The sequence below is a fragment of the Idiomarina rhizosphaerae genome (genome assembly GCF_024159085.1).
Classification (GTDB): Bacteria; Pseudomonadota; Gammaproteobacteria; order Enterobacterales; family Alteromonadaceae; genus Idiomarina; species Idiomarina rhizosphaerae.
In genome coordinates this window covers 1-230,686 of the sequence record NZ_JAMZDE010000008.1, presented here as the reverse complement: position 1 = coordinate 230,686, position 230,686 = coordinate 1, and the positions used below count along the sequence as shown (strand labels likewise).

Here is a 230,686-nt window from a genome sequence, read left to right as displayed (position 1 = left end):
TTTTTAACCAACGCTGGGCCAATATGTTTGGCTGGGACATCTGCGAGCTGGAAGCGAATATTGAAAGCTGGTCGAGCCGATTACACCCTGAAGATTACGACGACGTATGGCAGGCCATTAAGAATCACCTGGACGGAGTAACGCCTTTCTATGAAAGTCTTCACCGCATAAGGCACCGTGACGGCCACTGGGTTTATGTACTGGACCGAGGAAAGATTATAGAGCGGGACAACGAAGGCCGGGCCATTCGCTACACCGGAACGGTTACCGATGTTACGGAACAGAAAAAAGCCGAGTTAGATGCGTTAAAAGCCGCTCATGCAAAAAATGTGTTTCTGGCGAATATGTCACACGAAATCCGAACTCCTCTGCACGGTATACTGGGTATCGCATCGGTGTTGGAGTCAACTGACCTTAATCCATATCAACAGCAATTACTGGGCACAATAAAAAACAGCGGCGACTATCTGTTGACGACCTTGAATGATGTGCTCGATTTAACCCAGGCCGAAGAGGGGCAGCTAAAAGTCAAAAGAGGTGTTCACTCGCCGGCAAAAGTGTTAAGCCATGTCATTCAGCTATTTGAACAGCCTGTAAAAGATAAAGGACTGGAATTTATTATTGATATTGCTGCCGATATCCCGGAGCAAACATTAATGGATCGGGCTCGTATTGCTCAGGTGGTCAGTAATTTAGTCAGTAATGCTTTAAAGTTTACCGAGCGAGGCTCTATAACGATTAAAGCAAACTGGGAAGCTGATAGCGAAAAGCAGAGCGAAGGCGACCTTATTGTAAAAGTACAGGATACCGGAGTTGGTATTTATGATACTCAGCGTATTTGGCAACTTTTCGAGCAGGAGCAGGATGGGTTAAACCGTCCCGGAGGCGGTAGCGGACTTGGGCTTGCCATAGTACGTAACCTGGTTCAGTTATTAAGTGGTACAATTCAGGTGGATAGTGAACCTGAACAGGGCTCCTGCTTCACGCTTTGCATACCAATGAGCATTCAGCCTGAAAACGCGCACGAAGCAAAGCAGAATGATGTGCCTAAGCTCACGAAAAAACAGGTGTTGGTCGTTGATGATAATAAAATCAACCAATTGATAATAAAAGAAATGCTGTTGTCACTTAACCAATATGTTGATTTGGTAAGTGATGCTCATAATGCGTTAAAGATGATGCAGGCCAGAGATTATGATGTGCTGTTTATGGATCTTCATATGCCGCATATGGATGGTATGGAGGCAACCAGAACGCTGCGGGATATGCACATCCACCAGCCTTATGTGATTGCGCTTACTGCAGATGCATACCCCGAGACACGAACCCAGGCGTTGCGTTCCGGCATGGACGATTACGTGACAAAACCCTTTGTCAAAGCCGATATAGCCAGAGTGCTGGAGCGCTTTGATATGCTGTTATCCAGAAAGCCCACTGATTAGCACCGCCAGAGTGTCTGTTGTACCATAGGCTCAGTTTTAAGCTTAATGTAAGGGGTATGGAATGGATTTTAGCAGTAGCTCTCAGTATGTCGTGTCGCAAGAACTGGCGACAGCCGTTAACGCCGCCGTAACACTAGAAAAGCCGTTATTACTAAAAGGCGAGCCGGGTACGGGTAAAACTCGCCTTGCCGAAGAACTGGCGAATGCTTTAGATACCGAGTTACTGCAATGGTCAATTAAATCGACTACGAAAGCACAGCAGGGCTTGTATGAATACGATGCCGTGTCGCGTTTACGGGATAGTCAGCTGGGCAGTGAAAAAGTACATGATATTAGTAACTACATTCGTCCTGGTAAATTGTGGCAGGCGTTTACCGCCGAAAAGCGTCCCGTTCTGCTGATTGATGAAATTGATAAAGCGGATGTTGAGTTTCCGAATGACCTATTGCACGAGCTGGATCAAATGGCGTTTCACGTTTATGAAACCGGTGAGCAGATTAAAGCCGAGCAGCGTCCCATTGTGCTAATTACCTCGAACAATGAAAAAGCCTTGCCCGATGCGTTTTTACGCCGCTGCTTTTTTCACTACATTCAGTTTCCTGACAGTGACACATTAAAAGCTATTGTCGATGTGCATTTTCCTGATTTGCACCGTGACTTACTGGATACCGCGCTAGCGTTGTTCTTTGAGTTGAGAGATGTGCCCGGGCTGAAGAAAAAGCCATCGACATCGGAGTTACTGGATTGGTTGCGCTTGTTATTAGTAGAAGATATTGATGCCAATGAATTGCGCAAAAGCCGTGAACAAGGCGGTTTACTGCCTTTATCAGGCGCTTTACTCAAGCACGAACAAGATGTGGAGCGCTTAGCTGAATACGCTCGCATTCAACGGCGCTAATTCGCACTATGTTTATTGATTTTTTTCAAACCCTGCGGCGGCACGGGCTAAAAACCAGCATTACCGAATGGCTGGACTTACTCAGTGCCATGAAAGCGAACTTAGCTTTTGCCGATGTAGAGCAGTTTTACTATTTGTCGCGGCTCATTCTGGTAAAGGATGAGTCCCAGTACGACAAATTTGACCGTGCTTTCAGCGAGTATGTGGATAAAGTTGCCAAAGTTGATGTTACGGAAAAAATTCCGAAAGACTGGCTGGAAAACGCGCTAAAACGCAACCTGAGCGATGAAGAAAAAAGCAAAGTCCAGCAGTTGGGCAGTCTGGATGAGCTCATGAAAACTTTTCAGGAGCGCTTAAAAGAACAGCAAAAACGTCATCAGGGCGGCTCTAAGTGGATAGGCACAGGTGGAACTTCGCCTTTTGGTGCTTATGGTTATCATCCCGGCGGTATCCGTATTGGACAGGACGGCAACCGGAACCGCAGTGCGGCGAAAGTGTGGGATAAGCGGGAGTTTCGCGACCTGGATGACAATGCCCGGCTTGAGCAGCGCGGTTTTCAGGTGGCGCTCAGAAAGCTCCGTCAGTTTGCCCGTACGGGGGCGGCTACGGAGCTCGATTTAAACGGCACCATTGAAGCCACCTCAAAAAAAGGTGGTCTACTTGACTTGAAGTGGCAGTCCGAGCGTCATAATGCAGTTAAAATTATTTTACTGTTAGACGTTGGCGGTTCAATGGACGACTATGTGTACCAGTGCGAGCAGTTGTTTACCGCATTAAAAAACGAGTTTAAGCATCTGGAGTTGTTTTACTTTCACAACTGCGTGTATGAAGGCGTGTGGCGGGAGAATTCGCGGCGGCGTCAGGAGCAGATTCCGACTGAGCAGCTAATCCAGACTTATGGCGAGGACTATAAACTGCTATTTGTCGGCGATGCTACTATGGGACCGTACGAAATAGCGTATCCGGGGGGCAGTGTCGAACACTGGAATGAAGAGCCCGGCGAGGCCTGGATAAACCGGCTGACTCGTCATTTTGAAAAAGTCGCCTGGCTTAATCCGCAGCCAGAGGAACATTGGCGTTATTATATGTCGGTAAGAATGATTCATGACTTAGTGGGTGGAAGAATGTACCCATTGACTCTCGATGGACTTGAAAGGGCGATGAGCGGACTGCGATGACACCTTTACATCCGGCATGTCCGGACAATCAGTTTCAATTATTGGGAAATGCTCACCGGGCGCTGATTGAACGAGTGAGGTTAATACGCCAGGCTCGGCACCATATTGCGTTACAGTATTATTTGTGGCGCCCCGACAGCAGTGGGCTTACCATGCTTAAGGAATTACTGGATGCCGTCGAGCGTGGTGTGCGGGTTGATCTGCTGCTGGATGATTTGCACAGTAAACCGTTAGAACCCTTATTACGGGATTTGTCCTCCCGCGCTAACTTTAATATTAAGTTTTTTAATCCTTTTAAACACAGACGCTGGCGCTGGTTAAACTGGTTAACCGATTTTAAGCGCATGAACCGGCGAATGCATAATAAATCCATGCTGGTAGATGCAGAAGTGGGGATTGTCGGTGGGCGAAACATTGGTAACGAGTATTTCGGTACACATGCTGGACAGTTGTTTTACGATCTTGATGTGATAGCGAAAGGCAACATCGTTAAGACGTTACTCGAAGACTGGCAGCAGTACTGGAACTGTTCTTTATCGGTTGCGGTTAACGCCATAAGGTCGTCGGATAAACCCAGATTGTTTAACGATATTTGGAAGGGCTATCAAAAACAACCGGAGCTTAGAGATTTACACCAGTTTGTCCTTTCTGATGAACACCTGACGGATACTCCCCAAAGTGACACCGAAACCTGGTATAGGGCTACCGCAACGGTTGTCAGCGATGATCCTTTAAAGGCTCAGCCTGATAGCAAGCCTAGCCGTCTGGTGACGCAGCAGCTGGCACAAACTCTGGGCTTGGCAAAGCAGTCTATTGTTATGGTCTCTCCTTATTTTGTGCCGACGCCTGCAGGTGTTAAGGAACTGGAGAACTTGTCGGAGCAGGGCGTAAAAGTCCGAGTGCTGACTAATTCACTGGCCGTGACTGATGTTCCGGCCGTGCATGCGGGCTACCAGCGACATCGGCGTCGATTGTTGTTGTCAGGTGTAAAACTGTTTGAGTTGAAACGAACAGAGGAAAAAACCTTACGCAAAGATATGCGCCCTTATTTCAGACGCTCGGCGTCGAGCCTGCATGCTAAAACGGTGACAGTGGACAATGAAAAAGTCTTTGTTGGTTCATTTAATTTTGACCCGCGTTCAGCGCAAATTAACACAGAGTCGGGGCTTTTAATTGAGTCGGTGGAAATGGCCGAAAGAATTAACGCGATGTTTGAGCACGAATTGCCGTTGCGATCGTATGAGGCTCGAATCAATCGCTTTTATAAACTGTACTGGCTGGATAAAAGTAAAATACCGGCGTTACGACTCTACAAAGAGCCGGGAGCCGGTATTTGGCGACGTTTGGCGGTTTGGTTAACCGCGAGGTTGCCGGTTGATCATTTGTTGTAGATCTTCAACTCATTATAAGCGATTCAGTGGAACCTTCAGGTAAACAGTGCCGTTATCTTCTGCAGGCGGGAGCTGTCCGGCGCGAATGTTTACCTGAATTGACGGGATAATGAGTCGTGGCATATTCAGTGTTGCGTCGCGTTCTTCACGCCATTTAACAAACTGCGCTTCTGTGGCTTTGCCGCCAACGTGAATGTTATTTCGCTTTTGATCCGCTATCGTCGTTTTACATTGATGATGACGTCCTTCCGGCGGGTAGTCGTGGCAAATATACACTTCGGTGGTGTCTTCCAGTTCAAACAATTTCTGAATAGAACGGTACAGGGTACTAGCACTTCCGCCCGGAAAATCACATCGGGCAGTGCCAACATCGGGGTTAAAAAGTGTGTCACCGACAAACACTTTATTTTCATTAATTACGTAGGCAATATCTGCGGGTGTGTGTCCCGGTGTATGTATCACCCGAATTGTCATTGAGCCAAGGTGAAAAGTTTCACCATCTTGCAGAAGTTTGTCAAAATGTTCGCCGTTGGGGAGAAACTCTTTATCCAGGTTATAAACTTGCTTAAAGGTTTTCTGCACTTTAGTAATGTGTTCACCAATGGCAATAGGTGCCTGGAGGTGTTCTTTTAAATAAGGTGCCGCGCTTAAGTGATCAGCATGAGCGTGAGTTTCTAATAACCAGGCAACACTAAGCTTATTGTCTTTTACAAACTCGATAATACGGTTAGCACCTTCGGTATAGGTTTTCCCGGAGGCATAGTCAAAGTCGAGTACCGGATCAATAACAATGGCGTCTTTACTTTCTGAATCGTAAACTACATAGCTGAAAGTTTCGCTGTCGTTATCTAAAAACGCCTTAACCTGAATTTTCTCTACTTCACTCATGGTTTTGACTCCACGCGGTTGCGGCCTTCACTCTTGGCCTGGTACAGAGCTTTATCTGCAGCAACTAGTAAACTTGAATGGTCAGCATAGTCGTAGCTGCTGGCTACACCAATACTAACGGTAATCTTCATATCCTCAACCAAATCGTCAAAGTGGGTTGTGGCAATACGCTCGCGCATTCTCTCACTGGCTTCTCTGGCAATTTCCAGTTCAGAATTGGTAATGAGAACCGCAAATTCTTCGCCACCCCAGCGGGCAACGTAGTCTATGTCTCTTATTTCATCATTTAAAATCTCGGCCAGACGAATAAGCACTTTATCACCGACAGTATGCAAATAGCGGTCATTAACTTCTTTAAAATAATCGACATCAAGAATGGCCAGACTTAAATAGGTTCCGTCGCGGCGACAACGATTAAGTTCATGCTGCAACCGCTCATCAAAGGCTCGACGGTTACCCAGGTTGGTCAGGGGATCTTGTCGAGCCATGGTTTCCAAGTCGGCGGTTTTCTCTTTGACCATTTGTTCGAGTTGCAAACGGGTTCGGTTGTATTGATTAAGACGCGCCCGGACGATAATCAGAATCAGCAGAGCAGTTATCAAAGAGGCTATAATCCAGAACCAGGGTTGCATCCAAAAATGAGCTGACTGGCGAAATGAAAAATAGTCGGGCTGACTCCACTGACCTCCGGGGTATCTTGCTCTTACCTGAAAAACATAGTCCTTGGCGGGCAAAGTCGTGTATTCAACTGAATTGAACGAGTTTTTATCCACCCAGTTTTCGTCAAAACCTTCTAAGCGTACCTGATAATCAATGTGCTCAGCCATAAGATAACCGGGAGCAACAAATTCAAATACAATGCGATCAGTATCTGCGCTTAACTCTTCGCCAAAAATGACGGTTTCATTGTCCGCTTTTACCGATTCAATATTGACCTCTGGAGGCAGGTTACCAATTTCGGTGATGGTATTAGGATCAACGACAGAGACGCCTTTACTTGTTGCCAGCCAGATGCGGCCATCGGAGCTTTCGAGAATTGAGGGGCCACCGGTATTAATTTGGGCACTTTCAAGACCGTCAACTTCGGTATAACGTTGAAAGTCCAATGTGTCTGCCTGTCCGTTTAAAACCTCTGTAAATGAGTCGTGCTCCACCATGATAGGCCCCCGGCTTGAACCAAGCCAAAGGTTTCCATCGCCGTCAAAGGCAACGGACATAAAATTATCGAAGGGAAGTCCGGTGTCACGATTGAAAATTTGCCAGCTATCATTATCGATATTATGAACAATAAGTCCGCGATCGGTTGCCAACCAAAGATAGTCACCTCGTTCAGTAATATGAAAAGCGAGCTGCGCATTATTAAGGTGAGTTAAGTCAAGGGGGTTAATTTGATAGTTAAAACCTTCCTCTTTGGCTATAATTTCTATTTGAGCAACACCTGCACCGGAGCTTACCCAAAGCTTTCCGTACTTATCCAAATGCAGCGCCATAACAAAGTCATTAGACAGTACATCTTTTAAGGGAATATGCTGCGATACCCAGGTGTCTTTTTCATTTTGGTACAAGTGGGTGACGCCATTTGGTGTAGCGAGAAAAATACCCAGTTGCGCATCGATTGCAATTTGCCGCACTTCATTCGACTGAAGCAAGTCATCACTAGTGAAATGTCGGGTAACTTTTTCACCATCCCAGATATAAAGACCGTCCGTGTAACTACCAATATAAAGGTTTTGTTTGTCGTCGTAAGCCAGAGACAATACGGACAAGTCGCTTAATACAGTGTTAGCAGCCAGTGGGCCGATATCAAATTCATCAATAACAGACACCCCAACGCTGGAGCCGACAATAATTTCGCCGCTTTTATTTTCAGCTATTGCTCTGACATAGTTTCCTGTAAGACCATTTGCAGTAGTATAAGAGGCAAATAAGGAGTCCCTGAACTGCACCAGACCGCCGTGTGTTGCTACCCAAAAGCTGCCTTCTTTGTCCTGAATAATGTCGAGTACGTGGTTATTAGGTAAGCCTTGTTTAGTGCTGAATCTTTCGATACCCGATTGGTTTATTCTTATCAAGCCGTCCTGATAGGTTCCTAACCAAATTTGGTCGTCGGCAGTCTGGAAAATAGTGCTTATTCTGCTGTCAATTTCAGGTTTAAAAGGTTCAAACTCGGTATCATTAACCTGTTTATAAAGGCCTTTCTCTGTACCGACGAGTAAACGGTTATCGTCTAACTCGAATAAAGTGATAATAACGTCCTCTGGAATCGTTGTTATATCGATAAACCTCGATTTACCCGCCTTTTTGACCTGAAGACCTTTATTGGTTGCGGCCCATAGGCTTCCGTCAGCATCGACAAGCGAGTCAAAAAGGAACATAGAATTTAAGCCATGCTCTGTGGTGAACTGAGCAATACGCTCATTATTTTTATAAACCAGTATTCCCAGCGTTGAAGTCGAGACCCAGAGGTTGCAGTTGCTATCAATGGCTAAATCGTTAACAAAAGGCGGGGCTGACTGAAGGGTTTGCCAATGGCCATCATAAAAACGGGCAATGCCTCCACGGTTACCGGCAACGTACACGCTGCCATCGCAAGAACTGTAGGCTAAAGTGTACATACCTATATCGGGCAGCCCGGTCTCACGTAAATTATCGTAGATATCAAAACGACGACCATTAAAGCGAGTCGGCCCCTGCCAGGTTGCAAACCACAAATAGCCTTTATCATCTTGAGTAATTTCGTTGATAGAATTGTGGGGCAAACCGTCGCGGGTTTCCCAGTGTCGAATCAAATAGTCGCTCAGTGGACGTATTTCATTTTCTGCACTATTTTCATCAACAAAAGCTGCCGCCACTGACACCTTCAGAGACAGAAACAGGGCAACCAGCAGTAAGGAAAAGTGATACTTCATAGGTCTTCAATTATTGAACAGCATTTTTGAATGGTATGTTGTCCCCGACTGGGTTGCAATAACTCAAAAGGACTACAATCTAAAAAATGAATTGATGAGTACATTAGTGTGATAAATCAAATTAAAGGAGCAACAAATGACGAAAGCCTATGCCGCACAATCGGAAACTTCTAAGTTAGCCCCTCATCCAATAGAGCGTCGTGAATTGCGTAGTGACGATGTTGCTATTGATATCACATACTGTGGCGTATGCCATACAGATATTCATTATGCAGAAAACGACTGGGGCGGAACCATTTATCCGGTCGTGCCGGGGCATGAGATCATCGGTAAAGTCACGGCTGTCGGCGATAATGTGAAGGGGTTTAAAGTAGGAGACTCGGTTGGGGTTGGTTGTATGGTCGACTCCTGTCGCGAGTGTTCTTCATGTGAGCAGGGGCTGGAGCAGTACTGTCTGAATGGAATGGTTCCAACCTACAACGGTGAAGACTTGCACGATAAAAGCGTGACCTACGGCGGTTACTCAGAAAAGATAGTGGTCAGTGATCGTTTCGTTGTGCGGGTGCCGGAAAAACTTGACCCGGCAAAAGCTGCGCCATTGTTGTGTGCGGGCATTACAACTTACTCCCCGCTGCGTCACTTTGGTGTAAAAGAAGGGCATAAAGTGGGTGTTATTGGCATGGGTGGCCTGGGTCACATGGGCGTCAAGTTCGCCAAAGCCATGGGTGCTGAAGTCACTATTTTCACCCGTTCGGAAAGCAAAGTTGCTGAAGCAAAACGGCAGGGCGCAGACAATGTCATCATTTCAACCGACGATGAGCAAATGGAAGCGGCCGCTGAGACGTTTGATTTCTTGTTGGATACTGTGCCGGTGCAACATGATTTAAACCCTTATATTAACTGTCTTAAAGTTGATGGCACTCATATTCTGGTCGGTTTACTGGAACCTGTAGACCCAGCATTGCAAGCTGGTGCTCTGGTAATGAAGCGACGTGTGCTGGCAGGGTCTTTAATTGGTGGTATTCCTGAAACTCAGGAAATGCTGGATTTTTGTGCGGAGCACGACATTCACTGTGACGTGGAGATGCTTGATATCCAGAATATTAACGAAGCCTTTGTGCGTATGAAAAAAGGTGATGTGAAATACCGTTTTGTTATCGATATGGACACATTAAAACGGTCTTAAATCGCAAATGAATTGACCGCGCTTTATTTGGCGTGGTCTAATTCAAACCGAGAAGAGGTGCGTACATCAGGGACTTTTGAACTTAGGCCGCCAAAGCCAGATTTAAGTCGAAAGAGAGGGGATGTCACGCCGAGGTAATATTGTCATTTTGGCGCAATATTGCCGGTTGCAGGGTTTGAACACCCGCAACTGTCACCTTTAAGGTGGAGAGCTTCTGGTGTTTGCATTCCCCATTGGTGGCTATACACAGCCGCTGGTATTTTATCTGCAGAGCCTAAGTTCTCCGAACACTTTTTTGTTTTGTTCGGGAGAAAACTGTGACTTTTACCGTTGCAAAGTTCGGAGGTACAAGCGTCGCTGATTACGCTTCAATGCTTCGCTGCGCTGAAATTATTCAAAGTAATCCATCTATTAGACTGATTGTTGTGAGCGCATGCGCCGGCGTAACTAATCGCTTAGTCGCGATAGCAGACCTGCAGGGAAGGCAGGTAGAAAAGCTATTAAATGAGATATACGAGATTCATTTCGCTATTCAGAAAAAGCTTAACAATGCCATCCAGGTGCAAAAAGCATTAGAGCAACTGCACAATAAACTCGCGCTTCATTGCCAAAAAGTTGCGGAAGGTCGGGCTTCATGGCGGGATGAACTGCTAAGCTTTGGTGAGCGTTGCTCAAGCCTACTATTTTCCTCATTACTTGTTGAGCAGGGACTGCGTTCCAGTACTCTTGATGCCCGGTTGCTACTTAAAACCAACAGTGATTTTGGTCGTGCTCAGCCGGATGAAGTTACCACAAAATCACATTGTCTGGAGCAGAAGCAAAAACTTGAGTCTGGATGTGTGTGGGTAACGCAGGGATTTATTGGTTCTGACGAAAATGACCAGACAACGACTCTGGGCCGCGGTGGAAGTGACTACAGTGCGGCGCTTTTAGCGGCAGGCTTTAATGCAACGGATTTACAAATTTGGACCGATGTTGCCGGCATTTATACCACCGACCCCCGAATTTGCTCCAGCGCACGCGCTATAGCGGAAATGAGCTTTTCTGAAGCAGCGGAGCTGGCCACCTTTGGGGCAAAAATATTGCACCCATCAAGTCTGGCTCCGGCAATAAAAAACGACATTCGCGTATTTATCGGTAACAGTCAGGATGCGCTTTCTGGCGGGACCTATATTTCTGCAAGTCCTGCAAGCCAGCCCGATGTTCGTGCTGTTGCACTGCGCCGTGACCAGACATTAGTGACTGTTCATAGTCTGAAGATGTTGCATGCAAGCGGCTTCCTCGCCAGGCTTTTTGAAATATTGGCTCGGTATAACGTGAGTGTTGATTTGGTTACCACTTCCGAAGTTAGCATTGCGTTAACTCTGGATGAAGGCGGCAGTGCAGCGAATGGGCAGGCTTTATTACCGGCAGCAGCCTTAGAAGAACTGGAGCAATTTTGTCGGGTTGAAGTGGAAACTGGTCTATCTCTTGTTGCTATTATTGGCAACGGCATTGGGCGAGATGCACACATTAGTCAGCTGACTTTTAACACCGTTAATGATTATGCAGTGAGGCTAATATGTCAGGGAGCCAGCGAACATAACTTATGCTTTCTTGTCGCAGACAATGAAGGCGAGAATGTGATTCGCACTTTGCACGACAGAATATTGCGTTAATAATGTGTAAATAATTGTCTATTTATTGTAAATATAAACTACAGTTAAAGGGACTCTGGCAACCAAATTCAGGTGATTATTATGAAACAACTGACATCGAAAACTCTGGCAATTACATCGGCTCTTTCCGTCGCTTCAGCAATGAGTATGGGGGCTGCTCAGGCAAATCCCTTTGAAGCCACCGAACTGTCGTCTGGCTACGAAATGTCTCAACCACAGGAAATGAAGTGTGGTGAAGGTAAATGTGGTGAAGAGAAGAAAGAAAAATATGAAGAGATGAAAGATAAAAGAGATATGAAAGACAAAGCTAAGGAAGGCAAGTGCGGAGAGGGCAAATGCGGCGAAGGAAAGCGTGGTGACGAAATGAAACATGAAAAGTCTGAGAAAAAAGGTGAAAAGTCAGAAGAAGGTAAATGTGGCGCCTAATCGCTTAATGTTACTTTCGTTCTAAGGACGAAACTGACTATAATGCTCGCTTTCTATTTGAGCAGAATGAAAGCGAGCATTTTTAATGGATTTCTTACAATCGATCATCCTGGGCATTATCCAGGGAATAACCGAGTTTCTTCCAATATCCAGCTCTGCTCACTTAATTTTAATGCCTATACTTACCGGCTGGGACGATCAGGGCGTAGGCTTTGATCTTGCGGTTCACGTCGGTACCTTACTCGCGGTAATTCTTTACTTTCGTAAAGATGTGAGTGAACTCTTTGTTGACGGGCTTCGTTCAATTGCTGCACGCAAGCATGTTGGACAAAGCCGGTTGGGCTGGGCCGTTGTTGTCGGAACTATACCCGCCTGCATTGCCGGAATACTGTTACTGGATTATATAGATACAGCACTAAGGGCTGTGGGCGTTATCATTACCACCACCTTGGTATTCGCTGTGCTGTTAGCTGTAGCTGATCGTTTTGCGCGGGGCAGTCGAACTTTGCAGGATATTGGTTTTAAAGACGCTATTATTGTTGGTCTTGCTCAGGCTGTAGCGCTTATTCCGGGAACCTCTCGTTCTGGAGCAACCATAACCGCCGGGCTATTTTTAGGGCTAAACCGGGAATCGGCTTCAAAGTTTTCATTTTTTATGGCCATTCCAATTACGGCTGCGGCGGCTTTGGTCAAGTTGTTAACCATAGCTTCAGAGTCTATTGCCGTAGACTGGTTAGGTTTTTTAATTGGCGGCATTGTGTCTTTTTTAACCGCCATTACAGCTATTCATTTCTTCCTTAAGTGGCTTAATGCGTTCGGTATGTGGCCTTACGTTATCTACCGTTTAGTCTTAGCGGTTGTCTTGTACTTATTATTCTTCTGAGCAGTTACTTTATGTACGAAAAAATAAAAAAACAGTTATTTCAGCTTAAAAGTAACAAAGCTTTTGAAGCGTTAGTGGTGGCCGTAATCATTATATCGGCGTTGGAAATTGGAGCAAAAACCTACGAATTACCGGCTTTTGCTAATAGCTTGACGTACGGTTTAGATCTCTTTATCACGCTGTTCTTCTTAATTGAGATTAGCATTCGCTTCATTGCTGAAGACAATAAAAAGGCGTTTTTCAAAGACGGCTGGAATGTGTTTGATACTCTGGTTGTAATCATGAGTCTCATACCTATAAATGATTCTGAACTGGCTCTGCTGGCGCGATTGGTTCGGATATTTCGGGTACTGAGGATGATATCAATTATTCCGGAGCTGCGAACCTTAATAAACTCCTTGCTCAAAGCGCTTCCGCAGATGGGATATGTCGTCCTGCTGATGTTTATTATCTTCTATATTTATGCAGCGGTAGGCAGTTACTTATTCGCTGATATCAACCCGTTTTTGTGGGACAACATTGCTACTTCGATGCTGACGCTGTTCAGGGTAATGACCTTCGAAGACTGGACAGACATTCAGTACGAAACCATGGAAGTGTACGGCTGGAGCTGGATTTACTACATGACCTTTATTTTCCTGACTGCTTTTGCGTTCTTGAATATGGTTATCGGTATTGTGATTAACGTGATGGACAAAGAAGGGCGCAAGGTAGAGCTTGGTCAGCAAGGTGTGGCTCAAGAAGCCGAGGAAAAAGAACCGTCAATAACCGATCTGCAACAGGAAATTCGTGAATTAAAACAACTGATAGTGGCTCAGCAAGATGCCGAAAGAAAGTAAAAGCCTATACAGCGCGAAGCTTCTTATTAACGATATTCCTGTTACGGTAAAGAGTAAGCGCATAAAAAATATGTACTTAAGGGTGCGTGCGCCCTCAGGTGATGTTGAAGTTTCAGCTCCTAAGCAGTGCTCGCTAAATGAAATTGAACGCTGGCTGTTTGAGCGCCATGACTGGCTTATCAAGCAACGCCAACGGATTGCTAAGCAACCAAGTCGGCCTGAGCTTCAGTTTGTAACGGGTGAAGAGCACAAGCTTTGGGGGAAAAGTCACACACTGGATGTTGCAGTTAAAAAGCGCGGAGCGTCAGTGAAATGTGAGGGTGAGCAGTTACAACTGGTTTCTCTGCCACATTACAATGCTGAACAACGTAAAAAGATCATGGATCGCTGGTATCGTGAGCAAATTACCCGGGAAGTTGAAGCTTTACTGGATATCTGGCAGCCGCGAATGGGAGCATATAGTAATAGCTTTGGCATCAGGGCAATGAAAACCCGTTGGGGTAGCTGCAACATACGTAGCAAAAAAATATGGCTAAATTTAGAACTGGTTAAAAAACCGGTCGAATGCCTGGAATACGTGCTAGTTCACGAACTTACACACCTGTTTGAGCGTTATCACAACGCGCGCTTCTACGCCTTGATGGATGAATTTCTCCCGGACTGGCGTGAACGAAAGACGCTGACTAACCAGTTTATCTAAGCTCTTCCCCTAGTTGATTCTGCGCTATTAACCTGAACACGTAAGCCACTTTAAATAAACCGGCTAAGATCACTTGTGACAAGTGCAAAAAGACAAGCAGCATCAAAGGTAAGTTCTCTTCCTGAAACCAGGCCAGATAGAAAACAACAATTGAAAGCAATAAAAATACCCCCATAGAGGCATTAGAGGTTTGTAGAAGTTTACGTGGTTTCATCAGAAGCACTCCTAATGCATTTCAATACATACATATTAAATGCATCTTTAATTTAAATCAATAAAAGGTTGTAAAGTGAACAAAATATTGATGAACCAATACAGGCGTCCTATCCGTACTTTGGAGGGATAGAATGGTTGGAACAGTGTGTCGATCTTATTGAGCGTGGTGCAAAAGCTCTAATTGAATAAACAGGAGATTAGTGGTGCAGTATTTACATACGATGGTGCGTGTACATGATTTGGAACAATCTTTAAATTTCTACTGTGATTTACTCGGCTTGCAGGAAGTCAGCAGAAAGGATGTGGAAAAAGGGCGTTTCACCTTGGTTTTTTTAGCGGCACCGATTGATATTGAAAGAGCAAAGAAAGATCAGGCTCCGATGCTAGAGCTTACCTATAACTGGGATCCACAAACTTACCGCGGTGGCCGTAATTTTGGTCATTTAGCCTTTCGGGTTGAGAATATTTATGAGCTTTGCCAAAAGCTCATGGATAACGGCGTCATTATCAACCGCCCGCCGCGAGACGGTCATATGGCTTTTGTGCGCTCACCGGACAATATCTCCATTGAGCTATTGCAGAAGGGTGATAACTTGCCGCCGGAAGAGCCGTGGACCTCCATGGAAAACATTGGTGAATGGTAATTAAAGGGCAGATCCTCTATAATCTGCGCCACAAAACTATGTAAGTAAATGAAGCAATTTTTACTTTGGTCCAATAAATAGGAATGACTATGTCGACTGATAAAGCAAAGATTATTTATACTGAAACGGACGAGGCGCCACGCCTTGCAACCTATTCGTTTCTGCCTTTTATTGAAGCATTTACTAAAGCTGCAGGTGTTTCAGTTGAGACTCGTGATATTTCTTTGGCTGGTCGTATTATTTCGCAGTTTCCGGAGTATCTGACCGAAGAACAACGTCAATCAGATGCTTTAGCTGAATTGGGTGAAATGGCGAAAACCGCGGAAGCCAATATTATTAAACTGCCAAACATCAGCGCATCTATTCCGCAGATGACAGCCTGCATTAAAGAACTGCAAAACCAAGGCTACAAACTGCCGGACTATCCGTTTGATCCACAAACCGATGAAGAGAAAGATGTTCGTTCACGTTACGACAAAGTGAAAGGCAGTGCGGTTAACCCGGTATTACGTGAAGGTAACTCTGATCGTCGCGCCCCAAGTGCTGTAAAGAATTATGCGAAGAAGCACCCGCATCGTATGGGTGAGTGGTCTAAAGACTCCAAATCACATGTTGCTCACATGAATGAAGGTGACTTCTACGGTAGCGAAAAATCGATGACGTCTGCCAGCGAAGATACTTTCAAGATTGTTTTTGAAAGTAATGGTGAGCAAAAAGTACTGAAAGAATCTGTACCGGTACTGGCTGGTGAAGTGGTTGATGCGGCAACTATGAGTAAAAATAAGCTGCAGGCATTCTTTGAGAAAGAAACGGTAGCGGCAAAAGAGCAGGGCGTATTGCTGTCATTGCACTTAAAAGCCACCATGATGAAGGTCTCTGACCCAATTATGTTCGGTCACGCGGTTCGTGTTTTCTATAAAGATGTTTTAGAAAAACACGCCGATTTAATGAAAGAAATTGAGTTTGACCCAAGCAACGGTATTGGCGACCTATACGGCAAGCTGGATAAGTTGACTGCAGAGCAACGCGATGCCATTGAAGCGGACATGAACGCGGTTTACGCGAAGCAGCCTGAACTGGCTATGGTCAACTCGCATAAAGGCATCACTAACCTGCACGTACCCAGTGATATCATCATCGACGCATCTATGCCGGCAATGATCCGTGACTCTGGTAAAATGTGGGATACGAACGATAGCCAGCAAGACGCAAAAGCAATGATCCCGGATCGCAGCTATGCTGGCGTTTATCAGGAAACCATCGATTTTTGTCGTGAAAACGGTGCCTTTGACCCGGCAACTATGGGCACAGTACCTAACGTTGGCTTAATGGCGCAAAAAGCCGAAGAGTATGGTTCGCACGATAAGACGTTTGAAATTCCGGCTGACGGCGTGGTGAAAGTTTTCAATAAAGCCGGTGATGTCGTTTTCGAACACAAAGTAGAAGAAGGTGATATCTGGCGCATGTGTCAGGTGAAAGACGCACCGATTCGTGACTGGGTTAAGCTGGCGGTGAATCGTTCACGCTTAAGCGGTATGCCGGCAATATTCTGGCTGGACAGCAACCGTGCCCACGATGCTGAGTTAATTAAGAAAGTGGAAGAGTACTTAAAAGAGCACGATACCGATGGTCTGGACATTCAGATCATGGCGCCGGTTGAAGCGACTCGCCATACGCTACAGCGTGTGAAAGAAGGCAAAGACACCATTTCTGTTACCGGTAACGTATTGCGTGACTACCTGACCGACTTGTTCCCAATTCTGGAACTGGGCACCTCAGCTAAAATGCTGTCAATTGTTCCGTTAATGAATGGCGGCGGTTTGTTTGAAACGGGTGCCGGCGGTTCAGCACCTAAACACGTGCAGCAGTTTGTTGAAGAAAACCACTTACGTTGGGACTCTTTAGGTGAGTTTTTGGCGTTAGCGGCGTCTCTTGAGCACTTAAGCCGTACCTTTGATAACAAACGTGCTTTAGTGTTGGCTGATAGCTTAGATGTGGCTACAGCTAAGTTCCTGGAAGAAAACAAATCACCATCGCGTAAAGTTGGTGAAATTGATAATCGTGGTTCGCACTTCTACCTGGCTATGTACTGGGCAGAAGCATTGGCTAACCAGAACGACGACGCCGAGCTGAAAGAACGTTTCAGCAAGTTGTTTGAAAAACTCTCTGGTAACGAGCAGGCGATTATCAGCGAGCTGAACGAAATTCAGGGCGTTAAAGTGGATATCGGCGGTTACTACCAGCCAAATACAGATAAGGTGTCAGCAGCAATGCGCCCTTGTTCTGTATTAAATGAAACACTTGCCAGCTTATAATTTGTAGTAAGCTAGAAACTTAAGAAGCAGGCTTCGGCCTGCTTTTTTTATATCTATATTTTTTGTCTGTACATTAGTACATTCTGAAACAAGGTTTTCATTAACACCGGTCTGGAGTAACGATTTTGGCAACTGGCAACTACCTTATTAATTTGTATGAACGTTGTTTAAAAATGCCTTTTGGGCGTAAGATTTTCTCTGCAATGTTTGCCCGCAAAGCACCTTACTTTAAAACAATTAAGCCGCTTATTACCGAATTAAAGCCGAACTTCTGCCAGCTGACGTTTAAGAAACGAAAGGCGGTGCAAAACCACATTGGTACAGTGCACGCTATTGCGGTCTGTAATGGTATGGAAATGGCCATGGGCGCAGTAGCAGAAGCATCAATTCCTAAGCATCTGCGCTGGCTTCCAAAAGGCATGAATGTGCAATATCTGGCAAAAACCGACAGCGATGTCACCATAGAAGCAACTAGCTCAGAGTCCACCTGGAAGCCGGGCGATCAGCCCATATCGGTAGAAGCTAAGCGCAGCGACGGCACCGTTGTAGCCGCCGGGCACATTACTATTTATGTTTCAGAAAAGCCTAATCGATAAGATGAAAGGACTGCTGTCTGCCGTTTAAGTAGCTAACACCGTCACCATCAAAAAATGCATCTTCTTCCAGCATGATGGTGATGGCTTTATCCTCGAATGTGGTTTTGTTATTGAGCTCGATAGAATAAGCCGTATTGGAAAATAACGGGTATTCTCCTCCACCTGGTATTGCGTGCTGTTTGTCCCACATACCAATAGTGGGCCCTGATCCATGGCCGTAATAACCAATAGGGTGAGTATAAATCATGGGCTCCAGACCTTCGCTTCTGGCTTCTTCTAATGCGGCGAGCAAAATGTCATTACCTGAACGCGTCTCTTCAAACTGTTCTGTCAGAATATCCTGTAGTTTATTAGCGTTTGCTAACGCTTGTTTTAGCGCATCGGGTGCATCTGACTCGCCTTCTTTTAAAACATAGGCGTGTTGTTGAGTATCGGTATTTAAACGCAGGTAGGTAATGCCAAAATCCACGTGCAGTAAGTCGCCCGGTTGTATGACGACGCCGGTTGAGCGCGGGTGGCCTGGTTGAGGATCATCGATACGCTGCACACTCACTGAAGGATGGAACCAAACTGGCAGGTTTTCTTTTGCCGCCCGCTCGCGGAACCACCACTGGAGATCTTCTGTCGTTGTTTCGCCAACTGACACCACTTTGCTGGAGAAACCTTCTGCGATAATTTGGTGAGCAAGTTTAACGGCATTACGATAATAGGGTAACTCGGCTGCTATTCGCTTTTCGAGCCAGGAAACAGCAAGCGGTTCAGCACTCACAATTTTATTTTTTAAATTGTCGGGTAAAGCGGCCATGAAAAGTTCTTTATCCGTTGCGGTAATCCCGTCGGCCTGAGCGAAGTCTTTCGACTGATTAATCGCAATAGCATCTGGGTTATGCTCTGTAATAACTTCCATCAGTCGTTGCCATTGGTCGGGTTGCTGTTCCGGGTTCCATGCACTCTTAAATACATCTCCAACGTTATAACGAGCTATTGCTAAGGTTTCCAGATTCTCACCATTGCCTGGGTTATGGATAACTAAGATGGTTCTTCGTCTTGCAGATAACCAGTCGCTGGGCAGAAAGGTTTTAAGAATTGGGTCTTCGTTGTACTCGCGACTTATCAATACCCACATATCAATGTCATTTTGTTGCATTAACTCAGGGAGTAGTTGCTGTACTCGCTGTTGAAGAAGCTCATCAACAACTGTTGCACGTTGTTTAAGAGGCAGGGGACTTATATTTTCTGCAAGCACGTTAGCGGAAAAGGCAGTGCTGCAAGTTAGGCTGGCCAGGAGGATGATTTGTTTTAGCATAAGTGCTACCGATATTAAAAAAGGGACCCGAAGGTCCCTTTCTAGCAGTTTTTCACAAAGAAGTGAATTATGGTTTTCCGACAGGCTCGTTAGCGTCGATGACGGCACCCGGGTGCTCGTCTTCACCATCGTCCGGCGCCAGTTTCTCCCATTTACGAGTAAACAGAGCCAGCACGAACACAACCGCACCAACGCTGACACCAAACAAGAAAATAGTCCAGTAAAGCTCAGGCATTGCCTGTGGGTCGTCCGGATTAAGACCACCCGCTATTCGACCAGCAACAACGTTACCTATTGAGTAGGTCAATACGAAAATACCCATCATTTGACCTGCCATACGTTTTGGAGACAGTTTACTGACTGCACTCAGTGCAACCGGGCTTAAGCAAAGCTCACCTACAGTATGAATAAAGTAAACCGCGACTAACCAGTATGGAGCCACTTTCATGCCACTTGCCGCTGCTTGCGAAGCAAAGAACATGACAACGAAACCAGTCGCCATAATGATAAGACCAATCGCACTTTTGAAACCGTATGAAGGATTAATCATGCGTTTGCTTAGATTTATCCAAAGTGCGGCAAAGAAAGGCGACAAGGCAACTAAAAAGAAAGAATTCAGCGACTGAAACCAGGTAGTTGGAATTTCAAAGTCGCCAACCATGCGATCGGTTAGGTCGCGGGCAAATAAGTTGAATGAGGACCCCGCTTGTTCGAAGCCAGCCCAGAACATGGTCGAGGCAATACAGACTAAGAATAATGCCCCCAATCGTTTCATTTCATCGCGGGTCAATTTACCGAAAATGAAAACCGATAGGTAAAACAGGAAAAATATAGCCGTGAATATAATTGAAACGCTTTCAGCAGCAGCGACTGGATTAATACTGACATCGCCATTTAGCGCCAGAAAAGTGTAAACAGCCAAACTTGCCAGTAAAAACCAAATGATTCCCCAACTGCGCTTTGCCGCTTTCGGGCCTAAAGGCTTCGGTGGCTTTTCACCAACTCCCTTCAGTTTAGGTAAAGTCAGTCTGTACTGAATAAGACCAAATGCCATACCAACAGCCGCTGCGCCGAAGCCCCAGTGGTAACCAGCATTTTCCATAAGGTAACCGGTAACGATGTAACCGATAATCGAACCGATGTTAATACCCATATAATAAAGCGTATAACCACCGTCGCGACGGTCATCGTCGGAGCTATATAACTGGCCAACCATGGCGGTGATGTTTGGCTTTAATAAACCTGTGCCAAGTACCACCAAAATCATACCAATAAAGAAACCAGCCTTACTCGGTATGGCCAATACAATGTGGCCAAGCATAATAATGATGCCGCCGTACCAGGTGGCGCGCTGTCCGCCTAATAATCGGTCAGCTATCCAACCGCCAGGTAGACCCATAAAGTATACGGCACCGGTGTACAAACCGTAGATGGCTGTTGCAGAGGCGACGGTGAATGCTATACCGCCTTCTTGTAAGCTTGCGGTCATAAAAAGAACCAGCAATGCGCGCATACCGTAGTAACTCATGCGCTCCCACATTTCGGTAAAAAACAGGGTTTGTAAGCCCCCTGGTTGTCCGAAAAAACTTGCGTCTTTGTCGACTATTTTTGTTGGATCCATTGTTATTATCCGTTTAGTTATTGAAACTTTGGTCCTGTTCGACTTTGGTATAAGTCAAAAAAAGTGGCGTTACTTTACTAGCGACTGCCGTGAAATAAAACCGAAAACGACGAAATACTCAATTTTTAGGATGTTTATCTAAGGGGATACCCTTGCGCAACTCCACTGGTTGCGGCTTTTTGCGGTTAGATCGTATTTTAAGATTGAGCATTTCAACTGCAAGAGAGAACGCCATAGCGAAATAGACATAGCCTTTAGGTACATGAAATCCGAATCCTTCGCCAACTAAGGTCATGCCTATTAAAATTAAAAAGCTAAGAGCCAACATTTTAATGGTCGGGTGTTTGTCGACAAAATCGCTGACCGACTTTGCTGCCACCAACATGACACCTACCGAAATAATTACGGCAATGACCATAACACTTAGCTGTTCAGCAAGGCCAACAGCTGTAATGACTGAATCCAGCGAAAAAACGACGTCCAGAATGGCTATCTGTATAAGAATTCCGATAAAAGAAGCGGCAACCGGAGACTTTTCAGATTGAGAGTCGCCCTCTAAAGCATGGTGAATTTCTAATGTGCTTTTGCCAAGCAGAAACAGACCACCCAATAGGAGTATCAAATCGCGCCCTGAAATTTCTTCTGCAAAGATACTGAATAGCGGATCGGTAAGAGTCATTACCCAGGTTAGAGAAAAGAGCAGGAGTAGTCGGGTTCCCATTGCCAGACCCAAGCCAATGGTGCGGGCTTTGTCACGTTGATGTTCCGGCAGGCGGCCAACCAAAATAGAAATAAATATGATGTTATCAATACCCAGAACAATTTCTAAGGCGGTTAAGGTTGCCAGCGCAATCCAGGCTTCTGGCATGGTAATCCATTCGAACATGTTGACCTCTGTAGTCCTGATAAAATGATAACTGCTATATTGAAAGGTATTAGTGATAAAAACAATCGATTTTAGATTGTCGACAATTTAGTTTGGTTTGCCTTGCAAATATGGTTTTTTTCATGGAAAATAGCCAAATCAATAATTACTGTCGACAATTAATGCAGATAGTCAGCCCTTTAGAACGTTCCGCCATTACTTCATCAGACCGCGTTTTGTTTGAAATACAGCGCGCTATTGTCGAAGGAGATATCGCGGCGGGTTGTAAAATTAGCGAACCGGAGCTTGCCCGACGCTTCAATGTCAGCAGAGCGCCATTGCGTGAGGCTTTGGCCCGGCTCGAACGCTGCCATCTTATTGAACGAATTCCGAACGCCGGTGCCAGAGTGGTTACCCTGTCTCTGGAAGGATTAATTTCGTTATATCAAATACGGGAAGAGCTTGAAGGCTTGGCCTGTCGTTTAGCGGCAGAGCAAATGCCTGACAATGAAATTGACGAGTTAAGACAGCTTTTAGATAAGCATCTGGAAACTCAGCGGGTTCGTGAAGGTGAAAGTTACTATCAGGAAGCCGGCGATCTCGACTTCCATTATCGCATTATACTCGGCAGTAAAAATCAGTATTTAATTAATATGCTTTGCGACGAACTCTACTATCTTGTCCGTATGTATCGAGTACAGATGGGCATGAACGGTCCGAGAGTTTCGCGCGCCTTCGATGAACATAAGGCCATTATTAATGCTATTGCTAATCGCGATGGTGAACTGGCCGATCTGCTAATGCGCCGCCATATTGGCGCGTCTCGTAAAAACATTGAATTACGGTTACAAACAGAAAAGGAAACATCATGACTCATATGACAAGCCCGGGTGCTAAGTTGCGCCAAGCTATTGCCGACGAAAATCCTTTACAGATTGTAGGTACCATTAACGCCTATACAGCAATGATGGCAGAAAAGGTTGGGCATAAAGCGTTATACCTTTCCGGCGCTGGGGTGGCGAATGCGTCTTTCGGTTTGCCTGACTTAGGCATGACGTCGTTAAATGATGTTTGTGAAGACATTCGCCGTATTACTGCAGCAACCGATCTACCTCTGTTAGTTGATGCTGACACTGGCTGGGGCGGGGCATTTAATATTTCCCGTACGGTTAAAGAAATGACTCGTGCCGGTGCTGCCGGAATGCACATTGAAGACCAGGTTGCTCAAAAACGCTGCGGACACCGCCCAAATAAGGAAATTGTGACTCAGGAAGAGATGGTAGATCGCGTGAAAGCGGCAGTCGATGCACGTATCGATGACCAGTTTCTGATCATGGCGCGTACCGATGCCTTGCAACAACAAGGCCTGGAAGCGGCTATTGAACGTGCGCAGGCTTGTGTGGATGCAGGCGCTGATGCCATTTTTGCGGAAGCCGTTCATACGCTTGATCAATATAAAGCCTTCACCGAAGCTTTGAATGTACCGGTTCTGGCAAATATCACTGAATTTGGCGCAACGCCATTGTTTAACAAACAGGAACTGGCTGACGTTGGGGTGGAAATTGTTCTTTACCCTTTAAGTGCTTTCCGGGCAATGAACAAAGCCGCACTGAACGTCTACAATAGTATTTTAGAGAACGGTGATCAGAAAGCCGTTGTAGATGACATGCAGACTCGCGCAGAGTTGTATGACTTTTTGAACTATCACGATTTTGAAGAAAAACTAGATCAATTATTTAAAAAGTAGCCTGACATTTATGTCAGGTGAGATATCGTTCCTGACGTAAACGTCAGGCTACGAGCGATGGCAGATATCAAATACAAGAAATCAAGAAGGGAACAACATTATGGCAGAGAAGAAACTAAGCGGCGCAGGTTTGCGCGGACAGTCAGCCGGCGAAACGGCACTATGTACTGTTGGTAAAAGTGGTTCAGGTTTAACCTACCGTGGGTATGACATTTCTGAACTGGCGGAAAAAGTCAGTTTTGAAGAAGTAGCTTACCTTTTAGCTAAAGGTGAGTTACCGAATAAGCAACAGCTTACAGACTACAAAAAGCGTTTGAAGTCACTACGCACCTTACCTCAGGAAGTTAAAGACGTGCTTGAGCGTATTCCAAAGTCAGCGCATCCAATGGACGTTATGCGTACCGGTTGTTCTATGCTGGGTAATTTGGAAACAGAAGAAAGCTTTGATGAAGCCGATGACCATATCGAACGCATGTTGGCGACTTTCCCGGGTATCGTACTGTATTGGTACCGTTTTACTCACGACGGTGTTCGTATTGATACCGATTCTGAAGAAGAGTCTATTGGTGCACACTTTCTGCGCCTGTTACACGACAAAGCACCTTCAGAGCTGCATGCGGCAGTAATGAATACTTCGTTAATTTTGTATGCTGAGCATGAGTTCAACGCATCAACCTTTACGGCTCGTGTTTGTGCATCAACACTATCCGACATTCACTCTTGTGTGACCGGTGCCATTGGTTCATTACGCGGCCCACTTCATGGTGGTGCAAACGAAGCGGCAATGGAGCTGATTGAAGGCATGAAAGACGCTGACGATGCGGAACAGAAGCTGAAAGGCATGCTGGAACGCAAAGAGAAAATCATGGGCTTTGGTCATGCCATTTACCGTGACTTCGATCCACGTAATGATGTGATTAAAGCCTGGTCTAAGAAGTTGTCTGAAGAAGTTGGCGACAGCCGCTTGTACGACGTTTCGGTACGTTGTGAAAAAGTCATGTGGGACGAGAAGAAACTCTTCCCGAATGCTGACTTCTTCCATGCCTCGGCTTATCACTACATGGGCATTCCAACTAAATTGTTCACGCCAATTTTTGTGATGTCGCGTGTTACCGGCTGGACTGCTCATGTCAAAGAGCAGCGTGCAAACAACCGTATTATCCGCCCAAGTGCCGATTATACTGGTCCAGAGCCGCGTAAAGTTCCGGCTTTAGAAGAGCGTTAATCTGTTCTTCGACTGATAAATAGTACAGGAGCAGTCATCTACTGCTCCTTTTTTCGTTTAACGATGACGATAAGTGGTAACTCATGACTTCATACCGTAAAAAACTCGCTGGTACTACGCTCGAGTATTTTGATACTCAAGCCGCTGTAGATGCGATTGAACCGGGTGCCTATGCGCGCCTGCCTTATACTTCCCGTGTATTAGCTGAAAACTTAGTCCGTCGCTGCCCGGCGGATATTCTGACGCAATCGTTAGAACAGTTGATTTACCGCAAAAAAGAACACGATTTCCCATGGTTTCCGGCACGCGTTGTCTGTCATGATATTTTAGGTCAGACAGCCTTAGTGGATTTAGCCGGATTGCGTGACGCCATTGCTGAAAAAGGCGGGGACCCCGCGAAAGTGAACCCTGTGGTACCAACCCAGTTGATTGTTGACCACTCACTGGCCGTTGAGCACGCGGGTTTTGATAAAGACGCTTTCGAGAAGAACCGGGCGATAGAAGACCGTCGTAACGACGATCGTTTTCACTTTATTAACTGGACCAAAACCGCGTTTAAAAACGTTGATGTGATTCCTCCAGGTAACGGCATCATGCACCAGATCAACCTGGAGAAAATGTCGCCGGTCGTGCAGGTGCGCGACAACGTAGCCTTTGTTGATACCTGTGTGGGAACTGACAGCCATACGCCAATGGTTGATGCCTTAGGCGTTATCTCTGTGGGCGTAGGTGGCCTGGAAGCAGAAAGCGTTATGCTGGGGCGTGCATCTTATATGCGCCTACCTGATATTATTGGCGTTGAGCTTAGCGGTAAGCTTCAACCGGGTATTACCAGTACGGATTTAGTTTTGGAAATGACTGAATTCTTGCGTAAAGAACGTGTTGTTGGGGCCTATCTGGAGTTTTATGGGGAAGGCGCAGAAGCCTTAACGGTAGGCGACCGTGCAACCATCTCAAATATGACTCCGGAATACGGCGCGACTGCGGCCATGTTCTATATCGATGATCAAACTATCGATTATCTAAAACTGACCGGTCGTGACGATGACCAGGTTGAACTGGTTGAGCACTTTGCCAAAGAAACCGGATTGTGGGCTGACAGCCTGAAGTCGGCTGAATATGGTCGGGTACTTAAGTTCGATTTATCAAAAGTTAAGCGTAACCTGGCCGGGCCATCGAACCCGCATTCGTTGTTACCGGCATCGGAACTGTCTGAGCGTGGTGTAGCTAAGCACATCGAGAATCCGGAAGAAGGCAAAATGCCTGACGGCGCGGTGATTATTGCGGCTATTACCAGCTGTACTAATACCAGTAACCCACGCAATATGATTGCCGCTGGCCTCATTGCCCGTAACGCGAACAAACTGGGGTTAACCCGTAAGCCGTGGGTAAAATCATCGCTGGCTCCGGGTTCAAAAACGGTCAAAATGTATCTGGAAGAAGCTGAACTGTTGCCTGAACTGGAAGATTTAGGCTTTGGCGTAGTAGCTTTTGCCTGTACTACCTGTAACGGCATGAGTGGTTCGTTAGACCCGAAAATACAGCAGGAGATCATTGACCGTGACCTGTTCTCCACGGCGGTGTTGTCTGGTAACCGTAACTTTGATGGCCGCATTCACCCCTATGCTAAGCAGGCGTTTCTGGCTTCGCCGCCATTGGTTGTAGCTTACGCCATAGCGGGTACTATTCGTTTTGATATTGAGAAAGACGTGCTGGGAATTGACCCTGACGGTAACCCGGTAACGCTGAAAGACATTTGGCCAAGCGATGAAGAAATTGATGCAATTGTGAAACAGAGCGTTAAACCTGAGCAATTCCGTAAGGTTTATGACCCAATGTTTGATCTGTCAGTTGATTATGGCGAGAAAAATAATCCGCTGTATGACTGGCGCCCGCAAACCACTTATATTCGTCGTCCGCCATACTGGGAAGGCGCACTAGCCGCAGAACGTACCATGAAGGGCATGCGTCCGTTAGCCGTACTGGGCGACAATATCACCACCGACCATTTATCACCGTCAAACGCCATTATGGCTGACAGTGCAGCGGGTGAGTACCTGGCGAAAATGGGCGTGCCGGAAGAGGACTTTAACTCTTACGCAACGCACCGTGGTGACCATTTAACTGCGCAACGCGCGACCTTTGCTAACCCGAAACTGTTTAATGAAATGGTGAAAGGCGAGGACGGTAAAGTGATTCAGGGCTCGCTGGCACGCATTGAACCTGAAGGTAAAACCGTGCGCATGTGGGAAGCCATTGAACACTATATGGAAAACAAGCAGCCGTTGATTATTGTGGCCGGTGCTGACTATGGTCAGGGCTCGTCTCGCGACTGGGCGGCAAAAGGCGTACGTTTAGCCGGCGTTGAAGTCATTGTTGCTGAAGGTTTTGAGCGCATTCACCGTACCAACCTGATTGGTATGGGCGTACTGCCGCTGCAGTTTGAAGAAGGTACCACACGTAAAACGCTGAATATTGACGGCACTGAAACCTTTGATGTGAAAGGTACGCCTGAAGCTGGTGCAAGACTGACATTGGTTATTCATCGTGCCAATGGTGACAGTGAAGAAGTTCCGGTACAGTGCCGCTTAGACACCAAAGAAGAAGTGTCGATTTATGAGGCTGGCGGTGTGTTGCAGCGCTTTGCTCAGGACTTTTTAGAAGCAGAAGCAAGCTAAGGAGTTCTCATAATGAAACAGAAACCACAAATCAAAATTCCCGCCACTTATATGCGTGGAGGGACCTCGAAAGGGGTCTTCTTTCGACTGCAGGATTTACCCGAACCGGCGCAACAACCGGGGGCCGTGCGTGATGCGATGCTGATGCGCGTAATCGGCAGCCCGGATCCTTATGCTAAGCACACTGACGGTATGGGAGGTGCTACTTCAAGCACCAGCAAAACGGTTATTGTGTCGAAAAGTACTCAACCAGAGCACGATGTCGATTATCTTTTTGGTCAGGTGTCTATCGATAAGCCTTTTGTCGACTGGAGCGGAAACTGCGGAAATTTATCCTCGGCAGTAGGACCATTTGCTATTGCTAATGGCTTGGTTGACGCAGAGCGTATACCTGATAACGGTGTGTGCGAAGTCCGTATCTGGCAAGCCAATATTGGTAAAACCATTGTCAATAAAGTGCCTATGGTCAATGGTGAAGTGCAGGAAACCGGTGACTTTATTCTGGATGGTGTGACCTTCCCGGCGGCTGAAGTGCCGGTGGAGTTTATGGACCCATCTGCCGACGGTGAATCAATGTTTCCTACCGGTAACCTTATTGATGATTTAGAGGTTCCGGGCATTGGTACATTAAAAGCCACGATGATTAATGCGGGCATCCCGACCATTTTTCTTAATGCGGAAGAAATTGGATACGACGGCACTGAGCTGCAGGAAGTCATTAACGGCAGTCCGGAAGCGCTGGAGCGCTTTGAAACGATCCGAGCCTATGGTGCGGTGAAGATGGGTTTGATTGATGAGGTTGCCGAAGCGGCTAACCGTCAGCACACTCCGAAAGTTGCTTTTGTTGCACCGCCAAAAGACTACACCGCATCCAGTGGCAAAGTCATTAAGGCTAACGACATTGACTTGCTGGTAAGAGCTATGTCGATGGGAAAACTGCATCACGCCATGATGGGAACCGCTGCTGTTGCTATCGGCACCGCTGCGGCTATTCCAGGTACAACCGTTAATTTAGCGGCGGGCGGTAAAGACCGTACCATGGTGAATTTCGGTCATCCTTCAGGTACCTTGCAGGTAGGCGCTGAATGCAAACAGGTGAATGGTCAATGGACAGCCATTAAAGCCATTATGAGTCGCAGTGCCCGGGTGTTAATGGAAGGGCAGGTGCGTATTCCGGGGGATGTTCTTTAAATGGAACAAGCCACGCAAGTCAAGTTACTTAAAGTTGCCATGATTACCGGCATTACCCTGATTTTATTAGGTCATGTGGTGCTGGTTGTGACTATTGGCAACGATGATATTGATTTTCGTGGCTATATTTTGGGGGCAGCGATGAATGCTGTTGGTGTTATTCTGTCGCTGCCCACCAAAATTTATCTCACTCTGGTGCTAATGGAAAAGGAAGAAAAAAGTAATAAAAATACGCACTGGAGCGATATTAATTAGTTTTACTCGGTAAACCTTAATCCGCGTATCCCCATGGAGTAGCTGGTGTTTCAACCGGCTCCGTTAAGTCAAAGTCCACCCGAAACTCGCGGCCTTCTCTGACCAAACGATACGTAAAGGTTTTGTCGTGAATGTACATTTGCCAGGTGTTTGTATTTGACTGTGGGACGCCAAGTTCAATAAATAGCTCTTTAGAATAGGCATCGACAGGAAAGGATTGTGCAGTTGCATAGCCCTTGTCAGTCGTATGCCCGCCATACATAGTTAATGGATCATAATTGCCATCAGGTTTACGATGATCGTGTTTTAGGCTAATACCTGAGCCTGTTTGCGTTAATATCCAGGTACGCGAGTGGTTGTCTCCAACATGAAAAGGAATTTCTATTCGCTGCTCACCACACTTACGAACGTGCATCACCAAATCCCCTTCGAACCCTTCTGACTTTGGCGTATCGACTGTTACCTCGCCTGCATAAGAGTTACCGCAATGCTTGTTTATAGCAGCAAAAAACTCAGCCTGAGCCTGAGTTGAAACCATTGGCGCGGGTTTAATAACTTGATCCTGAGCGACCGAGGTATGAGATAATGCCGTTCCTAAAAGTAAAGTAAGAATGGAAAGCCTGATTTTCATTGTTGTTACCTTTTTTGCTTTTTTTAAACCAATTTCTGATACGGTTTTTCCTGAAACTAAGAGGGGAAGGGTGGTATTAATTAGCTCCAGAGTCCAGACATTTTACTTAACTTCACACGCATAGAGTGAAACGGAAAAGCTATTCGCATGTGCTTGCGGTTGCGCTATGAAACAGAAAAAGAAGACCCGACAATATGAAAGTCAGGCCTTATAGTCGCTAAGCTTGTAATTAAGCGGTTTTGAACTCCATAGCTAAATCTTGTAATTCCCTGGCGGATTTAGCCTGTTCCTCGGTTACGCTCTTAATTTCCTGAGAACCTGTCAGAATAAGAAGCGATGCTTCATTAACTGACTCCATATTGTTGGCAATATCTTTTGCTACAGCAACTTGCTCTTCGGATGCGGTCGCTATTTGAGTCGACATTTCGGAGATACTATTTATATCCTCAGATATGATTGCAAAAGCCTGCTCTAGCTCTCTGGCTTGTTCCTCTGTTGCTGTGGCTATAGATTTACTTTCATTCACATCTTTATAAGCGGCATCTGATAGCTGCTGAAAACCGGTCAGCATTTCGGATATTTCATTGGTTGAATTGTGAGTCTGGCTTGCTAATTTGCGCACCTCGTCGGCTACGACCGAAAAACCTCGACCATGTTCACCTGCGCGAGCGGCTTCTATTGCAGCATTTAGAGCTAATAAGTTAGTCTGGTCGGCGACATTTTGAATAACGTCAATAACGCGATTAATGTTAACGCTGCGTTCCTGCAATTGACTAATTACTTCGCCGACATTTCCTATCGCAGATGCCAGCGCTCTGACACTGTTAATACTTTCGCGAACAGCGGCTTCACCTTTGTTTTTGCTGTTGATGGAACTATCGGCAGCATCCGCAACGCGCTGAATATTCTCGCTAATTTCTGATGCGGTTGCGCTCATTTCTTCAGTGGCAGTAGCGACCTGTTCCGTTTGTTTTTGCTGACGGGTTATTTGTTCCGAGTTTTGCGAAGCCGTAGAGCTTGTTTCTTCGGTTGCCGTGGCTAGCTGAACACTCATTTGATCAATTTTATTCAAAGAAGCGTTAAACTTCTCCAGCAACTGGTTAAAAGCCGAACCAATATTCCCCAGTTCATCCGTTGTTGTACTTGACACTTTCCGGCGTAAATCTTTGTTTTTCATTACAAAGTCTATACCCTCGAGTAGTTCTTTTACCTGGCTGTATATTCCTTTCAGAATAAAGAAGGTGAGTACGACAATTGCCAGAATAAACGCAGAAATAAGAATAACTAACAGCCACAGCTGGCTCAATGTATCGCTTGCTGTTGCCATAGAAGATTCACTAACGACTTCGAGAACAGCTTGGTTTGCTTTATTTATTCTGGCGATATACTGCGTACTGAGCTGGAACCATTCCATACCGCTCAGTTGAGAAAAAACATCGCTTTCCAGAAGTTGTTCACGTGTGGCTGTTACTTTAGCCAGCTCTGACGAATTTATAAGTTCTTCTATTAGCGGTTTTAATGACTTATTCGCGGCATAGAAGGCGTTATCCAGCAGCGCATGCTGTTGTCCGGACAGACTTTGCAATTTAGCCAGTTCTTTCGTATTGGCATTTCCGGAGGCTAAATAAGCAGCGACAGATGCGCGCTCCTTACCTGCGGCTTCTGCTGTATTTGCCATTAAAGAATAGGTGCTAAGTTCCCGCGTAATTTGGGAATTTGAGGACTCAGCAGTGACATCATCGACAATACTAAGCAGTGTGCTTATTGCCTGAGTATAAAGGTTTACCATTTGCTGGCGATCCATTTGGCGGCTGTCTATTTTGCCGCGCCACTCATCCAGTTTATTGTTTTGCACAGCTTCAATTTTTTGCTGAATTTTCCTTGAAAGTGGTATTTCAGCTGCAATATTTTGTGTTTTAGTTAAAAACTGGTTAATAGATTGATCCAGCTCATCGCGCTGCCGCTGTAAATTGTCTACATTATTCTGACTGAAGCCAGAGGCCATAGTCAGTGCCGAAAGGCCGCGCTCACGTTGTAAGGCTCCAACGACAGGAGCACTGGCAACGGTTAAATCAGTTAATAATTCAATATGGTGTGCTTCTGAGTAACGCTGATATGTAGAAACCAAGTTCGTTATCGCAAGAAACATCATCATAAATAACGGGGGAAGCACCAACAACAGTAGTTTGTTGCGCATTGATAAATTGCCTAACCAGTTCATATTTGCCCTCAATTCGCCTAAGCCGAAATTGAATATTATATTTGTCATCGGCACGACAATCGCTCACCTTCAAGGTGTACCTCACAACGAGTAGATCAAGGTAGCCAAATCTCACCAAGAGGGGTATCTGGCTCAAAGTGATGGGCTATCTGAGCCTGCAAAAGCTCAGCGCACGCCAGTGCGTCAGTTAACGCATTATGCGGCGGGTAAAAGGGCAGGTTATAGCGGGTACGACTGTCGGCAAGGCGAATGGATTCCGGTTTTTTGCCGCGTAGTTTTTGCCATAAGGATAATGGTTTACGGTGGAATCGAGCTTCAATTTCCATAGTATCAATAAGCGGAAACTGGATGTTTTCATGCAGCCGCTCTTTAATCCCTCGTTGCAGGAAAGGGCGTTCAATGCCGTGGTAATGAACAACCCAGACTTTTCCGGCCACAAGCTCCAGTAGTTCATCAATAATACTTTCTAAATCGGGCGCGTGTTCAATTTCGCTATGAGTAATACCATGTATAACGACGGATTCATCCGTAAGACTGCGTCGTGGTTTAACAACCCAGCTTTTTGCCTCTGAAAATAAAATTCGCTCTGTGGTCATCGGTATTGCGGCGATGCTGACTATGCCATGCTGTTCAGGATCTAAGCCCGTGGTTTCAAAGTCGACGGCAACCATGGGCGTTTTATTAATGGGCGTATCCGGCGAACTGATACCCTGATTATAATACTTTTTAAGCGCCTGAGAGTGGCTCAGCTGTTCTAAGGTCTCAAATTGTTTGGGCCAGTCAATGTTCTTAGATTTTCTGGGTTTTTGCTTTTGTTTGTTTTCCGGGGCGAGATAAAGCATTGCTTAGCCTCCCGAGTAACGGTAACGCAAATATTTTTGTGCATTACTTAGAATTTGAAAGGCGTCTTTTAAGTTTTTACGTTCAAAATGAGATAAGTCTTCCGGAGCAACGTTATTGTCAGGAACTTCACCAGCCGAAATAGCTAACGCCTGATGTCTAATTCTCACCATAGAAATCAGTTCCAGGGCATCACGTAAATCTGGTCCGCGACCTTGTGGCAAAATTTGTGACTCAATAATATCTTCAAGACGAGTAAAGGAGTTGCGCTGTGATGAACCAATGGCCAGAGCATGCACACGGATCAAATCTGCAACCGGGCCGGTGCCGCGACGTTTGGTATTGATGCTGTCACGGTGTTTGCCATCCTTTTCCATGACAAAATCTTTAAAAAAGCCCAGAGGCGGTGTGCGGTTTAGCGCATTACGTGCCATAGAACCTAAAAATCGTTTGTTACCTTTGGCTTTTTTTCGAATTAGTGAATTGAGCTCATCGGCGAATTTTTGTTGCCCCCAGACACCGTCCAAATCAAAAAATATGGAAGAGTGCAGCAGCTTTTCCGGTGACGGGTTTTCAATCCAGTCGGTAAAATAGTTTTTCCACACTTTTAACGGTTGTCGCCAAGCATCGGTGGTGGCCATAATGCCGCCCGTACAATAGGTGTAGCCGCAGGCATTTAAGCCGTCGGCCACAAAGCCCGCTAACTCTTTAAAGTAGGCATCGTGCTGTTTGGGATCAAAATCGTCGTGTAAAACCATAGCGTTGTCCTGATCCGTGACAATACTTTGCTCGTCACGTGCCATTGAACCCAAAGCCAGGAAACAGTAGGGCACCGGCGGCGGTCCGAATTTCTCCTCGCCAAGCTCTAAAAGCCGCTGTTTGAACGAACGACCAATGGTAGCCATTGCCGAACCTATCATCCGCGAGTTCGCATCTTCGTTAACCATGCGCACAAAACTGGCGCGGACACTTTCTGCAAGTTCGGTTAGCTCTTCAATAGAGTTTTGCTTAAAAATACCACTGACAATAAACAGAGTACTTTTTGACTCATGCTGTGCCACATCCGATAAAGCTATGACACCTACAACCTGACCTTTTTTCAGTACCGGCAAATGGTGAAGGTTGGTTCGCATCATTATCAACAAAGCTTCGAACACGCGGTTATTATGCTGAACAAATGTCAGGTTCTCGGTCATTATAGAAGAAACGGGGTGGGTACTGGACCGGTTTACCGCCAGAACACGCTTGCGTAGGTCTTTGTCCGTTATAATCCCCACAGGAAGATGCTGTGTTTCATCAATAATAAGCAGTGATGATACTTTCTCATCCGTCATTTTAGCGGCGGCATCATGAATACTGGCGTTTAAATCAATAGAAACCGGCTCGCGCGTAATGATTGTATCAACGGTCGCAGAAAGCGATTCATTACGGTTTTCCTGCTCTTTTACGGCTTGATTTACGCGCCTGTGTCCTTCGACTTCCACTGCGTCGGCAAAGCTGTCGTATTCATCGAACAAGCGATTAAACAAACTGCCGGGAATAAAGTAGATAAGCGTATCTTCTAATGCTTTGACAGGGTAACGAACCTTGCCTTTACGCAGTAAACCCGCTTCACCAAAAAAACCACCTTCGCTTAAACGATTAAACAGGTCGCCGTTACGGTTGTAGGTTTCTACTGAACCGTTCCTAATGACGTATAAATCAGAAATTGACTCATTATATTCAAGTACTTGAGAGCCGGCTTTGAAATAGCTGATTGCAGTGTTTTTGGCAAGCTCAACAAGTTCGTCTTCAGGTAACTCATTGAAAGGAGGGAAACGACGTAAAAAATTCAGAATTTCCAGATGTTCGGCTTCCATAATTGTACCTGTTATAGCAAAAGCGGCGCTTCAGCGCCGCTTTTAAATGGGTAAGGAGCTTTCGCTAATAGCTACTTAGCAGGTTTACCAACTCTTGGCTCGGAACGCAATCCCTGAACGACTGCAAAACAGGAAGCCAATAAAACAATGGTAAACGGTAAGCCTAAAGATAAGGACATTGCCTGCAGGGCAACGAGACCACCGCCAAGTATCAGCGCAATTGCGACTAACCCTTCAAACGTACACCAGAATATACGCTGAGGTACCGGTGCTTCAACTTTACCGCCAGCGCTTATGGTATCGATAACCAGCGAGCCTGAATCAGACGAGGTAATGAAAAATACCATAACCAGAATAATACCCACAAACGAGGTTACTTCTGTCCAGGGCAAGCCTCCCAGCATAATAAACAGTTTGAGTGAAAGCTTTTCACTGGCTATTTGCTCGGCTCCCGCAACGAATTGCTCTATTGCAGCGGTACCGAATACTGTCATCCAGAATACGCAGGCCAGAGAAGGTATCAATAGTACCGAAATTAAGAATTCACGTACGGTACGGCCTCGTGAAACGCGGGCAATAAACATACCTACAAAAGGTGACCATGCAATCCACCATGCCCAGTAAAACGATGTCCAACCTTGAGAGTAACCCAGGTCTTCTCGTCCAACCGGATTTGATAGGGCAGGAAGGTTAACAATGTAATTGTAAAGGTTTTCCGCAAAACCGGTGAAAATAGCTAGCGTCGGGCCGACAATAATGACAAACAGCATAAGAATAGCAGCCAGTGACATATTCACTTGCGATAGTCGCTGTACACCCTTTTCCAGACCGGCAAGAACTGAAATTAATGCGATAGCGGTTATTCCTATAACCAGCAGAACATCGGTGGTATTACCTTCAGCCCAGCCGAATAGAAAGTTTAGTCCTGCTGCCGCCTGAGAAGCACCCAGTCCAAGTGATGTTGCAAGACCGAATAAGGTTGCCAGTATTGCGATAATATCAATGATATGTCCTGGCCAACCCCATACGCGCTCGCCCAGAATTGGGTAAAAAATAGAGCGTATTGTTAAGGGTAAGCCTTTGTTGAAAGAAAATAAGGCTAAACCTAAAGCGAGAACGGCGTAAATAGCCCAAGGGTGCAGAGCCCAGTGGAAAATGGTTGCAGCCATGCCTAATTTTATTGCCGCAGCCTGGTCACCACCTGCGCCGCCAAGAGGTGCTGAGTCGGTACGAATACCTTCTGCGTTAAACTCAGTTCCACCAAATGCAGCACTAAAATGAGTAATCGGCTCAGATACACCGTAAAACATGAGTCCAATACCCATACCTGCGGCGAACAACATTGAGAACCAGCCTAAATAGGAAAAGTCAGGGCTTGCTTCAGTGCCGCCTAAACGAACGTTACCTAGCGGTGAAAAGATTAAGAACAAGCACAGAAGCACAAAAATATTGGCTGCGCCAATAAAGAACCAGTCAAGGTTTGCTGTTAACCAGTTCTTAGTTGCGGTGAAGACGGGTTCCGCCTGATTTTGAAACATCAAAGTAATAACCACAAAGGCGACAATCGCAAGTCCGGAGATAGCGAATACGCGGTTATGGAAATCCAGACCAAAAGGTCCTACTTTCATAACAACGTTATCTTGTCCTACTTGATAATCCGTGTCTATTGGGTTGACTTCACCGTCAGGAATCATTGGGTCGTCGGCTTTGCGCTCGCGCTCGAGATCTTTGTCCCCGCGGAGCACTTCCTCTTCTTTTTTATTCATTTGCTCTCCCCTGTATAAAAATAGGTACTCTTACGCTTTGAATTTAAGCGTTTATTCTAAATTTACTAATAGAGTATAGAGAGCTACGAAGGTTTCTTAAAGTTAGATCGGTTTTTTGCAGTAAAAATAATGAATTAGAGAAATTAAAAATGTTGGAGTGGTGTGCTGGCGTGTCGTTATAGAAGGTGACACGCCAGCGTTTAAGCATTTAGGCCGAGAGTTAGAAGCTGTACCGGACTGTTGCGGCGACAGTATCGACATCCTGATCGATTTCATCCAAATCGTAGAGTTTATAACCAACACCAAGAGAGAGGTTACTGGTTAAGTGAAAGAAAGCTGAAGCGTCATAACGAATACCGTTTTCGTCATCAATATCCAGATAATCAGCTTTTACTGATAGTTCAAAGAAGTCGGTGATCATTGAACGAATGCCAGCGCCGGCTCCGTATCCTGATTCATCGAAAGACTCTGAACCAAGGTCGTCTACTGAGCCAACAAGTTCAAGCTTTTCATAAGTAACTGTAGCGAAAACGTCGGTTGACTCTGTGATAGCGTGATTAAAGCCGATACCTGCGTTAAGTGAATCTAAATCAACGTCACCGAAATCCGATTCGTCACCAACGGAGTCGAAATTGGCCAACACAAAAATTGAGTCACTTAATGAAAGCGAGCCTGCTACAGCATAACCATCCATTGTAATATCTTCGTCGATAGGAGTTTCAATATCGGTTTCTATGTAGGACGCCTGAATTTTATCCCAGTTAGGAGAGTCTGCAAAGGCGCTAGTTGAAGTTCCAATCAATGCAATTGCAATTAATGTTTTCTTCATAATTCTTCCTTAGTTGAGAGTAGCTAATCAGAAGTAACCAAGCGGTTATCTCTATTTAAAGCTAGCTACACCTGGGTCAGGCAGCAATGTCCTTTACGAAACCTTTAATCTAAGCGGTTTATTAAAGATATTAATGCGGCTTCGGCAACCCGCTTTATATTATTTCGGTCTTCGCTGTCACTAACCTCATAAGTTACTGCGTGTGCAGCAAACTCATCAGCTATAAATTGCTTGAAAACGCCACTTTCAGGATGATCTCCTGACTGATAATCCAGCTCCACTGAATCAACCATTTCAGCAATTTCTTCAATCCAGTCGTAAACTCGACGCGGGTTTCTTAATGGTACTCCACTGGGCGACTCATAGTCTTTTGGCATGGTGTAAAAAACGTTGCGATGGGTGGAGTGGAAATCAATTGCAAATTCAATTTGCCCGCCGTTTTCAACAAGCTTTTTCAGGTAATTAGTGAGAGCTTGAGTCTCAGGTAAGGTTTGATTCTTCCAATCCCGATTCATATCTATCCCTGCTGCTGTTAAGCGCCAATTGCCGTGATAGACTCCATCTGGATTCATGTTGGGTACCAGTAAAATATTGTATTTTTGGCGAAATTTAACCACGTAAGGTTCATCACTAAACAGCAACTCACCAAAATGCAGTAGTGCTAACGCACCAGTCACTTCGGGAGGGTGTTGTCTGCCAATTAATATTATCCATTTATTGCTGGATTCAACTCTATGTTCCAGCGCCGCCAGGTTGCGTCCTTCACTGGAGACGCCGAGAGAAATAACTTCAGTTTGTTGTGGTTCTTTAATAAGACTACTGAGCCACTCAATATAATGAACGTTATCAATAATCTCCTGTCCGGCAATATACTCTTTGGTCTGACCCGAAAGGGTTAACTCAAACTGAAGTGTGCCGTCTCCCTCTGAAAACGGAATAGGATGCCAAATATCGTCACCCTCGCTACGTTTGGGTTTATATCGAGAGACTCCCTCGCTGGCTACCAAAGTGATAGCGACCGTTTGGCTTGTTTCGGTCTTATTTTTTACCGCAAAAGCATACCAGGGGCTGGGGTTAATTTTCTCCCGTTCAGGCTCAAGAAAGAGCCTGTATTTATTATCACCTGTTTTCTCGCAGTGGTTCAGGCGTCCAACAGCAAAATTAATCGTGAACTCGATTTGCTCAAAAGAGCAGTCTTTCGGTTCTTTATCTGCTTCCTCAGGGTGCTGAAACGCTAACTGACCTAATAACGCAACATTGACTAATGTCAGCATTTATAATCCTAAAATGCCCAGGACAAGGTTGCGTATGTATAACGCCCACGGTTTGAGTGGACATCGGAAAAGTAACCGAAGCTTTCGTCCGCAATGGGCGGTTTTTTATTGGCCAGGTTGCGAGCGCCTATTCGCAGACTTAAGCCGTCGAGGGCCTCCTGGCTAAAGTGGTAATCAAGATAGATATCGGTTGTGACCCAGCTGTCAATTGGCATCATTTCTCCATCAGACGTTGTTACGCTAGTTTCGTAAAAGTCATCAACATAGTTGACCCGGATACCGGCGCCCCAGTTCCCGAGATCCCAGTCCAGACGAGCAAACGAACGCCATTTAGGGTTCCCGTCGATTTGTCGTAAATCACCTGCGCCAACCACCGGAATGTCAATAGGGACAGCAGGGTTACCACTTTCCTGAGCTTCCAGAACAATGGCACTTATAGGGTCCGGAGTTTGCATAAATTTACGCAAGTGAGCTGCGTTGATCGAAAAGTTGAATAAACCAAAGGCTTCACTGTTAACTTCATAATTAATACTGATATCGGTGCCGGAAATTTCACGAACTTCGAGGTTGTCGTACTGATTATTTACATAAACAACTTCCAGGTCATCGTTACGTATAACGGCTGGGTTTGAGCTGCCTTGTGAACGCAGTAGAGAATCGTAGAGTAAATGAGTCTGGCTGTTTAAGATTCCGACCACGTTTTCTTGCTCAATCCTCCAGCGATCGACTGTTATGAGGAAGTTTTGGAACGGAGTAATGGCAAAACCGAAGTTATAAATCTCGTCATCTTCTGGTGTGAGTTTACTATTGCCTCCTCGAATTTCAGTTATGCTGTAACGGTCATTGATAACGGGATCCGTTCGTGAGTTGGTTCGCGAAACGCTTTCCTCAACCACCTGAGGCAAGTTGGGGGCGCGAAAACCGCCGGAGTACGATGCTCTTAATTGCAGCCAGTCAACCGGTAGCCAGCTAAGAGCTACTTTAGGCTTAGTTACGCTACCGACATCGTTGAATCTTTCGTAACGAAGCGCCAGTTGCATATCAATGGTTTCGTGCAGCGGTACCAAGAGCTCAGTATAAGCGGAAAAAACGTTACGACTGCCTTCTGAATCCGGTGTAAAGCTGCTTCCCAGAACATCGGAGTTAGTCATGAGTTCGCCAGTGACTTGATCGTAGAAAGGGGTCGAACCGTCCAGCAAATAATGTCGGTCATCGGCGTAGGCTTCGTAACGATACTCAACTCCTGCAGCAATACCAATGTCGCCTGCGTACCAGTTTGTCAATGCCGGGTTGGATAATTTGAAGTCCCATTGCGCTAGTTCGCTAGTACTGTCCCGGGTTATGTCTTCAGTCAGCCCGGCTATAACCGCGGCTGAGTTATAGACTGACGTGCCGTTGTTCACGTTATCCGGATTACCGCCAATAAATGGATTATAGGCTTCTTCTATATTGGTTGAGTTAATCGCCTCTTGCAGCGCACTCACGCGGATGCGGTTATAACCCGTATCCAGTGTGTCGGCTCTGGAATAGAGTAGGGCGGATTCCCATTCCCACTGTTTTGAGTAGCCTTTTATGCCGCCCAGTAAACGGTAACTGGAATCCTCCACCTCGATTCGTCTGGGACCGACATCCATTGGACGTATGTTGCGCAGCGTTACGGTTTCACCAAATGGGTTATAGGCGGCATCTTCACTAATGGTAAAACGTTGCGCGGTAAGGTTGGCATTTTGTTCGCGCCGCCGCTTGGATATTGCTTCGTAATATAATGCCTCGCCAAAAAGTTCCAGGTTTGGGGCAAGAGAGTGGGTGTAATAGGCAAATAAGTTTACCCGGTCTACCGCTGAAGTCATGCTCTGATCCTTGGCTGAGTCATAACGCATATCTCTGGGAATGGAACCTTCAGCAGCACAGACTCCATCAGACAAAGTTTGAAAGCAATCGCCCATAGATTCCGGGCGAATATGGAAACGGCCAATATTTTCACCATCGTATATGGCCCAGGGGCTGGACAGCGAACGGTTGTCTAATTGAGTGTCGCCAACAAAAGCTTCTGGTATTCGGTCGTTAAAACGCCGGTCTTCACTGGCGGAGTATGAGCGTTCGCTTGCGCCTATTTCGTCCCTGGTGTAATACGCAAACGAGAGACTTAAATGGCTTTTGTTGTCGTTGAAAAACACCCCGGTTGAACCACTGGCTAAGTACTGCTGCATAGAGGTTCCTTCAGCGTTGCCTGCGCTCAGGTTTAGCTGGGTTTGTGTCACTTCTTTTTTTAGAACATAGTTCACCACACCAGCAACGGCGTCGGTTCCATAAAGTGCTGAAGCGCCATCACGAAGTACTTCAAGCCGTCTTAAGCCGGTTACCGGAAGCGTGTTTGAGTTTACCGTAGTAACAGGAACAAAGTTCTCGGTCTGGGTTCCCGGGTGAAGAACCAAGCGACGGCCGTTGAGCAGAGTTAATGTATTACCTGTGCCGATACCTCGTAAGTTAATGGAAGCGACATCGCCACGAGCGTCATTAACGCCACCAATAGACCGCTCGTTGTTAAAACTGATATCGCCCACCTGAGGAATAGAGCGAAGCAGTTCATCTCCGGTTACGGCGCCTGTATTAATGATGTCATCTGAATCGAGGATAGTTACCGGGAGTCGACCGGCAGCTTGCGCCCCCCGAATATTACTGCCTACAACAGTAATTTTTTCCATTGCCTCTTCATCATCTTCACCGCGTTCCTGTTGCATAACTAGAGCCTGGGTTGGCAAAGCAAATGAACTTATGGCAGCACAAGTACAGAGCGCTAAATAACTTCTTTTGTGTTTATTCATGAGAAAACCTACACCGTGTTAACAATCAACTTAGTTATAGGTATATACGCAGCTCTTATTTTTTGCCTCAATTTTTAAACATTCTTAACATATTAACAGCTGTATTTTTTGGTCAAGACTGACTATCCGATTATGCCAATCTGTTTTCCTCATCTATCTGAGCCCCCTAAAACACGGCGTTTGTTTTATATTACTGAGGCACTTATTGTGTCTAACGAAAAGGGTAATTAATCATGTTTAAGAAAACAGTACCTTTACTTTCTGCTGTAGCGATTGCGATATCGTTTTCAGCCGGAACTGGTGTTGCAAGTGCTCAGGAAAACTCATCTTATGAGGTGAATTCTCCAGAGCCTAAGTCGAACGATTTCTGGTGGCCAAATAAGCTCAATTTAGAGCCATTGCGTCAACATAATCCTGAATCAGACCCTTATGGCGACGATTTTGATTATGCCGAAGCCTTCAGTCAGCTTGACCTTGAGCAGGTTAAAAAAGACATTGAAGAGCTGATGACCTCTGATCAGGACTGGTGGCCAGCCGACTACGGTCATTATGGCCCATTCTTTATTCGTATGGCCTGGCATGGCGCAGGAACCTACCGGGTCCAAGACGGGCGTGGCGGTGCAGCTGGCGCTCAACAACGTTTTGAACCACTAAATAGCTGGCCGGATAACGTCAGTTTAGATAAAGCACGTCGCTTGTTGTGGCCGGTTAAGCAGAAGTACGGAAGAGATATCTCATGGGCTGACTTAATGGTGTTAACCGGTAACGTTGCGCTTGAGTCTATGGGTTTTGAAACCTTTGGTTTTGCCGGTGGCCGTGAAGATGCCTGGGAACCTGATATTGTTTATTGGGGCCCTGAAAAAGAATGGTTAAAGGGTGACGAGCGTTACTCTGGCGATCGTGAACTTGAAAACCCTCTGGCCGCTGTTCAGATGGGTCTGATTTACGTTAACCCCGAAGGACCTAACGGCAAGCCTGATCCGTTACTGGCCGCGAAAGACATCCGTGACACCTTTGGCCGCATGGCGATGAACGACGAAGAAACGGTTGCTCTTATTGCCGGTGGACACACTTTTGGTAAAGCACATGGTGCGCACAAGCCTGAAGAGTGTTTAGGCGCGGAACCAGCTGCTGCTGGTGTTGAAGAGCAAGGCCTTGGCTGGAAAAACAAATGTGGTAAAGGTAACGCTGAAGACACCATCACAAGTGGTCTGGAAGGTGCTTGGTCAGTGAACCCTACAGCTTGGACAACTCAGTACCTGGATAACCTGTTTGGTTTTGAATGGGAACAAACGAAGAGTCCAGCTGGCGCTATTCAGTGGATACCTGTTGATGGACAAGCCTCTAACTTGGTTCCTGATGCTCACGTTGAAGGTAAGCGTCACGCGCCTATTATGTTTACGACGGATCTTTCGCTGAAGGAAGACCCTGAGTATCGCAAAATTGCGAAGCGTTTCCACGAAGACCCGAAAGAGTTTGAACTGGCTTTTGCAAAAGCCTGGTTCAAGCTGACGCACCGCGATATGGGTCCTAAGCAGCGTTACCTTGGTGACATGGCACCGGAAGAAGACTTGATTTGGCAAGACCCGATTCCGGAAGTTGATTTTGAGTTGATTAACGACAATGACGTTGAACAACTTAAGGCCGCTATTCTGGATTCAGGCCTTAGCGTGCCTCAGTTAGTTCGTACCGCCTGGGCTTCTGCATCAAGTTTCCGTGGTACCGACATGCGTGGTGGTGCTAACGGAGCTCGTATCGCACTAGAGCCGCAAATTAACTGGGATGCAAATAATCCTGCAGAGCTTAAAAAGGTGCTGGATACGTTGAAAGACGTTCAGGAAGGCTTTAATGACGAGCTGTCTGGCGACAAGTACGTGTCTTTGGCGGATGTTATTGTTTTAGGCGGCGCTGCGGCTATTGAGAAAGCGGCGAAAGATGCCGGTTACGATGTGACGGTGCCTTTTGAGCCGGGTCGTACCGATGCCTCTCAGGAAATGACGGACGTTAACTCGTTCTCGTTCCTTGAACCTAAAGCTGATGCATTCCGCAACTACTATGCTGAAGGCAATCGTGTTTCACCAGCTCAACATATGGTAGATAAAGCTGACCAGCTAACCTTAACGGTACCGGAAATGACGGTATTAGTGGGTGGCTTACGTTCGCTGGACGCTAACTATAACGACAGTGATCATGGTGTTTTCACAGACCAGCCGGGCACGTTGAATAATGACTTTTTCGTTAACCTGCTAAGCATGGATAACGAATGGAAAAAGTCACCGGACAACGAAGCGATATACGAAGGCTTTGATCGTAAAACCGGTGAGAAGAAATATACCGCGACAACGGTTGATCTGATTTTCGGTTCAAACTCTGAATTGCGTGCCGTTGCAGAAGTGTATGCAATGAGTGATGCAGACGAGAAGTTCGTTAATGACTTTGTTCAGGCATGGACGAAAGTCATGCAGTTAGACCGCTTTGATCTGAAATAATATCTAAGCGTGTGAGCGGTGGTATTCTCTTCATAAAAAAGAGAGTATCACCGCTTTTTACATTGTCATTTAAGAGAGCAGGCTGAGGCACCGCGAATTAAAGTACTTTCGCCCGAAACTTCTTACCTTTTATTTTATTATTATTGATAAGCCCTAAAGCGTGCTTAGCCAAACGGGAGTTTACGGCAACAAAACCAAAGGTACTTTCCAGCTTTATTTTTCCAATGTCGTCAGCACTTAAAACGTTATCCTTCGTTAGCGCGCCAACAATGTCACCCGGTCTCAACTTGTCCTTTTTCCCACCACTGACTTGTATGGTGGACATATTAGCTTTCAACGGTGTGTTGTTAGACAGCGCTGGCGCAGGCTGTACATGAATAGGTTCCGCAAAAGTATCCTCAAGCAAGCGCATTTTATAATCGTCTTTTTCGGCAATTAGGGTTATTGCGACGCCTTTTTTACCTGCGCGGCCAGTACGACCTATGCGGTGTGTATGAGTGTCTAAATCATGAGCCATATTAACGCTAATCACTAAATCAAGTTCGGCGATATCTAAGCCGCGGGAGGCTACGTCGGTCGCAACAAGCACCCGGGCACTGCCATTACTAAACTGTATAATTGCCTGATCGCGATCTTTTTGCTCAAGCTCACCATGCAGAGCCAACACGCTGAACTTATTGGCCCGAAGTGTATTAAAAATGTCTTTTACTTCGTTTTTAGTGTTGCAGAAAACCAGGCAGTTTTCGGGTTGATGATCGCCCAGTAAATTCATTACCAGCTGTGCGCTGTCTTCATTATTCATGGCATAAAAGAGCTGTTCGATTTGTGGCTTTGCCTGCTCTTGAATGGCCTCAATATTTCTTGCTTTAGTTGTCACCTGTTCTGCTAACGCGGCGATATTTTTAGGGTAGGTGGCACTGAATAATAATGTCTGTCGTGTTTTTGGAATGTGCTTAACGATAGCACTCAGGCTGTCCTGAAACCCCATTTCTAACATTCGGTCGGCTTCATCAAGAACCAGAGTCGTCAACATGGACAAATCGACATTGCGTTGCTCAAGATGATCAAGTACCCGCCCTGGCGTACCAACCAATACATGAGCGCCATGCTCAAGCGAGTTGGTCTGAATACGCGATGGTTCGCCACCGCACAAGGTCAGTATTTTTATATTAAGCATTGATTTAGCCAGCTTACGAACCTCGTCAGCAACCTGATGAGCGAGTTCACGAGTAGGGCACAATACCAACGCCTGTGGCGAAAAGCTTTTTGCCTCCAGCTTTGCCAACAAAGTCAGCGCAAAAGCGGTGGTTTTTCCAGATCCGGTATCTGCGCGAACAACGGCGTCGGTGTTATTTAAAATGACCGGCAAGCTTAAGGACTGCACCGGTGTCATTTGTTGGTAACCAATTTCATCAAGCCGTGTCAGTAACGCCGACGGCAGGTTCAGTTGATTAAAATGAAGGAGTTCAGGTGAATTCTCAGGAGTGTTATCCGAGATATTTTCAGGCGTATTTATAGGCATTAAAGGGGGCCACTTTCTGTGTCAGGTTTCTGTGGTTATTGTAACAGGGTTCTGGACAAATATGCTGAGGTAATCTGAGCAAAAGCTTCACTGTTTGCTGGAATAAACGCCCAGAGCAGTTACCGTAGCCAGTATTATCAGCATTCCGAGTACCTGCGTGTAAGCCAGCACCTCACCTAAAATAATGACGCCGAATAGTGCTGCCGTAACGGGCTCTATTGTCGCCACTATAGAGGCCAGCGCTGGCAATGTTCTTCTCAGCCCAATAATATAAAGAATAAAGGATGCACCGCCACCCAGTACTCCGAGAATAGCAAAGAGCGGCCAGTCCACGGAGTTGACGACTCTGCCTGCTTCCTCAATATCGATTAAGGTGCCCAGAACCACTGTCAGGGTAGAAAACGCGATTGCAAGAACGGCCTGAGGACTGCCTTGCCTGGCTGCGTATTTAAAACCAAAAATAAAAAGTGCCAATGACATACCCGAGAGAAGCCCGGCTATGACGCCTATATAAGTAATACCACCGCTGTCAATTTGATACACGCGGGTGAGTAATACGACACCAACCATTACCAGTAGTATTGCGGCACATTTGGTTAGTGTCGGACGTTCAATTTTAATGGCGAAAGAAATTAGGTAAACAAATATGGGCGCGCAATACATGAGTGTCGCTGCAACGGCAACGCTACTTTCAGAAATACTGAAGAAATAAAAAGCGAAATTTCCGGAGACTCCAAGCCCGGCGATGATAGACCACAACCATAACTTACCGTTAGTGAGCCCACTATTGCGAGGTCTTAAAATCAACCACATCAGCACAAATATAAGCCCGACAGCACCCCGGCAAAAAGATACTAGAACGGCATTCCAATCGTCGTTGATGAGAATGCCGGCTATTCCACCGGACAGTCCCCAGAAAAGCGCCGCTGACGCCACCAGTATGATGCCTGAATTCGTCATGCTTCGGTCAACTTCTGTTGAAATGCTGAATGAGCCTAAAGTATTCAATTTAGAAGACCGGAAGGAGATTTTCAAATGGTGCCAGGTATTGAACTGCCTCACACACTTATTCGAGATTCAGGGGGAGTTGTGTCTGTATGCTTCTCTACTTTTTGTCGTAGTAACCTGCCGTTAATCATATGATAATCAACTAAAAAACAACAAAAAATATAAGTTTATTTCGTTATTATTACATACATTGCTTCGCTGAATGAAGCAGTGCTGCCTGGCAGCTTGGAAGTAGTATGTGCGGGACACGCACGACATAACGGAGTATTAAAGAATGAAAAAAGCAGTATTAGCTACACTTATCGGCGCCGCGTTATTCAGTGGTGCAACTTTAGCAGCAGACCAGGGTTCTGACTTTGATCGCGTAGAAGCGCGTTTTATCGACTATGGCGATGATGTCGATGGTTTTGGCCTTGATGGTCGTGTCATGCTGAGTGAATCTATCTATTTCACTGCAGATTACGCTCACACTAGCGTAAGCAGTCTGGATATGGATGAAGTTTTGGCTGGTGTTGGTTACAAACACGAGTTTAGCGAAAAATTCACTGGCTTTGCTGATGTGAACCTTGCTTACATGGATGTTGATTTTGACGTGAATGGCCAGTCATATGGCGATGACGATACTGGCTACGCAGTGCAAATTGGTGGTGTTTATCGTTTAACCCCAGCAGTTGAGTTCTCAGGTCTGGTACGTCACATCGATATTGATGATGATGACCAACAATTTGAATTGGCTGCTCGTTGGTACATCAATAGCCAATTCAGCTTAAGTGCAACTTACGCTGATAGCTTTGATAGTGATAACCGCGATGGCTACTTCCTTGGCGCTGCTTGGCACTTCTAAGCAATCCAGTTAAGCCCGCCGCCTGTTGTTATAGACGGGCGGCAATTTACTTTAAAAGCTTTCCTTACCTTCTTAAAGCCCGCGCTAGTAAACTTCAATAAATGTTTCATCTCCATTAAGAAAACCATCAAACAGAACCCGTCCAGGCTTTAACCGTTGTGCTTCCATCAAATTCAAAGTAAATGAATAAAACTTGGGGGTATTTCAATTAACCGAGTAAAGCTATTTTTCTATGGGGTAAACCGGATACTTAGAATGGTGCGTCCGAGTAGACTCGAACTACCGACCTCTGCCATGTCAAGGCAGCGCTCTAACCAACTGAGCTACGGACGCACTTTATGGGGAATGTCGTTAACGACGGGCGGTATATTAGTGATTTGCGCTCACAGGTGCAAGCGATTTTTTACTAAATGCATTTGTTTGTCGAAATTCTATTCAGCTTTGAATGGCTATGCTTACTTTCTTAAGAGGGCCTTTGCTAAAATGTTCACTATACTCAGTTTTTACTGACGAAAAAGAGGTGGTTAAATGTTTACTTTTTTACGAGTAATACGTGCCGTTGCAGGGCTTCTTTTTTTGGCGACTATCGTCGGCATTATTGCACAGCTTGCTTTTAATATATTACATGTCGATATTTTGATGCGCTCATCCGTCATTGTCGTTATGGCGGGGGCTTTACACGCTGCGTTCTGGCTTTGGGTCTTTATTGGTTTACGGTACGTTATCAATGAAATTCACCAAACAGAGCAAGGTAAGCCACACCCAGGCCTAACTAAATACTGGCATCTGTAAGCTAGATGCTAATCGAGCCCTGGTGTAAAGTCACAGGCGCTGTAGAACTTTTGCCATGGGCGCACAAAATACACTGACGCATCGGTGAGTTTTTTACTAAGCGAGCCGAGCTCTGCAATATAAGCTTTTAGCTCCGGTTGAGGGGCTATACCTTTCAGGTTATCCAGAATCATCAGTAAGCGCTGATGTTGTTCAATCATTTCTGCTATATCGCCTTGCATTTCTTCGAGATAGATGATGTTAAAAGCTTCTTTTAGTGCTACTGCGTCATCTGGCACTTTTCCATTTTGACAATAAGCTGACTCGGGGATTTCAGGCAGCAGTTCGGTCATTTTCTCCAGTTTATAAGAGTAATCCAACATAGTACGGAACAAGTCAGGAAGGTAGTCACTGCGCTCTAAACGACCGAGCATTTTTATTAGCTCATCCGGGTCATCCGCTTCTTTTGTGTAGTTCCAGCGTTCTAATATGCGGGTAAAGCGCTCCAGCGCATTTACAGCGTAGTTGTACTCTGTCACATGTATTTTGGGTAAAGAGTTATTGCCTACAGACAGAGCTTTTCTCAACCCTTCTTCTTGGGCAAAGGCATTCGCCAGGCTGTTTTGCAGTTGCGATTTCTTGTGCGCCAAGGCTTCTTTCAATTTGTCTTTAACATCGGCTGACTCAGGGTGCTCAATGCATTCTTTCAGCGCCTGAATCATGGTCAGGTCAGCATGGTAGCGACTAAATCCATCTTTTAGCCTTCCCAGTGCGCTATTGTTTTCAGCAATCAGCTGGCCTAATTGACAATGATTAAGCCGGAGGCTTTCCAGTAACCCCATGCTTGTTCGTTCAATATTTCGGGTTAGTGCGCGCTTGGCCGGATACTGGATTTGAGGTTTAGGGGCTTCTATTGAGTTATCGGGGAGCTTGAGTGTACTTTGGATACGGTTATGCAGTTCATCTGCGTATTCCGTTAGACCCTGGTCATCTGAACAGGCGGATAACCCTAAAGCGACGAACGCATAGCCAAAAGAGCGGAAAATCAGTACACTTCGCTTCATTGTATTATTCCTTGCAACAAGGTTCTTATCGATGTTTACCGGTATTGTTCAAACCCAAGCTACGATATTTTCAGTCTCTGACCAAGGATCTTTTCGACACCTGGTTGTTAAAACTGAGCCCCAATTTCTACAAAACCTGGCTATTGGTGCAAGTATTGCGATAAATGGTTGCTGTTTAACGGTGGTCGAATTTAGCGATACTCAAGCGCACTTTGACGTTATTGATGAAACCCTGAGGCTAACGAATTTGGGTTTGTTAGGTGAGGGCGACAAGGTTAATCTCGAACGGTCGCTTAAAGTGGGCGATGAAATTGGCGGGCATGCAGTTTCAGGTCATATTCACTGCCAGGGCAAAGTGACTAAAATTGATACCTCTGAGAATAATGTTGCTATGTGGATAGAACTACCAGAGCAATACGCCCCATATTTGTTTGCCAAAGGCTTTATTGCTGTTAACGGTGCCAGCTTGACGGTAGGCCAGGTAGAAGATAATTGTTTTAGTCTGCATTTAATTCCTGAAACCTTGCGCTTGACCAATTTAGAATCAACGCAGGTGGGCGACAGTTTGAATATTGAGCTTGATCAGCAAACCATCACTATTGTTGAAACGGTTGAGCGTGTACTGGCTAAACGTCAGTAAAACTGCTCATCGTTCCCGTCGACCTTCACTCGCGCCTGCTGATTGGCCTCATCAACTTGTAACTGAACATGAATGAGGTCACCGCAGGCAGCACATTCTTCCTGATAATCCTGATTTCCCTCCGATGCATCAATATCTAAAAAGGTATTGTGCCCACAGTGCGGGCATTTCACCGGCACACTTTGTAAGTTTTCTTCGTTCATAATTCACTCATCCCTATAAAGTCCTGCTTGTAACTATAGAAATAAAATACTGATTCCGCCCAATGAGATTAAGGCTCCGGTTATAGAACGCGGGGTAATTCGTTGTTTTTTCAGTAAAGAAATCGGTATTAAAAAGAGTGGTGCGGTGGAGAGCAAAGTCTGGGTAAGACCCGGGTTGATATTGGCGATAGAAATTTGCTGTAACCAAATAGCCAGGAACGTACCGAATACAATGGCGCCGAGTAACGGCAATGGGTTGATAGAACGAACTTGTTTTATGATTGCGCTGTACGCGCCGCGTTTTGAAAGTCCGACAATTATGGCGAGTAAAAAAGAGCCGGCGGCAAGACGCACAAATGCCGCATCTATAGCGTTTACGCTGGATTGCATTAGCACTGCAAAAGCCATGACTAAACCGGTGGCCTGGCAGAGTGCTGCGCCGCAGCCGAAGAATATACCTGATAGGGAAAGCGCAGGCTGTTTGTCTGGGGCTTTTTCAGTAACGACCCACAGAACACCGCTTAAGGTTATGACTGCACCGGTAATTTCAATGGTGGATAAACCGTCATTTAAAAACACCCAGGCCATGAACGCAGCCAGTGGTGGTGCCATATACTCCAGCAACATAGCATGCCAGGGGCCTAAACGCCGCAGCGCGGCAAAATGACAACTGTCGCCAATGGTTATACCTATAATGCCGCTTAGGGCGAGTAACCACAGGCCTGAGCTTAGCTCTAACGAGTTGCCCAGCAACAAACTCATAGTTAAAAGCAGGGGAGTGGCAACAACGCCTTTAACTAAGTTCATTTGTAAGGGCAAGAAGTGGCTACCGGCGCGATGGTACAACACGGTGGCGACCGCCCAGAAGCCAGCGGCTAATAAAGCGGCAAGTTGTCCGGTTAATTCTCCGGTAATGTCTGATGTCAAAACAGGCTCGGCGGTTGCTCAAATGTAAGCGGTCGATTATAGTAGCGTCTCGCGTTCGATGGTACCGAACGCAAAAATTTCGTAGGTTTTTTCTATAAAGCAGATAAAACCAAAATAGAGCACGTGGCACTTGGTAGGTGTCACCACTGGTTGGAAAGGAAGTTTCATGCCTGTAATTACTCTCCCTGACGGAAGTCAACGCGAATTCGATAAACCTGTAAGCATTATGGAAGTTGCCGCCGATATCGGTGCCGGCCTTGCGAAAGCAACAGTTGCTGGCCGTATTGACGGTGAACTGGTTGATGCCTGTGAACTCATTGAACATGACGCTCGCATTGAAATTGTGACACCAAAAGATGACGACGGCGTACACATTATTCGTCACTCTTGTGCTCATTTAATGGGGCACGCGGTGAAGCAGATGTGGCCAGACGCAAAAATGGCAATAGGCCCGGTCATCGACAACGGTTTTTACTACGACATCGATGTTGACCATACCTTTACTCAGGAAGATCTGGAGAAGATTGAAAAGCGGATGAAAGAACTGGCTAAAACGGAATATGCCGTTATAAAGAAAAAAGCCAGCTGGAAAGAAGCCCGTGAAACTTTCGTAGAACGCCATGAACCTTATAAAATAGAAATCCTGGACGAAGACATCCCAACCGATGCCACCCCGGGGCTCTATCACCACGAAGAATATATCGACATGTGTCGTGGTCCGCACGTACCGAACATGAAATTTTGTCAGCATTTTAAAATCATGAAAATGGCCGGTGCCTACTGGCGTGGTGATTCTGATAACAAAATGCTACAGCGTATATACGGTACGGCCTGGGCAGATAAGAAACAGTTAAAAGCCTATTTACAGCGTTTAGAAGAAGCGGAAAAGCGTGACCACCGTAAAATTGCTAAAGCCCAGGATTTATTCCACTGGCAGGAAGAAGCGCCGGGCATGGTGTTCTGGCACCATAATGGCTGGACCATTTTCCGTGAGTTAGAAACTTACATTCGCGAAAAAATGCGCGAATACGAGTATCAGGAAGTTAAAGGTCCAATGATGATGGACCGGGTGCTGTGGGAGAAATCAGGTCACTGGGAGAAATTCTCAGAACTGATGTTCACTACGTCATCGGAAAACCGGGAATACGCCGTTAAGCCGATGAACTGCCCGGGCCATGTTCAAATCTTTAATCAGGGCTTAAAGTCATACCGCGATTTGCCGTTACGCATGGCGGAATTTGGAAGTTGTCACCGTAATGAACCTTCAGGTGCTTTGCATGGTCTGATGCGTGTTCGTGGTTTCACACAAGATGATGCGCACATTTTCTGTACCGAACAGCAGGTTCAGGAAGAAGTCGCTGGTTGCATCAAAATGGTGTACGAAACCTACAAAACCTTTGGTTTTGAGAACATCGATGTGAAACTTTCAACTCGCCCTGAAAAGCGTTTAGGCGACGATGCGACATGGGATCGCTCGGAGACTGCTCTAGCTCAGGCTTTGAAAAATAATGACATTGATTTTTCTTATTTACCGGGTGAAGGTGCCTTCTATGGCCCGAAAATAGAATTTACTTTGTTCGATTGTCTGGGCAGAGCGTGGCAATGTGGTACAATACAGCTCGATTTTGCGTTGCCAGGACGTTTAGGTGCCACATACGTGGGTGAAGATAACGAGCGACACACGCCAGTTATGATTCACCGTGCTATTTTAGGGTCACTTGAACGCTTCATGGGTATTCTCATTGAAGAGTACGCAGGGCACTTCCCGTTGTGGTTGTCGCCAACGCAAGTTGTGTTAATGAATATCACGGATAATCAAAGCGATTATGTACGAAAAGTTGTCAAAACCCTGAACGAAAAGGGAATTCGTGCATCAGCCGACTTGAGAAATGAGAAGATAGGCTTTAAAATCCGTGAACACACATTAAAACGTGTTCCATATTTACTGGTTGTCGGCGATAAAGAAGTCGAAGCTGGTGAGGTTGCGGTACGTACACGTGGTGGTGAAGACTTGGGCAAATTCCCGTTAGAAGACTTCATTACTCGTGTAGAGGACGAAGTCCGTACTCGCAAAATTGATTAATTGTTTGGAGGAATAAACCATTAAAGGCGGAAAAAGAACTCAGAAAGCTGCAGATAAAAACCGTATCAACGAACAGATTACAGGCGTTGATGAAGTTCGCTTAATCGGAACCGATGGTGAACAAGCTGGTGTCGTCAGTATTAACGAGGCTCTTGATGCAGCAGCGGAAGCTGGTGTTGATTTGGTGGAGATGAGCCCTAACGCAGAACCACCAGTCTGCCGCTTGATGGATTACGGCAAGTTCCTCTTTGAAAAGAGTAAAGAACAGAAAGAGCAGAAGAAAAAACAGAAACAGATTCAGGTTAAGGAAGTTAAGTTCCGACCTGGTACTGATGAGGGCGACTACCAGGTAAAACTGCGCAACCTGCGTCGTTTCCTCGAGGGAGGTGACAAAACCAAAGTCACTATCCGTTTCCGTGGCCGGGAAATGGCACACCAAGAGTTGGGTATTGAATTGCTAAACCGTGTTAAAGACGATTTAGAAGAAATCTCAATTGTTGAGTCGTTCCCAAGACGTGCCGAAGGGCGCCAGATGATTATGGTCTTGGCACCCAACAAGAAGTGATCGTGGTTTACAAGTAGTCTGATTGTCAGGCTCACCCTTTCACACTTTTATCAACAATGCGGAGTTTAATTTCATGCCAAAAATGAAATCGAACAAAGGCGCTTCCAAGCGCTTTAAGAAGACTGCTTCTGGTGGTTTTAAGTGCAAGCAATCTCACTTGCGTCACATTCTGACTAAGAAGAGCCCTAAGCGTAAGCGTCAGCTTCGCGCGAAGAACATGGTCCATGAGGCCGACGTTCAATTAGTCGCTCGCATGTTACCGTACGCATAAGGGGAGATAGCAAATGGCACGAGTAAAACGTGGTGTAATCGCGAGAGCGCGTCACAAAAAAGTCCTGAAGCAGGCGAAAGGTTATTATGGTGCCCGTAGTCGCGTTTATCGCGTAGCGGTCCAGGCAGTAACTAAAGCAGGTCAATACGCATACCGTGACCGTCGCAACAAGAAACGTCAATTCCGTCAATTATGGATTGTTCGTATCAATGCTGCGGCTCGTCAAAACGGTCTGTCTTACAGCCGCTTTATCAATGGTCTGAAAAAAGCATCTATTGAAATCGATCGTAAAATCCTAGCCGATATCGCTGTTCATGATCAAAACGGTTTTGCCGCTTTGGTTGAGAAAGCAAAAGGCGCACTGTAATTATTCAAAACCTTTAGGGGTTCGAATAAACAGATTTAGAAGGGAGCCAATTGGCTCCCTTTTTCATTGAAAATTCGCTATCATAGCGCCTTTATTATTTATCTTGTGTTGTTGAGGGATACGATGCAGCTAGAGCAAATTGTTGAGCAGGCTGAATCGGCCATTGCGGCCGCAGATTCACCGACTGCGTTAGACGAAGTCCGCGTCGAGTATATGGGCAAAAAAGGGCAGCTGACCGAGCTTTTAAAAGGCCTGGGTAAGTTAGACCCGTCTGAACGCCGGGAAGCCGGACAAAAGATTAATGAAGCCAAGCAACAAGTGCAGACCAGTATCAATGCTCGTAAAGAGTTATTGAAAGCTGCTGAGTTAGCGCAAAAGCTGGAAGCGGAGCGTATAGACGTTACCTTACCCGGGCGGCATTCCTCGGTAGGAGGTGTGCATCCGGTAACTCAGACCATTCGCCGTATTGAGCAGTTTTTCGGTGATTTAGGCTTTAGCGTAAAAGAAGGCCCGGAGGTCGAAGACGGCTTTCATAACTTTGATGCGTTGAATATTCCGGCGAATCATCCGGCACGAGCCGACCATGATACGTTTTATTTTACCCCCTCAACAATGCTGCGTACGCAAACTTCTGGTGTGCAAATTCGTACCATGGAAAATGAAAAACCGCCACTGCGGATCATTTCTCCAGGCAGGGTTTATCGTAACGACTACGACCAGACCCACACACCGATGTTTCATCAGGTAGAAGGGTTAATGGTTGATACCGATGTTAGCTTCACGCAGTTGAAAGGCATTTTAGAAGACTTTCTGAACCACTTTTTCGAAGAGTCACTGACTGTGCGTTTCAGACCTTCTTACTTCCCGTTTACAGAACCTTCAGCTGAAGTTGATGTCATGGGTAAAGACGGTAAATGGTTAGAAGTTTTAGGTTGCGGCATGGTGCATCCAAACGTTTTGAAAGCGGTGGGCATTGATTCGGAAAAATACACCGGTTTTGCGTTTGGTATGGGCGTTGAGCGTCTTACCATGCTGCGCTATGGCGTGAATGATTTACGTGCGTTCTTCGAGAACGATCTGCGTTTCCTCAAACAATTTAACTAACGGGCAGTAAGCAATGAAATTCAGTGAACAATGGTTAAGGGAATGGGTTAACCCCGACATCAGCAGTCATGAATTGAGTGAACAGCTCAGCATGGCTGGTCTTGAAGTAGATGCTGTTGAGCCGGTTGCCGATGAATTCCATACTGTCGTCGTTGGTGAAGTGATTGAGTGCGGCCCTCATCCAGACGCAGATAAACTACAAGTGACCAAAGTTGATGTTGGCGACGGTGAGCCGGTTGATATTGTTTGTGGCGCGTCTAACTGCCGTCTGGGTATTAAAGTTGCGGTAGCTAAAGTTGGTGCGGTACTACCAGGTGATTTCAAAATTAAGAAAGCGAAGCTTCGCGGGCAACCGTCTAATGGCATGCTGTGCTCGTTCAAAGAGCTGGGTCTTATTGATGAGCACGACGGTATTATTGAACTACCGGCAGATGCTCCGGTAGGCGAAGATTACCGTAAATACTTGCAACTTGATGACAACAGCATTGATATCGACTTAACACCTAACCGTGGCGACTGCCTGAGTATTCGCGGTATCGCCCGTGAAGTGGGTGTGTTGAATCGTATGGATGTTAAAGTGCCAGAGAGCAACAAAGTAGCGGCCAGTATTGAAGATACGCTAAGCATTACTTTGTCTGCTGCTGAGCAGTGTCCGCGTTATTTAGGCCGCGTTATTAAAAGTGTCGATTTAACTCGCCCAACGCCGGTATGGATGACAGAAAAATTAAGACGCAGCGGTATTCGTAGCATTGACCCGGTAGTTGATGTCACTAACTACGTGTTGCTTGAACTGGGTCACCCCATGCATGCATTTGACCTCGATTCACTTGAAGGGAACATTGATGTTCGCTTAGCCAAGCCTAAAGAAAAACTTACTTTGCTTGATGAGCAAGAAGTTGAGCTGGACGACGATACTCTGGTTATTGCTGATGAGAAAAAAGCACTAGCCATGGCGGGTGTCTACGGTGGTAAAAACAGTGGTGTAACAGAAAACAGCAAAAATATTTTTCTGGAAAGCGCATTCTTCGCACCCGATGCCATCTTAGGGAAAGCACGCCGTTACGGTCTACATACAGATGCGTCACATCGTTATGAGCGCGGCGTAGACCCTCAGTTGCAACGTACGGCAATGGAAAGAGCGACAGAATTATTGTTGGCGATTTGCGGTGGTGAAGCAGGACCGGTAACCGAAGCGGTTGCAGAAGCATTCTTACCTAAGCGTGATGGTATTACGTTAAGAGCCAGCCGGTTGGCTAAAGTACTGGGTGTCAGCATTGCTAATGACAATGTCACTGAAATTCTTGAGCGTTTAGGCTTCAATGTTTCATTTGACGGTGAACAGTGGCAGGTGGGCATTCCGTCATACCGTTTTGATTTGAGTATTGAAGAAGACTTAATTGAAGAAGTAGCCCGAGTTTACGGTTATAACTCAATTCAGGCAGCTCCGCCGGCAGCGCAACTGCGCATGACTGAGCGTAAAGAAAGCCAGCTTAGCGCCCATCAATTGATGGATGCTATGGTCAGCCGTGGTTATCAGGAAGCGATAACCTACAGCTTTGTTGATCCAAAACATCAGGCACTGATGTTTGATGAGACCGCAGCGCTGACTTTGCCACACCCAATTTCGGTTGATATGTCTTCTATGCGAGTGAGCCTATGGCCGGGATTAGTCGGCGCGGTTGCTCATAATCAGAAGCGTCAGCAGTCTGTGTTGGCTTTCGTAGAAACGGGTTTACGCTTTATTCCAGACGAGTCAGCTGAAAACGGTGTTCGTCAGGAAGCGGTTATTAGTGGCATACGTTCTGGTAAAGCGCACTCAGAGCACTGGTCGGAAGGTGACCGCGCGGTTGATTTTTATGACGTAAAAGGTGATGTTGAAGCTTTGTTGGCTCAAACAGGCAATGCTGCAGCGTTTCGTTTTGTTGCATCGCAAAATCCAGCACTGCACCCAGGCCAATCAGCAGCAATTTACCGCGGCTCTGAAAAAGTCGGTGATATCGGCGCTCTGCACCCTAAGTTTGACAAGGCTTTAGGGCTTAACCAGCGCACCTTTGTGTTTGAACTGGCGTTATCAGCCGTGACTGAGCGACCTTTACCGCAAGCTAAGCCGGTATCTCGTTATCCTTCTATTCGTCGAGACCTTGCGGTTGTGGTTGATAAAGACCTTGCGGCGGGTGAGCTGATCGCTGCGATGGAAAATGTTGGCGTAAAACAGTTAGTTGACCTAAACTTGTTTGACGTTTACATCGGTGATGGTGTGGCAGAAGGTAAACAAAGCCTGGCTCTATCCGTTACTCTGCAAGACAGCGACAAAACTTTGGAAGAAGCGGAAGTCACTGAGCTTATGACTAAATTTATTGAGACATTAAAGAGTGAGTTTAATGCAACATTGAGGGATTAAACTATGGCGCTGACCAAAGCAGAACTGGCAGAAGTGCTGTTCGACAAATACGGTGTTAGTAAACAAGATGCCAAAGTGTTAGTTGAAGATTTTTTTGAAGAAATCAGAGTTGCTTTGGAAAAAGGGGAGCAGGTGAAGTTGTCAGGTTTTGGCAATTTTGAACTGCGAACTAAAAATCAGCGCCCTGGGCGCAACCCGAAAACGGGCGAGGAAATTCCAATTTCAGCGCGTCGGGTTGTCACCTTCAAACCTGGTCAGAAGTTTAAAAGTCGAGTTGAAAACGCAGAACCCGAGGATTAACCTCGGGTTCTTTTTTATTTGTACTTAGCGTTTGGAACTAACGAAAGAAGAGCTGGCTAAAGGGATTCAGTAACCGGCTGATACCAGAAGTAAAGTGTAAGGGCGCATCCAGCGTAGCCAGAGTTAAACAGTCTTCATCCTGAGTTTCCGGAGTATGGGTACGACTAGGGTCTAGCAAAATAAAATCGCCGTCCCGGTACTCGCTCTGCTCGTCATTAAAAACACCATCAATAACCAGCGTCGCTTCTTTTCCTTTGTGCGTATGCTCCGGGAGTTTTGCTCCTGGCGCCATGTAAATCAAGTTCGTCTGATTCCCATTGTCCAGAGTTAACGGTGCGCGCCAGAGTTTACCGACCAGTTTCGACCACTCCCCAATGCGATGACTGTTGTGAGCCAGGGTACGAGGCAGTGTAAAGCGACGACCTTCCAGAGACAGTATCTCATTTGGCTGGTGTGCTTGTTTATTACATGCAGAAGACGCGAAAATGGCTTCCAGCATTTGGTCACATTGAGACTTGCTCATTGTTGTACTGGCAACACTAACCAATGTATCCAAATTTTCTTCACACAGCTTCTGCTCAATTTCACACACGGTTTGACGACACGCTTTACACATATCGATGTGTGTGCCTACAACTAACGTCATTGCCGCGCTAAGATCGCCAGAGGCGTACTGATATAAAAGGCCTTCGCCTGGGTGTGATTTAATCATCATCGACTATCAACTCTTTCAATTTTTTTAATGCTAGACGAGTTCGGGACTTAATTGTCCCTAAAGGCACTCCCAGGGCGTCAGAGACTTCCTGCTGAGATTTACCTTCAATATAAATCTTCTCAATAACAACCCGTTGTGCATCGGGCAATTGAGCGTAATAGAAAGAAATTTCCTGCATCAGAACATCGTGATCCAATGCGTAACCGTCGTCGAGGCTATCGTTCTGCTCTGAAAGAATCGGCCAGAGTTCATCTGCACTAATATCATCTTTACGTTTTTTGTTCTTACGAAGCAAATCGAAGCGGATGTTACGAGCTATGGTAAATATCCAAGTGGAAGGAGAGCCACGGTCAGGCTTGAACAAGTGAGCTTTATGCCAGACGTTAGTCATGGTTTCCTGGACGAGATCCATAGCCGTTTGTTCATTTCCAAATTGTCTTGTAGCGTAAGACTGCAGTTTGGGTGCGAATAACCTAAAGAGTTCACTAAAGGCAGCGCGATTTCTATTTTCTGCAATCTTTGCCAGCAGTTCCGCTGCTTTCTCGGCAGCGTCTGTCTGGGTGGTAGCCATAGACCCCCGATTCGATGTTCTTTCTGACACCATTTGCATAATTAGACCTGCTTCTTTTCACACAATGTTCTAACTATTACGGGGTGTTGAGAAAATGGATCACCCAGATGGCAGAATGTTTACTCAATTAACGAATTAAGTCTAACAGATATTCTTTTGCTTTTAGACAACTTTCGCATCTTATCAGCTCTTGTTTTGTATAGACGTCCAGAGGCAGTATTTCAAGCCACCTTGAACAAACCCAATCAAGTTTCTCGTAGCCGAGATCAGGTAACAACTCGGAAAGTTCCGGGTAGGTCTCGAAAGCTTCCTGTAATCGAGTTTTGAGTTTATCGGCTGCGTTATCCAGAGAAAGTTCAGGCCAGTTTTCGAGGTACTCTATTTTCCCAAACCTTAATTTATCGCTTTCAGACCAATGCTCGTCAATGCGAACCCGACTTTTTCCTTCAACGGTTATACCGAGTAAACCATCATCTCTTGGCTCAAAATCAATAATCTTTACGGTGGTGGCGTAAGGAAGAAGGTAATCGCTTGATGTCGTTGCATGTTCGTTGTTAAACATGGCCACCACAAACTCACTGTCATTTTGCAGACACTCTTTTACCAGCCTGGTGTAGCGGGGCTCGAACACCTTCAATTTCATGCGTCCGCCCGGCATTATATGCGACGTAAGCGGAAATAGCGGTAACTGCTGATACTGCTGCATATAACCTCATTTGGCTAGTAGTTTGAACAATTAAGAAACATTACGTTGAGGCGGGTCTGGTTGGATCTTTTTTATCGAATAAATGCCAAACTATTTTTAGCAATATACCGTACATTATTGTCAGTGAAATTCAACAGGGGTTAAAATGACAAAATTAAAAGTGGGTATTAGTTCCTGTTTAATGGGCGATGAGGTCAGGTTTGACGGAGGACACAAGAAATCCGCATTCTGCGTTGATGAATTAAATCGACACATTGAACTGGTGCGCTTTTGCCCTGAAGTAGGTATTGGAATGCCGGTGCCAAGACCGACTATTCGGCTTGAGCAACATGACGATGTACAGGCGGTAGTGCCCAAAACCGGTGAAAATGTTACGTCACAGCTAGCAGCCTTTGCCGATAAGGTTCAGGTGAAAATAGAACAGTTAAGCGGCTACATTCTATGTGCGAAATCTCCTAGCTGCGGTATGGAGCGGGTCAAGTTATATGATCCGGAAACCGGGCATGCACAAAAAGCAGGAATGGGAATTTTTGCCGCGCGTCTAAAAGAAAAGAATCCCGCTTTGCCTTTGGAAGAAGATGGTCGGCTCAATGACCCGCATTTACGTGAAAACTTTGTTATGCGGGTTTATGTGTTTAGTCAATGGAAAGAAATGACACAGAAACTTTCCAAACATCAGCTTTTGCAGTTTCACCAGCGCTGCAAGCTACTTTTGTTAGCCCATAATCAGCAGCGTTACCGCGAGTTGGGTAAACGTCTGGGGGAACAGGAAAGCATCGACAGTGCCTTTGCAGAGCAATATATCATTGATGTGATGGATGCTTTATCAAAACCGGCCTCCCGCAAGAACCACACCAATGTGCTCCAACATATTCAGGGGTATTTTAAAGCGGATCTTGCTCATGAAAGACGAGAAGAGCTGAGCGATATCATTCTGCAGTATCACGATGGCATTCTCCCTCTGATGTCTCCTCTAACGTTAATACGGCATTATTTGCGCGAGTTTCCAAAAGAGTACTTAGAAGGGCAATGGTATCTGACTCCGTATCCCGATGATTTAAAATTACGTTATGGGCTGTAGTGATGCGAGAAGCAATTTGGTTTCGTAGTGATTTAAGAATATTAGATAACCCGGCCGTGTTTTCTGCATACCAGGGCGATGAGCCTCCGTTGGCGATTTTTTTTGTGTGCCATGAAACCTGGAAAAGCCATGACTGGGCACCGATAAAAGTAGATTTTGTCTGGCGAAACTTAGACTGCCTGCAGCAGGATTTAGCTGAAAAGGGCATTGAACTGGAAGTGCAATTAGTACCCAAATTCAGTCAGGTTCCGGGAGCTTTACGATCCTTCTGTCGGGAAAATAGAGTCGACCGAGTACATATTAATGCGGAATATGCGCTGGATGAAAAACGTAGAGACGCAGCTACCAATGCGGTACTAAGTAATGACGATATCGAACTGATTTCGCATCATGGCAACTTGTTGGTGGCGCCCGGAGAGGTCAGAACACAACAAGGGGACTACTACAAAAAGTTCACGCCTTTTAACCGGCGTTGGCGACAAGTGTTAAGCGAAAAAGCTTACAGCGAACCGCTGCAGATTAAACCTTTTTCTCCGGTGACCTCAAAAGGCCTCCCTGAATGCCCGCTGGCGAGAAAAGACTCGTCTGACTGGAGTGCCGGCGAGCAACAAGTTCTGGGGAAACTAGGGCAATTCGTTGGCCACAGGGTTGATGATTATCAACAAGCCAGAGACTTACCGGCTGAAAACGGAACCTCACAACTTTCCGCTTATTTGGCGCAGGGTGTTATCGGACCGCAGACGGCTGTCCGGGCGCTACATAAGTTTTCGCCGGAATTTCCGTTTGGACTTGCTTCCGGTGCCGATACCTGGCTTACCGAACTGGCATGGAGAGAGTTCTATCAGCATCTAATGTACTTTGTGCCGCGTTTATCAAGAGGTGAAAGCTTTCAGACTGAAACCGACAGCATTCAGTGGTTAGAGGACGATGACGCTTTTCAACGCTGGTGTAACGGTCGCACCGGGTATCCAATTGTTGACGCCGGAATGCGTCAATTGACATCAACCGGGTGGATGCACAACCGCTTAAGAATGATCACAGCCAATTTTCTGGTAAAAGATCTATTAGTGGATTGGCGAAAAGGCGAAGCCTTCTTCATGCAGCATTTAATTGACGGGAGCTTTCCGGCAAACAATGGTGGCTGGCAATGGAGTGCTTCGGTCGGAACTGACGCCGTTCCGTATTTTCGTGTTTTTAATCCGGTTAAGCAAAGTGAGAAATTTGATCCTGACGGGCAGTACATTCGTAAATGGGTAGACGAGCTTAAGGAAGTACCAACAAAGTATATTCACTGGCCTCATAGTTGGCTTCAGCAACAAAGTAGTAATAACTATTGCGAACCCATGGTCGAGCACAAATTTGCTCGTGAACGATTCTTAACAACGTTTAAGCAGGTGAAAAATGGATAACAGTGAATTAGTCGAAAAACTCAAAGAATTCTACGATGAGCTGAAAACCGAAAACCTTGATGACCTGGATGAGTTATACCATGACGAAATTTCGTTTACTGATCCAATACAACATGTTGTCGGGCTGGACGATTTTCGCAAGTATCTAAAACACACAATGGAAAACGTTGAGTATTGTCACTTTGCTTTTGACGATGAATGCGTCGGAGAAGAACAGGCGTTTCTAACTTGGCAGATGCGTTACGCACACCCCAAGCTCGCTAATGGCATGGAAATTATTCTGCCGGGAGTTTCGTATTTAACCTTTGAAGACGGCAAAATAAGAGAGCAGAGAGATTATTACGACCTTGGCGCAATGCTTTATGAACACGTACCGCTAGTCGGTTATGTCATTGATAAAATTAAAAATAGGCTAACAGACGAATGAAAGTCTTAATTACTGGAGCTTCATCAGGTATTGGGCGTCAGCTGGCTCTGGATTATGCAGCTGACGGCAATGACGTTGTTGTGTGTGGAAGAAATAACGACGCACTGTCAGAGGTACAAAAACAATACCCTGAAAAAATAACCTGCAGCGCCTTTGATATTACCGATAAAGAGTCGGCAAAAAACGCGTTAGCGCAAATTAACGATATTGATGTCGCCATACTGTGCGCGGGGGTGTGTGAATACCTCGACGTTAAAGCGTTCGATGCGGACATGTTTGAGCGGGTGTTTAAAGTGAATGTGTTCGGCACAATGAATTGCGTGGAAGCTTTACTTCCTCAGTTCAGTGACTCGGCGCGTCTGGTGATTGTTGACAGCCTGGCGAGACTTCTTCCGTTTACCCGGGCTCAGGCTTATGGTGGCTCAAAAGCAGCAATGCATTATATCGCCCGGGGGTTGGAGGTTGATTTGAAACCTCAGGGAATCAAAGTTCAAACCGTATCACCCGGGTTTGTGAAAACACCAATGACTGATGCCAATGATTTTGAGATGCCAATGCGCGTTGACGTTGAATTTGCGTCGAAGGCAATAATAAAAGGTATTAATAAGAACAAACGGGACATCGCATTTCCGTGGCTATTTAGTAGCCTTCTGAAGTTAATGTCTATTTTGCCGGAAGGCTTACAAGTGAAATTATCAGAACAAATGGCAAGGAAGCAGTCGTCATGAAGATAGCCGTTATTGGAAGTGGTATTGCGGGTCTTACCAGTGCTTATTATTTAAGTCGTGAACATCAAGTCAGTGTATTTGAAAAAAATGACTATATTGGTGGGCATACCTGTACCAGCGATGTGAAAATTAATGGCAGTATGTATGCTGTGGATACAGGCTTTATTGTTTTTAATGATAAGACGTATCCACGTTTTAAACGCCTGTTAACAGAGCTGAAAGTGGCCTGGCGCGACACTGAAATGAGTTTCAGTGTACGTGATCCTAAGTCGGGACTGGAGTTTAACGGACATAACCTTAATACACTGTTTGCGCAGCGGAAAAATTTGTTTAGTTTGTCTTTTTACCGTTTGTTACAGGGTATTCTGAAATTTAACGCGGCCGCTAAAAATGCGTTAGAAGAGGATGTCAACGAGGCGGACAATATTACGTTGGCAGAATTCCTTACACGGCACGATATTCCGGAATCGGTCTCGCACTACTACTTATTACCAATGGTTTCCGCTATATGGTCTGCAAGTCTGGCCGATGCGAAGGACTTTCCTCTGGGCTTTTTCTTACGTTTCTTTGATAACCATGGGTTATTGAATGTTAGCGACCGTCCTCAGTGGCATACTTTGGTTGGTGGTTCTCACGCGTACATTCCAATGCTGACAGAACCGTTTAAAGAAAGGCTTGAGCTAAACAGTGAAATTGTTGCGGTTAAGCGCCAACAGGAACAGGTTGTTCTTGTCTTTAGTAGTGGCGAGGAACGTTATTTTGATGAGGTGATTTTCGCCTGTCACAGTGACCAGGCGCTAGCTTTACTTGACGATGCTAGCCCCGACGAAAGGCGTATTCTTGATGAGATAAAATACTGCCCGAATGAGGTTGTTCTGCATACTGATGAGAACTTGTTACCCAGAAGCCGACGTGCCTGGGCAAGTTGGAACTATTTATTAAGAGAAGATGATGCAGCAGAAGAGCAACCCAGTTCAGTAACCTACAATATGAATATCCTGCAAGGGTTGCAATGTGATAAAACCGTGTGCGTTACACTGAACAATACAGCTGCAATTGATTTTGATGAGATCATTAAAACCTTTACCTATGAGCACCCGCAATATTCCGTTCAGTCTTTAAAAGCCAGAGCAGAACGAAATGCAATTTGTGGCAAAAATAGTACTCATTTTGTTGGTGCTTATTGGTATAACGGTTTTCATGAAGACGGTGTAAGAAGTGCCATTGATGTTGTTAACCGTTTGAATACTGAATCGATTGATAACTCATGAAGAGCGCCATTTATTGGGGCGATGTTTTTCATGTAAGACATCGACCCAAACACCACGCTTTTAATTACCGTTTTCAACAATGGTGTATCGATTTATCTGAACTCGACCAAGTCAACTCTATAAGTCGCTGGTTATCCTGTAACAATTTTGCTCCCCTTTGGTTTCGTCGAAAAGACTACCTAAAAGATGAACAGGGCAGTTTACACCGGGCGGCACTAAAGAAAATGTCCTCCCTTGCCGGAAAAGATTTAACCGGTCAGGTTCTATTTGTCGGTAACTTACGTACCTTTGGAATTTTTTTTAGCCCCATTAATTTGTATTTTCTTCGGCAGGACAATGACGAATATACGCACATGCTAGCTGAAGTCAGCAATACGCCCTGGCTGCAACGTCATTATTACCTGGTCGACTTGTCAGAAGAGTCTCCGGAAACTGTAAAACAATTCCACGTTTCTCCGTTTAACCCTATGGATATGACCTACCACTGGCAGATAGAGCCACCCACCGAGAGTTTAAAAATCACTCTAAGCGCCCACCAACAAGAGAAAGATTTTGTTGCTGGCATGAAATTAAATAGACAACCGCTAAACCGTAGTGAAGTTTACCGCGTATTAAGAACAACACCTGTTATGGCTCTTAAAATTATTGGGGGCATTTATTGGCAGGCGTTAAAGCTTTTTATCAAGCGGGTTCCATTTTACGGAAACCCTGGTAACTAAAATAATTAGAAGGCAGTTTGTATGTCCAGTGGTGAAACAACTATGGTAGCGCCTATTCAGTATGGTGTATTGGATAAGCTTTTCCGTACTATCGCTTTTAAGCTATTAGCTCATTTGCAGTATGGGCAGTTGACGATAAAAGAAAAAGGCACGTTCATTGAAGCTTTCGGGCATCCCGATAAAGACCTGAACGCTGAAATTGACGTGAAGGATTCGTCTTTTTACCGTCGCCTGGTTACTGGTGGCAGTATTGGTGCAGCCGAGTTGTATATTGATAAGCATTGGGATACTCCCGATTTAACCTCGGTTATTCGTATTTTTGCCCGTAACTTACCGGCCTTAGATAAACTAGAAACGCGACTGGCCTGGTTAACTTTTCCCTTTAACAAATACCAGCACTGGAGTAATCGTAACCATAAAGGACAGGCAAAAAAGAATATATCAGCCCACTATGACCTGGGTAACGAGCTTTATACCCGTTTTCTTGATAGCGCCATGCAATATTCCAGTGGCTTATTTAAAGAGCCTGCAGACTCACTGGAGCAAGCTCAGTGCAATAAAATGCAGCGCTTATGCGATTCGCTTGATTTAAAAGCACAAGACCACTTGTTGGAAATAGGCACAGGTTGGGGCGGACTGGCCATTTATGCGGCAAAGAATTATGGTTGCCGGGTAACAACGACGACAATTTCAGATGAGCAATTTCAGTACGCTAAGCAGCAAGTTGAAGCGGCGGGCTTGTCCGACAGAATTGAACTGTTGAAGCGTGACTACCGTGACTTAGAAGGACAGTACGACAAGTTGGTCTCGGTTGAAATGATAGAAGCGGTAGGAAAGGAATACTTACCGACCTTTTTCAAAACCTGCAACAAATTGTTAAAAGAAGACGGAAGAATGTCCTTACAGGCTATCACTATTGCCGACCAACGGGCTAAATCCTATGCTCGCTCCGTAGATTTTATTCAAAAGCATATCTTCCCCGGTGGTTTTCTTCCGTCTTTAAGCCAAATGACGCAACTGTTTACACGTTACACCGACTTGGTGGTACGTGACGTGCACGACTTTGGTCTGAGTTACGCAAAAACTCTGAGACAGTGGGAAGAACGGTTTAATGCCCATGAAAGCGAGCTAGAAAAGCTTGGTTACGATGAACGCTTTTCCAGACTTTGGAACTACTATTTCAGCTATTGTGAAGGCGGCTTTCTGGAGCAACGGGTATCGGTTGTTCAGGTTACCGCCAGCAAATCGCAGGCCTACTAATGACATCTATTCAGCATAAAATTGTCAGTTTTGTTCTGTTCAATGCACTTTGGTTCAGTGCTGTTTCCGGCCGTGAGAACTATATTGTGCTTAGCGGCGTTTTATTAGCCTCGCAGTTTTTCTACAGCATTGCCGTAGCCAGGGTCAGCTGGACCCTAATTTTGCGGCTGTTTGCGGTTGGATTATTGCTGGAGGCTATAGTGATTAGCCTGGGCGTTATCGATTTTGCCGGAGGATACTTTCCTTTGTGGCTGGTCATGCTGTGGCTGGGCTTTTCATCTATGGCGCCGGTAGCACTGGACTGGCTTGCACCTAAACCGGCAGTAGCGGTTCTGCTCGGTGCTGTTTCTGGTCCTTTAAGCTATGTTGCAGGAATAAAGCTTAATGCAGCAACCGTTGACTCACTGCCCATTGTTATTGCTTGTTATGCCGCTGTATGGGGACTAATGATGGCGTATTTTGTTTTTTGCATGTCACCTAAGAAAGAACAGGGAGTGTAGAGTATGAAATTCATTTTATGCGGAATTATTGCGCTTTTCAGCCTTAATTCGTATGCCGCTGAATGCACCGATTCCGTACCCGATGACTTTTCTAAAGTTGGGCAAACTCGGCTCAGCGTGTATTTCTGGGACGTTTATGATGCCACTTTATATAGTCCGACAGGTAAGTATAAACAGGACGAACGACAAGCTCTGTTACTGGAATACCTGCGTGATATTAAGGCGGAAGATCTTATCGAAACGACGGAAGAAGAATGGCAGAAGCTGGAACTGAATAGTGATAAACACGAGCAATGGTTAGAAAAACTGAATTCAATCTGGCCTGACATTAAAGAGGGCGACTGCCTGCTCTTAGTTGAAAAGGAAGATGGAACAGCAGAATTTTACCAGGGCGATAAGTTGCTGGGCGAAATTGAAGATAAAGACTTTACTGAGCAGTTTTTAGCTATTTGGCTGTCGGAAAACAGCCGCTTTGAATCTGAGCGTAATGAACTCATTGGGGAGAAATAAAATGAAGGCTTTAAAGGTTTTAGGCTTTACTGTTTTACTCAGTTTACTCGCGGCGTGCTCAACCGGCATTGATGCTTATAAGTCAGCAGAGCCAAAGTTAAAGCTTGAAGAATTCTTTAACGGTGAACTGGTTGCTTACGGTATGGTGCAGGACTACAGCGGTGAAGTGATTCAGCGTTTCGAGGTAACCATGACAGGTACCTGGGAAGGTAACGAAGGCGTTCTCGATGAACATTTTACTTATGCCGATGGTCGTGAGCAGCAACGCGTCTGGCACATAACGAAAACTGGCCCGAATAGCTATGAAGGGCGCGCAGACGATGTTGAAGGTGTTGCTAAAGGTACAACAGCAGGCAATGTTCTTAACTGGGAGTACCAACTTGAAGTTGTGGTAGACGGCGAGCCACTGGTATTGACGTTGGATGATTGGCTGTATCTTATTGACGAGAACAATATGATTAACCGTACCGACATGTCTAAATGGGGCTTCCCGGTTGGTGAGATAACGCTCTATATTGGTAAGAAATAAATATCAAGAATCTCTGTCGGTGACCGATAATAGGAGTATAATCCTGATATTGATATAGCCTTAAAAGGTTTAGGGAAACGGCAGTGGCAATTAATTATCCGACATTTTCTTATAACAACCCCCGCATACAAGGGCAGACCATTTTTATTAAGCGTGGACCGCATCAGGGGAAGTTAGGAATTATAGCAAAAACACTGGATAACGACCGCTTCCTGGTGTCTCAGGCTGACTTTGGTTCTGAAAAAGTTATTTTCAAACGTAGCGACTTTTTAGTGCATCGCTATCGTAAAATAAAAGTTCCAATTGACCGCGTTGCCGGCAAAAATCCGGACGTTCTATAACGAAAAAAGCGACCATTAAGGTCGCTTTTTTTACTTATGGCGGTGGCTTTTATGCACTGCCCCGAGGTAAACGACAATCACTGTCTTTACCTTCTAACTTTTGTTTCCACAGTTCTTTTGCGGTTAAGCCGCCAGAGCTGGATTTTTTCGCCGGAGATGGCTTAGCTGAAGATTTCTTCGCAGCAGGTTTTTTAGCTGCTGGCTTCTTAGTCTCAGCTTTTTTAGCCGCAGGCTTTTTCGTTTCAGTTTTTTTGGTTTCAGTTTTCTTCGACTCCGACTTTTTAGGCGCAGCCTTCTTCTCTTTACCAAGCGTTTTCGCGTCGTCAGCTAACTGACTCAGGCGCACATTTTTGCCTCCATCAACGCTATACCAGCCGTTACTGCTTTCAATTTTAGGCTTTTTACCGTGAGCTTTTTGATAAGCTTCCGTATATTCAGCGATTACCTTATCTTTGTCCAGGTTGCTCATTCAAGTGTTCCTTTATTCAAGGTTTGGTTTAAAAGTATTGTATAAAAATGCTTCGCTATTCGTTTATACCGTTTTTTCGGATTATTGTCTAATTTCGGGTAAACTGAGGCCATTCAGCAAAGCAATTTGGTTTTTAGATATGCCGATAAACAGAAATGAATTACAGAATTATCTTAATAAGCTATTAAACAGTGAGCAGATTAAAGATTATTGTCCCAATGGACTGCAAGTAGAGGGGAAATCCGAGATCCGCAAAGTAGTCAGCGGGGTAACCGCTTGCCAGGCGTTGGTTGACAGAGCAGTCGACGAGAACGCCGATGCAATTCTGGTTCATCATGGCTATTTCTGGAAGGGCGAGCCGTCGGAAGTTGTCGGAATGAAAAAGCGGCGCTTACAGCAGTTGTTGAAGCATGATATCAATTTATTTGCTTATCATTTACCACTCGATGTTCATCCTGAACTGGGAAACAATGCGCAGTTGGCCAAACTGATGGATTGGCAATTCGATGGGCCGGTGGATCCTTCTGATCCGGCATGCCCGCTGGTAACCGGTTGTTTACCTCAGGCCGTTTCCTGCTATGAATTTGCCAGTGAATTAGAGCAGCGGCTAGGGCGTCAGCTGGTTTGTCGCGTGAATAGCTTAAACCAAATTAAGAAAGTTGCCTGGTGCACCGGTGGCGGGCAAGGTTTTATTGACCGCGCGGCTCAGCTTGGTGTCGACGCCTTTATTACCGGTGAAGTCTCAGAGCCGACTATACACAGCGCCCGCGAGCAGGGTATCGCATTTTTTGCGGCTGGGCATCACGCCACAGAGCGTTACGGCGCAAAAGCACTGGGTGAGCATTTAGCGACTCAATTCGCGCTTGATGTTGAGTTTATAGATATTGACAGTCCGGCCTGACGGAAGAGGCCTGGAATGAATAAAAAGAAACAAGAACGCGGCGACTTCAGCGGCATCAGCCAAAAGTTCTCTAAATCCATTTATGACACCACGAAGGGGCAACTCAGGGTTGAGGTGCTCAAGCGTGATTTAGCGCCTCTGTTAGCGACTGAGCCATGTTTAGTGTTGGATGTAGGAGCCGGGCTTGGTCAGGTAAACCAGTGGTTTCAGGAAAAAGGCTTTGCGGTGGTGCATTCTGACCTTTCAACCGAAATGGTTGAAGAAGCTGAGCGCCGCCATAAAGCGGAAGGCCTGGGGCATAAATGCAGGTACGTTTCGGCAAGCTTAACGGAGCTTGCTAATCAGCAGCCGCTAAATCAGTACGATATTATTCTCTGCCACGCCGTGCTGGAATGGCTGCCGGATACCGAGCTCGCCATTCATCAACTGGCTTCGCTATTAAAACCCGGCGGCAAACTGTCGCTTATGTTCTACAACTACCACGCCAAGCTTTTTGCGAATGCCATTTACGGCAACTTTGATTATATTGAACGCGGGCTGAAGGTGAAGAAAACGGTTCGTCTTAGTCCTCAAAACCCGGCGGTACCGGAACAGGTTGATGACTGGCTAGAGCAAGAAGGGCTAAAAGTTCATCAAAAGACCGGTGTTCGTTGTTTCCATGACTACTTGCGCGACCTGACTCATCAGCAACGGTTCGATGAATTACTGGCACTGGAGATGAAATACAACCAAATGTCCCCTTATCGTGAGCTGGGGCGTTATCAACACTGGCTTATAGAAAAACCGAATTGTCAGGAGGAATGACGATGTCAAAGCAATGTGCATTTATTGGATTAGGCGTTATGGGTTACCCAATGGCCGGTCATTTACAAAAAGCGGATCACAAGGTAACAGTTTATAACCGCACTCAGGCTAAAGCTGAAAAATGGGCAAAGGAGTACTCCGGACGCTACCAACCAACCCCGGCTGAAGCGGTTAAAGAAGCTGATTTTGTTATGGTTTGTGTTGGCAACGATGACGATGTACGCAGCGTATTTTACGGTGAAGCCGGTATTCTTGCTAATTTAAAGCCTGGCGCCGTTGTTATTGACCATACTACGGCTTCTGCTGAATTGGCACGAGAGCTGGAACAAGCTGTAAAGGAAAAGCAGGGCACCTTTTTAGATGCACCGGTTTCAGGCGGACAGGCCGGAGCGGAAAACGGTGTTTTAACCGCTATGGTGGGTGGCGAACAACAAACTTTTGAGGCCGCAGATGAGCTTTTCCAGTGTTATGCCAAAACACGACAGTTAATGGGGCCTGTCGGCAGCGGTCAATTAGCGAAAATGGTGAACCAGATTTGTATCGCCGGTGTTTTGCAAGGGTTATCAGAAGGACTTCAATTAGCGCGTAAAGTCGGCTTAGATCCCGATAAGCTTATTGCGGCGATTAGTCAGGGTGCTGCAGGCTCCTGGCAGATGGAAAACCGCTATAAGACCATGTGGGATAACCACTACGAGCATGGCTTCGCTGTAGACTGGATGCGCAAAGACCTAAAAATAGCCTTGGCTGAGGCCGATCGCCAGGGCTTGTCACTACCGGCGACAGCATTAGTGGACCAATTCTATGCCGACGTTCAGAAGATGGGCGGCAACCGCTGGGACACATCAAGTCTTCTGGCTCGTTTGGAAAAGTAATTTAAAAAAAGGAGACTCGAATGAGTCTCCTTTTTCCGTTTAAGCGGTACGGTATTAGCTTATCTGAAGCCTTTACGACGTAATGCGTTAGTACTGAAGTCTTCACGGCTTGGTGAAATATCCCATTCCATGTAAGGGTCTTCTTCATTCCCTAACCCAAGAGATATGTAACGACCGGAATTCAGGTCATATAATGCCTCGGCTGCCATCCATGGAACGTCCTGGTTGTAGAACTGAGTATTCAGAGCTTCACCAACACGCCATAGCTCGCCGCGTCCGTCGTAGTGATCAACGAGTGACGCCGTCCATGTATCTTCATCAAGGTACATTGTACGCTTAGAATAGATATGGCGTTCACCATCTTTCAACGTGCCTTCAACAACCCACACACGGTGTTTTTCATAGCGGATCAAGTCCTGATTCATATGACCAGCTTTTATAATGTCGTCATAGTTAAGTTCAGGATCCATGATTTTGAAGTTGTTGTAAGGAATATAAACTTCTTTCTTACCTTTTAGTTCCCAGTTGTACTTATCCGGTGCTCCGTTGTACATATCCAGGTTATCAGAAGTACGTAAGCCGTCTGCTGCTGTGCCTGGTCCGTCATAAGCAACATTAGGTGCACGGCGAACACGACGCTGACCTGCATTATAAATCCATGCGCGACGGCCTTCTTTGACCTGGTTAATGGTTTCATGAACCAATAGAACGGTGCCAGTTAAGCGAGAAGGGGCTTCAACTTCTTGCATAAAATAGAACAGAACGTTGTCGTCGGCTTCCTGGCGGCCTGTTTCAAGATACTCGGGGAATACCAAAGTTTCTTTTAGTTCAACAGTTACGTAGTCACCGTTAGATAGAACCGGGAACTGGGCAACGTTACGAGTTACAGCGCCGCCACGGTAACGGGTAATGTGATTCCATACGGCCTCTAACCCATTTTCCGGGATAGGGAACGGAATGGTGGTATCAAAGTTTTCGACACCATTACCCCCAGCGACCATTTCTGCACTTTCAGCGTTTGATTTAATTTTAGGCCAAAGCTCGTCTGGGTATGTTGCCGAACGGCGGGTTGGATAGACGATCATCTTATAGTCTGAGTACTTATCGAACATGGCGATTTGGCCTTCGCTCAGGTGTTCTTTGTGCTCATCTAAGTTGTCATGAGTAATAGTAAATAACGGCTTATCATCGGCAAATGGGTTATTACCGCGAACAACTTCCACCGAATGATCAGAGTAACCACCGTTCCAGGCCGGGATAGAGCCATCAGCATTTGCTGCTTTTTCAGCACCAATTGGGGTTAGATCCTGACCAAGCCTTGCGGCTTCTTCCGGTGATACCTTAGCCGCAACGCTCGCGGAAATCACCGACATGGCAAAAACGCCAGCTTTTAGCATCAGTTTATTCATTATAATTTTCCTTGTTGTTCTACTTTCCAACATCACTTTGCCAGAGGACTGACCTCTCAAGCAATACTTTAACGAAAAAAAGCACGAATTTAACGAAAAAAGGTTTTCAAATTATCTTGAGCTTATACAATCCTATGACATTTTTAGTACCCGGGAGGTTCCATGCGCTTGTCTTTAACCCCATTAGGGGTGTTGTTGGGAGCTATTTTTAGCACCACAGTGCTCGCACAGGATAGCGACACAACAACAATTACTGATTATGACGTGATCAGTGCACCAGCATTGTCATCCGACAGGATTAAAAGCGAAGTACTTATTGAAGTGACGATTGTTGGGGCGCGGCTTATAGCCGTCGGCGCGCATGGAAATATTATCTGGAAAGAGAATGATACCTGGGAACAGGCTAAGGTAGATACCAGTGTGCTTTTGACGAGTGTCGCTTTTGCCGACGAATCGAACGGGTGGGCGACCGGTCATCATGGTGTCATTATTAAAACCGAAGACGGTGGTAAAACCTGGAAGCGGCAGTTAGATGGCTTTGAACTAATGACGTTAGAAAAACGTTATTTTGAACAGCGTATTGAAAAACTGAAAGAACAACTTGAATCAACTGACGATGAAGACGTGATAGGTGAGCTTGAATGGCAGCTTGAAGAACTTCAATTTCAGATCAGTAATATAGAAGTCGCCCAGGAGGAAGGCCCCAGCAAGCCCTTTTTAGACCTTTATGCTAAAGACAATCAAACGGTATTTGCGATTGGCGCTTATGGTACTTTCCTGAAAACCGAAAATGGCGGCGAAAGCTGGCAGGTTATTTCGGGTCGTTTGGAGAACCCGGGGGGTTATCATTTAAATACCATTTTTGGTCAGGGTGATGATTTATATATTGTCGGCGAAGCTGGGTTAGCCTTTGCGAGTCACGACGGTGGTGAGAGCTGGGAGACCCTTGACTCGCCTTATCGCGGCTCGCTTTTTGGCGGACACATTGATGCCCGTGGCCGTGTATGGATTTACGGTTTGCGTGGCAATGCTTTTGTCTCAGACGATAAAGGACAAAGCTTTACAACCGTTGATACAGGCACCAGAGTAAATCTTTCTGCGGGAATAAATACTGAAAATGGTACTCAGCTAATTGTTGGGCATTCAGGAACCATTCTTGAAGTTGACGAGAACCTTAAAGTTAAAAAGAGAACTCACCCGAGCGGCTCGGTTATGACCGATATTATTGAACTAGCCGACGGTGAATGGATTATGACCGGCCGTAGTGGTTTGCTGCACTGGCCGGCCAAAATCACTGAAGAAGATGCATTAGCAACGCAACAAGGAGCGCAGTAATGGATAATCCGAGTGCGAATAAACCAGCAGGAGTGCTGGAGAAGTTATTATTCACGGTGCGTGCTCCCTGGCTAATCGTCTTTTTGTTACTGACTTTATTCCTGGGCTATCACGCCTCGCAGGTTCGCCCTGACGCCAGCCTGAGCAAAATGATTCCGACTAACCATCCATTTATTCAAAACTATTTTGATTATCAGGACGACTTAGCCAGCCTGGGGAACGTTGTTAGGGTGGCAGTTGAAAATAAAGACGGCGATATTTTTGAAGCCGATTTTCAACGAGAACTGCAAAAAATTACAGATGAAATTTTCTTCATTCCGGGCGTCAACCGCTCCGGGCTTCGCAGTTTATGGACACCCAATGTTCGCTGGATGGAAGTAACCGAAGAAGGTTTCGTCGGTGGCCCGGTTATTCCCGACGGTTATGACGGCAGTGAAGAATCATTAGATCAATTAAGAACCAATGTTCTGCGTTCGGGGGAAGTAGGTAACCTGGTTGCCAATAACTTTGAATCAACCATCGTTTATATTCCGCTGGATGAAGTTAACCCTGAAACTGGCGAGAAACTGGATTATCAAGAGTTCTCTGAAAAGCTGGAAACCCTGGTTCGCGATAAATACCAAAGTGAAGATATTGAAATTCACATTACTGGTTTTGCGAAACTGATAGGCGATCTTATCGAAGGTGCTGAGCAGGTTGGCTTATTTTTCTTATTAGCCATCGCGATTACTCTGGTCATGCTTTATTTCTACAGTCGCTGTTGGCGCAGTACCTTTATGGTCCTTAGCTGCTCAATTATTGCGGTTATCTGGCAGCTTGGCATTATCGAACTGATAGGCAGTGGCATTAATCCTTATTCAATGCTGGTGCCATTCCTGGTGTTTGCTATTGGGGTTTCACACGGCGTTCAAATTATTAATGCCATTGGCATTAACCGGGTGGCAGGGCTCGATAAAGTCGCCGCCGCGCGTACAGCATTCCGCGGGCTCTATATTGCAGGGTTAACGGCTCTGGCTAGTGACGCCATTGGTTTTACGACCTTGATGGTTATCGATATTGAGGTCATCAAAGAATTGGCAATAGCAGCCAGTATCGGTGTCGCCGTAGTGGTTCTGACTAACTTGGCTCTATTGCCTATTTTAATGTCTTACCTTGGAACGTCAGATAACGGTGTTGCTTACCAGAAGAAAATAGAAGGCGAACGTCATCCTTTATTTGATTTCTTCGCTAAGTTTACTCAGCCTAAATGGGCGTATTCGGCACTGGTTGTTGCTCTCATTATGCTTGCCTGGGGTTTGGTCAACAGTCAAAACATGGCAATTGGTGACCTTGATAAAGGCGCGCCGGAGCTTCGCCCGGATAGTCGCTACAATCAGGACAATGCTTTTATTGTTGAAAACTACAGCTCCAGTACCGATATTTTTGTGGTTATGGCGGCTTCTGCGCCTGAACAATGTATTGCCTACGATAACCTTGAGATTATGGAACGTTTTAGCTGGCATATGGAAAATACCAGCGGTGTTCAGGACGTCAAGTCTGTCGTCTACGTTTCTAAAATGGGTATGTTCGGCATAAACGAGGGTAACCTTAAGTGGTTTAGCTTAAACCGTAATAAATACGTTATTAATGCCTCGTTAAGCCGTATCCCGGACGGTTTGATTAATAACGACTGTTCAATGGCGCCGGTCATTATTTATCTGGATGATCATAAAGCGGAAACATTAAAGAATGTCGTTGGCTCGGTTAACGAGTTTAATCAGAACTATCAGCAGGAAGGTTTAGAACTGTTGATGGCAGCGGGCAACTCAGGTATTGAAGCGGCAACAAACTCAGTTATAGAGGCAGCTCAGAACAAGATGCTCTTGTGGGTTTACGGCGTCGTTATTGTGCTGTGCTTTATCACCTTCCGAAGCGTTCGTACGGTGGCTTGTATTGTATTGCCGCTGGCCTTTACCACAGTGATGAGTCAGGGACTTATGGCGGTGTTAGGCATAGGCATTAAAGTGGCTACCTTACCGGTTATTGCTTTAGGGGTTGGCATTGGTGTCGACTACGGTATTTATATTTACAGTAAAGTGAAAGAGGGCTTGCAGCAGGGCATGTCGTTGCAGGAAACCTACAAGTACTCGCTGGATAACACCGGCAAGGCCGTCGGCTTTACTGGCTTGACACTGGCCATAGGTGTCGCCACCTGGATATTCTCACCCATTAAATTCCAGGCGGATATGGGCATATTGCTCACCTTTATGTTCCTGTGGAATATGCTGGGCGCACTTATCTTAATTCCGGCACTGGCAAGGTTGTTCAGAGTAGGGAATAAAAAAGCTTAGCTCTTACTTTATAATTTGAGTTAGTGAATTAAGGCGCCGGCTTTTATTAAGTCGGCGCTTTTTCTTTTATAACTATAGTGAGTTATTAAAGTGATGCGGCGTAGTCATACAGTGATTTCAGCAACCGCAGTTTATGCGCATCTTCCTGATGCTGGTTCGCCAAGTCTTCTAGTTTCAGGGCAAAGTCCTCTGCGGACAATAAGCCTTCTGGCGGCTCAATTAAGCGCTGCTGACAAAACAGACGCCACTTATTTAGTTCTTTGTCGCTAAGAGTCGATGGGTAGTTTCGTGCCCGGTAGCGAAACAGCAGTGCAGGCATACGCTTGTCCTGAAAATCCAGCTCCAGACCGGCCAGTTGCTGTGGCTCTGACGAACGGATTATCTCCATATGTTTTTTATCCTGAGGAGAGAAAAAGCCATCGTATATCTGGTGATCAACGTCGGTTCTGGGAGCAAACTCTTTGGTTTGTTCAAACACCTGCATGAGCTTGTCACGGAAGTCGCTGTTTTCCTGTAACCATTTAGCGTTTGTCTCCAGGGCGGCTGTATCCAATGCGGCACTATCAGCAGCTTCCGCAGAAATGGTTTTAATGGGCGCTAAGAAAGGACAGCGACCCAAGTGAATATTTTGTATGCCACTCTTCTGTAAGCCTTGCTCTTCCAGTTCTCTACGACTGGTGTAGGTTAACTCCGTTAATTCTTCTACCGATTTATCGGCAAAATCCATGGGAGGAACGCGCAAGTCCCAGGCAATAACGTTGCTATTTTGCTTAGGATGAAAGCCCAACGGCAATATAGCCGACAAATAGCGGTTAGCCGTACCGTAAAACCCACTGACATGTGCCAGAGGCTCTGGTGCCTGCCAGTTAAATAAGTTCAGTAGCTTCTGTTTACGACGAATACTGTAAGCCCACTGCCACAGCTTAGGTTGCTTCTCGCTGATAAGTTTTGCCAGACCAATGGTTGCATAAACGTCGGACATGGCGTCGTGCGCTTGGCCGTGCTCAATGCCATTAGCAACACTCAAGTGCTCCAGTTTTAGACTGGGTTGTCCGTCAGAATTCTCCGGCCAGTTAATACCGTCCGGGCGCAGCGCAAAACAGGCTCGCACCACATCAATTAAGTCCCAGCGTGAATTGCCGTTTTGCCAGCTGTATTCGTAAGGGTCATAAAAGTTGCGATAGAACAGCAAACGGGTAACTTCGTCATCAAAACGAATGTTGTTGTAACCAATAATGGTGGTATTAGGCTTTTGAAACTCATTTGCTATGGCTTTGCTGAACTCAGCCTCACCGACACCTTGCTTTGCTGCGAGCTGTGGGGTTATGCCAGTAATTAAAGTGGCTTCCGGGTTAGGCAGAAAGTCCGGAGTGGGCTGAGCGTAAAGCGTTAAGGGTCGGCCGATTACATTAAAAGCTGTGTCTGTGCGTAAGCCGGCAAACTGTGCAGGGCGGTCCACTAAAGGGTTAGCGCCCCATGTCTCATAATCGTGCCAGTAGAAAGTTTCTTGTTCGTTGTGTGCCATAAGCCTAACTGCTCAGCGGAAAAGGAAAACTATAGCACGAGCCCGCAGATAAATTCAGCCACTCACTCCCTTTCAATCTTATTCACTTGCACATCGTAAGCTTTGTCCAGCTTTTGCTCCAGTGTGCGGTCATCTTCGTGGCGAAAAGCAAGTTCAGCGTGCGGCAGAATGCGTTCTGCTAAACGTTGTGCAACGGCGTCTCTGAACTTTTGTTCGTTATCTAGTGCTTCATTATCTACTTCCAGCGTAATTTGCTGTCTGTCGCCTAAGTGTGTGTACTCAACGCGATAAGTCGGCATCTGCATATCTCCTCGTTGTCAGTTCGTTGCTTTCCTGCGACTATGTTATGACTAACAATCTAGCCTATAACAATAAAATCGAGGTCAGAATGAAAAAACTTTATTTATCTGCATTACTTGCCACTGCTGCGTTTGGATCGCTATTACCAGCCGTAGAGGCGGATGATCATGATGTTGAATACGCTATGGCCATTCATGGTGGAGCGGGTACTATTACTCGCGCGAATTTAACCGCTGAACAAGAGCAAGCCTACAAAGATAAACTGACGGAAGCTTTAGAGGCTGGCCGTAAGGTATTGAAAGAAGGCGGTGATAGCACCACCGCAGTTATTGCTGCTATTCAGGTAATGGAGGAGTCCCCGCTGTTTAACTCTGGCAAAGGTGCGGTTTATACCTGGGACGGAGAACATGAGCTGGATGCTTCACTGATGGAAGGCCTGAACGGCAATGCGGGTGCAGTTGCTGGCGTGAAAACGGTAAAAAGCCCAATAGAACTGGCTCGTGAAGTAATGGAAGAGTCGGTACACGTAATGCTAAGTGGTGAAGGCGCAGAACAGTTCTCCCGTCAGCAAGGCCTGGAGCAGGTAGAGAACAGCTACTTTAATACCGAACACCGTTATCAGCAGTTGCAAAACGCCAAAGAAACCATTAAGAAAAGTGAACAGCCAGAGCAACAGGCCTGGGAATATCTGGATTTAGACTATAAATACGGTACCGTCGGTGCTGTGGCTGTTGATAAAAACGGTCTATTAAGTGCCGGTACATCAACCGGCGGCATGACAGCCAAACGTTATGGTAGAATAGGCGATTCCCCCATTATTGGTGCCGGTACCTGGGCGGATAACGACAGCTGTGCGGTGTCTGCGACCGGACACGGTGAATACTTCATTCGCTTCCACGTGGCGGCTGATATCTGCTCACGGGTTAAGTATAAAGGGCTTTCGGTAAGTGAGGCCGGCGATGAAGTCATTCACGGTGTGCTGGAACAAGCGGGTGGTACCGGAGGCGTTATTATTATTGACGCAGAAGGCAATATTGCTATGCCGTTTAATACCGAAGGTATGTATCGTGGCTACATTAAGGGCGAGGGTGATGCCCATATTGCTATTTATAACGAGGATGAATAAGTTCGGAGTCTATGAGTCGTCAAAAATCGCACGATAAATCACAAAGTCAGCCTTTTGTTGATAAATTTCAGACACAATTAGAGCAATGTACAACACAACAGGCCGCGCTTTTGCGCGGTCGTTTGCGTGGTCTGAGTAAAATTAAAAACGAGCAACGACAGCAGCAAGTGCTGGAGCGGATAGCGGGCGATATCGAGACTGCTGAGTTGGCGTACCTGGAGCGTCAGCAGCAAAAGTTTCATATCAGTTACCCCGAAGAATTGCCGGTTGCCCAGCAGCGTGGTGACATTAAGAAAGCTATTGAGCAAAATCAGGTGGTGGTCATTGCCGGTGAGACGGGTTCAGGTAAGACCACGCAGCTACCGAAAATGTTGCTGGAACTGGGGTATGGTCGCAAAGGTACCATTGGTCATACTCAGCCGCGACGGCTGGCGGCACGCAGTGTTGCTGCCCGTATTGGGGATGAGCTGCAGGACCACGCTAAAAAGCAGGTGGGTTATAAAATCCGCTTTCAGGATGAGACCGCACCGACTACGGCAATAAAACTGATGACCGACGGCATGCTGCTATCCGAACTGCAGCAAGACCCTCTGCTACTGCAATACGACGCCATTATTATTGATGAAGCACACGAGCGAAGTCTGAACATCGACTTCTTGCTGGGGGTTCTGCATACGCTGCTGCCCAAACGTCGTGATCTTAAAGTTGTTATTACCTCCGCGACTATTGAAACCGAACGTTTCTCCAAACACTTTCATGATGCTCCCGTACTGACGGTAACCGGCCGAACCTATCCGGTGGAAGTTCGGTATCGACCGCCAAGAGAAGACGGCAAAGCTGCTGACGCAGACGTACTTCAGGGTGTTTGTGACGCGGTGGAAGAACTGCAGCGGGAAAGCGGTGACATTCTTATTTTTGCCAGCGGTGAGCGCGAAATTCGTGATTATGCGGATGCTATCGGGGATTTACAGCTGCGAAATACTGAAGTATTGCCCTTGTATGCGCGTTTGTCGTCGCACGAGCAGAACCGTGTATTTCAGTCGCACAGTCAGCGCCGGGTGGTTATTGCCACCAACGTGGCCGAAACTTCATTAACCGTGCCGGGCATACGCTTTGTGATTGACCCGGGTACAGTGCGGATGAGCCGCTACAGTTATCGCACTAAAGTGCAGCGCTTACCCATTGAACCGATTTCACAGGCCAGCGCCAACCAGCGCAAAGGGCGTTGTGGCCGTATAGGTCCGGGTATTTGTATTCGCTTATACAGTGAAGAGGACTTTTTGCAGCGTCCGGAATATACCGATCCAGAAATTCTCCGTACCAATTTGGCGGCGGTGATACTGCAAATGTCGTCGTTGCGTCTGGGGGATATTCGTCAGTTTCCTTTTGTGCAAAAGCCCGACGAGCGTTTTGTTAAAGATGGCCTGAACTTACTGGAAGAGTTGCATGCGATTAAGCCCGGACGTAAAAATGAACAGCCGAAATTGACGGATACGGGACGTCAACTGTCGCGGCTGCCGCTGGATCCGCGACTGGCCAGAATGGTCATAGCTGGACAGCAATATGGTTGTGTCCGTGAAATGCTGATAATTACCGCGGCTCTGAGTATTCAGGACCCTCGTGAACGGCCACACGATGCGCAGCAAAAAGCCGATGAATGGCACCAGCGTTTTCGTGACAAAAGCTCTGACTTTATGGCGTTTCTCAATTTATGGAACTACGTCAAAGAGCAGCAGAAGGCCTTGTCAGGAAATCAGTTCCGTAAGCAAATGGGTCGTGAGTTTGTTCATTTTATGCGCTTGCGTGAGTGGCAGGACATTTACACGCAGAGCCGACAAACGGTTCGTGAAATGGGGTTATCCATTAATGAAGAACCTGCCACTTTCGAACAAGTACACCGGGCGTTAATTACTGGTTTATTGTCTCAGGTGGGCTTTAAAGAAGACCGACACGAATATCAGGGAACACGGCAAACGCGTTTTCATATTTTCCCGGGCTCAGGTTTGTTTGGTAAACCGCCCAAGTGGGTTGTTACTGCTGAACTGGCGGAAACTTCAAAATTGTATGCGCGCATTAATGCCGATATTGACCCGCTGTGGATTGAAGAAGCCGCGCCACACTTAGTGAAAAAACAATACCTTGAGCCTCATTTTGAGAAGAAGCAAGGCAGTGTGATTGCCGATGAGCAGGTGACGTTACTGGGACTTATTCTGGTACCCAGAAGACGTGTCCAGTTTGGTCCGGTTTCACCGGTTAAAGCCCGGGAGATCTTCATCCGCGAAGGGCTGGTTAATTCGCAGCTAACACGTAAGCTGCCTTTTATTCAACACAACTTAAAGTTGATAGAAGATGTTCAGGCGCTGGAGGCGAAGTCACGGCGTCGCGATATTCTGGTGGACGAAGAGGTTTTGTTTGAGGCTTACGACCGCGCCATACCCGAAGGCATATACAACGAAAAGTTGCTGGCAGGCTGGTGGCATAAGGCGGCCAAAAAAGAGCCTAAGCTGCTGTTCTTTGAGCGTGACGACCTTATTGCCGGCGAAACCGAGCACATTACTGAAAATGAATATCCGGAATTTTGGCGCCAGGGTAATCTGCGATTGCCATTAAGTTATCACTTTGAGCCTAACGCCGAAGACGATGGTGTCAGCGTGAATATTCAGTTAGGTATTCTGAACCAGGTGAAGCCGGAAGGTTTCGACTGGCATATTCCGGCGCTCCGTGAGGAACGAATTGCTCACTTAATTAAGTCGCTGCCGAAAACCTTACGCCGGAATTTTGTACCTGCACCTAACTTCGCTGGCGCGATTATAGCCGATATTGAACCGCTGCAAGGGCGCTTAACCGACGCTATGGCGACTAAGTTGCGCCGTATGACCGGCGTAACGGTTCCGGAAGAAAGTTGGGATGAGTCCTCGCTGCCTGATCATTTACGCATGAACTTTAAGATTCTTGACGGCAAAAAGTTGGTTAGCCAGGGGCGTGATTTGCAAAGCCTTCAGCAGCAATTGTCGGGTAAAGTGCAGCAGCGACTGGAGAAAACTGCCGGTGACGATATTAGTCGAGAGCAGGTCGATAGCTGGGACTTTGATGACTTACCGGAAGTTATTACCGAGCGCCAGCAAGGTTTTGAGCTGAAGGCGTATCCGGGCTTAATTAATAAAGGCAAAGGACAGGTTGCTTTGCAGTTGTTCGATAACCCGGAGCAGGCGAAGAAGCATCATAAAGCCGGTGTACGGGAATTGTTGCTGCAACAAATACCATCACCTATCAAGCATTTACAGAAGTCGCTGTCGAATAAAGCCAAGTTGGCCATGTACTTTAACCCCTGGGGGAAAGTGGATGCGTTAATAGCTGACTGTATAGCAGCGGCGGTAGACGGCCTGGTTCAGGAACAAATAGAGCAGGGTAATACGCTTCGGGAGCAAAAGGGCTTTGAGCAATTAAAAGATATTGTTCGTGCTAATTTGAATGATCGTGTTGAACAAATAGCACTGGAAGTTGAACAGTGCCTTCTATTGTCACAACAGGTTCGAAAGTCTCTTAAAGGTAAAATCCCACTGGATCAAATCCAGTCCCGAGGCGATATTCAGGACCAACTGGATAACTTAGTGTTCGCCGGATTTGTCTCTGCTTTTGGCGGGGAACGTTTGAGTGACATAGTACGTTACCTAAAAGCTATTCAACGTCGGCTAGAAAAACTGCCGGTTGACCCGAATAAAGACCGGTTGATGACTCTGACTCTGGCAAACCTTGAAGAGCAGTACAAAGCGGTGGTGAAAGCTTATGAAAATAAAGGTTCGGTGGTTTCAGATGAGGTTGCTGAAATTCGCTGGATGATTGAGGAGCTGCGAGTATCATTCTTCGCGCAGACACTCGGAACCAAGTATCCCGTTTCAGAAAAACGGGTTAAACAAGCAATAGAGGCGGCTAAATAGCCGCCTCTAAGATAGGGTTACATTACTTACACAGAGTTATGCTGTATAAAGCCCTAAGTTCTCTTTTGCGTAGGCTTCAAATTCTGTGAAACCGCCAACGTGTTGTTCGTCGACAAAAATTTGAGGAACCGTTTGTACCGGTTTGCCTACCGTTTTTTCCAGGTCAGCTTTGCTGATGCCTTCAGCGTGAATGTCGACATAGCGATAATCAAAATCTTCCATATCGGCTTTTAATTTATCCGCAACTTCTACGGCACGAACACAAAAAGGACAACCCGGACGTCCAAAAATGACTGTAAACATGAAATACCTCTCTCACAAAAATTTATGGTGCCATTATCCAGATTTTATTGCTGGTTAACAATTGTTCTGCACGATGGCCACAATCGGTTTAATGAATAATACTTAGTGGTCAATATCCAGATCCGACTCCGGGACACAGCAGCAGGGCAGAATATCGCCTTTTCTGACATAAGCCAGAGGTTCTGTTGTATAACGGACTTTACCGGACTTCAGGGTGCTACGGCAGGCACCACAAAAACCACTGCGGCAGTGGTAGTGCATTTCTAACTGATGCTTTTCTAAGGCCTCGAGTAAGGTGCCTTCAGTCGCGTCAACGGCAAGTTCGGGTCCACCGTTGACAGTGACTTTAAAGGTGTTAGCCATAGCTTAGAGATCAAAGTCCCCAAGGTCGGAAGCATTAACTTCGCTGTCTATCTGACCAACAAGGTAAGAGGTGATTTCTGATTCCTGCGGCGCTACCTGAACGTTGTCTGAAACCAGGTACTTGTTCATCCACGGTAGTGGGTTGGAACGCTGGTTCTCAAACGGTGCGTCAAAGCCAATGGCCTGCATACGTAAGTTAGCAATATATTCGACGTACTGGCAGAGCATGCTCTCGTTCAGGCCAATCATTGAGCCGTCTTTAAACAAGTAGTGCGCCCACTGTTTTTCCTGCTTCACTGCAGTCATGAAAATTTCATAGGCATCGTCACGCAGTTCTTCGGCAATTTCTTTCATTTCCGGGTCGTCTTCGCCGTATTGCCACAAATTAAGAATATGCTGTGTCGATGTCAGGTGAACGTTTTCGTCGCGGGCAATCAGCTTAATAATTTTTGCGTTGCCTTCCATTAACTCACGTTCTGCAAAAGCGAAAGTGCAGGCGAAACTGACATAGAAACGAATAGCTTCCAGCGCGTTAACCGAGTTAATGCATAAAAACAGTTTCTTCTTAATTTCCCGCTGCGTTACGGTATGGGTTTTGCCTTCAACAACGACATCGCCTTCACCGTGCGTCTGCAACAGCTGAGTATAGAAAATAAGATCATCGTAGTACTTAGAGATGTCATTCGCGCGAATTTTAATTTGCTCATTAATGACGATATCTTCAAAGACTTCGCTGGGATCACTAAACAGGTTACGCAGAATATGTGTGTACGAGCGCGAATGTATGGTCTCAAAGAATGACCAGGTTTCAATCCAGGTTTCCAGTTCCGGAAGAGAAACAATAGGCAGTAACGCGATATTCGGCGAACGTCCCTGAATTGAATCTAACAGTGTTTGATACTTCAGGTTAGAAATAAACACATGCTTTTCACTGGCTGTTAACTTGTTAAAGTCGATGCGGTCGCGGCTGACATCGATTTCTTCAGGTCGCCAGAAAAAGCTGATTTGTTTTTCAATCAGCTTTTCAAAAATGCTGTGTTTTTGCTGGTCGTAGCGAGCAACGTTAACGGAGTTGCCTAAAAACATAGGCTCCGTTAACGGGTTATTCTGCTCTTGATTAAAGGTTGAGTACGACATTCGCTAAAATCCTTCTTATTAAATTTTGCAGGCGCCGCCGGCACAGTCATCATCTTCTTCAATGATCACTGTTGTCGGCTGAGCTTGAGACGCAGCAGCACCTTTACGTGCCGCAATGTCGGATTGGTTATCCGCAGCACCGTCACGGGTGTTGTGATAATAAAGCGTCTTAACGCCAAGCTTATAGGCCGTTAATAAGTCCTGCAGAAGCTGCTTCATTGGTACTTTACCGGCTTCGAATTTACTTGGGTCGTAATTGGTGTTCGCAGAAATTGTCTGGTCGACAAACTTTTGCATAATACCAACCAGCTCAAGGTATCCCTTATTGTTAGGGATTTGCCATAACAGCTCGTACTTGTCTTTTAAGTTTTCGTAGTCTGGAACAACCTGTTTGGTGACACCGTCTTTTGACGACTTAATGCTGACAAAGCCACGAGGCGGTTCAATGCCGTTGGTCGCGTTAGAAATCTGCGACGATGTCTCAGAAGGCATTAACGCGGATAACGTTGAGTTACGCATGCCGTGTTGTTTGATGTCAGCACGAAGCTTGTCCCAGTCCAGATGCAGAGGCTCATCACAAACCTTATCCAGGTCTTTCTTGTAGGTATCGGTTGGCATAATGCCCTGAGAGTAGGTGGTCTCATTAAATTTAGGGCACGCACCTCTTTCTTTAGCCAGGTTCATTGACGCCTGCATCAGATAATACTGTATTGCCTCAAAGGTCTGGTGAACCAGGCCATTTGCAGAGCCGTCTGAATATTTAACGCCGTGCTTGGCTAGGTAGTAAGCAAAGTTAATAACCCCAATACCCAGAGTACGACGGTTCATTGTTGCATTGTAAGCGGCCGGAACCGGGTATTCCTGATAATCCAGCAGGCTGTCCAGTGCACGAACAGCTAAGTCGGCAAGGTTTTCAAATTCACTTAAGCTCTCAATTTTGCCTAAGTTAAAGGCCGACAGTGTACACAGGGCAATTTCACCTTCTTCGTCATTCACATGGCTTAGAGGTTTAGTTGGTAACGCAATTTCAAGGCACAGGTTGCTCTGACGAATAGGAGCAACTTTAGAATCGAACGGGCTGTGAGTGTTGCAATGGTCAACGTTTTGTACGTAGATACGGCCAGTACTGGCGCGTTCCTGCATAAACAAACCAAACAACTCAATGGCTTTAATACGTTTTTTGCGGATGCTCTCATCCTGCTCGTACTGAAGGTACAAACGCTCAAATTCGTCCTGATCTTCAAAGAACGCGTCGTAAAGGCCTGGCACATCCGACGGGCTGAACAAAGTAATGTAATCGTCTTTAATCAGACGCTGGTACATGGTGCGGTTAAACTGCACACCGTAATCCAGATGACGAACGCGGTTTTCTTCAACACCGCGGTTGTTTTTCAGTACCAATAAGCTTTCAACTTCCAGATGCCAAAGTGGGTAGAACAGGGTAGCGGCGCCACCACGAACACCACCTTGCGAACAGCTTTTTACCGCTGTCTGGAAATATTTATAGAAGGGAATACAACCCGTGTGGAAAGCTTCACCGTTACGAATAGGGCTACCCAGAGCGCGAATACGCCCTGCGTTAATGCCAATACCGGCGCGCTGTGATACGTATTTTACGATGGCGCTTGAAGTGGCATTAATAGAGTCGAGGCTATCGCCGGCTTCAATCAGAACGCAGGAGCTGAACTGACGCGTAGGCGTGCGCACACCCGACATAATAGGTGTTGGCAGCGAGATTTTGAATTCAGAAGCGGCGTCGTAGAAACGTTTAACGTAGTCCATACGAGTGCTTTTCGGGTAGTTGGCGAACAAACAAGCCGCTACCAGAATGTATAAGAACTGAGCGCTTTCGTAGATGTCGCCGGTAACCCGATTCTGAACCAGATATTTGTTCTCAAGCTGCTTAACTGCCGCGTAAGAGAAGTTCATGTCACGCCAGTGATCCAGAATTTCGTCCATCTGGTCAAACTCTGCTTCAGTGTAGTCTTCCAGCAGGTGCTCATCGTAGCGATGCTCTGCAACCATCTTTTTCACCTGGTCGTAAAGACGCGGCGGCTCAAACTTTCCGTAGGCTCGTTTACGCAAGTGGAAAATAGCCAGACGCGCAGCCATATATTGATAGTCGGGCGCTTCTTCTGAAATTAAATCAGCTGCGGCTTTTATAATAGTCTCGTGGATATCTTCGGTTTTAATACCGTCGTAAAACTGAATGTGAGACTTAATTTCGACCTGAGAAGCTGAAACATTGTTAAGACCTTCAGCGGCCCACATGATAACCCGGTGGATTTTATCAAGGTTTAGCGGTTCGCGTTCGCCGCTGCGTTTAGTGACATATAGTTGCTCGTTCATTTTGCGCCGACTCTTAGCTTTTTGTTATATGTTTGTAGCCACAAGATATTGTGCTTATTAGTTGTACAGGGCGATAATTACACAATATCTAGTGTCTTGGGAATGAAGAGTATGCTAGGTCTAACTGCCACTTCGATCAAGTAAATTTACGGGCAAAAACAGGAATAATTTTGATTTAGAAATCTTGATTTTTTGTCAGCCTATGTTTGGCGTGAGTTTGCGCTGGTAATTCTGCTATATATTTTTTTGATCTTTCAAAACATGTTTATAGATCAAGAGTTATCAATAGCAAGTAACTTAAGTAACTCCAGTGGTGAGGCGATATGATAGTCGGCTTGCCAGCGTTGTGGCTGATCCTCATTGCTAATATAGCCATATTCGGCAAGCACCGTAACCATGCCGGCATTGCGACCGGCTTCGATATCCCGTTCTGCGTCTCCGACATAAAGACAGTCAGCAGGTTCTATTCCCAGTTTTTCAGCTGCATAGAATAAAGGTTCCGGCGAGGGTTTCGCCACGCTTAAGGTATCACCGCTTACGACCACGCGAATAGCTTCAAACTCCGGAAAGTGAGGCAGTAATTGTTGAGTGAGCCGCTCTGGTTTATTGGTGACTATGGCAACCTGAATGGATTCACGCTGCAGCACCGCAAGTAGCTCCAGAACTCCGGGATAGGGTTGCGTATGAGTAGCTATATTCTCTTTATAGGCACTGAGAAAAGCGTGTCGCAGTTCGGCTTCCATGTCGCTGTACTCATTGGCAAAAGCTAGCTGCAGCATACCTCTGGAACCATGGGACGCGACTGGAGTAAACACCTCAGCCGTAACGGCAGGGCGTTCGTATTGTTCGCATACGGCGTTCAGTGCAGCACCCAGATCTGGGGCTGTATCAAGCAGCGTGCCATCCAAATCGAATAACACCGCCTTTACCGGAGAGTTTTTGTCTGATGAGGCCATTTATGACTCCGGCTTCTTTAAAGCGATAATGTAATTCACATCAACATCTTTTTCTGAAAGAACAAAGCCTTTCAGTGGATTAAAGATAAGACCATTAATGGCGATATCTTCTAACGCGGCGGCATCTGTCATACGCAGTAGCTCTGATGGTTTGATAAAACGTTGATGCTGATGAGTTCCTTTGGGAACCCAGCCTAAAACATGCTCAGCGGCAACAATACCTAACAGCCAGGACTTTACATTCCGGTTTAGCGTGGAAAAAAAGATCTTCCCGCCAGGTTTTAGTGCTTTAGCACAGGCTTTTACAATAGCTTCAGGGTCAGGTACATGCTCTAGCATCTCCAGACAAGTCACCACATCAAAGCTTGCTGGCTGCTGTTGCGCCAGAGTTTCGATAGCAATGCATTGGTAGTCGATTTGACGCCCGCTTTCTAAGGCGTGCAAACGTGCCACTTTTAATGACTGTTCGGCTAAATCAACCCCTGTAACCTGAGCGCCGCGCTCAGCCATAGCTTCGCTCAGTAACCCACCACCACAGCCGACATCTAATACCTTTTTACCGAACAGGCCTTCAGTATGGTTTTCAATAAATCCCAGCCGAACGGGGTTTATTTTATGTAAGGGTTTGAATTCTCCATCGGGGGCCCACCAGCGCGAGGCAAGGGCTGAAAATTTTGCGATCTCTTCCGGATCGACGTTTTTTTGTTCACTTTTAGAGCGACTGGTGGTCATAGATTATGCGTCTTTAAGAGATGGATAACGCGGCTAGTCTACCTCAGGCAAAGAATAAGAAAAAGAGGGTGCGAGACGCGTTTGGGATGGGTACAATGATTGGATCAAAATAACAATGAATATGCGGATCTATATTTAGGGAATAAACTATGAGCGATCTAGGCAGAGAAGTGTCACCGGTAAATATCGAAGACGAACTAAAGAGCTCGTACCTCGATTATGCCATGAGCGTCATTGTTGGGCGTGCTTTACCAGATGTTCGTGACGGCCTGAAGCCAGTACACAGACGAGTCTTGTTCGCAATGAACGAATTGCGCAACGACTTTAATAAACCTTATAAAAAGTCAGCTCGTGTCGTTGGTGACGTTATTGGTAAATATCACCCGCACGGTGATAGTGCTGTTTACGACACTATTGTACGTATGGCACAGAACTTCTCCTTGCGTTATATGCTGGTCGACGGCCAGGGTAACTTTGGTTCGGTTGACGGCGATTCCGCTGCCGCGATGCGTTATACCGAAATTCGCATGGCGAAAATTGCGCATCAGTTACTCGCCGATTTAGATAAAGAAACGGTTGATTTTGTAGACAACTATGATGGTACTGAGCGTATTCCAGACGTTCTGCCTACCCGCGTACCTAACCTATTAGTTAACGGTTCTTCCGGTATTGCCGTTGGTATGGCAACCAATATTCCACCACATAACCTGACCGAAGTTATCGACGGTTCACTTGCCATGATTGATAACCCGGAGATTGATGTTGAAGGGTTAATGGAATACATCCCGGGACCGGACTTCCCGACAGCGGCGACAATTTCTGGCCGTAGCGGTATTGTCGAAGCTTATAAAACGGGTCGTGGCCGTATTCATTTGCGCGCTCAGGCTGAAATTGAAGTTGATGAGAAAACGGGTAAAGAAACCATCATTGTTACGGAAATTCCGTATCAGGTGAATAAAGCTCGCTTAATTGAAAAAATTGCTGAGCTGGTTAAAGAAAAACGCGTTGAAGGTATAAGTGCACTGCGTGATGAGTCTGACAAAGACGGTATGCGTATCGTTATTGAAATTCGTCGTGGTGATGTTGGCGAAGTTGTTCTTAACCATTTGTACGCTAATACTCAGTTACAGGTTGTCTTTGGCATCAACATGGTTGCCCTGGATAAAGGTCAGCCGCGCTTGTTTAACCTGCGTGACATGCTGGACTGCTTTATTCGTCACCGTCGCGAAGTAGTCACGCGTCGCTCAGTCTACGAATTACGTAAGGCACGTGAACGGGCTCATATTTTGGAGGGTCTGGCGATATCGCTGGCTAATATCGACGAAATTATTGAACTTATCCGTCGCTCACCAACGCCTGCTGAAGCTAAAGCTGGACTAATTGCCTGCGCATGGCAGCTGGGTGATGTTGCCGCAATGCTGGAAACTGCCGGCGTTGATGCTGCGCGTCCTGATCATCTGCCGGAAGAATACGGCATTCGCGATGGTAACTATCACCTGACCGAAGAACAGGCTCAGGCTATTCTGGATTTACGCCTGCACAAACTGACCGGTTTAGAGCACGAAAAAATTCTGGATGAATACAAAGGCCTGTTAGAGCAGATTGCTGAACTGCTGCATATCCTGAACAGCTCAGAACGCCTGATGGAAGTGATTCGTGAAGAACTGGTAGAAATACGTAACAACTTCGGTGATGAGCGTAAAACGGATATTACTGCTGCTGCACACGACATCAGCATGGAAGATTTAATCAACGAAGAAGACGTTGTTCTGACACTTTCTCACGAAGGCTATGTGAAGTATCAGCCTCTGACTGAGTACGAGGCACAACGTCGTGGTGGTAAAGGTAAAGCCGCCACTAAGATGAAAGACGAAGACTTTATAGAAAGACTCTGGGTAGCGAACACGCATGACACCATTTTATGCTTCTCAACCCGTGGTCGTATTTACTGGATGAAAGTTTACCAGTTGCCGCTGGCAAGCCGTGCGTCTCGTGGTAAACCAATAGTGAACTTGTTACCGCTGGAAGCCGACGAGCGTATTACCGCTATTCTGCCAACACGGGACTATCCGGAAGATAAATTCGTTGTTATGGCAACGCGCAAAGGCACAATTAAGAAAACGCCATTACCAGAGTACTCACGTCCTCGTAACGGCGGCATCATTGCACTGAACCTGGTTGATGACGACGAACTGATTGGTGTTGATATCACTGACGGTAACGGAGAAATCATGCTGTTCTCTGACGCTGGTAAAGTGGTGCGTTTTGCTGAAGAGCAGGTGCGTTCAATGGGCCGTACCGCCACTGGTGTACGTGGTATTCGCCTGGAAGACGGGCAGCGTGTTGTATCACTGATTGTTCCTCGCGAATACGAAGAGGAAGAAGCGAATGTATTAACCGTGACTGAAAACGGTTACGGCAAACGTACGCCGCTAACTGAATATCCGGCTAAGAGTCGTGCCACCAAAGGTGTTGTCTCTATTAAAGTCAGCGAACGTAATGGTTCAGTTGTAGGTGCCATGGAAGTTATTGACGGCAATGAAATCATGCTTATCAGTAATAAAGGCACTCTGGTAAGAACTCGCGTCAACGAGGTTTCAACCGTTGGCCGTAACACTCAGGGCGTGCGCTTAATTCGCACCGCCGATGACGAAAAAGTCGTTGGCCTGCAGCGAATTGATGAAATTGATGAAGATGAAGTGTTAATTGACGGCGAGGTTGCTGAAGAAGGTGAAACCGCAGCTGAAGACAATACCGAAAATCAAGAAGGTTCCGACGAGTCATGAGTCAGTTGTTTAACTTTTCTGCCGGACCGGCAATGCTGCCGGTCGACGTTTTGAAGCAAGCCCAGGAAGAGTTATTGAATTGGAATGGGCAGGGTGTGTCGGTAATGGAAATTTCTCATCGCGACCCTGCTTATGTTCATATGGCACGTGAAGCTGAGCAAGACCTGCGCGACCTGTTAAACGTACCTGATGACTATGAAGTCCTCTTTTTGCAGGGCGGTGGACGCGGCCAGTTTTCTGCGGTTCCGCAAAATATTGCGTCACCGGATGCCACCGTAGATTATCTGGATACAGGAATTTGGTCCGGTTTTGCTATCCGGGAAGCCGAGAAGTTTGTTTCCAGAGTGAATGTTGCCGGGCAAGTTCAGGAAGGCGCTAAAGGCAAAGAAATTCAGTCTCCAAAAGACTGGAAATTGTCTGAAAATGCCGCCTATTTTCATTATTGTCCTAATGAAACCGTCGATGGTATTGCGTTGCATGAGATTCCTGATGTAAAAGCGCCAATTGTCGCCGATATGTCATCGAACATCCTTTCTGAACCACTGGATGTCTCTAAGTTTGGCGTCATATATGCTGGAGCTCAGAAGAACATAGGTCCTTCCGGCTTTGCCATTGCCATTGTTAAAAAGTCTCTATTAGGCGAGCCGCAGAAGCAGGTGTCGTCTATTATGGATTACCAGCTTCAGGCGAAAGACGGGTCTATGTACAACACGCCCAACACCTTTGCCTGGTACCTGGCTGGGTTGGTATTCAAGTGGCTAAAAGCTCAGGGCGGACTAACCTCTATGGGCGAACGCAATCGTCATAAAGCGCAGCTTATCTATGACTTTGTCGATAAGTCCGATTTTTACAGCAATAAAATTAACCCCGCTTATCGCTCAATTATGAATGTTCCTTTCCAGTTGGCCGACGACAAACTCGATGAAGCGTTTTTAAAAGGCGCCAAAGAAGAAGGCTTACTGGGTTTAAAAGGCCATCGCTTTGTCGGTGGTATGAGAGCTAGTATTTATAACGCAATGCCGGTGGAAGGCGTAGAAGCATTGCTAAGTTATATGGCAGATTTCGAGCGCAAGCTTGGCTGAATAAATAGAATAAAAAAAGGTAGTGAATCGCTATGGCAGAATTTAATGCATTAGAACTGGTTAATCCCGGAGTGAAGCAATTACGTCCGTATCAGGCAGGTAAGCCTACGTCTGAATTACAGCGTGAGTTAGGTCTGCAGCACGTGGTTAAGCTGGCTTCAAATGAGAACCCTCTGGGTTTGAGTGACAAAGTAAAAACCGCGCTGGAAGCCGAGTTAACTGATTTAGTGCGTTACCCCGATGCTAACGGTTACTACCTTAAAAGCCGTCTGGCTGAGTTACATGAAGTTGGAACGCAGCAAATAACTCTGGGTAACGGCTCTAACGATGTTCTGGAAATTTTAGCCCGTACCTTTGTGTCGGATAAAGACGAAGTTATTTTCTCACAACACGCATTTGTAGTGTATCCGCTGGTGACTCAGGCTATTGGTGCTAAACCTGTTGCTGTTCCCGCAGTAGATTACGGGCACGATCTTGATGGTATGGCAAAAGCCGTTACCGATAAAACCAAGATGATTTTTATTGCTAACCCGAATAACCCAACGGGTACGTTTTTATCAACCTCAGCACTGAAAAGCTTCCTGGATAAAATACCGCAGCATATTATTGTGGTTCTGGATGAAGCTTATTACGAATATGTGCCGGAAGACGAACGAGCGCCGTCGGTAGAGTGGATAATAGAATATCCTAACCTGGTGGTTAGCCGGACGTTTTCTAAAGCTTATGGCTTAGCCGGTTTGCGCGCAGGCTACGTCGTCAGCGACGAAGGTGTGGCAGATGTCCTTAACCGTATTCGTCAGCCGTTCAATATGAACTCGTTGTCACTGAAAGCGGCTGAAGTGGTATTAGATGATCATGCCTATTTGCAAAAAGCCGTTGAATTAAACGCACAGGGTATGAAGCAGTTAACTGACTTTTGTGAAGATTCAGGACTTAACTACATTCCATCTTATGGTAACTTTTTAACCATAGAAGTTGGGCCCGATGCTGAGAAGCTTTATGACGAGCTTCTTCATGAAGGCGTTATTGTACGTCCTGTAGGTGGCTATGAGTTGCCTAATCATTTACGTGTCAGCATTGGCCTGCCTGAAGAAAATCAAGCCTTTATTAAGGCAATGAAAAAGCTGCGTGGTTAATTCTATTCAGTTAGAGCCGCGACAGCATTGTCGCGGTACTGTCACCTTACCCGGTTCAAAAAGCATTGCTAACCGGGCATTGCTTATGGCTGCTTTATGCCAGACTCCCGTCACCTTACATAATTTACTGGTTAGCGATGACACTAGCCGCATGCGTGAAGCTCTTAATGCATTGGGAGTGAGCTTTGAAGATGACAAACTCACTACCCGGGTGCATGGTTTAGGAGGGCATTGGAACAAATCTGCTTCTGATCTCTATCTGGGAAACGCCGGTACGGCAATGCGGCCGCTCATAGCCGTGTTAGCGGCAACATTAAAAAGCGAACATCAAGCGGTAGTGTTAAAAGGTGATGCCCGAATGCATGAGCGCCCGGTTAAGCACTTAGTTGATGCTTTACAGCCTCAGAGTGCCGGGGTTAACTATCTGGGTGAGACAGGGTTTCCTCCTTTAGAAATGACTTCTGGTTTAAAGTCGGGTCACTTTGAAATTGATGGTTCGGTATCCAGCCAGTTTATCTCGGCCTTGCTGATGGCGCTTCCGTTACTGCCCGGTAATTCAACCCTGACATTAAAAGGGAATGTGGTTTCACGGCCTTACATTGAACTGACGCTGCAAATGCTCGCAGACTTTGGCATTTCGATAAAAGAATGCTCTCCTCAGCGCTACGCTATTACCGGTGGGCAATGCTATCAGTCGCCCGGCGAATACTGGGTCGAAGGCGATGCCAGTGCTGCGTCTTATTGGATGGCTGCCGCGTTGTTAGGTAAAGGTCCGGTTGAGATTATCGGTGTTGGTAAAAACTCTATTCAGGGCGACAAACGTTTTGCCGAAGTCATAGAAGCCATGGGCGCGTCAGTGAGCTACCATAAAAATAGCATTACCGTATCCGGCACAGGAAGTGTACAGGGCATTGACCAGGACTTTAATGATATTCCCGATGCGGCAATGACAGTCGCGCCACTGGCTTTATTCGCAAATAAGCCGACGACAATTCGTAATGTCGCAAACTGGCGGGTTAAAGAAACTGACCGGCTTCATGCTATGGCGACTGAGTTGCGCAAGCTTGGTGCCACAGTGGATGAGGGCGAGGACTTTCTCCGTATTGAACCGCTGAAACACTGGCAACATGCTGCAATTGATACGTATGACGACCACCGCATGGCAATGTGCTTTTCCTTGGTGGCATTTTCCTCTGTTGGCGTAACAATCAATGATCCCGGTTGTTGTGCGAAGACCTACCCCGACTATTTTTCCGAGTTTTCACGGCTCTGTCACAGTTAACTCTTAGACTCGCTGACTTTGATTAATGCAATTTTTTTACAAATGCGTATAATTGCGCGGCTAAATGCTGCGTAATGCAGAGCAATTAGAGGATTTTATGACAACTCATATTCCAGTCATTACGATTGACGGGCCGAGTGGGGCAGGAAAAGGAACAATCAGTCGATTATTGGCTGAAAAGCTAGGATGGCACTTGCTGGACAGTGGTGCGATTTATCGCGTGCTGGCATTAGCGGCTTTGCATCACGACTTTACGCCGGAAGATGAAGAAAGCCTGGTGGCTTTGGCTGCGCATCTGGATGTGAAGTTTGAAGCAGAAGAAGAACGCTCATTGACACATATTATTCTTGAAGGTGAGGATGTGACCATGACCATCCGCACCGAACAAGTGGGTAATATGGCGTCAAAAATAGCGGCTTTACCAAGAGTCAGAGAAGCTTTACTGCGCCGCCAGCGTGGGTTTAAGGAGCTTCCGGGTCTGGTAGCCGACGGTCGTGATATGGGAACTGTCGTTTTCACTGATGCCGATGCCAAAATCTTTTTGACAGCTTCTGCCGAAGAGCGTGCAAGACGACGCTTTGAGCAATTGAAGGAAAAAGGTTTTGATGCTAACATTGATCAATTAGTGAACGAAATTAAAGAAAGAGATGATCGTGATACGAATCGCTCGGTGGCACCTCTTAAGCCAGCTGAGGATGCGTTGTATCTGGATTCCACTGATACGTCCATAGAGGACGTGTTGGAACAAGTATTGACGTTTGCGCACAGCAAACTCTCAAAGACTAGCTAGGGTCAGGTGACCTTAATTAGGTGTCTGTTGTAAGGATGCGAACAGACTATTTTAATAACCCCGCTGTATACGGAAGTTCAGTGGACGTCTTATTTATAAGCGAAGTTAATTACTATGTCAGAAAATTTTGCAGAATTATTTGAAGAAAGCCTAAAGGAAGTTGAAACACGCCCGGGCTCCATTGTTAAAGGTACTATCGTTGCTATCGAAAAAGATTTGATCCTGGTTGATGCCGGCCTTAAATCAGAAAGCGCGATTCCAGCAGAACAATTCCGTAATGCAGAAGGTGAATTAGAAGTCAGCGTCGGCGACGTAGTTGACGTAGCCCTTGATGCAGTCGAAGACGGCTTCGGTGAAACTATCCTGTCTCGCGAAAAAGCGAAACGTTACGAAGCATGGCTGGTTTTGGAAAAAGCACACGAAGACAATGCAACCGTTATCGGTATTATCTCTGGTAAGGTTAAGGGTGGCTTTACAGTAGACTTAGGCGGCGTTCGCGCGTTCTTGCCTGGTTCACTGGTTGATGTACGTCCAGTACGTGAAACAACGCACCTGGAAAACAAAGATTTAGAATTCAAAGTTATCAAGCTTGATCAGAAACGCAACAACGTTGTTGTATCTCGTCGTGCTGTTATCGAGAAAGAAAACAGTGCAGAGCGTGAAGAGCTGCTTGAAAACTTGCAGGAAGGCCAGGAAGTTCAGGGTATCGTTAAGAACCTGACTGACTACGGCGCGTTCGTTGATTTAGGCGGCGTCGATGGCTTATTGCACATTACCGATATGGCTTGGAAACGCGTTAAGCACCCAAGTGAAATCGTAAACGTTGGCGATGAAATCACTGTTAAAGTATTGAAGTTTGACCGTGAACGCACTCGTGTATCTCTTGGCCTTAAGCAGTTAGGCGAAGATCCATGGGCTGATATCGCAAACCGCTACCCAGAAGGGCATCGTTTAACTGGTCGTGTTACGAACTTGACTGATTACGGTTGCTTCGTCGAAATCGAAGAGGGTGTTGAAGGTCTTGTTCACGTATCAGAAATGGACTGGACTAACAAAAACGTTCATCCTTCTAAAGTGGTTAACCTGGACGACACTGTTGAAGTTATGGTTCTGGAAATTGACGAAGAACGTCGTCGCATTTCACTAGGCCTTAAACAGTGCAAGCCTAACCCATGGGAAGAGTTTGCTAAGAACCACAATAAAGGCGAGCAAGTTACTGGTAAGATCAAGTCAATCACTGACTTTGGTATCTTCATCGGTCTTGACGGCGGTATTGATGGTTTGGTTCACTTGTCAGACATTAGCTGGAACGCTACTGGCGAAGAAGCTGTTCGTGATTACAAAAAAGGTGAAGAAGTTACCGCTGTAGTCATGCAGGTTGATGCTGAACGTGAACGTATTTCTCTGGGTATTAAGCAGCTTGAAGAAGACCCTTTCAATAACTACCTGGCGGCCAATAAAAAAGGTGCTATTGTTACAGGTACAGTTACTGAAGTAGACGCTAAAGGCGCTAAAGTTGAATTAGCTGAAAGCGTTGAAGGTTATGTTCGTGCCGCAGACATTTCACGCGACCGCGTTGAAGATGCAAGCACTGAACTGAGCGTTGGTGATTCTATTGAAGCTCGCTTCATGGGCGTTGACCGTAAAAACCGTACTCTGAGCTTGTCTATCCGTGCGAAAGACGAAGTTGAAGAGAAAGAAGCGGTTGAAAGCGTTAATAAGCAACAGGACAGTGGTTCTGGTCTTAACAGCGCAATGGCTGAAGCCTTTAAAGCTGCAAAAACTGACGACGAATAATTTACTGTAATTTTGCAGTCAATTAGAAGGAGGTAATGATGACTAAATCAGAGCTGATTGAAAGGTTAACTTTGAAGCACGAGTTACCTCCTAAGCAGGTTGAAGCTTCGGTAAAAGAGATACTCGAACAGATGGTGCAATCCTTATCGCAAGGTAAGCGCGTTGAAATTCGGGGTTTCGGAAGCTTCTCTCTGCATTATCGGGCTCCTCGTGTTGGTCGTAACCCAAAAACAGGTGATCCTGTTGAATTAGATGGGAAATACGTACCGCATTTTAAAGCGGGTAAAGAGCTTCGCGAGAGGGTTGATACATTAAGTTAGTTTTTACGCTCGATTGATAAAAACGGCATGCTATACTGGCATGCCGTTTTTTTATAACTAACAGGTAAGCAATTATGCTTAAAAAGCTGCTTATTCTCATTCCTGTATTAATCATATTTCTTTTAGCAATGGCTTTTGGGGCTCAGAACCCGCAAACCGTGGTTGTTAATCTACTGGTGCTGCAAACAGAAATGGCTGTTGCATCGCTGCTTGCTATCTTTTTTGGTAGCGGTTTTCTGGTTGGTATTCTATTACTTTGCTTATCGAGTTTATCCTGGCGCTATCGGTATAACCGTTTAGTTAAGCGTTTAAATAAACTGGACAAGGAGAGCTAACGGCTCATGTTGGAGCTTCTCTTCCTGCTTTTACCAATTGCTGCTGCCTATGGCTGGTTCATGGGGCGCAATAGTGTTCGCACAGAAGAGCGAAAAGAGCAGAAGCGTTTCTCCAAAAAGTACGCCACAGGTATCAACCTTTTGCTGTCAGACCAGCCAGATAAAGCAGTTGATTTATTCGTCGAGTTATTAGACGTCGACAGCGAAACCATTGAGACTCACTGGACCTTAGGCAAGTTATTTCGCCGCAGAGGCGAGGTTGACCGTGCAATAAAAATTCATAAAAACCTGACGTCACTTCCCAATCTGTCTGAGCACGATCGCTTAACGGCTATGTACGAGTTGGGTAAAGACTACCTTTCTGCCGGAATCTATGACCGCGCTGAACAAATGTTTGCCGGCTTACAGAGCTACAAATTATTCCGCGAAAAAAGCCAAAAGCACCTTCTTGAGCTTTATGAATCCACACACGAATGGGACAAAGCCATTAAAATAGCTTTGCGTCTGGCGAAGCAAAGCAGCCACGCGCGAGTCGTTCTCGCTCAGTTATATTGCGAGCTTGCCGAACTAGACGACAATATTCCGAGTAAAATAAAGCATTACAGCAAAGCGCTTAAACACGACAGTAATTGCGTTAGAGCGGTTCTCTCCCTGGGAAAAATTTATATGAAAGAAGGGGAGTACGGGGAGTCTATTAATTACTTAACCCGGGTATTCGAACAGGACAAATCATTTGTTTGCGAAACCATTCCTTTGCTAGAGGAAGCGTACGAGAAAACATCGGATACTCATACGTTTATCGAATTTCTACACAGTTGCGTTGAACACAATGCGGGGATAACAGCTGCTATTACATTGGCGGAAAAAATTTGTGAATCGCAAAGTATTGAAGACGCAGAGCACTTTATGACTCATGTTCTGGAGCAGCACCCGACAATGCGCGGGTTCCATCATTTAATGGGGTTGCACATTAGAGCCGCTGATGTGGGCAATGCGCGTGACAGCCTCCGGAGACTGCGTAAAATGGTTCACGAGCACATAGTACAGCGGCCCAACTATAAGTGCCGCCACTGTGGTTTCTCCGGACATACTTTATATTGGCGTTGTCCTTCGTGTAAGAGCTGGGCAACAACAAAACCTATTTTTGGATTAGATGGTGAATAACAACATGGCGTTACCGAAAATTTATGTTGCATTAGATTGCCAGACACAGGAAGCCGCTGACAATTTAGTGAGTCAATTACCAGCCGGAAAAGTTGGGCTAAAAGTGGGTAAGGAATTGTTTACCGCTATTGGACCTAGCTGGGTAAAAAAGCAGGTTGAGCAAGGTTTTTCAGTATTTTTAGATTTAAAGTTTCATGATATTCCAAACACAGTGGCTAAGGCGGTAACCTCAGCAGCTAAAATCGGTGTTGATATAGTGAACGTGCACGCCAGCGGCGGTACCGAAATGATGAGCGCGGCAAGGGATGCATTAAAGCAATTTGATAAGCCTCCTTTATTAATAGCCGTGACGGTACTCACCAGCATGAGTGATTCTGATCTTGCAGAAACCGGAGTCCAGGCAACTGCGGAACAGCAAGTGTTAAAACTGGCAAAACTAGCGCAGCAGGCCGGTCTGGACGGAGTGGTTTGTTCTGCTCAGGAAGCTCGCATGCTGAAACGTGATTTGGGTACGTCATTTAAGCTTGTAACTCCGGGTATCCGACCTGCCAACAGCGCCGCGGGTGACCAAAAGCGGGTTATGACACCAGAAGCCGCAATAGAGGCTGGAGTCGATTACATGGTTATTGGGCGACCCATTACGCAGGCAGCTGATCCAACCGCGAGAGTTGCGGAGATATTGGCTTCTATAGGAGAATAACTCACTTACCTCTTCGCAATGTCGTAATCTTCTAATAAGGCAAAAAACTTCGGCTATAGTGTCCTTACTGCAGTGACGCAGTGATTTTTCAATAGGGAATGACACTATGAAGCTAAAATTGATACCCATACTTGTTGCCTCATCGCTGTTTTTAGCAGCAGGGGCGCAAGCCACTCCATTATCCGCCTTACCAAACTTATCGCCAGTAGCACAGGCTGAAGAGGTTAAAACCGTTAATATCAATACGGGTTCAGCACAAGAGATATCGGCTGTCCTGGTTGGGGTCGGTGAGAAACGGGCTGAGCAGATTATCGAGTTAAGAGAACAGCTGGGTGGCTTTACTGAAGTTGAGCAGTTACTTGATGTAAAAGGTATTGGTGTTAAAACTTTAGAGAAAAACCGAGCCTTCATTACGATTAAGTAGTAATGGCGAACAGACTCCAGAGATAAAAAAGGCCGGTAGTTGGTTGCTACCGGCCTTCTTACTTTCTTACTAAACTTTCGTTTAGCTGAATTTAATCACATTTTGCCATTTCGGCATAAGAAGTCGAGCGCGCCTGAGAAATACTGGCGATACGACTGTCTTTAACAAACTGAGGGCGATTATCTGATGAAGCTACAGGCAGAGCCTTAAAGGCTTCTTTGCGCTCTTCAGCTGTTGCCTTTGTCATTGCAGAAAATGATGAACCACTCAATGACCGGTTAGGTATAACCGCTTCGGTTTTCATTTGCTTGCGTTTTTGCCCAGCAGCCCGTTGATGACGAGGAGAGCGGCGAGAGCGATCTCTGCTTTTCTTCTCTTCAGCCTTAGGCTCTGCTTTTTCTTCAACAGCGTCTTCTGTTTCAGTAGGCTTTGGCGCCTCTTCAGCCGTTTCAGAGCTATTGCTTTGTTCATCTTCAGTTGGCTCAGATACTGGCTCACTGGCTTGCTCAACTGATGCTTCTACTTTGTCATCAGATGCCACTTCAGGCTCAGCTTCAGGTTTCGCTGTGTCAGGCTTTTCTACTGTTTCGTCTGTACTGGTTTCAGTTTGTTGAGTTGCTTCAGTGTCCGCTTGAGGCGCTTTCTCTTCCGTACTCTCATCAACACTCTTCTCTTCGCTCTGTTCTGCCGGAGTCGCAGATTGAGCCTGATTTTGTACTAATTCAGCGGCTGCCTGCATACGCGGATCCAGTACTTTATCAGAAATTGCTTTATTTTCGCTCTTGCCAGAACCAGACTGCTGTGCTGGTTTCTCTTTAGCCTGGGCTGGCTTCTGAGTATCTGCACCATCAGTCGACGCATCAACAGCCTTTTGAGCTGGCTGCGTTGGTTCTTTAGCTTCTACTGAATCGCCAGTCGATGAAACGCGAACGGATTTTTCAATCGGCTTACGTTGACGACGTGGTTTATCCTGAACAGCTTTAGTCTCTTTTGGCTTTTCTGCTTCAGCCGGGCTATCAACTTGCTCGTTCTTAGCCGCTTCTGGTTTTGGCTGCTGCTGATTTTTATTGCTGCGGCCACGACGTCTGCGATCGTTACGGTTGCGACTATTACGGTTACCTGCGTCATCGCGGGATTCCGTTGATTTATCTTCTGTAGTTGCAGAGGTGCTTTCTTTACTGGCTTCCTTGTCCTTACCCGTTGACTGGTTGCGGCCTCGCTGCTGACGGTTCCCTGAGCGGCGATTACGGCCACGACGTTGCTGATTCCGCTGGTTCTGAGCATTACGTTCTTTTTCTTTCTCAGCTTCAGCCTGTTTCTGTTCTTCATCTGAACCAAACAAGCCAGAGAACCAGGTTGCTAAACGACTCAACAAGGATGGTTGGGCTACTTTTTTCTCTTCAACTTTAGGAGCCGGTGCTGGCGTAGGAGCTGCACTTGGTGCCTGAAGGCCTTTTAGTGCAGGCTCTTCGAATTTAGCTTTATCCTGAGTCAAAGTAATAGAAACCGTAGATTCAGTTTGCTCCGGTTTTTGCACCAACTCAAAACTGGCCGATTCCGGAACTTCGTCATCACGAATACGTAACACTTCAAAGTGAGGCGTTTCCATATGGTGATTCGGGATAATAACGATTTTCACGTTATGACGTTTTTCAATATGATTTACGGATTGACGCTTTTCATTGAGCAAATAAGTTGCGACATCGACCGGAACCTGAGCGTGCACCTGAATGGTGTTGTCTTTTATGGCTTCTTCTTCAATCAAACGCAAGATTGATAGAGCTAAAGAGTCGCTCGAACGTATGGTTCCCTGGCCATTACAACGAGGGCAAACATTGTTTGCTGATTCGCCCAGCGAAGGACGTAGGCGCTGACGAGACATTTCCATCAAGCCAAAACGCGAAATGCGGGCGACCTGAATGCGCGCTCTGTCCTGAGATAAGCTATCGCGCAAACGGTTTTCAACATCACGTTGATGGCGGGCAGGGGTCATATCGATAAAGTCGATAACCACTAAGCCGCCAACGTCGCGTAAACGCAATTGACGTGCTATTTCTTCGGCTGCTTCAAGGTTGGTCTGCAATGCCGTTTCTTCGATATCGCCACCTTTAGTTGCACGTGACGAGTTAATATCGATGGATGTCAGTGCTTCGGTTGGGTCGATAACAATTGAACCACCTGACGGAAGGCGGACTTCGCGCTGGAATGCAGATTCAATTTGGCTTTCAATCTGGTAGTGACTGAAAAGCGGGACATCGCCTTCGTATTGTTTTACGCGTTGTAAAAAGTCCGGACGAATAAGCTGTATATGACTACGGACTTGCTCGTAAACTTTCGGACTGTCGATGAGAACTTCACCGATATCACGGCGCAGATAATCGCGTAAGGCGCGGAAAATAACGTTGCTTTCCTGATGAATAAGGAAAGGAGCAGGGCGCTCGTCTGCCGCTTTGCTAATGGCTTCCCAATGATTAAGCAGAACATTTAAGTCCCACTCGAGCTCTTCTTTTGACTTGCCTACACCAGCGGTACGAACAATCAGTCCCATTTCTTTCGGAACATTGAGGTCGGATAGCGCTTCTTTTAGTGCTGAACGTTCATCGCCCTCTATGCGGCGAGATATACCTCCGGCTCGGGGGTTGTTCGGCATGAGCACCAAATAGCTGCCCGCCAGAGAAACAAAGGTAGTTAAGGCGGCGCCTTTTTGGCCTCGCTCTTCTTTGTCTATTTGAACAATAACTTCCTGGCCTTCTTTAACCACATCTTTGATGTTGGGGCGACCCTGGAAGGTATAACCTTGCGGAAAATAGGTTTTAGCTATTTCTTTAAGAGGGAGGAAGCCGTGACGTTCTGCGCCATAATCGACAAAGGCAGCTTCGAGACTTGGCTCTATGCGCGTGATTTTGCCTTTATATATGTTTGCTTTTTTCTGTTCGTGACCAGGGCTTTCAATATCTAAATCGTAAAGGCGCTGGCCGTCAACCAGCGCAACACGCAACTCTTCTAATTGCGTGGCATTAATTAGCATTCTTTTCATTACTGTGACTCAATTCTTTGGGCCACAATATGACACGCCCCAATGGCGATCGTGCAATTATCGAATTCGTCTGTCGCTGCAGGCCCTTTGGGACCTGCGTTACCCGTCATCTACAACGTGTAACTAAAATGAGTTTGACTGTGCCGATAACACCAACTGTTCGGTGTCATATTGTCGCTAAATTTTACGTCTGCAATCGATTATGAAACAAAGCGTATTCAATGTGCTGTGTTCTTCTCCGTGCCATCAACATCTCGGCTAGTCACTTCATTAGACTTTAAAACCGTACGCTGATGTGGATAATGCGTCGCTCTGTTATTTCGATTGCGCGAAATATATTCTTCGTCTGCCATCTTCGATGGACTTTGACACTTAATTATTCCATGAAAACCACTGAAAATACAAGCAACAATTTCGCTGTTGAATCTTGTAGATGATGGTAAAATAGCGGCATGAAAACAATTCAACAAGAAGTACGCTGGCATACTGTCTCTGCAGAAGAGTCAGGGCAGCGAATAGATAACTTTCTCATTGCGCAATTACGCGGTGTACCTAAGTCTTTGGTGTACCGAATTGTCCGTAAAGGTGAAGTGCGGGCGAATAAAAAACGGATAAAACCGGACTATAAGTTGAAGGAAGGGGATCTCATTCGCATTCCTCCGGTGAAAGTGAGTGAGAGGCCTGACCTTCCGTCTGCTAATTTAGAGCAGGTTGCGGCTCTGGAGCACGCGATCCTCTATGAAGACGATGCGTTGATGTTAATTAATAAACCATCAGGAGTCGCCGTACATGGCGGCTCCGGGCTGCAGTTCGGTCTTATTGAAGGCTTAAGAGCGTTGCGCCCAAAAGAGAAAAGCTTAGAGCTGGTTCACCGAATAGACCGGGACACCAGTGGCTTGTTGCTGGTTGCTAAAAAACGTTCAGTGCTGAGAAACCTGCATGAACAGCTGCGTAACAAAGAAATGAATAAGCAATACCTGGCGTTGGTTCGTGGTCAATGGCAAAAGCGGGTTCGCAGCGTTGAAGCGCCGTTAAAAAAGAACACCTTAAAATCAGGCGAGAGAATTGTACGGGTTGATGCAGAAGGGAAAGCCTCTTTGACTCGTTTCAGAATTCAGCAAAGGTATAAGGAAGGGACATTAGTTGAAGCGTCGCCGGTTACTGGCCGCACCCATCAAATTCGCGTTCACGCGTTACATGCCGGTCATCCTATAGCGAAAGATCCTAAGTATGGTGATGCCGATTTCGATAACACGATGTCCGGGCTTGGGTTAAGCAGACTGTTTTTACACGCCTGGCAGCTGCGTTTTCTGCATCCTGTTACGGGAAAAGAAGTGGCTTTTGAGGCCCCTCTGGATGACAACTTACAGCAAACGTTAAAGCAACTGACGGCACAATAATAAGGACAGCTTATAATGATGTACGATAAGCGACTTGTGGTGTTTGACTGGGACGGCACTTTAATGGACTCCATTGGCCGAATTGTGTCATCTATGCAAAATACAGCGCAGCACACGGGGTTACCCGTTCCGACCGAGGTTTCAGTCAGAGATATTATCGGTTTAAGCCTTGAACCCGCAATAGAGAAACTGTTCGGCGTGCTTAACGCGACACAAATGAATAACTTTTTAACTCAGTATCGTGATGAATATGTCGACTTGAATACAACTCCGTCGCCATTATTTCACGATGCAAAAGCGGTGCTTTCTCAGTTATCCAGTGCTGGCTATCGTTTAGCCGTTGCTACAGGCAAGGCCCGACGGGGGCTAGAACGGGTCTGGGCAGAAAGTGAAACTGAGCATTACTTTGATACTTCGCGGTGTGCCAGTGAAACTAAAGGCAAGCCTGACCCCCAGATGCTTTATGAAATTATGAGTGAACTTAAAACCCAGCCTGAACACACCGTAATGGTTGGAGACTCTGTTCACGATATGAAAATGGCGGTTGCAGCCGGTGTACAGGCAGTTGGCGTAAGCTTCGGCGTACATGACGCTGAACGTTTGCGCGAAGCCGGTGCTACAATCGTGGTCGATTCGCTTTCAGAACTCAGTAATAAACTTGTCAGGGAGACATTATGACGTTGCCACTAATTCTGGGATCAGGTTCTAAGTACCGTCGCGAAATTCTAGATAGATTGCATTTGAACTACGATGTTGTGAAGCCGGATATAGACGAGAGTGCTATTAACTCAGAAAGCCCACAACAATTAGTTGGCCGGTTAGCGGAAGCAAAAGCCCGGGCAGTTGAAAAAAGAATGACCTACGATGACGCCATTATTATTGGTTCCGACCAGGTTGCTGTTTGTGATGGCAATATTTTAGGTAAACCCGGCAACCATGAAAATGCGGTGCAACAATTGTCCAGTTTTGTGGGCAAAACGGTAACCTTTTATACTGGGTTGGCCGTTCTTAATACAAAGGCTCAACAATGCGAAGTCAGAGTAGAGCCGTTTGAAGTCGAGTTTCGTCAACTGAGTACCGAAGAAATAGAACGTTACGTTGAACTTGAAAACCCCTTTGATTGTGCCGGCAGCTTCAAAAGCGAAGGGCTGGGAATCAGTTTGTTCAGTGGTTTAAAAGGCAACGACCCCAATACACTCATCGGGTTACCAGCTATCGCTTTACTGGATATGTTGAGAACTCACGGAATTAACCCTCTAAATAAGGATTAACGGCAGATTTCCCTTGTCAGTAAAGCGGAACTTCGTTAACATTCGCGCGCTATGCAAAAAGTTCGTATTCCCGTAACAGTAGACCCAGTCAAAAGTGCCAACAAGAAAGTGGCATATGATGGGGTTGTGCCTGGTAAAACATTGACAAGACTTCAGGAAAGTTTGGTAGAACCTTGCCCCGATCCTGAGGCCAGTGTTGAGTTTGGAATTGATGAGCAGGGCATTAGTTATTTTACAGGGAAAGCAAAAGTTGCTGTAAAAGTACTTTGTGAACGCTGTAATACGCCCCTGGATGTTGATATTCTCGCGCAATTTGCGTATGCTCCTGTCACTAAGCGACAGGTGGCAGATGACTTTCCCGATAGCTACGAAGCTATTGAGGTAAACGATTTTGGAGAAGTTAACCTGCATGGGCTTGTTGAAGACGAATTAATTCTGGCTATGCCAATAGTTCCTAAGCACGACGCTAAGGCATGTCAGGTGGATCGTGATGCGATGACGTGGGGCGAAATTGACGAATCAGCTGCTGAAGAGTCTGAGAACCCGTTTGCCGTATTGCAAGAATTGAAGCGTAAATAATCAGGAGATAGCGTAAATGGCTGTTCAAAAAAGTAAGAAAAGTCGTTCAAGACGCGACATGCGTCGTTCACACGATGCAATAGACGGCCCAACACTGTCGGTTGACTCAACTACGGGTGAAACGCATCGTCGTCACCACGTAACAGCCGACGGTTATTACAAGGGTCGTAAGGTCGTTAACAAGTAAGACAGGCCATGCCTGAACTGAACATAGCGATTGATGCAATGGGGGGCGATAATGGCCCCTCTATTGTTATAGAAGCCCTGGAAAAAGCGGTTCATCGGTATCCCGATGTTAAATTCACCGTTGTCGGGCACGAGCAAGAACTCACCCCGTTACTCGATAAATTCAATTTAAGCTCGCATCCTTCTGTAAATCTTGTTCATGCAGAACAAGTTATTGAAATGGATGATAAACCGGGCCAGTCTCTGCGTAGTAAGCCTGAGTCCTCCATGCGCGTTGCGCTGCAAACTCTAACCGACGGTAATTGTCAGGCAATGGTAAGCGGTGGCAATACTGGCGCGTTAATGACTAATGCTTACTTTACACTTAAAACGCTTCCTGGCGTGTTGCGCCCGGCATTGATGACGGCTTTGCCGAATCAAACCGGCGGAAAATCTTACCTGCTTGATCTCGGCGCTAATGCCAGTTGCGATTCAGAAACTTTGTTTCAGTTTGGTGTTATGGGTGCTGTGGCGGCTGAATATTTATCGGGTGTGCCAGCCCCTAAAATTAGCCTGTTAAATATGGGTGAAGAAGACATCAAAGGTAATGATGTTGTACGCAATGCGGCGGCCAGACTCGCTCAATGCGAGCAGTTAAACTACATTGGTTTTATTGAAGGTAACCATTTATTTAGTGGTAGAGCTGATGTTGTGGTTTGTGATGGTTTCGTCGGTAATGTTGCGCTTAAAAGCTGTGAAGGTCTGGCAACATTCATTATTGATCAAATGCGGGACACACTGAACTCGCATTGGCTTTATCGGTTTTTCTTTCGTTTTTTACAAAAACGGACGCATAAATCCTGGGATAGGCTGAAGCCCGACCACTACAATGGTGCGAGTCTGATAGGATTGCGCCATGTCGTGATAAAAAGTCACGGTAGCGCTAGCGCCGGCGCTTTTTATAGTGCAATTCAACAAGCCGTCGCAGAAGCGCATGAACAGCTTCCCGAGCGAATTAAACATCGTGTCGAAGCAGTCTTATCAGAACAGCTGTAATCAGTTAAGTAGCGCTATGACTTATGCAAAAATTGTTGGTACCGGGCACTATCTGCCCGAACAACGGCTTACTAATGAAGAACTTTCCCAGCGGGTTGATACGTCTGACGAATGGATAACAGAAAGAACCGGCATTAAAGAACGGCGCATTGCGGCACCTAATGAAACCGCAGCGACTGTAGGTTATGAAGCGGCAAAAGAAGCACTGGCTGCCGCCGGTTTGAGCCCCCGCGATATCGATATGATTGTGGTGGCGACCACATCGGCCGAGCATGCCTTTCCTAGTGCTGCCTGTGAAATTCAACGAATGCTGGGCATTACGTCAGTTCCGGCTTTCGACGTTGGAGCAGCATGCTCCGGCTTTATTTATGCGCTTTCTGTAGCTGACCAATTTATTAAAAGTGGACAACATCAACGTATTCTGGTCATTGGTACTGATGTATTGGCGCGTTTATGTGACCCTAATGATCGTAACACTGTGGTGCTTTTTGGTGATGGTGGCGGGGCGGTTGTTCTGGAACAAAGTGGTACTCCCGGAATTATCTCTACTCATCTATTCAGTGCCGGCGAGTACAGTCACTTATTAGGAGCCAAACAAGCCTCCAGAGGGACAGACCGCGGCACAGAGAACGCCTGGATGTACATGAAAGGTAACGAAGTTTTTAAAGTTGCGGTTTCAAAACTCAGTAGTTTAGTGACCGAAACTTTAGCGGAAAATCAATTACAGGCGCATGATCTGGACTGGTTAATTCCGCATCAGGCAAATTTGCGTATTATTCAAGCCACAGCAAAAAAATTACAAATGCCGATGGAGCGGGTGGTTATTACTTTGGATAAAACCGGGAACACTTCTGCGGCATCGGTACCAATTGCACTTGACTGGGCGGTTAAGGACGGACGCATTAAACGCGGTCAAAAACTCTTGCTAGAGGCTTTTGGTGGCGGTTTTGCGTGGGGTTCGGCGCTCGTTCAATATTAAGAGGATGATTATGACTAAAACGGCACTGTTATTTCCGGGACAAGGCTCACAAAGCGTTGGCATGTTAAGTGAGTTGTCGAATGATTTCGCGTTAGTGAAAGAAACCTTTGCTGAGGCCAGCGCTGTTCTGGGTTATGATCTTTGGCAGTTGGTGCAACAGGGACCTGAGCAGCAATTGAATGAAACGCAACGGACGCAACCGGCATTATTAACTGCCAGTGTTGCACTTTACCGTGTAGCCAAAGAAAAAGGCCTGACGGACGTTACCGTTATGGCAGGGCATAGTCTGGGTGAGTATTCAGCGCTAGTATGTGCCGGAGCATTAGAATTTACTGACGCGGTTAAACTTGTAGCCCTACGCGGCGAGTTTATGCAGCAAGCGGTGGCTGAAGGTGAAGGTGCTATGGCCGCAGTTATTGGCCTTGAAGATGCCGAAATTGAAAAAATTTGTTTAGAACAGGCCGGGGAACAAATAGTGACTCCGGTTAATTATAATTCACCGGGTCAGGTGGTTATAGCTGGACATGCAGACGCTGTAGCTCGCGCCGCAGAAGCATTAAAAGAAGCTGGAGCAAAACGTGTTTTGCCGTTACCTGTTAGCGTGCCATCACACTGTGCTTTGATGCAGCCAGCAGCCAGCCAATTGGCCGATGCGTTAAAGTCGATAAAGTTGAAACAGCCTCACACACCGGTCATTAATAATGTCGATGTTGCAACAGCAGACAGCGAAGATGCCATTAAAGATGCTTTGGTGCGTCAGCTCTATCGTCCTGTCCGCTGGACTGAGACAATTGAACAGATTGCGAAATTGGATGTCGAAACAGCCTACGAAGTTGGTCCGGGAAAAGTACTGACTGGATTAAACAAACGTATTACCAAGGCTTTTGGTTGTAGTGCGTTGAATACGCTAGACTCTTTGAACTCACTTTAATAAAAAGGTTATTTACGTGCAAAACTTTGAAAATAAAGTCGCATTAGTTACAGGCGCAAGCCGGGGAATAGGAAAAGCAATAGCTGAATTGCTTGCTAGCCAGGGAGCGAAAGTTATTGGTACAGCTACCTCTGATAAAGGTGCCGCTGCAATCTCCGAATATCTCGGTTCAAAAGGCAAGGGCCTGGCATTGGATGTAACCGATTCTGATAGTCTGCAGCAGGTTATTAAAGAGATTGAATCAGAGTATGGTTCTATTGATATTCTGGTGAATAACGCCGGCATCACCCGCGATAACCTCATGATGAGAATGAAAGACGACGAGTGGGATGCTGTGTTAAACACGAATTTGTCAGCCGTATTTAAAGTTTGTAAAGCGGTTGTACGCGGCATGATGAAGCGCCGTAACGGTCGTATTATTAATATCAGTTCAGTTGTTGGCACAACAGGAAACCCCGGGCAGGTTAACTATTGTGCCGCGAAAGCCGGACTGGTTGGTTTTAGCAAGGCAATGGCTAAAGAAGTTGCAGCGCGCGGAATTACCGTAAACTGTGTTGCGCCTGGCTTTATTGATACAGATATGACAAAAGCTCTGAATGATGAGCAAAAACAAGCTATTTTTGATAATATTCCGGCAGCACGTTTAGGCGAGCCAAAGGAAATTGCTGCTGCGGTAGCATTTTTAGCATCAGAAGGTGCAGCTTATATCACTGGTGAAACCATTCACGTTAATGGTGGTATGGCGATGGTTTAAGAGGTTAGCGGTACGACCTCTTAACTTTATGCTATTTTTTACTTTATTAATGAGGCTGGTTTCACTACACTACAGCCAATTTTCACTCTCGCGATGACTATTGAGGGATTTTATAATCATGAGTACTATTGAAGAACGCGTTAAAAAAATCATTGTTGAACAATTAGGTGTTAAAGAAGAAGAAGTTAAGCCTGAAGCGTCATTTGAAAATGACCTTGGTGCTGATTCTTTGGACACAGTTGAACTGGTAATGGCTTTGGAAGAAGAATTTGAAACTGAAATTCCAGACGAAGAAGCTGAAAAAATTAAAACAGTTCAATCAGCTATCGATTACGTAAATAATCATTCTAACGACTAATTTGTCGTAGAACGTGATATAAAAGGCGGAGCCATTGGTTCCGCCTTTTTTGTTATGACAATAAGAAAAATACTACTTAATAATACGCCTTTCCATTGTTCGGAAATAGACAGAGGGCTGCAGTTCGGTGACGGGCACTTTACAACCATCCGAGTTGTTCAAGGTGTGCCTCTGTATGTTGAGAGACATCTGAGCCGGCTGTCTGAAGCTAATACTCGTTTATTTATAAACCATCCAGACTTTGATTCTTTACATGAACGTATCCTTAACGCTTGTAATGGTATTAAAAACGGTGTCTGCAAGGTAATTGTCACGCGTGGGTATGGAGGCCGGGGCTATGGCTTTTCAGACAACACAGAGGCCAATGAGTACATTCAGGTAAGTGATGCCCCGGCTAAACTTAACTCGGTTAGTCTTGGCGTTGCTGAATTGAACTTAGCGAGACAGCCTAAGCTGGCTGGTTTAAAAACATTAAATAGGCTGGAACAGGTTCTGTTGACTCAAGAGCGCAGTGTTTCTGCATACGACGATTTACTGGTCTGCGATTCGGAAGGTAATGTTGTCGAAGCCATACAGGGAAATGTTTTTTGGTACAAACAAGGGCAATGGTACACCCCCGAGCTGAGTTTTTCCGGAGTACAAGGCATTATGCGTCAGTTGATTATTGATGAAGGCATGCTGACTCCTTTGCATATTGGCCATTATTCATTAAAAGAGTTAGCGGATGTTGAGCAGATTATCCTCAGCAACAGTGTCAGAGGCGCTGTTACGGTTACTCAGTTTAATGGTAAAGTATTGGATAAGAGTAAATTGCCAGCGGTGTTAGAGCAGCTTATATTATGAAAATACGTCTTATTTTAGCGCTGCTTGTTGCAGTTTTTGCGGTTTCGGTGGCGGTTGTCTTTGTGTCCGGGCGCTGGTATTTAGCGCAGCCGATACAAAGTGAAAGTGACGCTAGTACGACTCTATTGTTAGATTTTAGAGGAGGAGCCACTGCCCGTAGCGTAACCTCTAAAGTAACAGAGCACTTTGAGAAGGGGAGCTCGGCATTAATTTATCGCCTGAGCCAGGTTTTTGACGATGTCGATCATTTGCAAGCCGGCCTTTATGAAATTAACGGACAACAAAGCTGGTTTGATATCTGGAGTATGTTGAGTCATGGGCGGGAAAAAACCTTTACTGTGACTCTGGTTGAAGGATTGACTCTCGAGCAGTGGAGAGCTCAACTAAAACAGCTTCCTTACTTAAAAGATGAGTCTTCTGAATTGAGTCCGGCGGAACTGAGACAAAAGCTGGGCGTTACAGAAGCCTCTCTCGAAGGCGTTTTATTACCTGAAACCTACAGTTACAGAGCTTACACAACGGATCTTGCTATCCTGAAACAAGCGTACCAGTCGATGCAGCAGGTGCTGGAAAATACCTGGCAAGAACGTTCAGACAGATGTCCTGTAAACTCACCTTACGAATTGTTGATACTGGCTTCTATTATTGAAAAAGAGACCGGTTTGGCTGATGAACGTCCGTTGGTGGCTAGCGTATTTGCAAACCGATTGGCAGTCGGCATGCGGTTGCAGTCTGATCCGACGACAATTTATGGTATTGAAAATTTTGACGGCAATCTGACTCGTACTCATTTGCGCGAGAAAACAGAATACAATACTTATCGAATTAACGGATTACCGCCAACACCAATCGCTATGCCCGGCAAAGCCTCAATTAAAGCAGCAGCGAACCCTGAACGTTCTCCGTTTTACTATTTTGTTGCGGATAAATCGGGTGGCCATGTTTTCTCGGAAACACTGGAAGAGCATCAACGGGCTGTGCGCCGATACCAACTGAATCAAGAGTGATTATGTCAGGAAAATTTATTGTTATTGAAGGACTCGAAGGAGCCGGTAAAAGTTCGGCCATCGCAAGTGTTGTTACGCATCTTCAGGCGAAAGGAATTCAGGCTGAAACGGTTCGTGAACCTGGTGGCACACCGTTAGCCGAATCGCTGCGGGACCTGGTAAAAAAGAAGTGGGATGAAAAAGTAAGCCCCACCACCGAACTCTTACTTATGTACGCCAGCCGGGTTCAGCTGGTTGATAATGTTATAAAACCAGCTTTAGCCCAGAACCGCTGGGTTATTGGTGACCGACATGATTTATCTTCAAGAGCTTATCAGGGAGGCGGCCGTGAGCTTGGCGATGAGTTATTGCAAAAGATACGGAAAATCACTTTAGGAAATTTTACCCCCGATTTAACCCTACTACTTGATGTTGAAGAAAAGAAAGGTCTTGAGCGTGCGCGCGAGCGAGGCGAACTGGATCGTATTGAGGAAGAAGATCTAGCTTTTTTTCAACGAACCCGGCAACGCTATTTGAATATTGCAGCTAAAGATCCGAGCATTATTGTCATTGATGCGAATCAGTCGATGCTGGACGTGCATCAGTCAATATTGAGAGCAATTGAGGAGTATCTGTTTTAATGGCTTTTCCGTGGCTGCGAGAACCCTGGTTAAGATTAGTAGCGAGCGCTGAAGCCGGACGCCTGGCTCATGCTTACTATTTACAGCATAACGTCGAGGGCGGTTCGACCGAGTTTATTCAGCGCCTGAATCAGTTTTTGTTGTGCAAGCAACCGGGCAAAAGTGCCTGCGGCAAATGTAAATCCTGTTTACTTTACCTATCGGGTAATCATCCGGACACCTGGACTATTGATGGTGCACAAGTTAATCGAATAGGTGTTGATACGGTACGTGAACTGCAACAAAATGTAACGCAGACAGCGAACCAGAACGGATTAAAAGTCGCTGTTATACTCGAAGCTGAGAAAATGACAGAACAGGCTGGCAACGCACTGCTGAAAGTTCTGGAAGAACCTCCAGCCGATACACATTGGCTGGTTTCAACCAAGGACGTCGAGCGCTTACTCCCCACCTTAAGAAGCCGCATGCAATGGGTAAGCATTGCGTACCCGGCAAGCATACAAAGTGATGAGCAAGTGAGTTTTGCCGGACAACTTCTGGCGGGGTTGCGTGGGCAACAGGAATTACCTTTATTGAAAGATAAAGACGGTGCATTAAGCTGGCTGGATATTTCCGAGAACTTACTAATGGATTGGTTGCTGATTAGCCAACGAGCTGCGGCTACGCGTTTGCGTTATGAGCAACTAGCGGGCGAATTACAACAAATCAGCAATTATGAGTGGGTCAATGTCGCGCAGTTAAGTGAATGGGTATCCGAATGCCGACAGCTACGTCAGCGATATCAGGGCTCAACGGGGATCAATTTGCCGTTATTATTAAGTTTTGCCTGGAGTCGCTGGTCAAATACTCTTTCAGCATAGCGACTCCGTAAAACGGAGTTGTCATGTTGACGCTAAAATTAAGTCCACAATCCGCAACAGAGCTCGCTGCTCATGTTGTTCCCGAGTTTCAGTCCCTCACTTTTCTGGTCAACAGCGAAACGACCGATATCGCGCTGGATGACAGGGCCAGATTAGAGTTTCAATGCCCGGGCTTAGAAGGTAAAGCTCTATGTTTAGAGGTGAGCGTGGTGTTCCGTTTTGAGGCCGGAGAGCTAAAGAACTGGTTGGCAGTCGCTGTTTCGCCCTCACAGCAAGCCTTGATTCATTATCTTCGTTACCTTTGCCGCCATCATACAAACGAATATGGTAAACTCTTCCACCAACTGGTTAACGACTTTTGTCACTCAAATCAACGCTAAGTGGAGCTATCTATGTTCGTCGACTCACACTGTCATCTGGATAAAATCAACCCTGAAAAAGCGGGTGCCGATTTAAAAGAAATTGTTGCAGCGGCACGTGCGAATAAGGTTGAACACATGCTGTGTGTTTGCGTTACCCTCGAAGACTTTCCAGCCATGCAGGCGGCTGTGGCCGAATTCGATGATGTTTCGATTTCTTGTGGTGTGCACCCTCTGTATGTGAAAGACAGTCAGACTCCAATAGCTGAATTAGGCGCAAAATTACGTGAGCTAACAGCACTGAATAGCGTTGTTGCGATAGGAGAGACGGGGCTCGATTACTTTTACCACCCTGAATCAAAAGTACTACAGCGGGAAAATTTCGAGCAACATATTGAAATAGCCAACGACGTCAACAAACCACTGATTATCCATACGCGCGACGCTCAGCAGGACACTTTGTCTTTATTAAGAAATGGCCATGCTGAAAAGCCTGGTGGTGTCTTGCATTGTTTTACCGAGTCTCTTGAGATGGCAAAAAAAGCCATTGACGACCTCGATTTCTTTATTTCTATTTCCGGTATAGCCTCGTTCCGCAATGCTCAGGAGCTGCGTGACACAATCAAAGCATTGCCATTGGAGAAACTCTTAATTGAAACCGACAGTCCCTGGTTAGCGCCGGTTCCTCATCGTGGTAAAGAGAACCAGCCAGCCTACGTTGTCGACGTTGCAAAATGCGTAGCTGACGTAAAAGGCATTAGCTTAGAAGAGGTCGCTAAGACCACGACAGCTAACTATTATAAGCTGTTTACTAACTCTTAATTAGCTGTGTATAACTTGTGGCTTTTTTAGTTAAAGTTTTTCAAAAACAGTAAGATAAAAAAATCCTTAAAAATATTAGACATCCCTTTGATATTGTCTACACTGAAGTTTACCGAATGAATTTTATGCGACCTAATGCAGTGTTTTTGTCATGAGTTAGCGCACGGCTCAACCTTTGAGCCATTCCCCTATACCCGGAACAATTTGGATTGGTTCCGGGTTTTTTTTATCCTTTTCTTCCTGTTTCTTAACAATTTGTGGCGATCAAAAAGGCACTTTTCAGGGTACATATAGACAAACGGATAGCCCGTTCTGATAATAAAATTAACTAAGGAGTCAGTGATGAGTACAACCGTTGAAAGTAATGAACGTCCCGACTACGACGAAGTCATTCAAACCATTGCAGACTACGTTACCGATTACAAAGTAGACAGTGAGGAAGCCTGGAATACCGCTCGTAACTGCCTGATGGATACCCTGGGGTGTGGCTTACTAGCGCTGCGCTTTCCTGAATGCAGTAAACATTTAGGTCCCCTGGTTGAAGGAACTATGGTTCCAAATGGCGCCCGGGTTCCGGGGACTCAGTTTCGAATGGATCCGGCTAAAGCAGCCTGGGATATAGGTTGTATTATTCGTTGGCTGGATTTCAATGATACCTGGCTGGCAGCCGAGTGGGGGCACCCCTCCGATAATTTAGGCGGCATACTGGCAACCGCTGACTATATTTCGCAAAAACGAGTATCAAAAGGCGAAAAGCCTTTAACTATGAAAAGCGTTTTAGAAGCGATGATTAAAGCTCATGAAATTCAGGGAAATTTGGCCATAGAAAACAGTTTTAACCGGGTTGGTCTGGACCATGTTGTGTTGGTGAAGGTGGCCTCTACCGCCGTGGTTACCTGGTTAATGGGTGGTTCCAGAGAACAGATTATGGCTGCTGTCTCGCAAGCCTGGGTTGATGGTCAATCATTAAGAACCTATCGGCACGCGCCTAATGCCGGCTCACGTAAATCCTGGGCTGCGGGCGATGCCACTTCAAGAGCTGTACGTTTGGCCGACATAACGATGCGCGGTGAAATGGGAATTCCCGGGGCACTAACTGCTCCGCAATGGGGTTTCTATGATGTACTGTTTAATAAAACCAATAAAGATCAGCAGTTGAAACCGAAAGAAGATTGGAAATTTAAGTTTCAGCGTGACTACGGCAGTTACGTTATGGAGAATATTTTATTTAAATTGTCTTTTCCGGCTGAGTTTCATGCTCAGACTGCCTGTGAAGCTGCCGTGACATTGCACTCGGAAGTTAAAAATAGAATTGATGAAATTGAAAAAGTTGAAATAACGACTCATGAGTCGGCTATTCGAATTATTTCAAAACAGGGGAAACTGGCTAACCCGGCGGACAGAGATCATTGTTTGCAATACATGACTGCGGTACCGCTAATTTTCGGCGAGCTAACAGCGGATCATTACGAGAACAGCTTTCATGAAAATAACTCTGTTATTGATACCATACGTGAAAAAATGGAAGTGATTGAGAACAAGCAATATAGCCAGGATTATCACGATCCGGAAAAGCGTTCTATAGCCAATGCGTTGCAGGTGTTTTTCAAAGACGGAACTCATACTGAAAAGGTTGTGGTGGAATATCCGATAGGGCACAGAAGACGTCGAGAAGAGGGCTTTCCCGTTCTTGAAAGCAAGTTTAAAGCAAATTTAGCCACTCGTTTTCCTGAGCTTCGGGTTAAATCTATTTTTGATCAATGCAGTCAGCAGCGGTCTTTTGAGAATATCGCGGTTAACGAATTTATGGATATGTTTGTTATTTAATTCGCTTAAAAAAAGGCTCTTCATTCAGTTGAAGAGCCTTTCAACGGTTATTAACCGCGCCAAATAACCAATAGAATAAGTATCGGGCAAATGAACTTTACGTACCACGGCCATATCTTCCAGAACAAGCTTTTCTCAATGTCTGGTGAGCCTTGTTTTAACGCTTTTAATAAATAATTTTGACGTAATACCCAGGTCAGCATAATACCGAACACCAGCGCCATTATCGGCTGCATATAAACGGTGCTAAAGGTAATAACAGCGCCAAAAAGTAGTTCAAAGTTATAGATTATCGTCGTGGAAATGGCGGTTACGATAAGCGCAATGATCCAGACGCCACTACTACGGTCGCAGTTTGCTTCTTCGCGTAATGCATTGACCGGTGCTTCCAGCATAGAAATCGATGAGGTAATAGCGGCAATAACCATTAGCAGGAAAAAGCCAAAAGACATAAATAGTCCAGCGTAACCTAGTGCATCGAACATCGCAGGTAATACGGTGAAAACCAAAGTATCCGCTGAGAGCAGGGTACCATCGTCTGCATAAATGGTGACGCCATTAGATTGCGCTACGAACATCGCTGGTAGAATGAGCAGGCCAGCTAAAAACGCAACGCTGGTATCAATACCCGCTACCCAGGCCGCTGTTTTAGGTATGTTCTCAGAGTTTGAAAGGTACGCACCGTAAGTCATCATGACACAAACACCGAGCGACAAAGAGAAGAACGCCTGCCCCATGGCTCGAATAATCAGGTTCGGATCGGTAATTGTTGAGAAGTCGGGAAGCAGATACATTTTCAGGCCCTGTATCGCACCGTCCTGCGTTAAAATGTAAGCGGACATGCCAATCAACAATATGAACAATAATGGCATCAACCGTCTGGACCAGCGTTCTATGCCGTTGTTTACACCAGAACGTACAACGTAAACGGTTAGCAGCATAAAAAATATCATGGTGGTTATGTTTCGTGATACTGAAAACTCAGTAAACCACAGAGCGGTTTCAGGTTGACCCATTACAACCATCAGTGGTGCCAGCATATAAGAAACAAGCCACCCCGATACAATGGCGTAAAAACTCAATATTAAGCTTAAGACAATAAGGCCAGTGACCCCGGCGATAGCACCTGAGCCTCTTAAAAAGGGTTTATCGGATAAGTTACGTAATGCTTCTATTGGATTCTGACGACGTATACGGCCAATGGTTATTTCTGCTACCAGCATAGGATATGCCAGTAAAATAATCATAATCAGATAGACTAATAGAAAAGCACCACCACCATTACTGGCGGCCTGGGTAGGGAAGCCCCAAATATTACCAACGCCAACGGCTGAGCCTGCGGCGGCTAATATAAACCCTAATCGGGTTGAGAACGCGGGTGATGAATTTGCCATAATTTTTCTTATTATTATTTAAGCTGCGTCAAATTATGGCGAAGTTAATTCGCCACGTAAATTCTTCTGTAACAATTTCTGCATTTTACTCAGGCTTAAATCTTGTGACAGCAGATAATGCAATTTAGTCAGTGCCGCCTCAATGGTCATATCTGAGCCGGACACAATACCAATTTCAGCAAGAGCATTGCCGGTCGCGTAGCCGTCCATATTGACCCGTCCGCGAAAACATTGAGTACAGTTAAGAATGGTGATGCCCTGATCTATTCCTGCTTTCAGGCTACTTAGCAATGCCTCATCTTGCGGCGCATTACCTACTCCGTAACTTTGTAAAATCATGGCTTTTACCGGTTGCTGAAGCTGGTTTCTTATAATTTCAGCGGAGATCCCTGGATAAAGCATGACCACGCCGATTGGCTGAGGTGTCATTTCAATGACTTTTAATGGCTGGTTTGAGGGTTCTGAGAGCTCTCCAGCGTTTAGTTGAATCTGGATTCCAGCTTCAAGTAGTGACGGGTAGTTAGGGGAGGCAAAGGCATTAAATCCGTTAGCGTCTGCTTTGGTGGAGCGATTCCCCCGGTAAAGCGTATTATTAAAGAACAAACCAACTTCAGGAATAGGGTAGTTCGCAGCCACATAAAGCGAATTGAGCAGGTTAGTCTGGCCATCAGAGCGCAGAGCGGCTAAAGGTATCTGGGAACCAGTTACAATAACGGGTTTACTCAAATTTTGTAGCATAAAGGAGAGAGCCGAGGCCGTATAGGCCATAGTATCGGTACCATGCAAAATGACAAAACCATCGTAATCGTCGTAGTTCTGCTCTATATCACGAGCAATGGTCACCCAGTCAGACGGCGTCATATTTGATGAGTCCATTAATGGTGAATATTCATTAATGGTGAATTCAGGCATCTCATCACGGAAGAATTCGGGCATGTTTTCAACGCACCAGCTCAGGTGTCCCGCAACCGGAACATAACCCTGAGCTGATTTTTTCATACCTATAGTGCCGCCAGTGTATGCGACATAAATCTTTTTACGAGGCAAAGTTCACTCCTGTGCTCTGCGAAATAACCGCGATAATTCTATCGCGGTTGAACGCAGAGTGCACAGTAAGAGTAAACATTTTTAGGATCATTAAAGTTTTGTAAAACCGCCGTTTCAGATTTTACTTTATTAAGTGTACCCATTAACCAATGTTGAGCATCGCCACCGACAGTGGAAACAGGGAGGTACTCTGAAGAGCTGTTAAACATGTTGGCAAAAAATTGCTCTTTCGATGACAATTCTTGCTGAATAATTTTTACGTCGTAATCATCAATGGCAGCGAGCTCAGCGGCCGCGGCTACTGAATCATCAAAATCACCCAGTTGATCAACTAATCCACGTTCCATTGCCTGCTTACCTGTCCAGATGCGGCCCTGAGCAACTTCATGCACGTCGTCGCGGGACATGTTTCGAGCGTTGCTGACAATAGTCAAAAAGTCTTCATAGGTGGCTTCAACCGAACTTTGCACCAAATTCTTTTGGTACTCAGTCATTTCTTCCAGTGGGTTTAACCTCGATATCTCTGTAGTACTGACGGTATCGCTATGAACGCCAATAGCGGCCAAACTATCTTCTAAAGTCATTAATAGGCCAAAGACACCAATTGAACCGGTAATGGTGGTTGGGGCAGCGACAATTCTATCGGCATCTGCCGCAATCCAGTAACCACCAGATGCTGCAACCGTGCTCATTGAAGCTACCACCGGAATGCCGGCTTCTTTTGCCTGCAAAATTTCCTGACGAATAATTTCAGAAGCAAAGGCGCTACCGCCGGGGCTGTCTATACGCAATACAATAGCTTTGGTCTGTTCGTTATTACGTGCTTCGCGGATGAGTTTCGCTGTGCTATCACCTCCGATCATGCCAGCTTTTTGCGAGCCATTAACGATTTGCCCGCGGGCAACGACGACAGCAATCTGGTTTCGATCGGTGGGTTGCAGGCTCTCCGGAACTTCCATTTCGGAAGCCAGGTAATTGTCGTAAGTGATATGTCGAAAGGTATCTTCTTCTTTGTCATGGCCTGCTAAGTTAATCAGTTCGTTCCGAACTTCAGTACGCGTGCGTAGAGCATCTACCAGATTCGTCTCTAACGCCATTTTGGCCATGTCGCCGTTTGCACTGTTAAATGCAGACATGTAATCGTCAATCTTACCGCTGGTAACTAACGGATTAATGTTACGGGCTGCTGTGACATCGGTGCGGAAGTTATCCCATAACGCTGAATAAAGAAACTCATTGGCTTCACGTGCTTCATCAGACATGTCGTTACGAATGAAAGGTTCAACCGCAGCTTTAAATTTACCGACTTTAAAGACCTGAGGCTGAACTTTAAGCTTGTCGAGTAAATCTTTAAAGTAGAGTTGAGTGTAATCAAGTCCTTCAAATACGACTCCGCCCATTGGGTTTAGGTAAAGCTGATCTGCATGCGCTGCAAGATAATACTGATGCTGATCATAGTAATCAGCATTACTGATAATGGGTTTACCAGAGGTACGGAAATCGTCAAGAGCCTCGGCAACTGCCTGTAACTTATTGAGTCCGCTTGGATACAAGTTTTGTAAGTTTAAATACAGTGCGCCTATACGCTCATCTGTTTTGGCTTTTTCAATTGAGTCGACCACATCAGATAACAGAACCTCAGGAATTTCATCGCTGCTTCCCATCGCTTCGCTCAGGAATTGGCTAAAAGGATCAACCCAGGTTTTTTCTTCAACCAACATGCCATTAGGATTCAGAACCAGAATGCCATTTTCAGGCACTTCAATAGGATCTTCTCCGCTAAATAAGCTAACGAGAAGAACAGCAAGTATTAAAAAGAACACAAGGTTCAAAATGACCTTGCGTGTACCGTTGATTATTTTCCACAAATAACTGAAGATTGAGCGCATAGTTGAATTCTCATTATCTAATAAAATCAGGCCTTAGCATATCGAATGTCTGAGTGACAGACCAGTCAGAGAATGTAACTAACCATTACACATTGAATAAGGTGAAGTATGAATGCCGAAGAGTTATTAACCAGCCGTTCCTCCATGCCGCGTTTGAGTGAACCCGGTCCTACTATAGAGCAACTGGAGTTAATTAAGGCCGCAGCTGTTCGTGCGCCTGATCATATGGGACTAACGCCATATCAGTTTATTCAGTTTCAGGGAAAAGATAGGCAGATTCTGGCGGATATCTACCAGCAGGCTGCCCGCCTTAATGACTTTTCGGAAACGGTCATAGAGCAGGCTGGGCAGCTGCCTTTCCGGGCACCAATGATAATTGTTTCTTGTCTATGTTTTCAGGAACATCCGAAAGTCCCCCGTGATGAGCAACTATGTACGGTTGCCTGTGCAACTCACGGCATGCAGCAAGCGGCTTTTGCACAAGGTATAGGTGCTATTTGGCGTACCGGATGGATGGCTGAGGACGACTTTATCAAGGAGCAGTTGGGATTATCTGTGGACGACGCCATTGTCGGCTTTTTATACGTAGGGACACCTGCAGTCCCTACGCCAATAAAGCCTCAGAAAGATTCATCACCATTTTTCATGAACGGTAATGACTTAGTGCTGGATTAAAATTCAGCACTTCTCGGAGCCCGAGGGAAAGGTATAACGTCACGAATATTTTGTACGCCGGTAACATAAGCCACTAAGCGCTCAAAACCCAGGCCAAAACCGGCGTGAGGAACAGTACCGTAACGACGTAAATCGCGGTAGAAGCCGTACTCTTCTTTTGGCAGGTTCATTTCTTCAATGCGCTGGTCAAGAATGTCTAAACGTTCTTCACGGGCGGAACCACCAATAATCTCACCAATACCTGGCGCTAAAACGTCCATAGCGGCAACGGTTTTGCCGTCTTCGTTCTGACGCATGTAAAACGCTTTAATATCGCGCGGATAGTTTTTCAGAATAATTGGTGCGCCGACATGTTCTTCAGCTAAGTAGCGCTCGTGCTCTGATTGTAAATCCACACCCCATTCAACCGGATACTCAAACTTTTTATCGCAGTTTTTCAGTATCTCAATGGCATCGGTGTAATCCATATGCACAAAGTCATTATTAACAATGGCTTCTAAACGGCTGATGGCGTCAGAGTTAATGCGCTCGGCAAAGAACGCCATGTCGTCCGGGCGCTCTTCCAGAACGGCTTTAAACACATACTTAAGCATGGCTTCGGCTAAGCCGGCAACATCATCTAAAGTGGCAAACGCCAGCTCGGGTTCTACCATCCAGAATTCAGACAAGTGACGGCTGGTGTTCGAGTTTTCAGCACGGAAGGTTGGGCCGAATGTATAAACTTTAGATAAAGAGCAAGCGTAAGACTCTACGTTCAGCTGACCCGACACCGTTAAAAACGCTTCTTTGCCGAAAAAGTCTTCAGAGTAGTCGACTTCGCCTTTATCTGTTTTCGGGATATTCAGCATGTCCAGTGTTGAAACACGGAACATCTCACCGGCACCTTCACAATCGGAAGTCGTGATGATTGGTGTACTCACCCACAAATAACCTTCCTCATGGAAGAAGCGATGAATAGCCTGAGATAACGCATTACGCACACGCATGACCGCACCGGTAATGTTGGTACGCGGACGCAAATGCGCGTATTCACGTAAGTATTCCATGCTATGACGTTTAGGAGCCATAGGGTAGGTATCGGGATCTTCCACCCAGCCATATACATGAACTTTGGTTGCCTGTAGCTCGAAAGACTGACCTTTGCCCTGAGATGGAACCACCACACCGGTAATAGCAACAGAACAACCGGTCGTCAGCTTCTGCACTTCATTACTGTAATTGGGAAGTTCTGCCGGAACCACGGCCTGAATGGCATCAAAACACGAACCATCGTGCAGGTTAATAAAGGAAATACCGGCTTTAGAATCACGGCGGGTGCGCACCCAGCCCCGGACTGTGACGGTTTCATCGACAGCGACTTTTCCCGTCAGAACATCCACTACAGAAGCATACGACATGAGTTGGTTTTCTCCGAAATTTGCACTATTTTGCTATAGAAAGGTTGCTATGTTACCGCGCTTTGGCGCAGACTCAAGTATAACCCCTGAGAACAGAGAGAAAAATTATGAAAAGGGGATCCTTAGCGGATTTAAAGCAAGTACCATTTTGGTCACGCGTTCTGGGATGGCTGTCTATTTTTGGCTGGCTTATTTTTGTTATTGCCGCCGTTGTCTTTAATTATGCAAAACCCGAACGTAACACCATTTTAACTGAAATTTTCGGGATATCTGTCCGTGACTACTGGCAGATCACATTAGGTGACTTATTTGTCATCCTTTTGGTTATTGGGCTCTGCGTGAGTTTGCTCAGCCTTGCACTAAATTATATTCTTTTCCGTCAGGACAAGCAGCACCTGTGGATCAATATCCTGATACTGATCATGAGCTGTTTAGGCGGCTTGTCTCTTTACTTCTTTGGTTATTAAACCTTTTAATAGAGCTCTGAGTTTCAGCATAGTCTTTCATTGCAACGGTTAAACGGTTGAGCTCGTTCGTAGAAATAACATAGGGCGGCATAATATAAAGTAAGCGTCCGAACGGGCGTATCCACACCCCTAATTCAATAAAACGTTTCTGCGCAACTGCGACATCAATGGGATGATGCATTTCTAGTACGCCAATAGCCCCGAAAACCCGCGCGTCTTTAACCGCACTATACTTAGCCAGAGGAAGAAGCTCCTGCTTTAACTGGGCTTCTATTTCGGCTACTTGTTGTTGCCATTTGCCTTCTGCAATAATCGCCAGCGACTCAGCCGCAACGGCACAAGCTAAAGGGTTGCCCATAAATGTGGGGCCGTGCATTAATGCTCCGCCGCCGGGGCCGTGACCAATGGTTTCTGCTACCTTTTTCGTGGTCAACGCGGCCGCCAGCGTCATGTAACCACCGGTCAGAGCTTTACCAACGCAGAGAATGTCAGGTGTAATTCCTGCGTGTTCGCAGGCGAATAACTTGCCGGTACGACCAAAGCCTGTCGCAATTTCATCCGCTATCAGTAGTACATCAAAATCGTCACAAAGCTGGCGTATTAGCTTTAGATATTCAGGGTGATAAAAACGCATGCCACCGGCTCCCTGAACAATAGGTTCGAGAATAATAGCCGCCAACTCGCCGTGATGTCGCTCGAACCAGTGTCTGAGCTCGTCACCCGCGGTCTCTGCCCAGTCCTCGTCCGGGGTTAGCGATGGGGCATCGGCAAAGAGCTGAGAGTTAATAGCCTTATTAAAAAGATGGTGCATGCCGTTGACCGGATCGCAAACCGACATCGCTTTAAAGGTGTCGCCGTGGTAACCGCCTTTGATGGTTAGCAGTCGGTGCTTCTCCGGACGTTCCTGCGCCAACCAGTACTGCAAGGCCATTTTTATGGCTACTTCAACGCTGACAGAGCCTGAATCGGCAATAAATACTCGTTGCAGAGGCTCCGGAGTCATTTCAATAAGACGTCGGGCAAGATCAATAGCGGGTTGATGCGTGATACCGCCAAACATAACGTGGCTCATTTTATCTATCTGACTATGAGCAACGGCATCTAAGCGTGGATTACGGTATCCGTGAATAACAGCCCACCAGGAAGACATGCCGTCAATAACCTGATGCCCGGTGTCCAGGGTCAATGTGCAATCTTTCGCAGACTCGACTTTATAAGCGGGTAGAGGGTTCAGCATGGAGGTGTATGGGTGCCAAATGTGCTGTCGATCAAATTCGATATCGCTTTTGCTCATAAAGTAATCTATTGTAAAGTATTAAACTGAAAGTATATTGACAGTGTATCGAGCTGGATTATTCTAGTCGACCATAATTTGCCAAGCACACGAGATTTACCATGCCACAAATTCGTAACGACTGGACCATTGAAGAAGTTCAGAATCTTTTGCAGATGCCGTTGAATGACTTAGTTTTTGAAGCGCAAACCGTGCATCGCCAGCACTTTAACCCGAACGAAGTTCAGGTCAGCACTTTGTTGTCGATTAAAACCGGTGCCTGCCCAGAAGACTGTAAATATTGCCCACAAAGCGCGCATTATCACACCGGGCTGGATCGCGAGCGTTTGATGGCTGTAGAAAGTGTGCTGGCTGAAGCGCAGGCTGCGAAAGAGAAGGGTGCGAGCCGTTTTTGCATGGGTGCCGCCTGGCGTAATCCGAAAGACCGCGATATGCCTTACGTTATTGAAATGATCAAAGGCGTCAAAGCTTTAGGTTTGGAAAGCTGTATGACACTTGGCATGTTAAGTAATGAACAGGCCAAAATGCTGCAGCAGGCAGGGCTTGATTATTACAATCACAATCTGGATACCTCACCTGAATTTTACGGCGATATTATTACAACCCGAACTTATCAGGATCGCCTGAATACGCTGAATAATGTGCGTGATGCGGGTATGAAAGTCTGTGCCGGAGGCATTGTTGGTATGGGCGAGAGCGTAACCGACCGGGCCTCTTTATTAGTGCAGCTGGCTAACTTACCTAAGCACCCGGAAAGTGTCCCCATTAATATGCTGGTTAAAGTGGAAGGCACACCTTTTGCCAAGCTGGAAGACTTAGATAACTTTGAATTTGTACGCACAGTTGCCGTAGCTCGTATTCTAATGCCGGCTTCGCACGTGCGTTTGTCCGCTGGCCGTGAGGACATGAACGATGAAATGCAGGCGTTGTGTTTTCTGGCCGGTGCTAACTCTATTTTTTATGGCGAAAAGCTGCTGACCACCGCAAACCCTGAAGCAGATGCCGATTTACGTTTGTTCGAGCGTCTGGGTATAAAGCCTGAACAGCGTGATGGCTATGATGATGAAGTTCACACCGCGGTTATTGAAGACGCGATTAAAGAACAGCAAAATCCTGTTCGATACTACGACGCGTCTTAGTAGAGAATAGGCAGAGAATAGAGAGTGGATAAAATCGTGTTGGGGTATCAACAGCGGCTTAATGAGCGTAAAGGCTCTTCGCTGTTTCGCTCGCGAAAGGTACGTAGCTCCGACACTCATTGGCAATTGGATTTCAGTACCAATGATTATCTCGGCTTAAGCCAGCACCCGGATATAAAGCGTGCATTTAAGCAAGCTATTGATATCTGGGGTGTTGGCAGTACCGGTTCTCCTTTACTCAGCGGCTACAGCGCGGCTCATTGGGAACTGGAAGAGCTGCTGGCTGAATGGCTGGGTAAACCCAGGGCTTTGCTGTTTAACTCAGGTTTCGCGGCAAACCATGGTGTGTTGACAACCCTAGTCGATAAGCAAGAAAAGCTGTTTGCCGACAAATTGGTTCATGCCTCAATTATTGACGGTATGCAGCACGGCGAAGGGCGTTTTAAGCGATACCCGCATAACCAACCAGAGCCTTTGGTTGCTAAAGCATCGCCCGGCGACTGGTTTGTGACTGAAGGCGTTTTTAGCATGGACGGCGACTCCTGTGATTTAAACCAGCTGGCGTCTTTAAAGCACAAGTATGATCTGAAAATTATGCTTGACGATGCGCATGGAATAGCCGCGTATGGCGCTGAGGGTCGAGGTTCATTAGCTGTGGACTCCTCTGTTGCTGATGTCATAACCGGAACTTTTGGGAAAGCCATAGGTGTCGGCGGAGCCTTTGTTTGTGCCGATGATGACGAAATTGAAAGTCTGATCCAGTTTTGTCGTGATTACATTTATTCCACTGCGATGCCGCCAGCTCAGGCCGCTGCAATAAAAGCTTCTGTAGAAATTGTACGCAGCGCAGAAGGCGATGACCGTCGCGGAAGACTTGCTGAGCGCATCCAGTATTTTCGGGAACAGCTGAAACAGCGCGGTTTAAAAACCATTGATTCAGATTCCGCCATACAAACCTGGTTATTTAAGTCCGATGAAGACGCGCTAAACATGGCAACACAACTGCAGACTCATGGCTATTTATGCAGTGTTATTCGTCCGCCAACAGTACCTGCGGGAAGCTCCCGTATTCGTTTTAGCTTAACGTCGGAAATGTCGACGCCCGAACTCGCTCAATTCTGGAGCCGGGTAGATGAGGTTCTTAGCCAGTTATGAAATCCCCGTTATGAAATCTAAGTTATGAAACCAATGAATTTTCAACAGGCTGTTGCGCGGCAGTTCAATAAGGCGGCAAAGGACTATCACCAGCACGCGAGTATCCAGCGACTAACAGCAAACCGGCTATTAAGTTTAGGGCCGCGCGAGGCAAGTCAGGTACTGGATGTAGGCTGTGGTCCTGCGTCAACGACGGCAGAACTCTTACGCCGTGCGAGTCATTATCTTGGTGTTGATATTGCTCCTGCTATGTTGCTTAAAGCTGCCGCTGACTATCCTGAACTGAGCTGGCTTAATGGTGAATGGGAAGCTTTGCCTGTAGCTGACAATTCGGTCGACTGGCTTTTCGCTAATTTGTCTTTGCAGTGGGTCGATAAGTTACAACAAGCGATGAGGGAAGCTCATCGCGTTTTAAAGCCAGGCGGAATTGTAACCATTAATACTGTTGTCGAGGGCACTTTCAATTCTTTCATAAAAAGCTGGAATGCAGTGGATGACTTGCAACACACACATCGCTTTAAGTCCGCAGAGAGGGTGCAGAGAGCAATCGGTTCAGTTAACTGGCATCGCTCAGAATTCGTGTTAGAAGAACACACTCAATACTTTGCCAATGTCCGTGAACTTATAGGCAGTATTAAGGGGGTTGGTGCCAACTATGTGAGGCGAACTGATAACGCCGGACTGATGACGCGCAACCGCCTACAGCAACTGGAAAATGCGTTTGAGAATCATCGAACCTTACAGGGATTGCCACTTGAATGGTCAGTTCTTAATATTAAATTAGTTAAGTAGCATTGAGTTTAAGTTGATATGAACACTTATTTTATTACCGGAACAGACACTGATGCAGGAAAAACCGTTGCGGCATGTGCCTTTATTCAATATCTAGTGAAGCAGTCGCAACAAGTTGCGGTTATGAAGCCAGTGGCATCCGGTTGTTATTGGCAAAATGGTCAGTTGATGAATGAAGATGCTCTGAATTTAATGCGTCAATCTAATACTTCCTTTGATTACGAGAGAGTTAATCCCTATACCTTTGAAGCCGCAATTGCGCCTCATATTGCGGCAGCAGACAGTGGCGTGGTCATAGACAAACAACGCTTGTTGAAAGCGGTGGACTGGTTTCATGAGCAGTCAATAGACAGTTTAGTGATAGAAGGTGCCGGTGGCTGGCAGTTACCTCTGGCTCCGGGGTTACGTATGCCACAGGTTGTAAAAAACATTAATGCGAAAGTTGTGCTGGTGGTTGGATTAAAACTGGGTTGCCTGAACCATGCGTTGCTCAGCCTGAAATCAATAAAACAGGAAGGTTGCGAGGTTGCAGGTTGGATAGCCGTGCAAACCGGGCCGGAACCTATGCCGCGACAGGCCGAGAATCTTGTGTCGTTACGCGAGTTGCTGGGCGAGAAAGAGCTCGCTAATATTCCTTACACGCCAGGTTGGGAAGAAAAAGATTTGAACATTTATTTCCATAAGTAAGATTGAAATACGACCAAATACCCCCACATAACTTAGCAGATTAAGTTCCCCGGAGTACGAGCAATGAAGAGAATTTTGCTGTTTTTAGCGACTAACATGGCTATTTTGCTGGTTGTTAGCGTGGTCTTTAATATTGTGATGGCGGTAACCGGCATTGATGCACAAGGGTCAGTGGGTTTACTGGTGTTCTGTGCGCTGTTTGGTTTTGGTGGTGCGTTTGTATCGCTCTGGATATCACGCTGGATGGCTATTCGGTCAACCGGGGCCAGAGTTATAGAAAAACCGCAGAACCAATCTGAAGAATGGTTGTTACGCACCGTTCAGCAACAGGCGCAAAAAGCAGGGTTGCCTATGCCTCAGGTCGCGGTTTATCAGTCGCCGGAGCCTAACGCCTTTGCTACCGGTCGCAGTAAAAATGCTTCATTGGTTGCGGTCAGTACCGGGCTACTGCAAAGCATGAATGCCGATGAAGTTGAGGCGGTTCTTGCACATGAAATTAGTCACATTGCTAATGGCGATATGGTGACACTGACGCTAATCCAGGGTGTGATAAATACTTTTGTGATGTTTTTTGCACGGATCATTGCCAGCGCGATAATGCGGGGCGGTGATAATCAGCGGGGCGGCGGATTCGCTTATTATGGTGTCGTAATGTTGCTGGAAATCGTATTTGGCGTGTTAGCCAGCACCATTGTTATGTGGTTCTCTCGTCAGCGGGAATTCAGAGCGGATGCCGGGTCTGCTGATTTAGTCGGTAAACAAAAAATGATTGCTGCTTTACGCCGCTTACAGCAGGGCAAAGAGTCTGAACTTGATGGCACTATGCTGGCGTTTGGTATTAAAGGAAAGCGCTCAACTATGTCTAAGTTGTTTATGAGTCACCCGCCTTTAGATGAACGAATTCATGCTCTTGAGCAACGGCGTTAGTCGTTGCTTTTCAAGGGATACAGAGGTACATTCTTAACTCTTACTCACCGATAAAGCGGATAAATTTTTGTTATGGCCCAATGGAGTGCGCGCAGTTGGCGCGATAAGCCAATAGAACAACAACCGAAGTATTCAGATCCGTCGCAGTTGCAGGCTGTAGAACAGCAACTGAGTCAGTTCCCGCCTCTGGTGTTCGCAGAAGAGATACGAGCATTAAGAAACCAGTTAAAGAATGTCTGTGTAGGAGAGGGTTTCCTGCTGCAGGGCGGCGATTGTGCTGAATCCTTTAGTGACTTTAATGCACCGAAAATTCGTGACACTTTTAAGGTCATTCTGCAAATGGCCATTGTCATGACGTTTGCAGGCTCATGTCCGGTAACAAAAGTCGCACGCATGGCAGGGCAGTATGCGAAGCCGCGCTCCAGTGACTTTGAAACCATCGGAGACCTCAGTCTGCCCAGTTATCGTGGTGACATCATTAATGGTTCAGAATTTGATGAAATGGCTCGTCAACCTGACCCCGAACGTATGATTAAGGCTTATCATCACTCCGCAGCGACCATGAACTTGTTGCGAGCGTTTGCGCAGGGCGGTCTGGCAAACTTACACAAAGTGCATAAGTGGAACTTAAGCTTTATAGCTTCAAATCCGTTAAAAGAGCGTTACCAGAAAATAGCCGAAGAAATTCAGTCAGCGCTGCGCTTTATGGAAGTGTTGGGGATTAACTCGGAAAATAACGCCGCTATTCACGAGACCTCGTTATTTACCTCGCATGAAGCTCTGTTATTGCCTTATGAACAGGCATTGACTCGTACCGACACATTAACCGGCTTACCGTATGACTGTTCTGCACATATGGTCTGGATTGGAGAGCGCACTCGTAAGTTGGACCAGGCTCATGTCGAGTTTATGCGCGGCATTCATAACCCCGTTGGGGTAAAAGTAGGTCCAACTATGCCAGGCGACGAGCTCATTCAATTAATTGATGCACTGAACCCTGACAACGAACCTGGTCGTTTAACGCTTATTACTCGTATGGGTGCAGACAATCTTGCGAATAAATTGCCTGAATTGGTGCGTCGTGTGAAACAGGAAGGTCGCAATGTGGTCTGGTCGAGCGACCCGATGCATGGCAATACGATTAAGGCTGATAATGGCTTGAAAACCCGGAATTTTGACGCCATACATAAAGAGTTGAGGCATTTCTTTGCGATTCATCAAGCTGAAGGCACTTACCCAGGGGGTATCCATCTGGAAATGACCGGTGAAGATGTTACAGAATGTACCGGCGGTGCCTACCGTATAAGTGAAGCAGATTTGTCCAGTCGTTATCGCACTCAATGCGATCCACGACTGAACGCCGATCAAGTGCTAGAATTGGCGTTTTTAGTTGCAGAATCATTAAAAGCAGCCCGCAACGGCGCGGGTTGATCATCCCCTTTAACCGGATATTTAAGAGGTATATTTTTATATGTCGCAACAGGTAGAAGTGTTATTTGAAAACTTGTGGCAAGATTATTTATCGCGTACGCCTTCCGCAAAGAGAGTGCATCAAATCTTAGGCGAAGGGCATCCGATCGTTAACGATCACGTAGCTTTTCGTACCTTTGATATCAGTCCGGTTGGTCTGGAAGTACTGGCACAACATTTTCTGGACTTAGGTTACAAAGAGGGTGGTGACTACCACTTTGAAGCGAAAAAACTGCGCGCAAAACATTTTGAACATGAAGATCCTGAGTTACCAAAAGTATTCATCAGCGAACTAATGACTGCTGAATTTTCTGATGAACTGCAGAGCAAAGTCAAAGATATGGTGGCTCAGGTTTCGGTTGAAGACACCAAAAAGTCGGACTTTCTTTATTCGGGTACGCACTGGAAAGTCAGTTATGCCGATTACCAGTCACTGCTGGAAGAAAGTGAGTATGCTGCGTGGATGGCTGCATTTGGCTATTGCGCTAACCACTTTACGGTGAGCGTTAACCAGTTACCGGGCTATAAAACGCTTGAGCAGGTAAACCAGAAGTTAAAAGACAATGGCTTCAAACTGAATGCGTCTGGCGGTGAAATCAAAGGTTCTCCGGAGGTTTATCTGGAACAATCATCAACTATGGCTGACCGTCATCCGGTTGAGTTTTCTGATAAGACTGTCGAGATCCCCAGTTGCTTCTACGAGTTTGCTAAGCGCTACGAGATTGAAGACGGCAAACTGTATACCGGCTTTGTTGCAGCGTCGGCGGACAAAATTTTTGAAAGCACCAACGCTAAATAAAGTGTAGCTTTTAAGAATGCTAGAGCGGCATTAATAACGGTGCCGCTCTAAGTTTGTTTTAGCCAGAATTTTTGCGGCTATCTCTTCTACCGAATAATGAGTGGAGTTGATAAAAGGTACGGCCTCCCGGCTGTAGAGCCTTTCAACTTCGGCGAGCTCAAATCGACACTGCGCCATAGAGGCGTACTGACTGCCTTCCCGTCTCTGACTTCTAATTTCATGTAAACGCTGTGACGACAAGGTCAGGCCAAACAGCTTATGACGATACTGCTTAAGTTCTTTAGGCAATTGCAGTCGTTCAAAGTCGTCATCGTCAGTTAAAGGGTAGTTTGCAACCTTAATTCCGTATTGCATGGCCAGGTATAAGCTGGTCGGTGTTTTCCCTGTACGCGACACCCCAATTAAAATCAGGTCAGCTTTATCCAGTTGGTTTAAGCGTTTGCCATCGTCGTTATCCAGCGCGTAATTAATGGCATCTATTCTGAAATTGTAGTTTTTATGTACACCATGGGTACGATGTGTTTTCGGTTCCGCTTTAACGCCGAGCTCTTTTTCCACCGGCGCAACAAAGTGGTCTAAAAAGTCGTAGCAGATGCCTCCACAGTTGGTAATTTTTGCTTTTAGCTTCTCGTTAACGAAAGTATGGAAGATTAAAGGCGGCTCACCACTGTCGGAAACGGCTTTTTTTATTGTTTTACACACTTCATTTGCTTTTTCCTGACTATCGATAAAAGGCAATGTCTTGTGTTCAAAATTGACCGGAAACATGGACAAAAGCGCGTGGCCAAAGGCCTCGGCGGTTAATGCTGTACCGTCTGAAATGTAAAATGCATAGCGCACTGGCTAATCTCTTTTTAAGCGATTGTAGGTTCGATATTAACTTGTTGGGCCACAGCGTGTAAAATAGATGCCACTTCCATGCCGAAAAATCAATTAAGGATTGTGACGTGCAAGAATACGTAGTTTGGTACCAACATCTGGGAATGCAGGACGTAAACCGAGTAGGAGGCAAAAATGCCTCGCTGGGTGAGATGATCAGTAACTTAGCCGGAGCAGGAGTTGAAGTGCCCGGTGGTTTTGCAACAACGGCTGATGCCTATAACCAGTTTCTGGAGCAAAGTGGTTTAAACGATCGTATTCACGATTTGCTCGACACGCTTGATGTTGACGACGTGCAAGCCTTGGCTCAGGCTGGCAAAGAAATCCGCCAATGGATTATCGATACGCCTTTTCAGCCGGAATTTGAAGCGGCTATTAAAGACGCTTTTGCTGAGTTAAGTGAGAACAACGACGAATTTAGCTTTGCCGTACGCAGTTCTGCGACGGCAGAAGATATGCCAGATGCTTCATTTGCCGGCCAGCAGGAAACCTTCCTGAATGTACGTGGTTTGTCCCATGTAATGGAAGCCATCAAGCACGTATTCGCTTCGCTATTTAACGACCGTGCTATTTCCTATCGCGTTCACCAGGGCTACGACCACCGCGGTGTTGCGTTGTCGGCTGGTATACAGCGCATGGTGCGCAGTGACATTGCCTCGTCCGGGGTAATGTTCAGCATTGACACAGAGTCAGGCTTTGATGATGTGGTTTTCATTACATCGTCTTACGGTTTAGGCGAGATGGTCGTGCAGGGCGCGGTTAACCCTGACGAGTTCTACGTACATAAGCCAACGTTAAAAGCAGGGCGTCCTTCAGTACTGCGCAGAACGCTGGGCAGCAAAAAAATCCAGATGATTTTCTCTGACGACAGAGAGCATGGAAAACAGACACTAATTGAAGATATAGAAAAGTCGAAGAGCCTGACCTTCTCGGTAACCGACGAGGAAGTCGAAACACTGGCGAAGCAAGCTCTGATCATTGAAGAGCATTATGGTCGCCCAATGGACATTGAGTGGGCAAAAGATGGCGTCGACGGCAAGCTGTATATTGTTCAGGCGCGCCCGGAAACAGTTCAGTCAAACCAAAAAGGGCAAGCCATTGAGCGTTTTGCGTTAAAAGCAAAAAGTGACGTTGTCTGCACAGGTCGCGCTATTGGCCAGCGTATTGGTCGAGGTGTTGCTCGTGTTCTGAATGACATTAGCGAAATGGATAAAGTGCAGCCGGGCGATGTATTAGTTACTGATATGACCGACCCTGACTGGGAACCCATTATGAAACGAGCGGCGGCCATTGTGACTAACCGTGGTGGTCGTACTTGCCACGCAGCGATTATTGCACGCGAACTGGGCATTCCGGCGGTTGTTGGTTGCGGTGACGCAACTGACCATATCAGTAATGGTCAGGCCGTTACGGTTTCTTGTGCCGAAGGCGACACGGGTTATATCTACCAGGGCGAACTGGACTTTGATATTACCGAATCACAAATTGATGCCATGCCGGATCTGCCATTAAAAATTATGATGAACGTGGGGAACCCGGACAGAGCCTTCGATTTTGCCGGCTTGCCTCATGCTGGTATTGGCCTGGCTCGCCTCGAGTTTATTATTAACCGCATGATAGGTGTTCACCCTAAAGCCTTGCTTAATTACGACCAGCAAAGCGATGAGCTGAAAAAAACAATTGATAGTATGATGGCTGGTTACAGTAGCCCACGTGAATACTACGTAGCGCGTTTAGCCGAAGGTATTTCTACCTTAGGAGCCGCATTCTCACCAGAACGCGTGATTGTGCGTATGTCTGACTTTAAGTCGAACGAATACGCCAACCTTATTGGCGGAAAGCAGTATGAACCTGGCGAAGAAAACCCAATGTTGGGTTTTCGTGGCGCTTCACGTTATATCTCTGAAGAATTCCGTGACTGCTTTGCACTAGAGTGTGAAGCTATTAAACGCGTTCGTAACGATATGGGTCTGACCAATATCGAAATCATGATCCCGTTTGTCAGAACTCTTGAAGAAGGCCGTAAGGTTATTGAACTTCTGGCCGAGCAGGGACTGGTTCAGGGCGAAAATGGTTTACGCGTTATTATGATGTGTGAGCTGCCTTCTAATGCTCTGCTGGCTGACGAATTCCTCGATATCTTCGACGGTTTTTCTATTGGGTCTAACGATTTAACCCAGTTAACTTTAGGCCTGGATCGTGATTCCGGCGTTATCGCGCACTTATTTGACGAACGTGACGAAGCTGTGAAGAAACTGCTAGCCATGGCCATTCAAACGGCGAAGAAACGCGGCAAGTACGTTGGCATTTGTGGTCAGGGACCGTCGGATCATCCTGACTTTGCAGCCTGGTTGGTTGATCAGGGCATTGATTCGGTATCGCTGAACCCGGACACTGTTATTGAGACCTGGATGTATCTGGCGGAAAATCTGTAAGTATGACTGTATTACCTGAGATTGCTGCTGAGAATGCGTTACCAGATGACTACCGGCACTTTATTGAGCAGGTAAGAAGCTCAGAGTTTGCAGGTGAAATTGACGTGAGTTATTCGGGCCGTTTAATCGCGGCCACGGATAACAGCGTTTACCAAAACCTGCCTCAGGCGGTTTTGTATCCTCTGAATCAAGCCGACCTTGTGTTGCTGATGAAGCTGGCTGGTCAGGAAAGCAACAGCAGTGTGCAGTTCTCTCCCCGTGGAGGTGGCACCGGCACCAATGGCCAGTCTTTAACTTCCGGTATTGTGGTGGATTTAAGCCGCCATATGAATAAAGTGCTGGAAGTTAACCCGAAAGAAGGCTGGGTGCGAGTGCAGGCCGGGGTGGTAAAGGATCAGCTCAACGATATTTTACGCCCTCATGGCTATTTCTTTTCACCTGACTTATCGACCAGTAATCGTGCGACTCTTGGCGGAATGATCAATACTGACGCGTCGGGTCAGGGCTCGTTGGTTTATGGTAAAACCAGCGATCACATTCTTGGTTTAAAAACTGTGCTGCTTGACGGTTCTGTACTTGATAGCGGATCGGTTTCGCTTGAACAGGCCGAAACCGTCGCGCGGCGGGATAATCGCATTGCCCGAATTTACAGGCAGGTTATTGATACCTGCGTGGGGGAAGCTGAGAGTATTCGTGATAAATTTCCGCCGCTGAATCGTTTTTTAACCGGTTATGACTTGAAACATGCCTATAACGCCGAGCAGCAAAAGATAGATGTTTCGCGAATCATTGCTGGCTCAGAAGGAACCTTAGGCTTTGTCAGTGAAGCCCGGCTGAATATTACTCCTATTCCCAAGCATCGGGTATTGGTGAACGTAAAATATTCAAATTTCCAGGCTGCTTTAGAAAACTCTCCTTTCTTAGTTGATGCCAAAGCAACCTCTGTAGAGACGGTTGACAGTACCGTACTGAATCTTGCACGTCAGGATATAATCTGGAAGTCAGTTGAGCCGTTGTTGTCTGATGTTGAAGGTCAGCGCATGGATGGCATCAACATGGTTGAGTTCACCGGGTTAAATCAGGAAGAAATAGACAGTAAAGTTAATTCTTTAACCCAACGTCTGGACAAGCTGATTAAAAGCAAAGACAGCAAAGGGGTTATTGGCTATCAAGTCTGTGACGATTTGCCCAGTATCCAGCTTATTTATGCTATGCGGAAAAAATCGGTGGGCTTGCTGGGCGCTACAAAAGGGCGTCGTAAACCCGTTGCTTTTGCTGAAGACACCGCAGTTCCTCCGGAGAAACTGGCTGATTTTATTAATGAGTTTCGTGCTCTTTTAGATGCTAATGGGCTGCATTACGGCATGTTTGGGCACGCTGATGCCGGAGTTTTACATGTGCGGCCTGCACTGGATTTGTGTGAGCCGGAAGATGAAGTCATGCTCAGGCAAATCAGTGATAAAGTTGCCGAGCTAACACAAAAATATGGCGGACTCATGTGGGGCGAACACGGTAAAGGGTATCGCTCAGAGTACGTACCGGCATTTTTTGGTGAGCATCTCTATACCGAGTTGCGAAAAATTAAGGCCAGCTTTGACCCTTTTAACCAGCTAAACCCGGGAAAAATCTGCACACCGTTTAACACCGATGCCGAACTTGTTTCTGTCGATGCCGTTAAGCGCGGCTTCTTTGATCGTCAAATACCGGTGGCTACACGCGACAGCTATAAAAACGCGATGGACTGTAACGGTAATGGCTTGTGTTTTAATTACGATCCTAAATCCGCAATGTGTCCTTCTTATAAGGTAACGCGGGACCGTCGTTATTCGCCCAAAGGGCGGGCAGGGCTTTTACGTGAATGGTTACGGCTTACGCACAACGCCGGCTATAACGCGGCTGAAAAGCCAGAATCATTGGGCTTTGCGAAACGCCAGCTTAACCGGTTTACTGGAAAAAATGATTTCAGCCACGAAGTGAAAGAGTCCATGGACAAATGCCTGGCTTGTAAGGCGTGTACCAACCAATGCCCAGTCAGTGTCGATGTGCCGACGTTCCGCGCTCGTTTTTATGATCATTATTACAGTAAATACGCTCGTCCGTTAAAAGACTATCTGGTTAAAGGTATTGAAAAGACCGCGCCGATAGCGAGTAAGTTTCCCAGGTTGAGTAATGTACTGATTAATAATCCGTTAAGCCGATTTGTACTCAAATACGGTATTGGCTATGTCGATACGCCGTTATTCTCAACGCCCAACTTAAGAACGGCCTGGCGCCGGAACGGGCTTATTGAGTTAACCACAGAGCAGATAATGAGTCTGACTGAGGATGAAAAGTCAAAGGCGGTGGTTATTGCGCAGGATCCGTTCACAACCTTCTACGAGGCCGATCTGGTTCTGAAGCTGGGTCTGCTAATCAAAAAGTTAGGTTACACACCGGTTTTACTGCCGTTTATAGGACATGGTAAAGCTCAGCACGTGAAAGGATTTATCAGCGACTTCGAGAAAACAGCCGAAAAAGTGACTGAACAGTTAAAGCCTGTTTCTGATGCTAATATTCCATTAATTGGCCCCGACAGTTCTACAGCGCTGATATTCCGGGACGAATACCGCAAGGCTAGCGACGGGCAATTGCCCGAAGTTAATGTAATGACGGTTGTAGAATGGCTTAATACCTTAAACTTTGATGACATCAGTTCATTCAGTACTAGTCGCTACGGTTTAATGCTGCACTGTACCGAACAGAGTTTCGTACCTGAGTCAGCTAAACAATGGCAAGCTTTATTTCAAAGCCTGGGTCTAAAGCTGAATATTGTTAATGTCGGCTGTTGCGGCATGGCTGGTACATTTGGGCATGAGAAACAGAACCAGGAAGACAGCCGGGGACTTTATCAAATGGGCTGGCAACAGGCTGTCCAGGAATACGGCGCCAGCGGAATACTAGTCACTGGATTTTCTTGTCGCTCACAAATAAAGCGGATAGAAAAAAAGCGGGTGAGACACCCGCTTGAGATAATCTTACAAAGCCTGAGTTAACTCAGGCTTTTTATTTGCAGTGACGTTTACTGCTTACCTTTGGCGATAATTTCGCGTGCCATCTCATCAGCTACTGTTCCGGTAGGGCGGTCTTCGTCCTGTGCCCGGGCAAAAAGCTGATCTAAGGTATCGTATATACCGCGCACACGTTTTTCTGTTTCTTCCACAGTAAAGTTGGCAGCTTCTGAACAAATATGAATAACGCCACCGGCATTAATCACGTAGTCAGGAGCGTATAAAATACCCATATCTTTAACCGCTTTATCGTGTTTAGGGTTAGCTAACTGGTTATTCGCGCTGCCGGCAATAATTTTGACTTTAAGTTGTTTTAAAGTCTCGTCATTGATAGTGGCACCTAAAGCACATGGTGCATACACGTCAGCCTCTACGCCATAGATTTCATCCAGACCAACGGCTTTCGCGCCCAGTTCTTTAACAGCACGCTCAACGGCTTCTTCGTTTATATCGGTAACAATGAGCTCAGCACCGTCTTCTGCGCAGTACTTGGCAAAATCGTAGCCAACAGCACCCAAACCCTGAACGGCAATTTTAACGCCTTTAAGATCTTCGCTACCTAATTTGTGTTTTGCAGCAGCTTTAAGACCAAGGTAAGTACCGAGTGCCGTATGCGGTGAAGGGTCGCCTGCTTTATCAGCGGTACCTGCAACGTAGCTGGTCTCTTTTGCGACCATACCGATATCTTCAGTACGAATGTTGACGTCTTCAGCGGTAATGTAACGACCACTTAAAGACTCGATGAAGCGACCATAAGCGCGGAAGAGCTCTTCGCTTTTGATTTTCTTCGCGTCGCCGATGATAACGGCTTTACCGCCACCTAAAGGCAGACCGGCCATTGCACTTTTATAAGTCATACCACGAGACAGACGCAGTACATCGGTAACCGCTTCGGCAGAAGAAGCGTAGTTCCATAAACGAGTACCACCAAGGCTTGGACCTAAAGTTGTATCGTGGATGGCAATAATGGCTTTTAAGCCTGATTCCTGATCATGACAAAACACCACTTGCTCGTGGTGATCAAATTCGGGATGCTCGTATAGAGACATGAGTTTCACTTCCTCATTGCTTCAAAAATTGCGCGAACATTACCATTTAGATAAGGCTCGCGCTACTTTAAGATGCGAATAAATTTAGGTATTTAAACAGGCGTTTATCAACTCTTGTTTACACAGAATCACTTAAGATTCATCAATGTATAAATAGATGATTCCCTGGTTAATGGCTTCGGCAATTAGCTCACACTCGGCTGGAGATTTTGCCAATTTAGCTAATTCTTCAGTAGCTTCAGAGCCTTGCAATTGCGCCAGCCATTCCGCCACTGGTAAAGCCTCTTGTACAACCTGAAAAACTTCGCCATTACCGTAAAATTGCTTGTCGCTAAGTTTTAAGAAACGGGCGCCCGAGGCCTTTTCTATAAACGCATTTTGCTGCGCGAGCAGAGTCGGAATTTGCTCAGCGGTGGTTAGCAGCTCCGGCTCGGGAAGAGGGCGTTTAGACTGGGAAATAATTTTTGCCAATAATGCGTCTGTTTCGTCGCTTTCTAAAGCATCTTTTAAAAACTGCTTTAATGCATCTAGCTGTGTTTTTTCAATAACCCATGAAACACTTTTGCTGCTAAGAGTCGGGTCTTGATAACGGTCCTGCAACGACTCCTGTTGCATCGCAATATCACCTAACTGTAGCAGTAGCTCGGCTTTCGATGGAGCGCGAAAACCAACAGAGTAGTTTAAAGACGGTTCCAGCGAGATACCGTCATGAGGACAGCCCGCAGGAATATATAAAACGTCACCGGCAGTCAGGTGTTCATCAATAACAGCGTTAAATTCGCCTTTTATCTGGCAGAGGTCTTCCGCGGGCTGATGCTCCTGCATTGCTTGTCGTTCACCCACCCGCCAATGTCGGGAGCCTGCGCCCTGAATAATAAAAACATCGTACTGATCCATGTGAGGTCCGACACCGCCGTTTTCACAGGAAAAGCTGACCATGACATCGTCGATGCGCCAGTCGGGCAGAAAGCGGAAAGGTGTTATCAATTCACCTACGTCGGGTAGCCACTCGTTTACTGACTGCACCAATAAAGTCCAGTCAGTTTCTCCGAACTTTTCGTAGTCCTCAAATGGACCGTGAGTCACTAACCAACCCGACTCAGTGTCCGCCCGAGATTCAATAACCCGAGAGTCCGCGCCTTCTTCCATCGCCAGTCCAGCCAGAATTTCGGGGCTTACAGGGTCGGTAAAATCAGCAAAGCCTTGTCGAATAAGACAAGGCTTTTTCTGCCAGTAATTTGCTAAGAAGTCGTCTTTATCAAAAGCTAATTTCATACAAGATCATCAACAAATTGCGTGGCACGGCCAATATAATTAGCCGGAGTCAGTGCTTTCATTTCGTCTTTAGCTGCATCAGGTACGTCTAAAGAGTCAATAAATTTTGCCAGATCATCGCTGGTAATACGCTTACCGCGAGTTAAGGTCTTTAGCTTCTCGTATGGTTTTTCAACACCGTAGCGACGCATAACAGTTTGTACCGGCTCCGCCATTAATTCCCAATTTTCATCCAGCTCAGCCGCTAAACGGGCTTCGTTAACTTCCAGTTTACTCAAACCTTTTAAGGTCGCCTGGAATGCGATAACAGTATGGGCAACACCCACGCCTAAATTACGTAAAACAGTTGAGTCAGTCAGGTCGCGCTGCCAGCGTGAAATAGGCAGTTTCTGAGCTAAATGCTGCATAACAGCGTTTGCAATACCCAGGTTACCTTCGGAGTTTTCAAAGTCGATAGGGTTTACTTTATGAGGCATGGTTGATGAGCCAACTTCGCCTTCAACAGTACGTTGTTTAAAGTGGTTCAATGCAATATAGCCCCATACGTCACGATCAAAATCAATGAGTACGGTATTAAAGCGAGCTAATGCATCAAAGTATTCAGCAACATAGTCATGCGGCTCAATTTGCGTTGTGTAAGCATTCCAGCTCAAGCCTAATGAAGTAACAAATTGTTCTGAAATATGGTGCCAGTCAACGTTAGGGTAGGCTGCCAGGTGTGCGTTGTAGTTACCGACAGCACCGTTTATTTTACCCATAACGTCAACAGCTTTAAGCTGTGCCAGCTGACGTTGTAAGCGCACGGCAACGTTTGCAAATTCTTTGCCCATTGTGGTTGGCGTTGCCGGTTGCCCGTGTGTACGAGCCATCATAGGAACCGCTTTGTGTTCTTTCGCCAGCTCTTTAACCCGGTCGACCAACTCCCGCATCATAGGCAGTAATACTTCATCGCGAGCTGTGTTCAGCATTAAACCATGAGAAAGATTATTAATGTCTTCGGACGTACAGGCAAAGTGGATGAACTCGGAAACTTTATTCAGCTCTTCGTTATCTGCCACTTTCTCTTTCAGAAAGTACTCAACCGCTTTCACGTCGTGGTTGGTGGTACGTTCAATAGTTTTTATGCGCTCAGCATCGTCTACCGAGAAATTCTCAACAATGGAGTTCAGTATCTGTGTTGCTTCTTTACTCAGCGCAGGTACTTCTTTAATACCGTCAACGTCGGCTAATAATTGCAACCAACGAACCTCAACAGTCACTCGAAATTTAATCAGTCCGTACTCACTGAAAATAGGGCGTAACATTTCTGCTTTTGAGGCGTATCGTCCGTCAACAGGTGACACCGCCGTCAAGGAGGAAAAGGGCAACATAAACTGGCTCTCCGAGGGTTAATTGAATCGTTAATTGTTACTTGTTACTGGTTATGCGACATGCAGCAGTTGCTGCGCTGTATCTAACATTTTCTTTCTAGAAAACACGAAATGACGACGCTTGCCGCCTACTTGCTGCCAAAGCACGGAACTGCGAATGCCAGCTAGCAGCAAGGTTCTAATATGGTGTTGATTTGAGTCTCGTTTTAAAAACTCCGGGTTACCATTAATGCGAATAGGTTGTCCCAGGGGGCTTATCAGTTCGCGATAAATTCCAGCCAAACTTTGCTGAATGCGGTAGTTTTCAAACTCAAACTCTTCTTTTTGACGTTTTACCTGGGTAATACGCTCGCCCAGTAAATTGAGTACGTCGGGCTGTTTAAGTAAACGCCGGGAAAGGTGGATCAAACCAACCAAATAGCGGGTGACCTCAAGATCTTTATTCTTATTATTTCCGGCCTGACGAATAAACGCCTGAATGCCGGGTTGAATATTTTCCAACCCGCCATAAATATCTTCTATGTTGTCAGGGTTTTGTTGCAGGAGGCTGTGAACCAAAGTGTTTGTAATAGACTCCGGGTAAAGCTCTCCGCTGCGAGCCAGCTTCTGCACAGCCATAGCACTTAACGACATACCAGCTAAGGCAATTACCCGTTGCTGCCATTCGTTCATAGCTTAACCTCAAAATCAGTAATGCGTTGTTCAATAATGCCGCCGCCTAAACAAACATCATCACTGTAAAATACCGCAGACTGGCCTGGAGTAACCGCTGCAACCGGTTCTTTAAATTGAACCTGAAAATCACCGTTACTAAGCGGCGTAACCCGGCAGGGAATATCTTGCTGGCGATAGCGCGTTTTCACCGTGCAATCGAAAGCCTCCGATGGGGCGTTTCGACTAACCCAATGCAGTTGTCCGGCAATAAGGCCCTGAGAGTATAGACGCGGATGGTTTTTCCCCTGCGCCACAATTAAAACGTTACGTTCGACATCTTTGTCGACAACATACCAGGGTTCGCCGGAAGTATCTGCCATGCCACCTATATGCAGGCCTTTACGCTGACCCAGCGTGTGGTACATCAGGCCTTCGTGTTCGCCTAAGCTCTCACCTTCAACGGACTCAATGGGGCCGGGTTTGGCGGGAAGGTACTGCTGCAAAAAGTCCTTAAACTTGCGCTCGCCAATAAAGCAAATGCCGGTTGAGTCTTTTTTATCAGCAGTGACCAGGCCTTGCTCTTCCGCAATGCGGCGAACTTCTGGTTTCTCCAGTTCTCCGACCGGGAACAGAGTCTGTGCAATGTGTTCATGGCTCAAGGTATACAAAAAGTAACTTTGATCTTTATTACTGTCTAAGCCACGCAGCATTTCCCACTTTCCGTCACGTTGCTGGCGGCGCACATAGTGTCCGGTTGCAATATAATCGGCATCTAATGCTTCGGCGGCAAACTCAAGAAAGGCCTTAAATTTAATTTCTTTGTTGCACATAATGTCGGGATTTGGCGTGCGACCCGCCTTGTATTCTTCCAGAAAATACTCGAATACATTGTCCCAATATTCTGCGGCGAAATTGATTGTGTGCAGCTCTATACCAAGCGTTTCACAAACTTTTTCAGCGTCAGCTAAGTCATCGGAAGCCGCGCAGTATTCGTCAGTATCGTCTTCTTCCCAGTTCTTCATAAACAGACCTTCTACCTGGTAGCCCTGCTGCATAAGAAGGTAAGCTGAAACGGAGGAGTCGACGCCCCCGGACATTCCGACAATGACTTTTTTACTGGCATTTGACATAGGTTAACCCTAACTGACTATCGCTCCTGAATTGGCTGCGCATTCTATCATTTTAGCGCGCGTGAGGGTAGCTCAGGAAGTTACCAAACTGGTGGCTCTGAACGCCATTCGCCGGGCTGCATTGTTTTTAACTGAAAAGGGCCAACGGCGGCTCGTATCAAACGTAAAGTTGGCAGGCCAACATGAGCTGTCATGCGACGAACCTGACGGTTTTTACCCTCGCGAATTTTAAGGCAGAGCCAGCTGTCCGGAACGCTTTTGCGCTCACGAACGGGAGGGGTTCGCGGCCACAAGTTCATTGGCTCAGGCATCACGAAGGCTTCAGCAGGGCGAGTCATTCCATCATTTAGCTCGACACCGTTTCTTAACTGCTCTAACTGTTCTTCGCTTGGGTCACCTTCTACCTGCACCCAATAGGTTTTCCAGACTTTGTATTTAGGATTAGCAAGGCGAGCCTGATAAACGCCGTCATTGGTTAGCAACAGCAACCCTTCGCTGTCTTTATCAAGACGTCCGGCAGGGTATACGTCGTTATGGGGAATGAACTGTTTTAAAGTTTGATCGCCGTCCTCCCCAGTGAACTGAGATAAAACGCCGTAAGGCTTGTTCAGTAAAACCAACTTGGGGTTTGCCGGTCGTTTTGTCTGCGATTTCATGAGTGCCTCAGCTTGTTCTGTCGATTTAAATTGGATCGTACCAGAGGATACTCTAGTATATCGGGCGCTAGTTTATCTTACTGATCAAAAAAGTGTGGGAATTTCTGTGGATGATAACAAAGTAATAATTGGTGGTTCATTAGTTGAATCGCTTAAAGGAAACTATCAGCTGTCGTTGCGGCAAGTTTTTGAGCAGGCATTTAACATTACCAAATCAAATCTGACCCCGTTAATTGGTGGCTTTTTGGTTTTATTGAGTATTAATGTGGTGATGGTACTCATTTTGATGAACGTGTTTTCGATTGAGAGCCTGCAAACATCAATAAAACTTCAGTACTTCTCCAGCATTTTGCAAGCTGTCATCAGTGCTCCTTTATTAGGTGGCTTGATGTTAATGGGCATCAAACATAGCGTCGGTATCGGCACAAAAAGCGCAGATGTTTTTAATGGCTTCAATGTCATGTTCCCTTTAATTGCTGTCGCTCTAATAAGTACTTTGTTAAGCATTGTAGCCAGTCAATTATTTGGATTGATTCATCCAAACGTTTCTATTTTGGCACAACTTTACATTACGGTTATTTTGATACTCGCTATGCCTTTAGTTATTGAGAGAGGAGTTGGCCCGCTAAACGCCTTGTACTATTCAATAAAAATTATCCATTTTAAACTGCCTAAATTTATCCTGTTATTTTTGATTCTTGCGGGCTTGTTACTTCTGGCCATTATCCCGTTTGGGCTAGGACTTATCTGGATGTTACCAATGATTTATAACCTTATTGGAGTGGTCTATCGGGAAGTCATTGGCGTAACAGTTATTGAGAAACCCAAAAACAGTTCGTCTGATAATATTTCAGCTTGAGGAATACATGCGATTATTAACCATATTACTATTTATTGTATTGAGTGTAGCGGCGTTACTTTTACCGTGGATCATTAAAGATACAGAGTTAGAAGCCCCTGAACAATCGGTCACGGCTCATTTACCGGCAATTCCTGAAGTGCCTGTTCAAAGAGACTTACCGGACTTTATGTCGATGACCGATGTTACAGAAAAGAAAGAAGAATTCTTTCGCTTTTTACTGCCTTTGGTGGAGGCCGAAAACATACGAATATTGCATGACAGAGCATACCTCAAGGCAATTCACGAACGATTTAAAAGCAATGAACTGACAGAAGCGGATAAAAAACGAATAGCAGATTGGATAGAGTATTATCGACTGGAAGATGATATTGCGATTGATGAAAATTTATTTGGTTTGTTAAAACGTCGTATTGATATTATTCCAGAAATGATGGTGCTGGTTCAGGCTGCAAATGAGTCAGGCTGGGGAACTTCCAGATTCTCACGTCAAGGTCTGAACTTATTTGGCCAGTGGTGTTATTCCAAAGGTTGCGGCTTAGTTCCTAACCAAAGAGATGACGATGGGCGCCATGAAGTTGCGCAGTTTGATTCTGTTAACGCTTCCGTAAAAAGCTATATGCGCAATATTAATACTCATGGCGCTTATCTCGATTTACGTTTGTTGCGAGAGCAAAAACGCCTGGATAACGAGGACATACTGGCAAGAGATCTAATTACCGGCTTATCAAGCTACTCTGAACGAGGAGAAGAATATATTGATGAACTACGCGCAATGATTCGTATCAATCGACCCATTGTGAAACGAGTCAGCGAGGAATTGAATACGCCGGAAGTTCCGCAACCAGAGTAAGGTTTAAGCGAAACTATATTCTCATAAACATAAGAGAGGCTCAATTCAGAGCCTCTTTTTGTATCTGGTCTAGGCCAAATGTTTGATGGGAATATTGCCGGCAAAAACGGGACTCTCTTCAGTTTCAAAGTTTGAAGTAAAGCTGTCAGTATCAAAGGCTTTATCGCCATTTTCATCAGCAACACCGTCTGCGGTAACGGCCTTAAAATCAAACAGAGCGCTGTCGGCTAAATGTGAGGGAACAACGTTTTGCATTGCCGTAAATAAGCTTTCAATTCTGCCCGGAAATTGTTTGTCCCATCCGTTAAGCATTTGCTTTATTTGTTTTCTTTGCAGGTTTTCCTGAGAGCCACATAAGTTACAAGGGATAATAGGGAAGTCCATTGCCGTTGAGTATTGTTCTATATCCTTTTCACGGGCATAAGCCAAAGGGCGAATAACAACATGCTCGCCGTTATCGCTTGCCAATTTAGGCGGCATAGATTTCAACTTGCCACCGTGAAACATATTCAGAAAAAGGGTTTCTATCATGTCGTCGCGGTGGTGACCCAACGCAATTTTCGTAGCTTTTAATTCTTTGGCTGTGCGATACAAAATGCCGCGTCTAAGGCGTGAACACAAAGAACAGGTTGTTTTTCCTTCGGGGATTTTATCTTTTACGATGCTGTAGGTATCTTCTTCAACAATTTTGTATTCAACGTCCAGCTTTTCCAGGTAAGCCGGAAGCACATGCTCCGGAAACCCGGGTTGCTTTTGATCCAGGTTGACCGCAACCAGAGAAAAGCGAACAGGAGCAACTTTTTGCAGATAAAGAAGAGTGTCCAACAAAGTGTAACTGTCTTTGCCGCCGGACAGACACACCATAATATGGTCGCCGTCTTCAATCATTCCGAAATCTTGTATGGCTTTTCCCGCATCGCGGCGAATACGTTTCTGTAGCTTGTTGAAACTGTATTTATTTTCACTGGCCATAATGGCTCCTGCAACCTTTGTCATCTGGAAGTTCTGAGGAGCCGGATTATACCTGAGCAGTTAAACTCAAGCGAGGGGGCTGACAAAGTCTTCTGGCTTAATTGCCAGCACATCACAATTTAACTGGTCCAGTACGTGTTCAGCCGTGTTACCTAACAAGGCTGCGCTCAATCCCGTGCGGCCAATAGTGCCTAACACCACCAGTTCAGCATCCAACTGTTTTGCGGCCTCGGGAATCACCTGTTCAGGTAACCCCTGTGAAAGGTATTGATAGTTCTTAGGAATGCCATACTCACGACCAAGAGCAGCTATGCGATTAACGTGGTGTTGTTCAAGTGCATCGGTGTATTCACTAACATCAAATTCAGGAATTTCTACCGCTACGTTAACGGGAGCGGTAGGGTACGCGTTAACCAGGTGCACACTGGCACTCAACACCTTACTCATTGATTGAGCATGTTCAATAATGCGTTTATTCAGGTTTTGATGGTGTTCTTCTTCTGAACCGGTATGAACGGCAGCAATGATCTGCCCGTGGCTTGGCCATTCATGTTCTTTAACCAATAATACCGGACAGGGGGCTTTTCGTAGCAGGTGCCAGTCAGTTGGGGTGAAAATTAGATTCTGGAAGCTGGCACTGACCTGAGTGCCTTTTATTATAAGGTCGTGCTTGTGCTTTATCGCTTCTTTAATAATGGCTTCAAAAGGTCGGTTATGCCAGACCACATCGATATCAATGCGAACCGAATCGGTATCGAATTCGCTCAATACGTCGGTTAACCAGGCTCTTCTGTCTGCTATAAGGTTTGAACGCATAACATCGCGTTCCTCACTGGATAGCATGGTTGTCATTTCGTAAGAAAAGTCATAAATAGACAAAAACAGCGTTAATCTGGCATCGCTCAGCCTAGCCATATGTAAAGCGCGTTTCAATGCTTTGTGCTGCTCATCTGCAGCGTCTATAACAACTAAAACGTGACGGAATGCGTCCATACTGACCTCGTAATTAATCTATGTTCATTCTTAAGATTAGACGAAAGCAAAACGCTTTGCAGGCTTTATTAGAAAAAAGGTTTGATTAAGGTCAACATGCTCCATAAAGCATAGATTATGAGCAAAACACCCATAGCTGTACGCACGCCCTGGGCGCGTAAAAAGCGGTGCAGGAATTGACTGAAATGTCCGGCGGCTATCATTGCCGGCAAGGTTCCCAGACCAAACGCAGCCATTGTTAGAGCACCGCCGCTAGCTGAACCGCTTAAAGCTGCCCAGCTGAGGGCACTATAGACCATACCGCAGGGCAACCAGCCCCATAAAGCCCCAGCAAAGAAGGTGGCAAAAATACCCGGTTTATTTCTGAGTTTTGCGGCCAGAGGCTGTATTTTCTGCCAAATTGGGCGGGCTGACTTCTCCAGATACACCAGTCCTGAAAACCATCCGGTAAAATACAGCCCGAGCAAGAGGAGAAAAGCAACGGCTAACCAGCGAAGAATGATTGTTGTATAACCACCTTCCGGAGCAAACAAGCCAATAGCGCCGCCAACCAAGGCTCCAATAAGCATGTAAGAACACACTCGACCTAAGTTATACAGCCAGACATGGTAGGGTCGGGTATTAATACCCATAGCGCTGGCAATACCGCCGCACATCATTAAGCAATGCCCGGCGCCGGCCAGCCCCATAAGGAACGCCGTGACGAGATCAGCGCTTGGGTTTATCGGACTCATCATCAGCTTTATTGGTGTTATCTTCGTCGTCCATCAGAATATTGAGTCCCTGACGTTCGATGTCCTCAAACTGGTCGGAACGTACCGCCCAGAAAAAGACCGCAACAGCGATAATAACGAAAATTATAGCGATGGGAATTAATGCGTAAATTACACTCATTTTCGATACAACCTTAGAGAGTTTCCTATTACCAGAAGAGAACTAAGCGACATACCAAGTGCTGCTGCCCAGGGAGCAATCATTCCGATAGCAGCTACAGGTAATACAGAAACATTATACACCAATGCCCAAATGAAATTCTGTTTCATGATCTGGCGTGTTTTGAGTGCGCTTTCTATTACAACTCTAATTTGGTTCAGAGATTCAGACATTAACACCACGTCCGCCGCGGTTTGCGCTAAATCAGAAGCCTGAGAAAACGTCATCGAAAGGTCAGCTTTTGCCAGAACCGGGCTGTCGTTGATGCCGTCACCGACCATCCAGACCGTATTCCCGGCTTCTTGTTGAGCCGTGACAAAAGCGAGCTTATCTTCTGGTTTTAGAGCGCTGTGATATTCCGTTATTCCGAGTTCATGGGCAAGAGACTGAACTCTCGATTCGCTATCTCCGCTTAGAATAATGGGTTGATAACCGTTATTTTTTAACCAATTAATGGTTTCAGCGGCACCTTCTCTTATTTGATCTTCCACCCTGAACTCGGCCAAAACGCGTTCTTTACTGGCAATGACTACCTGGTGCTTATTAATCGCTTTAAACTCCGGATGCCATTGCTGAATATAACTTTCACTACCTGCACGGTATAACTGACCATCAAGTTTGCCTTGTAGACCAAACCCCATCTCGTTAGTGACATCCTGAAATGACGCCGGGGTCTCCGACAGTTGGCTTAACGGAACCGAAAGAGGGTGCTCAGAAAAAAGCTCCAGTCCGCTAACCAGTTTATCAACGGTCTCGGAGTCTATGTAGTCTTTTCGCTCAACCAGCCGAAACTTTCCCTCCGTTAAGGTGCCTGTTTTATCCAGACACACTTTATTCAGGTGTTTAACTGACTCAAGGACATCCGAGCCTTTTAATAAAATACCATCTCTGTTTAGTCTATGAATAATGCCGGTTAATGCTGTCGGTGCGGCAAGAGACAAAGCGCAAGGGCAGGTGGCAACTAAAACAGCCAAAGTAACCCACAGGGCGTGATCGGGCTGGATCCACCACCAGCTAAAATAGGTAATAACGGCAACGGTTAAAATTGCAGCAATGAAATAGCCCGCCAGTTTATCGATAACTTGCTGTGCCTTGGGTTTAACCGCTAAAGCAGAATCCTGCATTGCAATAATACCTGCCAAAACCGTTTGCTGAGCGGTTGCTGTTACTTTTATCCGTATTGGAGAGTGTTGGTTAATACTGCCGGCAATAACCGCGTCGCCAAGTTTTTTTGATCTGGGCAGGCTTTCTCCGGTCAATAAGCTTTCATCAACCTGAGCTTGCTTGTTCAGTAACTCTCCGTCTGCAGGAATAGTTTCGCCAGCTTTCACACGAATAATGTCACCGGTTTCCAATAATTTAATAGCAACGGATTCATAGCCCTCGGGAGTTTCACGGTTAGCCAGCTTAGGCAGTAAGGTCAGACGGTTAGTGGCAAATTTTAATGCCCGTTCTTTTGCCAGTAACTCCAAAAAACGGCCCGTCAACAAGAAGAAAGTAAACATGGATATAGATTCAAAGTAAACTTCGCCCGTATTGGTTATTGTCGCGTACACACTGGCACTGTAGGCACCTAATAAAGCGATACTGACGGGGATGTCCATATTCAAACGCGATGCCTGTAAAGCTCTTAAGGCACCTGCATAAAAAGGTTGTGCGCTATAAAGAATAACCGGGGTCGCGAAAATCAGACTGACGCTCCAGAGAAAGCGTTGTAAGTCAGGTGATAAGTCGCTGACGACGCCGAAATACAGGCCAAAGGCAATCATCATAACCTGCATAGTGGCAATGCCAGCTACGCCTAATCGACGGATATAACTCTTTCGCTGCCTTGCATATTGTTGCTCGGCTTCATTGGGCTGGAAGGGCAGAGCCTTGTATCCAATATTGGCTAAAACTCTTAAAATATCGCTTAATTTTAATTGACCAGGAGACCAGCTAACCTGCACCCGGCGGCTGGTAACATTAACCACAGCTTTTTGTACACCTTCAAGACGCAGCAACTCACGTTCAATTAGCCAGCCACAGGCGCCACAGGTAATATTCTCTACGGTCAGAGTTGCCAGTTCGGTGTCGGCTCCTTCATGTCTTACAAATTCTTTTTGTAAATCAGGATTGTCGTAGAGATCTAAATCATTTAATTCTTCGGGAAGAACAGGGGATTCCTGTAATTGAGATGTGTCTCTGTGTTCGTAATAAGCGTGCAAGTTGTGCTGAATGATGGTTTGTGCCACAGCTTGACATCCAGCACAACAGACCGGTTTCTCAGAACCTTTGTACTCAACAGCAAGATTAACCCCTTTGGGAACCGGCTGCAGGCAATGAAAACATTCCATTCAATCAAACTCCGTATAATAACGGACGAAGTTTAGTCAACTCGGATTTTGGTAGTTGATATTTTTCGCTTACTTTCCACACCTCATTAAAAGGCTCAACGGTTATAGTCCACTTGCCTTCTATCTCTTCAGGAATATCTGCACGATAGGTACCATCTGAAGCGACCGTCAACATACGGGTAAAGTCTTTTTCATCTTGCGTCGCGTGAATAAAATATACTCTTAGGGCTGACAACTCTTCCGGCTGTCCAGATGCATATTTAAGAGTAAACAAGCCATTGTTAGCGGTAAACTCAAAAGAGATATTACGGCGCTGTGCTTCCTCAACATGCTCGATAATTGCGTTGATGGTTTTGCCGCGTTTGTAGTAGTCATCAACCACCATGGAAACGCCGCCCTGAGATACGGACAGATAAATAATAACGCCACAGACGATCATAACAGTAACGGGGAGGGAAATAAGAAACCATGGCCAGAACTGCTTATACCAGGGTTGAATCATAATGAGACCTCATACAAAAAGCCCCGCCGTAGCGGGGCTGTGTTTACTAGGTTTTATTCGTCGTTAGATAAGCTGTAGACATAAGCTGAAATAACGTGAATTTTATCTTCACCCAGAATGTTTTTCCATTTGGGCATAACACCGTTACGACCATGCGTCAGCGTTTCTTCAATTTTATTAATTGAACCACCATAAAGCCATACATCGTCAGTTAAGTTTGGCGCACCAAGCTGCTGGTTACCTTTACCATCAGCTCCGTGACACGCACTACAAACCGCGAAGTTTGCTTTGCCGGCTTCGACTAAATCGGCATCACGTTCACGACCGCTTAAGCTGGCGACATAGTTGGCTAGTTCATTAATTTCTTTATCGCTGAACTGCTCACCAAATGCTGGCATATTGCCCTGGCGACCTTCACGCAAGGTGGTTTTTATATTACTTGGTTCACCACCATACAGCCAGTCGTCGTCTGTCAGGTTAGGGAAGCCTTGACCACCCATCGCGTTCGAGCCATGACACTGCGCGCAGTTTTGCAGGAACAAACGTTGACCAACATCTAGCGCATCTTCATTTTTAGCCAACTCTTCAATTGGCTGCTCTGCAAATGCTGCAAAAATAGGGCCATACTTTTCTTCCGCCGCACGAACGGCACGGTCATACTCAACAATCATCCCTTTCTCATGGGCTTCTTCCATTGCCTGACGAGACTCTGCTAAGGACTGAACATCCTGATTCGAGCTTTTCCAGTCAAGCAAGCCGTTGAAGTTGCCAAGCCCAGGGTATAGAGCCAAGTATATAAAGCCCCATACAAAGCAGGCCCAGAACAAATAGGTCCACCATTTAGGAAGAGGGTTGTTTAATTCTACAATCCCATCGAATTCGTGGTCCATTTCCTGACCTTCTTCGATGTGAGTGTAATTTTTCATGTTCCAGCGCAGTAGCCAAATTAATACCACTAAGGTGGCCAGCGTTAAAACAATTATCCATGCACTCCAGAAGCTACTCATCTTTCTTCGACTCCGGTTTGTCGCTGTTATCTATTGATGATTCGTCCTCAAATATAGAATTAGCCGCATCATCAAATTGTTTTTTTGTACGGCGACTGAACGCCCAGGCCACGATGGCAATGAAAATTGCCAGTATGATCAGGCTGAACACGCCGCGCCAAGTTCCGTAATCCATTACTTATCAGCCTGCTGTAGCGTTGTGCCAAGAGATTGTAAGTAAGCGATAAGCGCCTCCATTTCAGTCTTACCCTGAACGGCTTCTTTTGCACCGGCTATGTCCTCATCTTCGTAAGGAACGCCCAATGTCCGCATAACTTCCATCTTCTTGGCAGTGTACTCACCCGTTAGCTTGTTTTCTGCAAGCCAAGGGAACGCTGGCATATTAGATTCAGGAACCACATTACGAGGGTTCATTAAATGCACGTGATGCCATTCATCGCTGTAACGGTCTCCCACACGAGCCAGATCAGGACCTGTACGTTTAGAACCCCAAAGGTGAGGGAATTCCCAAACGTGCTCACCAGCTAATGAGTAGTGTCCGTAACGCTCCGTTTCTGCACGGAAAGGACGAATCATCTGGCTGTGGCAGTTGTTACAACCTTCGCGCATATAAATGTCGCGACCTTCAAGCTCTAACGCGGTGTATGGCTGCAAACCTTTTATGGGTTCATTGGTCTGGTTTTGAAACAGCAGGGGAGTAATTTCTACTAACCCACCGATAGAAACCGCAATGATCATTAAAATTGACAACCAACCTAAGTTCTTTTCAACAAATTCGTGTTTAAAACGACTCATTATTCTCTCCCTCAGGCAGTTTGTACGACGTTGCCTGCAGCTGTCTCACGACGGCCGGCACGAATTGTCTGATAACAGTTATAAGCCATCAGCAACATACCAATTACAATGAAAACACCACCGATAAAACGGCCTGTCCAGAATGGGTATGATGCTTGAACACTCTCTACGAAACTGTAAGTTAAGGTTCCGTCAGAGTTTGTCGCACGCCACATAAGACCTTGCATCACACCTGAAATCCACATTGAGACGATGTAGAAAACAACGCCAATAGTGTGTAGCCAGAAATGAACGTTCACCAGCTTAATGCTGTGAATTTCTTTCTGGTTGAACAGGCGTGGTACCAGGTAGTACATAGAGCCGATAGTGATCATTGCAACCCAGCCTAAAGCACCAGAGTGTACGTGACCCACAGTCCAGTCAGTGTAGTGAGAAAGTGCGTTCACTGATTTGATTGCCATCATCGGGCCTTCGAAAGTCGACATACCGTAGAATGACAGAGAAACAATTAAGAAACGCAGAATTGGGTCGGTTCGCAGCTTATGCCATGCACCAGATAACGTCATAATACCGTTAATCATACCGCCCCATGAAGGAACGAACAGGATAACAGACATGACCATACCAACTGACTGAGTCCAGTCTGGTAACGCGGTATAGTGTAAATGGTGAGGTCCGGCCCAAATATAAAGGGAAATTAACGCCCAGAAGTGAACAACCGACAAGCGGTAAGAGTAAACAGGGCGCTCAGCTTGCTTCGGTACAAAGTAATACATCATACCCAGGAAGCCAGCGGTCAGTAGGAAACCTACCGCGTTATGCCCGTACCACCATTGAACCATGGCATCGACAGCACCTGAATAGATTGAATAGGACTTGGTAAACGACACTGGTATAGCGAAGCTGTTCACAATATGCAGCATGGCGATAACGATAATGAAACCACCGTAGAACCAGTTAGCCACATAAATGTGTGATGTTTTACGAATAGCCAGTGTGCCGAAGAAGACGATTAAGTAAGCCACCCAGACGACAGTAATTAAAATGTCGATAGGCCACTCAAGTTCAGCGTATTCTTTCGTACTGGTAAGGCCCATAGGCAGAGTAATAACGGCTGCCACTATAACGGCCTGCCACCCCCAGAAAGTGAAAGCTGCTAACTTGTCTGAGAACAAGCTCACTCTACACGTTTTCTGAACAACATAATAAGAGGTGGCAAAAAGAGCACTGGTACCAAACGCGAAAATAACAGCATTTGTATGCAGCGGGCGAAGACGGGAGTAGGTTAGCCAGGGAGTATTGAAGTTAAGCTCTGGCCAGACAAGCTGGGCAGCTATCAATACGCCTACAGACATACCGACGATACCCCAAATAATCGTCATGACAGTAAACTGCCGGACGACTTTCATATTATATTCGATCGGTTGTTGTGGAATTGTTTGACTCATCTTTTAAATCCGCAGTGATGTAAGATCAGGAAAAAGGTGACTTTTACCAGACAGACACAATCCATGTAAAAGTGCATTTATTTTACGTCTTGTGAGTTGAAAGGTACAGGGGAGATTACCAGTATCCCCTGTATTTTTAAGGTTATTTTGTCTTAAACCGACTGACAAGTTGACTCAAATCAATACTGTTTTTACTCAGATCCCGACTGACTTCAGCAACGCGTGTATTAGCGTCCTGATTGGCCTGAGAAAGGTCAGAAATGCCAGTGATATTCTCGTTCAAATCTTTAGTTACCCGACTCTGCTCGTCGGTCGCAGAAGCGATTTGTATATTCATGCTCGATATATTCGCAACGGCTTCCTGAATTTGACTTATTGCTTGCTCGGCTTTCAGAGCTTCTTCATTTGTCGAGGCCGAGCGACGTTCAACATCGCTGATGATCTGGCTCACGTCTTTAATCGCACCCTGGATACTTTCCACAATTGAAGAAATTTCATCAGTTGAATGCTGAGTTCGGGTTGCCAGCGTTCTGACTTCATCGGCAACGACCGCAAACCCGCGTCCGGCATCGCCGGCGCGAGCAGCCTCAATAGCGGCATTTAACGCCAGTAAATTGGTTTGCTCTGCTATTGCAACAATAACGCCGAGTATGTTTCCAATTTTGTCCGAGCCGTCTTGCAACAGACGCGCTTTTTCGCCGGCTTTACCCAGCTCAGAGGTCAGTGCTTCAATATTATTAACGGATTCTCGTACGATAATAGCTGAGCGCCCAGCTTCTTCGTCTGCCGTATTAGCCGAGTCGGCCGCCTGACGGGCGTGATCAGCAACCTCTGAAGCTGAGGAAGACAATTCAGTAATGGCTGTCGCTACAGAACTTGTTTGCGAACTAAGCTCATCACTTTGACGGCTGCTGGTACCCGACAACTCAGTCAGCTGACTCGCAGCTTCGCTCTCATTTCTTGCACTTTCCTGCACACTTTGAACAAGTTGCTGAATTTTGTGGACAAAGGTGTTGAATGACTTTGCAAGTCGGGCAAGCTCATCAGAACCTGAATCGTCTAGTCTGCGGGTTAAGTCACCTTCGCCCTCGGCGATATCAAACATGGCACTATTAATCGTCGCTAACGGACGAGTAATGCTGCGTATAATAAGCAAAAACACTAATAGAAGAGGGATTGCCAGAACGGCTGCTAATCCGGCGAGTTTAAAGAACTCCTGCCATAACATGTCGGTAATATTGTCAGTGTACTGACCTGTACCCATAATCAAATTCCAGGGTTCAAATACTCTAATTCGGCTAATCTTAGGCACCAGGTTGTTGGCATTGCTGCCTTTTTGCCAGATGTACTCAACCGTTGCGCGATCAGACGAACGTGCTTTTTGAACCATCTCCTGAAACAGTCTTGTGCCTTCCGGGTCTTCATAGCTGGTTACGTCTTTGCCGACTAATTGCTTGGAAAAAGGGTGTTGTACCAGAACGCCGGCACGACTCAATGTAAAAACGTACTCGCTTTCTTCGTATCGTATATTATCAAGCCGCTCATACGCTTTAGTCTTTGCTTCGGCCTCACTTAAGTTGCCATCCTGATATTCCTGATAGTAGTGGTCGACTATGGTGTGGGCAGCATCAAGTACGGCGTTTAGTTTACGTTTTTCTTCTTCAATCAATAAGCTATTAAGGATGAACATCATAAAGGCAACCATCAGGGCGGTTCCCAGAGCGGCGATACCCAATAATGATATAAGTCTCTGTGTGATACTTAACTGCTGTACGATTTTCATTAATATTCCTTATTCAACCGTCGGAAAGCTTTCGTAATAGGCTATCGGCAGTTTACAAAATCTTTACAGCAGAAAAGTAGCTTAATGGCACTTATTTTTCTAGGAATTGATCTTCCTCCCTTTAAGTACCAACGCAGATAATGCTGGCAGGGTAAATACAGTAACTAATGCTGCGCCGATTAAACCAAACATCACAATAGCACCAACACCCCGGTACAATTCCGTGCCGGCTCCGGGTATAAAAACCAGAGGCGCAATCCCGCACAGCGTGGTTAAGGTTGTAATGGTTATGGGTCGCACGCGCGACAGCAAACCTTCCTGAACAGCTTCTTTAAGCGAGTAGCTCTCTTTATCACGAAGATAAATAGCCCTCTCAACCACCAGAATGGGATTGTTAATGACGGTTCCCATAAGAATAAGAAAGCCAAGCATGGTAATCATGTCGAAAGGCTGACTCAGCGGCTGCAACCCAACAACGGGTAAAAGCTGGCCGACACCGTTCATAAGAGCCAACCCGGCAATACCTGCACTGATCCCCATTGGTATGGTTGCCATAATCAGTAGCGGATACCCCCAGTGCGCAAAAATGGCGACCATCAGCAGGTAAATAATGGCGATGGAAATAACATAGTTTTCACTTAAGGCCGCCTGAGTTTCCGCAAGTTGGTCAGCCGCACCGGATAACTGAGTCGAAATATCGGCAGCTATAACACCTTGCTCTCGCAAGTGCTGCAAAACTTCTGAACGAACTATTTCAACTCCGGATTCAAGTGCAACTGACTCCGGAGGTATAATATTTAAGGTTACTGTACGGCGACTATCGACCCGGCGCACGGTACTAGTATCAACAATCTCCCGCACATCGCTTATCGCATTCAGTACTACAGGGCGGCCGTTGACATTAAGTAATGGTAAGTCATCCAACATCTCCGGTGTTACTTCCGTGCCTTCATTGCTATACAGGTACATATCAATTTTATCGTCACCCTGAAAATACTCACCGACAAAGGCGCCGTCAGTTAATGCGGAAACAGCATAACCAAAACTGTCTGCATCCAGACCTAATTCACTCATCCGTTCCCAGTCAGGGCGTACCTCTAATAAAGGCTGAGCGAGAGTAAGAGAGTTGGGAGTGGATTGAATTCTGGGGTCATTGAAAACCTCTTGTGAGCGATTATAAATGGCTCGCGCGGCTGCATAAACTTCGTTGAGCTCTTGTCCACCAACATCGACATTAATGCTACGGGTACCACCATCATTGCTGCTGATAATGGAGCCTTTAGCTGCAAAGGCTCGCATGCCGGGGTAGCGTTCGTAAACTTGGGTAATGACTTCCATAAGCTCATCAATTCGGCTTTTATCCCGGGTTTCGGCAATAATCCGAATATTCGAAGGGGCAACACTTAAACTCATGGTTTTAAGCGCAGGAATAGTGACTCCCGAGCGAGTAACCTCAGTATTTTCTGTCGTTAACGCTGGATCGAAAATGTCACGTATTTCATCTCCAATCGCAGACATAGTTTGCAAGTTATAGCCGGGTGGGGCACTCATAGTGGCAAAAGTTTTAGCTTCTTCCCCCTCAGGCAAATATTCTGCGGGAGGCATCAAAAACCACCAAATAGCTACCACTGCAATAAAGGTGACTCCAACGGTACTGAGTTTTGACTTTCTGGAGCGTAAAAGCCGGCTAGTGACGGCTTCAATTCGATTGGTCAGTTTGTCTGTTACTTTTGTTTTTGCCTCTGCAGGGAAGTAAGCCGCGAGTAAAGGTACTAAGGTCACGGAAACAAACATCGAAGCAATAATAGATGCCGAAATGGCAATAGCGATATCGGAGTACAATTGTCCGGCTTCCTGAACAATAAAGAGAATTGGCAGAAAGACCATGACAGTTGTCAGGGTAGAGGTGAGCACCGCGGTCCAGACTCGTTTTACCCCTTCAATCGCCGCGTTTTTAGGGTTTAGCCCTTTTTGTCGTTCCAGCTCAATACTTTCTAACACCACAATGGTGTTGTCCAGCGTCATGCCAATGGCAAATGCTATACCAGCTAATGAAATGACATTGATGGTTCTGTCCAACAGTAACAGTCCCAGGAATCCGGCCAGAGTACAAATTGGAATGCCGATAACCGCAATTAAGGTCGCGCGAGCGGAACGCATCAAACCATACATAACCAGAGTTGCAAAGAGGGCGCCTAACAGTAAGTTCACTAAAACATTCTGAACCGAGCTTTCCACATAACGAACATCATCGGAGTTTAGTGTAATTTCCATACCGGCTGGTCGCAGCAACTCCTCGTTAATGCGCTCAACTTCTTCCAGCATGGCGTATTTTATATCGATAACATTAGAGCCCAGCTCACGCTGAACCTGAAGGCTTAGCACCTGCTGGCCTTTAAACCAGGACTCACTGTTCAGTTCAAAGTGATTAAAGTCGATATCGGCGACATCTTTTAACCGAACCAGACTGTCACCGGTTCTGCGAATAATGGTATTTTCTATTTCCTCAAGCGAATCAAAACGACCTACAGTGCGCAGCAGGAAACGGCGTTTTCCTTGTTCAAGCTCTCCGGCTGAGGTATCTCTGTTACGGCCGTTTATTGATGTTCTTACGTCAGCAACCGATACGTTGTACTGAATCAGTGCGTCTTTATCCATCAGAATACGAACTTGTCTTTGTGCACCGCCACTGACATTCACTTGTGATACGCCCGCGACCGAAGACATTCTTGGACGAACATTGTCTTCTATGTAATCGCGCATCATGATCATGTTGATGTTTTTAGGATTATCCTCAATTGGCGCTACCCGAAAGTACATAAACGCATTACTTGAGAAGGAAGCGGAGAAAATGCGAGGTTCATCGACGTTCTCGGGGTAATCCGGAACCTGACTTAACGCATTGTTAACCAGAATTAATGTTTCGGTAACATCAACCCCGAAAGGAAAGTCCAGTTCTATGCTTGCTTCGCCATTACTGGCACTGCTTTCCATACGTTGCAAGTTGGGAACAGTGCGAAGAAACTCTTCCTGTTCAATTAGTATCTCTTTTTCGATATCCTGCGGTGTGGCACCAGGCCATTGAGTCTGTACAGAAATCGTTCTGACTTCTAAGTCAGGGATCATTTGTACCGGAATACGCGATGCTGCCGTTATACCCAGTAAACAAAGTATTAAAATGGCAACGATGGTGACATGTTTATGCTTTATTACGGCTTCAATCATAGTCAGCAGACTCCGTAAGCTTTAGTGCCTGACCATCAGTTAGAGCTTCATTACCGCGTACTATGACTCTCTCGCCTTCACTTACACCGCTTTCCACCTCGACATAGCCATTAAAGCGTAAGCCGAGTTCAACGGGCAGTTCCCTCGCTTGCCATTCACCATTTTCGTTCACAGCTATCCAGACAGAGGTTCTGCCATCGCTGTAGCGAACAACCGCATCCTGAGGTACGGAAGTCTGAATTCGTCCGGTATCTATCTCAAACGAGGCACTCAGAGGTATTCCGACAACCCAGTTCTCCGGGTAATCTCCCGTCAGGCGAACCTGAAAAGAGCGGTCATTTCCGTCAACAAAGGGCACTATGCGACTTAAACGAGCATCAATAGTTGTATCTTTGTAGGTAAGCGAAGCTTGAGTATCAGAGTTTATAGAGGAGTAGTAAGACTGCGAAAGAAACACATCAGCATGCTGATTGTCACTGCCGACCAACTGAAAAACGATCTGATCGGCACTTAGCCATTCGCCTAAATCCGCAGTGCGACTAGCAATAATGCCGTCGAAAGGTGCTGTAAGTTGATGATAATTTTGGTTAACTTCGGTTTCGTTTAGCAATGCTTTTGTTTCTGCAAGCTGTGCCTGTGCAACCTGAACCCGGGTACGAGAGCGTCTTAAATCGCTAGCTGGAACAAAATCGGTCTCAGCTAACTCTTCCAGTTCTCTTAGCTGCTGTTTTTCGTCGGCAAGGCTGGCTTTAGCGCTGTCTACCTGAGCCTGCAAAGACTCTATTGTTGAATTAATTTGACGTGCATCTAAGCTAGCAAGTACGTCTCCTTTACTCACTCTGTCACCAATATCCTTATTCAGGCTCAATAACTTTCCTTCGACAGCAAAGCTGAGTTGCGAGTCATTCAAAGCGGATAGGGTGGTCGGTAAGTTAACGCTATTAATTATCGGCTGCTTTTTAGCTTTAACGTACTCAACGGGGGCCTGAGCCCAGGCCGCGTTGCTAAATACTGCCAGCATTAATAGTAACGGAATTAAGAAAACAGACTGCCTGAACCATGATGCCATCATTCGTACTCAGCTATTTTGTTAAAAGGAAGTTCTCTGTATGTTACGCAAACTTCGTCAGATTCGATTACTATTGTAGATTACAGAGACAATTAAGGGGCTTGTATGAGCTTAACGGATCCGAAAACATTCGAATGTCCTTATTGTATGGCAATAAATGACATTGAAATTGATTGGTTAAATGATATTGGCCAACATCAGATTGTCGATTGCCAAATCTGTTGTCAGCCAATAGAGATAGAAATTCTGCAACTAGGGGATGATGTGCAGATCAAAGCGCTCCGTGATGATGAATAAGGTGCGCTTTTAAAAAGTTATATTGTTTCAATTTCCTGTTCAGCTTCTTTGAAGCCTTGTTGGCGTGGTTCGTCACCCATGTTCATGCCCTCGGCGCGGATGATGGTCACGTCAGTAATACCGATAAAAGCAAGTGCCTGTTTTAAATAACTTTCCTGATGATCCATAGCCTGGGCTTCACCTTGAGAATAGATACCACCCCGACCAGACGCGATATAAACTTTTTTGCCATTCACCAGGCCTTGAGGGCCTTGTTCTGTATATTTAAAAGTGACACCAGCTTGCAAGACACGGTCAAACCAAGCTTTTAGCTGAGTCGGAATGGTGAAGTTATACATTGGGGCGCCAATGACAAGCGTATCTGCATCGAGCAGTTCCTGAACCAATTCATTAATTAGCGGCTTCTCTTCAGCTAGTAATTCATCAGCGGCCAGGTGAGGAATAGGGTTTGCAACCAGGTCTCGATGAACAAGAGTAATATCTTGTTTTTCTTTAAGTTTATTAACAATGTTCTGACTAACCTGACGACTAACAGATTGTTCTAGAAAAATACCTGAATCCAAATGTAAAACTTTCATAGAAAAACCTCTTTGTTTTTTTAATTGATGCAGGAAGTATAATTCGTTCCAATCAATCTAATAAGTGGTTAAAATGGAAACTATCGTTCCAAATTTGGAATCTTTGAGGTTTTCACAATGTCATTTCCTGACGTCACAAACTACTACCTGTTCGCTCAGGTTATGGCCTGCGGCAGTATCAGCGCAGCCTCACGGGAGCTCGGGCTGCCCAAATCCACCATAAGCCGAAAAATGGCTATACTCGAGCAAGAGCAGGGTACCCGGCTGTTTCACAGAAGCCGGTCAGGCCTCAAATTAACTGACGTTGGACGTGAATTCTTGGTGCACTGCGAACGTCTTGTCAGCGCAGCTGAATCGGCTCAACAAGTCACACAGCGTTTACTGGATAAACCCCGGGGTAAAGTCGAAATTAGCGCGCCCTATGCTTTAAGCCAAAGCTTGTTAGTCCAGGTGTTACCTGAATTTATGAGTTTGTATCCGGAAGTTGAAATTCAGCTTGTAGTGACAAACCGACCAGTTAATTTAATAGAAGAGGGCATCGACATAGCTCTGCGCGTACGAAAGAATATAGAAGACTCAAGTTTAATAGCCAGACCCATAAGCCAGGCACCTCAAACCCTTTATATCGCTCCCGACTTAATAAATCATAACTCGATAACTGAGCCTGAGGACTTATTAACGTTCGAGCATTTGAGTATGCATTACACCAACGGACGATATGGTTATGAATTGATCCACAGTTCAGGCCAGCAAAAAAATATCAGAATAAAACCCCGGCTTATCACCGACGATATGATTGTCTTACGAGAAGCTGCAATAAAAAAACTTGGCATTGTCGCTTTACCAAATTACCTCTGTAACGATGCAGTGAATAGTGGGGAACTTGTCCCCGTTTTAACCGACTGGCATCTACCCATCGGGATCATGCATATGACGTACTCGCACCGACGGGGAATATTGCCGGCAGTGCGTGTTCTCATCGATTTCCTCGCTGAAAAGCTTCCTCATCTTGCACAGCAGCAGTTTTAAAAAGTGTAGGTCACACGTGTCATTGTCATTAAAAAAGCCCGCGCCATAGGTCACAAAGGCCGGTTTCACACGTTACTTTTTTTAAAGCGACACGATAAAATGTCATCACGTTAAAACTATTAACTTATCTCCCGCACCGAAACTAAAGCGCGGTAACTGGCGTACCCCTGAGTATCCTAAGTTTTCGCCTAAAATACATAAACAATAAATAGGCTCCTTTCACAAAATCTGGGTAGAGCCCCTATGGCACAAGCTGTGCAAGGTAAACCTATCTCTAAAATATCATCTATATTACATTGTATTGTTAACTTAAGTCGTTTAGTGTCAACAACATAACTAAAACTTAAAGTTCAGTATATTACCGCCATTTTAGGGTAACTGCGCATACCTAGACTGCATTGGCTTATCCGAGAGTTTTACGGTGGGAGTATATTTTGACTGGTTCATAAACCCTCATGCACTGTATTAAGAGCCTTATGGAGTGCTCGAAAGATACTCTTTTAGTATTAGGGGGGTTAAAAGTCAATAGGTGAAGGGATGTACATAAGCTCATTACGGATACGCAATTTTAGGAATTTCTCAACCGCAAAGTTCTCCTTTAAGAAAGGTGTCAATACCATTCTTGGCGAAAATGGTTCAGGTAAGACTAATGCTCTTTTCGCTCTACGTCTTCTTCTTGACGAGTCTCTCCCCAGAAACATTACAAAGTTACGGGATAGTGACTTCTGCCGTAACCTTGGAGACTGGAGAGGTCACTGGATTGTCATTTCGGTAGATTTTGATGAACTGTCATCTCATGAAGGTTGCCAGATGCTAAAACATGATGCTGGGCATGTGGACGGCAGTGAAAAAGGTACTCTAACTTATTATTTCCGACCTTGCCTGAAAATAAGGAAAGCACTGTTTGAAGCCAGCGGCAACCAAGTTTTAGCTCAGCAAATCATTGATGAAATTACCATAGAGGATTACGAGCCAGTATTTTCAGGCAGAGCTAACGCCAATTTTCTATGCGAAGGTACATACCGAAACCTGGTAGGAGACTTTCACAACTTCGTATTCCCAGACCCTGACGACAGGAATTTTATGGCTTACGGAGTAAAACTCTCACCATTACACGAAGAAGTATCCTTTACATTTGTCAAAGCACTTAGAGATGTAGTTTCCGATTTAAAAAATTACAGAAACAGTCCATTAATAGCTTTATTAAAAGGCCTGGAGTCAGAAATATCCGAGCAAGACGCCGAAAACATTACGACTCTCATTTCTGAAGTCAACGACTCAATTTCGGAATTAGATGAAATTAAAAAAGTTTCCAGTGGAATTCAAGATACGCTGCACAAAACGGTTGGCTATACGTTTTCGCCAGTCATTGATATTGAGTCGTCTCTACCAAGTGAGTTGGACAAACTTTTACAAAAGCTTTCGTTAACTGTTGGTGACAACTATGTTGATGGCTATAGTGGCGACCTTAATGAGCTTAGTCTCGGCGGTGCTAACCTAATATATGTCGCACTGAAACTGCTAGAATATGAACGGAAGCAAGAAGCTGATAAGGCAGCACAATTTTTAGTCATAGAAGAGCCAGAAGCTCACATTCATACTCACATTCAGAAAACACTGTTTGAAAGTCACTCAATTGACAAAACCCAAGTCTTTCTCTCAACACACTCAACTCACATTTCATCCGTAGCAAAGATTGCCGATATTAATATACTTGGGTTGAATGAAAATCACGTTGATGTTTTTCAACCCTCAAATCAACTTACTCCCACGGATTGTGATCGTATAGAAAGGTACCTGAACGCCACACGCTCAACTCTCCTGTTTGCCAAAGGAGTAATTTTAGTTGAGGGAGAAGCAGAGCTTATATTGATCCCGGCTTTAGTTAGAAATGTTCTCGGTGTTTCATTGGACGAGCTTGGGATAAGTCTAATAAGTATGGATAGCGCTTTTTTTGAACATATTTCAAACTTATTTCACCCCGAAAGAATACGAAAACACTGTGCGATTATTACTGACTTAGATACATCCATCGTTCCCTTACCAGATGATGAGGTCAATGACAGCAAGTATCAAAGGTCATGTCGAAACTCTCAAAAGTCAGGGTTAATTAGAAAGGGAAAGTTAGACGAACATACTAAGGATAATGACTTTATTAGCGCTTTTTACGCCAACCATACTTTTGAAGTCGACTTTATAGGCGCTGATAATTCAATTGAAGCAAAAGAAGTGCTTTCCTCTATTTATCAACAGCAAGCCAACATAACTAAATCATCAAATTTGCTTGAAAATCATGCTGTAGAAGTATTTGGAAAAGAAATACTTCGTCTTGCGGAGAAGGTTGGCAAAGGATGGCTAGCTCTTTTGTTGTCGGAAAAAGTGACCTCTCAAACTTACATCCCAAGTTACATATTAGATGCAATTGCATTTTCATGTGGCTACAAACTTGCACCTAAAATTCTTTATAAGATGTGCTGGCACAGGCTTTCTAAGCCCATGCCAGCATTAGAAGATGATGAAAAGCCACTACAATTCTTTAGCAATAATCAAACAGATATGAATGCGTGCATTGACGAGTTTAAAGAAAGATGTGCTGATGACGATTTGTCTTACCTGATTGAGCTGCTGGACAGGTAGGTATGAAGTTAAGCAATGAACAGCATGCAGCTGTAAACTACAATGGTAATGCATACGTTGCGGCTTGTCCCGGGAGCGGAAAAACTAGAGCACTTACGGCCTGGATAGCGAAAGCTGTTGAGGAGTTAAAGCATAAAAACAACAAAGTGCTCGCTGTAACCTTCACAAACCGAGCTGCTGATGAAATAAAGGCTAGATTAGCTGAAAGTTTCACCATAGAAAATGGTCGCGTTTGGGCTGGGACGATTCACTCCTTTGCCCTTGAGTGGTTAATAAAGCCTTATGCCTCATACTCTGCAACACTTAACTCGGGATACTCCGTTGCGGATGAGTTTGAGACAAGAAAAATACTTAGCAAATTAAAATCTGATAAAGGTTTAGGTTTTTTCGATGACGTAAATACAACCTTTAATAGGCAGGGTGTGGTTGAAAACCAAAATGCTCGAGCAGAAGCAGTGGAGCAAGAATACCGTCAGATACTATCTTCAAGAAAGAAAATTGATTTTGACCAGTCACTCTATTTTGCATTTCAGTTAATGGAAACGCGGCCAGAAATCGCCCAGAATTTAAGCAATATATTCACTCATATTTGTGTTGATGAAGTGCAAGATACTCAAGATTTACAGTATGCAATTTTAGCCAAAATATTTAACGAGTCACATATAAAACCTTCCTTGTTTATCGTAGGCGACGAAAATCAAGCAATTTATGGAGGCATTGGAGGTAAATCTCTTACCTTAGCAGAGTTGAACGCTGAATTTGTGGGTAGCAATATCAACCAATTTACGTTTAGCGACAATTACCGCTCTACGCAAAGACTGGTTGACTATTTCTCGGCTTTTAGAGGCGTTCAAGGAGGAGTATCAAAAGCGGCGCATAGAAATGAGCAAGGGATCATAAGCTTTTTCAATCAATCAGTTGACAAAGAGCATCTTGCTGAAGCCATATCAGAGTTAATTCAAACAGAGCTCAATAGCGGTACAAGTGAAAATGATATATGTGTTATCGCTCCTCAATGGGCACCAATAAGGTCAATGACAAAGAAGCTCATAACTTTATTACCGAATGTGAAGTTTGATGCCCCAGCTTTGTCGCCGTTTCATGGTCAACAAGACAATTTTTGGTTGATAGTTTCCAAGTTGGTATTGACTGAACCATCAGAAAAGTTGTTCAGCTCTCGTGTTAGATGGGCAAATGAGTTGTTAAATAATCTCGTAGAGAAACATCATCACACTCGTGATTTAACTGCTAAAAAACTGCTTAAAGTAATTAACTCTTTTCACAGTGATACTGGTGTAGGCACTAAATACCTTAAAGAGTGCTTTGAGTTTATACTGTCCGAATTAGACATAGATTTAGCTTATGATTTGTTGCTAAAGGAACAACTTGATCTGTTCTTTGAGAAAGCCACTTCAAATATAGAAAACAACGACGGTCAATATGAGGATACGGTAGTAGCTCTTAAGAGTTTTTTTAAGAGGTCTACTGGAATAGTTATAAACTCTTGTCATGGGGTAAAGGGGGAAGAATATAAGACTGTGATCGCATTCGGTTTACTGAAAGGTTTTGTCCCGCATTGGAATGACATCTATAAACAGCCAATCCAAGTGGGACTTGATGCCCAATCCAAAATGCTTTACGTAATAGCGTCAAGAGCAAAAGAAAAGCTTTTTTTATTTGCTGAAAATGGCCGTAGAACCCGACGTGGAGATCCGTATGAAACCTCTGACATGTTGAATACATATAACTATCAATATGATTAAAGGTCCATTAAGTTATCATGCAGCCACTCAAGCATGAATTATATTGCGTTCGTAAATTAACACTAGCAGGACGATGCTGTAGGATAACTTTTCCGCTGGGCTTCAAAACGTCCCCAGTGCGCGGCATTACGCAAAGGTAAACAATGAAAGTAGAAATAAAAAAGGTTTGGCGGGCGCTTCGACCAACAGTCAAAGATGGTTTTACCTTTAATGAGATAAAGGATGCTGTAGCAGCGGCTGCGTTACCGGTGGAAGAGTTGGGTCACCTCCAACAGAAGTCATTACCAGCCAAAGGTGCATCAAAAGGAGAGCTCCTTGATGCGTTGGACGGCCTAATTTCAAGAGAGCCTGATCCTGACAAAGCGATACAGAATCTTGTAGCCGCGATGCTTGAACAAAACAGTCACCTTGAAACGCGTATCTCAGATTGCGCACAGAGGTTTGGGTGGAAATTAGTTGATGGACAGCTTCGTCCGCTGGACTTTCAAATCGATGATGCCGTCAAAGATTTTTCGGAAGAGGTGAAGAACCTTCTTCGTACAGCATACCGTCGGTTTGGCGAAGGAGATTATTCGGGTGCAATGACCGCCGTATGTAGCGCATTAGACGCAGTCACAAACAACCTCTACAGAGTACACGATCTTGGAAACCCTAATGACGACTCATATCAGCAGAGGGTGTCGCGTTCATTTGCTGTCTTAGAGCCCGCCTACCGGGACAAGTTTAACCAGATGACTGATGATAGCAATGAAGTTAATAGGCTATGGCAAAACTATCGAGGCGCGATCAATCAAGCCGCTTACGTTATGGGATCATTTCGACGAAACGCTAGCGATGTACATGGTGTGTCGGCATGCCCACCGGAATTGATCAGGCACGCGATCGACAGCGGTACCTTCATCATCAGGAGCATCACGTCTGAAACTTCGGAAAACTTACAACAAGACGATGCTCCCGACTTCTAAAATCGAGTCGTCTTAGCGTTATATTTCATAGGGAGTATGAATGGACACACAACAATTACTGGAAGCTGCGCAGACAATCGACATTCTACGGTCGATGTTCGCCGATGAGAAAAACGAATGGTTGCCGGTTATAGCTGCTATTGGTGGAGCTTTCGTTGGCGGTGTTTCTACCTTCTTTCCTAGTTTCCTTCTAGAGAAGAGAAAATTAAGGCAGGAGAAGCGGTCTGTAGAGATCGCAATTGTTTCTGAAATATCCGCTTTGTTAGAGGTCATAGAGCGTAGGAAATACGTTCATGATTTAAAGGAAGACATAGACTATCTCAAACAGAATCCGGATGACAAGATTCAGTTCGCTGCACAAGTCCCGGCGCACTACTCACAGGTTTATCAAGAGCACATTTCTAAGATTGGTCTTCTTCATCCAGAACTATCCGCAAGAATAATCCGATTTCATCAGTTGATCGATTCAGTTGTTCAAGACATCTCGACTGACGGCTTTGTTGCAGGTGCCGGTGGCGATCTAGAAACTTTAGAGGAGCTGCATGAAATACTCGATTCGGCGGTGCATGTTGGTCGGAAGATTGTTGGGGGAGAAGTATCACCCAAACGGTAACCTTAAGCGGAAAATTACATGAGCAACGCATTAACCGACAGTACTGTTGAAAATTCGCCGAAAGCGGGGCAGTACCTTGGACTTTTCAAGTTTTCCGGCAAAGAGCGCATCTTGAGCAATTTCTAGATGGTTGTTTATATTGCAATACACCCGAGTATTACCGGCAAACGGCTGAAAAGGGGATTGGTGATAAGGAAGAATCCTGTTTGCTTAGTGTTCGCTCAATACGGGGAGATAACCCACTTACTGTTGAAGTTGATGGACGCTTCGCCGGTGAAGCAAGTGATTTTCTCTTACGAATGGGGCGTAAAGACGGTTGGCTTCATTGTTGGGCTAGTTTGATATTACCAAGCGATGTTCGGGAATTTGATAAGTTGAAGCACAATTTCGAGCGTATACGTGAAGAATTTGGTTCCTACTATGCCTACGTTAGCCCTGAACAGTCTTATCAGTTGATAAACCGAATACAGGCCGTTGAGCCATCAACGACTTCAAAAGCTGTTACTTATTATCGAGGCGGTTATTACGGCCACTCGGTCTTTCATAAAGCAGAGCAATACTCTTATCAAAGAGAGTTTAGAATACTTCTGGGGGAATGCGATTCATCAGAACTAACGCATCGATGTTTTAATATACCCGGAGGCCTAAGAGATATCGTTCAAGATTGCCCAGAAATAAAAATCACTGCGGATACAGAGAGAAGCAGCAAGCCGCTAGAGTTCTTTGTAAAGCCTCCAGGATAGTCAAAATTTCGTACCTTTACTCACATATCGTTGATTCAATAATAGAGTAGGCTCAAACTTAATGACATGGTGTGCGAAAAATGACAATGACATGTGCGAACTACAAAAGTAAGTGCTTCGTACTAGAGTTATACTGATATAGTTATGATTTAACATAATATACATTATACGCAATTAAGTTATACTAAGTTTTAGGTGCTTTCCAGGCCTGTCTTTAGTTCTCTCGAGTAACCTGAGATGATTTCTAGTATTTAGGAGGAAGTTTTACCGTGGCAACTGAATTTCAGACAAACTTTGTGCGCGTTTTCGCCTTTAACTATAAGGCTGCTGCTGACCATTTTGGCGTAAGTCTACAAACGATTTACCGTTGGTTTGACGGTAACCCGCCGCTCGTCATAAAGCGTTATGTGGATGTTATGGCTCGCGGCTGGCTTCCTCAATACGAGCCTTTTAGCAACTGGCGTATTGATGGTACCAATATTCACTTTCCTACAGGTAAAGTGTCGGCTTTTGATGTTGAGTTCATCGAGCAGTACAAATGGAGTCAGAGAACGCTGACGGAGCGGTTTAAGAACCGTCAGCTTAACCAGAAAGAGATGCTTGAATCGGTTGAGAGAATTTTGGAGGAATCAGAGTGTTTGAGATTAAGGCTGGGTAAAGTTATTTAAGCTTTTTTATCCTTCGGTCTAGTTCAATTATAAACAAAAGCTCTTTTTCTCGATTTCTTACAGTTTTCTCCGATAATTGCTCTCTTTTCATTTTAAGGAAATCTGGAAAGTTCTCATCTTTCTCTTGCTCTTCAATTTCACTAAGTAAGTTAGCTATATCCTCATAACCTTTTTCCAAATCTTCCATGTCTGTAATTTCTTTTCTGCTGAGACTTCTAATCTCATCCATTATCGCCATTTTTTTACTTCTATATAGAAATAACTCAGTTAAGTATTTCCTTGTTACTTCTTGAAGAACCTTACCGCCCTCTACGCCATCAAGAAAAGGATTATGTTCTACATCCCTGTGTTGTCTCTCATAAAATGATGTTGTTTTATGTATGGTCTCGATCAGCATTGCTGCAAGAATGTACGCTTCTCTTTTTAATTTCTGAGAGTCCCCTAAAAGGAGCTTTATTGATTCATCGTTTTTCCAACGAATATAGACAAAGACAGCTACCATAATTGTCGCTAAGCTGAATAGAGAATCTAATATTGATAAATATGGTTCGGCAGAAACCAGTAGCTGATTGAGAGAAAAAGAGCTGTCTACTATTGCTTTTCCCGTTGTTTGATGAAACTTCATTCAATCTTCCCCGTTAATTCACTTAAGGAAAATGAGATTTTTGCATTCTGTATTAGTTGCTTCATTCGACGACTTCTTCGTTCGCTTGGCTTTATCTTGTTTACAGTAATTAGCTATCTAAGAAGGTGCAAGTATTTAAACGTAGTTTAAGGGAATATTGAAAACTTAAGTTACTAAATTTTCGAGGATATTTCTTTCATATTTAACGTTAAGTATTTAAGAAAAAATATAGTCGCTGATTACCGAGATTCAGCTTCAAACAAAAGTTTCTCCCCAGTAACAAAATGACAAAGATCCCTCAGGCCGCAGTTATTTCCCACAGCAAAACTCTCTCAATTCAGCATTTCTGTTATCATGTCTTTATTGCTAGTTAAGAGAAGAACAATTTAATGAAATTAGACTGCCTGGCGCTACAGCCACAAACCGACGAGTGGCTCAAAGAGCTGCCTGCGGAACTTAAAGAAGATGCCTTAGTTGGACAAAAACGAGCTGTTACAGCCTTAGATAACGCGTTACGCCAACATGGCACATACTCTAATATTTATGCTTTATTTCCTGGTGGTCTTTTAAAAAGGGACATCCTCGATGCCTACTTTACTGATAGCCGTTGGGAATTCACTAATTGGTATGACTGGCTGTATCTGGCGAATCCGTCCGATCCTCTACGTCCTCTGTGTGTCAATTTGCCTTCAGGAACCGCCGACGCTGCAATTAAAGCTATTTGGGGCTTTCTGCAGCGGCCGTTAGATCAGCGCGAAGAAGCTTACAACACCATTATTGAACAGTTTGATACCCACAAGCTGCGTGACTACATGCAACAAATACGGGATAAAAAAGCTGAGGACATCCAGGGCGAGAGCCTGGCCTCTGTTTTAGTGGGACATCAGCACCCTGCCCCTTACTACTATTGCGACCGTGTTACCGAGGAACGTCTCTTTGGTCACATTGGTGTGCAATCGGTTGAAGGAACAGTCAGTTCAGAGCTGCATTTGATTGAGGCCGGCCTTTTGCATAAAGCAAACGGTGGCGTTTTGGCTATTGAAGTTGCGCAGTTGCTTGAAAACATCACGCTCTGGAAGCGCCTGAAGGATGTTATCGAAGGTGGAGAATTTGAGTGGCCGCGTCAGTCGCCGACTTCCGGTGCAGCTTTCTTTTATCGACCCGAGTCTGTGCCCATTAATATCAAGATTATTTTACTGGGTTCACGTAACGAATACGCACAGCTGCGCGAGTATGACGAAGACTTTGATAACTTCTTCCCGTTTTTGGCGGACTTTCATGGCCATTATGCAACTCAGAATGAACCGGTGGCGCCCTACTTCAATTACTTACAGTATGTGTGGCAACTAGCCGATGTGCTGCCGTTAAGCACAGATGGTTATTCTGCCTTACTGCGAGTTTGTGCCCGATATACGGATTACCAGCAGGAACTTACGTTAAACACAATACAATTACTGCAACTGCTTCGCGAAGCCAACGACTGTGCGCTGCAGAATCAACACGCGAAGATAGATAAAGCGGCAATCGATTTAGCGCTGCAGCAACAACGGGATCGTGAAGGTAATCTTGCTGAACTGAGTCGCCGCAGCATACTCGAACAGCAGGTTCGAATAGACACTCATGGCTCTGCAGTTGGCCAGTTGAACGGTCTGACGGTAGTGACTATGGGCGGCAGTGAGTTCGGTGAGCCATCTCGAATTACCGCGACCATTCACTATGGTGATGGCGATATTATTGATATTGAACGTAAATCTGACCTTTCCGGTAATATTCACACTAAAGGGGTTATGATTTTAAGCGCCTATTTGGCCAACCAATTTGCCCGCCATGAACCGTTATCAGTATCAGCTACCGTAGTATTTGAGCAGTCTTACTATGAGGTAGATGGCGACAGCGCATCACTTGGCGAGCTTTGCTGCTTGATTTCAGCTCTGGCTGAGCAGCCGCTGAAGCAGTCACTGGCTATTACTGGCGCGATAGATCAGTTTGGTAACGTTCAGTCTATTGGTGCAGTGAATGAAAAAATTGAAGGTTATTATGCGCTTTGTGCTCACAGGGGCTTAAATGGCGAGCAAGGCGTTATTATTCCTCAGTCGAATAGACATCAGCTTAACCTCAATGACGATATCATTGACGCGGTTAAAGCCGGTAAATTTCATGTGTACACGGTAGAGCACGTTGAGGAAGCATTAGAGTTACTGACGGACACGCCGGTTAAAGAACTCTTTCAGAAAGTTCGGGAACGAACACTTGATAGTTCTGATAATGATCAACCCCGGGGTTTTTGGCAAAGACTTTTTAGTTGAGAAATCACTTGTCGGATTTGTCTAGCGTACAGTTGTACGCTAGACTGCTGCCTAGCTTTTTGAACAATTAATTAGGGTATTTATGAATCAATCGAGCTTTACTCGTGAAGAACTTCTCGCCTGCAGTCGCGGGGAAATGTTTGGTCCTGGTAACAGTAAGTTGCCGGCACCTAATATGTTGATGATGGATCGCATCATTGAAATTAACGAAGACGGCGGATCGGCCGGGAAAGGTTTTATTCATGCCGAGCTCGATATTAATCCTGACCTTTGGTTTTTTGATTGTCACTTTAAAGGTGACCCGGTAATGCCTGGCTGTTTGGGTCTTGATGCTATGTGGCAGCTGCTTGGCTTTCACCTGGCGTGGTCTGGTGGCCCGGGGCGCGGTCGTGCATTAGGTGTTGGTGAAGTTAAGTTCACCGGGCAAATTCTGCCGGAACACAAAAAAGTCAGTTACTTTATTGATATGACACGAGTTATCAAACGTAAACTATTTATGGGCGTGGGTAATGGTCGTGTTGAAGTGGACGGTCGCGAAATTTACACAGCCAAAGACTTAAAAGTTGGCTTGTTCACCGATACTTCTACTTTCTAATAATACCTCTTTAAATGCAGAAAACGCCGATGCTTTCGCTATCGGCGTTTTTTTAGTCTTTAATATCTCTGACAATCAGCGGAATAAGCCGGTATTTCGGGCTTCCATTGCATCTCGCCAACCTCCCAGCCAGTGGGAACGAAAATCATCCTGGGTCTGATAAGGACAGTTGTCTTTTGAGCGACCATGCAAACCAGCTTTAAAGCCTTGAGTATGTGCTCTTTCAAAGCGATCGCGCTTTTGTCTTTTCATAGATCTATCCCTCGCCTGTTATTCACAGATTATTATTTAGAGAGTTGAGACATTTTTGCTGCCTCATTACTATTGATAGACTTATTTGGTGAGAGTTCAATTGTAAAAGCAGCACAGTATCCATTGACTTTTTTTAACGGATTGAAACTGTGCTACTTTTTATTTCAAGACCTATTATGATTTTTTGGTCTTAAGGAAGGCTCTTCTTCTTATTCCGGTAATAAGCAAACCTAAGGTGCCAAATCCAAGTAGCGAGCCAAGCCCAACTGCAGCGCCCTGACGCTCTACCGGTTCTTCGTTGTCAGTACAGTTATTAAGTTCGCCTTCAATAGGATCGAGCTTTATATTGACCAGAATTTCACGGGTTTGGGTTTCCCCTTCTTCATCTGTATATTCTTCAGTTTTAAGCGCCGTAGCAATAATTTCACCGTTTTCGGTAATATCATTGGCATCAACAATATTGTATTCGCTGTCACAGCTAATGGTATTGTTCAGGTTGATAATTTGCGGTGCTTCCTCACTCATATCATAGTAAAAACCAGCACGGGCACGAACTTGAGACAATGTAGGGTCAACCTCTGCTGTTCCCACCATTTCTCCGTTATCATTGATACTGCGAACGATGGTCGACGCGCCATTAAAGAAACTGTCAAGAATTGTCAGCTCGCCCGCATCAACATCATAATAGAAACCGTAGCTTCGCAACGTTCCTGCAGGACGCTTGGTCAAATGGCCGACAGCAATATTCGAATCATTGATGTCTGTTGCAGCTCCCCACAAATAAACAGGGTCTTCAGTGACAGGCAGCGCCTCTTGATTCTGGAAAATTGCAGGCATACGAATAGCGCCGCGAGCGGGGTGATAAGTCCAGCTTTGCCCTACTGCGATATCGTTGTTATTAACGGCGTAAGCATAACTCGAGAAGTCATTTTCGTCGTCGCTTCTTCTTTCTACCAAAGTTGGTAATTCAACTTCTTCAATGACCTCACCACTAGCATCAAACTGCCATAACTTTCCGCGAATGTCATAGATAGAACGGCCCGCATTGTAACCTGAACGGGGACGGCTATAGCGATAACGGCTGTTAGTAAAGGCAGCTATATTCGACGCATCGGCGTTTTGCAGGCCTCTCCAGATGCCCCATACACAAACTTCTAAAGGTTGTGATGCACTGGCAACTTCGGGATCTTCACAGCTTTCTTCAATTCGAGTCGTTGCGGCAGGGCTTAAAGCAACGCTTTCATAACCGGCAGCGAGCCCGCTGTCGTTTATATCAAAAATAGCACTTTCACCACCCAGGTAATCCTGGGCTTGTGGTTCAACCACATTAGATATGCCGTTGTTGTACCACATTCCGCGACTTAAAAAGTCTGATACAAAGTACTCTGCAGTCTCAGTTTCATCTTCAGAGTTGGTATATTCATGTTCAATAAGCTCAAACGGTGCACTAGTGACACCCACGGCTGTATTGGCATTATTAATTGAGTATAAGAAGCTGTCGACGCTATTAGCGAGTTGATCCGCAGTTGCTGGCACTGCGTTAACGGCGCTGCTGGTTCCGTTGTAGATGAAGGCCTGGTTCAATCCAATACGTTGAGTCTGAAGGCTACTATTTGCATAGTTTCCCAGGTTTTCTACAATTGCCTGATACTGAGCAATTGTCAGTTCTTCGCCATCTTCAGGGTCAAAACCTATCTGCGTGAGTAGTCGAGTGGGAACTTTAGAGAAATCAATTTCGACATTTTCGGGAAAACGCGCAACACCAACAATTTGCCCACTCGCGTTAATACTTTGCGGGATACTGCTTCGGTAATTATTCAAAGTTTCAATTGTTTCAATGTTATAAGTGTCTGCTGCAGATGCAAAAGAAACTGTTGAAACAATTGCTATGGTAAGTGACTTCAACGTAAATGATTTCATTAACTAACTACTCTGTTCTGATAAGTTTTCCAGTTCTTCCCAGCGCTCCAGATCCTGCATCAACTGCCCTTCAATTTCGGCAATTTGAGTCATTACTGGTTCGGTTTTTTCTAATGGCTGTTCGAAGAACCCCGGTTCATTCATTAACTGTTGTAATTCTTCAAGTTTTGCTTCTTTTTCTGCAATAACTTTGGGTAACTGCTCTAATTCGCGTTGCAATTTATAGGATAACTTCTTCCGCGGTTTGTCTGAACCTTTGTCTGCGGTTTTTCCTTTATTTTGCGAACTTTTGTTGCTGTCAGACTCTTTAGCTGCCGCTTTGGTTCCATTGCTATGAAATGAATTTTCAGCTTTTGCCGCTAAATAGTGGTTTAACTCGGTAAAACCACCAATAATTTCCGTAATAACACCCTCACCTTCAAAATACAGCACACTGGTCGCCGTATTATCGACAAATTCCCTGTCGTGACTGACCAATAGAACCGTGCCCTGATAATTCGCAACAATTTGTTCAAGCAACTCTAAGGTTTCAATATCAAGATCGTTGGTTGGTTCATCCAGTACCAGAATATTACTGGGTTTAAGCAGTATTTTCGCTAACAACGCCCGGTTCCTTTCACCGCCGGAAAGCGCGCGAACGGGGGTTCGTGACTGTTTTGGTGAAAACAGGAAGTCCTGCAAATAGCTTAGAATATGGCGGCTACGCCCCTGAAACTCTATGTCCTGCTTGCCGTCACCAACGTTGTCCATAACGGTTTGTTCAGGGTCCAGCTGCGCCCGGTGTTGATCAAAGTAAGCGACTTCCAGATTAGTGCCTAGCTGAACCTTACCACTGTCCACTTCCTGCATACCGAGAATAACTTTAATCAGCGTACTCTTACCGCAACCATTAGGTCCGACAAAGGCCACTTTGTCGCCACGCATCAACAAGAGATCCAGGTCGTTAATAATGGGCTTGTCACCGAAGCGTAAAGCCATATTTTCGCCTTCAAAGACTTTCTTACCGGAACGTGAAGACTCGTTCACTGCCAGATTTGCCTTACCCTGAAGTTCGCGTCTTTGCTGACGTTGCTTACGTAAATCCTGCAATGCGCGTACCCGCCCTTCGTTACGAGTACGACGCGCTTTAACGCCCTGGCGTATCCAGGTCTCTTCAGCTGCCAGCTTTTTATCGAATTCGGCGTTATGGCTTGCTTCAACTTCCAGTGCTTCCTGCTTTTTCTGCAAGTAGGTATCGTAGCTGCCTGGGTAACTGGTTAAATGTCCGCGGTCTAAATCAATAATTCGTGTGGCCAAACGACGGATAAATGCCCGGTCGTGACTAATAAATAACACGGCGCCGGAAAAGTTGACGACTTGCTCTTCTAACCAACGCACCATTTCAATATCCAAGTGGTTGGTCGGTTCGTCTAACAGTAAAATGTCCGGATCAACAACCAGAGCTCGAGCAAGCGCCACGCGACGCAACCAACCGCCGGAAAGTGCTGCCATGGTTTCATCTGCGGGTAATTGCAGCTGGGTTAAAACCTGCTCAATACGGGTATTCACTTGCCAGCCGTTAATGGTATCCAGTTGATTCTGCAGTTTGTCCATTTCGTCAAGCGTTGCGCTGCTGGGCGAGTCGGTAAGACTTGCAGACAATTCATGATAACGAGCCAACGCCTTGCCCGATTCAGCAAGAGCTTCTGCTACGTAGTCAAATACTCTCTGCTCGGACTGCTTGGGCGGATCCTGTGGCAAACGAGTGACTTTAGTATCACCCACCCACTGTATTTGTCCTGAATCTAAAACCACTTCATTATCTATGGCTTTTAAGAAAGTCGACTTACCCGCACCGTTGCGGCCGACTAAGCAAACTCTTTCACCGGCTTCAATGGTAAAATCAACACCGTCTAAAATGGCATCAGCGCCAAAGGCCAGGTGTGCATCCTGTACACGTAATAAACTCATTGCTCTACAAACTCCAGCAATTGATTAGCATCGAAAGGCCAACGCAACTCTGCGTCGTCTTTTCCCCGAATAAATACTGGTACTAACCAGCCATACTCTTCTTGCAGCTCCTGCTGTTCGGCAATGTCAACTACTCCAAGTTCAACCGGCTCTTCCAGGTCAAGCGAATGCAGTAACTGAATAGCCTGAGTACAAAGCGGACAGTTTGGTTTCGTAAGCAAATAAAACGCAGACATTAATTAAGCCCGTGAAATAATATAATAATGATGAATACCTTTATGGCGTTTGAAGTCCTCGGGTATTGAGGCCTGGGTCTGATCATTTACTTCAAGACCGGCTTTATCCAGGCCTTCGGTGTCGATGCGGAATTTCTTTCTATTGTTAGAAAATAAAATCACGCCATCCTCTTTCAACATTCCCGTGGCGGTTTTTATCAAACCAACGTGGTCACGCTGTATGTCCAGAGTTCCGCTCATCCGTTTTGAGTTACTAAAGGTGGGCGGATCAAGGAAAATAACGTCGAACAGTTGTTTGCCACGTTGTTCCCGCATCCAGCTAAAGCAGTCAGCCTGAATAAACTGGTAGTCGCCCCGTAAGCGGTTTAAGGCAAAGTTACGCTCGCCCCACTTCAGGTAAGTTTTCGACATATCAACAGAAACTACTCGTGCGGCTCCGGCTCTGGCAGCCTGAACAGAGGCTGTGCAGGTATAGGCGAATAAATTCAGCACATCCAATTCTTCGCATTTATCCAGTAGCTCTTTACGTACCAATCTGTGGTCCATAAATAAGCCGGTATCAAGGTAATCAGTTAAATTCACCTCGAACTTGGCGCCGTATTCATTAACCGTTAACACCGTGCTGTCCTGCGATTGCTTTTCGTATTGCTGCTTACCGCTTTGGCGCTGGCGGCGTTTTAGAATAATTTTATCTTCTGACACCGGTAAGGCTGAACTCAAAGACTCGAGCATGAACCACAAACGGTCATTGGCAACGCCTTCAGGAATGTCTTTTGGAGCTGCGTATTCCTGTACAACCACGTAATCCTGGTAAATATCGATAGCGGCGTTGTACTCAGGAATGTCGGCATCATAAACACGCCAGCAATCCAGTCCTTCTTTATTTGCCCACTTGCTTAATTTCGCGTAATTCTTTTTAACCCTGTTAACCAGGTCATCAGCTTGACTCTCTGCGAAGTCAGGTTGCTCTTTAGTTAAGTCGTAAAGTGCCAAATTAACTGGAATTGCACCGTTTAACAGCGGGTATTTCTTATGGCTGCGCAGTTTCAAGCGTTTTAGTAGCTGCTCGTCTCCCGCCAGTACCGCTATATGCCAATTGTGGAAAGTGTCTTTTAATTGACGGCCAAAACGACGATACAACAGCAAAGTTTCAACGGCCTCACCCAGACGTTCACCGTAAGGAGGATTACAGACTAACAGGCCACTTTCCGCCGGTGCTTCGCAGTTTGTTGCATCCGCAACTTCAAACTCTATAACTTCATGCAATAGCACACGCCTGGCGTTATCTTTGGCTTTAGCCACCAGGTGCGGGTTGTTGTCAGAGCCTTTCAACTGACCTTTAAAGTTTTTCTTACCCTCTTTAAAGCGCTGCTCAGCCTGCTCTAGCACGTCGTGCCATAATTGCGGCGAATGTTCATGCCAAAACAAAAAGCCCCAATGCGCGCGGCTCAAGCCTGGCGCGTGATCCATTGCCATCATGGCGGCTTCAATGACTAAGGTACCCGAGCCACAAAATGGGTCAAAAATAACCGGTTCGTCTTTTTCCAATTCGTTTTTGATGCCTGCGCGGACCAATATGGCGGCAGCTAAGGTCTCCCGTAGCGGTGCTTCGCCCTGCTGCAAGCGATATCCCCTTTTGTGCATACCATCACCGGTAAAGTCTAAAGACCAGGTGAGCTTGTCTTTATGTACTCGCACGGCAATACGAATGTCGGGATCCTGCTTATCGATACTGGGGCGTTCAAATCCGCTATCGCGGAAGTTGTCGACAATGCAGTCTTTTACTAATTGCGCGCCAAACTGGGTATGACGAATATCGTCATTACCACCGGAAAAATCGACAACAAAGGTTCTTTTGGCATCGAATACATCACTCCATGAAAACTCAGTCAGCGCCTGCTTTATATCATCCAGACTGGTTATCTCTTTTTCACCGAGCTGAAGCAGCATACGGCTTGCTAACCTGGACCACATAGCCACGGTATAAGCCTGCTGTAAATCGGCCTCAATATAGCAGCCCGCAAGGGTTTGCTTAACATGACTTAAATTGAACTCTTGCAACTCATCAAACAAAAGCCCTTCAAGACCTTTGGAGCACGCAATAAAAAAACGATACATAGAAACTTCGCCTAAAAAATTAAGGGAACAATTATAACGGAGAGCTCAGTGGCTGTCTGTAATTCCAGCTGAAATAAGGGAATTACAAAGAGAATGGCTAATAAAACAGCAGTTAAACCGTATTTGTATAAATACTATGCGGTTGGTTTAAATAAAGCTTGCGCGGCACGAATTATGACTATACTATGCGCTCTCAATCGGACGCGGGGTGGAGCAGTCTGGTAGCTCGTCGGGCTCATAACCCGAAGGTCGTAGGTTCAAATCCTGCCCCCGCAACCAACGTCCGGAACTAGAATTCAGTAATACCTTCCTGCTAAGCACTCTTTCTTTGAGTAAATTACCCAAATAAGCCTGAAAATACACTTAAATCTTAAGCTTTACACTTAAAGCAATTACGCCAGTTGTTGTCCCCAGTTAGACTGAGCTGACAAAGCTAAATCAACTGTTGCTGGTAACAAGCGGTTTAAGGTGACCTTAATGACATGGTACTGACGCAGCGATTTAATCGCAGAAAGCTGCATGCCCTCACTTAATAGTAAGCAAGTCGCAAATTCATCATCGGTATCAAGAATTAAGAACAGCCCCTGATCAAAACCTGAGTTCAATTCGCATAAACGCCGCTCTACCGGCCATTCACTAATATCAGATTTTTGAAAATGCCAACTTTGTGGCATTTGAGGACGACCAAAGCGACACCAGGCAGTTGCATTAAGAGCAGCATTTTGCGGTGCGCAAGGCATTTTATCGGCAGGGTAAGCCTCTAATGTTTCACTAACGTTCTGGAAGTTTGTCGCGTCTTCAATATCCATCATTTGTTCATTAAAGTGAATATTGACTAGCTGACTCGGTTTGTAAGGCGTATCAAATACGTCGGTATCACTTAGCTTAACGCTAAGCTTGCCGCTTTCTGTATTGAATAACCATAACCAATGGGATTCCGATTCCACGATGTTAGCCTTTATTATTAGAAGAATTTAAGCTTTGCGATAAGATACTAAAGTCACTTAAGCATTACAAGTGACTAACAATTGAGCGAATTAGCCCTGAGCCTTGATAGATAAACCCAGTGTAAACTTGCACCAGGCTCGCTCCAGCCTTGAGTTTGGCCTCTGCTGACTCAACTGAATCGATACCACCAACGCCAATTATCGGTATTTTTCTTTGCAAAGTTTTACACAACAGCTCTATCACTCGAGTACTTTTATCCTGAAGTGGTTTACCACTTAAGCCCCCTGCTTCGCCGGCCTGACTGCTTTGCAATCCGTCACGCGACAAAGTTGTATTGGTTGCTATTACGCCGTCCATTTCATTTTTTAACAATGACTGCGCCATGACTTCAACTTCATGATCTTCAAGATCCGGAGCTATTTTAACCACCAGCGGCACGTAGCGATCATGCTCTTTTGCCAAAGTCAGCTGAGCCGTTTTAAGGCTGGACAATAAGCCATCAAGACTGGAGCCGTGCTGAAGGTTTCTTAAACCCGGAGTATTAGGAGACGAAATGTTAATCGTGACGTAGTCTGCGTAAGGATAAACCTTATTCAGACAGGCAAGGTAGTCATCAATGGCCTGCTCTTCCGGCGTGTTTTTGTTTTTACCGATATTAATGCCTAACACACCTTTATAAGAAGACGCTTTGACATTTTTAACAAGCTCATCAACCCCATGGTTATTAAAACCCATGCGGTTAATAATTGCTTCGTCTTCGGTCAAGCGGAATAAACGAGGCTTATCATTACCCGGCTGAGCTACAGGTGTCACTGTACCCACTTCAATAAAGCCAAAACCCATCTGAGAAAATGCGTCTATACACTCGGCATTTTTATCAAGCCCCGCGGCTAAACCGACCGGGTTAGGGAAATCAATTCCCATAACCCGGACCGGTTTGCTGGGTACGTTTTGTTTCCAGAACAGCGACAACGGTGTGCGATGCCATTTACTCAGGATCCCGAGCATTAATTCGTGCGTTTTCTCAGGATCCTGACGGAACAACAATGGCTTTATAAGGTTGTACATTAACTGATCACTTTAGGTGCACAGTTGTGGCTTAACAGCATAAGCTCGCGCAAAGCAACCGAGAACTTAGCAAACTCGTGGCTCTTCGTTGTACGGAAATCGGATAGCATTTGCTGCCAGCGCGATAACAGTACTTCGTTTTGCTCTATCCACTCGCTGATCATCTTCTCCGGGTCGCTCACGTCTGGTGTTGAACGCAGTACAACTTGAGTTAACGAACGTTGCTGCCAGTCGAGCTCTTCGCGGAATGCCGCTCTTGCAAGGGCTTGCCAGTGGTTCGCCACAGGTTGGTTATTAATTTGTATTAAGAACCAATGTAAGTTTATTTCCGCACCCAGGCGGAAGTAAAGCGTACCAACCGTCTTGAACGACTGTCCTGTTTCATTAGCAACTTCAGCAAGATCCATGGCAGAAAATACCGTGCTCAGGCTTGCAACTTGTTTGGCCAACTTGGCCGGGAAGCCATGTTCTTTGTACTTCTCTATCGTTTCTTCAATGACTTTAGCTTCATCTTCAACCATATACTTGAGGCTGTTCTCGCGTAAGTCGTCAAATGCACCCATGTAGAAATCTAAGTGTTCCTGAATGCCACTCAGCGCTGGGTTGCGGTGACGCAAGAACCAACGAGTTGCGCGGCGAACCATACGACGAAGCTGGAATAAAACCTCATTCTGAACTTCTGCAGGCACTTTATTATTCAGCGCTTCAATCTGTCCCCACAGTTCTTCAACTTTAAAACACTCGCGGGCTACCACATAAGCAGAAGCAATTTCAGCAACTGTCGAGCCGGTTGCCTCCTGCTTGCGGAAAACAAAGTTTGGCCCCATATCGTTAACGATATTATTGGCAAGCTTAGTTGCAATAATCTGACCTTTCAGCGGATGAGATACCATGCTGTCAGCAAAACGCTCACGTAAAGCCTCCGGGAAAGAGTCAAAAAGTTCACGCATGTGGTACGGGTCTTCCGTAATTTCATCCGTTATCAGCTGCTCTTTAAGAACCATCTTTCCGTAAGCTGTAATAATTGACAGTTCCGGACGTGTTAAGCCCTGGTTCGTTGCCTGACGCTCAACTAATTCATCATCATCTGGCAAAAACTCAAGCTGACGATTCAACGAATGCTCGCGCTCTAGGTGATGAATAAACCGAGTGTATTCTTTAACTTGATCGGTGCCACGCAATGCTGTTACCGAAATTGACTGTGTCTGTCTGTTACAGTCATCCAGTACAATTTTCGCGACATCATCGGTCATATCGTAAAGCAGTTTATCGCGTTGCTTCTTCGTCAGATCGCCGCTGTTAACTAAACCGTTAAGTAAGATTTTAATATTAACTTCGTTATCTGAGCAGTCCACGCCACCCACGTTATCGACAAAGTCGGTGTTGACTCGCCCACCATTTTGCGCAAATTCAATACGCCCTAACTGGGTAAAGCCTAAGTTGCCGCCCTCACCGATAATTTTTGCGTTCAGTTCACGACCATTCACGCGCAAGGCATCGTTAGCGCGGTCACCAACATCGCTGTCGGTTTCGGCTTTGCCTTTAACGTAAGTACCGATACCACCATTCCAGATAAGATCAACTTCCATAGTTAAGCAGGCTTTGATCAAATCATTCGGGGTCATTGATTTTTTCTGGGTACCCAGCATTTTCTTAATTTCAGGTGTTAGCTCAATAGCTTTTGCACTTCTTGAGAAAATACCACCACCTTTTGAAATCAGTTCGCGGTTGTAATCATCCCAGCTTGAACGAGGCATTTTGAATAAACGATCACGCTCTTCCCAGGATTTCGCAGCGTCTGGTTCCGGGTCAATAAAGATATGCAAGTGGTTAAATGCCGCTTGTAAGCGCGTATGCTTGGACAGTAGCATGCCGTTACCAAACACATCGCCGCCCATGTCACCAATACCAACACAGGTAAAGTCGGTGGTTTGACAATCGATACCCATTTCGCGGAAATGGCGTTTAACTGATTCCCAGGCACCACGAGCGGTAATACCCATTTTCTTGTGGTCATAGCCAACGGAGCCGCCCGATGCAAAGGCATCACCCAACCAGAAGTTATATTCAGCTGAAATACCGTTAGCGATATCAGAGAAAGTTGCAGTACCTTTATCGGCGGCAACAACCAGGTATGGGTCGTCTTCGTCGCGACGAACAACACTTTCCGGCGGAACAATTTCGCCTTCAACAATGTTATCGGTAATATCCAGTAACGCACGGATAAAGGTTTTATAGCACTCTTTACCCTCGGCCATCATGCCTTCTCTGTCTTCCGGTAAGGCTTTACAAATAAAGCCGCCTTTTGCACCCACAGGTACAATAACGGTGTTCTTCACTTGCTGAGCTTTTACCAGACCAAGTACTTCTGTACGGAAGTCTTCACGACGGTCTGACCAGCGCAAGCCGCCACGGGCCACTTTGCCGCCACGAAGATGCACACCTTCGACTCTCGGTGAGTAAACAAAAATTTCAAACTTAGGTAACGGTAACGGCATTTCCGGTACCAGTTCAGGCAAGAACTTAACCGAAATATAAGGTTTGTCGTTGCCCTGCTCGTCTTCCTGGAAGAAGTTGGTACGTAAAGCCGCATCAATCAGTTCGACATAACGACGAATAATACGGTCGTCGTCGAGGTTGGCAACGTTATCCAGCTCGGTATTAATGCGGGTATGAAGGGCTTCGAGCTTTTTCTCGACACCTTTTGTACCCGGTTCAAATTTGCTGTAAAACATTTTCACAACCAGCTTGGCCAGTAGAGGATACTTACTGAACGTACTCTCTATGTAGCTTTGGCTGAATGTGGTACCAATTTGGCGCATATACTTCGCAAACATACGCAAAATAGTTGCCTGACGGCCGTTCATGCCGGCACCTAGTACCAGGCGGTTAAAGCCATCGTCTTCCAGTTTACCGTTCCAGACTAACGCAAAGGCTTCCTGGAAGGTTTCACGACTCTCTTCAAGATTCAACGAACCTGCCGTGTGAAGCATGTGGAAATCAAGAACCCAGTAGACATCACCGTCGCCCGTTTTAATCTGGTAAGGGCTTTCGCCAATAACTCGTAACCCGAAGTTCTCGAGCATCGGCAATACGTCAGACAGATGAATCGGTTCATCTTTATGGAACAACTTCAAATGCAGATGCTTACTGTCGTCTTTTTCTTCCTGAGCACGGTATAACACCATACCCAGCTTATGTTCGTCGTTTAGCGATTCCAGTTGTTTTATGTCTGAAATTGCCACTGATGGTAAAACGTCTTCTTTATACGCACGGGGAAATGCCGTGGCGTATCGTTTATTTAAACGGGTGGCATTTGCTTCGCCGAAAGTGGACTGCAAAATACGTTCGAAGTTGTCTTCCCACGTGCGGGCCGCTTCAATTAAGTTCTGTTCTAATTCTTTCACGTTCACATCCTGATGGTCTTCGCTCAAACGCACGGTATAATGTGTTCTTGCTAACGAAGACTCTGAAAAATAGGTGGTAAAGTCGACGTCGTATTCGGTTTTCAATGTACGAGCCAACACACTTTGAGTACGTTGACGTAACAAGGTGTTGTAGCGCTCTTTTGGCACATAAACCATGCACGACATAAAACGGCCGAAAATATCACGGCGCAGAAAAGCGCGGGTCATATCGCGTTCTTGCATTTGCAACACACCCAGACCCACAGTTAGCAGATCGTCTTCTTCTGCCTGCACAATTTCATCACGCGGATAGGTCTCTAAAATATTCAACAGTGCTTTAGCCGCGTGAGACTGCGGAGCAAAGCCTGACATGTCTAATACGCGCGATATTTTCTCACTCACCAACGGGATATCACGTGCACTGTTGTTATAGAAGTTTGCCGAATACAAACCAATAAAACGGTCTTCGCCTATGACTTCGCCATCTTCATTAAAGCGTTTAACGCCAATGTAGTCGGAGTACGCCGGACGATGAACCCGCGATTTTGAGTTGGTTTTGGTCAACAGCAACAGACGTTCGTTGTGCGTTATTTCGCGCGCATCTTCCGGTAAGCTGGAAACCAAACGTCCTTTATCACTAACGGAGTTTTTCATTAACCCCAGACTGGAGTCTTTAACCTGTTTGAGTTCGTAGTCCCCTTTCACCGGAGTTAGCTCATAGGAACGGTAACCGGTTAACGTGAAGTTATCGTTGGCCAGCCACTGCAAAAATTGCTTAATTTCTTTCTTTTCTTTTTTTGAGCCCGGATAAAACTCTTGATCCAGTTGCTCTGAAACCGCCTGCAGACGTTGGCGCATAGCCTGCCAGTCTTCGACCGCAAGACTGATTTCTTCCATTACCGACACCAACTCAGTTTTTAACGTTTTTATTTCTTCTTTGCTGGTTTGGCGGTCTATTTCAATAAGAAAAACCGTGTCGACATAATTATCATCGCTACGGGTGCCCGGTTTCTGTAGTTCGGTAACCTGGCTGTTTTTATCCCGCTTATGACTCAACGGCATATGCAGTAATAAATGCGATGTAATGCCCAGACGAGCTAGCGCCATTCGCACTGAGTCGACCATAAACGGCATATCATTTTGAATAATTTCGATAATGGTATGAGGAGATTCCCAGCCGTCCGTAGGAACTTCCGGGTTATATACTTTTATCAGTGCTTTATCACCGGGCTTATACTCATTAAAGCTGTGCCATAAACCCAAAACCGCACCGTACATATCACTATCGTGGCGGTTAGTTAAATCATCACTGGCAATATTGCGATATAAGCGCTTGGCAAAATCTGCTACTAAGTGCGCTTGAGAGGCGGGAACTTTCTTATTTATCAATTCAACGACTTTTTCCAGTAAAACCGGAGATTGACTATCGACCAACGACATAATTGCAGAGTCCTTGAGGTTGTTGGTGAAACGTCGTAGGCAAGCCCAAATGCGGCCCACGGCCAGAGAATATATGATTGATGTTATTGTCGAACATTTACGCTGGGGTTTCAACGCTTATTCGCGCTAAAAACAGGTGTTTAGACCAGATATGGTAAGTAAAATAATATAACTATTTAGTTTAAATGAATGGACTCTAAGCCAGTCGTTTTAATCCCACGAACTTTTGCTGCTCATCAACCTGTAAAAGGAAGCGTCCGCGCACTCCCTGATTATCGATAAAAGGGATTAAACGCCCCGCGGGCAATGCTACCCGCGTGCCGTTAACGGTCGTTACTACAATTTGTTGATAACCCTTGCTGTAATAAACATCACAAAACTCCTGATAGCTCATACTTAGGTTAAAAACATACTCAATTATCACCGTTTCTTAATACCTTTAAATAATTATTCAGTTAGACAACTTTCTATTTTTTCAAATAAGTCACTGGCCAGGTTTGGCAATTGACGTAAAGATTCAAGCTGATTGTGCATTAATTGCTGGCGATTCTCATCGTACCGGCGCCAACTGACAAAAGCAGATAGCAGTCTTGAAGCAACCTGAGGGTTACTGGTATTCAATTGTTGAATGACTGAGCCTATCAGTTCATACCCTGCCCCGTCAGCTTTATGAAACTGAGGTTGATTCTGAGTGAACGCGGCAAGCAGTGAATACACCCGGTTTGGGTTTTTTAACGAAAAGTCGGGGTGCGTCATTAAATCTTTAACGCGCTCCACCGTAGCTTCGTTATTAGCAAGAGCCTGAGTGCTGAACCACTTGTCCATTACCAGTTTTTCGCCACGCCATTGCTGCTCAAACTTATTAAGTAAAGACTCGGCTGCAGAATGATTGGCCCACACTCCGGCCTGCATTGCACCCAGTTGATCAGTCAGGTTATCGGCCTGGTCAAACTGTTCTGTCAACTTATCGGTCGCAACGTCACCTAGCTCGGCTAAGTAACTCAAGCAAACCTGTTTCAGCTGCCGTTTGGCTATTTCATCACCCACTAACTGGTAGGCTTTTTCTGACTTACACGAACTCAGAAGCTGGCTGAAATCATTCTCCAGCGCAACTGCCAGTTGTGTTTTCAGTGATTTTAACTGAGTATTAATTGCTTCTACCGGAATGGTTTCATAATTATCAGCAATCGTTGAGGCTGAAGGCAGTGTTAAGGCCAGAGCTTTTAGTGCCGGATCTGTATTGGCCTGAAGCAGGTTCCGACATGCATCAGTAGTTTGTGCTGATAATTCGATAGCAGAATTATCATTAATTCCCTTTTCAATCATTCGGGTAAACAACGACTGTGCCGCATCCCACCGACTAAAGTCATCTTTGCTATGAGCCAGCAGTACCCGTAACTCGTCATCGCTTATGGTGCGCTTCACTTTAACTGGAGCAGAGAAATTATCGAATAAAGATAAAATGGGTTTCTCGGCAACATTATCAAAGGTAAAAGTCGTTTCATTCTCTTTTAAGTGCAATAAGTTATTATCACTTAATGACAGTTCTTCGCCCTGTTCGCTATAGGCTGACCATTTAACCGGAATATGAAAAGGTGCCTTTTGCTCTTGTCCGGGGGTAGACGCGGTTTCCTGTTTGAGCACCAAAGTCAGTCGCTTCGCATCTTTATCGTAAGACTGCTCCGCGGTTACAACCGGTGTTCCTGCCTGCGAGTACCAATGACGGAACCGACTGAAGTCTTCGCCATTTGCGTCTTCCATGGCCTGAACGAAATCTTCACAGGTTACAGCCTTACCATCATGACGCTCAAAATAAAGCTTCATGCCTTTCTGAAAACCCGACTCTCCCAATAAAGTATGGATCATCCGAATAACTTCAGCGCCTTTGTTATAGACCGTCACCGTATAAAAGTTATTCATTTGAACCACTTTATCCGGTCGAATCGGATGCGCCATGGGCCCGGCATCTTCAGCGAACTGGTGGCTGCGAATAACCCGGACATCCTGAATGCGGTTTACAGCTCTGGAGCCAAGATCTGAACTGAACTCCTGATCGCGAAAAACAGTCAGTCCTTCTTTTAAGCTCAATTGGAACCAGTCACGGCAGGTCACGCGGTTGCCTGTCCAGTTGTGGAAGTATTCGTGACCAATAACGGACTCAACGTTGAGAAAGTCCTGATCGGTTGCCGTCGCGGGATTAGCTAAAACGTACTTCGCATTGAAAACGTTCAGCCCTTTGTTTTCCATGGCGCCCATATTGAAGAAGTCGACGGCTACAATCATATAAATATCCAGATCGTAAACCAGGTCGAAACGCTCCTCGTCCCACTTCATCGCGTTCTTAAGCGACAACATGGCGTGGTCAGCTCTGTCCAGGTTGCCTTTATCGACAAAGAGCTCTAAATCGACGGTACGCCCTTCCCTGGTAGTAAATTCGTCACGTAATACATCGAAATTACCCGCGACAAGAGCAAACAGATAACAAGGCTTAGGAAAAGGGTCCTGCCAGGTTGCCATGTGCTTTCCGTTATCAAGATCCAGCTGTTTTATGCGGTTACCATTTGATAATAAGTATGGAAACTCTGCCTTATCGGCAATAATTGTGGTTGTAAATTTTGCCAGAACATCAGGCCGGTCGGGGTAATAAGTGATGCGCCTAAAGCCTTCTGCTTCGCACTGCGTACAGAAGGTGTTTTCAGCCAGGTACAGCCCTTCAAGCGCCTCATTAGCCGTTGGGTTAACGCTATTTTCAATTTCAAGGGTAAACGACTTGAGCGAAGTATTGAGTATCAGACTGTGCTCATTGCATTGATATGCATCCTCAGCAACGTCTTCACCATCGACTTTCAAGCTCAATAAGGTGAGTTGTTCCCCGTCGAGTACCAAAGGCTCTGCATGATCGCCTTGTCGTACAACTTTTAAGACGCTCGTTACCCGAGTTTCGGTTGGATGAAGATTAAAAGTTAAATCGACATCCGTTATTGTGAATTCAGGTTCTTGATAATCTTTACGATATTTAGCCTTTGGTAACTGTGTCATAGCTTCCTTCTGTATTTAGTTCTTAAGTAGCTCTCTTGCGTACGGCTGTTCGCTCTAATTAGGCTTCAGCCGTTTTATCTTTTGGATTCAAATACAAGATAGTCCAGCCGGTATAAGCAAGAATTATGGCTATTAGCGGAGTCAGGTAATTAAAGAACGCATAAATACCATATTCGAACGGACTAACCGCAAGTACTGAAAACATATAAGCTCCGCATGTATTCCAGGGAATGAGGGCCGATGTGATGGTACCACTATCTTCCAGAGTACGGGAAAGCACTCTGGGATCCAGATTGCGACGTTCATATTCTTCTTTGAACATACGCCCTGGCAGTACAATCGCCATATATTGGTCGGCGGTTAGTACGTTCGCACCAAAACAGGTAAAAATGGTTCCGGTAACCAGCGAACCGACACTCTTAGCTGACTTCAGCATGCCGCGGATAAAGCGTTCCAGCAGGCCAACTTTTTCCATAATGGCGCCAAAGGTCATGGCGCTTAAAATGAGCCAGACGGTATTTAACATTGATGACATACCGCCGCCGCTTAACAATGAATCAAGATTGGCACTGCCTGTACTCACCGCTACGCCATCTGATAACGCCAACCAAACCACTTTTAACGCGGCAATCCACCCCGCTTCTCCGGCTATTTGACTGACCATTTCAGGTTGAAAAATTAACGCCCACACGCCGCCGAGCAAGGCTCCGAAAAATACCGTGGGTAGCGCGGGTTTGCGTGTTGCGGCCAAATATAGCAAAACCGCCAAAGGAACCAGCATTTCCCAACCAACGTTAAAGGTCGCGTTTAGTTGTTCCTGCATTAGTTCCAGACGCTGTAAACTAACGTTGGTATCGGAGTTAAGACCAAGAATTAAGAACAGGGCTATTGAGATAGCAAAAGCAGGCCCTGCGGTATACCCCATATAACGGATGTGAGCGAACAACTCAGTTCCTGCAACGGCTGGCGCCAGGTTAGTGGTGTCAGACAAGGGTGACATTTTATCACCGAAGTACGCTCCGGAAACAATTGCACCGGCGGCGATACCAGGCTCTAACCCCATACCGGAAGCCACCCCCATTAATGCCACACCAATGGTTGCTGCGGTTGTCCACGAACTTCCGATAGACAGCGCTACCACGCCACAAATAATGCAACTTGCCGCATAGAATAAACTTGGATTTAACAGTTCCAGGCCAAAGTAAATTAATGTTGGAACCGTACCTGACAGTAACCAGGTACCGATTAACGAACCGACGGCAAGAATGATTAACATTGCGCCCAGGGCGACAGAAATCCCCTCGGTTATGCCCTCTTCTATTTGTTCCCAGCTAAAGCCGTTTTTAAAACCGATGATGACAGCAATACCGGCAGCCACTAACAAGGCTATCTGATTGGGTCCATAAGAGGAGTCTTCGCCAAATAAATAAACCGACGAAGACAACATTCCGATTAGCGCAAGTAAAGGAATCAGCGCCTGCAATAAACTGGGTGCTTTTGTTTTATGACTCATTAATTATTCAACCTAAAGTTTTATAAAGCCGATCAGCTGTAAAAAAATAATAATGATAGCGACTGGAGAAATATATTTAACGCACAGTAGCCAGACATCGAAGATGCCCTTTTTTGTATCCAGTTCGTCTTTCGTGAATTCCGAACGCATTACCCAGCCCGCTAATAAAGCGAGCAGCAAGCCGCCTAGCGGTAACAGGAAGCTCGACGTTAAAACGTCAATAATATCAAAGAGTGACTTAATTGGCTTACCTAACCACTCGGAGTCTAACTGAGCCCAGCCGGAGCCGGCAAATGAATGGATGGTCAACTGCCCCAGAAGCCATAGTACTCCGGCAGAAATTAAGGTTGCCGGCCAACGGCTTAAGGAAAATTTTTCTGAAACAAAGGCAACCGATGATTCAATCATGGCGATAGCGGAGGTAAACGCCGCAATGACCAGCATAATGAAGAATACGGTTCCAACAAAGCCTCCGGCAGGCATCTCACTGAAAGCTAAAGGTAACGTAGTAAAGATAAGACCCGGGCCTTCACTTGGCGTTAAGCCATAACCGAACACCAGAGGAAATATTGCCAGCCCCGCCAACAGCGCGACAAAAGTATCAATAACAGCAATCCAGACACTGGTTTGTACTATAGAGGTTTCTCGCGGTAAGTAAGCGCCGTACATAATCACAACGCCAGAAGCTAACCCCAGAGTGAAAAACGAGTGACCTAGCGCGACCATTACGCCGTTAACTGTCAACTTGCTGAAGTCAGGTTCAAACATAAAGCTAACAGCTGTGGAAAAATCCCCGATACTACCGGAATAAAGAGCAATACAAACCAGCAACACAATCATACAGGGAAGTAAGAAGCGTACTGATCTTTCCAGACCATTTTTTACCCCGTTGCCAACCACTAAAACGGTAGCGATAACAATCAAGCTGTGCCAGATCATCAATTCCCCGGGCGACGCTTGCAGAGCATCAAAGGTTTTTCCTACGGCTTCGGCTGAAGCATTGGTAAACACCCCTTGGGCGGCTTTAAAGACATAAGCCAGCGCCCAACCGGCTATAACCGCATAGAAACTTAACACCAGATAACCGGTTAACATTCCCAGCCAGCCTGCAACTTGCCATGCGGGATGCTTACCCGACTCTAAAGCTACCGATTTGGCTGCATAGCCTGGTGAGTGTCGGCCACGGCGACCAATAATCACCTCGGCCATCATAATTGGAATGCCAATGGCTAAAATACAAAGGAGGTACACCAGAACAAAGGCACCGCCTCCGTTCTCGCCCATTACGTAGGGAAACTTCCAAATATTGCCTAAACCAACAGCGGCTGCTGAAGAGGCCAGTATAAAACTTAACCGACTTGACCATCGGCTTGATATCGCCTGATTATTTGTTGTCATTATTATTAATCGTTTGTGTTCATTAACGCGCTATATGACCACAAAACTGGGGTCTATGACAAGCGCACAAAAAAATACCGCCGTAAAGGCGGTATTTTTAAAAGGTCAATTTAATTCGAGGCAAGTTGATTTTTATCAATAAAATCAAATGCGACCAAAGCGGCTTGATCGAGGAAGGGATCTACCTCGGTAAATTCTTCGGGAGCATCTTCAACGTTCTCGATTGGCTCTTTGCCCGCACGTTTCAAGCGTTCGTTAACTCGCTCAAGTTGCTTGGCTTTTTGCTGCTCTTGTTTCTTTTCGCGCTCAGTTAACACCAGACTGACCCACGTTTTATCTTTCTCTTCTCTATAACGTTCTATTTCTTCAAATATGTAAGAAAATTCTGGGTCATCTTCAATTCTCTGATTTAACTGCTGTTGCAAATCTTTTACTTCGGCACTGTTAATTTCACCAACGGGGCTATAACTTGCCTTATCGATTTTATCCCAGGGTAACGCGTTATCTTCTTTGCTTTCCCCCCAGTCTGAAGCTTCAACAAACGAAGGGAAAACAACGTCTGGCTGAACACCCCTTAACTGCGTACTGCCACCATCTATGCGGTAGAATTTCGCAATGGTATATTGAACGCTGCCTAGTGGCTTATCGTAGAAATCGAAGCGCCGGGCAAGTCCGCGATGTTGTTGCACAGTACCTTTCCCAAAGGTATTTTCACCTATTATCAAGGCACGTTCATAGTCCTGCATAGCCGCGGCAAAAATTTCAGATGCTGAAGCACTGTAACGGTCAACCATAACGAACAATGGTCCGTCATAGTAGGTTTTACCGTCTTTGTCTTCACTGACATCGACACGCCCGCGACCGTCACTAACCTGAACTACTGGGCCTTTATCAATAAATAGCCCGGTCAAACCAATAGCTTCGGTCAAAGCACCGCCACCATTACCACGCAAATCAATCACCAAACCTTCTACTTTCTGGCTTTCTAAATCCTCAATCAGCTTTTTGACATCCGCTGTTAGGTTATTGTAGAACCCCGGAATTTCGATAACACCAAGACGACGACCTTTATAAGGCCCCTCTTCGAACTCTTTGACTTCGGCTTTTGCTGCACGATCCTCCAGTTTGACCTTGTCTCGGACAATTTCAACTTCACTTGGGGTGCCGCCGGCACCTTGGCTGGCTTTTAAAACCTGCAAGCGAACGGTTGTTCCTTTAGGTCCTTTAATTAACTCAACAACATCGTCCAGACGCATGCCAATGATGTCAACAAACTCCTCTTCATCTTCGCCGGAGCCTTGGCCTACAGCAATGATCTTATCTTCTGGAGAAAGTTCATCGGTTTTATCCGCAGGACCACCAGGAACTAAACTGCGAATAATTGTGTAATCGTATTCTGACTGAAGTACAGCGCCAATTCCTTCCAGTTCGAGATTCATATTTTGCTGGAATCGCTCTGAGTTGGAAGGCGAAAGGTAACTTGTATGCGGCTCAACTGAACGGGCAAACGCGTTCATAACCGTTTGAAAAACATCTTCGCTTTTCGATTTTGTCAGTCGATTTAATGCACTGTTATAACGCTTACCCAGTGTTTCAACTATCTCAGGCCACTCTTTACCGGCCAGTTTCAAATTAAGCGCATCGTATTTAACTCGGCTTTGCCAAAGATCATTCAACTCCTCTTTGGACTCCGCCCACTCTGCATCTTCTCGATCATAATAGTACTTGTCGCCCTCAACCGAAAAATCCATGGGCTTGTCTTCATCCAGTATAGATAGCGCATATTCGTAACGCTGGAAACGTCGTTCAAGACTTTTCTGATAAATGTCGTAAGCAACATCAAGCTCGCCCCGTTTCAGCATGTCATCAAATAAATGACGATACTCCTGGGCAGCTTCTATATCCTCTTTCAGAAGAAACATTTTACTGTAATCGAGCAAGTCAAAGTAGCGCTCATGAATTTGCTCTGATAACTCGTTATTCAGTGTCAAACTACTGAAATGATAACGGGTAAAATAGGACGCAATACGCTCACTGGCTGTATCATGCTGAGCTTCCTGCTCTAACTCTGGTAATTCACTGATCTTGTGCTCTGGCGGTATTGCAACCGCGGCAGGAACAACACACATCAGTGCCAATGCACATTTCTTTACAGCCCAGTGTTTCATTGACTACTCCTAAGCGCGCAGAAAAATCTTATCTGCTTTTACTTTCATAATTAAACCGTTTTGCAACTGAACTTGAACGTCGTCCTTGTCCAGCTCTAAAACTGTTGCTGACATGGGGGTATTCCCCGCCTTTACCTGAACCTGTTGACCAACAGAAAGCTTGTTGAGTTCCACGTCAGCCAATTTAACTTTTGGTTTGGCCGGTTTTTTTGCGGTTTTCGGTTTAGTTTTTGCTGTATTTTCAGGTTTATCTTTAGCCGGAGCTTTTTTAGCGGCAGCCTTGTTGGTTGTTTTATTTTTCTCTGCAACTTTAGCTTTAGATTCTTTTAGAGTCTCTTGCGCATGCTGCTGATGTTCTTCTGTAACAGCCTCAACCTGCTCGCCATCTAAATTCACTCGCTGAGTACCCGTTTTTACACTGTACAGATACCGCCAGCTATTGGTGTAATGACGCAAGGCTGTTCTTAAACGTGTCTTACTTACTTTGTCATCGCCCTCAAGGCGTTTTGCCAAATCTTCAAAAATACCAATTTTCAAAGGTTTGGCATCGCCTTTAATAGTAAAACAGTCAGGAAACTGTTCGGCCAAGTAGGCAATGACATCTTTACTTTTCGTCAGCTTTTCAGGTTCACTCATTCCATTCTTCTTCCTGTTCGCGGACAACTTTCATTAAGTTTCGAACATAGTCGTCCATTTCATCAAATGACAAATCTAGCAATGCAGGCTCTTCAATCCAGTCGTACAAAGTACGGCGAACCATTTCTTCAAGCTGCTCTGTTGTATCGTCATCCTCTCGTAATGCATTAATAAGATGCAGCATTTCATTTATTTTATCAGCGGCTTCTTCTTCATGCTCTTCAAAGAAAATAACATCTTGTTTGGTTACTAAATAACTGTGAATATCAAATTCAACAAACATACTATGACTGCAACCCTTGCCAATTCAGAGTTTGACAGTAGTCAGCAATAGCCTGAATGGCTTTTGCGTCTTCTTCACTAAAACGCCCCACAGACGGACTGTCGACATCCAGTACCGCAACGGTTTTACCATTAACGACTATAGGTGCAACAACTTCACTGTTTGATGCCGAGTCACAAGCTATGTGTCCGGCAAATTGGTGAACGTCTTCAACTCTTTGGCAGGTTTGGGTTTCTGCAGCAACGCCGCAAACGCCCTTCCCAAAAGGAATATGAACACAAGCGACACGCCCTTGAAAAGGACCTAACACCAATTCCTTTTCAGAACGAGCCAAATAAAAACCTACCCAATTAATGTCGTCAATGTACTCATAGAGTAGCGCAGAGATATTCGCAAGATTTGCAATTAAATCAGGCTCACCTTCTGTCAAGGCCCGGCTTTGGGCTAATAAGTCAGAATACGGCTGAGAGCTCATAATTCGCCTTCTTGTTGGTCGAGTTTGAAACGAGCAATTTGTTCGCCAGAGTCAGTCTTGAACTGCTCTTTTAATTGCCGTTTGGTTTTCGTAATTATTTCGCCATTAGCACCAATAGTAAAAGCCTCCTCAGTGCTGGCGTATCGAGCCTGATAAGCCATAACCAATTGAATGGAGTTTTCACGTTGCTCATCAGTTAAACGATTGCCATCTGGCCATTTACCGGTTTCAACCGCCTGAACCAGACGCTCGTATATGTCCTGATTCATACTTTTAATTAAGTCGTCGAATTGCATAGTTTATCGCTTTTTCTTTTTTAAAAAGACAAGCTGCACGCGGTTGATTATAAACCAAACTAATCCCCCGACCATTAAGCCAACGGCAACGCTGTATTGCCACGTTTTAGGCATAGGTTGCTGAAGGAATAAATAAGTAAAAGCGGCAATCGATATCAGTAAGGCGAGCATTGAACGGGAAACCAGCTTATCGGATTTTTCTTGTTTTATCCGTATGGCTTCACGTTCTATATCATCTTTAGACTGACCAGCCAGAACAAACTGGCAATGCGGGCACTCTTTTACTTTGCTTGAAATTCGCTTATTACACGAAGGACATTGTGTTAACGCCATAAACTACCTATCTCTTATGCAGTCCTTGCAATATAAGGCTTTTGCTCTCAATTTCAAGCATTGCGAGGGAATAAAAAATAAAACGGCCAACTTTAGGTTGACCGTTTTGCTTTAATTGGCGCTTATTCTATTACTTTTTCTTGTCGGCATCACCAAAGTCTTTCCAATAAGACTTAACCGTTGATTTCATTTCCCGGTGAAGCAAAATCATACCCAGTAAGTTGGGTAATGTCATTAGGACAATAGCGACAGCAGAGGCTGTCCAAACTAAAGTGGTATCTGCAAATGACGCCCAGAAAAAGCCTGCGACATAAAGTATACGGTAAGGCATGACACCCTTTTGGCCGACCAGATAAACAACCGCCCTGTCACCGTAATAAGACCAGGCAATAGCCGTTGAAAAGGCAAACATCAATAAGGTAATAGGAATAATGTACTGCCCATAGTCTCCGAAATACCCATTAGCAAAAGCCAGTGAGGTTAGAGCCGCAGAATGTACTAGTGATTTCCCGACAACTTCAATGTCCTCTTTAATCAAGTTGCCATTTTCAATTTTTACCTGACCATTGTAAGCATCTTCTCCGGCAATAATGAAACGCACGTCTTCAGCCACCGAGCGCGCATGCAAAATAGTAATTTCACCATTAGTCTGCGCCTTACCATCTACAACATTTAGCGTACCTGAATATCGTTTAATTTCAGTATCGTCGTAGTCGTTCAGGTATCTGTAAAGCTCTTGACGGTCTTCCTTGTCAACATCATTGTACTCACCAACAACGAAGTCCAGATCGCTTCTGGCAAAGTTATTTTCAAACTTCTCAGTCCAAACTCCGGAAGACAAAATGACCAGACCGGTTAAGGTACAAATCAAGATGGTATCCAAAAAAGGCTCAAGAATTGAAACCAAACCTTCAGCAACAGGATCTTTCGCTTTAGCTGATGCGTGAGCAATAGGAGCCGAACCCTGACCCGCTTCGTTAGAGAATAAACCACGGTTTACACCACGGTTAAACGCATAGGCAAAGCTGGCTCCCAGAAAGCCCCCGGCAGCAGCTGAACCGGTGAAGGCATCGCTGAAAATAGAAGCAAAAGATGAGCCGATATTATCGATATTGAATAAAATAACGCTTAAAGAACCAATGACATAAACAATTCCCATAATAGGAACGATTTTTGAGGTAACCGCCGCTATCCGTTTAATGCCACCAATGATAACCATCGCTAGCAAAATGGACAGTACTGCACCGGTCCAGACAGGATCAATTGAAAAAGTCTGCTCCATTGACTGCGCAATGTTATTAATTTGCGGCATATTTCCGGTGCCAAAAGAACTAACAATAGTCGCAATTGCAAAGATAACCGCCAACCATTTCATATTGAGGCGGCGATCCATGTAATACATTGGTCCACCAGCCATGGTGCCATCTTCGGTTTTGACACGATATTTGTGCGACAAGGTAACTTCGACAAACTTCGTGGTCATACCAAGGAATGCCGTCATCCACATCCAGAAAATAGCCGCCGGGCCACCCAAGAATATGGCAAGTGCAACGCCACCAATGTTACCGGTGCCCACAGTACCTGATAACGCGGTCGATAACGCCTGGAAGTGACTGGTATCACCTTGTGAGTCTTTTTTATCAAATTTGCCGGCGAGTACTCTCCAGGCATGTCTGAAATAGCGTACCTGAGGAAAACCAAGATAGAGTGAGAAAAATAAGCCCACACCGAGCAAAAGAAACGGGAAATAGGCTGCAGAGCCTAAAAACCCGTCAATCCAAAGCAAAAAATTGTTGAGCGCTTCCAAGGAAGACCCCCTTTTGTTGTTATTATTTTGTGATCCAACTCTAGTTTTAACGCAATTTTGGTGAGACTGCCAATATTGCGGTTAAAACATCTTCTCCTAAACGCTGACAACGGGCTACTGACCAGCCGAAATCTTCGTCAGGTAAGTCTGCATTGTCTTTAAACGGCATTTCCAGAGTGTAGGATAAACACTTGAAGCGTTCGCCTACCGCAGAGTTTGCGACTGTCATATTCGCTTTACCCGGCTCATCCAGTTCATAACCGTATTGAGTCTGAAACTCCGGAGTTGCAGCCAAAAAGGCTGACTTGAAAGTGTCTTCTAAGTCTTTATGGCGCTCGTCGTACGAAGGTATGCCTTCGCAGCCTGCCACAAAGTTATAAGGCAATGCTTCATCACCGTGCACATCAAGAAACATATCAACACCGGTTTCCTGCATGCGTTTCAGCACATAAAAAACTTCCGGGCTTTTTTCCAGGCTTGGCTCTGCCCATTCACGGTTCAGGTTCGTGCCAACGGCGTTGGTCCTAAGGTGGCCACGAACACTGCCATCCGGGTTCATGTTTGGTACGACATAAAAGACGTTTTCGTCTAACAACTTACGGGCAACGCCATCTTCGTCGTCCAGTAAACGTGTAATTAAGCCTTCCATAAACCATTCCGCCATTGACTCACCCGGATGCTGGCGTGCAGTCACCCAAATGGTATTTTTGTGCTCAGCGGGTTCGCCTATAACCAATAGATTTAATTCGCGACCGTCTATCGTTTCACCTAATAGCTCGTGATAACAGTCAATTGACTGTTGAGCTGATTGAACCAGGTCTTGATGACGCTCATACGAATAAGGAATGAAATACGCATAATAAACGCTTTCCTGCTCTGGTGTATGACGAATAGTCAGTTCTTTGCCATTGTACTCCGTCGGAACCCGGAACCAGGTTTCACGATCGTATGAGGCTAGTGCCTGGTATTCTTTCCAACCATCGGGGTAAGCAGAATCAGATGCATTTTCAATCGTCATCACGTGCTCTTCACCGGCTTCAGCAAACAGCTTAAAATGGAACCATTGGTAAAAATCAGACTGATGATCTTTTTTGATAGCCAAACGAATGTTATCGGCATTGTCTGAGCTGATAACTTGAATATTGCCACTGTCAAAGTTTGCAGTGATATGCATACTTCACCTTTATGTGTTGTTTCTGAGAAAGTGAGTAGAAAAAAAGCGCCCGCAGGCGCTTTTTCAATTATTTAGGTAAATTAGGAACCTTAAGTCCGGCCATAGCTTCAGCCACACGAATAACCTGGCAACTATAACCAAATTCGTTGTCATACCAAACGTACAGTACGGCTCTGTCGTCTTCAACTATCGTTGCCTGAGAGTCAACTACACCAGCATGACGTGAACCCACTAAATCTGAAGAAACGATTTCAGTCGAAGCAGTATAATCAATTTGGTTAGCCAATTCTGAATGCAAAGAAACCTGACGCAGATAATCGTTTAATTCATCGCGACTTGTCGACTTTTCAAAGTTCAGATTCATTATTGCCATTGACACATTCGGGGTCGGTACGCGAATGGCATTACCGGTCAGTTTACCGGCCATTTCAGGAAGTGCTTTAGCGACGGCTTTAGCTGCGCCTGTCGAAGTAATAACCATGTTCAGCGGCGCTGAGCGACCGCGACGTTCGGCGGTATGATAGTTATCAATCAGGTTCTGATCGTTAGTGTACGAGTGAACCGTTTCTACGTGACCATTGCGAATACCAAACTCGTCATTTATCGCTTTGAGCACAGGCGTAATTGCATTGGTTGTGCAGCTTGCTGCAGAAACGATTTTGTCGCTGTCTTCGATCATCTTATCGTTCACGCCAAATACGATATTTTTGATGTCGCCTTTTGACGGAGCTGTCAGCAGCACTTTATCGACACCTTTTGATTTCAGGTGCAGACCCAGACCATCTTCATCTTTCCAGATACCGGTATTATCGATAACAATCGCGTTATTAATACCGTACTGGGTATAATCCACTTGATCCGGTCCATTAGAGTAAATCACTTTAATACTGGTACCGTTAGCTTTTATGCTCTGGCTATCATGATCAACAGTTATTGAACCGTTGAATAAACCATGGATTGAGTCACGGCGCAGCAAACTTGCCCGCTTTTCTAAGTCACCATCGCGACCGCCACGAACAACAATGGCACGTAAGCGCATTTTGTTGTTGCCGCCATTGCGTTCAATTAGCTGACGAGCCAATAAGCGCCCTATCCGTCCAAAGCCATATAAAACCACGTCGCGAGGCTCAATATTATCTTCCGAGTCAATGATATCCGCTAACTCACGTTTGACGTAATCTGTAACCGACAAACCATCAGCTTTATCACCAAACAAGTAGCCATAGGCGAGTTTGCCTAAATCAACGCGAGCCGGGGACAGTTTCAGCTCTGCCATAGCCTGCAAGAACGGAAAACTTTCGCGTAAACGAACTTTTTGCCCTTCGTGGCGAAGAATAAGACGGTGTGCCTTAATAATATTAATGGTTGATACGTTCAGTAATGAACGGCCATAAACCAAAATTTCAACACCGAAGTTCCGGTACAACTTCCCAAGCAAAGGTTGCATCTGCTCGGCGAATTCCTGACGTTCCTGCCAACTTGATAAGGTTGGATCTTGCTGGTTAGAGTTCATAGTGAGCCCTGTCCTCTATGGTAATGTCTGTGAGCTTATAAAGTGCTACGCTTAAAAACCGCGATATTGTACTGAAAAGCTTGGCATGAAGCCAATTTTACGGAACAATTGTATTTCACTAAAAAAATGTTGATATCTATGTTTAAAAAAATTGTTATTACAAGTGCTGCTCTCGCTTTAACCGGATGTATGGAAGGAAAGCCGTCAGTCAGTGAAATTTGCGAGTCTACGCCTGGTATTTGTAGCGATTTAAATACCGATAACTGGTGCAACGTAGAGCGTAGCGAACTCATTTACAGTCGTTATGAACGTAGCCTAAGCGATACGAGCGAAAACCAGTATTTCGTCATGCGAGATCTGGAAGAGTATTCAAAATGTATCGAACTGGCTGCAACACTTGAAATGACAAAATCAAAACAGAAACAGTCGGATCGTTTAGAAGCCTTTATTAACTCACGAAAAAATATAGAGAAACTGGCTGACGAAACCGCCGACTCTGAACACCCTCTATGGCTATACTGGCATTGGGCTAACCGAAGCGACCAGGGTGCGCTGGATAAACTTCTGGCGTTAGAAGGCACCAAAAAAATGGAAACGCCTGAGCTTAAACTAGCGCTAGCCACCTATTATACCAAGAAAGACTCGGAAAAAACCTTTGAGCTTCTTTACAGCGCGCTACGGCTGTATCGTCCCGATGACAAAGTAAATCCTGAAATACCCTCAACTTTAGTTTCCATGTATTTAAAAGAAGGCAATGGCCCTGAAGCTTATGTCTGGTCCCAGGTTGCCTGGCAGTTCGGCCAGAAAAACCTGGATAAAAACAGTATGAAATCAATTGTTAATGCCAGCGAAGACCAATACGACGACTGGGATGATCGCGCTGAAACGATTGTCGATAAAATTGAAGATGGTAAATTTCGTGGCTACTACTCATCGTCTTCGTGACGCATCGCCAGTGAGTTAACGCAATACCGTTGTCCAGTTTCTGTTGGGCCATCATCAAATACGTGGCCCAAATGCCCACCACATTGACTACAGAGTATTTCAGTACGAGTCATGCCATGGCTTGAATCTTTTACGTAGTCAATTGAGCCTTGTATGGCTTTATCAAAGCTGGGCCAGCCGCAATGCGCATCAAACTGATGCCCGGCTTCAAAAAGTTTCTGGCCGCAACCGGCACAACGGTAAACGCCGTCTTTATCACAGCTTAGATACTTTCCGGAAAAAGGCCGCTCAGTGCCCTTTTCTCTTAATACATAATAAGCTTCATCGCCTAATATTTCGCGCCACTCCTGTTCACTTTTATTACTCCAGTCGTGTTCACTCATATTTACTTAACTCCTTTATCTTTCAATTAAATTTCGTACTACTGTAACAGTCCATGTGCTAAACTTAAGCTTAAATTCACGGGTAAATTTGCTGAGGTTTTGCATGCTTCGTCGTACCAAAATTGTGACTACTCTCGGACCGGCTACTGACTCTGAGGAAACGCTCAGAGAGCTAATAAAAGCGGGTGCCAATGTTGTTCGTTTAAACTTTTCTCACGGCAATGGTGACGATCACAAGCAGCGCGCTTCCATGGTCAGAAAAATTGCCCGGGAATTAAACGCCCATATTGCCATTTTAGGCGACTTGCAGGGACCAAAAATTCGCGTTGCCCGCTTTCAACAAAAACAAATTACGTTGGCTGTTGGTGATAAGTTCATTTTAGACGCTGAACTTGGAAAAGACAGCGGCGATCAGGAACGTGTCGGCCTCGACTATAAAGACTTACCAACAGACGTCAGTCCCGGAGACCTTTTGTTACTGGATGATGGTCGTATCCAGTTAAAAGTTGAACAAATTGATGGCAGCCAGGTTAAAACAGAAGTTACCGTTGGCGGCGTGCTTTCTAATAACAAAGGCATTAACCGTCAAGGTGGTGGCTTGTCAGCTGCCGCATTAACAGAAAAAGATTTAGCAGACATTAAACTGGCGGCGGAAATAAACGTAGATTACCTCGCGGTTTCATTTCCCCGTTCTGGCGATGACATTAATCAGGCTCGTCACTTGCTCCGCGAAGCCGGTGGACAAGGCGTATTATGCGCTAAGATTGAACGCGCTGAAGCCGTTGCCAGCGAGCATGCATTAGATGACATCATTAGAGCATCCGATGCCGTTATGGTTGCCCGCGGTGATTTAGGCGTCGAAATTGGCGATGCTCAATTAGTGGGTAAGCAAAAGCAGATTATTTCGCGTGCACGCCAGTTGAATCGAGTAGTTATTACTGCGACTCAAATGATGGAGTCGATGATTGAAAACCCAATGCCGACCCGCGCCGAAGTGATGGATGTTGCTAACGCCGTGCTGGATGGCACAGATGCCGTAATGCTATCGGCAGAGACTGCTGCCGGTAAACATCCGGTAGCAACGGTAAAAGCTATGGCTGAAATTTGTCTGGGTGCAGAAACACATCCAACCGCTCAGCTGCGCCATCAGGATCTGGAAGAAATGTTCTCCAGTATTACCGAGGCGACAGCTATGTCTGCAATGTACGCAGCCACCCACTTGAATGGCGTCAAAGCCATTATAGCGCTAACTGAATCTGGTTTTACCGCTAAGCTTATGTCGAGAATTACTTCTCACTTGCCCATATTTGCATTATCCCGCCATCCGCAAAGTCGCGACAAATCGGCTTTGTACCGCGGTGTTTACCCTATAGATTTTGATTCTACCAGTGTCAGTAATCCGATAACTGAAGCTATTGAGGTAGTGAAAAAAAGTGGGCATATAAAAGCCGGTGATTTAATCATATTAACCCACGGAGACGTAATGGAAACCGTGGGTTCAAGTAACACCTGTAAGATGATAGAAGTCCGTTAATCGTTAAAATCATCAATTAAAGAGTCTAGAAGGTCGATGTATTCATCGGCCTTTTCTATCACTTTTTTGCGTTGTTCCCCAGTCAGGCTCTGATACATACCCCATAAGAACTCTTTACGAAGCTGGCTATTTTCATCCGCTTTTTGCTGAAGCTCTTCGCTTATTAATTGTTGTGGGTCAAGAATTAATGCTGATAATCGCTCTTCGTCTACCGGTTGCTTCAACAACGCTTTCTCAAATTCACCTAACCAATTTGAGCGATAACTTAACCATTGCTCTCGTAACTCAGGGGAATCAGCCACCCAGCTGCGCAATAACTTATCCTGCTCTTTAGTGAGAGAACCAATAATATCTTCTAAGTCCTCTTCCACTTCCGAAATGCGATCCAACCTTCTTAATATCGGGTTTTCTTCCTGGTCGTCCTGAAAACGCTGGTAGCGCTCTTCCTGCGCTTCTTCTAAGCGACTAATGAGCTGTTGGCGCTGCTTAAGTGAAAGAGTCGCTAGTAAACCCGCTTCTGTTTCTGCTCGCACTAAAACATTATCCCAGAACGTCCAGAGCTTATCTTCAAAGTCGCTGATATCTTTTTTGTTCAGCGTCTGCTTATCGACCTTATCTCTCAGGTTTTTTAGTTCATTTCTGTACAACGGCAGCTGAGTTTGTGCATGCCAAAGGTGCATTTCATCAACTTTCGCTGCTAGCAGCTCTTCCTGCTCACCGGTTAAATCAACGTAATCTTTAATTTTCCACTCAACCAGAGTGTCAGCGAACTTGTAGCCAAGATTCGCTGTACACCCTGCTATCAGGATTAGAAAGGTTGTTACTGCCAGCAGTCGATACATGATTAGCTCAGAATAAGTTGTTTAATTCGGTCTTTATAACTACGGCTTACTTTCAGTTTTTGACCATTTTTTAATTGTAAATGATATTCACCATTTTGCTGATTACAGAGTTTCTCAACCTGTTTGATATTAACAATGGCGGAGCGATGAACCCGCTGAAACAATTTAGGATTTAAGTCCTGCTCCAGTTCTTTCATTGTGCGTCGCAGAATATGGGTATCGTCACCGGCATGTATGCACATGTAATCTCCGGCGGCATCAATCCACTTAATATCTTTGACGGCAACCCGGGTTATCTCACCGCTGTCCTTTATGGCGATATAGTCCGGGTATTGGTCTGCGGTGATATTTTCGCCTGAAGCCAGCTTCTCTAATAGCGTGTGAGTATCTTGCCCGGTTACCTCCGCAACTAAACTAATGAGTTTTTCCTGGTGTTCGTCGTTAACCGCCTGATGCTCACTTATAACGCGGTTAACGCATTCTGCCAAGCGGTCGTCATCAACGGGCTTCAGCAAATAATCTAACGCCCTGACTTCAAAAGCTTTGATAGCGTAAGTGTCGTAAGCGGTGACAAACACCACAATTGGCAACTCATGTCCCTTCTCCTGAACGGCTTTTAATACTTCAAAGCCATTAAGCCCCGGCATTTGTATATCGAGAAAAATCAAATCAGGTTTATTTTCGATGATGGCATCGACCGCTTCTCGGCTGCTTTTACACTCAGACATTAACTGCAGCTGCTCAAACTCCTGCAAACGAATAACCAAGCCCTTTCTGGCAAGAGGTTCATCGTCAACAACCAGGGTTTTCAATCGATTCATCTTTGACTCTCCAACATTTCCATCGGAATGGTAATACGAACACAAAGACCGCTCTCAGCACCTTTTAGCATTTCAAACCGATACTGCTTACCATATAAGGATTTAAGCCTTTGACGGGTATTATTAAGTCCGACGCCGTCTTTACGAAATAGTTTTTCCGGGTCTGTGTCGATTTTCGGCCCATTATCACACACCTCCAGAATCAGGTTTTCGTTTTCTGACCAGGAACGAACTCTGATTTTCCCCACCCCTTCTACATTTGAAATGGCGTACTTAATTGAGTTCTCGATTAAAGGCTGGCAAATTAAACTAGGAACCAGGGCATTCTTGGTTTCATCTGACAAATGAATATCAATTTCAAGCTGCTCGTCAAAACGTACTTTTTCGATGTCCAGATACAAAAGCAGCGCATCCACTTCTTTTTCCAAAGTCACTTTTTTAATCGGTTCATTATCTAACGAAAAACGCAGGAAGTGGCTTAGCTTATTCACCATCAAATTGGCTTTTTCATTCTCTTTTAGCAAAATAAGCGTAGAAATTGCATTTAAGGTATTAAATAAAAAATGCGGGTTGAGTTGGTATCGCAGCATTTTCAACTGCGCCTGATGCGCCATAGATGAAGCCAGTAAGGCTTTTTGCTTCTCCTCCTGCAGCATTTGATAATACTTAATACCAAAATAAAGCCCGCTCCAGCTAAGAATGATGTAGAACTTAGCCAAACTGTTTTTCAAATAGAAAAAAGGGCTGTCCGGCCGAAAACCAAATTTATAAATTTCCCAGTAAGTGGCGTTATCAACAATGGCCCAGGCCACAGCGGTAACATAAGAAACCACAATGGCAATTAAGACCATAAGCGCCGGTGGGAACTCCCATATACGCCGATACAAATAGCGGAGCGGAATGGTCATCAAAAAGCCGGCATAAGCCCCCAAAATAATAATGAGGGTATAGATATCCCGCATTTCATGCATTAGTGACCCTATGTAGTTCACCAACGCATAACCTATCCAGCCTCCCGCCTGCAGCAACCAGAAGAACCGGTTACGGTTATCCATCAATAATTGCCACTGCGTTTTTATCGGTTTTTCCATTATACTGAGGACTCTAAACGCGATAACTCGTCAATATCCACCAAACTTCCGGAGAAAAGAGAGTTAACCTCGTCTTTCTGGTTCCCCATAAACTGCACACCCAACTCAAGCTGGTCATCCACTTGCTTTACTTGCCGGACTATAGCTTTAAGGGTTAAGTCACCGTTATTTTTCTGTTCTATTTTTAGAACAATTTTGCTGCCATTTTCCCAAAGCTCGTCTATTTTTCCTTCTGGCTTTTCATGCTTAAGGCGACATCCACTTTCAGATACATCCAGAACATGTCCTCTGAAAGTCTTCTCCTCACCTTTTATTGACTGGCCTGAGACTGAAGCAGGCAAAAAGGCGTCAAACCGGCGCCCTTTTCTAATAACCCGATGCTCAATCTGATTTGGCCACATAATAAAAAGCATTTTCGTTGGGTGCGAGATGACATAGCTTATTTCACTACGAAACGCACAAATTTCACCACTTTCGTTTTCCAGAACAAAGCGGACAATGACCGGGGTTTTCTCCTGCAAAAGATCACGCATATCATTGTATTTACGCGCGTCGGGCATATTAACGATAACCCAGCGCTCGTTAACCGCGCCAATAAACTCCGAGTAAAACCGAGCAGGAACGTTCGAATTAGACAGCTGAACTTCTATTTTCTGACCTGTGACGAGCTGCGAAATTTTGCTTGGCATAGGGGTCTCTTTGCGATGAATCAATATGTTACTATGATCGCTAGTTGTCAGGCTGTGTCAAGCAAAGGAGAGTCTCTTGATCGCTTACGATATAACACCCATCGATTTACATGGGCATTTATTTAATGTCTCTCTCACTATTGAGCAAACGAACGATGAGCAGGAACTCTGGTTACCTAACTGGATTCCGGGCAGTTATTTAATACGGGATTTTAGTAAGCACATTATTGGCTTGCACGCCGAAAGTAACGGCCATTCTCTGGCAGTTAAACAAATAAGTAAGAACCGCTGGCAACTGGCTCGCTCGAAGCATCCTGTTACTGTGCACTATCAGGTATACGCCTGGGATTTATCGGTTCGTTCAGCTTATCTGGACCAGTTTCAGGGCTTCTTTAACAATACCAGCCTGTGTCTTGCCGTTGAGGGACAAACTGACCTTCCCTGTGAACTCCATTTGCACGCACCGCCAGAAGCACCACTGTGGAAGGTTGCAACCGGAATGCCCCGGAAAAATGGACAAGCCCATTCCTGGGGATGCTTCCGGGCCGATAATTATGATGCGTTAATTGACTATCCTTTTTTAATGGGTGACTTAACCATCGAAGAGTTTATTGCTCACGGCATTAAGCACTCTCTGGTCTTAAGCGGCCGCCATTATGCTGATACCCCGCGTATAACCGCCGATTTAGCCAAAATTTGCGAAACTCAGATTAGTCTGTTCGAAGAAGCACCTTTTCAATCTTATACCTTCCTGACCATGGTGGTAGGAAATGGCTTTGGCGGGCTGGAGCACAGAAACTCAACCGCACTGCTTTGCAGCCGTAAAGATTTAATCAGCGCTCACCAATACGAAATGAATGACAACTATCAGACCTTTTTGAGCCTGTGTTGTCATGAATACTTCCACAGCTGGAATATTAAAACTCTGAAGCCACAGGCTTTTCTTCCTTATCAGTTGGAGAAAGAGTCGTACACTGAGCAACTCTGGTTCTACGAAGGTATGACGTCCTATTTTGACGACTACCTTTTGCACACCAGCGGCATTATTGACGAAAAGCGTTATTTAAAGCTTTTAGGCGATACTCTATCGCGGGTTGAGCGTGGTGCCGGTCAATATCAACAAAGTGTGACAGAGTCGAGCTTTCTGGCCTGGACTAAGTTTTATCAGCAAAATGAGAATGCGCCGAACAGTATTGTCAGCTATTACGCTAAGGGGGCTTTAATAGCGCTTAGCCTCGACCTCATGTTGCGCCTGCAATCCGAGCATAAACTGACGCTGGCAAGAGTTATGAAAGAGCTTTGGCATGAGTTTGGTAAAACATCCATTGGCACTGCTGACGACACGGTCATTAATTGGCTAAATCAGTATCCCGGCATTGATGTTTCCGACTTTTTGAAAGACGCCTTATACAACAAGGAGTCGCTGTCGCTTGTGGAGTTATTGCAAAACTTTGGCGTTATGGTTCAAAAACAGGTGCCCGTTGATGATAACAGCGTCGGTGGAAAAACTTCGGATCAGCCTGCGCGCATAAACTTCGGAGCCAAATACAAAGCCTCAGCACAAGGGCTGGACGTTCTTAACGTGTATCATGATGAAAGCGCTTATCACGCAGGTTTATCGGCTGGCGACAAAGTCATCGCAATTGATCATTTGCAGGTAACTGAGCAGTCGGTTAAACGAATTCTGGAGCGTTATATTCCCGGAGATACGGTGACGATTCATGCGTTTCGCCGCGACGAACTAATGACACTGGAGCTTACCTGGCAAGAGCCCGCTAAAAGCAGCTACGTTTTAAGCGTAGAACAGCCAGATAAGCTGAAAGGCTGGTTAACGCCTTCCGATTAATCCTGATAAAGCTGGGGAAGTAAGGCCGGATCTAACCGTTCATTTCCCCAGTTAACCCGCCAGTCCAGGTGAGGTCCCGTAGCACGGCCTGTGGCACCTATAGCACCAATTGAATCGCCCTGCTCCACTTTGTCACCAACTTCTACATGCAGTTCACTCAAGTGCAAATAGGTTGTGTTCACTTTATAGCCATGTTCAATAATGATGGTACCGCCTGAGTAAAATAAATCAGGTTCAGCCAGAACAACTTCGCCCGGCCACGGCGCTCTAACCGGAGTTCCTGTTGGCCCGGCTATATCTTGCCCATAGTGCGGGTTTCGGGGCTCTCCGTTAAAAATTCGCTGACTGCCGTAAACACCACTAATGCGGCCTTCGGCCGGTTTCGTAATTGCAGTCAAGAAGTCTGTTCGTGTCGTTTCTTTTTGTCTGGCCAGCCAAACTTTTTCCGCTTCTTTTCTGGCTCGTTTTACTTGCTCCGGGTCTGGTGTAACGGTTTTCTGCGGGACACCATCGACACGGTCAATCTTGTATTCACGAGGCTCTAGCTTGAGCTCTTTAGTGATAGTTTTCTCGCCTTTACTGACAACTAAGGTGTTTTCTAACTTAGCCTTGCGCGGAAAACCAAAAACAATGTAACCCTGCTCGGTTACCTGCAGAGCTTCGCCGTTCAGTGTTGCGGTAACACCAGGCTCAGACTTAGCTAAAATTAAAGCTCCCTGAGTCAAGGAGCCCTTTATTTCCAGGGGCAAAGACTCATCCGCCAAGGCCACATTCGTCAAACACAGCGCTAAAGCCGCGGTAACAATCATTTTACGCATAGGCTATTGCTCCTTTTCCTACCCCTTCGAAGGCGCGAACTTCTACAGTCTGACCCGCATGCTTAGATTTAATTTCTGCAGCGAGAAAATCTGCAATGCACTCAACTGTTGAGTCTGTCTCTATAACAAAGTTCTCTGCGTTCGGAACAATAAGCTCAAACAGTCCCTGGTCGGCAACATAGCTGTAATAGGTGTGAGTTGAGTCGTTGGTTGCAGACGTTGCAGCTTCAGACAGTGTCAGTTCCTTTTTCGAACGAACATCTTCGGTAGTGCCTAAATAAATGTCTTCCCACTTATCTGACCATTCTTTTTCCAACACCGGTTGGCGAATGTTATCCAGTCGAATTTGAATTTTTGAACGATGACCATGCGCAATACGTTGGCAATTACCGTCGTGCTTTTTCAAACCATGTGTGTAGTGATAGTAAAAACCGTCGATATTTTCTGGTCTCAGAAACAGCTGCAGACCTTCGACATTAACCGGTAACTCGCGCTTTATAACGGCTTTCAGGTAGTCCGTTACCGTTTCCACGGAAACGACATCGGCATCGATAAAAGCAAAGGCATCGGCTGGGCAGAACAGATGAATAGAACCCTGTTCCGGGCGCAGAAAATCGACCCAGTTAGCGCTGTCATCAGAGTTGTGCGTTACTTTTGTATACGAATGCTCTGCCGGTACAACCAATTTGTGATCAACCGAGTTATCGATAATGGCTTTAACTTGCTTTTTCACCCGACCAAAGTCGAGCACCATAGATTGCTCATTTAACGCGCCATCAAGTACGATATCAACAATCCAGCTCTCACCAACTATCCCCCTTTCCGGGCATAAGTAGGAGCAATCAATAACGGTCAAATCATTCACAAATAACTGCATAGTGAGCTTTTCTCATCTCTTCTTCGATAACTGTAACCAGTATAACCTGAAACGCCTTATCAGATAAGCTCTATCAGGTTTGCCCATTCCCATAATAATTTTAGCGACAATAAAATAAGAGCGACTCCCATGGTACGGTCAACCCAATGACTGTAATGCCAGAGTGTTTTAAAAATGCGCGGTTGAGTCAGCAACCAGGTGAGAAATATGAACCACAGACCGGTCGCAACAATTAGATAAATACCGTAACCAAACTGGATAGCAAAAGGGGTTTCCGGAGCAATAATAGTGGTAAATAAGGTCAAAAAGAAAATTGTCGCTTTTACATTTAAGCCATTAGTAATAAAACCAACAATAAAAGCTTTCCGCTTACGCGGCTGGGTAGCGGCCAGTTCACTGTCGGACATGTCCTTTCTGGGTTTAGCTTTAATGGCCTGAGTTCCAATGAAGCCTAAATACAATGCGCCGGCACAAAGTAAAGTCTGATAGAGCCAGTCGGTCTGGTGGATAATCAGCGCCACACCAATAAGAGAATAAGTAACATGAATAATGATTCCTGATGCCACACCTAAACTCACCCAATAACCAGCTTTGCGACCAAAGCTCAGGCTATAGCGTGAAACAACCGCAAAATCAGGTCCCGGGCTCGCGACCGCAAACAGATGGATCAAAGCGATAGTTAAAAACTCACTCCAGTAAGACAACACAAACTCCTTATTGCGCAATTCAACTTTAGATGCCAGAATCAAAGTTACTTTTTATTAATTACAGATTACTATTAATCAACATGAAAAACACTAAACTCCCCTCATTAAATGCATTGAGAGTGTTTGATGTCGCCGCCCGAAGTGGCTCTTTTAAACAAGCCTCGCAAGAGCTTGGAGTAACTCAATCTGCCGTCACCCGACAAATACAAACCCTGGAAGAACAGCTAGAAGTTCGTTTATTCCAGCGAGACAACCGGGTTCATTCGCTCACTCCTGTCGGTCTGGAACTAGCCCCTCAAATTGAGCAAATATTTGAGCAACTGGAGCGTACCATTGAGCGCACTCGAAACCTCAGTGACAATACAACAACCCAGTTAACCGTCGCAATCAGTTCTGAGCGACTGCGCTTTTGGTTAGCGGCAAAGCTTGCCGATTTTCATTCTCTGTATCCGCACATTCAACTTAGCTTCAGCCGTTGCAATGAGTACTTTATTAATGAAAGCGCCGCAGAAATGGCTTCAGCAATACAGCATCAAAGTTGGGATCTAGCCATTGGTTATGGAAAAATCACGGATAAGCACATTCAGTCCCTTGTGTTAAAGAAAAATCAAATGGTTCCGGTTTCAGCCATTAAAACCAATGACTCACCTTTCCAGCTGCCCTGGTTAATAAACCCTGAAAACCCCGATCATCAGGCAATGTTAAAGGCCTACAGTCAACAATTGAAATCCACACGTATTATTCATTGCAATGATGTACAAATGTCACTGGACTTATCGTCCGCCGAACAAGCCATCGCATTAATTGACAGTAGTCTTATTACGCCCGGGTTGTCTAATTTAAAAGTCTATAATGACTCCGCACAGCCCTGTCAGTATCCGCTAAGCATCTATTATCGCAAACGACAGAGGCAACCAGTAGCCCTGGTCGCGTTTATAAAGTGGCTGCAAATGATTATTTCTTGAATAAAGACTAAAAAACGCGCAGTCAGTTAGCCAAAGCTCATTTTTCAATTTACATACATTCATGTTTGTATGTAAAATATCACCCCTTTTTGGTTATTGGAGAGTGATATGTGGTTAAGAGCATCACTGGTTGTACTAATAATATCGAGTTTTTCATCCTTCGCAGACGAGGTTCACGTTGCCGGAGCCTATTCCACAGACCAGTTACGCGGCGTAAGAGCGGGTTATCGGATAACCAACCTGCCGATTGAAATGCCCACTTGGCTAGGCTCGCCCGACGTTCATTTAGAAGTCGCTTTAAACCACTGGCAAAATTCAGATAATACCGCGGACAATATTACCGCTTTTACCATTAGCCCAGTCTTCTCCTGGCAAATAGCCGGAACACAGCGACCATTGTACGTTGAAGCAGGTATTGGCGGCAGCTACTTCGATAAGACCCAGATAGCTAACCGACGCTTATCAACTCAGTTTCAGTTTGAAGACCGGGTATCACTTTCGTGGCAATACAGTCAAAGCTCCGAGGCACGCGTTGCTTTAGGATACACTCATTACTCAAATGCCGACATCAAACGTCCAAATGACGGACTGGACTTTTTATGGATGAGCTGGGTTTTGCCATTTTAATGTTTGAAGAGCGTTAGCGTTATTCCGTTGGAGTTGCTACATTTGATTCTAAGTTTTATTTAAAATGGAGATCTTATGAAAAGCCAACTTATTAAATTATCTGCAATTGCAGCCAGTGCTTTATTTGTCACCGCTTGCGGAGCCCCTGAGTCAGGTACCACACAATGTACTATGGAACCAAAAGAAAACTGGTTGGCTCAGGATCAATTCCAACAGTCGTTGAAAGAACAAGGTTATGAAATAAATGAGTTTAAGGTGACCGACGGAAATTGCTACGAAATTTATGGTTTTGATAAAAATAAGCAGAAAGTTGAAATCTACTTTAATCCTGTAGATGGCAGTATCGTTAAGCAAGAAACCGAGTAACTCAGTAAGGAAAGCAGTATCAATGATCATTTGGGATAAACTTATCAGAATTTTCCATTGGTTATTGGTACTGTGTTTTTGTCTCAATTATTTTTGGCTTGAACCCGGAGATAGCTTTCATCAGGCTGTGGGTTACACTGCCGCCACCTTAATTATTATAAGAATTATCTGGGGCTTTACGGGGCCACCAAATGCACGCTTCCATAACTTCCTACCTTCTGTTGCCGGAATTAAAGAGCACGTCTCAGAACTTCGCCATAGAAAAGTAAACCAGGCTCAGGGGCATAACCCGCTCGGTGGTCTTATGGTGTTCTCTTTGTTGGCTTTATTCTTACTGCAAGCTATTACTGGCTTCCTCCGCGAAGAAATTAACGCACTCTATGGAGACAGTTTTCTAACCTCCGTTCATTCTATTTCGGCCAACATCATTTTTACTCTGGTAATTATTCATATCGTTGCGGTAGTTGTTACCGCATATATTGGTAAAATAGAGCTTATTCGTCCTATGATCACCGGCAGACGCCGAACAAAACACCATGACCGAGCAAAATAAAAAGCGAGAACGCGTTTATCAGGTCTCCAGTAACAGGGAGAAATCCTCTCATAAGCTGCGTTACGTTGAGGCATCTGCGCCTCAGGATGACGATTGTCGTTTATGCGTAGGTTCCCTTGCAACAACAGATGCGCAGTCTAGCGATTTTATAGTAGCTAATACCAACTATAACGACATTTCCAAAATTGCATTTTTAGAAAAGCAGTTTTATTCAAACGACGCTTATTCTGCTGCCTTTTTCTATCAGGCATTAAGACAATGGCCACACACCTTTCTAACTCTAAAGACGGGAGAAAAAACGGCGGGTTATAGTCTGATGGTTCCGGTTTCAGACTCTGGTTTATCTCTTATGTCATTATTGGTAGGAAAAATGTTCCAGGGCAAGGGACTGGGCAAGCAGCTATTAAGCGATTCCATAGCGCTTGCGCGCAGCCTTGGTTATAAACAAATGGAACTTAGTGTCGCGCCCGACAACACCTCAGCAGTTTCGCTCTACCAGAGCTTTGGTTTTGAAACCATTCAAACGGTGCGTGACTATTTAGGGCCCGGCCAGGACCGCTTGCTAATGACCCTTTCACTAATGGAAAGCTGAATGTCGTCTCTTGATCTCTTTGCCAACGATGGTGCAGAGCCATTAAGCACCCAAATAAGTGAGCAAGCCACCCTGTTTCACCAGTTTTTGCTGGCCGATGATGAAGCTTTGATCAATGATATCCGTGGGGTTTTAAAGCTATCACCACTGCGCCACTTAACGACTCCTTCAGGCCATAAAATGTCGGTGAAAAGTAGCAGTTGCGGAAGCTACGGCTGGCTCAGCGATAAGCACGGTTATCGTTATCAGAATACCGACCCTGTCACTGGTCAGCCATGGCCCGACATTCCCCACCGTATTTTAGTAAAAGCAACGGAGGTCTCACGCTTAGCCGGTTTTGAGAATTTTCAGCCAGACTCTTGTCTCATCAACGTTTACACGCCAGGCGCAAAAATGGGACTTCATCAGGATAAAAATGAAACGGACTTTTCCAAGCCCATCGTCTCCTTTTCTTTTGGGTTACCTATAACCTTTATGTGGGGCGGTTTTAAACGTTCTGACAAGTATCAGAAGTTCAGTCTTCAGCACGCCGATGCGCTTGTCTGGGGAGGAAAGGATCGCTTGAGATATCATGGAGTTCAGCAGCTTAAGGAGGCTATGCACCCATTAACTGGACGCTGTAGAGTGAATTTAACTATACGTCAGGCGGGCTAAACCAATCAGCAGCTCCCTAACTTTTCCATGTAATTGAAAATATCGTACTCTTTTGCTTTTGCCATAAGTTCATTGCGCTTTTCACTACAGAGACTCTCTGTCGCAACGTGAAACTCCTGAAATAGCTGAAAGCTTTGTTGCAACAAAGCGCTATCGCGCTGATTAAAAAAGCCGTGGTGCTGACTGCCCCAATAATGAGCATGATGAAACAACTGCTCCGCTACCTTGGCAAAAACTAACGGATTAAGTACCCGGTAATGCCGGTATTGCTGAAACAATTGATAATTGGCCTTACCCTGCTCTGTTAAAAGATCCATAGGCTCGTCCATCAGCATATAATTGTATAAATAGTTATTATTGAATGATGCCAGCCGTTGCCAGTACTCACGCTCATCATCGTTTTCACTGCTATCAATTCGAGCACTCAATTCAGAGATATCATAGAACCGAAAGTTTTTTAATAAATGGCCACGCATAAACCGCACGAAGGAGTCTGACTGCTGCACCGCGAAATTCTCAAAGGCTTCGAAAAGCTCCGGTGTAACATAGTTAAATTTAGGCTTTAATGCCTGATACTTATTCGACAAACAACGAAATCTCGGATGCTTTTTAAGACCATCGAGATCTTCATCATTTAACAGGCTTTCCATGCCGGTATAACGAAAATCCAAAGCAAGCTCAATACAGTCAAGCGCACTGTCTTGCTCTCCAGCTAACCAATAAACACAAGCGGCATTGTGCAAAATAGATGGGTTTAGCCAACTGAATTGCGCCATACTTAAATAAACCTGAACTCCTGCATCCAGAAATGCCTGATCTGGCTTCTGTTTATAAGCATCACAGCACAATGCCAGATAGTATTGAATGAGATTATAGAACTCAGGACTTTCCTGGTAAGTTTCCCACTTCAAATCGAAATCTTCACTAAACCAATGTTCAATTAAAGCTAACGACTTTATGGGTGATAAATTCCCTACTTCGGGGAGCTCCAGTCGTTCATCGGCTTTATTGTCATTAGCAGCATCTATATGGGGTAATATACTGAGAGCTTTCTTAGCTTGTTCTTTTGAGCGAAAGAGCTTATCGCCAATAACGACATAGTGTTTATCAACCAGCCCGAAAGGCTTCACCGTAGCTGTCGCGACGTCGAGCTCTGTAAGACAAGTGCAATGCCCAGTTGTATGATTATACGAATAGATAAAACAGCCATTAAAAAAGTAGCTAAACTGAACATCACTTTCCAGAGGTTTACTACACCCCATAAACACCGGGGTATCCGGTGTCACATTGACTGCTGCATTGGTTATAGTGCTCACGGATAGCTCCTGTCGCAAGTTATTCAAAAGCCATTAATGGTGAATTAATAGACAGCGTTTAGACTATCTGCGTAACTCAGCCTATAAAAGAGGCTTTACAGAACTTTAACTTTCAACGTGAAATTTCTGACTAGAAGCTAAGCCCAAAAATGAGAAATACCTGCAGTCAGCGCTTTTTATAATTATGATACTTATCATAGACGAAATTAAATGAAGGTAAAGTTTTTGTTCGTTTTTTAATCAATTAAAGTAAAAACCTTTAATAGAAAGCAGTAGAATTGTCTTTATCTTGAAGGGATTATCAGTGCTGACTATAGTGACAAAATGGCAATTAACGAGCATCGTTTATTAAAAGGGATAATGTCTAAATGAAGCTATGGCGGGTAATATCATTCGGCAGCTCCATGCTTCTCACACTTCTGCTCATTGCGTTTGCTATAGCACTGTTCGGCTACTTCTATCTAAACCAGCAACTGAAATTGGCTGGTGTTACTGACTGGGTAGTGGAATTTGAGAAACTGACTACCAGCCACATTGTTATTAAGCGGCTGGAAATAACAATTGATTCCTTACCCGAATCTTCAGGAGCAAGTTCCACCGCAGCGGTAAACCTCACGCAGATATTCTCCATGGAAATGCCGGCTTTATTACCAGAGCGTATCGATATTAAGTCGCTACAGCTGAAAGGCAGGTTATTGCCTGAAAGCGTCTCTGCAAGTCTTTCACTGATAAACAAGCAGCAATTGCAATTAGAGCTCAATAGCCAGGAGCCACTTGTCGCTGCTCTGAGAGTTATTCGGCGCGGTAACCAGGTAAAACTAAAAGCTCGCTATGACAACGCCCTGTTACAAGCTAATTATGACTACAACTCAGGGAAGCTTAAAGCCGGTGGCAGTTATCTATTAGCGGCACAGCAGTTTGCAGACAAGATAACGACCGAACCAGTGTCGGTTGATGCGAAGTGGAACGGTAGTCTTTCACCTAATATTGAGTCAGCAACAGTGGAGAGTCTTATAGCTGAACTGTCCGGCGAGCTTGTCGTGTCAATTGCGCAACCCACTTTAATTGAGGTTACCAGCAGTACCACGACAGCAACAGGTGAGCTTCAGCTGAATTTGAATAAGGGTATTATGAACTCTTATCAGCTCGAGCTGAATGGCGATACTGAAAACTTAGCGTCGTTAATCGAGTCCGATCTACCACTACAATTGTCGTCGTTGTCCTGGGAGCTCAACAGCCGCGACAGTTTGGGGGTTTCATTGCTCAATGCTCAGCAGGCTGTTAATAAAGCCCGTTGGCCTTTAACAGCGACAGCTGTAGCTAAAGGTGAAAAAAACGAGACGATTCGCCTCGCGTCTGAGTTATCGATACAACAAAAACAATGGCAATTTAACTCGCTTGAACTTGATTATGTGCAGCTGAATGCGGACACCATTAAGTTTCCTGTTGCCGGGCAGTTAATGGCGATAAACAAACTCACCTCAAAATTTGCAGGAACAGTCACAAGCACGGCCACTGAGCTCCATAGCACTGCTCCAACCCGCATTGAGCTTAATGCTTTCGACAACGACGCCTTAGCCATACTGAACTTCAATCAAATTTATTATCCGTACTCCGAACCTCATAATGCGCTTGCAGAGTTTGACCTTAACATTCACAGCAACGCGATTAATTTCGAACCGATACGGAACCTTGAAGCCGTTTTTGACAGTAAATTTCAATATCAACAGCAGCAACTGACAGGTGACGGCGAACTCGTACTCGGTGACCATATAAAAGTGGCACACCATAGCCAAATTAATTCCGATCGGTTAAAGAGCGAGATTGAAGTTGCCAAATTCAACTGGCAGCAAATTCCACAGCTGGATGCCCTGCTGGCAACTATGATGCCTCAACTTGTTGTCAGTAAAGCGGCTATTAGTGGCCAAACCGATGTCACTTATTCCATAAAGAGTAAACGCTGGGGCCTCGACAACGGTCAATTAGAGATTCAACAAGGTGACTGGGTTTTTGATACCTTATCTGTGGTTAATAGCAATATTGATTTTGGTTTCAGTGCCAATAACGAACAACTTAAGATTAATAATGCAAAACTCTACATTGGTAGCGTGCAACAAGGTTTTGCGCTGGGGCCAATTAGGGCTGAGTTTGGGGCTCAACTGCCCTTCCAACAACCGATGCAATCCACTCTCAATTTAACCAGTCACACCATTAAAGCTCTTGGTGGCAGCATAAGCATTCCCAACCAGAGTTACTCGTTAAGCAACAGCTTTGCACTGCCCATTGTATTCGAAGAAATTTCGCTGGGTGAACTCATGCGTCAATATCCCAGCAACAAAATATCCATAGATGGTGAGGTTTCAGGAACCATCCCTGTTCACTGGGACTCTAACCAACTAACAGTAGAAAGAGGCTATTTGGACGCCTTGGCGCCCGGCGGGCACTTGCAGGTAGATTCGTCCGCCCTGGTTCAACTTGCGGGCAGTAACCCCAGCTTACAAACTTTGGCAGGCGTATTGGGTAACTTCTATTATAATCAACTGTCTACAACCGTTGACTATAATGACAATGGTAAATTGACCTTAGCAGTACAGCTAAAAGGCTCGAACCCCGAGCTAGAAAATGGACGTCCGGTAGAGCTTAACGTAAGCTTAGAGGAAGACCTGCCCGCATTGATAAAAGGACTGCAAATAAGCAATAGTCTGAACGATGTAATCCGTAAACGAGTACAGCAGAAAATCAATTAATCAGGGGATGATATGAAGCAATTCTTTTTACTAATAAGCGTGCCCTTAGCCGTTTTGGGATGTACCCCAACGGTACAGGTCGCCGCTCCTAAAGAGCCTATTACTATTAACTTAAACGTTAAAATAAAGCATGAAATTTACGTTAAAGTTGATAAAGCGCTCGACGACGTAATTTCTGAATCCAGTGGCCTATTTTAACGACAAAGGAATGCAACAATGAAATATTTACTAACCGCAGTTTTAATTGCTTTTATTGGCTTATCAAGCCCGCTGGCGCAAGCACAGCAACTAAATTTAGAGCAGTCAATGGCACAGTTAAGTGACGCCAAAGAGCAGGGTCTGGTGGGTGAAAAGCCCGACGGCTACCTGGGAGTAGTAAAGTCTACCGAAACAGCCGAACAAATCGTTAAAAACATTAACGAAGCCCGCCGCCAGGAATATACGCGCATTGCCAACGACAATGACATTGCTGTCGCAGATGTCGAGCTGTTAGCCGGCAAGCGCGCCATTGAGCGCACCAAATCAGGTCACTATGTAAAAATTGACGGAGAATGGAAGCAGAAGCCTTAATTGGCTTCTACCAAGGATTGGCATGAGCAAGAAGCTATTTTCAGTCGTAACTTTTAGAAGGAACTAATTAATGAAACCCACCTTAGTGTTTCTGGCTTTGGTACCTTTTTCTTTTGCGTTTTCAACATCTGCAGTAGCTCAAATTACTTGTGACAATGTCTCTCATTTCCATAAAGCAAAAGCCGAATTTGACAACGCCTCTTCCTCTGGAGAGTTATTGGATGCATTCATGCAGCTCGAGCGCTATAGGCATAATTTAAGCAGTAGTGAATATAAGCAACTTGATCAGCAGCAGAAAAAGTGTCATGACGATATCCAAGAGTCCTACAGTAAATTGCTTAGCACATTTAAAGAGCGTTCAGCGGCGTTAGAAGAGAAAGAACCTGAAAAGACGGTTAAAGAGACTTCGCAAGGAAAAGAAATACAGAATGAACAAGAACAGCAGTCGGCAGAACTCATCAGTCAGAACGCGGCAGTTCAACAGGCTATAAAGTATCTAGACACTGGTTCAGGCAGCCCAATGCCTATAAAGCAAGATCTTATTCTGAACTATCTTCAAATTAGAGAAAAGAAGTCATCAAGTTATTCTCGTGCTCAGCTTGAAGATGCAACTTTTTTAACGGAACAAAAAAAAGTAGTTAATACATCCTTGGTAAAACCACTGGAAGACATGGGGTATAGCTTCGATGACACAGTAAAATATGCGGCGTTAAAGTTACTAACGAAAGATTATAAAGCCCAGGAATTTATTTCTCTGTCGAGCCTCTCAATCCACCCCATGCAGATTAGAAAAACGTTATTCTCTTTTGGATTCATTTCCGAAAACACCTACGATTTACTTAACCTGCTTTATGAATCTCAGAACTATATTTATTAGTACCCGAGGGAGAAATCGTGGCACATCCTGATCACCGAACTGGAGTAGCACTAGAAGTAGCACTAAGTGGTCGTATTTTTCAATAGATTTTAATAGACAAGGGGAATCAAGGAATCGCCTGAGAGGCTTTACTTATAAGGCTTTGTAGACTTTCAGATACTGCTGTAAATTCGGAATTGGTGCCCGGGGCCGGACTTGAACCGGCACGAAGTTACCTTCGAGGGATTTTAAATCCCTTGTGTCTACCAATTCCACCACCCGGGCACTACATAGAAGTGTTCTCGAATAATGGAGGCGGGTCCCGGAGTCGAACCGAGATCCACGGATTTGCAATCCGCTGCATAGCCATTCTGCCAACCCGCCAGAATTTGGAGCGGGAAACGAGATTCGAACTCGCGACCCCAACCTTGGCAAGGTTGTGCTCTACCAGCTGAGCTATTCCCGCACCGTCATCTGCCGTGGCATTCTACTGTTTAATCGTTTTCAGTCAATGACTTTTTATCATTTTAATGACTGTTTGCACAAATTTACGGCAAAGCAGTTAATTTCTGGTCAATTCGCTCTTGGCGCCGCGTAAATATTCCCACATGGACCACACAGTCAAAACAAAAGCCGAATAGAATAAGAACATCGATAACCAATAAATATAGACGTTTGCATTCCAAAGCAGTCCAATTAAGGCCAGCATCTGTGCCACTGTTTTCCATTTACCTAAATTCGAAACAGCAACTTTTGCTCTGTGGCCGCTTTGTGCCATCCATTCGCGTAGCGCACTGACTATAAGCTCACGGCAAATCATGGTCAGCGCCGGAATGGTAATAAAAGCAGAATTATAATCTTCTACAATGACAACCAGTGCAGCGACCACCATCGCTTTATCAGCTACCGGGTCAAGAAACTCGCCGAACTTAGTAAACTGGTTAAAACGACGGGCAATATAGCCATCCAGAGCGTCTGTGATTGCAGCTAACCAAAAGATAAAAGCAGCCCAGAAACGTGCATCTTCCATTGGTAAATAGAAAACCACCAGAAATACCGGAATGAGTACTATCCGGAAGCTGGTCAAAATATTAGGGATATTCCACTTCATTATCCGCTGATTCCTTATTGTTTTTACTCATCACGAAATGAGTAATAGATTTTCTCTGCCAATGCTCGGCTAATGCCAGGTACGCTGGCCAACTTATCAATACTAGCGTTTTTTACCTCCTGTAATCCACCTAGATTTTTCAAAATGGCCTGTCTGCGCTTGGCTCCTACCCCGTCAATCTGTTCTAACGTTGAGGTTTTCTTAACTTTAGCCCGCTTCTGCCGGTGCCCGGTTATGGCAAAACGGTGCGACTCATCACGTATGTGCTGAATCAAATGCAGCGCACTGGCGTCTTTACTCAGCGGAATGGTTTCATGGCTCCCCGCCATGATCAAAGTTTCCAGGCCCGGTTTGCGCGACTCACCTTTGGCAACACCAATTAATACCGGCGCTTCTTTTCCCCAGTCATTAAAGTAGTTCTCCGCCTGGGCTAGCTGGCCTTTACCACCGTCGATAAACAGAATATCTGGTATGTTGCCCTGCTCTTTGGCATTATCGTAACGCTTAGCCAGGGCTTTAGACATGGCAGCGTAATCGTCGCCCGGCGTTATACCGGTAATATTATAACGGCGGTAGTCTGACTTTTTAGGCCCGTTTTGATCAAACACTACGCAGGATGCCACCGTTTGTTGACCCATTGTATGGCTAATATCAAAGCACTCCATGCGCTGAATGGGTACCCCAAATTCCAGCACTTGCTGTAATGCTTGAGTCCGGCGGTTCATCGTACTTTGCTGATTCAGGCGACTCTCTAGCGCATTAACCGCATTCTTTTGAGCCAATGACTGGTACTGACGCTTGTCTCCGCGCACCGAGCTCTGCAACTTAACTGGCTGTGACAACGCGTCACTCATGACTTCAGCAAGCACGTTATCAGGCTGAATATCGACAGGAAGCACCACTTCTCTTGGAATTTTCCGTCCGGCTGTATCCGATAAATAAAACTGCAGCAGAAAAGCTCTGAGCACTTCATCGTCAGGGGTATCTGTCGGTACCTTAGGAAAGTAGCTACGACTCCCCTGCAAATGATTATCCCGGATAAACAGCATTTGCACTGTAGTCATGCCATTACCGCGCGCTAAACCAATAACATCCAGTTCTTGTTGACTTCCGGTAACCGAGTTACGTTCCTGAGTTTTTCGCAGTGCCGCTATCTGGTCACGAAACCTAGCGGCTCGTTCAAAATCGAGATCTTTACTCGCCTGCTCCATTTTATTCATCAGCTCATCAATAACTTGCTGATTTTTACCCTGCAGGAACTGTTTTGCCAACCCCACCTGCTCATTATATTCATCGTCAGTGCACACATTAACGCAAGGCGCGAGGCAACGTTTTAACTGATACTGCAAACAAGGCCTGGTGCGGGCTCGATAATACGAGTCATCGCACTGACGGATCGGAAACAGCTTTTGCAGCAGGTTTAAGCTCTCGCGCACAGCTGAACCATTAGGAAATGGACCAAAATAGTCGCCTTTCGCGCGCCGGGCGCCCCGGTGAAAACCCAGCTTAGGGTGCTGGTGAGCGGTTAAAATAATATAGGGGTACGATTTATCGTCACGCAACAAGACGTTGTAGCGTGGCCGATATTTTTTTATAAAGGTGTTTTCTAATATTAACGCTTCGGCTTCGGTGTTGGTAACAGTAACGTCCATAGACGCTATTTGTTTAACCAACACCTGTGTTTTCATCCGGTCTACCTTCTCCCGAAAGTAACTGGACACACGTTTTCTCAAATCTTTTGCTTTACCAACATAAATCACGTCACCCGACTCATCGTACATCCGGTAAACACCGGGCTGGTGAGTCAGGTGACGAAGAAAGTTGTCGCTGTCAAACTGCTTTTGTTGATTACCTTCTGTCATCTACCTTCAAACTGAATTAAGTCGACAAGACCCGACTGAATTGCAAGATGAGACAATTGTACATCACCATCGATACCGAGTTTAGAGAAAATCCGGTAACGGAAGGTATTTATTGTTTTACTGCTAATGCATAAATGCCGGGATATTTCTCTTACCCGAATACCCCGACTGAGCATTTGTGCCACCTGAAGCTCACGCTCGCTCAGCATATCAACCATTGTTTTTTGCTGCTGCGAACGCGGATTCTGTGCAAGGTAAGCAGCGACTGGCGCAGCAACAAAAACATTGCCCTGCTTCAACGAACGAATAGCCTGAACTAAATCGGCACTGTCACACGAGTCCAGTAAGTATCCGTCGACAACGCTAATACCGCACTGAAAATCAAGTATATCTTGTTGGCTGCTACCCCAGACAATAAGCTTTAGATCGCAGTGACGGCGCTTCAAGCGACGCCAGTGTTCCACTGTTGCAGCACCGCCAAGTCGGCTGCACAAAACAACCACAGCGTCTTCATATTCGTAGCAAGCACGGCGTAAATCGGCAATACCGGTTACGGTCAATATTTGGTCACTGAAGTGTTGCTGCAGAACGGCGGCCATGCCGGCGCTAATAATGGGATTGGGGATCGCTAAAATAATACGGTTCATTTTCACATTCCTTATTTGTATACCTTGTTAGTCTTCCTGATTAGGTTAAATCCGTACCACCCTGCCCGAATTCGGATAGAATCTTCTGAGCTTTCATGGATAATAACAAGCGGCTTTTACAGAACTTTACAAAAACTCTGAAAAAGCCAATTCAAAGGTGTGAAAATAACATTTGAAGGCTATCTTCCAGGTGAATTTTATACCGGCTACAGACGTGCCTGATCCAGCATGTCCCACAAATAGCAGGCTAAATAGCTGCGATAAGGCTGAGCCCGTTCGGGAATGATCAGAATGTCTTGATCTTTCAGCAAACTCATGGCCTTACGCAGCGAGCTGTCCTGAATGGGGAAAAGATCTTCGTGGGCAAAATGAAACATAGCTAAAATAGACGCCGTCCAGGGGCCAATACCTTTAAGCTGAGTCACATCCTTAATCAGCTCAGCTGAACTCATCTGTGACCAGGCATCTATTCTCTCCGGCTGAGTTTGATGACAGTGAGCAACGCTGTTAATGGCTGAAGCTTTGGAACGACTGACACCGCACCCGGTTAATTCCTCTGCAGGGAGGTAAGCAATGCAACCTACTCCCAACGCTTTTGCCTTTTGTTCAGCTCTTTCAATAATGGTTGCGGAGGCTTTTAAAGACAGCATCTGACGAATAATAATTCGTGGCAGAGCCTCGATAACAGGTGTTTCAGATGCCGCCAATAAGCCCCGCTCGGGCAACTGGAGCAGCAACAAGTCGATACCCGGCTGGGTATCGATTAGGTGTTGTCTGACGATTGCTGGTGTCGTTTTCATACAATTATTACGCAAATACCGTAAAAGTCTGTCGACTTATAGCTAATAACTCGCCCTGCTCACTCCACAGACCCGCACGACTGTGCCCATAACCATGTTCGGCATGCTCAATAAAAGCTTCGTACTGAAACCAGTCGTGGCTACTGAAACTTTTTAGAGGAATATCGGGAAACTCAATAGTCCAGGTTAAAGATGAGGCCGGCGCAGGGCTATCCAGATGAGGCAAAACTGCCGGAGGCCAGGCGTCAACTAAAGCCAGAATAGTTGCCGTTGTCAGCTGCTGTTGCTCTTCACGGAAACGTATCCAGCCACCAAAAGTTCTTCCCGGTTGTCCGCTAAACGGCATGCCACCTGACGTAATACGGTAATCAAAGTTTTTCGCAAACTCAGGAACAATATCCGTTTCAGGTAAACCTGGTCCGTCTTTTATGGTTTTAAGATCGGGTGGCGTTTCACTTGCCACTTTAACCGTTGAACTTCGGGCTTTGCCCAGGCTCGCCAGACAAGACAACATAATCTGCCCTTGCTGCTGCAATTCGACGGCTACCTGAATAACCGATTTTCCCTCGCGCAAAATTCGGTAACTTAACTCTGCTTCACCCGGTTCGGCAGGAGCAACAAAAGAGATACTCATGGAACGAAGATGATATTCAATCGGAAATTGCTTCAACAAAAACTGAGCAGCCAATGCTGCGCTGAAGCCACCGAAAAAAGCACGTCCCTGAGCCCAGCCGGAAGGTAGTTCAATGACTTGATTGTTCTTATTCGCGACGATTTGCTCTACTGCTGTGTGGAAGTTCATACTATTCCCTATTTAAACGACCGTTTAATTTAGGCATTAAGAATACCAATTATCACCATTAATACAAAAGAAGCGCTTAATAAAAGAAAATAACCAAAAATACAGGCTAAAAACTTGAATACAGTTAATGTCCAACTCTGCTGATAGAAACGCTTTTGCGTTAATAGCAGATAAGTGAACATCCATCCAATAATAATATAACCTAACCAATCGGATGGTAAGGTTAACCAGGTCCAGCCAAAGTTATCAATCAGCGGGTTAGTTATATAGCTTAATGTCGACAACAACATCAGGGAAAGCAGTAAAAAAGCATGTGTATGCAAAGCTACAGTTAAGTGCTCTAAGTAGTAACGGTTACTGAATAAATAAAGGACTTTTAAATACAGAGCCCAAAAAGGCAGCATCAAAAGCATCATCTGCGGAGTCATTGAAATCAGTTTTTGCGTAAACAGCTGGGGGTTTTGCTTTAAATGCTGAAGTTTCTGTTCAAGCATCCGCGTTTGCTCTTCATTCAACCAGGGGATATCACCAAACTCCAACTCAAATCCGCGCCGTACGGTACTTTCGTTAGAGTCACTTTCAGATACTTCTGTTTCGGACTGTCTTGCCTCGCTCTTTGCCCCTGAATCATTAAAGGTTATCTGTGATGTCAGCACCATAAAAGATATCAACGAGATAAAGAAATAGAGCCTGAGCGGAGGTACATAAGAGGCGTGGCGACCTTTCATAAACTCAGATGATAAAAAACCCGGTTTTAGAAATAGTCCTCTGAGAGTACGGTAGAATCTAGAATCCCAGTGTCCTAACTCACCAAAAAGATCACCGACAACAGCGGAAACGCTACGTATGCTTTGTTTATCCTGTTGGCCGCATTGATGGCAATATTCACCGGTAAGAGGTGTATTACAGTTCTTACAATTACTGACGGTCGATTCCATGGCAAAATTCCATTTTTGCTTAATATAACAGGAGGTTTAAAGTTGCGCTATCGGCTAAAACAAAAAGCTGCGGTGACCCGTCCTAAATTATGTTGACGGTTTTAACTAAGCCAGTTGCACCTTGCAACTGGCTTTTTTATGCACCTCATTTGGGGTTTTCATGCCCAAACTAAGGTGCGGCCTGTATTCATTATAGATTGCAATCGATTGCCTTACCGCGCGCTTCAACTCCTCACCCGTTTTGCACTTCGTTAGTAAAAACTCGTGCTTAAGGATTCCGTTAATGCGTTCCGCAAGCGCATTCTGGTAACAATCATAACCATCGGTCATGGAGGGCGTAATCGAGCTGGATGCGAGCTGGGTTTGATACGCCTGTGAACAGTACTGACTGCCCCTATCGGAGTGGTGAATTAACGGGTCCTGGCTAAGTCGTCCTGTAGTCGCTTGCTTTAGCGCGCGCCCGATATCTGCCGCTGTCATGCTTTGGGAGACGTCATGCCCCATGATTTTCCGGCTATAAGCATCTGTTACCAGCGATAAGTAATGGACTCCCGCATCGGTTTCGACATAGGTTATGTCGCTAACAAAGACCTGCTCAGGTCGGCTTACAACCAGCTCCTTTAGCAGGTTAGGATGCTTCTTCATCCAGTGTTTACTATCCGTAGTTTTATGGTAATTTCGCGGCTTCTTTACCAGCAAGTTATGATTGCGCAGGTAGTCAAAAAGGCCATCCCGGCCAAGTTTAATGCCGGCTGCTTCTAGCTTAGGCTTAAGTAAATAATACAGTTTACGAGTGCCTAGCCTCGGCATAAAGCGTCGTATCTCTTGAACCAGCCTGAGAACTGGCATCAATGCCGCTGCTCTTCCCTGGTAGCGGCTTTCAGCTTGATAAACAGACTGCCGGGATATTCCCATTACACGGCACAGCTGCGATAAGCTTATTTGAGCTTGGCTCTGGAGTTTCCTAACCCCATGTCGACAAGCTTTTTTCGCAGTTGGGTTCCTTGTGTCGTATCGATGTAATCAATCATTTCATTGAGTACCAGGTTACGAACTTTCTCGTCTTCAAGCTTACGCTCTAGCTCTTTGATTTGTTGCTCTGGGGTGGGGTTCGAAATAGTCATAAGTGTTAACCTCGGGCGATACCAGTCTTGCCGCCCATGCTTGCGAAGCCACACTAAAACAGTGCTTCTGCCTTGTATTCCATATTTAGCTTGTGCTTGCTTGTAGGTCAACTCGCCTTTTTCTACCTGCTCTACAACGGCTAATTTAAAGGCTATTGTGTAATCTCGTTGAGTACGCTTAGAGATTGATTTGGTTGGATTTCCCATAATAAGTCTCCGATCTGTCAACTTATTTCAGGACGGGTCA

Annotated in this window: 209 protein-coding genes, 5 tRNA genes and 1 riboswitch (1 of these 215 cut by a window edge); of the genes, 113 read left to right on the top strand and 101 right to left on the bottom strand. The window is 45.5% G+C overall.

Annotated features, from left to right (window positions below; translation table 11 throughout):
• From NJR55_RS11395 to NJR55_RS11380, 4 genes are all read left to right on the top strand, one after another.
• Positions 1–1,442, top strand: the 3' portion of a protein-coding gene (locus NJR55_RS11395; protein ID WP_253620050.1) for a PAS domain-containing hybrid sensor histidine kinase/response regulator. Its footprint begins 493 nt before the window's first position; 1,442 of the gene's 1,935 nt are visible here — the last part of the coding sequence; its start codon lies off the left edge, out of view; it ends in the stop codon at positions 1,440–1,442.
• A 61-nt stretch (positions 1,443–1,503) separates the two neighbouring features.
• Positions 1,504–2,340: an AAA family ATPase gene (locus NJR55_RS11390; RefSeq protein WP_253620049.1), complete on the top strand. Its 837-nt coding sequence runs from the start codon at positions 1,504–1,506 to the stop codon at positions 2,338–2,340.
• A gap of 8 nt (positions 2,341–2,348) precedes the next feature.
• Positions 2,349–3,518 carry a vWA domain-containing protein gene (locus NJR55_RS11385; RefSeq protein ID WP_253620048.1) on the top strand — a complete coding sequence of 390 codons (1,170 nt, stop codon included), beginning with the start codon at positions 2,349–2,351 and terminating at the stop codon, positions 3,516–3,518.
• Positions 3,515–4,909: a phospholipase D family protein gene (locus tag NJR55_RS11380; protein ID WP_253620047.1), complete on the top strand. Its 1,395-nt coding sequence runs from the start codon at positions 3,515–3,517 to the stop codon at positions 4,907–4,909. The genes NJR55_RS11385 and NJR55_RS11380 overlap by 4 nt, the downstream gene beginning before the upstream one ends.
• Positions 4,910–4,921: 12 nt before the next feature.
• On the opposite strand, the gene NJR55_RS11375 is transcribed toward NJR55_RS11380, so the two are convergent.
• Both NJR55_RS11375 and NJR55_RS11370 read right to left on the bottom strand, forming a co-directional pair.
• On the bottom strand, positions 4,922–5,797 hold the full coding sequence (locus NJR55_RS11375) for an MBL fold metallo-hydrolase (RefSeq protein ID WP_253620046.1): 876 nt from the start codon (positions 5,795–5,797) through the stop codon (positions 4,922–4,924).
• Positions 5,794–8,706: a ligand-binding sensor domain-containing protein gene (locus tag NJR55_RS11370; protein ID WP_253620045.1), complete on the bottom strand. Its 2,913-nt coding sequence runs from the start codon at positions 8,704–8,706 to the stop codon at positions 5,794–5,796. Before NJR55_RS11370 ends, NJR55_RS11375 begins: the two co-directional genes overlap by 4 nt.
• Positions 8,707–8,842: 136 nt before the next feature.
• Between NJR55_RS11370 and NJR55_RS11365 the strand changes: the two genes are divergently transcribed.
• From NJR55_RS11365 to NJR55_RS11340, 6 genes are all read left to right on the top strand, one after another.
• The gene (locus NJR55_RS11365; RefSeq protein WP_253620044.1) at positions 8,843–9,892 is read left to right on the top strand and encodes an NAD(P)-dependent alcohol dehydrogenase; all 1,050 of its coding nucleotides are present in this window, start codon (positions 8,843–8,845) and stop codon (positions 9,890–9,892) included.
• A gap of 44 nt (positions 9,893–9,936) precedes the next feature.
• A riboswitch (Lysine riboswitch) is annotated at positions 9,937–10,114 on the top strand.
• A 95-nt stretch (positions 10,115–10,209) separates the two neighbouring features.
• Positions 10,210–11,550 carry a lysine-sensitive aspartokinase 3 gene (gene lysC / locus NJR55_RS11360; RefSeq protein WP_253620043.1) on the top strand — a complete coding sequence of 447 codons (1,341 nt, stop codon included), beginning with the start codon at positions 10,210–10,212 and terminating at the stop codon, positions 11,548–11,550.
• 81 nt (positions 11,551–11,631) lie between these two features.
• Entirely contained in the window at positions 11,632–11,976 is a 345-nt protein-coding gene (locus NJR55_RS11355) for an HvfA family oxazolone/thioamide-modified RiPP metallophore (protein WP_253620042.1), read from the top strand.
• An 85-nt stretch (positions 11,977–12,061) separates the two neighbouring features.
• Positions 12,062–12,859, top strand: coding sequence for an undecaprenyl-diphosphate phosphatase (locus tag NJR55_RS11350; protein WP_253620041.1), 798 nt, complete (start codon positions 12,062–12,064; stop codon positions 12,857–12,859).
• Positions 12,860–12,870: 11 nt separating this feature from the next.
• Complete coding sequence (locus NJR55_RS11345) at positions 12,871–13,698, top strand: ion transporter (protein WP_253620040.1); 828 nt, start codon at positions 12,871–12,873, stop codon at positions 13,696–13,698.
• On the top strand, positions 13,682–14,398 hold the full coding sequence (locus NJR55_RS11340) for a M48 family metallopeptidase (protein WP_253620039.1): 717 nt from the start codon (positions 13,682–13,684) through the stop codon (positions 14,396–14,398). The genes NJR55_RS11345 and NJR55_RS11340 overlap by 17 nt, the downstream gene beginning before the upstream one ends.
• Here NJR55_RS11340 and NJR55_RS11335 read toward each other — a convergent pair.
• Positions 14,391–14,612 (bottom strand): hypothetical protein, encoded by a 222-nt coding sequence (locus NJR55_RS11335; RefSeq protein WP_153849176.1) that lies wholly within the window; start codon positions 14,610–14,612, stop codon positions 14,391–14,393. The genes NJR55_RS11340 and NJR55_RS11335 overlap by 8 nt on opposite strands.
• A 205-nt stretch (positions 14,613–14,817) precedes the next feature.
• Between NJR55_RS11335 and NJR55_RS11330 the strand changes: the two genes are divergently transcribed.
• The 3 genes from NJR55_RS11330 to NJR55_RS11320 all read left to right on the top strand — a co-directional run bounded on the left by NJR55_RS11330 (position 14,818) and on the right by NJR55_RS11320 (position 18,169).
• The gene (locus NJR55_RS11330; RefSeq protein ID WP_253620038.1) at positions 14,818–15,258 is read left to right on the top strand and encodes a VOC family protein; all 441 of its coding nucleotides are present in this window, start codon (positions 14,818–14,820) and stop codon (positions 15,256–15,258) included.
• 89 nt (positions 15,259–15,347) lie between these two features.
• Complete coding sequence (locus tag NJR55_RS11325; RefSeq protein ID WP_253620037.1) at positions 15,348–17,573, top strand: NADP-dependent isocitrate dehydrogenase; 2,226 nt, start codon at positions 15,348–15,350, stop codon at positions 17,571–17,573.
• A gap of 173 nt (positions 17,574–17,746) precedes the next feature.
• On the top strand, positions 17,747–18,169 hold the full coding sequence (locus NJR55_RS11320; RefSeq protein ID WP_253620445.1) for a hotdog fold domain-containing protein: 423 nt from the start codon (positions 17,747–17,749) through the stop codon (positions 18,167–18,169).
• Here NJR55_RS11320 and NJR55_RS11315 read toward each other — a convergent pair.
• The 3 genes from NJR55_RS11315 to NJR55_RS11305 all read right to left on the bottom strand — a co-directional run bounded on the left by NJR55_RS11315 (position 18,159) and on the right by NJR55_RS11305 (position 21,982).
• The gene (locus NJR55_RS11315; RefSeq protein WP_253620036.1) at positions 18,159–19,475 is read right to left on the bottom strand and encodes a M24 family metallopeptidase; all 1,317 of its coding nucleotides are present in this window, start codon (positions 19,473–19,475) and stop codon (positions 18,159–18,161) included. The genes NJR55_RS11320 and NJR55_RS11315 overlap by 11 nt on opposite strands.
• A 67-nt stretch (positions 19,476–19,542) precedes the next feature.
• Positions 19,543–21,096, bottom strand: coding sequence for a peptide MFS transporter (locus tag NJR55_RS11310; RefSeq protein WP_253620035.1), 1,554 nt, complete (start codon positions 21,094–21,096; stop codon positions 19,543–19,545).
• Positions 21,097–21,214: 118 nt separating this feature from the next.
• Positions 21,215–21,982, bottom strand: coding sequence for a TerC family protein (locus NJR55_RS11305; RefSeq protein WP_253620034.1), 768 nt, complete (start codon positions 21,980–21,982; stop codon positions 21,215–21,217).
• 161 nt (positions 21,983–22,143) lie between these two features.
• Here NJR55_RS11305 and NJR55_RS11300 point away from each other — a divergent pair, with 161 nt between their 5' ends.
• The 6 genes from NJR55_RS11300 (at position 22,144) to NJR55_RS11275 (ending at position 29,057) form a co-directional block, all read left to right on the top strand.
• Positions 22,144–22,833 carry a GntR family transcriptional regulator gene (locus tag NJR55_RS11300; protein WP_253620444.1) on the top strand — a complete coding sequence of 230 codons (690 nt, stop codon included), beginning with the start codon at positions 22,144–22,146 and terminating at the stop codon, positions 22,831–22,833.
• Positions 22,830–23,708 (top strand): methylisocitrate lyase, encoded by an 879-nt coding sequence (prpB, locus tag NJR55_RS11295; protein ID WP_253620033.1) that lies wholly within the window; start codon positions 22,830–22,832, stop codon positions 23,706–23,708. Before NJR55_RS11300 ends, prpB begins: the two co-directional genes overlap by 4 nt.
• 100 nt (positions 23,709–23,808) lie before the next feature.
• Entirely contained in the window at positions 23,809–24,933 is a 1,125-nt protein-coding gene (gene prpC / locus NJR55_RS11290; protein ID WP_253620032.1) for a bifunctional 2-methylcitrate synthase/citrate synthase, read from the top strand.
• An 83-nt stretch (positions 24,934–25,016) separates the two neighbouring features.
• The gene (gene acnD, locus NJR55_RS11285) at positions 25,017–27,611 is read left to right on the top strand and encodes a Fe/S-dependent 2-methylisocitrate dehydratase AcnD (protein WP_110013226.1); all 2,595 of its coding nucleotides are present in this window, start codon (positions 25,017–25,019) and stop codon (positions 27,609–27,611) included.
• 12 nt (positions 27,612–27,623) lie between these two features.
• Positions 27,624–28,802 carry a 2-methylaconitate cis-trans isomerase PrpF gene (gene prpF, locus NJR55_RS11280; protein ID WP_253620031.1) on the top strand — a complete coding sequence of 393 codons (1,179 nt, stop codon included), beginning with the start codon at positions 27,624–27,626 and terminating at the stop codon, positions 28,800–28,802.
• Entirely contained in the window at positions 28,803–29,057 is a 255-nt protein-coding gene (locus NJR55_RS11275) for a hypothetical protein (protein ID WP_253620030.1), read from the top strand.
• Between the two features lie 16 nt (positions 29,058–29,073).
• Here NJR55_RS11275 and NJR55_RS11270 read toward each other — a convergent pair whose 3' ends face one another.
• The 8 genes from NJR55_RS11270 to NJR55_RS11235 all read right to left on the bottom strand — a co-directional run bounded on the left by NJR55_RS11270 (position 29,074) and on the right by NJR55_RS11235 (position 41,302).
• Positions 29,074–29,688: a hypothetical protein gene (locus NJR55_RS11270; RefSeq protein WP_253620029.1), complete on the bottom strand. Its 615-nt coding sequence runs from the start codon at positions 29,686–29,688 to the stop codon at positions 29,074–29,076.
• A gap of 229 nt (positions 29,689–29,917) precedes the next feature.
• Positions 29,918–31,885: a methyl-accepting chemotaxis protein gene (locus NJR55_RS11265; protein ID WP_253620028.1), complete on the bottom strand. Its 1,968-nt coding sequence runs from the start codon at positions 31,883–31,885 to the stop codon at positions 29,918–29,920.
• Positions 31,886–32,004: 119 nt separating this feature from the next.
• Positions 32,005–32,751 carry a 3'-5' exonuclease gene (locus NJR55_RS11260; protein ID WP_253620027.1) on the bottom strand — a complete coding sequence of 249 codons (747 nt, stop codon included), beginning with the start codon at positions 32,749–32,751 and terminating at the stop codon, positions 32,005–32,007.
• Between the two features lie 3 nt (positions 32,752–32,754).
• A complete protein-coding gene (locus NJR55_RS11255; protein ID WP_253620026.1) occupies positions 32,755–34,608 on the bottom strand; it encodes a DUF294 nucleotidyltransferase-like domain-containing protein in 1,854 nt (617 codons plus the stop codon).
• Positions 34,609–34,679: 71 nt separating this feature from the next.
• Positions 34,680–36,302: a BCCT family transporter gene (locus tag NJR55_RS11250; RefSeq protein ID WP_253620443.1), complete on the bottom strand. Its 1,623-nt coding sequence runs from the start codon at positions 36,300–36,302 to the stop codon at positions 34,680–34,682.
• A gap of 292 nt (positions 36,303–36,594) precedes the next feature.
• Positions 36,595–37,203 carry an outer membrane protein gene (locus NJR55_RS11245; RefSeq protein WP_253620025.1) on the bottom strand — a complete coding sequence of 203 codons (609 nt, stop codon included), beginning with the start codon at positions 37,201–37,203 and terminating at the stop codon, positions 36,595–36,597.
• Positions 37,204–37,307: 104 nt separating this feature from the next.
• Entirely contained in the window at positions 37,308–38,477 is a 1,170-nt protein-coding gene (locus NJR55_RS11240) for a M14 family metallopeptidase (RefSeq protein WP_253620024.1), read from the bottom strand.
• 8 nt (positions 38,478–38,485) lie between these two features.
• Positions 38,486–41,302 (bottom strand): TonB-dependent receptor domain-containing protein, encoded by a 2,817-nt coding sequence (locus NJR55_RS11235; RefSeq protein ID WP_253620023.1) that lies wholly within the window; start codon positions 41,300–41,302, stop codon positions 38,486–38,488.
• Between the two features lie 233 nt (positions 41,303–41,535).
• Here NJR55_RS11235 and katG point away from each other — a divergent pair, with 233 nt between their 5' ends.
• The gene (gene katG / locus NJR55_RS11230; protein ID WP_253620022.1) at positions 41,536–43,791 is read left to right on the top strand and encodes a catalase/peroxidase HPI; all 2,256 of its coding nucleotides are present in this window, start codon (positions 41,536–41,538) and stop codon (positions 43,789–43,791) included.
• A 97-nt stretch (positions 43,792–43,888) separates the two neighbouring features.
• Here katG and dbpA read toward each other — a convergent pair whose 3' ends face one another.
• Positions 43,889–45,313, bottom strand: a complete 1,425-nt coding sequence (gene dbpA, locus NJR55_RS11225; RefSeq protein WP_253620021.1) for an ATP-dependent RNA helicase DbpA — start codon at positions 45,311–45,313, stop codon at positions 43,889–43,891.
• Between the two features lie 87 nt (positions 45,314–45,400).
• Positions 45,401–46,273 (bottom strand): DMT family transporter, encoded by an 873-nt coding sequence (locus tag NJR55_RS11220; protein WP_253620020.1) that lies wholly within the window; start codon positions 46,271–46,273, stop codon positions 45,401–45,403.
• A 322-nt stretch (positions 46,274–46,595) separates the two neighbouring features.
• On the opposite strand from NJR55_RS11220, the gene NJR55_RS11215 reads away from it, so the two are divergent.
• Positions 46,596–47,165, top strand: coding sequence for a porin family protein (locus tag NJR55_RS11215; protein WP_253620019.1), 570 nt, complete (start codon positions 46,596–46,598; stop codon positions 47,163–47,165).
• Between the two features lie 256 nt (positions 47,166–47,421).
• On the opposite strand, the gene NJR55_RS11210 is transcribed toward NJR55_RS11215, so the two are convergent.
• Positions 47,422–47,498: transfer RNA gene (locus tag NJR55_RS11210), tRNA-Val, on the bottom strand.
• 195 nt (positions 47,499–47,693) lie between these two features.
• Between NJR55_RS11210 and NJR55_RS11205 the strand changes: the two genes are divergently transcribed.
• A complete protein-coding gene (locus NJR55_RS11205) occupies positions 47,694–47,957 on the top strand; it encodes a hypothetical protein (protein ID WP_253620018.1) in 264 nt (87 codons plus the stop codon).
• 8 nt (positions 47,958–47,965) lie between these two features.
• Here NJR55_RS11205 and NJR55_RS11200 read toward each other — a convergent pair whose 3' ends face one another.
• The gene (locus NJR55_RS11200; protein ID WP_253620017.1) at positions 47,966–49,000 is read right to left on the bottom strand and encodes a DUF3080 domain-containing protein; all 1,035 of its coding nucleotides are present in this window, start codon (positions 48,998–49,000) and stop codon (positions 47,966–47,968) included.
• Between the two features lie 31 nt (positions 49,001–49,031).
• Here NJR55_RS11200 and NJR55_RS11195 point away from each other — a divergent pair, with 31 nt between their 5' ends.
• Positions 49,032–49,640, top strand: a complete 609-nt coding sequence (locus NJR55_RS11195; RefSeq protein ID WP_253620016.1) for a riboflavin synthase subunit alpha — start codon at positions 49,032–49,034, stop codon at positions 49,638–49,640.
• Here NJR55_RS11195 and NJR55_RS11190 read toward each other — a convergent pair.
• Together NJR55_RS11190 and NJR55_RS11185 are read right to left on the bottom strand one after the other, a co-directional pair.
• Positions 49,634–49,843 carry a CPXCG motif-containing cysteine-rich protein gene (locus tag NJR55_RS11190; RefSeq protein ID WP_034821096.1) on the bottom strand — a complete coding sequence of 70 codons (210 nt, stop codon included), beginning with the start codon at positions 49,841–49,843 and terminating at the stop codon, positions 49,634–49,636. The genes NJR55_RS11195 and NJR55_RS11190 overlap by 7 nt on opposite strands.
• Positions 49,844–49,876: 33 nt before the next feature.
• Positions 49,877–50,770, bottom strand: a complete 894-nt coding sequence (locus NJR55_RS11185) for a DMT family transporter (RefSeq protein WP_253620015.1) — start codon at positions 50,768–50,770, stop codon at positions 49,877–49,879.
• Positions 50,771–50,936: 166 nt separating this feature from the next.
• Here NJR55_RS11185 and thrS point away from each other — a divergent pair, with 166 nt between their 5' ends.
• From thrS to NJR55_RS11150, 7 genes are all read left to right on the top strand, one after another.
• Complete coding sequence (gene thrS / locus NJR55_RS11180; protein WP_253620014.1) at positions 50,937–52,853, top strand: threonine--tRNA ligase; 1,917 nt, start codon at positions 50,937–50,939, stop codon at positions 52,851–52,853.
• A gap of 19 nt (positions 52,854–52,872) precedes the next feature.
• The gene (gene infC / locus NJR55_RS11175; protein ID WP_126779471.1) at positions 52,873–53,418 is read left to right on the top strand and encodes a translation initiation factor IF-3; all 546 of its coding nucleotides are present in this window, start codon (positions 52,873–52,875) and stop codon (positions 53,416–53,418) included.
• A gap of 73 nt (positions 53,419–53,491) precedes the next feature.
• Positions 53,492–53,689: a 50S ribosomal protein L35 gene (rpmI, locus tag NJR55_RS11170; protein WP_054487561.1), complete on the top strand. Its 198-nt coding sequence runs from the start codon at positions 53,492–53,494 to the stop codon at positions 53,687–53,689.
• A gap of 13 nt (positions 53,690–53,702) precedes the next feature.
• Positions 53,703–54,056, top strand: a complete 354-nt coding sequence (gene rplT / locus NJR55_RS11165) for a 50S ribosomal protein L20 (protein ID WP_011234642.1) — start codon at positions 53,703–53,705, stop codon at positions 54,054–54,056.
• Between the two features lie 123 nt (positions 54,057–54,179).
• Positions 54,180–55,160 (top strand): phenylalanine--tRNA ligase subunit alpha, encoded by a 981-nt coding sequence (gene pheS, locus NJR55_RS11160; RefSeq protein WP_253620013.1) that lies wholly within the window; start codon positions 54,180–54,182, stop codon positions 55,158–55,160.
• Between the two features lie 13 nt (positions 55,161–55,173).
• Positions 55,174–57,561 carry a phenylalanine--tRNA ligase subunit beta gene (gene pheT / locus NJR55_RS11155; protein ID WP_253620012.1) on the top strand — a complete coding sequence of 796 codons (2,388 nt, stop codon included), beginning with the start codon at positions 55,174–55,176 and terminating at the stop codon, positions 57,559–57,561.
• Positions 57,562–57,564: 3 nt separating this feature from the next.
• Complete coding sequence (locus tag NJR55_RS11150) at positions 57,565–57,861, top strand: integration host factor subunit alpha (RefSeq protein ID WP_253620011.1); 297 nt, start codon at positions 57,565–57,567, stop codon at positions 57,859–57,861.
• Positions 57,862–57,898: 37 nt separating this feature from the next.
• On the opposite strand, the gene NJR55_RS11145 is transcribed toward NJR55_RS11150, so the two are convergent.
• From NJR55_RS11145 to NJR55_RS11135, 3 genes are all read right to left on the bottom strand, one after another.
• The gene (locus NJR55_RS11145; protein WP_253620010.1) at positions 57,899–58,576 is read right to left on the bottom strand and encodes a ChrR family anti-sigma-E factor; all 678 of its coding nucleotides are present in this window, start codon (positions 58,574–58,576) and stop codon (positions 57,899–57,901) included.
• Positions 58,566–59,186, bottom strand: a complete 621-nt coding sequence (locus tag NJR55_RS11140; RefSeq protein ID WP_253620009.1) for a sigma-70 family RNA polymerase sigma factor — start codon at positions 59,184–59,186, stop codon at positions 58,566–58,568. Before NJR55_RS11140 ends, NJR55_RS11145 begins: the two co-directional genes overlap by 11 nt.
• Positions 59,187–59,274: 88 nt before the next feature.
• Positions 59,275–59,853 (bottom strand): LON peptidase substrate-binding domain-containing protein, encoded by a 579-nt coding sequence (locus NJR55_RS11135; RefSeq protein WP_034821075.1) that lies wholly within the window; start codon positions 59,851–59,853, stop codon positions 59,275–59,277.
• A 145-nt stretch (positions 59,854–59,998) separates the two neighbouring features.
• On the opposite strand from NJR55_RS11135, the gene NJR55_RS11130 reads away from it, so the two are divergent.
• From NJR55_RS11130 to NJR55_RS11080, 11 genes are all read left to right on the top strand, one after another.
• Positions 59,999–60,934, top strand: a complete 936-nt coding sequence (locus NJR55_RS11130; protein ID WP_253620008.1) for a YbgA family protein — start codon at positions 59,999–60,001, stop codon at positions 60,932–60,934.
• Positions 60,935–60,936: 2 nt separating this feature from the next.
• Complete coding sequence (gene phrB, locus NJR55_RS11125; protein WP_253620007.1) at positions 60,937–62,343, top strand: deoxyribodipyrimidine photo-lyase; 1,407 nt, start codon at positions 60,937–60,939, stop codon at positions 62,341–62,343.
• Positions 62,336–62,770: a nuclear transport factor 2 family protein gene (locus NJR55_RS11120; RefSeq protein WP_011234633.1), complete on the top strand. Its 435-nt coding sequence runs from the start codon at positions 62,336–62,338 to the stop codon at positions 62,768–62,770. Before phrB ends, NJR55_RS11120 begins: the two co-directional genes overlap by 8 nt.
• Complete coding sequence (locus tag NJR55_RS11115; RefSeq protein WP_253620006.1) at positions 62,767–63,498, top strand: SDR family NAD(P)-dependent oxidoreductase; 732 nt, start codon at positions 62,767–62,769, stop codon at positions 63,496–63,498. The genes NJR55_RS11120 and NJR55_RS11115 overlap by 4 nt, the downstream gene beginning before the upstream one ends.
• Positions 63,495–64,769, top strand: coding sequence for an NAD(P)/FAD-dependent oxidoreductase (locus NJR55_RS11110; protein ID WP_253620005.1), 1,275 nt, complete (start codon positions 63,495–63,497; stop codon positions 64,767–64,769). The genes NJR55_RS11115 and NJR55_RS11110 overlap by 4 nt, the downstream gene beginning before the upstream one ends.
• Entirely contained in the window at positions 64,766–65,488 is a 723-nt protein-coding gene (locus NJR55_RS11105) for a DUF1365 domain-containing protein (RefSeq protein ID WP_253620004.1), read from the top strand. Before NJR55_RS11110 ends, NJR55_RS11105 begins: the two co-directional genes overlap by 4 nt.
• A gap of 21 nt (positions 65,489–65,509) precedes the next feature.
• Positions 65,510–66,748 carry an SAM-dependent methyltransferase gene (locus tag NJR55_RS11100; protein ID WP_253620003.1) on the top strand — a complete coding sequence of 413 codons (1,239 nt, stop codon included), beginning with the start codon at positions 65,510–65,512 and terminating at the stop codon, positions 66,746–66,748.
• Positions 66,748–67,248 (top strand): DUF2878 domain-containing protein, encoded by a 501-nt coding sequence (locus NJR55_RS11095; protein ID WP_253620002.1) that lies wholly within the window; start codon positions 66,748–66,750, stop codon positions 67,246–67,248. Before NJR55_RS11100 ends, NJR55_RS11095 begins: the two co-directional genes overlap by 1 nt.
• A 3-nt stretch (positions 67,249–67,251) precedes the next feature.
• Positions 67,252–67,758 (top strand): chalcone isomerase family protein, encoded by a 507-nt coding sequence (locus tag NJR55_RS11090; RefSeq protein WP_253620001.1) that lies wholly within the window; start codon positions 67,252–67,254, stop codon positions 67,756–67,758.
• A gap of 1 nt (position 67,759) precedes the next feature.
• Positions 67,760–68,287 carry a DUF3833 domain-containing protein gene (locus NJR55_RS11085; protein WP_011234626.1) on the top strand — a complete coding sequence of 176 codons (528 nt, stop codon included), beginning with the start codon at positions 67,760–67,762 and terminating at the stop codon, positions 68,285–68,287.
• 83 nt (positions 68,288–68,370) lie between these two features.
• Positions 68,371–68,628: a DUF3912 family protein gene (locus tag NJR55_RS11080; protein ID WP_110013188.1), complete on the top strand. Its 258-nt coding sequence runs from the start codon at positions 68,371–68,373 to the stop codon at positions 68,626–68,628.
• A 49-nt stretch (positions 68,629–68,677) separates the two neighbouring features.
• Here the strand turns inward: NJR55_RS11080 and NJR55_RS11075 are convergent, their stop codons facing one another.
• Positions 68,678–69,097 (bottom strand): hypothetical protein, encoded by a 420-nt coding sequence (locus NJR55_RS11075; RefSeq protein WP_253620000.1) that lies wholly within the window; start codon positions 69,095–69,097, stop codon positions 68,678–68,680.
• Between the two features lie 139 nt (positions 69,098–69,236).
• On the opposite strand from NJR55_RS11075, the gene NJR55_RS11070 reads away from it, so the two are divergent.
• From NJR55_RS11070 to NJR55_RS11060, 3 genes are read left to right on the top strand one after another with little or no spacing between them, the layout of a single operon-like run.
• Entirely contained in the window at positions 69,237–69,998 is a 762-nt protein-coding gene (locus NJR55_RS11070; protein WP_275978106.1) for a Nif3-like dinuclear metal center hexameric protein, read from the top strand.
• A gap of 15 nt (positions 69,999–70,013) precedes the next feature.
• Complete coding sequence (locus tag NJR55_RS11065) at positions 70,014–70,802, top strand: methyltransferase domain-containing protein (protein WP_253619999.1); 789 nt, start codon at positions 70,014–70,016, stop codon at positions 70,800–70,802.
• Positions 70,803–70,804: 2 nt separating this feature from the next.
• Entirely contained in the window at positions 70,805–71,674 is an 870-nt protein-coding gene (locus tag NJR55_RS11060) for an NAD(P)-dependent oxidoreductase (RefSeq protein ID WP_253619998.1), read from the top strand.
• A 59-nt stretch (positions 71,675–71,733) separates the two neighbouring features.
• On the opposite strand, the gene NJR55_RS11055 is transcribed toward NJR55_RS11060, so the two are convergent.
• Entirely contained in the window at positions 71,734–73,083 is a 1,350-nt protein-coding gene (locus tag NJR55_RS11055) for a DUF1329 domain-containing protein (protein ID WP_034821043.1), read from the bottom strand.
• Positions 73,084–73,245: 162 nt separating this feature from the next.
• Here NJR55_RS11055 and NJR55_RS11050 point away from each other — a divergent pair, with 162 nt between their 5' ends.
• Both NJR55_RS11050 and NJR55_RS11045 read left to right on the top strand, forming a co-directional pair.
• The gene (locus NJR55_RS11050; RefSeq protein ID WP_253619997.1) at positions 73,246–74,418 is read left to right on the top strand and encodes a WD40/YVTN/BNR-like repeat-containing protein; all 1,173 of its coding nucleotides are present in this window, start codon (positions 73,246–73,248) and stop codon (positions 74,416–74,418) included.
• Positions 74,418–76,748 (top strand): efflux RND transporter permease subunit, encoded by a 2,331-nt coding sequence (locus NJR55_RS11045; RefSeq protein ID WP_253619996.1) that lies wholly within the window; start codon positions 74,418–74,420, stop codon positions 76,746–76,748. The genes NJR55_RS11050 and NJR55_RS11045 overlap by 1 nt, the downstream gene beginning before the upstream one ends.
• 85 nt (positions 76,749–76,833) lie before the next feature.
• Here the strand turns inward: NJR55_RS11045 and sbcB are convergent, their stop codons facing one another.
• A complete protein-coding gene (sbcB, locus tag NJR55_RS11040; RefSeq protein ID WP_253619995.1) occupies positions 76,834–78,273 on the bottom strand; it encodes an exodeoxyribonuclease I in 1,440 nt (479 codons plus the stop codon).
• A 62-nt stretch (positions 78,274–78,335) separates the two neighbouring features.
• Entirely contained in the window at positions 78,336–78,572 is a 237-nt protein-coding gene (locus NJR55_RS11035) for a hypothetical protein (protein WP_253619994.1), read from the bottom strand.
• Positions 78,573–78,661: 89 nt separating this feature from the next.
• Here NJR55_RS11035 and NJR55_RS11030 point away from each other — a divergent pair, with 89 nt between their 5' ends.
• Together NJR55_RS11030 and hrpA are read left to right on the top strand one after the other, a co-directional pair.
• Complete coding sequence (locus tag NJR55_RS11030) at positions 78,662–79,699, top strand: isoaspartyl peptidase/L-asparaginase family protein (RefSeq protein WP_253619993.1); 1,038 nt, start codon at positions 78,662–78,664, stop codon at positions 79,697–79,699.
• A gap of 11 nt (positions 79,700–79,710) precedes the next feature.
• Positions 79,711–83,637 carry an ATP-dependent RNA helicase HrpA gene (gene hrpA, locus NJR55_RS11025; protein WP_253619992.1) on the top strand — a complete coding sequence of 1,309 codons (3,927 nt, stop codon included), beginning with the start codon at positions 79,711–79,713 and terminating at the stop codon, positions 83,635–83,637.
• Positions 83,638–83,673: 36 nt separating this feature from the next.
• Here hrpA and NJR55_RS11020 read toward each other — a convergent pair whose 3' ends face one another.
• The 6 genes from NJR55_RS11020 to ubiG all read right to left on the bottom strand — a co-directional run bounded on the left by NJR55_RS11020 (position 83,674) and on the right by ubiG (position 89,477).
• The gene (locus NJR55_RS11020) at positions 83,674–83,940 is read right to left on the bottom strand and encodes a GrxA family glutaredoxin (RefSeq protein WP_011234612.1); all 267 of its coding nucleotides are present in this window, start codon (positions 83,938–83,940) and stop codon (positions 83,674–83,676) included.
• 102 nt (positions 83,941–84,042) lie between these two features.
• A complete protein-coding gene (gene yfaE, locus NJR55_RS11015) occupies positions 84,043–84,303 on the bottom strand; it encodes a class I ribonucleotide reductase maintenance protein YfaE (protein ID WP_011234611.1) in 261 nt (86 codons plus the stop codon).
• 3 nt (positions 84,304–84,306) lie between these two features.
• A complete protein-coding gene (gene nrdB / locus NJR55_RS11010; protein ID WP_011234610.1) occupies positions 84,307–85,440 on the bottom strand; it encodes a class Ia ribonucleoside-diphosphate reductase subunit beta in 1,134 nt (377 codons plus the stop codon).
• An 18-nt stretch (positions 85,441–85,458) separates the two neighbouring features.
• Positions 85,459–87,789: a class 1a ribonucleoside-diphosphate reductase subunit alpha gene (nrdA, locus tag NJR55_RS11005; RefSeq protein ID WP_253619991.1), complete on the bottom strand. Its 2,331-nt coding sequence runs from the start codon at positions 87,787–87,789 to the stop codon at positions 85,459–85,461.
• A 272-nt stretch (positions 87,790–88,061) separates the two neighbouring features.
• Positions 88,062–88,745: an HAD family hydrolase gene (locus tag NJR55_RS11000; RefSeq protein WP_253619990.1), complete on the bottom strand. Its 684-nt coding sequence runs from the start codon at positions 88,743–88,745 to the stop codon at positions 88,062–88,064.
• The gene (gene ubiG / locus NJR55_RS10995; protein ID WP_253619989.1) at positions 88,746–89,477 is read right to left on the bottom strand and encodes a bifunctional 2-polyprenyl-6-hydroxyphenol methylase/3-demethylubiquinol 3-O-methyltransferase UbiG; all 732 of its coding nucleotides are present in this window, start codon (positions 89,475–89,477) and stop codon (positions 88,746–88,748) included.
• A gap of 149 nt (positions 89,478–89,626) precedes the next feature.
• Between ubiG and gyrA the strand changes: the two genes are divergently transcribed.
• The 11 genes from gyrA to NJR55_RS10940 all read left to right on the top strand — a co-directional run bounded on the left by gyrA (position 89,627) and on the right by NJR55_RS10940 (position 101,293).
• The gene (gene gyrA / locus NJR55_RS10990; RefSeq protein ID WP_253619988.1) at positions 89,627–92,263 is read left to right on the top strand and encodes a DNA gyrase subunit A; all 2,637 of its coding nucleotides are present in this window, start codon (positions 89,627–89,629) and stop codon (positions 92,261–92,263) included.
• Positions 92,260–93,345: a 3-phosphoserine/phosphohydroxythreonine transaminase gene (gene serC / locus NJR55_RS10985; protein WP_253619987.1), complete on the top strand. Its 1,086-nt coding sequence runs from the start codon at positions 92,260–92,262 to the stop codon at positions 93,343–93,345. Before gyrA ends, serC begins: the two co-directional genes overlap by 4 nt.
• 32 nt (positions 93,346–93,377) lie before the next feature.
• Positions 93,378–94,481: a histidinol-phosphate transaminase gene (hisC, locus tag NJR55_RS10980; protein ID WP_253619986.1), complete on the top strand. Its 1,104-nt coding sequence runs from the start codon at positions 93,378–93,380 to the stop codon at positions 94,479–94,481.
• Positions 94,474–95,763 carry a 3-phosphoshikimate 1-carboxyvinyltransferase gene (gene aroA / locus NJR55_RS10975; RefSeq protein WP_253619985.1) on the top strand — a complete coding sequence of 430 codons (1,290 nt, stop codon included), beginning with the start codon at positions 94,474–94,476 and terminating at the stop codon, positions 95,761–95,763. The genes hisC and aroA overlap by 8 nt, the downstream gene beginning before the upstream one ends.
• 97 nt (positions 95,764–95,860) lie before the next feature.
• Positions 95,861–96,553 (top strand): (d)CMP kinase, encoded by a 693-nt coding sequence (cmk, locus tag NJR55_RS10970; RefSeq protein WP_253620441.1) that lies wholly within the window; start codon positions 95,861–95,863, stop codon positions 96,551–96,553.
• 114 nt (positions 96,554–96,667) lie between these two features.
• A complete protein-coding gene (rpsA, locus tag NJR55_RS10965) occupies positions 96,668–98,350 on the top strand; it encodes a 30S ribosomal protein S1 (protein ID WP_253619984.1) in 1,683 nt (560 codons plus the stop codon).
• A gap of 38 nt (positions 98,351–98,388) precedes the next feature.
• Positions 98,389–98,670 (top strand): integration host factor subunit beta, encoded by a 282-nt coding sequence (ihfB, locus tag NJR55_RS10960; RefSeq protein WP_011234600.1) that lies wholly within the window; start codon positions 98,389–98,391, stop codon positions 98,668–98,670.
• A gap of 74 nt (positions 98,671–98,744) precedes the next feature.
• Entirely contained in the window at positions 98,745–99,005 is a 261-nt protein-coding gene (locus tag NJR55_RS10955) for a lipopolysaccharide assembly protein LapA domain-containing protein (RefSeq protein ID WP_011234599.1), read from the top strand.
• Positions 99,006–99,011: 6 nt separating this feature from the next.
• The gene (lapB, locus tag NJR55_RS10950) at positions 99,012–100,169 is read left to right on the top strand and encodes a lipopolysaccharide assembly protein LapB (RefSeq protein ID WP_253619983.1); all 1,158 of its coding nucleotides are present in this window, start codon (positions 99,012–99,014) and stop codon (positions 100,167–100,169) included.
• 4 nt (positions 100,170–100,173) lie between these two features.
• Positions 100,174–100,869 (top strand): orotidine-5'-phosphate decarboxylase, encoded by a 696-nt coding sequence (pyrF, locus tag NJR55_RS10945; protein ID WP_253619982.1) that lies wholly within the window; start codon positions 100,174–100,176, stop codon positions 100,867–100,869.
• A gap of 106 nt (positions 100,870–100,975) precedes the next feature.
• On the top strand, positions 100,976–101,293 hold the full coding sequence (locus NJR55_RS10940) for a ComEA family DNA-binding protein (protein WP_253619981.1): 318 nt from the start codon (positions 100,976–100,978) through the stop codon (positions 101,291–101,293).
• A 91-nt stretch (positions 101,294–101,384) separates the two neighbouring features.
• Here the strand turns inward: NJR55_RS10940 and rne are convergent, their stop codons facing one another.
• Positions 101,385–104,330: a ribonuclease E gene (gene rne / locus NJR55_RS10935; RefSeq protein WP_253619980.1), complete on the bottom strand. Its 2,946-nt coding sequence runs from the start codon at positions 104,328–104,330 to the stop codon at positions 101,385–101,387.
• A gap of 452 nt (positions 104,331–104,782) precedes the next feature.
• Here rne and rluC point away from each other — a divergent pair, with 452 nt between their 5' ends.
• From rluC to NJR55_RS10850, 17 genes are all read left to right on the top strand, one after another.
• Positions 104,783–105,730 carry a 23S rRNA pseudouridine(955/2504/2580) synthase RluC gene (rluC, locus tag NJR55_RS10930; protein WP_253619979.1) on the top strand — a complete coding sequence of 316 codons (948 nt, stop codon included), beginning with the start codon at positions 104,783–104,785 and terminating at the stop codon, positions 105,728–105,730.
• A 15-nt stretch (positions 105,731–105,745) separates the two neighbouring features.
• A complete protein-coding gene (locus NJR55_RS10925) occupies positions 105,746–106,408 on the top strand; it encodes an HAD-IA family hydrolase (RefSeq protein ID WP_253619978.1) in 663 nt (220 codons plus the stop codon).
• The gene (locus NJR55_RS10920; RefSeq protein WP_253619977.1) at positions 106,405–107,001 is read left to right on the top strand and encodes a Maf family protein; all 597 of its coding nucleotides are present in this window, start codon (positions 106,405–106,407) and stop codon (positions 106,999–107,001) included. Before NJR55_RS10925 ends, NJR55_RS10920 begins: the two co-directional genes overlap by 4 nt.
• A 51-nt stretch (positions 107,002–107,052) precedes the next feature.
• Positions 107,053–107,580: a 23S rRNA accumulation protein YceD gene (yceD, locus tag NJR55_RS10915; RefSeq protein WP_011234591.1), complete on the top strand. Its 528-nt coding sequence runs from the start codon at positions 107,053–107,055 to the stop codon at positions 107,578–107,580.
• 16 nt (positions 107,581–107,596) lie between these two features.
• The gene (gene rpmF, locus NJR55_RS10910) at positions 107,597–107,767 is read left to right on the top strand and encodes a 50S ribosomal protein L32 (RefSeq protein WP_011234590.1); all 171 of its coding nucleotides are present in this window, start codon (positions 107,597–107,599) and stop codon (positions 107,765–107,767) included.
• Between the two features lie 8 nt (positions 107,768–107,775).
• Entirely contained in the window at positions 107,776–108,801 is a 1,026-nt protein-coding gene (gene plsX, locus NJR55_RS10905) for a phosphate acyltransferase PlsX (protein ID WP_253619976.1), read from the top strand.
• A 16-nt stretch (positions 108,802–108,817) separates the two neighbouring features.
• Entirely contained in the window at positions 108,818–109,780 is a 963-nt protein-coding gene (locus NJR55_RS10900; RefSeq protein WP_253619974.1) for a beta-ketoacyl-ACP synthase III, read from the top strand.
• A gap of 10 nt (positions 109,781–109,790) precedes the next feature.
• Positions 109,791–110,711 (top strand): ACP S-malonyltransferase, encoded by a 921-nt coding sequence (fabD, locus tag NJR55_RS10895; protein WP_253619973.1) that lies wholly within the window; start codon positions 109,791–109,793, stop codon positions 110,709–110,711.
• Positions 110,712–110,727: 16 nt separating this feature from the next.
• Positions 110,728–111,465, top strand: a complete 738-nt coding sequence (fabG, locus tag NJR55_RS10890) for a 3-oxoacyl-ACP reductase FabG (RefSeq protein WP_011234586.1) — start codon at positions 110,728–110,730, stop codon at positions 111,463–111,465.
• 118 nt (positions 111,466–111,583) lie between these two features.
• Positions 111,584–111,823, top strand: coding sequence for an acyl carrier protein (gene acpP / locus NJR55_RS10885; RefSeq protein ID WP_011234585.1), 240 nt, complete (start codon positions 111,584–111,586; stop codon positions 111,821–111,823).
• Between the two features lie 54 nt (positions 111,824–111,877).
• Positions 111,878–112,666 (top strand): aminodeoxychorismate lyase, encoded by a 789-nt coding sequence (gene pabC, locus NJR55_RS10880; protein WP_253619971.1) that lies wholly within the window; start codon positions 111,878–111,880, stop codon positions 112,664–112,666.
• Positions 112,663–113,673: an endolytic transglycosylase MltG gene (gene mltG, locus NJR55_RS10875; RefSeq protein ID WP_253619969.1), complete on the top strand. Its 1,011-nt coding sequence runs from the start codon at positions 112,663–112,665 to the stop codon at positions 113,671–113,673. The genes pabC and mltG overlap by 4 nt, the downstream gene beginning before the upstream one ends.
• A 2-nt stretch (positions 113,674–113,675) precedes the next feature.
• Positions 113,676–114,293: a dTMP kinase gene (gene tmk, locus NJR55_RS10870; RefSeq protein ID WP_253619968.1), complete on the top strand. Its 618-nt coding sequence runs from the start codon at positions 113,676–113,678 to the stop codon at positions 114,291–114,293.
• The gene (locus NJR55_RS10865) at positions 114,293–115,153 is read left to right on the top strand and encodes a DNA polymerase III subunit delta' (protein ID WP_253619967.1); all 861 of its coding nucleotides are present in this window, start codon (positions 114,293–114,295) and stop codon (positions 115,151–115,153) included. The genes tmk and NJR55_RS10865 overlap by 1 nt, the downstream gene beginning before the upstream one ends.
• 23 nt (positions 115,154–115,176) lie before the next feature.
• On the top strand, positions 115,177–115,533 hold the full coding sequence (locus NJR55_RS10860; RefSeq protein ID WP_253619966.1) for a hypothetical protein: 357 nt from the start codon (positions 115,177–115,179) through the stop codon (positions 115,531–115,533).
• 12 nt (positions 115,534–115,545) lie between these two features.
• Entirely contained in the window at positions 115,546–116,334 is a 789-nt protein-coding gene (locus tag NJR55_RS10855; protein WP_253619965.1) for a TatD family hydrolase, read from the top strand.
• A gap of 342 nt (positions 116,335–116,676) precedes the next feature.
• Positions 116,677–118,161, top strand: a complete 1,485-nt coding sequence (locus tag NJR55_RS10850; protein ID WP_253619963.1) for a bifunctional 2-methylcitrate dehydratase/aconitate hydratase — start codon at positions 116,677–116,679, stop codon at positions 118,159–118,161.
• A 50-nt stretch (positions 118,162–118,211) separates the two neighbouring features.
• Here the strand turns inward: NJR55_RS10850 and NJR55_RS10845 are convergent, their stop codons facing one another.
• The 3 genes from NJR55_RS10845 to sppA are packed head-to-tail and all read right to left on the bottom strand — an operon-like array spanning position 118,212 to position 122,491.
• Positions 118,212–119,555 carry a sodium-dependent transporter gene (locus tag NJR55_RS10845; RefSeq protein ID WP_253619961.1) on the bottom strand — a complete coding sequence of 448 codons (1,344 nt, stop codon included), beginning with the start codon at positions 119,553–119,555 and terminating at the stop codon, positions 118,212–118,214.
• 33 nt (positions 119,556–119,588) lie between these two features.
• Positions 119,589–120,602, bottom strand: a complete 1,014-nt coding sequence (gene ansA / locus NJR55_RS10840; protein WP_253619959.1) for an asparaginase — start codon at positions 120,600–120,602, stop codon at positions 119,589–119,591.
• Between the two features lie 38 nt (positions 120,603–120,640).
• On the bottom strand, positions 120,641–122,491 hold the full coding sequence (sppA, locus tag NJR55_RS10835) for a signal peptide peptidase SppA (protein WP_253619958.1): 1,851 nt from the start codon (positions 122,489–122,491) through the stop codon (positions 120,641–120,643).
• 108 nt (positions 122,492–122,599) lie between these two features.
• On the opposite strand from sppA, the gene NJR55_RS10830 reads away from it, so the two are divergent.
• A complete protein-coding gene (locus NJR55_RS10830) occupies positions 122,600–123,166 on the top strand; it encodes a nitroreductase family protein (RefSeq protein ID WP_253619956.1) in 567 nt (188 codons plus the stop codon).
• Here NJR55_RS10830 and asnS read toward each other — a convergent pair.
• Positions 123,163–124,563 carry an asparagine--tRNA ligase gene (gene asnS / locus NJR55_RS10825; protein WP_253619954.1) on the bottom strand — a complete coding sequence of 467 codons (1,401 nt, stop codon included), beginning with the start codon at positions 124,561–124,563 and terminating at the stop codon, positions 123,163–123,165. The two genes, NJR55_RS10830 and asnS, sit on opposite strands and share 4 nt — an antisense overlap.
• Before the next feature lie 107 nt (positions 124,564–124,670).
• Between asnS and NJR55_RS10820 the strand changes: the two genes are divergently transcribed.
• Positions 124,671–125,030, top strand: a complete 360-nt coding sequence (locus NJR55_RS10820) for a hypothetical protein (protein WP_253619952.1) — start codon at positions 124,671–124,673, stop codon at positions 125,028–125,030.
• Here NJR55_RS10820 and bioA read toward each other — a convergent pair.
• Complete coding sequence (gene bioA / locus NJR55_RS10815; RefSeq protein WP_253619950.1) at positions 124,984–126,324, bottom strand: adenosylmethionine--8-amino-7-oxononanoate transaminase; 1,341 nt, start codon at positions 126,322–126,324, stop codon at positions 124,984–124,986. The genes NJR55_RS10820 and bioA overlap by 47 nt on opposite strands.
• Positions 126,325–126,425: 101 nt before the next feature.
• Between bioA and bioB the strand changes: the two genes are divergently transcribed.
• The 7 genes from bioB to NJR55_RS10780 all read left to right on the top strand — a co-directional run bounded on the left by bioB (position 126,426) and on the right by NJR55_RS10780 (position 133,293).
• A complete protein-coding gene (gene bioB / locus NJR55_RS10810) occupies positions 126,426–127,463 on the top strand; it encodes a biotin synthase BioB (protein ID WP_011234570.1) in 1,038 nt (345 codons plus the stop codon).
• A 24-nt stretch (positions 127,464–127,487) separates the two neighbouring features.
• Positions 127,488–128,618 (top strand): aminotransferase class I/II-fold pyridoxal phosphate-dependent enzyme, encoded by a 1,131-nt coding sequence (locus tag NJR55_RS10805; protein ID WP_253619948.1) that lies wholly within the window; start codon positions 127,488–127,490, stop codon positions 128,616–128,618.
• 33 nt (positions 128,619–128,651) lie between these two features.
• A complete protein-coding gene (locus tag NJR55_RS10800) occupies positions 128,652–129,410 on the top strand; it encodes a methyltransferase domain-containing protein (RefSeq protein ID WP_253619947.1) in 759 nt (252 codons plus the stop codon).
• A gap of 18 nt (positions 129,411–129,428) precedes the next feature.
• Entirely contained in the window at positions 129,429–130,097 is a 669-nt protein-coding gene (bioD, locus tag NJR55_RS10795) for a dethiobiotin synthase (RefSeq protein ID WP_253619946.1), read from the top strand.
• Between the two features lie 63 nt (positions 130,098–130,160).
• Positions 130,161–131,024 carry a protease HtpX gene (gene htpX / locus NJR55_RS10790; RefSeq protein ID WP_253619945.1) on the top strand — a complete coding sequence of 288 codons (864 nt, stop codon included), beginning with the start codon at positions 130,161–130,163 and terminating at the stop codon, positions 131,022–131,024.
• Between the two features lie 72 nt (positions 131,025–131,096).
• Complete coding sequence (locus NJR55_RS10785) at positions 131,097–132,455, top strand: class II 3-deoxy-7-phosphoheptulonate synthase (RefSeq protein WP_114981305.1); 1,359 nt, start codon at positions 131,097–131,099, stop codon at positions 132,453–132,455.
• Positions 132,456–132,495: 40 nt separating this feature from the next.
• Positions 132,496–133,293 (top strand): DUF1338 domain-containing protein, encoded by a 798-nt coding sequence (locus NJR55_RS10780; RefSeq protein ID WP_253619944.1) that lies wholly within the window; start codon positions 132,496–132,498, stop codon positions 133,291–133,293.
• 30 nt (positions 133,294–133,323) lie between these two features.
• On the opposite strand, the gene ppsR is transcribed toward NJR55_RS10780, so the two are convergent.
• Positions 133,324–134,133 carry a posphoenolpyruvate synthetase regulatory kinase/phosphorylase PpsR gene (gene ppsR / locus NJR55_RS10775; RefSeq protein ID WP_253619943.1) on the bottom strand — a complete coding sequence of 270 codons (810 nt, stop codon included), beginning with the start codon at positions 134,131–134,133 and terminating at the stop codon, positions 133,324–133,326.
• Between the two features lie 107 nt (positions 134,134–134,240).
• Here ppsR and ppsA point away from each other — a divergent pair, with 107 nt between their 5' ends.
• Both ppsA and ydiJ read left to right on the top strand, forming a co-directional pair.
• Positions 134,241–136,607 carry a phosphoenolpyruvate synthase gene (ppsA, locus tag NJR55_RS10770; RefSeq protein WP_253619942.1) on the top strand — a complete coding sequence of 789 codons (2,367 nt, stop codon included), beginning with the start codon at positions 134,241–134,243 and terminating at the stop codon, positions 136,605–136,607.
• Positions 136,608–136,609: 2 nt separating this feature from the next.
• Positions 136,610–139,639, top strand: a complete 3,030-nt coding sequence (gene ydiJ / locus NJR55_RS10765; RefSeq protein WP_253619941.1) for a D-2-hydroxyglutarate dehydrogenase YdiJ — start codon at positions 136,610–136,612, stop codon at positions 139,637–139,639.
• Between the two features lie 26 nt (positions 139,640–139,665).
• Here ydiJ and NJR55_RS10760 read toward each other — a convergent pair whose 3' ends face one another.
• From NJR55_RS10760 to NJR55_RS10735, 6 genes are all read right to left on the bottom strand, one after another.
• A complete protein-coding gene (locus NJR55_RS10760; RefSeq protein WP_253619940.1) occupies positions 139,666–140,703 on the bottom strand; it encodes a Glu/Leu/Phe/Val dehydrogenase dimerization domain-containing protein in 1,038 nt (345 codons plus the stop codon).
• Between the two features lie 132 nt (positions 140,704–140,835).
• On the bottom strand, positions 140,836–141,978 hold the full coding sequence (locus tag NJR55_RS10755) for a cupin domain-containing protein (RefSeq protein WP_253619939.1): 1,143 nt from the start codon (positions 141,976–141,978) through the stop codon (positions 140,836–140,838).
• A complete protein-coding gene (gene purB / locus NJR55_RS10750; RefSeq protein ID WP_253620440.1) occupies positions 141,975–143,345 on the bottom strand; it encodes an adenylosuccinate lyase in 1,371 nt (456 codons plus the stop codon). The genes NJR55_RS10755 and purB overlap by 4 nt, the downstream gene beginning before the upstream one ends.
• A gap of 54 nt (positions 143,346–143,399) precedes the next feature.
• Complete coding sequence (gene hflD / locus NJR55_RS10745; protein ID WP_253619938.1) at positions 143,400–144,020, bottom strand: high frequency lysogenization protein HflD; 621 nt, start codon at positions 144,018–144,020, stop codon at positions 143,400–143,402.
• A complete protein-coding gene (mnmA, locus tag NJR55_RS10740) occupies positions 144,017–145,132 on the bottom strand; it encodes a tRNA 2-thiouridine(34) synthase MnmA (RefSeq protein WP_253619937.1) in 1,116 nt (371 codons plus the stop codon). The genes hflD and mnmA overlap by 4 nt, the downstream gene beginning before the upstream one ends.
• Before the next feature lie 80 nt (positions 145,133–145,212).
• Positions 145,213–145,788, bottom strand: a complete 576-nt coding sequence (locus NJR55_RS10735) for a pseudouridine synthase (RefSeq protein ID WP_253619936.1) — start codon at positions 145,786–145,788, stop codon at positions 145,213–145,215.
• Positions 145,789–145,894: 106 nt separating this feature from the next.
• On the opposite strand from NJR55_RS10735, the gene NJR55_RS10730 reads away from it, so the two are divergent.
• Complete coding sequence (locus NJR55_RS10730; protein ID WP_253619935.1) at positions 145,895–146,647, top strand: hypothetical protein; 753 nt, start codon at positions 145,895–145,897, stop codon at positions 146,645–146,647.
• A gap of 7 nt (positions 146,648–146,654) precedes the next feature.
• Complete coding sequence (locus NJR55_RS10725; RefSeq protein WP_253619934.1) at positions 146,655–147,500, top strand: glucosaminidase domain-containing protein; 846 nt, start codon at positions 146,655–146,657, stop codon at positions 147,498–147,500.
• 69 nt (positions 147,501–147,569) lie between these two features.
• Here NJR55_RS10725 and ttcA read toward each other — a convergent pair whose 3' ends face one another.
• From ttcA to NJR55_RS10660, 13 genes are all read right to left on the bottom strand, one after another.
• Positions 147,570–148,472, bottom strand: a complete 903-nt coding sequence (gene ttcA / locus NJR55_RS10720) for a tRNA 2-thiocytidine(32) synthetase TtcA (RefSeq protein WP_253620439.1) — start codon at positions 148,470–148,472, stop codon at positions 147,570–147,572.
• A gap of 66 nt (positions 148,473–148,538) precedes the next feature.
• Positions 148,539–149,465, bottom strand: coding sequence for a universal stress protein UspE (gene uspE, locus NJR55_RS10715; RefSeq protein ID WP_253619933.1), 927 nt, complete (start codon positions 149,463–149,465; stop codon positions 148,539–148,541).
• 68 nt (positions 149,466–149,533) lie between these two features.
• A complete protein-coding gene (locus tag NJR55_RS10710) occupies positions 149,534–150,202 on the bottom strand; it encodes a sulfite exporter TauE/SafE family protein (RefSeq protein ID WP_253619932.1) in 669 nt (222 codons plus the stop codon).
• A complete protein-coding gene (gene ccoS / locus NJR55_RS10705) occupies positions 150,174–150,359 on the bottom strand; it encodes a cbb3-type cytochrome oxidase assembly protein CcoS (protein WP_253619931.1) in 186 nt (61 codons plus the stop codon). Before ccoS ends, NJR55_RS10710 begins: the two co-directional genes overlap by 29 nt.
• Positions 150,356–152,734 (bottom strand): heavy metal translocating P-type ATPase, encoded by a 2,379-nt coding sequence (locus NJR55_RS10700; protein WP_253619930.1) that lies wholly within the window; start codon positions 152,732–152,734, stop codon positions 150,356–150,358. The genes ccoS and NJR55_RS10700 overlap by 4 nt, the downstream gene beginning before the upstream one ends.
• 4 nt (positions 152,735–152,738) lie before the next feature.
• Positions 152,739–153,236: a FixH family protein gene (locus NJR55_RS10695; RefSeq protein WP_253619929.1), complete on the bottom strand. Its 498-nt coding sequence runs from the start codon at positions 153,234–153,236 to the stop codon at positions 152,739–152,741.
• Between the two features lie 53 nt (positions 153,237–153,289).
• Positions 153,290–154,243 carry a cytochrome-c oxidase, cbb3-type subunit III gene (gene ccoP, locus NJR55_RS10690; protein WP_253619928.1) on the bottom strand — a complete coding sequence of 318 codons (954 nt, stop codon included), beginning with the start codon at positions 154,241–154,243 and terminating at the stop codon, positions 153,290–153,292.
• Entirely contained in the window at positions 154,236–154,418 is a 183-nt protein-coding gene (locus NJR55_RS10685) for a cbb3-type cytochrome oxidase subunit 3 (protein ID WP_011234545.1), read from the bottom strand. Before NJR55_RS10685 ends, ccoP begins: the two co-directional genes overlap by 8 nt.
• Positions 154,418–155,038 (bottom strand): cytochrome-c oxidase, cbb3-type subunit II, encoded by a 621-nt coding sequence (gene ccoO / locus NJR55_RS10680; RefSeq protein WP_253619927.1) that lies wholly within the window; start codon positions 155,036–155,038, stop codon positions 154,418–154,420. The genes NJR55_RS10685 and ccoO overlap by 1 nt, the downstream gene beginning before the upstream one ends.
• An 11-nt stretch (positions 155,039–155,049) precedes the next feature.
• The gene (gene ccoN / locus NJR55_RS10675; protein ID WP_034820948.1) at positions 155,050–156,486 is read right to left on the bottom strand and encodes a cytochrome-c oxidase, cbb3-type subunit I; all 1,437 of its coding nucleotides are present in this window, start codon (positions 156,484–156,486) and stop codon (positions 155,050–155,052) included.
• 142 nt (positions 156,487–156,628) lie between these two features.
• Complete coding sequence (locus tag NJR55_RS10670; RefSeq protein ID WP_253619926.1) at positions 156,629–158,269, bottom strand: methyl-accepting chemotaxis protein; 1,641 nt, start codon at positions 158,267–158,269, stop codon at positions 156,629–156,631.
• A gap of 99 nt (positions 158,270–158,368) precedes the next feature.
• Positions 158,369–161,494 carry an efflux RND transporter permease subunit gene (locus tag NJR55_RS10665; protein WP_253619925.1) on the bottom strand — a complete coding sequence of 1,042 codons (3,126 nt, stop codon included), beginning with the start codon at positions 161,492–161,494 and terminating at the stop codon, positions 158,369–158,371.
• On the bottom strand, positions 161,487–162,566 hold the full coding sequence (locus NJR55_RS10660; protein WP_253619924.1) for an efflux RND transporter periplasmic adaptor subunit: 1,080 nt from the start codon (positions 162,564–162,566) through the stop codon (positions 161,487–161,489). Before NJR55_RS10660 ends, NJR55_RS10665 begins: the two co-directional genes overlap by 8 nt.
• A gap of 102 nt (positions 162,567–162,668) precedes the next feature.
• On the opposite strand from NJR55_RS10660, the gene NJR55_RS10655 reads away from it, so the two are divergent.
• Complete coding sequence (locus NJR55_RS10655) at positions 162,669–162,860, top strand: zinc ribbon domain-containing protein (RefSeq protein WP_253619923.1); 192 nt, start codon at positions 162,669–162,671, stop codon at positions 162,858–162,860.
• A gap of 17 nt (positions 162,861–162,877) precedes the next feature.
• Here the strand turns inward: NJR55_RS10655 and NJR55_RS10650 are convergent, their stop codons facing one another.
• Complete coding sequence (locus tag NJR55_RS10650; protein WP_253619922.1) at positions 162,878–163,438, bottom strand: FMN-dependent NADH-azoreductase; 561 nt, start codon at positions 163,436–163,438, stop codon at positions 162,878–162,880.
• 117 nt (positions 163,439–163,555) lie between these two features.
• Between NJR55_RS10650 and NJR55_RS10645 the strand changes: the two genes are divergently transcribed.
• The 7 genes from NJR55_RS10645 (at position 163,556) to NJR55_RS10615 (ending at position 171,856) form a co-directional block, all read left to right on the top strand.
• Positions 163,556–164,467 carry a LysR family transcriptional regulator gene (locus tag NJR55_RS10645; protein WP_253619921.1) on the top strand — a complete coding sequence of 304 codons (912 nt, stop codon included), beginning with the start codon at positions 163,556–163,558 and terminating at the stop codon, positions 164,465–164,467.
• Positions 164,468–165,004: 537 nt separating this feature from the next.
• On the top strand, positions 165,005–167,104 hold the full coding sequence (locus NJR55_RS10640) for an ATP-dependent nuclease (RefSeq protein WP_253619920.1): 2,100 nt from the start codon (positions 165,005–165,007) through the stop codon (positions 167,102–167,104).
• Between the two features lie 2 nt (positions 167,105–167,106).
• Positions 167,107–168,867, top strand: a complete 1,761-nt coding sequence (locus NJR55_RS10635) for a UvrD-helicase domain-containing protein (RefSeq protein WP_253619919.1) — start codon at positions 167,107–167,109, stop codon at positions 168,865–168,867.
• Between the two features lie 143 nt (positions 168,868–169,010).
• A complete protein-coding gene (locus NJR55_RS10630; protein ID WP_253619918.1) occupies positions 169,011–169,832 on the top strand; it encodes a hypothetical protein in 822 nt (273 codons plus the stop codon).
• 40 nt (positions 169,833–169,872) lie between these two features.
• Positions 169,873–170,445 carry a hypothetical protein gene (locus NJR55_RS10625; protein ID WP_253619917.1) on the top strand — a complete coding sequence of 191 codons (573 nt, stop codon included), beginning with the start codon at positions 169,873–169,875 and terminating at the stop codon, positions 170,443–170,445.
• Between the two features lie 206 nt (positions 170,446–170,651).
• The gene (locus NJR55_RS10620) at positions 170,652–171,188 is read left to right on the top strand and encodes a hypothetical protein (protein ID WP_253619916.1); all 537 of its coding nucleotides are present in this window, start codon (positions 170,652–170,654) and stop codon (positions 171,186–171,188) included.
• Between the two features lie 269 nt (positions 171,189–171,457).
• The gene (locus tag NJR55_RS10615; RefSeq protein WP_253619915.1) at positions 171,458–171,856 is read left to right on the top strand and encodes a hypothetical protein; all 399 of its coding nucleotides are present in this window, start codon (positions 171,458–171,460) and stop codon (positions 171,854–171,856) included.
• On the opposite strand, the gene NJR55_RS10610 is transcribed toward NJR55_RS10615, so the two are convergent.
• Positions 171,849–172,481 (bottom strand): hypothetical protein, encoded by a 633-nt coding sequence (locus NJR55_RS10610; RefSeq protein WP_253619914.1) that lies wholly within the window; start codon positions 172,479–172,481, stop codon positions 171,849–171,851. The genes NJR55_RS10615 and NJR55_RS10610 overlap by 8 nt on opposite strands.
• A gap of 389 nt (positions 172,482–172,870) precedes the next feature.
• On the opposite strand from NJR55_RS10610, the gene NJR55_RS10605 reads away from it, so the two are divergent.
• Entirely contained in the window at positions 172,871–174,787 is a 1,917-nt protein-coding gene (locus NJR55_RS10605) for a Lon protease family protein (RefSeq protein WP_253619913.1), read from the top strand.
• An 82-nt stretch (positions 174,788–174,869) separates the two neighbouring features.
• Positions 174,870–175,382 (top strand): 3-hydroxyacyl-[acyl-carrier-protein] dehydratase FabA, encoded by a 513-nt coding sequence (fabA, locus tag NJR55_RS10600; protein WP_011234533.1) that lies wholly within the window; start codon positions 174,870–174,872, stop codon positions 175,380–175,382.
• A 75-nt stretch (positions 175,383–175,457) separates the two neighbouring features.
• Here the strand turns inward: fabA and rmf are convergent, their stop codons facing one another.
• The 5 genes from rmf to rlmKL form a co-directional block, all read right to left on the bottom strand.
• Positions 175,458–175,634: a ribosome modulation factor gene (gene rmf / locus NJR55_RS10595; protein ID WP_011234532.1), complete on the bottom strand. Its 177-nt coding sequence runs from the start codon at positions 175,632–175,634 to the stop codon at positions 175,458–175,460.
• A gap of 174 nt (positions 175,635–175,808) precedes the next feature.
• The gene (locus tag NJR55_RS10590) at positions 175,809–177,554 is read right to left on the bottom strand and encodes a DUF3466 family protein (protein WP_253619912.1); all 1,746 of its coding nucleotides are present in this window, start codon (positions 177,552–177,554) and stop codon (positions 175,809–175,811) included.
• A gap of 3 nt (positions 177,555–177,557) precedes the next feature.
• Positions 177,558–179,504, bottom strand: coding sequence for an ATP-binding cassette ATPase Uup (gene uup / locus NJR55_RS10585; protein ID WP_253619911.1), 1,947 nt, complete (start codon positions 179,502–179,504; stop codon positions 177,558–177,560).
• Positions 179,501–179,740, bottom strand: coding sequence for a glutaredoxin family protein (locus NJR55_RS10580; protein WP_011234529.1), 240 nt, complete (start codon positions 179,738–179,740; stop codon positions 179,501–179,503). The genes uup and NJR55_RS10580 overlap by 4 nt, the downstream gene beginning before the upstream one ends.
• A gap of 3 nt (positions 179,741–179,743) precedes the next feature.
• Positions 179,744–181,858 carry a bifunctional 23S rRNA (guanine(2069)-N(7))-methyltransferase RlmK/23S rRNA (guanine(2445)-N(2))-methyltransferase RlmL gene (gene rlmKL, locus NJR55_RS10575; RefSeq protein ID WP_253619910.1) on the bottom strand — a complete coding sequence of 705 codons (2,115 nt, stop codon included), beginning with the start codon at positions 181,856–181,858 and terminating at the stop codon, positions 179,744–179,746.
• Between the two features lie 202 nt (positions 181,859–182,060).
• Here rlmKL and NJR55_RS10570 point away from each other — a divergent pair.
• A tRNA-Met gene (locus NJR55_RS10570) sits at positions 182,061–182,137 on the top strand.
• A 113-nt stretch (positions 182,138–182,250) separates the two neighbouring features.
• On the opposite strand, the gene NJR55_RS10565 is transcribed toward NJR55_RS10570, so the two are convergent.
• The 16 genes from NJR55_RS10565 to NJR55_RS10490 form a co-directional block, all read right to left on the bottom strand.
• Positions 182,251–182,805, bottom strand: coding sequence for a cell division protein ZapC domain-containing protein (locus tag NJR55_RS10565; RefSeq protein ID WP_253619909.1), 555 nt, complete (start codon positions 182,803–182,805; stop codon positions 182,251–182,253).
• Positions 182,806–182,869: 64 nt separating this feature from the next.
• Positions 182,870–183,874 (bottom strand): quinone-dependent dihydroorotate dehydrogenase, encoded by a 1,005-nt coding sequence (gene pyrD, locus NJR55_RS10560; RefSeq protein ID WP_253619908.1) that lies wholly within the window; start codon positions 183,872–183,874, stop codon positions 182,870–182,872.
• Positions 183,874–188,721: an NAD-glutamate dehydrogenase gene (locus NJR55_RS10555; protein ID WP_253619907.1), complete on the bottom strand. Its 4,848-nt coding sequence runs from the start codon at positions 188,719–188,721 to the stop codon at positions 183,874–183,876. The genes pyrD and NJR55_RS10555 overlap by 1 nt, the downstream gene beginning before the upstream one ends.
• A 196-nt stretch (positions 188,722–188,917) precedes the next feature.
• Positions 188,918–189,145 carry a DUF2835 domain-containing protein gene (locus NJR55_RS10550; RefSeq protein WP_338034535.1) on the bottom strand — a complete coding sequence of 76 codons (228 nt, stop codon included), beginning with the start codon at positions 189,143–189,145 and terminating at the stop codon, positions 188,918–188,920.
• A 23-nt stretch (positions 189,146–189,168) separates the two neighbouring features.
• Positions 189,169–191,760 (bottom strand): aminopeptidase N, encoded by a 2,592-nt coding sequence (gene pepN / locus NJR55_RS10545; RefSeq protein ID WP_253619905.1) that lies wholly within the window; start codon positions 191,758–191,760, stop codon positions 189,169–189,171.
• 58 nt (positions 191,761–191,818) lie between these two features.
• Positions 191,819–193,273 (bottom strand): Na+/H+ antiporter NhaC, encoded by a 1,455-nt coding sequence (nhaC, locus tag NJR55_RS10540; RefSeq protein ID WP_253619904.1) that lies wholly within the window; start codon positions 193,271–193,273, stop codon positions 191,819–191,821.
• A gap of 12 nt (positions 193,274–193,285) precedes the next feature.
• Positions 193,286–194,671, bottom strand: a complete 1,386-nt coding sequence (locus tag NJR55_RS10535) for a sodium-dependent transporter (RefSeq protein ID WP_253619903.1) — start codon at positions 194,669–194,671, stop codon at positions 193,286–193,288.
• 110 nt (positions 194,672–194,781) lie between these two features.
• Positions 194,782–196,839, bottom strand: a complete 2,058-nt coding sequence (prc, locus tag NJR55_RS10530; RefSeq protein ID WP_253619902.1) for a carboxy terminal-processing peptidase — start codon at positions 196,837–196,839, stop codon at positions 194,782–194,784.
• 9 nt (positions 196,840–196,848) lie between these two features.
• On the bottom strand, positions 196,849–197,475 hold the full coding sequence (proQ, locus tag NJR55_RS10525) for an RNA chaperone ProQ (RefSeq protein WP_253619901.1): 627 nt from the start codon (positions 197,473–197,475) through the stop codon (positions 196,849–196,851).
• On the bottom strand, positions 197,468–197,758 hold the full coding sequence (locus NJR55_RS10520) for a hypothetical protein (protein ID WP_011234518.1): 291 nt from the start codon (positions 197,756–197,758) through the stop codon (positions 197,468–197,470). The genes proQ and NJR55_RS10520 overlap by 8 nt, the downstream gene beginning before the upstream one ends.
• A 1-nt stretch (position 197,759) precedes the next feature.
• Entirely contained in the window at positions 197,760–198,233 is a 474-nt protein-coding gene (locus tag NJR55_RS10515) for a GAF domain-containing protein (RefSeq protein WP_253619900.1), read from the bottom strand.
• A complete protein-coding gene (locus NJR55_RS10510; RefSeq protein ID WP_034820849.1) occupies positions 198,230–198,529 on the bottom strand; it encodes a YeaC family protein in 300 nt (99 codons plus the stop codon). The genes NJR55_RS10515 and NJR55_RS10510 overlap by 4 nt, the downstream gene beginning before the upstream one ends.
• A gap of 3 nt (positions 198,530–198,532) precedes the next feature.
• Entirely contained in the window at positions 198,533–198,862 is a 330-nt protein-coding gene (locus NJR55_RS10505) for an eL43 family ribosomal protein (RefSeq protein WP_011234515.1), read from the bottom strand.
• Positions 198,863–198,992: 130 nt separating this feature from the next.
• Positions 198,993–200,669 (bottom strand): alanine/glycine:cation symporter family protein, encoded by a 1,677-nt coding sequence (locus NJR55_RS10500; protein WP_253619899.1) that lies wholly within the window; start codon positions 200,667–200,669, stop codon positions 198,993–198,995.
• A gap of 46 nt (positions 200,670–200,715) precedes the next feature.
• The gene (locus tag NJR55_RS10495; RefSeq protein WP_253619898.1) at positions 200,716–201,843 is read right to left on the bottom strand and encodes a M14 family metallopeptidase; all 1,128 of its coding nucleotides are present in this window, start codon (positions 201,841–201,843) and stop codon (positions 200,716–200,718) included.
• 67 nt (positions 201,844–201,910) lie between these two features.
• Positions 201,911–203,356, bottom strand: a complete 1,446-nt coding sequence (locus NJR55_RS10490) for a glyceraldehyde-3-phosphate dehydrogenase (RefSeq protein WP_011234512.1) — start codon at positions 203,354–203,356, stop codon at positions 201,911–201,913.
• Between the two features lie 189 nt (positions 203,357–203,545).
• Here NJR55_RS10490 and NJR55_RS10485 point away from each other — a divergent pair, with 189 nt between their 5' ends.
• Positions 203,546–204,301, top strand: a complete 756-nt coding sequence (locus NJR55_RS10485; protein ID WP_253619897.1) for a DUF2989 domain-containing protein — start codon at positions 203,546–203,548, stop codon at positions 204,299–204,301.
• On the opposite strand, the gene msrB is transcribed toward NJR55_RS10485, so the two are convergent.
• Entirely contained in the window at positions 204,283–204,684 is a 402-nt protein-coding gene (msrB, locus tag NJR55_RS10480; RefSeq protein WP_253619896.1) for a peptide-methionine (R)-S-oxide reductase MsrB, read from the bottom strand. The genes NJR55_RS10485 and msrB overlap by 19 nt on opposite strands.
• Positions 204,685–204,787: 103 nt before the next feature.
• Here msrB and pyk point away from each other — a divergent pair, with 103 nt between their 5' ends.
• Positions 204,788–206,218 carry a pyruvate kinase gene (gene pyk / locus NJR55_RS10475; protein ID WP_253619895.1) on the top strand — a complete coding sequence of 477 codons (1,431 nt, stop codon included), beginning with the start codon at positions 204,788–204,790 and terminating at the stop codon, positions 206,216–206,218.
• Here the strand turns inward: pyk and NJR55_RS10470 are convergent.
• Genes NJR55_RS10470 through NJR55_RS10455 form a run of 4 tightly spaced genes read right to left on the bottom strand, consistent with a single transcriptional unit; the run spans position 206,215 to position 209,661 of the window.
• Positions 206,215–207,060 carry a DUF6279 family lipoprotein gene (locus tag NJR55_RS10470; protein WP_253619894.1) on the bottom strand — a complete coding sequence of 282 codons (846 nt, stop codon included), beginning with the start codon at positions 207,058–207,060 and terminating at the stop codon, positions 206,215–206,217. The genes pyk and NJR55_RS10470 overlap by 4 nt on opposite strands.
• Before the next feature lie 2 nt (positions 207,061–207,062).
• On the bottom strand, positions 207,063–207,881 hold the full coding sequence (locus NJR55_RS10465; RefSeq protein WP_253619892.1) for a LytR/AlgR family response regulator transcription factor: 819 nt from the start codon (positions 207,879–207,881) through the stop codon (positions 207,063–207,065).
• Positions 207,878–208,972 carry a sensor histidine kinase gene (locus tag NJR55_RS10460; RefSeq protein ID WP_253619891.1) on the bottom strand — a complete coding sequence of 365 codons (1,095 nt, stop codon included), beginning with the start codon at positions 208,970–208,972 and terminating at the stop codon, positions 207,878–207,880. Before NJR55_RS10460 ends, NJR55_RS10465 begins: the two co-directional genes overlap by 4 nt.
• Positions 208,972–209,661, bottom strand: coding sequence for a flagellar brake domain-containing protein (locus tag NJR55_RS10455; protein ID WP_253619890.1), 690 nt, complete (start codon positions 209,659–209,661; stop codon positions 208,972–208,974). The genes NJR55_RS10460 and NJR55_RS10455 overlap by 1 nt, the downstream gene beginning before the upstream one ends.
• A 76-nt stretch (positions 209,662–209,737) precedes the next feature.
• Here NJR55_RS10455 and NJR55_RS10450 point away from each other — a divergent pair, with 76 nt between their 5' ends.
• Positions 209,738–211,507, top strand: a complete 1,770-nt coding sequence (locus tag NJR55_RS10450; RefSeq protein WP_253619888.1) for a M61 family metallopeptidase — start codon at positions 209,738–209,740, stop codon at positions 211,505–211,507.
• On the opposite strand, the gene NJR55_RS10445 is transcribed toward NJR55_RS10450, so the two are convergent.
• From NJR55_RS10445 to NJR55_RS10435, 3 genes are read right to left on the bottom strand one after another with little or no spacing between them, the layout of a single operon-like run.
• Positions 211,504–212,325 (bottom strand): M23 family metallopeptidase, encoded by an 822-nt coding sequence (locus NJR55_RS10445; protein WP_253619887.1) that lies wholly within the window; start codon positions 212,323–212,325, stop codon positions 211,504–211,506. The genes NJR55_RS10450 and NJR55_RS10445 overlap by 4 nt on opposite strands.
• On the bottom strand, positions 212,318–213,202 hold the full coding sequence (locus NJR55_RS10440; protein ID WP_253619886.1) for a 6-carboxytetrahydropterin synthase: 885 nt from the start codon (positions 213,200–213,202) through the stop codon (positions 212,318–212,320). Before NJR55_RS10440 ends, NJR55_RS10445 begins: the two co-directional genes overlap by 8 nt.
• A 59-nt stretch (positions 213,203–213,261) precedes the next feature.
• Positions 213,262–213,909, bottom strand: coding sequence for a LysE family translocator (locus NJR55_RS10435; RefSeq protein ID WP_253620438.1), 648 nt, complete (start codon positions 213,907–213,909; stop codon positions 213,262–213,264).
• A gap of 80 nt (positions 213,910–213,989) precedes the next feature.
• On the opposite strand from NJR55_RS10435, the gene NJR55_RS10430 reads away from it, so the two are divergent.
• The 6 genes from NJR55_RS10430 to alkB all read left to right on the top strand — a co-directional run bounded on the left by NJR55_RS10430 (position 213,990) and on the right by alkB (position 217,666).
• Entirely contained in the window at positions 213,990–214,874 is an 885-nt protein-coding gene (locus NJR55_RS10430) for a LysR family transcriptional regulator (RefSeq protein ID WP_253619885.1), read from the top strand.
• Positions 214,875–214,982: 108 nt separating this feature from the next.
• Positions 214,983–215,501, top strand: a complete 519-nt coding sequence (locus NJR55_RS10425) for an acyloxyacyl hydrolase (RefSeq protein WP_253619883.1) — start codon at positions 214,983–214,985, stop codon at positions 215,499–215,501.
• Between the two features lie 75 nt (positions 215,502–215,576).
• The gene (locus tag NJR55_RS10420; protein WP_253619882.1) at positions 215,577–215,867 is read left to right on the top strand and encodes a PepSY domain-containing protein; all 291 of its coding nucleotides are present in this window, start codon (positions 215,577–215,579) and stop codon (positions 215,865–215,867) included.
• A gap of 22 nt (positions 215,868–215,889) precedes the next feature.
• Entirely contained in the window at positions 215,890–216,420 is a 531-nt protein-coding gene (locus NJR55_RS10415) for a cytochrome b/b6 domain-containing protein (RefSeq protein ID WP_253619881.1), read from the top strand.
• The gene (locus tag NJR55_RS10410; RefSeq protein WP_253619880.1) at positions 216,404–217,012 is read left to right on the top strand and encodes a GNAT family N-acetyltransferase; all 609 of its coding nucleotides are present in this window, start codon (positions 216,404–216,406) and stop codon (positions 217,010–217,012) included. Before NJR55_RS10415 ends, NJR55_RS10410 begins: the two co-directional genes overlap by 17 nt.
• Complete coding sequence (gene alkB / locus NJR55_RS10405) at positions 217,013–217,666, top strand: DNA oxidative demethylase AlkB (RefSeq protein ID WP_253619879.1); 654 nt, start codon at positions 217,013–217,015, stop codon at positions 217,664–217,666.
• A gap of 5 nt (positions 217,667–217,671) precedes the next feature.
• Here alkB and NJR55_RS10400 read toward each other — a convergent pair whose 3' ends face one another.
• Positions 217,672–218,982: a TPR end-of-group domain-containing protein gene (locus NJR55_RS10400; protein WP_253619878.1), complete on the bottom strand. Its 1,311-nt coding sequence runs from the start codon at positions 218,980–218,982 to the stop codon at positions 217,672–217,674.
• A 368-nt stretch (positions 218,983–219,350) separates the two neighbouring features.
• Between NJR55_RS10400 and NJR55_RS10395 the strand changes: the two genes are divergently transcribed.
• From NJR55_RS10395 to NJR55_RS10380, 4 genes are all read left to right on the top strand, one after another.
• On the top strand, positions 219,351–221,729 hold the full coding sequence (locus tag NJR55_RS10395; protein WP_253619877.1) for an intermembrane phospholipid transport YdbH family protein: 2,379 nt from the start codon (positions 219,351–219,353) through the stop codon (positions 221,727–221,729).
• Between the two features lie 12 nt (positions 221,730–221,741).
• The gene (locus NJR55_RS10390) at positions 221,742–221,927 is read left to right on the top strand and encodes a YnbE family lipoprotein (RefSeq protein WP_253619875.1); all 186 of its coding nucleotides are present in this window, start codon (positions 221,742–221,744) and stop codon (positions 221,925–221,927) included.
• Between the two features lie 18 nt (positions 221,928–221,945).
• Positions 221,946–222,299, top strand: a complete 354-nt coding sequence (locus NJR55_RS10385) for a YdbL family probable chaperone protein (RefSeq protein WP_253619874.1) — start codon at positions 221,946–221,948, stop codon at positions 222,297–222,299.
• A 70-nt stretch (positions 222,300–222,369) separates the two neighbouring features.
• A complete protein-coding gene (locus NJR55_RS10380; protein ID WP_253619873.1) occupies positions 222,370–223,176 on the top strand; it encodes a hypothetical protein in 807 nt (268 codons plus the stop codon).
• 177 nt (positions 223,177–223,353) lie between these two features.
• On the opposite strand, the gene NJR55_RS10375 is transcribed toward NJR55_RS10380, so the two are convergent.
• The 10 genes from NJR55_RS10375 to NJR55_RS10330 form a co-directional block, all read right to left on the bottom strand.
• Positions 223,354–223,440, bottom strand: a tRNA-Leu gene (locus tag NJR55_RS10375).
• Between the two features lie 25 nt (positions 223,441–223,465).
• A tRNA-Cys gene (locus NJR55_RS10370) sits at positions 223,466–223,539 on the bottom strand.
• 6 nt (positions 223,540–223,545) lie between these two features.
• A tRNA-Gly gene (locus NJR55_RS10365) sits at positions 223,546–223,621 on the bottom strand.
• A gap of 96 nt (positions 223,622–223,717) precedes the next feature.
• Positions 223,718–224,266, bottom strand: coding sequence for a CDP-diacylglycerol--glycerol-3-phosphate 3-phosphatidyltransferase (gene pgsA / locus NJR55_RS10360; RefSeq protein ID WP_011233905.1), 549 nt, complete (start codon positions 224,264–224,266; stop codon positions 223,718–223,720).
• A gap of 23 nt (positions 224,267–224,289) precedes the next feature.
• On the bottom strand, positions 224,290–226,128 hold the full coding sequence (uvrC, locus tag NJR55_RS10355) for an excinuclease ABC subunit UvrC (RefSeq protein ID WP_253619872.1): 1,839 nt from the start codon (positions 226,126–226,128) through the stop codon (positions 224,290–224,292).
• Positions 226,125–226,775 (bottom strand): LuxR C-terminal-related transcriptional regulator, encoded by a 651-nt coding sequence (locus tag NJR55_RS10350; protein WP_253619870.1) that lies wholly within the window; start codon positions 226,773–226,775, stop codon positions 226,125–226,127. The genes uvrC and NJR55_RS10350 overlap by 4 nt, the downstream gene beginning before the upstream one ends.
• 206 nt (positions 226,776–226,981) lie before the next feature.
• Positions 226,982–227,575: a DNA-3-methyladenine glycosylase family protein gene (locus NJR55_RS10345; RefSeq protein ID WP_253619869.1), complete on the bottom strand. Its 594-nt coding sequence runs from the start codon at positions 227,573–227,575 to the stop codon at positions 226,982–226,984.
• Positions 227,576–227,582: 7 nt separating this feature from the next.
• Positions 227,583–228,377 carry a thioesterase family protein gene (locus tag NJR55_RS10340; RefSeq protein WP_253619868.1) on the bottom strand — a complete coding sequence of 265 codons (795 nt, stop codon included), beginning with the start codon at positions 228,375–228,377 and terminating at the stop codon, positions 227,583–227,585.
• Between the two features lie 29 nt (positions 228,378–228,406).
• Entirely contained in the window at positions 228,407–229,315 is a 909-nt protein-coding gene (locus NJR55_RS10335) for a DUF3667 domain-containing protein (RefSeq protein ID WP_253619867.1), read from the bottom strand.
• Between the two features lie 105 nt (positions 229,316–229,420).
• A protein-coding gene (locus NJR55_RS10330; protein WP_253618603.1) for an IS3 family transposase occupies positions 229,421–230,646 on the bottom strand; the annotation gives its coding sequence in 2 pieces (ribosomal slippage) (positions 229,421–230,280 and positions 230,280–230,646; 1,227 coding nt in all).
• Between the last annotated feature and the right edge of the window lie 40 nt (positions 230,647–230,686).

Bases quoted from the DNA above. Each gene is read 5' to 3' on its own strand.
- NJR55_RS10855 (WP_253619965.1), top strand. From the start codon at position 115,546: ATGTTCGTCGACTCACACTGTCATCTGGATAAAATCAACCCTGAAAAA.
- NJR55_RS11215 (WP_253620019.1), top strand. From the start codon at position 46,596: ATGAAAAAAGCAGTATTAGCTACACTTATCGGCGCCGCGTTATTCAGT.
- rpmF (WP_011234590.1), top strand. From the start codon at position 107,597: ATGGCTGTTCAAAAAAGTAAGAAAAGTCGTTCAAGACGCGACATGCGT.
- NJR55_RS10785 (WP_114981305.1), top strand. From the start codon at position 131,097: ATGGCCCAATGGAGTGCGCGCAGTTGGCGCGATAAGCCAATAGAACAA.
- sbcB (WP_253619995.1), bottom strand. From the start codon at position 78,273: ATGGCACACAACGAACAAGAAACTTTCTACTGGCACGATTATGAGACA.
- NJR55_RS10415 (WP_253619881.1), top strand. From the start codon at position 215,890: ATGATCATTTGGGATAAACTTATCAGAATTTTCCATTGGTTATTGGTA.
- NJR55_RS11260 (WP_253620027.1), bottom strand. From the start codon at position 32,751: ATGCTTTATCTCGCCCCGGAAAACAAACAAAAGCAAAAACCCAGAAAA.
- NJR55_RS11105 (WP_253620004.1), top strand. From the start codon at position 64,766: ATGAAGAGCGCCATTTATTGGGGCGATGTTTTTCATGTAAGACATCGA.
- proQ (WP_253619901.1), bottom strand. From the start codon at position 197,475: ATGAGTGAACCTGAAAAGCTGACGAAAAGTAAAGATGTCATTGCCTAC.
- NJR55_RS10735 (WP_253619936.1), bottom strand. From the start codon at position 145,788: ATGAAATCGCAGACAAAACGACCGGCAAACCCCAAGTTGGTTTTACTG.
- NJR55_RS10635 (WP_253619919.1), top strand. From the start codon at position 167,107: ATGAAGTTAAGCAATGAACAGCATGCAGCTGTAAACTACAATGGTAAT.
- prpF (WP_253620031.1), top strand. From the start codon at position 27,624: ATGAAACAGAAACCACAAATCAAAATTCCCGCCACTTATATGCGTGGA.
- NJR55_RS11240 (WP_253620024.1), bottom strand. From the start codon at position 38,477: ATGCTGACATTAGTCAATGTTGCGTTATTAGGTCAGTTAGCGTTTCAG.
- rne (WP_253619980.1), bottom strand. From the start codon at position 104,330: ATGAAAAGAATGCTAATTAATGCCACGCAATTAGAAGAGTTGCGTGTT.
- NJR55_RS11340 (WP_253620039.1), top strand. From the start codon at position 13,682: ATGCCGAAAGAAAGTAAAAGCCTATACAGCGCGAAGCTTCTTATTAAC.
- NJR55_RS11275 (WP_253620030.1), top strand. From the start codon at position 28,803: ATGGAACAAGCCACGCAAGTCAAGTTACTTAAAGTTGCCATGATTACC.
- NJR55_RS11020 (WP_011234612.1), bottom strand. From the start codon at position 83,940: ATGTTTACAGTCATTTTTGGACGTCCGGGTTGTCCTTTTTGTGTTCGT.
- NJR55_RS10660 (WP_253619924.1), bottom strand. From the start codon at position 162,566: ATGATGGCATCATGGTTCAGGCAGTCTGTTTTCTTAATTCCGTTACTA.
- NJR55_RS10555 (WP_253619907.1), bottom strand. From the start codon at position 188,721: ATGTCGTTGGTCGATAGTCAATCTCCGGTTTTACTGGAAAAAGTCGTT.
- NJR55_RS10445 (WP_253619887.1), bottom strand. From the start codon at position 212,325: ATGCGTAAAATGATTGTTACCGCGGCTTTAGCGCTGTGTTTGACGAAT.
- NJR55_RS10410 (WP_253619880.1), top strand. From the start codon at position 216,404: ATGACCGAGCAAAATAAAAAGCGAGAACGCGTTTATCAGGTCTCCAGT.
- msrB (WP_253619896.1), bottom strand. From the start codon at position 204,684: ATGAGTGAACACGACTGGAGTAATAAAAGTGAACAGGAGTGGCGCGAA.
- uspE (WP_253619933.1), bottom strand. From the start codon at position 149,465: ATGGACGCATTCCGTCACGTTTTAGTTGTTATAGACGCTGCAGATGAG.
- rlmKL (WP_253619910.1), bottom strand. From the start codon at position 181,858: ATGTATCGTTTTTTTATTGCGTGCTCCAAAGGTCTTGAAGGGCTTTTG.
- NJR55_RS10670 (WP_253619926.1), bottom strand. From the start codon at position 158,269: ATGAAAATCGTACAGCAGTTAAGTATCACACAGAGACTTATATCATTA.
- NJR55_RS10655 (WP_253619923.1), top strand. From the start codon at position 162,669: ATGAGCTTAACGGATCCGAAAACATTCGAATGTCCTTATTGTATGGCA.
- katG (WP_253620022.1), top strand. From the start codon at position 41,536: ATGTTTAAGAAAACAGTACCTTTACTTTCTGCTGTAGCGATTGCGATA.
- NJR55_RS10645 (WP_253619921.1), top strand. From the start codon at position 163,556: ATGTCATTTCCTGACGTCACAAACTACTACCTGTTCGCTCAGGTTATG.
- NJR55_RS10650 (WP_253619922.1), bottom strand. From the start codon at position 163,438: ATGAAAGTTTTACATTTGGATTCAGGTATTTTTCTAGAACAATCTGTT.
- NJR55_RS10420 (WP_253619882.1), top strand. From the start codon at position 215,577: ATGAAAAGCCAACTTATTAAATTATCTGCAATTGCAGCCAGTGCTTTA.
- rpsA (WP_253619984.1), top strand. From the start codon at position 96,668: ATGTCAGAAAATTTTGCAGAATTATTTGAAGAAAGCCTAAAGGAAGTT.
- NJR55_RS10920 (WP_253619977.1), top strand. From the start codon at position 106,405: ATGACGTTGCCACTAATTCTGGGATCAGGTTCTAAGTACCGTCGCGAA.
- NJR55_RS11365 (WP_253620044.1), top strand. From the start codon at position 8,843: ATGACGAAAGCCTATGCCGCACAATCGGAAACTTCTAAGTTAGCCCCT.
- hisC (WP_253619986.1), top strand. From the start codon at position 93,378: ATGGCAGAATTTAATGCATTAGAACTGGTTAATCCCGGAGTGAAGCAA.
- NJR55_RS11350 (WP_253620041.1), top strand. From the start codon at position 12,062: ATGGATTTCTTACAATCGATCATCCTGGGCATTATCCAGGGAATAACC.
- NJR55_RS11220 (WP_253620020.1), bottom strand. From the start codon at position 46,273: ATGACGAATTCAGGCATCATACTGGTGGCGTCAGCGGCGCTTTTCTGG.
- NJR55_RS11315 (WP_253620036.1), bottom strand. From the start codon at position 19,475: ATGCTAAAACAAATCATCCTCCTGGCCAGCCTAACTTGCAGCACTGCC.
- NJR55_RS11115 (WP_253620006.1), top strand. From the start codon at position 62,767: ATGAAAGTCTTAATTACTGGAGCTTCATCAGGTATTGGGCGTCAGCTG.
- NJR55_RS10605 (WP_253619913.1), top strand. From the start codon at position 172,871: ATGAAATTAGACTGCCTGGCGCTACAGCCACAAACCGACGAGTGGCTC.
- ydiJ (WP_253619941.1), top strand. From the start codon at position 136,610: ATGACTGTATTACCTGAGATTGCTGCTGAGAATGCGTTACCAGATGAC.
- NJR55_RS10395 (WP_253619877.1), top strand. From the start codon at position 219,351: ATGAAGCTATGGCGGGTAATATCATTCGGCAGCTCCATGCTTCTCACA.
- NJR55_RS10515 (WP_253619900.1), bottom strand. From the start codon at position 198,233: ATGAGCTCTCAGCCGTATTCTGACTTATTAGCCCAAAGCCGGGCCTTG.
- NJR55_RS10940 (WP_253619981.1), top strand. From the start codon at position 100,976: ATGAAGCTAAAATTGATACCCATACTTGTTGCCTCATCGCTGTTTTTA.
- NJR55_RS11370 (WP_253620045.1), bottom strand. From the start codon at position 8,706: ATGAAGTATCACTTTTCCTTACTGCTGGTTGCCCTGTTTCTGTCTCTG.
- NJR55_RS10955 (WP_011234599.1), top strand. From the start codon at position 98,745: ATGCTTAAAAAGCTGCTTATTCTCATTCCTGTATTAATCATATTTCTT.
- rpmI (WP_054487561.1), top strand. From the start codon at position 53,492: ATGCCAAAAATGAAATCGAACAAAGGCGCTTCCAAGCGCTTTAAGAAG.
- NJR55_RS11195 (WP_253620016.1), top strand. From the start codon at position 49,032: ATGTTTACCGGTATTGTTCAAACCCAAGCTACGATATTTTCAGTCTCT.
- NJR55_RS11355 (WP_253620042.1), top strand. From the start codon at position 11,632: ATGAAACAACTGACATCGAAAACTCTGGCAATTACATCGGCTCTTTCC.
- NJR55_RS10520 (WP_011234518.1), bottom strand. From the start codon at position 197,758: ATGTTTGTTGAATTTGATATTCACAGTTATTTAGTAACCAAACAAGAT.
- NJR55_RS11305 (WP_253620034.1), bottom strand. From the start codon at position 21,982: ATGTTCGAATGGATTACCATGCCAGAAGCCTGGATTGCGCTGGCAACC.
- NJR55_RS10665 (WP_253619925.1), bottom strand. From the start codon at position 161,494: ATGATTGAAGCCGTAATAAAGCATAAACATGTCACCATCGTTGCCATT.
- NJR55_RS10755 (WP_253619939.1), bottom strand. From the start codon at position 141,978: ATGAAATTAGCTTTTGATAAAGACGACTTCTTAGCAAATTACTGGCAG.
- plsX (WP_253619976.1), top strand. From the start codon at position 107,776: ATGCCTGAACTGAACATAGCGATTGATGCAATGGGGGGCGATAATGGC.
- NJR55_RS11235 (WP_253620023.1), bottom strand. From the start codon at position 41,302: ATGAATAAACACAAAAGAAGTTATTTAGCGCTCTGTACTTGTGCTGCC.
- NJR55_RS10345 (WP_253619869.1), bottom strand. From the start codon at position 227,575: ATGAAAACGACACCAGCAATCGTCAGACAACACCTAATCGATACCCAG.
- NJR55_RS10800 (WP_253619947.1), top strand. From the start codon at position 128,652: ATGAATTTTCAACAGGCTGTTGCGCGGCAGTTCAATAAGGCGGCAAAG.
- NJR55_RS11135 (WP_034821075.1), bottom strand. From the start codon at position 59,853: ATGCAGCAGTATCAGCAGTTACCGCTATTTCCGCTTACGTCGCATATA.
- NJR55_RS10830 (WP_253619956.1), top strand. From the start codon at position 122,600: ATGAATGCCGAAGAGTTATTAACCAGCCGTTCCTCCATGCCGCGTTTG.
- NJR55_RS10490 (WP_011234512.1), bottom strand. From the start codon at position 203,356: ATGAACTCTAACCAGCAAGATCCAACCTTATCAAGTTGGCAGGAACGT.
- NJR55_RS11140 (WP_253620009.1), bottom strand. From the start codon at position 59,186: ATGCAAATGGTGTCAGAAAGAACATCGAATCGGGGGTCTATGGCTACC.
- NJR55_RS10350 (WP_253619870.1), bottom strand. From the start codon at position 226,775: ATGAACCGTATTATTTTAGCGATCCCCAATCCCATTATTAGCGCCGGC.
- htpX (WP_253619945.1), top strand. From the start codon at position 130,161: ATGAAGAGAATTTTGCTGTTTTTAGCGACTAACATGGCTATTTTGCTG.
- ihfB (WP_011234600.1), top strand. From the start codon at position 98,389: ATGACTAAATCAGAGCTGATTGAAAGGTTAACTTTGAAGCACGAGTTA.
- NJR55_RS11265 (WP_253620028.1), bottom strand. From the start codon at position 31,885: ATGCGCAACAAACTACTGTTGTTGGTGCTTCCCCCGTTATTTATGATG.
- NJR55_RS10485 (WP_253619897.1), top strand. From the start codon at position 203,546: ATGGAAGGAAAGCCGTCAGTCAGTGAAATTTGCGAGTCTACGCCTGGT.
- mnmA (WP_253619937.1), bottom strand. From the start codon at position 145,132: ATGTCAAATGCCAGTAAAAAAGTCATTGTCGGAATGTCCGGGGGCGTC.
- NJR55_RS11055 (WP_034821043.1), bottom strand. From the start codon at position 73,083: ATGAATAAACTGATGCTAAAAGCTGGCGTTTTTGCCATGTCGGTGATT.
- NJR55_RS10900 (WP_253619974.1), top strand. From the start codon at position 108,818: ATGACTTATGCAAAAATTGTTGGTACCGGGCACTATCTGCCCGAACAA.
- NJR55_RS11070 (WP_275978106.1), top strand. From the start codon at position 69,237: ATGCCGATAAACAGAAATGAATTACAGAATTATCTTAATAAGCTATTA.
- prc (WP_253619902.1), bottom strand. From the start codon at position 196,839: ATGAAACACTGGGCTGTAAAGAAATGTGCATTGGCACTGATGTGTGTT.
- serC (WP_253619987.1), top strand. From the start codon at position 92,260: ATGAGTCAGTTGTTTAACTTTTCTGCCGGACCGGCAATGCTGCCGGTC.
- NJR55_RS10535 (WP_253619903.1), bottom strand. From the start codon at position 194,671: ATGACAACAAATAATCAGGCGATATCAAGCCGATGGTCAAGTCGGTTA.
- NJR55_RS10860 (WP_253619966.1), top strand. From the start codon at position 115,177: ATGTTGACGCTAAAATTAAGTCCACAATCCGCAACAGAGCTCGCTGCT.
- NJR55_RS11255 (WP_253620026.1), bottom strand. From the start codon at position 34,608: ATGGAAGCCGAACATCTGGAAATTCTGAATTTTTTACGTCGTTTCCCT.
- NJR55_RS11035 (WP_253619994.1), bottom strand. From the start codon at position 78,572: ATGCCGACTTATCGCGTTGAGTACACACACTTAGGCGACAGACAGCAA.
- NJR55_RS10465 (WP_253619892.1), bottom strand. From the start codon at position 207,881: ATGAATCGATTGAAAACCCTGGTTGTTGACGATGAACCTCTTGCCAGA.
- NJR55_RS11345 (WP_253620040.1), top strand. From the start codon at position 12,871: ATGTACGAAAAAATAAAAAAACAGTTATTTCAGCTTAAAAGTAACAAA.
- prpC (WP_253620032.1), top strand. From the start codon at position 23,809: ATGGCAGAGAAGAAACTAAGCGGCGCAGGTTTGCGCGGACAGTCAGCC.
- NJR55_RS10390 (WP_253619875.1), top strand. From the start codon at position 221,742: ATGAAGCAATTCTTTTTACTAATAAGCGTGCCCTTAGCCGTTTTGGGA.
- NJR55_RS11030 (WP_253619993.1), top strand. From the start codon at position 78,662: ATGAAAAAACTTTATTTATCTGCATTACTTGCCACTGCTGCGTTTGGA.
- NJR55_RS10845 (WP_253619961.1), bottom strand. From the start codon at position 119,555: ATGGCAAATTCATCACCCGCGTTCTCAACCCGATTAGGGTTTATATTA.
- NJR55_RS11095 (WP_253620002.1), top strand. From the start codon at position 66,748: ATGACATCTATTCAGCATAAAATTGTCAGTTTTGTTCTGTTCAATGCA.
- NJR55_RS10695 (WP_253619929.1), bottom strand. From the start codon at position 153,236: ATGATTCAACCCTGGTATAAGCAGTTCTGGCCATGGTTTCTTATTTCC.
- NJR55_RS10495 (WP_253619898.1), bottom strand. From the start codon at position 201,843: ATGCATATCACTGCAAACTTTGACAGTGGCAATATTCAAGTTATCAGC.
- hrpA (WP_253619992.1), top strand. From the start codon at position 79,711: ATGAGTCGTCAAAAATCGCACGATAAATCACAAAGTCAGCCTTTTGTT.
- NJR55_RS11050 (WP_253619997.1), top strand. From the start codon at position 73,246: ATGCGCTTGTCTTTAACCCCATTAGGGGTGTTGTTGGGAGCTATTTTT.
- pyrF (WP_253619982.1), top strand. From the start codon at position 100,174: ATGGCGTTACCGAAAATTTATGTTGCATTAGATTGCCAGACACAGGAA.
- NJR55_RS11390 (WP_253620049.1), top strand. From the start codon at position 1,504: ATGGATTTTAGCAGTAGCTCTCAGTATGTCGTGTCGCAAGAACTGGCG.
- ccoO (WP_253619927.1), bottom strand. From the start codon at position 155,038: ATGAGTCGTTTTAAACACGAATTTGTTGAAAAGAACTTAGGTTGGTTG.
- sppA (WP_253619958.1), bottom strand. From the start codon at position 122,491: ATGCGCTCAATCTTCAGTTATTTGTGGAAAATAATCAACGGTACACGC.
- uvrC (WP_253619872.1), bottom strand. From the start codon at position 226,128: ATGACAGAAGGTAATCAACAAAAGCAGTTTGACAGCGACAACTTTCTT.
- bioB (WP_011234570.1), top strand. From the start codon at position 126,426: ATGCCACAAATTCGTAACGACTGGACCATTGAAGAAGTTCAGAATCTT.
- NJR55_RS11190 (WP_034821096.1), bottom strand. From the start codon at position 49,843: ATGAACGAAGAAAACTTACAAAGTGTGCCGGTGAAATGCCCGCACTGT.
- NJR55_RS11150 (WP_253620011.1), top strand. From the start codon at position 57,565: ATGGCGCTGACCAAAGCAGAACTGGCAGAAGTGCTGTTCGACAAATAC.
- NJR55_RS11110 (WP_253620005.1), top strand. From the start codon at position 63,495: ATGAAGATAGCCGTTATTGGAAGTGGTATTGCGGGTCTTACCAGTGCT.
- NJR55_RS10430 (WP_253619885.1), top strand. From the start codon at position 213,990: ATGAAAAACACTAAACTCCCCTCATTAAATGCATTGAGAGTGTTTGAT.
- NJR55_RS11385 (WP_253620048.1), top strand. From the start codon at position 2,349: ATGTTTATTGATTTTTTTCAAACCCTGCGGCGGCACGGGCTAAAAACC.
- ttcA (WP_253620439.1), bottom strand. From the start codon at position 148,472: ATGGCCAGTGAAAATAAATACAGTTTCAACAAGCTACAGAAACGTATT.
- cmk (WP_253620441.1), top strand. From the start codon at position 95,861: ATGACAACTCATATTCCAGTCATTACGATTGACGGGCCGAGTGGGGCA.
- uup (WP_253619911.1), bottom strand. From the start codon at position 179,504: ATGAGTTTATTACGTGTACAGGATGCACACCTGGCCTTTGGCGCTGAT.
- NJR55_RS11245 (WP_253620025.1), bottom strand. From the start codon at position 37,203: ATGAAGAAAACATTAATTGCAATTGCATTGATTGGAACTTCAACTAGC.
- nrdB (WP_011234610.1), bottom strand. From the start codon at position 85,440: ATGTCGTACTCAACCTTTAATCAAGAGCAGAATAACCCGTTAACGGAG.
- NJR55_RS10440 (WP_253619886.1), bottom strand. From the start codon at position 213,202: ATGCAGTTATTTGTGAATGATTTGACCGTTATTGATTGCTCCTACTTA.
- NJR55_RS10625 (WP_253619917.1), top strand. From the start codon at position 169,873: ATGGACACACAACAATTACTGGAAGCTGCGCAGACAATCGACATTCTA.
- gyrA (WP_253619988.1), top strand. From the start codon at position 89,627: ATGAGCGATCTAGGCAGAGAAGTGTCACCGGTAAATATCGAAGACGAA.
- NJR55_RS11205 (WP_253620018.1), top strand. From the start codon at position 47,694: ATGTTTACTTTTTTACGAGTAATACGTGCCGTTGCAGGGCTTCTTTTT.
- NJR55_RS11270 (WP_253620029.1), bottom strand. From the start codon at position 29,688: ATGAAAATCAGGCTTTCCATTCTTACTTTACTTTTAGGAACGGCATTA.
- NJR55_RS10580 (WP_011234529.1), bottom strand. From the start codon at position 179,740: ATGTCTGCGTTTTATTTGCTTACGAAACCAAACTGTCCGCTTTGTACT.
- NJR55_RS11120 (WP_011234633.1), top strand. From the start codon at position 62,336: ATGGATAACAGTGAATTAGTCGAAAAACTCAAAGAATTCTACGATGAG.
- NJR55_RS11375 (WP_253620046.1), bottom strand. From the start codon at position 5,797: ATGAGTGAAGTAGAGAAAATTCAGGTTAAGGCGTTTTTAGATAACGAC.
- lapB (WP_253619983.1), top strand. From the start codon at position 99,012: ATGTTGGAGCTTCTCTTCCTGCTTTTACCAATTGCTGCTGCCTATGGC.
- NJR55_RS11335 (WP_153849176.1), bottom strand. From the start codon at position 14,612: ATGAAACCACGTAAACTTCTACAAACCTCTAATGCCTCTATGGGGGTA.
- NJR55_RS11100 (WP_253620003.1), top strand. From the start codon at position 65,510: ATGTCCAGTGGTGAAACAACTATGGTAGCGCCTATTCAGTATGGTGTA.
- NJR55_RS11320 (WP_253620445.1), top strand. From the start codon at position 17,747: ATGCCTTTTGGGCGTAAGATTTTCTCTGCAATGTTTGCCCGCAAAGCA.
- NJR55_RS10640 (WP_253619920.1), top strand. From the start codon at position 165,005: ATGTACATAAGCTCATTACGGATACGCAATTTTAGGAATTTCTCAACC.
- NJR55_RS10340 (WP_253619868.1), bottom strand. From the start codon at position 228,377: ATGAACTTCCACACAGCAGTAGAGCAAATCGTCGCGAATAAGAACAAT.
- NJR55_RS10590 (WP_253619912.1), bottom strand. From the start codon at position 177,554: ATGAAATCATTTACGTTGAAGTCACTTACCATAGCAATTGTTTCAACA.
- NJR55_RS10710 (WP_253619932.1), bottom strand. From the start codon at position 150,202: ATGATGAGTCCGATAAACCCAAGCGCTGATCTCGTCACGGCGTTCCTT.
- pgsA (WP_011233905.1), bottom strand. From the start codon at position 224,266: ATGAAGTGGAATATCCCTAATATTTTGACCAGCTTCCGGATAGTACTC.
- NJR55_RS11250 (WP_253620443.1), bottom strand. From the start codon at position 36,302: ATGATTCCTGACGGTGAAGTCAACCCAATAGACACGGATTATCAAGTA.
- NJR55_RS10780 (WP_253619944.1), top strand. From the start codon at position 132,496: ATGTCGCAACAGGTAGAAGTGTTATTTGAAAACTTGTGGCAAGATTAT.
- NJR55_RS11325 (WP_253620037.1), top strand. From the start codon at position 15,348: ATGTCGACTGATAAAGCAAAGATTATTTATACTGAAACGGACGAGGCG.
- ccoN (WP_034820948.1), bottom strand. From the start codon at position 156,486: ATGAGTCAAACAATTCCACAACAACCGATCGAATATAATATGAAAGTC.
- NJR55_RS10335 (WP_253619867.1), bottom strand. From the start codon at position 229,315: ATGGAATCGACCGTCAGTAATTGTAAGAACTGTAATACACCTCTTACC.
- NJR55_RS11310 (WP_253620035.1), bottom strand. From the start codon at position 21,096: ATGGATCCAACAAAAATAGTCGACAAAGACGCAAGTTTTTTCGGACAA.
- thrS (WP_253620014.1), top strand. From the start codon at position 50,937: ATGCCTGTAATTACTCTCCCTGACGGAAGTCAACGCGAATTCGATAAA.
- NJR55_RS11075 (WP_253620000.1), bottom strand. From the start codon at position 69,097: ATGAGCAACCTGGACAAAGATAAGGTAATCGCTGAATATACGGAAGCT.
- fabD (WP_253619973.1), top strand. From the start codon at position 109,791: ATGACTAAAACGGCACTGTTATTTCCGGGACAAGGCTCACAAAGCGTT.
- NJR55_RS10470 (WP_253619894.1), bottom strand. From the start codon at position 207,060: ATGTATCGACTGCTGGCAGTAACAACCTTTCTAATCCTGATAGCAGGG.
- NJR55_RS11130 (WP_253620008.1), top strand. From the start codon at position 59,999: ATGACAAAATTAAAAGTGGGTATTAGTTCCTGTTTAATGGGCGATGAG.
- NJR55_RS10505 (WP_011234515.1), bottom strand. From the start codon at position 198,862: ATGGCGTTAACACAATGTCCTTCGTGTAATAAGCGAATTTCAAGCAAA.
- NJR55_RS10380 (WP_253619873.1), top strand. From the start codon at position 222,370: ATGAAACCCACCTTAGTGTTTCTGGCTTTGGTACCTTTTTCTTTTGCG.
- NJR55_RS11060 (WP_253619998.1), top strand. From the start codon at position 70,805: ATGTCAAAGCAATGTGCATTTATTGGATTAGGCGTTATGGGTTACCCA.
- rluC (WP_253619979.1), top strand. From the start codon at position 104,783: ATGAAAACAATTCAACAAGAAGTACGCTGGCATACTGTCTCTGCAGAA.
- NJR55_RS10385 (WP_253619874.1), top strand. From the start codon at position 221,946: ATGAAATATTTACTAACCGCAGTTTTAATTGCTTTTATTGGCTTATCA.
- NJR55_RS11200 (WP_253620017.1), bottom strand. From the start codon at position 49,000: ATGAAGCGAAGTGTACTGATTTTCCGCTCTTTTGGCTATGCGTTCGTC.
- ccoS (WP_253619931.1), bottom strand. From the start codon at position 150,359: ATGAGTGTAATTTACGCATTAATTCCCATCGCTATAATTTTCGTTATT.
- NJR55_RS10700 (WP_253619930.1), bottom strand. From the start codon at position 152,734: ATGGAATGTTTTCATTGCCTGCAGCCGGTTCCCAAAGGGGTTAATCTT.
- phrB (WP_253620007.1), top strand. From the start codon at position 60,937: ATGCGAGAAGCAATTTGGTTTCGTAGTGATTTAAGAATATTAGATAAC.
- NJR55_RS11085 (WP_011234626.1), top strand. From the start codon at position 67,760: ATGAAGGCTTTAAAGGTTTTAGGCTTTACTGTTTTACTCAGTTTACTC.
- NJR55_RS11145 (WP_253620010.1), bottom strand. From the start codon at position 58,576: ATGATGATTAAATCACACCCAGGCGAAGGCCTTTTATATCAGTACGCC.
- prpB (WP_253620033.1), top strand. From the start codon at position 22,830: ATGACTCATATGACAAGCCCGGGTGCTAAGTTGCGCCAAGCTATTGCC.
- pabC (WP_253619971.1), top strand. From the start codon at position 111,878: ATGACAATAAGAAAAATACTACTTAATAATACGCCTTTCCATTGTTCG.
- yceD (WP_011234591.1), top strand. From the start codon at position 107,053: ATGCAAAAAGTTCGTATTCCCGTAACAGTAGACCCAGTCAAAAGTGCC.
- pheT (WP_253620012.1), top strand. From the start codon at position 55,174: ATGAAATTCAGTGAACAATGGTTAAGGGAATGGGTTAACCCCGACATC.
- mltG (WP_253619969.1), top strand. From the start codon at position 112,663: ATGAAAATACGTCTTATTTTAGCGCTGCTTGTTGCAGTTTTTGCGGTT.
- bioA (WP_253619950.1), bottom strand. From the start codon at position 126,324: ATGAGCAAAAGCGATATCGAATTTGATCGACAGCACATTTGGCACCCA.
- NJR55_RS10460 (WP_253619891.1), bottom strand. From the start codon at position 208,972: ATGGAAAAACCGATAAAAACGCAGTGGCAATTATTGATGGATAACCGT.
- pyrD (WP_253619908.1), bottom strand. From the start codon at position 183,874: ATGTACAACCTTATAAAGCCATTGTTGTTCCGTCAGGATCCTGAGAAA.
- bioD (WP_253619946.1), top strand. From the start codon at position 129,429: ATGAACACTTATTTTATTACCGGAACAGACACTGATGCAGGAAAAACC.
- NJR55_RS10850 (WP_253619963.1), top strand. From the start codon at position 116,677: ATGAGTACAACCGTTGAAAGTAATGAACGTCCCGACTACGACGAAGTC.
- NJR55_RS10425 (WP_253619883.1), top strand. From the start codon at position 214,983: ATGTGGTTAAGAGCATCACTGGTTGTACTAATAATATCGAGTTTTTCA.
- nhaC (WP_253619904.1), bottom strand. From the start codon at position 193,273: ATGAGTCATAAAACAAAAGCACCCAGTTTATTGCAGGCGCTGATTCCT.
- NJR55_RS11045 (WP_253619996.1), top strand. From the start codon at position 74,418: ATGGATAATCCGAGTGCGAATAAACCAGCAGGAGTGCTGGAGAAGTTA.
- NJR55_RS10820 (WP_253619952.1), top strand. From the start codon at position 124,671: ATGAAAAGGGGATCCTTAGCGGATTTAAAGCAAGTACCATTTTGGTCA.
- ubiG (WP_253619989.1), bottom strand. From the start codon at position 89,477: ATGACCACCAGTCGCTCTAAAAGTGAACAAAAAAACGTCGATCCGGAA.
- NJR55_RS11000 (WP_253619990.1), bottom strand. From the start codon at position 88,745: ATGGCCTCATCAGACAAAAACTCTCCGGTAAAGGCGGTGTTATTCGAT.
- NJR55_RS10685 (WP_011234545.1), bottom strand. From the start codon at position 154,418: ATGGATTACGGAACTTGGCGCGGCGTGTTCAGCCTGATCATACTGGCA.
- NJR55_RS11380 (WP_253620047.1), top strand. From the start codon at position 3,515: ATGACACCTTTACATCCGGCATGTCCGGACAATCAGTTTCAATTATTG.
- tmk (WP_253619968.1), top strand. From the start codon at position 113,676: ATGTCAGGAAAATTTATTGTTATTGAAGGACTCGAAGGAGCCGGTAAA.
- ccoP (WP_253619928.1), bottom strand. From the start codon at position 154,243: ATGAGTAGCTTCTGGAGTGCATGGATAATTGTTTTAACGCTGGCCACC.
- asnS (WP_253619954.1), bottom strand. From the start codon at position 124,563: ATGTCGTATGCTTCTGTAGTGGATGTTCTGACGGGAAAAGTCGCTGTC.
- NJR55_RS10510 (WP_034820849.1), bottom strand. From the start codon at position 198,529: ATGCAATTCGACGACTTAATTAAAAGTATGAATCAGGACATATACGAG.
- NJR55_RS10455 (WP_253619890.1), bottom strand. From the start codon at position 209,661: ATGCCAAGCAAAATTTCGCAGCTCGTCACAGGTCAGAAAATAGAAGTT.
- acpP (WP_011234585.1), top strand. From the start codon at position 111,584: ATGAGTACTATTGAAGAACGCGTTAAAAAAATCATTGTTGAACAATTA.
- NJR55_RS10610 (WP_253619914.1), bottom strand. From the start codon at position 172,481: ATGAAGTTTCATCAAACAACGGGAAAAGCAATAGTAGACAGCTCTTTT.
- NJR55_RS10925 (WP_253619978.1), top strand. From the start codon at position 105,746: ATGATGTACGATAAGCGACTTGTGGTGTTTGACTGGGACGGCACTTTA.
- dbpA (WP_253620021.1), bottom strand. From the start codon at position 45,313: ATGCCTATAAATACGCCTGAAAATATCTCGGATAACACTCCTGAGAAT.
- NJR55_RS11300 (WP_253620444.1), top strand. From the start codon at position 22,144: ATGCAGATAGTCAGCCCTTTAGAACGTTCCGCCATTACTTCATCAGAC.
- pepN (WP_253619905.1), bottom strand. From the start codon at position 191,760: ATGACACAGTTACCAAAGGCTAAATATCGTAAAGATTATCAAGAACCT.
- nrdA (WP_253619991.1), bottom strand. From the start codon at position 87,789: ATGAACGAGCAACTATATGTCACTAAACGCAGCGGCGAACGCGAACCG.
- alkB (WP_253619879.1), top strand. From the start codon at position 217,013: ATGTCGTCTCTTGATCTCTTTGCCAACGATGGTGCAGAGCCATTAAGC.
- rmf (WP_011234532.1), bottom strand. From the start codon at position 175,634: ATGAAAAGACAAAAGCGCGATCGCTTTGAAAGAGCACATACTCAAGGC.
- NJR55_RS10760 (WP_253619940.1), bottom strand. From the start codon at position 140,703: ATGTCTCTATACGAGCATCCCGAATTTGATCACCACGAGCAAGTGGTG.
- acnD (WP_110013226.1), top strand. From the start codon at position 25,017: ATGACTTCATACCGTAAAAAACTCGCTGGTACTACGCTCGAGTATTTT.
- NJR55_RS10865 (WP_253619967.1), top strand. From the start codon at position 114,293: ATGGCTTTTCCGTGGCTGCGAGAACCCTGGTTAAGATTAGTAGCGAGC.
- pyk (WP_253619895.1), top strand. From the start codon at position 204,788: ATGCTTCGTCGTACCAAAATTGTGACTACTCTCGGACCGGCTACTGAC.
- fabA (WP_011234533.1), top strand. From the start codon at position 174,870: ATGAATCAATCGAGCTTTACTCGTGAAGAACTTCTCGCCTGCAGTCGC.
- pheS (WP_253620013.1), top strand. From the start codon at position 54,180: ATGCAGCTAGAGCAAATTGTTGAGCAGGCTGAATCGGCCATTGCGGCC.
- NJR55_RS11090 (WP_253620001.1), top strand. From the start codon at position 67,252: ATGAAATTCATTTTATGCGGAATTATTGCGCTTTTCAGCCTTAATTCG.
- NJR55_RS10725 (WP_253619934.1), top strand. From the start codon at position 146,655: ATGCGATTATTAACCATATTACTATTTATTGTATTGAGTGTAGCGGCG.
- rplT (WP_011234642.1), top strand. From the start codon at position 53,703: ATGGCACGAGTAAAACGTGGTGTAATCGCGAGAGCGCGTCACAAAAAA.
- yfaE (WP_011234611.1), bottom strand. From the start codon at position 84,303: ATGGCTAACACCTTTAAAGTCACTGTCAACGGTGGACCCGAACTTGCC.
- NJR55_RS10630 (WP_253619918.1), top strand. From the start codon at position 169,011: ATGAAAGTAGAAATAAAAAAGGTTTGGCGGGCGCTTCGACCAACAGTC.
- NJR55_RS11065 (WP_253619999.1), top strand. From the start codon at position 70,014: ATGAATAAAAAGAAACAAGAACGCGGCGACTTCAGCGGCATCAGCCAA.
- hflD (WP_253619938.1), bottom strand. From the start codon at position 144,020: ATGAACGAATGGCAGCAACGGGTAATTGCCTTAGCTGGTATGTCGTTA.